Origin of the sequence: Paenibacillus sp. Y412MC10 (assembly GCF_000024685.1) — a bacterium.
GTDB classification, from domain to species: Bacteria; Bacillota; Bacilli; order Paenibacillales; family Paenibacillaceae; genus Paenibacillus_AQ; species Paenibacillus_AQ lautus_A.
Genome location: NC_013406.1, coordinates 5,011,448 through 5,242,133, shown reverse-complemented (window position 1 = coordinate 5,242,133; position 230,686 = coordinate 5,011,448). Strand labels below are relative to the sequence as shown.

At 50.6% G+C, this 230,686-nt stretch carries 221 protein-coding genes, 1 tRNA gene, 1 other RNA gene, 1 pseudogene and 1 riboswitch (1 of these 225 only partly in view); of the genes and pseudogenes, 156 read left to right on the top strand and 68 right to left on the bottom strand.

All coding sequences use genetic code 11. The annotated features are described in order from the left end of the window. Window positions 1–69 precede the first annotated feature (69 nt). A riboswitch (purine riboswitch) is annotated at window positions 70–169 on the top strand. Between the two features lie 75 nt (window positions 170–244). From GYMC10_RS22915 to GYMC10_RS22895, 5 genes are all read left to right on the top strand, one after another. Continuing rightward, the gene (locus GYMC10_RS22915; protein ID WP_015736722.1) at window positions 245–1,675 is read left to right on the top strand and encodes an NAD(P)/FAD-dependent oxidoreductase; all 1,431 of its coding nucleotides are present in this window, start codon (window positions 245–247) and stop codon (window positions 1,673–1,675) included. A gap of 202 nt (window positions 1,676–1,877) precedes the next feature. Further along, on the top strand, window positions 1,878–2,165 hold the full coding sequence (locus tag GYMC10_RS22910; RefSeq protein ID WP_015736721.1) for a Dabb family protein: 288 nt from the start codon (window positions 1,878–1,880) through the stop codon (window positions 2,163–2,165). A 41-nt stretch (window positions 2,166–2,206) separates the two neighbouring features. Continuing rightward, a complete protein-coding gene (locus GYMC10_RS22905) occupies window positions 2,207–2,629 on the top strand; it encodes a DUF86 domain-containing protein (protein ID WP_009593787.1) in 423 nt (140 codons plus the stop codon). A 280-nt stretch (window positions 2,630–2,909) separates the two neighbouring features. Further along, window positions 2,910–3,362, top strand: a complete 453-nt coding sequence (locus GYMC10_RS22900) for a DUF948 domain-containing protein (RefSeq protein ID WP_015736720.1) — start codon at window positions 2,910–2,912, stop codon at window positions 3,360–3,362. 15 nt (window positions 3,363–3,377) lie between these two features. Continuing rightward, on the top strand, window positions 3,378–3,740 hold the full coding sequence (locus tag GYMC10_RS22895; protein WP_009593785.1) for a YtxH domain-containing protein: 363 nt from the start codon (window positions 3,378–3,380) through the stop codon (window positions 3,738–3,740). A 128-nt stretch (window positions 3,741–3,868) separates the two neighbouring features. Here the strand turns inward: GYMC10_RS22895 and GYMC10_RS22890 are convergent, their stop codons facing one another. Continuing rightward, a complete protein-coding gene (locus GYMC10_RS22890) occupies window positions 3,869–4,966 on the bottom strand; it encodes a nitric oxide synthase oxygenase (RefSeq protein WP_015736719.1) in 1,098 nt (365 codons plus the stop codon). A 231-nt stretch (window positions 4,967–5,197) separates the two neighbouring features. Here GYMC10_RS22890 and racE point away from each other — a divergent pair, with 231 nt between their 5' ends. The 6 genes from racE to GYMC10_RS22860 all read left to right on the top strand — a co-directional run bounded on the left by racE (window position 5,198) and on the right by GYMC10_RS22860 (window position 8,967). Continuing rightward, on the top strand, window positions 5,198–6,004 hold the full coding sequence (racE, locus tag GYMC10_RS22885) for a glutamate racemase (RefSeq protein WP_009593789.1): 807 nt from the start codon (window positions 5,198–5,200) through the stop codon (window positions 6,002–6,004). Between the two features lie 238 nt (window positions 6,005–6,242). Further along, entirely contained in the window at window positions 6,243–7,445 is a 1,203-nt protein-coding gene (locus GYMC10_RS22880; protein WP_015736718.1) for a M14 family metallopeptidase, read from the top strand. A gap of 194 nt (window positions 7,446–7,639) precedes the next feature. After that, the gene (locus tag GYMC10_RS22875) at window positions 7,640–7,915 is read left to right on the top strand and encodes a hypothetical protein (protein WP_015736717.1); all 276 of its coding nucleotides are present in this window, start codon (window positions 7,640–7,642) and stop codon (window positions 7,913–7,915) included. 103 nt (window positions 7,916–8,018) lie between these two features. Continuing rightward, window positions 8,019–8,321: a HesB/IscA family protein gene (locus GYMC10_RS22870; RefSeq protein ID WP_009593786.1), complete on the top strand. Its 303-nt coding sequence runs from the start codon at window positions 8,019–8,021 to the stop codon at window positions 8,319–8,321. A 30-nt stretch (window positions 8,322–8,351) separates the two neighbouring features. Continuing rightward, window positions 8,352–8,573: a DUF1450 domain-containing protein gene (locus GYMC10_RS22865; RefSeq protein WP_015736716.1), complete on the top strand. Its 222-nt coding sequence runs from the start codon at window positions 8,352–8,354 to the stop codon at window positions 8,571–8,573. Between the two features lie 127 nt (window positions 8,574–8,700). Next, a complete protein-coding gene (locus GYMC10_RS22860) occupies window positions 8,701–8,967 on the top strand; it encodes a hypothetical protein (RefSeq protein WP_009593780.1) in 267 nt (88 codons plus the stop codon). Between the two features lie 324 nt (window positions 8,968–9,291). Here GYMC10_RS22860 and GYMC10_RS22855 read toward each other — a convergent pair whose 3' ends face one another. Both GYMC10_RS22855 and GYMC10_RS22850 read right to left on the bottom strand, forming a co-directional pair. Further along, complete coding sequence (locus GYMC10_RS22855) at window positions 9,292–11,277, bottom strand: LTA synthase family protein (RefSeq protein ID WP_015736715.1); 1,986 nt, start codon at window positions 11,275–11,277, stop codon at window positions 9,292–9,294. A gap of 170 nt (window positions 11,278–11,447) precedes the next feature. Continuing rightward, window positions 11,448–12,596: a class I SAM-dependent RNA methyltransferase gene (locus tag GYMC10_RS22850; protein WP_015736714.1), complete on the bottom strand. Its 1,149-nt coding sequence runs from the start codon at window positions 12,594–12,596 to the stop codon at window positions 11,448–11,450. A gap of 160 nt (window positions 12,597–12,756) precedes the next feature. On the opposite strand from GYMC10_RS22850, the gene GYMC10_RS22845 reads away from it, so the two are divergent. After that, entirely contained in the window at window positions 12,757–13,392 is a 636-nt protein-coding gene (locus GYMC10_RS22845; RefSeq protein WP_015736713.1) for an O-methyltransferase, read from the top strand. A gap of 93 nt (window positions 13,393–13,485) precedes the next feature. On the opposite strand, the gene GYMC10_RS22840 is transcribed toward GYMC10_RS22845, so the two are convergent. Further along, window positions 13,486–14,697 carry an MFS transporter gene (locus GYMC10_RS22840; RefSeq protein ID WP_041622038.1) on the bottom strand — a complete coding sequence of 404 codons (1,212 nt, stop codon included), beginning with the start codon at window positions 14,695–14,697 and terminating at the stop codon, window positions 13,486–13,488. A 237-nt stretch (window positions 14,698–14,934) separates the two neighbouring features. Between GYMC10_RS22840 and hemE the strand changes: the two genes are divergently transcribed. The 7 genes from hemE to taeA all read left to right on the top strand — a co-directional run bounded on the left by hemE (window position 14,935) and on the right by taeA (window position 22,714). After that, window positions 14,935–15,993 (top strand): uroporphyrinogen decarboxylase, encoded by a 1,059-nt coding sequence (gene hemE, locus GYMC10_RS22835; RefSeq protein WP_015736711.1) that lies wholly within the window; start codon window positions 14,935–14,937, stop codon window positions 15,991–15,993. A gap of 35 nt (window positions 15,994–16,028) precedes the next feature. Further along, entirely contained in the window at window positions 16,029–16,970 is a 942-nt protein-coding gene (gene hemH / locus GYMC10_RS22830) for a ferrochelatase (RefSeq protein WP_015736710.1), read from the top strand. A gap of 149 nt (window positions 16,971–17,119) precedes the next feature. Continuing rightward, window positions 17,120–18,439 (top strand): CapA family protein, encoded by a 1,320-nt coding sequence (locus GYMC10_RS22825; protein WP_015736709.1) that lies wholly within the window; start codon window positions 17,120–17,122, stop codon window positions 18,437–18,439. Window positions 18,440–18,471: 32 nt separating this feature from the next. Beyond that, window positions 18,472–19,245: a glycerophosphodiester phosphodiesterase gene (locus tag GYMC10_RS22820; protein WP_015736708.1), complete on the top strand. Its 774-nt coding sequence runs from the start codon at window positions 18,472–18,474 to the stop codon at window positions 19,243–19,245. Between the two features lie 3 nt (window positions 19,246–19,248). Beyond that, on the top strand, window positions 19,249–19,872 hold the full coding sequence (locus GYMC10_RS22815) for a fumarylacetoacetate hydrolase family protein (protein ID WP_015736707.1): 624 nt from the start codon (window positions 19,249–19,251) through the stop codon (window positions 19,870–19,872). Between the two features lie 32 nt (window positions 19,873–19,904). Beyond that, complete coding sequence (locus GYMC10_RS22810) at window positions 19,905–20,711, top strand: DUF92 domain-containing protein (protein WP_015736706.1); 807 nt, start codon at window positions 19,905–19,907, stop codon at window positions 20,709–20,711. A 65-nt stretch (window positions 20,712–20,776) separates the two neighbouring features. Beyond that, window positions 20,777–22,714 carry an ABC-F type ribosomal protection protein TaeA gene (gene taeA, locus GYMC10_RS22805; RefSeq protein WP_015736705.1) on the top strand — a complete coding sequence of 646 codons (1,938 nt, stop codon included), beginning with the start codon at window positions 20,777–20,779 and terminating at the stop codon, window positions 22,712–22,714. Between the two features lie 85 nt (window positions 22,715–22,799). Here the strand turns inward: taeA and GYMC10_RS22800 are convergent, their stop codons facing one another. The 5 genes from GYMC10_RS22800 to GYMC10_RS22780 form a co-directional block, all read right to left on the bottom strand. Next, on the bottom strand, window positions 22,800–23,834 hold the full coding sequence (locus tag GYMC10_RS22800) for a M42 family metallopeptidase (RefSeq protein WP_015736704.1): 1,035 nt from the start codon (window positions 23,832–23,834) through the stop codon (window positions 22,800–22,802). Window positions 23,835–23,873: 39 nt separating this feature from the next. After that, window positions 23,874–24,200 (bottom strand): lipopolysaccharide assembly LapA domain-containing protein, encoded by a 327-nt coding sequence (locus GYMC10_RS22795; protein ID WP_009594827.1) that lies wholly within the window; start codon window positions 24,198–24,200, stop codon window positions 23,874–23,876. A gap of 110 nt (window positions 24,201–24,310) precedes the next feature. Continuing rightward, window positions 24,311–26,101 (bottom strand): oligoendopeptidase F, encoded by a 1,791-nt coding sequence (pepF, locus tag GYMC10_RS22790; protein WP_015736703.1) that lies wholly within the window; start codon window positions 26,099–26,101, stop codon window positions 24,311–24,313. A 202-nt stretch (window positions 26,102–26,303) separates the two neighbouring features. Continuing rightward, window positions 26,304–26,486 (bottom strand): hypothetical protein, encoded by a 183-nt coding sequence (locus GYMC10_RS22785; protein ID WP_015736702.1) that lies wholly within the window; start codon window positions 26,484–26,486, stop codon window positions 26,304–26,306. A 3-nt stretch (window positions 26,487–26,489) separates the two neighbouring features. Continuing rightward, a complete protein-coding gene (locus GYMC10_RS22780; protein ID WP_009594800.1) occupies window positions 26,490–26,723 on the bottom strand; it encodes a hypothetical protein in 234 nt (77 codons plus the stop codon). Between the two features lie 196 nt (window positions 26,724–26,919). On the opposite strand from GYMC10_RS22780, the gene GYMC10_RS22775 reads away from it, so the two are divergent. Continuing rightward, window positions 26,920–27,117 (top strand): cold shock domain-containing protein, encoded by a 198-nt coding sequence (locus tag GYMC10_RS22775; protein ID WP_006211711.1) that lies wholly within the window; start codon window positions 26,920–26,922, stop codon window positions 27,115–27,117. 193 nt (window positions 27,118–27,310) lie between these two features. Here GYMC10_RS22775 and GYMC10_RS22770 read toward each other — a convergent pair whose 3' ends face one another. Next, window positions 27,311–28,501 (bottom strand): MFS transporter, encoded by a 1,191-nt coding sequence (locus GYMC10_RS22770; protein ID WP_015736701.1) that lies wholly within the window; start codon window positions 28,499–28,501, stop codon window positions 27,311–27,313. Window positions 28,502–28,750: 249 nt separating this feature from the next. On the opposite strand from GYMC10_RS22770, the gene GYMC10_RS22765 reads away from it, so the two are divergent. Next, on the top strand, window positions 28,751–29,833 hold the full coding sequence (locus GYMC10_RS22765) for a tetraprenyl-beta-curcumene synthase family protein (RefSeq protein ID WP_015736700.1): 1,083 nt from the start codon (window positions 28,751–28,753) through the stop codon (window positions 29,831–29,833). Between the two features lie 21 nt (window positions 29,834–29,854). Next, window positions 29,855–30,826 (top strand): 6-phosphofructokinase, encoded by a 972-nt coding sequence (pfkA, locus tag GYMC10_RS22760; protein ID WP_009594803.1) that lies wholly within the window; start codon window positions 29,855–29,857, stop codon window positions 30,824–30,826. A 136-nt stretch (window positions 30,827–30,962) separates the two neighbouring features. Here the strand turns inward: pfkA and GYMC10_RS22755 are convergent, their stop codons facing one another. The 4 genes from GYMC10_RS22755 to GYMC10_RS22740 form a co-directional block, all read right to left on the bottom strand. Next, entirely contained in the window at window positions 30,963–32,345 is a 1,383-nt protein-coding gene (locus tag GYMC10_RS22755) for an MATE family efflux transporter (RefSeq protein WP_261979756.1), read from the bottom strand. Window positions 32,346–32,612: 267 nt separating this feature from the next. Further along, complete coding sequence (locus tag GYMC10_RS22750) at window positions 32,613–33,824, bottom strand: putative glycoside hydrolase (protein ID WP_015736698.1); 1,212 nt, start codon at window positions 33,822–33,824, stop codon at window positions 32,613–32,615. Between the two features lie 393 nt (window positions 33,825–34,217). Then, window positions 34,218–34,412 (bottom strand): hypothetical protein, encoded by a 195-nt coding sequence (locus GYMC10_RS22745; RefSeq protein ID WP_006211704.1) that lies wholly within the window; start codon window positions 34,410–34,412, stop codon window positions 34,218–34,220. A gap of 173 nt (window positions 34,413–34,585) precedes the next feature. Next, window positions 34,586–35,407, bottom strand: a complete 822-nt coding sequence (locus GYMC10_RS22740; protein WP_015736697.1) for a YitT family protein — start codon at window positions 35,405–35,407, stop codon at window positions 34,586–34,588. Window positions 35,408–35,693: 286 nt separating this feature from the next. Between GYMC10_RS22740 and GYMC10_RS22735 the strand changes: the two genes are divergently transcribed. After that, a complete protein-coding gene (locus GYMC10_RS22735; protein WP_009594830.1) occupies window positions 35,694–37,295 on the top strand; it encodes a DEAD/DEAH box helicase in 1,602 nt (533 codons plus the stop codon). Window positions 37,296–37,489: 194 nt separating this feature from the next. On the opposite strand, the gene GYMC10_RS33135 is transcribed toward GYMC10_RS22735, so the two are convergent. After that, window positions 37,490–37,591, bottom strand: a complete 102-nt coding sequence (locus GYMC10_RS33135) for a hypothetical protein (RefSeq protein ID WP_015736696.1) — start codon at window positions 37,589–37,591, stop codon at window positions 37,490–37,492. Window positions 37,592–37,779: 188 nt separating this feature from the next. Here GYMC10_RS33135 and GYMC10_RS22730 point away from each other — a divergent pair, with 188 nt between their 5' ends. The 3 genes from GYMC10_RS22730 (at window position 37,780) to GYMC10_RS22725 (ending at window position 39,358) form a co-directional block, all read left to right on the top strand. Beyond that, window positions 37,780–38,583, top strand: a complete 804-nt coding sequence (locus tag GYMC10_RS22730) for a YesL family protein (RefSeq protein ID WP_015736695.1) — start codon at window positions 37,780–37,782, stop codon at window positions 38,581–38,583. Window positions 38,584–38,628: 45 nt separating this feature from the next. Further along, a non-coding RNA gene (ssrS, locus tag GYMC10_RS32005) (6S RNA) lies at window positions 38,629–38,820 on the top strand. A 145-nt stretch (window positions 38,821–38,965) separates the two neighbouring features. Next, window positions 38,966–39,358 carry a DUF1499 domain-containing protein gene (locus GYMC10_RS22725; protein WP_006211699.1) on the top strand — a complete coding sequence of 131 codons (393 nt, stop codon included), beginning with the start codon at window positions 38,966–38,968 and terminating at the stop codon, window positions 39,356–39,358. A 72-nt stretch (window positions 39,359–39,430) separates the two neighbouring features. Here the strand turns inward: GYMC10_RS22725 and tpx are convergent, their stop codons facing one another. Continuing rightward, entirely contained in the window at window positions 39,431–39,949 is a 519-nt protein-coding gene (gene tpx, locus GYMC10_RS22720) for a thiol peroxidase (protein WP_009594784.1), read from the bottom strand. A gap of 122 nt (window positions 39,950–40,071) precedes the next feature. Between tpx and GYMC10_RS22715 the strand changes: the two genes are divergently transcribed. Both GYMC10_RS22715 and GYMC10_RS22710 read left to right on the top strand, forming a co-directional pair. Next, entirely contained in the window at window positions 40,072–40,686 is a 615-nt protein-coding gene (locus GYMC10_RS22715; RefSeq protein ID WP_015736694.1) for a rhomboid family intramembrane serine protease, read from the top strand. A gap of 91 nt (window positions 40,687–40,777) precedes the next feature. Next, window positions 40,778–41,698: a LysR family transcriptional regulator gene (locus tag GYMC10_RS22710; RefSeq protein ID WP_009594790.1), complete on the top strand. Its 921-nt coding sequence runs from the start codon at window positions 40,778–40,780 to the stop codon at window positions 41,696–41,698. A gap of 134 nt (window positions 41,699–41,832) precedes the next feature. Here GYMC10_RS22710 and GYMC10_RS22705 read toward each other — a convergent pair whose 3' ends face one another. Further along, entirely contained in the window at window positions 41,833–42,513 is a 681-nt protein-coding gene (locus GYMC10_RS22705; RefSeq protein ID WP_009594846.1) for a zinc metallopeptidase, read from the bottom strand. 43 nt (window positions 42,514–42,556) lie between these two features. Continuing rightward, the gene (locus tag GYMC10_RS22700; RefSeq protein ID WP_009594823.1) at window positions 42,557–43,006 is read right to left on the bottom strand and encodes a MerR family transcriptional regulator; all 450 of its coding nucleotides are present in this window, start codon (window positions 43,004–43,006) and stop codon (window positions 42,557–42,559) included. A 316-nt stretch (window positions 43,007–43,322) separates the two neighbouring features. Here GYMC10_RS22700 and GYMC10_RS22695 point away from each other — a divergent pair, with 316 nt between their 5' ends. Genes GYMC10_RS22695 through GYMC10_RS22685 form a run of 3 tightly spaced genes read left to right on the top strand, consistent with a single transcriptional unit; the run spans window position 43,323 to window position 46,630 of the window. Next, window positions 43,323–44,762 (top strand): ammonium transporter, encoded by a 1,440-nt coding sequence (locus tag GYMC10_RS22695; RefSeq protein WP_015736693.1) that lies wholly within the window; start codon window positions 43,323–43,325, stop codon window positions 44,760–44,762. 51 nt (window positions 44,763–44,813) lie between these two features. Beyond that, a complete protein-coding gene (locus GYMC10_RS22690; protein ID WP_015736692.1) occupies window positions 44,814–45,893 on the top strand; it encodes a DUF294 nucleotidyltransferase-like domain-containing protein in 1,080 nt (359 codons plus the stop codon). After that, a complete protein-coding gene (locus GYMC10_RS22685) occupies window positions 45,890–46,630 on the top strand; it encodes a 3'-5' exonuclease (protein ID WP_015736691.1) in 741 nt (246 codons plus the stop codon). The genes GYMC10_RS22690 and GYMC10_RS22685 overlap by 4 nt, the downstream gene beginning before the upstream one ends. Window positions 46,631–46,665: 35 nt before the next feature. Here the strand turns inward: GYMC10_RS22685 and GYMC10_RS22680 are convergent, their stop codons facing one another. After that, a complete protein-coding gene (locus GYMC10_RS22680) occupies window positions 46,666–47,199 on the bottom strand; it encodes a M67 family metallopeptidase (RefSeq protein ID WP_015736690.1) in 534 nt (177 codons plus the stop codon). 496 nt (window positions 47,200–47,695) lie between these two features. Between GYMC10_RS22680 and GYMC10_RS22675 the strand changes: the two genes are divergently transcribed. After that, complete coding sequence (locus GYMC10_RS22675; protein WP_015736689.1) at window positions 47,696–48,247, top strand: TlpA family protein disulfide reductase; 552 nt, start codon at window positions 47,696–47,698, stop codon at window positions 48,245–48,247. A gap of 91 nt (window positions 48,248–48,338) precedes the next feature. Here the strand turns inward: GYMC10_RS22675 and cimA are convergent, their stop codons facing one another. Next, window positions 48,339–49,955, bottom strand: coding sequence for a citramalate synthase (gene cimA / locus GYMC10_RS22670; protein WP_015736688.1), 1,617 nt, complete (start codon window positions 49,953–49,955; stop codon window positions 48,339–48,341). Window positions 49,956–50,308: 353 nt separating this feature from the next. Here cimA and GYMC10_RS22665 point away from each other — a divergent pair, with 353 nt between their 5' ends. From GYMC10_RS22665 to GYMC10_RS22655, 3 genes are all read left to right on the top strand, one after another. Next, window positions 50,309–51,640 (top strand): DNA polymerase IV, encoded by a 1,332-nt coding sequence (locus GYMC10_RS22665; RefSeq protein ID WP_015736687.1) that lies wholly within the window; start codon window positions 50,309–50,311, stop codon window positions 51,638–51,640. A gap of 188 nt (window positions 51,641–51,828) precedes the next feature. Continuing rightward, window positions 51,829–52,068: a ferredoxin gene (locus tag GYMC10_RS22660; RefSeq protein ID WP_009594795.1), complete on the top strand. Its 240-nt coding sequence runs from the start codon at window positions 51,829–51,831 to the stop codon at window positions 52,066–52,068. A 167-nt stretch (window positions 52,069–52,235) separates the two neighbouring features. Next, a complete protein-coding gene (locus tag GYMC10_RS22655) occupies window positions 52,236–53,642 on the top strand; it encodes a L,D-transpeptidase (RefSeq protein WP_015736686.1) in 1,407 nt (468 codons plus the stop codon). Here GYMC10_RS22655 and GYMC10_RS32630 read toward each other — a convergent pair. Then, a complete protein-coding gene (locus GYMC10_RS32630) occupies window positions 53,639–53,776 on the bottom strand; it encodes a hypothetical protein (RefSeq protein ID WP_015736685.1) in 138 nt (45 codons plus the stop codon). The genes GYMC10_RS22655 and GYMC10_RS32630 overlap by 4 nt on opposite strands. A gap of 195 nt (window positions 53,777–53,971) precedes the next feature. On the opposite strand from GYMC10_RS32630, the gene GYMC10_RS22645 reads away from it, so the two are divergent. The 3 genes from GYMC10_RS22645 to GYMC10_RS22635 are packed head-to-tail and all read left to right on the top strand — an operon-like array spanning window position 53,972 to window position 56,352. Further along, on the top strand, window positions 53,972–55,066 hold the full coding sequence (locus GYMC10_RS22645) for a quinone-dependent dihydroorotate dehydrogenase (protein ID WP_187293039.1): 1,095 nt from the start codon (window positions 53,972–53,974) through the stop codon (window positions 55,064–55,066). Window positions 55,067–55,091: 25 nt separating this feature from the next. Further along, the gene (locus GYMC10_RS22640) at window positions 55,092–55,904 is read left to right on the top strand and encodes a GTP pyrophosphokinase family protein (protein WP_009594858.1); all 813 of its coding nucleotides are present in this window, start codon (window positions 55,092–55,094) and stop codon (window positions 55,902–55,904) included. Further along, a complete protein-coding gene (locus tag GYMC10_RS22635; protein ID WP_015736683.1) occupies window positions 55,894–56,352 on the top strand; it encodes a DUF309 domain-containing protein in 459 nt (152 codons plus the stop codon). Before GYMC10_RS22640 ends, GYMC10_RS22635 begins: the two co-directional genes overlap by 11 nt. A gap of 74 nt (window positions 56,353–56,426) precedes the next feature. Here GYMC10_RS22635 and GYMC10_RS22630 read toward each other — a convergent pair whose 3' ends face one another. Next, window positions 56,427–56,882: a PCYCGC motif-containing (lipo)protein gene (locus GYMC10_RS22630; RefSeq protein WP_015736682.1), complete on the bottom strand. Its 456-nt coding sequence runs from the start codon at window positions 56,880–56,882 to the stop codon at window positions 56,427–56,429. After that, window positions 56,879–57,406 (bottom strand): thioredoxin family protein, encoded by a 528-nt coding sequence (locus GYMC10_RS22625; protein ID WP_015736681.1) that lies wholly within the window; start codon window positions 57,404–57,406, stop codon window positions 56,879–56,881. Before GYMC10_RS22625 ends, GYMC10_RS22630 begins: the two co-directional genes overlap by 4 nt. A gap of 160 nt (window positions 57,407–57,566) precedes the next feature. Here GYMC10_RS22625 and GYMC10_RS22620 point away from each other — a divergent pair, with 160 nt between their 5' ends. From GYMC10_RS22620 to GYMC10_RS22560, 13 genes are all read left to right on the top strand, one after another. After that, a complete protein-coding gene (locus tag GYMC10_RS22620; RefSeq protein ID WP_015736680.1) occupies window positions 57,567–59,171 on the top strand; it encodes an RsmB/NOP family class I SAM-dependent RNA methyltransferase in 1,605 nt (534 codons plus the stop codon). Beyond that, window positions 59,168–59,929, top strand: a complete 762-nt coding sequence (locus tag GYMC10_RS22615) for a pseudouridine synthase (protein WP_015736679.1) — start codon at window positions 59,168–59,170, stop codon at window positions 59,927–59,929. Before GYMC10_RS22620 ends, GYMC10_RS22615 begins: the two co-directional genes overlap by 4 nt. Before the next feature lie 30 nt (window positions 59,930–59,959). Next, window positions 59,960–60,760: a Cof-type HAD-IIB family hydrolase gene (locus GYMC10_RS22610; RefSeq protein ID WP_015736678.1), complete on the top strand. Its 801-nt coding sequence runs from the start codon at window positions 59,960–59,962 to the stop codon at window positions 60,758–60,760. A 251-nt stretch (window positions 60,761–61,011) separates the two neighbouring features. Then, window positions 61,012–62,226 (top strand): ABC transporter substrate-binding protein, encoded by a 1,215-nt coding sequence (locus tag GYMC10_RS22605; RefSeq protein WP_015736677.1) that lies wholly within the window; start codon window positions 61,012–61,014, stop codon window positions 62,224–62,226. A gap of 48 nt (window positions 62,227–62,274) precedes the next feature. After that, window positions 62,275–63,345: an ABC transporter substrate-binding protein gene (locus GYMC10_RS22600; protein WP_015736676.1), complete on the top strand. Its 1,071-nt coding sequence runs from the start codon at window positions 62,275–62,277 to the stop codon at window positions 63,343–63,345. Window positions 63,346–63,354: 9 nt separating this feature from the next. Then, window positions 63,355–64,227 (top strand): alpha/beta hydrolase, encoded by an 873-nt coding sequence (locus tag GYMC10_RS22595; protein WP_015736675.1) that lies wholly within the window; start codon window positions 63,355–63,357, stop codon window positions 64,225–64,227. Continuing rightward, a complete protein-coding gene (locus GYMC10_RS22590; RefSeq protein WP_015736674.1) occupies window positions 64,208–64,993 on the top strand; it encodes a 2,3-dihydro-2,3-dihydroxybenzoate dehydrogenase in 786 nt (261 codons plus the stop codon). Before GYMC10_RS22595 ends, GYMC10_RS22590 begins: the two co-directional genes overlap by 20 nt. Before the next feature lie 78 nt (window positions 64,994–65,071). After that, entirely contained in the window at window positions 65,072–66,316 is a 1,245-nt protein-coding gene (dhbC, locus tag GYMC10_RS22585; RefSeq protein WP_015736673.1) for an isochorismate synthase DhbC, read from the top strand. Between the two features lie 3 nt (window positions 66,317–66,319). Further along, window positions 66,320–67,972: a (2,3-dihydroxybenzoyl)adenylate synthase gene (locus GYMC10_RS22580; protein WP_015736672.1), complete on the top strand. Its 1,653-nt coding sequence runs from the start codon at window positions 66,320–66,322 to the stop codon at window positions 67,970–67,972. Window positions 67,973–67,993: 21 nt separating this feature from the next. Beyond that, the gene (locus tag GYMC10_RS22575) at window positions 67,994–68,977 is read left to right on the top strand and encodes an isochorismatase family protein (RefSeq protein WP_015736671.1); all 984 of its coding nucleotides are present in this window, start codon (window positions 67,994–67,996) and stop codon (window positions 68,975–68,977) included. Between the two features lie 15 nt (window positions 68,978–68,992). Further along, entirely contained in the window at window positions 68,993–76,222 is a 7,230-nt protein-coding gene (locus GYMC10_RS22570; RefSeq protein WP_015736670.1) for an amino acid adenylation domain-containing protein, read from the top strand. After that, window positions 76,206–76,433, top strand: a complete 228-nt coding sequence (locus tag GYMC10_RS22565; protein WP_015736669.1) for an MbtH family protein — start codon at window positions 76,206–76,208, stop codon at window positions 76,431–76,433. Before GYMC10_RS22570 ends, GYMC10_RS22565 begins: the two co-directional genes overlap by 17 nt. Beyond that, entirely contained in the window at window positions 76,430–77,878 is a 1,449-nt protein-coding gene (locus tag GYMC10_RS22560; protein ID WP_015736668.1) for an MDR family MFS transporter, read from the top strand. The genes GYMC10_RS22565 and GYMC10_RS22560 overlap by 4 nt, the downstream gene beginning before the upstream one ends. Before the next feature lie 288 nt (window positions 77,879–78,166). Here GYMC10_RS22560 and GYMC10_RS22555 read toward each other — a convergent pair whose 3' ends face one another. Continuing rightward, a complete protein-coding gene (locus tag GYMC10_RS22555; RefSeq protein ID WP_015736667.1) occupies window positions 78,167–79,555 on the bottom strand; it encodes an RsmF rRNA methyltransferase first C-terminal domain-containing protein in 1,389 nt (462 codons plus the stop codon). A 192-nt stretch (window positions 79,556–79,747) separates the two neighbouring features. After that, on the bottom strand, window positions 79,748–80,911 hold the full coding sequence (locus GYMC10_RS22550; protein WP_015736666.1) for a GGDEF domain-containing protein: 1,164 nt from the start codon (window positions 80,909–80,911) through the stop codon (window positions 79,748–79,750). 108 nt (window positions 80,912–81,019) lie between these two features. Between GYMC10_RS22550 and GYMC10_RS22545 the strand changes: the two genes are divergently transcribed. From GYMC10_RS22545 to GYMC10_RS33125, 4 genes are read left to right on the top strand one after another with little or no spacing between them, the layout of a single operon-like run. Further along, window positions 81,020–82,156: a glycosyltransferase family 4 protein gene (locus GYMC10_RS22545; protein ID WP_015736665.1), complete on the top strand. Its 1,137-nt coding sequence runs from the start codon at window positions 81,020–81,022 to the stop codon at window positions 82,154–82,156. Window positions 82,157–82,165: 9 nt separating this feature from the next. Then, window positions 82,166–83,473, top strand: a complete 1,308-nt coding sequence (locus GYMC10_RS22540) for an exonuclease SbcCD subunit D (protein WP_015736664.1) — start codon at window positions 82,166–82,168, stop codon at window positions 83,471–83,473. 11 nt (window positions 83,474–83,484) lie between these two features. Beyond that, window positions 83,485–85,485 carry an AAA family ATPase gene (locus GYMC10_RS33130; protein WP_261979381.1) on the top strand — a complete coding sequence of 667 codons (2,001 nt, stop codon included), beginning with the start codon at window positions 83,485–83,487 and terminating at the stop codon, window positions 85,483–85,485. Continuing rightward, on the top strand, window positions 85,452–86,681 hold the full coding sequence (locus GYMC10_RS33125) for an ATP-binding protein (protein WP_261979380.1): 1,230 nt from the start codon (window positions 85,452–85,454) through the stop codon (window positions 86,679–86,681). Before GYMC10_RS33130 ends, GYMC10_RS33125 begins: the two co-directional genes overlap by 34 nt. A 48-nt stretch (window positions 86,682–86,729) precedes the next feature. On the opposite strand, the gene GYMC10_RS22530 is transcribed toward GYMC10_RS33125, so the two are convergent. After that, window positions 86,730–87,776: a membrane protein gene (locus GYMC10_RS22530; RefSeq protein WP_015736663.1), complete on the bottom strand. Its 1,047-nt coding sequence runs from the start codon at window positions 87,774–87,776 to the stop codon at window positions 86,730–86,732. Between the two features lie 254 nt (window positions 87,777–88,030). On the opposite strand from GYMC10_RS22530, the gene GYMC10_RS22525 reads away from it, so the two are divergent. The 4 genes from GYMC10_RS22525 (at window position 88,031) to GYMC10_RS22510 (ending at window position 89,879) form a co-directional block, all read left to right on the top strand. Next, window positions 88,031–88,600, top strand: a complete 570-nt coding sequence (locus GYMC10_RS22525; RefSeq protein WP_015736662.1) for a xanthine phosphoribosyltransferase — start codon at window positions 88,031–88,033, stop codon at window positions 88,598–88,600. A 212-nt stretch (window positions 88,601–88,812) separates the two neighbouring features. Further along, the gene (locus GYMC10_RS22520) at window positions 88,813–89,142 is read left to right on the top strand and encodes a hypothetical protein (RefSeq protein WP_009594840.1); all 330 of its coding nucleotides are present in this window, start codon (window positions 88,813–88,815) and stop codon (window positions 89,140–89,142) included. A 118-nt stretch (window positions 89,143–89,260) separates the two neighbouring features. After that, window positions 89,261–89,479, top strand: coding sequence for a hypothetical protein (locus tag GYMC10_RS22515; RefSeq protein ID WP_015736661.1), 219 nt, complete (start codon window positions 89,261–89,263; stop codon window positions 89,477–89,479). A gap of 70 nt (window positions 89,480–89,549) precedes the next feature. Further along, a complete protein-coding gene (locus GYMC10_RS22510) occupies window positions 89,550–89,879 on the top strand; it encodes a carboxymuconolactone decarboxylase family protein (RefSeq protein ID WP_009594838.1) in 330 nt (109 codons plus the stop codon). 83 nt (window positions 89,880–89,962) lie between these two features. Here GYMC10_RS22510 and GYMC10_RS22505 read toward each other — a convergent pair whose 3' ends face one another. Further along, entirely contained in the window at window positions 89,963–90,382 is a 420-nt protein-coding gene (locus GYMC10_RS22505; RefSeq protein WP_015736660.1) for a hypothetical protein, read from the bottom strand. 178 nt (window positions 90,383–90,560) lie between these two features. Here GYMC10_RS22505 and GYMC10_RS22500 point away from each other — a divergent pair. Next, window positions 90,561–90,644, top strand: a tRNA-Leu gene (locus tag GYMC10_RS22500). A gap of 326 nt (window positions 90,645–90,970) precedes the next feature. Next, complete coding sequence (locus tag GYMC10_RS22495) at window positions 90,971–91,852, top strand: divergent polysaccharide deacetylase family protein (RefSeq protein WP_015736659.1); 882 nt, start codon at window positions 90,971–90,973, stop codon at window positions 91,850–91,852. Between the two features lie 173 nt (window positions 91,853–92,025). On the opposite strand, the gene GYMC10_RS22490 is transcribed toward GYMC10_RS22495, so the two are convergent. Then, the gene (locus GYMC10_RS22490; protein ID WP_015736658.1) at window positions 92,026–94,266 is read right to left on the bottom strand and encodes a methyl-accepting chemotaxis protein; all 2,241 of its coding nucleotides are present in this window, start codon (window positions 94,264–94,266) and stop codon (window positions 92,026–92,028) included. Between the two features lie 205 nt (window positions 94,267–94,471). Beyond that, complete coding sequence (locus GYMC10_RS22485) at window positions 94,472–95,275, bottom strand: N-acetylmuramoyl-L-alanine amidase (RefSeq protein ID WP_015736657.1); 804 nt, start codon at window positions 95,273–95,275, stop codon at window positions 94,472–94,474. Window positions 95,276–95,422: 147 nt separating this feature from the next. Here GYMC10_RS22485 and GYMC10_RS22480 point away from each other — a divergent pair, with 147 nt between their 5' ends. Beyond that, on the top strand, window positions 95,423–95,614 hold the full coding sequence (locus GYMC10_RS22480; RefSeq protein WP_015736656.1) for a YqzE family protein: 192 nt from the start codon (window positions 95,423–95,425) through the stop codon (window positions 95,612–95,614). 298 nt (window positions 95,615–95,912) lie between these two features. On the opposite strand, the gene GYMC10_RS22475 is transcribed toward GYMC10_RS22480, so the two are convergent. The 3 genes from GYMC10_RS22475 to GYMC10_RS22465 form a co-directional block, all read right to left on the bottom strand. After that, window positions 95,913–97,028 carry a hypothetical protein gene (locus tag GYMC10_RS22475; RefSeq protein ID WP_015736655.1) on the bottom strand — a complete coding sequence of 372 codons (1,116 nt, stop codon included), beginning with the start codon at window positions 97,026–97,028 and terminating at the stop codon, window positions 95,913–95,915. 145 nt (window positions 97,029–97,173) lie between these two features. Continuing rightward, window positions 97,174–98,136 carry a YqhG family protein gene (locus GYMC10_RS22470; protein WP_015736654.1) on the bottom strand — a complete coding sequence of 321 codons (963 nt, stop codon included), beginning with the start codon at window positions 98,134–98,136 and terminating at the stop codon, window positions 97,174–97,176. A gap of 1 nt (window position 98,137) precedes the next feature. Continuing rightward, window positions 98,138–99,895, bottom strand: a complete 1,758-nt coding sequence (locus tag GYMC10_RS22465) for a DEAD/DEAH box helicase (protein ID WP_041622036.1) — start codon at window positions 99,893–99,895, stop codon at window positions 98,138–98,140. A gap of 421 nt (window positions 99,896–100,316) precedes the next feature. Between GYMC10_RS22465 and GYMC10_RS22455 the strand changes: the two genes are divergently transcribed. The 8 genes from GYMC10_RS22455 (at window position 100,317) to GYMC10_RS22420 (ending at window position 111,500) form a co-directional block, all read left to right on the top strand. Then, window positions 100,317–102,959: an adenosylcobalamin-dependent ribonucleoside-diphosphate reductase gene (locus GYMC10_RS22455; RefSeq protein WP_410002348.1), complete on the top strand. Its 2,643-nt coding sequence runs from the start codon at window positions 100,317–100,319 to the stop codon at window positions 102,957–102,959. Window positions 102,960–103,184: 225 nt separating this feature from the next. Then, on the top strand, window positions 103,185–104,321 hold the full coding sequence (locus tag GYMC10_RS22450; protein ID WP_081746250.1) for a GntR family transcriptional regulator: 1,137 nt from the start codon (window positions 103,185–103,187) through the stop codon (window positions 104,319–104,321). 527 nt (window positions 104,322–104,848) lie between these two features. Beyond that, window positions 104,849–105,799, top strand: a complete 951-nt coding sequence (locus GYMC10_RS22445) for an ABC transporter permease (RefSeq protein WP_009590053.1) — start codon at window positions 104,849–104,851, stop codon at window positions 105,797–105,799. A 33-nt stretch (window positions 105,800–105,832) separates the two neighbouring features. Then, on the top strand, window positions 105,833–106,753 hold the full coding sequence (locus GYMC10_RS22440) for a carbohydrate ABC transporter permease (RefSeq protein WP_015736650.1): 921 nt from the start codon (window positions 105,833–105,835) through the stop codon (window positions 106,751–106,753). A gap of 92 nt (window positions 106,754–106,845) precedes the next feature. After that, window positions 106,846–108,504, top strand: coding sequence for an extracellular solute-binding protein (locus GYMC10_RS22435; RefSeq protein WP_015736649.1), 1,659 nt, complete (start codon window positions 106,846–106,848; stop codon window positions 108,502–108,504). A gap of 81 nt (window positions 108,505–108,585) precedes the next feature. Next, window positions 108,586–109,374 (top strand): phytanoyl-CoA dioxygenase family protein, encoded by a 789-nt coding sequence (locus tag GYMC10_RS22430; protein ID WP_015736648.1) that lies wholly within the window; start codon window positions 108,586–108,588, stop codon window positions 109,372–109,374. 41 nt (window positions 109,375–109,415) lie between these two features. Next, window positions 109,416–110,399: a Gfo/Idh/MocA family protein gene (locus GYMC10_RS22425; RefSeq protein ID WP_015736647.1), complete on the top strand. Its 984-nt coding sequence runs from the start codon at window positions 109,416–109,418 to the stop codon at window positions 110,397–110,399. Window positions 110,400–110,417: 18 nt separating this feature from the next. Further along, window positions 110,418–111,500, top strand: coding sequence for a Gfo/Idh/MocA family protein (locus GYMC10_RS22420; protein WP_015736646.1), 1,083 nt, complete (start codon window positions 110,418–110,420; stop codon window positions 111,498–111,500). Window positions 111,501–111,651: 151 nt separating this feature from the next. Here the strand turns inward: GYMC10_RS22420 and GYMC10_RS22415 are convergent, their stop codons facing one another. Further along, a complete protein-coding gene (locus tag GYMC10_RS22415) occupies window positions 111,652–112,503 on the bottom strand; it encodes an AraC family transcriptional regulator (RefSeq protein ID WP_015736645.1) in 852 nt (283 codons plus the stop codon). Between the two features lie 173 nt (window positions 112,504–112,676). Between GYMC10_RS22415 and GYMC10_RS22410 the strand changes: the two genes are divergently transcribed. From GYMC10_RS22410 to GYMC10_RS22380, 6 genes are all read left to right on the top strand, one after another. Continuing rightward, on the top strand, window positions 112,677–114,068 hold the full coding sequence (locus GYMC10_RS22410) for a glycoside hydrolase family 4 (RefSeq protein ID WP_015736644.1): 1,392 nt from the start codon (window positions 112,677–112,679) through the stop codon (window positions 114,066–114,068). A gap of 438 nt (window positions 114,069–114,506) precedes the next feature. Continuing rightward, window positions 114,507–114,968 carry a hypothetical protein gene (locus GYMC10_RS22405; RefSeq protein ID WP_015736643.1) on the top strand — a complete coding sequence of 154 codons (462 nt, stop codon included), beginning with the start codon at window positions 114,507–114,509 and terminating at the stop codon, window positions 114,966–114,968. A 513-nt stretch (window positions 114,969–115,481) separates the two neighbouring features. Further along, window positions 115,482–115,955 carry a hypothetical protein gene (locus tag GYMC10_RS22395; protein WP_015736642.1) on the top strand — a complete coding sequence of 158 codons (474 nt, stop codon included), beginning with the start codon at window positions 115,482–115,484 and terminating at the stop codon, window positions 115,953–115,955. A 398-nt stretch (window positions 115,956–116,353) separates the two neighbouring features. Then, complete coding sequence (locus tag GYMC10_RS22390) at window positions 116,354–117,409, top strand: ankyrin repeat domain-containing protein (protein ID WP_015736641.1); 1,056 nt, start codon at window positions 116,354–116,356, stop codon at window positions 117,407–117,409. Between the two features lie 388 nt (window positions 117,410–117,797). Beyond that, window positions 117,798–118,301: a DinB family protein gene (locus tag GYMC10_RS22385; RefSeq protein ID WP_015736640.1), complete on the top strand. Its 504-nt coding sequence runs from the start codon at window positions 117,798–117,800 to the stop codon at window positions 118,299–118,301. An 80-nt stretch (window positions 118,302–118,381) separates the two neighbouring features. Then, window positions 118,382–119,293: a phosphotransferase family protein gene (locus tag GYMC10_RS22380; RefSeq protein WP_261979367.1), complete on the top strand. Its 912-nt coding sequence runs from the start codon at window positions 118,382–118,384 to the stop codon at window positions 119,291–119,293. A 152-nt stretch (window positions 119,294–119,445) separates the two neighbouring features. On the opposite strand, the gene GYMC10_RS22375 is transcribed toward GYMC10_RS22380, so the two are convergent. The 9 genes from GYMC10_RS22375 to GYMC10_RS22335 all read right to left on the bottom strand — a co-directional run bounded on the left by GYMC10_RS22375 (window position 119,446) and on the right by GYMC10_RS22335 (window position 130,131). Then, window positions 119,446–120,027 (bottom strand): hypothetical protein, encoded by a 582-nt coding sequence (locus tag GYMC10_RS22375; protein ID WP_015736638.1) that lies wholly within the window; start codon window positions 120,025–120,027, stop codon window positions 119,446–119,448. Then, window positions 120,024–120,788, bottom strand: a complete 765-nt coding sequence (locus tag GYMC10_RS22370) for an energy-coupling factor transporter transmembrane component T family protein (RefSeq protein WP_015736637.1) — start codon at window positions 120,786–120,788, stop codon at window positions 120,024–120,026. Before GYMC10_RS22370 ends, GYMC10_RS22375 begins: the two co-directional genes overlap by 4 nt. Before the next feature lies 1 nt (window position 120,789). Continuing rightward, on the bottom strand, window positions 120,790–121,647 hold the full coding sequence (locus tag GYMC10_RS22365; RefSeq protein ID WP_015736636.1) for an ATP-binding cassette domain-containing protein: 858 nt from the start codon (window positions 121,645–121,647) through the stop codon (window positions 120,790–120,792). Beyond that, on the bottom strand, window positions 121,647–122,486 hold the full coding sequence (locus tag GYMC10_RS22360) for an ATP-binding cassette domain-containing protein (RefSeq protein WP_049788731.1): 840 nt from the start codon (window positions 122,484–122,486) through the stop codon (window positions 121,647–121,649). The genes GYMC10_RS22365 and GYMC10_RS22360 overlap by 1 nt, the downstream gene beginning before the upstream one ends. Continuing rightward, window positions 122,483–123,910, bottom strand: coding sequence for a PQQ-dependent sugar dehydrogenase (locus GYMC10_RS22355; protein ID WP_015736634.1), 1,428 nt, complete (start codon window positions 123,908–123,910; stop codon window positions 122,483–122,485). Before GYMC10_RS22355 ends, GYMC10_RS22360 begins: the two co-directional genes overlap by 4 nt. 231 nt (window positions 123,911–124,141) lie before the next feature. Then, the gene (locus GYMC10_RS22350) at window positions 124,142–126,514 is read right to left on the bottom strand and encodes an AraC family transcriptional regulator (RefSeq protein WP_015736633.1); all 2,373 of its coding nucleotides are present in this window, start codon (window positions 126,512–126,514) and stop codon (window positions 124,142–124,144) included. 94 nt (window positions 126,515–126,608) lie between these two features. Then, on the bottom strand, window positions 126,609–127,490 hold the full coding sequence (locus GYMC10_RS22345) for a carbohydrate ABC transporter permease (protein ID WP_015736632.1): 882 nt from the start codon (window positions 127,488–127,490) through the stop codon (window positions 126,609–126,611). A 12-nt stretch (window positions 127,491–127,502) separates the two neighbouring features. Continuing rightward, window positions 127,503–128,465 (bottom strand): ABC transporter permease, encoded by a 963-nt coding sequence (locus GYMC10_RS22340; RefSeq protein ID WP_015736631.1) that lies wholly within the window; start codon window positions 128,463–128,465, stop codon window positions 127,503–127,505. A 70-nt stretch (window positions 128,466–128,535) separates the two neighbouring features. Continuing rightward, complete coding sequence (locus GYMC10_RS22335; protein WP_015736630.1) at window positions 128,536–130,131, bottom strand: extracellular solute-binding protein; 1,596 nt, start codon at window positions 130,129–130,131, stop codon at window positions 128,536–128,538. A 384-nt stretch (window positions 130,132–130,515) separates the two neighbouring features. Here GYMC10_RS22335 and GYMC10_RS22330 point away from each other — a divergent pair, with 384 nt between their 5' ends. Beyond that, window positions 130,516–130,791 (top strand): YciI family protein, encoded by a 276-nt coding sequence (locus tag GYMC10_RS22330; protein ID WP_015736629.1) that lies wholly within the window; start codon window positions 130,516–130,518, stop codon window positions 130,789–130,791. A 188-nt stretch (window positions 130,792–130,979) separates the two neighbouring features. Next, complete coding sequence (locus GYMC10_RS22325) at window positions 130,980–131,504, top strand: AAA family ATPase (protein ID WP_015736628.1); 525 nt, start codon at window positions 130,980–130,982, stop codon at window positions 131,502–131,504. An 81-nt stretch (window positions 131,505–131,585) separates the two neighbouring features. Here the strand turns inward: GYMC10_RS22325 and GYMC10_RS22320 are convergent, their stop codons facing one another. The 4 genes from GYMC10_RS22320 to GYMC10_RS22305 are packed head-to-tail and all read right to left on the bottom strand — an operon-like array spanning window position 131,586 to window position 135,081. After that, window positions 131,586–132,287 carry an ABC transporter permease gene (locus GYMC10_RS22320; protein WP_015736627.1) on the bottom strand — a complete coding sequence of 234 codons (702 nt, stop codon included), beginning with the start codon at window positions 132,285–132,287 and terminating at the stop codon, window positions 131,586–131,588. A gap of 13 nt (window positions 132,288–132,300) precedes the next feature. Beyond that, entirely contained in the window at window positions 132,301–133,254 is a 954-nt protein-coding gene (locus GYMC10_RS22315) for a glycine betaine ABC transporter substrate-binding protein (protein WP_015736626.1), read from the bottom strand. Beyond that, window positions 133,251–133,916, bottom strand: coding sequence for an ABC transporter permease (locus GYMC10_RS22310; RefSeq protein ID WP_015736625.1), 666 nt, complete (start codon window positions 133,914–133,916; stop codon window positions 133,251–133,253). The genes GYMC10_RS22315 and GYMC10_RS22310 overlap by 4 nt, the downstream gene beginning before the upstream one ends. A 1-nt stretch (window position 133,917) precedes the next feature. Further along, the gene (locus GYMC10_RS22305) at window positions 133,918–135,081 is read right to left on the bottom strand and encodes an ABC transporter ATP-binding protein (protein WP_009589871.1); all 1,164 of its coding nucleotides are present in this window, start codon (window positions 135,079–135,081) and stop codon (window positions 133,918–133,920) included. Window positions 135,082–135,856: 775 nt separating this feature from the next. Here GYMC10_RS22305 and GYMC10_RS22300 point away from each other — a divergent pair. Beyond that, window positions 135,857–136,471 carry an alpha/beta hydrolase gene (locus tag GYMC10_RS22300; protein WP_015736624.1) on the top strand — a complete coding sequence of 205 codons (615 nt, stop codon included), beginning with the start codon at window positions 135,857–135,859 and terminating at the stop codon, window positions 136,469–136,471. Window positions 136,472–136,804: 333 nt separating this feature from the next. On the opposite strand, the gene GYMC10_RS32795 is transcribed toward GYMC10_RS22300, so the two are convergent. Beyond that, window positions 136,805–136,888 (bottom strand): putative holin-like toxin, encoded by an 84-nt coding sequence (locus GYMC10_RS32795; protein WP_222125850.1) that lies wholly within the window; start codon window positions 136,886–136,888, stop codon window positions 136,805–136,807. Window positions 136,889–137,066: 178 nt separating this feature from the next. Here GYMC10_RS32795 and GYMC10_RS22295 point away from each other — a divergent pair, with 178 nt between their 5' ends. From GYMC10_RS22295 to GYMC10_RS22285, 3 genes are all read left to right on the top strand, one after another. Continuing rightward, window positions 137,067–137,615: a GNAT family N-acetyltransferase gene (locus tag GYMC10_RS22295; RefSeq protein ID WP_015736622.1), complete on the top strand. Its 549-nt coding sequence runs from the start codon at window positions 137,067–137,069 to the stop codon at window positions 137,613–137,615. Between the two features lie 87 nt (window positions 137,616–137,702). Beyond that, a complete protein-coding gene (locus GYMC10_RS22290) occupies window positions 137,703–138,056 on the top strand; it encodes an acylphosphatase (protein ID WP_015736621.1) in 354 nt (117 codons plus the stop codon). Between the two features lie 225 nt (window positions 138,057–138,281). Further along, complete coding sequence (locus GYMC10_RS22285) at window positions 138,282–139,466, top strand: alanyl-tRNA editing protein (protein WP_015736620.1); 1,185 nt, start codon at window positions 138,282–138,284, stop codon at window positions 139,464–139,466. Window positions 139,467–139,652: 186 nt separating this feature from the next. Here GYMC10_RS22285 and GYMC10_RS22280 read toward each other — a convergent pair whose 3' ends face one another. From GYMC10_RS22280 to GYMC10_RS22270, 3 genes are all read right to left on the bottom strand, one after another. Beyond that, window positions 139,653–140,411, bottom strand: coding sequence for a prolipoprotein diacylglyceryl transferase (locus GYMC10_RS22280; RefSeq protein ID WP_015736619.1), 759 nt, complete (start codon window positions 140,409–140,411; stop codon window positions 139,653–139,655). Between the two features lie 90 nt (window positions 140,412–140,501). Next, window positions 140,502–141,302: a M56 family metallopeptidase gene (locus GYMC10_RS22275; RefSeq protein WP_015736618.1), complete on the bottom strand. Its 801-nt coding sequence runs from the start codon at window positions 141,300–141,302 to the stop codon at window positions 140,502–140,504. Beyond that, window positions 141,299–141,730: a BlaI/MecI/CopY family transcriptional regulator gene (locus GYMC10_RS22270; protein WP_015736617.1), complete on the bottom strand. Its 432-nt coding sequence runs from the start codon at window positions 141,728–141,730 to the stop codon at window positions 141,299–141,301. Before GYMC10_RS22270 ends, GYMC10_RS22275 begins: the two co-directional genes overlap by 4 nt. A 247-nt stretch (window positions 141,731–141,977) precedes the next feature. Between GYMC10_RS22270 and GYMC10_RS22265 the strand changes: the two genes are divergently transcribed. From GYMC10_RS22265 to GYMC10_RS22230, 9 genes are all read left to right on the top strand, one after another. Next, window positions 141,978–142,484 (top strand): GNAT family N-acetyltransferase, encoded by a 507-nt coding sequence (locus GYMC10_RS22265; protein WP_015736616.1) that lies wholly within the window; start codon window positions 141,978–141,980, stop codon window positions 142,482–142,484. A gap of 24 nt (window positions 142,485–142,508) precedes the next feature. Then, window positions 142,509–143,015, top strand: a complete 507-nt coding sequence (locus GYMC10_RS22260; protein ID WP_015736615.1) for a DUF6985 domain-containing protein — start codon at window positions 142,509–142,511, stop codon at window positions 143,013–143,015. 103 nt (window positions 143,016–143,118) lie between these two features. Next, on the top strand, window positions 143,119–143,667 hold the full coding sequence (locus tag GYMC10_RS22255) for an HAD-IIIA family hydrolase (protein WP_015736614.1): 549 nt from the start codon (window positions 143,119–143,121) through the stop codon (window positions 143,665–143,667). Continuing rightward, the gene (locus tag GYMC10_RS22250; RefSeq protein WP_015736613.1) at window positions 143,664–144,071 is read left to right on the top strand and encodes an NUDIX hydrolase; all 408 of its coding nucleotides are present in this window, start codon (window positions 143,664–143,666) and stop codon (window positions 144,069–144,071) included. The genes GYMC10_RS22255 and GYMC10_RS22250 overlap by 4 nt, the downstream gene beginning before the upstream one ends. Before the next feature lie 54 nt (window positions 144,072–144,125). Beyond that, on the top strand, window positions 144,126–144,665 hold the full coding sequence (locus GYMC10_RS22245) for a DinB family protein (protein ID WP_015736612.1): 540 nt from the start codon (window positions 144,126–144,128) through the stop codon (window positions 144,663–144,665). Window positions 144,666–144,716: 51 nt separating this feature from the next. Further along, window positions 144,717–145,466, top strand: a complete 750-nt coding sequence (locus GYMC10_RS22240) for a GNAT family N-acetyltransferase (RefSeq protein WP_015736611.1) — start codon at window positions 144,717–144,719, stop codon at window positions 145,464–145,466. Window positions 145,467–145,616: 150 nt separating this feature from the next. Beyond that, complete coding sequence (locus GYMC10_RS32790) at window positions 145,617–145,712, top strand: putative holin-like toxin (RefSeq protein ID WP_015736610.1); 96 nt, start codon at window positions 145,617–145,619, stop codon at window positions 145,710–145,712. Between the two features lie 207 nt (window positions 145,713–145,919). Beyond that, on the top strand, window positions 145,920–146,378 hold the full coding sequence (locus GYMC10_RS22235) for a GyrI-like domain-containing protein (RefSeq protein ID WP_015736609.1): 459 nt from the start codon (window positions 145,920–145,922) through the stop codon (window positions 146,376–146,378). Between the two features lie 250 nt (window positions 146,379–146,628). Beyond that, complete coding sequence (locus GYMC10_RS22230; RefSeq protein ID WP_015736608.1) at window positions 146,629–147,276, top strand: FusB/FusC family EF-G-binding protein; 648 nt, start codon at window positions 146,629–146,631, stop codon at window positions 147,274–147,276. 35 nt (window positions 147,277–147,311) lie between these two features. Here GYMC10_RS22230 and GYMC10_RS22225 read toward each other — a convergent pair whose 3' ends face one another. Continuing rightward, a complete protein-coding gene (locus tag GYMC10_RS22225) occupies window positions 147,312–147,926 on the bottom strand; it encodes a TetR/AcrR family transcriptional regulator (protein WP_015736607.1) in 615 nt (204 codons plus the stop codon). A gap of 196 nt (window positions 147,927–148,122) precedes the next feature. Between GYMC10_RS22225 and GYMC10_RS22220 the strand changes: the two genes are divergently transcribed. Both GYMC10_RS22220 and GYMC10_RS22215 read left to right on the top strand, forming a co-directional pair. Then, window positions 148,123–148,860, top strand: coding sequence for an SDR family NAD(P)-dependent oxidoreductase (locus tag GYMC10_RS22220; protein WP_015736606.1), 738 nt, complete (start codon window positions 148,123–148,125; stop codon window positions 148,858–148,860). A gap of 54 nt (window positions 148,861–148,914) precedes the next feature. Further along, a complete protein-coding gene (locus tag GYMC10_RS22215; protein ID WP_015736605.1) occupies window positions 148,915–149,688 on the top strand; it encodes an SDR family NAD(P)-dependent oxidoreductase in 774 nt (257 codons plus the stop codon). 197 nt (window positions 149,689–149,885) lie between these two features. On the opposite strand, the gene GYMC10_RS33120 is transcribed toward GYMC10_RS22215, so the two are convergent. Next, window positions 149,886–149,936 (bottom strand): putative holin-like toxin, encoded by a 51-nt coding sequence (locus GYMC10_RS33120; RefSeq protein ID WP_229716897.1) that lies wholly within the window; start codon window positions 149,934–149,936, stop codon window positions 149,886–149,888. Between the two features lie 347 nt (window positions 149,937–150,283). Here GYMC10_RS33120 and GYMC10_RS22210 point away from each other — a divergent pair, with 347 nt between their 5' ends. Further along, window positions 150,284–150,748, top strand: coding sequence for a GyrI-like domain-containing protein (locus GYMC10_RS22210; protein ID WP_015736604.1), 465 nt, complete (start codon window positions 150,284–150,286; stop codon window positions 150,746–150,748). Window positions 150,749–150,804: 56 nt separating this feature from the next. Continuing rightward, window positions 150,805–151,557: a hypothetical protein gene (locus GYMC10_RS22205; RefSeq protein ID WP_015736603.1), complete on the top strand. Its 753-nt coding sequence runs from the start codon at window positions 150,805–150,807 to the stop codon at window positions 151,555–151,557. A gap of 275 nt (window positions 151,558–151,832) precedes the next feature. Here the strand turns inward: GYMC10_RS22205 and GYMC10_RS22200 are convergent, their stop codons facing one another. Together GYMC10_RS22200 and GYMC10_RS22195 are read right to left on the bottom strand one after the other, a co-directional pair. Continuing rightward, window positions 151,833–152,531 carry an ABC transporter permease gene (locus GYMC10_RS22200; protein WP_015736602.1) on the bottom strand — a complete coding sequence of 233 codons (699 nt, stop codon included), beginning with the start codon at window positions 152,529–152,531 and terminating at the stop codon, window positions 151,833–151,835. Next, a complete protein-coding gene (locus GYMC10_RS22195; RefSeq protein ID WP_251498893.1) occupies window positions 152,524–153,246 on the bottom strand; it encodes an ABC transporter ATP-binding protein in 723 nt (240 codons plus the stop codon). The genes GYMC10_RS22200 and GYMC10_RS22195 overlap by 8 nt, the downstream gene beginning before the upstream one ends. A 192-nt stretch (window positions 153,247–153,438) precedes the next feature. Between GYMC10_RS22195 and GYMC10_RS22190 the strand changes: the two genes are divergently transcribed. The 9 genes from GYMC10_RS22190 (at window position 153,439) to GYMC10_RS22150 (ending at window position 162,029) form a co-directional block, all read left to right on the top strand. Continuing rightward, complete coding sequence (locus GYMC10_RS22190) at window positions 153,439–154,158, top strand: response regulator transcription factor (RefSeq protein ID WP_015736600.1); 720 nt, start codon at window positions 153,439–153,441, stop codon at window positions 154,156–154,158. Beyond that, window positions 154,149–155,258: a sensor histidine kinase gene (locus GYMC10_RS22185; protein WP_015736599.1), complete on the top strand. Its 1,110-nt coding sequence runs from the start codon at window positions 154,149–154,151 to the stop codon at window positions 155,256–155,258. Before GYMC10_RS22190 ends, GYMC10_RS22185 begins: the two co-directional genes overlap by 10 nt. Then, window positions 155,255–155,809 (top strand): GNAT family N-acetyltransferase, encoded by a 555-nt coding sequence (locus tag GYMC10_RS22180; RefSeq protein WP_015736598.1) that lies wholly within the window; start codon window positions 155,255–155,257, stop codon window positions 155,807–155,809. The genes GYMC10_RS22185 and GYMC10_RS22180 overlap by 4 nt, the downstream gene beginning before the upstream one ends. Window positions 155,810–155,942: 133 nt before the next feature. Continuing rightward, entirely contained in the window at window positions 155,943–156,317 is a 375-nt protein-coding gene (locus tag GYMC10_RS22175) for a hypothetical protein (protein ID WP_015736597.1), read from the top strand. A 167-nt stretch (window positions 156,318–156,484) separates the two neighbouring features. Then, window positions 156,485–157,138 carry a TetR/AcrR family transcriptional regulator gene (locus GYMC10_RS22170; protein WP_015736596.1) on the top strand — a complete coding sequence of 218 codons (654 nt, stop codon included), beginning with the start codon at window positions 156,485–156,487 and terminating at the stop codon, window positions 157,136–157,138. A 120-nt stretch (window positions 157,139–157,258) separates the two neighbouring features. Beyond that, window positions 157,259–159,574, top strand: coding sequence for an ABC transporter permease (locus GYMC10_RS22165; RefSeq protein ID WP_015736595.1), 2,316 nt, complete (start codon window positions 157,259–157,261; stop codon window positions 159,572–159,574). A gap of 3 nt (window positions 159,575–159,577) precedes the next feature. Beyond that, a complete protein-coding gene (locus tag GYMC10_RS22160) occupies window positions 159,578–160,336 on the top strand; it encodes an ABC transporter ATP-binding protein (RefSeq protein ID WP_015736594.1) in 759 nt (252 codons plus the stop codon). A gap of 98 nt (window positions 160,337–160,434) precedes the next feature. After that, on the top strand, window positions 160,435–161,460 hold the full coding sequence (locus GYMC10_RS33360; protein ID WP_015736593.1) for a nucleoside-triphosphatase: 1,026 nt from the start codon (window positions 160,435–160,437) through the stop codon (window positions 161,458–161,460). Then, complete coding sequence (locus tag GYMC10_RS22150) at window positions 161,451–162,029, top strand: GNAT family N-acetyltransferase (protein WP_015736592.1); 579 nt, start codon at window positions 161,451–161,453, stop codon at window positions 162,027–162,029. Before GYMC10_RS33360 ends, GYMC10_RS22150 begins: the two co-directional genes overlap by 10 nt. 89 nt (window positions 162,030–162,118) lie before the next feature. Here GYMC10_RS22150 and GYMC10_RS22145 read toward each other — a convergent pair whose 3' ends face one another. After that, the gene (locus GYMC10_RS22145; RefSeq protein WP_315971961.1) at window positions 162,119–162,589 is read right to left on the bottom strand and encodes an AraC family transcriptional regulator; all 471 of its coding nucleotides are present in this window, start codon (window positions 162,587–162,589) and stop codon (window positions 162,119–162,121) included. 1,173 nt (window positions 162,590–163,762) lie between these two features. Between GYMC10_RS22145 and GYMC10_RS22140 the strand changes: the two genes are divergently transcribed. The 6 genes from GYMC10_RS22140 (at window position 163,763) to GYMC10_RS22115 (ending at window position 172,978) form a co-directional block, all read left to right on the top strand. After that, entirely contained in the window at window positions 163,763–164,554 is a 792-nt protein-coding gene (locus tag GYMC10_RS22140) for a hypothetical protein (RefSeq protein ID WP_015736590.1), read from the top strand. A 540-nt stretch (window positions 164,555–165,094) separates the two neighbouring features. Then, a complete protein-coding gene (locus tag GYMC10_RS22135; protein WP_015736589.1) occupies window positions 165,095–167,137 on the top strand; it encodes a peptidoglycan D,D-transpeptidase FtsI family protein in 2,043 nt (680 codons plus the stop codon). 1,174 nt (window positions 167,138–168,311) lie between these two features. After that, window positions 168,312–169,301: an ABC transporter permease gene (locus GYMC10_RS22130; RefSeq protein WP_015736588.1), complete on the top strand. Its 990-nt coding sequence runs from the start codon at window positions 168,312–168,314 to the stop codon at window positions 169,299–169,301. 16 nt (window positions 169,302–169,317) lie between these two features. Then, the gene (locus tag GYMC10_RS22125; RefSeq protein WP_009589981.1) at window positions 169,318–170,229 is read left to right on the top strand and encodes a carbohydrate ABC transporter permease; all 912 of its coding nucleotides are present in this window, start codon (window positions 169,318–169,320) and stop codon (window positions 170,227–170,229) included. A gap of 52 nt (window positions 170,230–170,281) precedes the next feature. After that, window positions 170,282–171,898 carry an extracellular solute-binding protein gene (locus GYMC10_RS22120; protein WP_015736587.1) on the top strand — a complete coding sequence of 539 codons (1,617 nt, stop codon included), beginning with the start codon at window positions 170,282–170,284 and terminating at the stop codon, window positions 171,896–171,898. Window positions 171,899–171,961: 63 nt separating this feature from the next. After that, window positions 171,962–172,978: a glycosidase gene (locus GYMC10_RS22115; protein WP_015736586.1), complete on the top strand. Its 1,017-nt coding sequence runs from the start codon at window positions 171,962–171,964 to the stop codon at window positions 172,976–172,978. Between the two features lie 56 nt (window positions 172,979–173,034). Here GYMC10_RS22115 and GYMC10_RS22110 read toward each other — a convergent pair whose 3' ends face one another. Further along, the gene (locus tag GYMC10_RS22110; RefSeq protein WP_015736585.1) at window positions 173,035–175,365 is read right to left on the bottom strand and encodes a helix-turn-helix domain-containing protein; all 2,331 of its coding nucleotides are present in this window, start codon (window positions 175,363–175,365) and stop codon (window positions 173,035–173,037) included. A gap of 191 nt (window positions 175,366–175,556) precedes the next feature. Between GYMC10_RS22110 and GYMC10_RS22105 the strand changes: the two genes are divergently transcribed. The 3 genes from GYMC10_RS22105 to GYMC10_RS22095 all read left to right on the top strand — a co-directional run bounded on the left by GYMC10_RS22105 (window position 175,557) and on the right by GYMC10_RS22095 (window position 177,476). Continuing rightward, complete coding sequence (locus GYMC10_RS22105) at window positions 175,557–176,351, top strand: hypothetical protein (protein WP_015736584.1); 795 nt, start codon at window positions 175,557–175,559, stop codon at window positions 176,349–176,351. Between the two features lie 64 nt (window positions 176,352–176,415). Then, window positions 176,416–177,033 carry an SUKH-4 family immunity protein gene (locus tag GYMC10_RS22100; RefSeq protein ID WP_015736583.1) on the top strand — a complete coding sequence of 206 codons (618 nt, stop codon included), beginning with the start codon at window positions 176,416–176,418 and terminating at the stop codon, window positions 177,031–177,033. Between the two features lie 38 nt (window positions 177,034–177,071). Continuing rightward, window positions 177,072–177,476, top strand: a complete 405-nt coding sequence (locus GYMC10_RS22095; RefSeq protein WP_015736582.1) for an NUDIX hydrolase — start codon at window positions 177,072–177,074, stop codon at window positions 177,474–177,476. Between the two features lie 236 nt (window positions 177,477–177,712). Here the strand turns inward: GYMC10_RS22095 and GYMC10_RS22090 are convergent, their stop codons facing one another. Then, complete coding sequence (locus GYMC10_RS22090) at window positions 177,713–178,591, bottom strand: carbohydrate ABC transporter permease (RefSeq protein ID WP_009590031.1); 879 nt, start codon at window positions 178,589–178,591, stop codon at window positions 177,713–177,715. A gap of 37 nt (window positions 178,592–178,628) precedes the next feature. Next, window positions 178,629–179,555 (bottom strand): ABC transporter permease, encoded by a 927-nt coding sequence (locus GYMC10_RS22085; protein WP_015736581.1) that lies wholly within the window; start codon window positions 179,553–179,555, stop codon window positions 178,629–178,631. A 460-nt stretch (window positions 179,556–180,015) separates the two neighbouring features. Here GYMC10_RS22085 and GYMC10_RS22080 point away from each other — a divergent pair, with 460 nt between their 5' ends. The 4 genes from GYMC10_RS22080 to GYMC10_RS22065 all read left to right on the top strand — a co-directional run bounded on the left by GYMC10_RS22080 (window position 180,016) and on the right by GYMC10_RS22065 (window position 188,981). Continuing rightward, on the top strand, window positions 180,016–182,295 hold the full coding sequence (locus GYMC10_RS22080) for a helix-turn-helix domain-containing protein (RefSeq protein ID WP_015736580.1): 2,280 nt from the start codon (window positions 180,016–180,018) through the stop codon (window positions 182,293–182,295). A gap of 309 nt (window positions 182,296–182,604) precedes the next feature. Then, window positions 182,605–184,122 carry a DUF3502 domain-containing protein gene (locus GYMC10_RS22075; protein ID WP_015736579.1) on the top strand — a complete coding sequence of 506 codons (1,518 nt, stop codon included), beginning with the start codon at window positions 182,605–182,607 and terminating at the stop codon, window positions 184,120–184,122. Between the two features lie 364 nt (window positions 184,123–184,486). Next, on the top strand, window positions 184,487–185,860 hold the full coding sequence (locus GYMC10_RS22070; protein ID WP_015736578.1) for an alpha-L-fucosidase: 1,374 nt from the start codon (window positions 184,487–184,489) through the stop codon (window positions 185,858–185,860). 4 nt (window positions 185,861–185,864) lie between these two features. After that, window positions 185,865–188,981 carry a glycoside hydrolase gene (locus GYMC10_RS22065; protein WP_015736577.1) on the top strand — a complete coding sequence of 1,039 codons (3,117 nt, stop codon included), beginning with the start codon at window positions 185,865–185,867 and terminating at the stop codon, window positions 188,979–188,981. A gap of 36 nt (window positions 188,982–189,017) precedes the next feature. On the opposite strand, the gene GYMC10_RS32625 is transcribed toward GYMC10_RS22065, so the two are convergent. After that, on the bottom strand, window positions 189,018–189,188 hold the full coding sequence (locus tag GYMC10_RS32625; RefSeq protein WP_187293002.1) for a hypothetical protein: 171 nt from the start codon (window positions 189,186–189,188) through the stop codon (window positions 189,018–189,020). Window positions 189,189–189,283: 95 nt separating this feature from the next. Here GYMC10_RS32625 and GYMC10_RS22060 point away from each other — a divergent pair, with 95 nt between their 5' ends. The 14 genes and pseudogenes from GYMC10_RS22060 to GYMC10_RS22000 all read left to right on the top strand — a co-directional run bounded on the left by GYMC10_RS22060 (window position 189,284) and on the right by GYMC10_RS22000 (window position 204,389). Then, window positions 189,284–191,575 (top strand): glycoside hydrolase family 3 N-terminal domain-containing protein, encoded by a 2,292-nt coding sequence (locus GYMC10_RS22060; protein ID WP_015736576.1) that lies wholly within the window; start codon window positions 189,284–189,286, stop codon window positions 191,573–191,575. A 110-nt stretch (window positions 191,576–191,685) separates the two neighbouring features. Further along, window positions 191,686–193,554 carry a sensor histidine kinase gene (locus GYMC10_RS22055; RefSeq protein WP_041622033.1) on the top strand — a complete coding sequence of 623 codons (1,869 nt, stop codon included), beginning with the start codon at window positions 191,686–191,688 and terminating at the stop codon, window positions 193,552–193,554. Further along, complete coding sequence (locus GYMC10_RS22050) at window positions 193,520–195,211, top strand: response regulator (RefSeq protein ID WP_015736574.1); 1,692 nt, start codon at window positions 193,520–193,522, stop codon at window positions 195,209–195,211. The genes GYMC10_RS22055 and GYMC10_RS22050 overlap by 35 nt, the downstream gene beginning before the upstream one ends. Before the next feature lie 94 nt (window positions 195,212–195,305). Next, a complete protein-coding gene (locus tag GYMC10_RS22045; protein WP_015736573.1) occupies window positions 195,306–196,988 on the top strand; it encodes an extracellular solute-binding protein in 1,683 nt (560 codons plus the stop codon). A gap of 113 nt (window positions 196,989–197,101) precedes the next feature. After that, a complete protein-coding gene (locus GYMC10_RS22040; RefSeq protein WP_009589934.1) occupies window positions 197,102–198,001 on the top strand; it encodes an ABC transporter permease in 900 nt (299 codons plus the stop codon). 17 nt (window positions 198,002–198,018) lie between these two features. Continuing rightward, entirely contained in the window at window positions 198,019–198,900 is an 882-nt protein-coding gene (locus GYMC10_RS22035) for a carbohydrate ABC transporter permease (protein WP_009589917.1), read from the top strand. Window positions 198,901–199,046: 146 nt separating this feature from the next. Further along, complete coding sequence (locus tag GYMC10_RS22030) at window positions 199,047–199,523, top strand: DinB family protein (protein WP_015736572.1); 477 nt, start codon at window positions 199,047–199,049, stop codon at window positions 199,521–199,523. 446 nt (window positions 199,524–199,969) lie between these two features. Further along, window positions 199,970–200,734 (top strand): class I SAM-dependent methyltransferase, encoded by a 765-nt coding sequence (locus GYMC10_RS22025; protein ID WP_015736571.1) that lies wholly within the window; start codon window positions 199,970–199,972, stop codon window positions 200,732–200,734. A gap of 75 nt (window positions 200,735–200,809) precedes the next feature. After that, window positions 200,810–201,205 carry a DUF6508 domain-containing protein gene (locus GYMC10_RS22020; RefSeq protein WP_015736570.1) on the top strand — a complete coding sequence of 132 codons (396 nt, stop codon included), beginning with the start codon at window positions 200,810–200,812 and terminating at the stop codon, window positions 201,203–201,205. Between the two features lie 92 nt (window positions 201,206–201,297). Then, window positions 201,298–201,969 carry an HAD family hydrolase gene (locus GYMC10_RS22015; RefSeq protein ID WP_015736569.1) on the top strand — a complete coding sequence of 224 codons (672 nt, stop codon included), beginning with the start codon at window positions 201,298–201,300 and terminating at the stop codon, window positions 201,967–201,969. A gap of 44 nt (window positions 201,970–202,013) precedes the next feature. Next, a complete protein-coding gene (locus GYMC10_RS22010; RefSeq protein WP_015736568.1) occupies window positions 202,014–202,502 on the top strand; it encodes a GNAT family N-acetyltransferase in 489 nt (162 codons plus the stop codon). 130 nt (window positions 202,503–202,632) lie between these two features. Continuing rightward, window positions 202,633–202,725: pseudogene (locus GYMC10_RS33230) on the top strand (putative holin-like toxin); the annotation flags it as partial. A 356-nt stretch (window positions 202,726–203,081) separates the two neighbouring features. Further along, window positions 203,082–203,504, top strand: coding sequence for a VOC family protein (locus tag GYMC10_RS22005; protein WP_015736566.1), 423 nt, complete (start codon window positions 203,082–203,084; stop codon window positions 203,502–203,504). Window positions 203,505–203,552: 48 nt separating this feature from the next. Then, window positions 203,553–204,389, top strand: a complete 837-nt coding sequence (locus GYMC10_RS22000; protein ID WP_015736565.1) for a PIG-L deacetylase family protein — start codon at window positions 203,553–203,555, stop codon at window positions 204,387–204,389. A gap of 80 nt (window positions 204,390–204,469) precedes the next feature. Here the strand turns inward: GYMC10_RS22000 and GYMC10_RS21995 are convergent, their stop codons facing one another. After that, on the bottom strand, window positions 204,470–205,276 hold the full coding sequence (locus GYMC10_RS21995; RefSeq protein ID WP_041622241.1) for a lipase family protein: 807 nt from the start codon (window positions 205,274–205,276) through the stop codon (window positions 204,470–204,472). A 252-nt stretch (window positions 205,277–205,528) separates the two neighbouring features. Here GYMC10_RS21995 and GYMC10_RS21990 point away from each other — a divergent pair, with 252 nt between their 5' ends. The 13 genes from GYMC10_RS21990 (at window position 205,529) to GYMC10_RS21935 (ending at window position 214,215) form a co-directional block, all read left to right on the top strand. Then, the gene (locus GYMC10_RS21990; protein ID WP_015736563.1) at window positions 205,529–207,079 is read left to right on the top strand and encodes a tetratricopeptide repeat protein; all 1,551 of its coding nucleotides are present in this window, start codon (window positions 205,529–205,531) and stop codon (window positions 207,077–207,079) included. Between the two features lie 230 nt (window positions 207,080–207,309). Further along, window positions 207,310–208,086: a glutamate racemase gene (gene murI, locus GYMC10_RS21985; RefSeq protein WP_015736562.1), complete on the top strand. Its 777-nt coding sequence runs from the start codon at window positions 207,310–207,312 to the stop codon at window positions 208,084–208,086. Window positions 208,087–208,120: 34 nt separating this feature from the next. Beyond that, entirely contained in the window at window positions 208,121–208,447 is a 327-nt protein-coding gene (locus tag GYMC10_RS21980) for a YobA family protein (RefSeq protein WP_015736561.1), read from the top strand. Between the two features lie 62 nt (window positions 208,448–208,509). Beyond that, the gene (locus GYMC10_RS21975) at window positions 208,510–208,968 is read left to right on the top strand and encodes a DUF4830 domain-containing protein (protein ID WP_015736560.1); all 459 of its coding nucleotides are present in this window, start codon (window positions 208,510–208,512) and stop codon (window positions 208,966–208,968) included. 192 nt (window positions 208,969–209,160) lie between these two features. Continuing rightward, on the top strand, window positions 209,161–209,316 hold the full coding sequence (locus tag GYMC10_RS32620) for a hypothetical protein (protein ID WP_015736559.1): 156 nt from the start codon (window positions 209,161–209,163) through the stop codon (window positions 209,314–209,316). A gap of 24 nt (window positions 209,317–209,340) precedes the next feature. Further along, a complete protein-coding gene (locus tag GYMC10_RS21970; protein ID WP_015736558.1) occupies window positions 209,341–209,913 on the top strand; it encodes a hypothetical protein in 573 nt (190 codons plus the stop codon). A gap of 75 nt (window positions 209,914–209,988) precedes the next feature. Then, the gene (locus GYMC10_RS21965) at window positions 209,989–210,471 is read left to right on the top strand and encodes an 8-oxo-dGTP diphosphatase (RefSeq protein WP_015736557.1); all 483 of its coding nucleotides are present in this window, start codon (window positions 209,989–209,991) and stop codon (window positions 210,469–210,471) included. Between the two features lie 42 nt (window positions 210,472–210,513). Beyond that, complete coding sequence (locus GYMC10_RS21960; protein WP_015736556.1) at window positions 210,514–211,065, top strand: NUDIX hydrolase; 552 nt, start codon at window positions 210,514–210,516, stop codon at window positions 211,063–211,065. Between the two features lie 86 nt (window positions 211,066–211,151). Then, entirely contained in the window at window positions 211,152–211,595 is a 444-nt protein-coding gene (locus tag GYMC10_RS21955) for a hypothetical protein (protein WP_015736555.1), read from the top strand. Between the two features lie 24 nt (window positions 211,596–211,619). After that, a complete protein-coding gene (locus tag GYMC10_RS21950) occupies window positions 211,620–212,165 on the top strand; it encodes a hypothetical protein (RefSeq protein ID WP_015736554.1) in 546 nt (181 codons plus the stop codon). 31 nt (window positions 212,166–212,196) lie between these two features. After that, the gene (locus GYMC10_RS21945) at window positions 212,197–212,961 is read left to right on the top strand and encodes a Nif3-like dinuclear metal center hexameric protein (RefSeq protein ID WP_015736553.1); all 765 of its coding nucleotides are present in this window, start codon (window positions 212,197–212,199) and stop codon (window positions 212,959–212,961) included. A 26-nt stretch (window positions 212,962–212,987) separates the two neighbouring features. Beyond that, the gene (locus GYMC10_RS21940; protein ID WP_015736552.1) at window positions 212,988–213,767 is read left to right on the top strand and encodes a class I SAM-dependent methyltransferase; all 780 of its coding nucleotides are present in this window, start codon (window positions 212,988–212,990) and stop codon (window positions 213,765–213,767) included. A gap of 49 nt (window positions 213,768–213,816) precedes the next feature. Then, the gene (locus tag GYMC10_RS21935; protein ID WP_015736551.1) at window positions 213,817–214,215 is read left to right on the top strand and encodes a DUF1801 domain-containing protein; all 399 of its coding nucleotides are present in this window, start codon (window positions 213,817–213,819) and stop codon (window positions 214,213–214,215) included. A 150-nt stretch (window positions 214,216–214,365) separates the two neighbouring features. Here GYMC10_RS21935 and GYMC10_RS21930 read toward each other — a convergent pair whose 3' ends face one another. After that, window positions 214,366–214,869: a VOC family protein gene (locus GYMC10_RS21930; RefSeq protein WP_036664167.1), complete on the bottom strand. Its 504-nt coding sequence runs from the start codon at window positions 214,867–214,869 to the stop codon at window positions 214,366–214,368. Between the two features lie 303 nt (window positions 214,870–215,172). Between GYMC10_RS21930 and GYMC10_RS21925 the strand changes: the two genes are divergently transcribed. From GYMC10_RS21925 to GYMC10_RS21915, 3 genes are all read left to right on the top strand, one after another. After that, window positions 215,173–215,652, top strand: coding sequence for an NUDIX hydrolase (locus GYMC10_RS21925; protein ID WP_015736549.1), 480 nt, complete (start codon window positions 215,173–215,175; stop codon window positions 215,650–215,652). A 194-nt stretch (window positions 215,653–215,846) separates the two neighbouring features. Then, complete coding sequence (locus tag GYMC10_RS21920) at window positions 215,847–216,362, top strand: GrpB family protein (RefSeq protein ID WP_015736548.1); 516 nt, start codon at window positions 215,847–215,849, stop codon at window positions 216,360–216,362. Window positions 216,363–216,391: 29 nt separating this feature from the next. Continuing rightward, window positions 216,392–217,276 carry a class I SAM-dependent methyltransferase gene (locus tag GYMC10_RS21915; RefSeq protein WP_015736547.1) on the top strand — a complete coding sequence of 295 codons (885 nt, stop codon included), beginning with the start codon at window positions 216,392–216,394 and terminating at the stop codon, window positions 217,274–217,276. A gap of 41 nt (window positions 217,277–217,317) precedes the next feature. Here the strand turns inward: GYMC10_RS21915 and GYMC10_RS21910 are convergent, their stop codons facing one another. From GYMC10_RS21910 to GYMC10_RS21890, 5 genes are read right to left on the bottom strand one after another with little or no spacing between them, the layout of a single operon-like run. Then, a complete protein-coding gene (locus tag GYMC10_RS21910; RefSeq protein WP_015736546.1) occupies window positions 217,318–217,926 on the bottom strand; it encodes a response regulator transcription factor in 609 nt (202 codons plus the stop codon). Then, window positions 217,923–219,029, bottom strand: a complete 1,107-nt coding sequence (locus GYMC10_RS21905; protein WP_015736545.1) for a sensor histidine kinase — start codon at window positions 219,027–219,029, stop codon at window positions 217,923–217,925. The genes GYMC10_RS21910 and GYMC10_RS21905 overlap by 4 nt, the downstream gene beginning before the upstream one ends. 51 nt (window positions 219,030–219,080) lie before the next feature. After that, complete coding sequence (locus GYMC10_RS21900) at window positions 219,081–219,767, bottom strand: ABC transporter permease (RefSeq protein WP_015736544.1); 687 nt, start codon at window positions 219,765–219,767, stop codon at window positions 219,081–219,083. Continuing rightward, window positions 219,764–220,498, bottom strand: coding sequence for an ABC transporter permease (locus tag GYMC10_RS21895; RefSeq protein WP_015736543.1), 735 nt, complete (start codon window positions 220,496–220,498; stop codon window positions 219,764–219,766). The genes GYMC10_RS21900 and GYMC10_RS21895 overlap by 4 nt, the downstream gene beginning before the upstream one ends. A gap of 1 nt (window position 220,499) precedes the next feature. Continuing rightward, complete coding sequence (locus GYMC10_RS21890) at window positions 220,500–221,444, bottom strand: ATP-binding cassette domain-containing protein (protein ID WP_015736542.1); 945 nt, start codon at window positions 221,442–221,444, stop codon at window positions 220,500–220,502. Window positions 221,445–221,618: 174 nt separating this feature from the next. On the opposite strand from GYMC10_RS21890, the gene GYMC10_RS21885 reads away from it, so the two are divergent. From GYMC10_RS21885 to GYMC10_RS21870, 4 genes are all read left to right on the top strand, one after another. Further along, window positions 221,619–222,314, top strand: a complete 696-nt coding sequence (locus tag GYMC10_RS21885) for a response regulator transcription factor (protein WP_015736541.1) — start codon at window positions 221,619–221,621, stop codon at window positions 222,312–222,314. Continuing rightward, complete coding sequence (locus GYMC10_RS21880) at window positions 222,311–223,843, top strand: sensor histidine kinase (RefSeq protein WP_015736540.1); 1,533 nt, start codon at window positions 222,311–222,313, stop codon at window positions 223,841–223,843. The genes GYMC10_RS21885 and GYMC10_RS21880 overlap by 4 nt, the downstream gene beginning before the upstream one ends. A 175-nt stretch (window positions 223,844–224,018) precedes the next feature. Then, on the top strand, window positions 224,019–225,227 hold the full coding sequence (locus GYMC10_RS21875; protein WP_015736539.1) for a hypothetical protein: 1,209 nt from the start codon (window positions 224,019–224,021) through the stop codon (window positions 225,225–225,227). A gap of 71 nt (window positions 225,228–225,298) precedes the next feature. Further along, the gene (locus GYMC10_RS21870; protein WP_015736538.1) at window positions 225,299–225,988 is read left to right on the top strand and encodes a stalk domain-containing protein; all 690 of its coding nucleotides are present in this window, start codon (window positions 225,299–225,301) and stop codon (window positions 225,986–225,988) included. Window positions 225,989–226,157: 169 nt separating this feature from the next. On the opposite strand, the gene GYMC10_RS31995 is transcribed toward GYMC10_RS21870, so the two are convergent. Next, on the bottom strand, window positions 226,158–226,418 hold the full coding sequence (locus GYMC10_RS31995; RefSeq protein ID WP_081746337.1) for a hypothetical protein: 261 nt from the start codon (window positions 226,416–226,418) through the stop codon (window positions 226,158–226,160). A gap of 105 nt (window positions 226,419–226,523) precedes the next feature. Between GYMC10_RS31995 and GYMC10_RS21865 the strand changes: the two genes are divergently transcribed. From GYMC10_RS21865 to GYMC10_RS21855, 3 genes are all read left to right on the top strand, one after another. Next, complete coding sequence (locus tag GYMC10_RS21865; RefSeq protein WP_187293001.1) at window positions 226,524–226,835, top strand: nuclear transport factor 2 family protein; 312 nt, start codon at window positions 226,524–226,526, stop codon at window positions 226,833–226,835. A gap of 112 nt (window positions 226,836–226,947) precedes the next feature. Beyond that, the gene (locus GYMC10_RS21860) at window positions 226,948–227,427 is read left to right on the top strand and encodes a GNAT family N-acetyltransferase (RefSeq protein WP_235201837.1); all 480 of its coding nucleotides are present in this window, start codon (window positions 226,948–226,950) and stop codon (window positions 227,425–227,427) included. 39 nt (window positions 227,428–227,466) lie between these two features. After that, a complete protein-coding gene (locus GYMC10_RS21855) occupies window positions 227,467–227,910 on the top strand; it encodes a GNAT family N-acetyltransferase (protein ID WP_015736535.1) in 444 nt (147 codons plus the stop codon). A gap of 104 nt (window positions 227,911–228,014) precedes the next feature. On the opposite strand, the gene GYMC10_RS21850 is transcribed toward GYMC10_RS21855, so the two are convergent. Next, window positions 228,015–229,076: an S-layer homology domain-containing protein gene (locus tag GYMC10_RS21850; RefSeq protein WP_235201836.1), complete on the bottom strand. Its 1,062-nt coding sequence runs from the start codon at window positions 229,074–229,076 to the stop codon at window positions 228,015–228,017. 529 nt (window positions 229,077–229,605) lie between these two features. Here GYMC10_RS21850 and GYMC10_RS21845 point away from each other — a divergent pair. Next, a complete protein-coding gene (locus tag GYMC10_RS21845) occupies window positions 229,606–230,283 on the top strand; it encodes a class I SAM-dependent methyltransferase (protein ID WP_015736533.1) in 678 nt (225 codons plus the stop codon). A gap of 40 nt (window positions 230,284–230,323) precedes the next feature. Then, window positions 230,324–230,686 carry the 5' portion of a DinB family protein gene (locus GYMC10_RS21840; protein ID WP_015736532.1) on the top strand. 114 nt of this gene lie beyond the right edge of the window, so 363 of the gene's 477 nt are visible here — the first part of the coding sequence; its start codon is at window positions 230,324–230,326; its stop codon lies beyond the right edge, outside the window.

Here is a 230,686-nt window from a genome sequence, read left to right as displayed (position 1 = left end):
AAAGACGAACAATTTCAAATATTCGTATTGACTCATTCGTAATTACGTTTTATATTAACTATGGTTGTTGAAGAGAAAAATAGGCTTATTCGTATATCCCTGAAAATAAGGTTCAGGGGTTTCTACAAGGGACCTTAAATTCCTGACTACGAATAGGGTGCGCAAGCATACCTATTCGGAGCAGGATTTTTTTGTGCCTGAAATCGGTGTGCGCAAACGACAGTCAAACACACAGGGGGATATGATGAGCAAATATGATGTTATCGTTGTTGGTGCCGGTCCTGCGGGAATTTTTGCATGTTATGAGCTGACATTGAAATCACCGGGCAGCAGGGTGCTGCTGGTTGACAAGGGACATGATATTTACCGGAGAAGCTGTCCGATTCTGGAGGAGAAGATTAAGCTGTGTCCTCCGGCGGTAGGCCGGAAGGAATTCGCCGGTTGCCTGCCGGCCTGCTCGATTACGGCCGGATTTGGTGGAGCCGGGGCATACAGTGACGGCAAATTCAACATAACCACAGAGTTTGGCGGCTGGATGACCGATTATTTGCCCGGATCCAAAGTCATGGAGCTCATTCAATATGTGGATGCCATCAACCTGGAGCATGGGGCGACGCCTGCCATTACAGATCCGACGACCCATGCGATCCGCGATATTGAACAGCGAGGATACGCAGCAGGCCTTAAGCTGCTTCGCGCACAGGTAAGGCATCTTGGAACCGAGCAGAATTTGGAAATCCTGAAGTCGATTTATGAATATTTAAAGACAAGGATTGATATGGCATTCCGGGCGGAGGTCGAGGACATCGTCACCGTCAAGGAGGACGGCACCCACCGCGTCACCGGCATCGCGATGAAGGGCGGAGAGGTCCATGAGGCGAATCTGGTGATGGTTGCCCCCGGCCGCGACGGGTCTGCCTGGTTGACCGGCATTCTTAAAGAACGCAGATTGAAAATGCATAATAACCAAGTGGATGTCGGCGTGCGCGTCGAAACCTCGGATGTGGTCATGCGTGAAATCAACGAGCATTTGTATGAAGGCAAATTCATCTTCAACACTTCGGTCGGGACCCGCGTGCGGACATTCTGCAGTAATCCTTCCGGCCATGTCGTGGTGGAAAACCACAGCGGCGTCATGGCCGCTAACGGCCATTCCTACAAGGATCCGGCATTGGGCTCGGCCAATACGAACTTTGCGCTGCTGGTATCCCATAAGTTTACGGAGCCGTTTGATAAGCCTAACGAATACGCGCGCGAAATATGCAAGCGGGCGAATGATCTGTCCAGCGGCGGGGTCATCGTGCAGAAATTCGGCGACGTGCTTCGCGGCCGGAGATCCACCGAGGGCAGAATCCGCGAAGGGTTTCTTGAGCCGACGCTGAAGGAAGCCGTTCCAGGCGATCTTGGCTTGGTGCTGCCTTACAACACGATGAAAAGTCTGATCGAGATGGTTGAAGCGCTTGATCAAGTCACGCCGGGGATCGCGTCGGAGCACACGTTGTTCTACGGCGTCGAGGCCAAGTTTTACTCCGCAAGGCCGAAGCTGTCGGATTCCTTCGAGACGGAGATCAAGGGGCTGTATTGCGGCGGGGATGGCGCCGGAATTACCCGAGGGCTTGCTCAGGCAGGAGCCGCCGGGGTCTGGATTGCCCGGAACATGCTGAACCATATTTAGCGCATAAATCCAAATCGCTGGCATTTTAATAGGATGTTCATTCAGGAGCACGTTCTGGCACCGTCAGTTGGTGCTCCTGTTTGGTTATATCTGGCGAGCCTTGAATGTTCCTCATGTTCGTGGGAGCGATTTCTTTTTCCGGTCGAACGGGGTATGATAGATACGAGAGATTACATATATGCTAGAGATGGAGGAACGGACGATGATTAAACATATTGTTTTTTTCAAATTGAAGGATCCAACCGCAGAGAATATTGAGAAAACCGTGCAGGTGCTGCGCGACATGGACGGGAAAATTCCGATGCTGAGATCCCTTGAAGCGGGTGCCGATGTGATCCGCTCCGAGCGCTCTTATGATTTGGCTTTGATCGTTGAAGTGGACAATCTTGAAGATTTGCAGGCTTATGCCGTTCACCCCGTACACCAGGAAGTGATCCAATACATCAATACGGTGAAAGATCATACGCTTAGCGTTGATTTTGAAGTGTAGGCGTAGATAGACTTACAACAACAGGCTGGAGGAGATTTGCGGTGTATTATGTGAATCAAGAGCAAATTGAACGGCGGCTGAACGCAATTCCGGACATTGCGGAAGGTTTGCGGGCCGCGGCGCAATCGTGGGACGGAGGCCTGGTGCTGGGCCTGGTTCAGGAGCGTGCGCTTCATCTGGCGATCGAGGTCGTCACGGATGTGGGCAGCTACCTGATCGACGGATTTATTATGCGGGATGCCAGCAGTTACGAAGATATCATGGATATCAATCATGAGGAAAAGGTGTTTCCGCAAGAGGTTCATAAGGTTCTGATGGAGCTGGTTCGTTTACGGAAGCCGCTCGTACAGGACTACTATGATTGGGACCGGCAGGCGTTGCATTCTTTAACGCCCGTGCTGCCCGATGTGCTGGAGCAGTTTGCGGGAAACGTTCGCGAATATTTAAAGAACGAACTGTACTGATGGCTGCTTAGCTTAGCTTGAATGATATCTCCCATGCCCGCATGGGCTCGCTCATCTATATGACTCATGGAAGAACAGACCTTCAGGGAAATCCTCTGACCGGTCTGTTTTTTGTTGAATTCGTACCGTTGCCGGCATGTTCCTTGAGCGGGCGGGGATATTCGTTGTTCTCTGGCCGCAATAAAAAGATCGCCGATGTTGTGTCAAGACAAGCCCATCCTGCTTATAATGCATCAAGCGACTAGGCATTCGCCCGGTCGGACGAAAGGAGGAGTTCCCGATGACAGAATGGAGTGCGCTGGCCGCTGCCGCCGGCATCGTGCTGATCGCGGTTGCCGCGGTGGTCATGATGCTGTCGATTAGAAAGCTGATGCGGCGGGCTGAGACCCTGCTGGGCCGGCTTGAAGAAGACAGCGCCAGATTGGCACAGGAGGCTTCGCAAGTGCTTGAGCAGGCTTCCGTCTCTTTGGAGATGATACAGCGTCAGCTGGCAGCCGGCGAAGCTTTTGCCGCTTCCATGTCCAGTGCAGCGACAGCCGTAGCCAAGACGGCCGATGCGGTTCATGCTGTGGGGAAAAAAGCTTCCATAACGGCCATTGAGCATCTGGAACGTGCTCGCCTCGATAATGAACGGCAGATCGGGGAGATGTTCCGTTGGGTGGATGCCGGGATGACGCTCTGGCATTCCTGGAACAAATATGCCTCCAAGTCCGGCGAAGGGCAAGCCAAATAGAAGGAGAGATGGGATATGAAAGAGAAGAGCAAAGGACTCCTCTGGGGAGTATTGATCGGCAGTGTTGCAGGTTCTGTTACCGCACTTCTTCTGGCTCCGAAATCCGGCAAAGAGCTTCGGGATGACATTGCTGACGGCGCACGCGGAATCGGTGCCAAGGTGCAGGAGGCAGCGGAGAAGGTAGGAGAGCAGGGCGTTAATCTGATCGGCATCATGACGGATCGTGCCGAGAATGTCATCTCCGACATTCAGTCCTGGCGGAACCGGCAGGAGAGCTGGCTGGCAGAAGAGGAAATCGCACAGGTGTCCTCGTTTGATGAGGATTTTGAAGAAGAGGCGTATGTGCCCTCTGTTTCGGAAGAGAAGATCAACGATTAAAACCAGGATCATCAGTCTTCAGCACATCGATTACGGGAATATGGATCACGCCAAAATACATGAAAAGCCGGGGCGGCGCCAAACGCCCCGGCTTTGCTGCGTTTAGTGTTTAGCATGGTCAGGCGGGATTATTGTTCCTTGTTCCTATAATGGAAATTCGGCGAACGCATGTCATTATGATAGGATGCATGAAAAATATGCGTGGTGGCCGGCGAAACCGGAGGAATCAGCCAGCTCCATTCTCCGGTAAGCTCGCGCCCGGCCTGCGCTTCACGCCGTTCGAACAGACCGAACTGGGCTGCAGCCGAGTGATGGTCCACGATGCTGACGCCCGCCTTTTTGTAGGAATAAAGCACGGCCACATTGAGTTCGACCAGTGCACGATCCCTCCACAAGGTGGCTTCGCTTGAAGTCTCCAGTCCCATCAGCTTGGCGATGAGCGGAAGCTTGTTGTAACGGGCCTCGTCTGCGAGGTTGCGGGCACCGATTTCGGTTCCCATATACCATCCGTTGAACGGAGCGGCCGTATACGTAACGCCCCCGATCTCAAGCAGCATGTCCGAGATGAGAGGCACCCCGTACCATTTTAACCCTTCCTCTTTAAGCTCCGGAAGATCAGGATGCTCCAGGCAGACCTCCAGCACGGAGGATTTCGGTATCGGCAGCCACTCGGGCGGCTCATTCCCCTGCTGCACCACCAGCGGCAGCACATCATGGGCGGTCAAGTCACCCTGCCAACCCATCTCCATGCATTCCTTCGTGAAGGCGATCGAAGCCGGGTCGCCAATCGTGCCGTCGGGCGTTTCGTAACCCGCATACCGAATCAATTGATGGTTTTTGATCATTAGGGGAGCTTCCCCGGGACGCGCAGCTCTGAAAATGGTAATCGTAGGTATGATCTTTCCGCCATTGGTGGCACTCTCGATATGGTGGAGAAGCGCCGAAAAGATGTCGGAGGTCTCCGTTAAGTGTCTGGCATCAATGACCTTCAGACGATCCCAAAACAGTCTCCCGATACAGCGGTTGCTGTTTCGCCAGGCCATTTTGGCCCCGTGCGTCAGTTCCTCTAGCGTATGTTCATATGTACCTGTCCGCTCGATCTGTGAGCGGATGTCGCTGATCCGGGACTGCACTTCTTCCCCGGTCCGGTTTAACTCTGCATAACAGAGCCCGATAAACTGCTCCGCAGCCTGAAAAAGGCCGGTGCGATGTATGCTGTCATTCACGTGAGATTCTCCTTTTCTATACGCGCGCTTACTATAGTATAAACTACCTAAGCTCCGCATCTGGAGCAAGAGTCCTACAATTGCTTGAACATTGTATCCAAGGTTTTTCACAACGGCGCCCTTGTTGAAGATAGGGGGGAATTGGGGTAAGATTTAAGGTACATTTCGATCCGAAATGACATATGGTATCACTGTAAACCATGAATTTGACAAGAAGGAAGCGGTGGGTTCGTGCAGCAAGCAATCGCAATACTAGACTCGGGTGTGGGCGGGCTGACTGTCGCCAAAGAAGTGATGAGACAGCTCCCGAGAGAGAAGATTATTTATTTCGGAGATACAGCCCGCGCACCCTACGGACCCCGTACACCGGAAGAAGTCCGTTTATTTACGGAGCAAATCGTAGATTATTTAATTCAATATGATCCCAAAATGATCGTTATCGCCTGTAATACGGCAACGGCGGCGGCGCTTGATTATATTTCGTCCAAAGTGCCTGTGCCTGTCATCGGTGTCATTCATCCAGGGGCACGAGCCGCCATAAGCGCAACGAAGACCGGACACGTCGGCGTGATCGGTACGGTCGGAACCATTGGCAGCGGAGCGTATACAGCGGCTCTGAAACAGCTGTCGCCATATATCGGGGTAGAGAGTCAAGCCTGCCCCGAGCTGGTACCGCTCGTCGAACACGGATTGTTCCGGTCCAAGGATTCCCTGCAGGTGGTGGAGCGATCGCTACGAGGCATCAAGGATACCTCCATTGATTGCCTGATCCTGGGTTGTACCCACTATCCGTTTCTCATGAATACGATTCAAACCGTCATGGGGCCGAATGTGAAGCTGATCAGCTCCGCCGATGAGACGGCACGCGAAGTCAGCACGATTCTGTACGATAAAGGCCAACTCGCGAGCAGCATGGAAGGGCCGGTGCATCAATTTTTCTGTACAGGAGATCCGGAGATTTTTCAGAGCATTGCAACCGAATGGCTTGGTGAGCATATCAAGCGGACGCCAGTGGTATGGCAGATTACGAAGCTATAATTCACGGTTCATACTTTAAAGCTTATTAGAATGATTACGAATACGAGAATGCGAGGCAGGCAGGACAAGGGATGAGGCCCTTTCCTGCCTTTCTTTGGTTTCACGATCGCCTTCATACGATAGGAAGGGGCTTGGCGCCGTTTTCGATCAGCTGCATCATTCATGTCGGACAAGCGGCTGCTCATATACATGGATTGGACACTAATTGAAGCGGCTTAGCCGCGGAAAGGAATCCATTATGCAGCAATATGTCGTACAGAAAGGCGATACACTAAGACGCGTGGCTGCCAGACATGGTCTGGCGTATGAACAGCTGATTACGGCAAATCCATGGGCCGCCCAGCAGCCGTATCTCCAGCAGGGACAAATGCTCTATCTTCCTGCATCGCTGCGCCGGCGGTATGTCATTCAGGAGCATGATACGTTTGATCGTATTGCCAGTGCGTTCCGGTTTCGCAAGGAAGCCTTGGAAGAATTGAATCCCGGTTTATCGGCCAATCAGCTGCCCCGGGGAAAAACGATCGTTCTGCCGGGCCCGACGCAAAAGCATTTGATACGGTTATCCGGCGAGTATGGACCGGGGGATCTGGAGCGCGATATCCAAGAGATGCAGCTGCATTACCCTGCCATCGAGTGGAGCGTCATCGGACGGAGCGTGCTCGGCAAACCCATATATGCGGCCAAAATCGGCAAAGGCCCGAAGAATCTTCACATGAATGCGGCGCTGCATGCCAATGAATGGATCACCACTCCTTGTCTGATGCGATTCATGGAGGAGTACGGCAGAGCGTTGGTCCAAGATTCAACGGTTTATCATCAGGAACCGACGGCCTGGTACCAGGACTATACGCTGTGGGTTGTCCCGATGGCAAACCCGGACGGGGTAGAGCTCGTACAAGAAGGAATCACACCTTCTCAACCATATTATGAACGTCTGCTGGAATGGAATGGCGGTCGCGAGGACTTTCGCCGATGGAAGGCGAATATCAACGGCGTGGATTTGGGGGACCAATTCCCGGCGCATTGGAACGAGGAAGTTGCTCGCAGGGGCAAAACGCGTCCTTCTCCGCAGGATTATGCGGGGGCTAAGCCGCTGAGCGAGCCGGAAGCCGAGACCGTCTATCAGCATACCCTGTCGATCTCTCCGGAACGAGCCGTTTCCCTTCACAGCCAAGGCAGGGAAATTTATTGGAATTACAGGGACTACGAACCTCCGGAAAGCGAGAACATGGCCAGAATAATGGGTCAGGCGGGCGGTTACAGGCCGGTGAAGCTTCAGGGGAGCGATGCAGGCTACAAGGATTGGTTCATTCAGCATTTCAGGAGACCGGGCTTTACGGTGGAGATCGGTTATGGGATTAATCCGCTGCCGCTTGAGGATTTCGAGGACCTGTGCGTCGAGGTGGGATCGATCCTGTCGGCGTTCATGTCTTTGGAATAACCTGATAATGAAACGAGAAGCATTCCTAAACGTATACAAAGATAGAAGAATCGGCCGCTGCTTGTCATGGATCAAGGCAGTGGCCTCTTTTCGCCCTCTGATTGATTGCGGGCCGCATAGGAATGGCCGGGATTTCTTAGAGATTCAGGAATTGGGTAATATATATTCATGCAATTGGAATGGAGGTATACACCATGAAGTGGAGAAGATTATGGTCGCTTCGGCGCTGGTCGCACGTATTCCAGCGGATATTCGGGTACTTGGCCTCTTCCCGGGTTGCTTTAGGGGACAAGCTGTTATTCCTGGTTCCGGTTGCGCTGTACTGGGTACTGCCGGATTTCATGCCTTTCCTGCCGATCGATGATATCGGAGTCACGATGCTGCTGATGAACTGGTTCGTATCCCGCGTCGAACGGAAATATCCGGGTTTGCTCGGTGAGAATCAAGGCACGGTCAAGCGCGCAAGGTAAGCGGCCTTCGGGCAGCGGCAATACGGATAGAACCCTTGCGAAAAAGTCGGCAGGGGTCTACAATAACATATTGAATGAAACATCCGTGAGGAGATGAATATACGTGAAATGTAAAATTACCCGCAATGCGGCCAAAGTGATAAAGCGAGAGCTGGACAAGGAAGAAAACAAGGACAAGAAACTTCGCGTGCTGGTTACCCATGCGCATGGCGATCATGCCCACTATGGACTGGATCTGGACACACCTAAGGAAAGCGATGTCGTCGTATCGACGGATAAAGAGATCGACGTCATTTTGGAGGCTGGACAACCTTTTCTGGACGGCGTCAAAATCGACTATCTTTATTTTCCCGAGGAAGGCTTTGTCATTACGAATCCATCCCAAGGGAATCACGGCGACCACTAGGATACTTCAGAACAAAGAAGGTAATGAATAATGGCTAATGATATTCGCGTCTGCGAGAAATGCAGGCATACGAAATTGAAGACAATCATCCCGAAGATTCAGAAAATGGTGCCGGATGCCGACATTAAGATCGGCTGCAAATCCTATTGCGGTCCTTGCGGCAAACGCGCATTCATTTATATCAACGGCCGTTATGTCAGCGCACCTACAGAGGATGAAGTGCTGGCGAAGGCGCTGCCGTTTGTGAAGTAACCAACGGGCTGTTCGGGCCCCCAAATGAAGATTCATGGATTTCCCATTTCTACGGGTATAGTTCCTGGCTCAGCCATCCATGCTAAGAGGGCAACAGGAACAATGACTTTAGAAGGGAGCATCCGTCATGAACAGTCACGATTCCAGTCTTCACTCCAACAGTCCAAGCAACAGCGCGTTAGATTCCGTGGAGAAACTGCACCGGGCCGTATCCTCGGCCATGTCCCATCCGACGGAACAGTTAATTCAGCAAGCGGAGAATTCGTTATCCCATACAGAGCAAGCGGTCGCTCAGGTGATTGAGCAGGGGAACCGAAACGCCGTGGAATTGGCGGAAGAGTTGTTAGGTGAAGAGAAGGAACGCCTGTCCAAGCTTCGTTCGGCTAAAAAGTAAATCATCCTGTGCAAGCCCGTTCCAGAGCTTTCAAGCTTTGAACGGGCTTTTTGGCCAACTTATATGAAGCTGGGGCGGCCATCCTAGAAGAAGCTCAGGTGATATGTGGTGAAGCGTTTGCCAAGATAGGGAAACCGACTCGAGTCAGTGTCCTATTGGGCAGGGGGAAGAAGCAGGCGGCAAGAATAAGGGTCTTCTTGTAAGGGGACATGGTCTTATCGAAAATCGCATTAAAAAACAGGCTGATCATCATGATCAGCCTGTTTTTTTGGTTAAGTGGGGCGCCTGGGTCCTTAGGTCGAACCTAAATCCGAAGCTGTTCTGTTACTCCGTTTCACCCTTGCCCTGTGCTTTAAATAACTTCAAAAGATCGTACGTGATGACTTGGTCCGAGATTTGCAGCTGCTTCCGGGTTTCGTCGTACCCGTCACGGCAGGCCTGGATATCGGTTGGCTGACGCGTTGTCAGATCATAACAGGTTCCACCTTCCAGCCCGGCCGTTTCAGAAGGCAGGTAGAACACCTTCTCTTCGGAAAAAGCGCCGCTGCGCAGCGGAATCAGACGCGGCTTATCATCAAACAGATGGCCCCCGATCCAGTAATACGGCGCTTCCGATACGCCGAGAAGATGAAGGATGCTCGGCGTCACGTTCATCATGCCGGCGGCCTCGGGATATACTCCGGCATTCCCGCCGTCAGGCAGGCGAATGAGCAGGGGGACCTGGTTCATGATCTGTTCCATGTCGAGTGCGTTCAGATCCCGTCCAAGAAACTTCTCATAGTCCGATATTTCCTTGATCGAATTATCGTGATCGCCGTAGATGAGCAGTATGGTATTATCCCACAGCCCTTGCTGCTTCATCTGCTCCTCGAACTGGCCGAAGGCTTCGTCCACATAATGGATCGACTGCAGATAATCCCCGAACATCGTGCCTTCAAACTCTCCAGTATCCAGCTTGCGGGCATCCTTCGGGACATAATACGGATGATGGCTCGTTAACGTAATCAGGAAGGAATAGAAGGGCTGCTCGATGCCTTTCATACGATCCAGCGATTGCGCGAAGAATGCTTTGTCGCTCAGCGACCATCCGAGCACATCGTTCATTTCATAATCCTTCTTGCTGTAAAAACGGTCATAGTTCATTTCCCGATACATCGTCGTCCGGTTCCAGAAGCTGCTGTCATAGGCATGGAACACGTTTGCTGCATAACCCTGCTCCTTCAGAATCTCCGGAAGAGTATCGTACTCGCGGTCGGCATATCGCGTAAACACGGAACCCGTGGGCAGGGGAAGCAGGGAGCTGTGCGTGACAAAGTCCGCATCGGACGTTCGTCCTTGCCCGGTTTGATGGTAGAAATTGCTGAAATACATGCTGTCCTTCATCAAACGGTTGAAGTTGGGGGTAATTTCCTGCCCCCCAATCGACTGGCCAATGACAAAATTCATGAAGGCCTCCGTCTGGATCATGATGACGTTGCTGCCTTTATACTTGCCGAACAAAGCCCCGGTTCCGGATGCTTTCCCATGCTTGGCATCAAACCATGCCTTGACCTGGTTGACCTCTTCCTCTGCCAGCTTCGGCTGGCCGATGAGATGATCCCGGCCGTAACGGTACAGATCATATCCGTGAAAACCGATCAGTCCCGTCACGTTATATAGCGTAATATTCCACCAATTGCCTTCAAAGAGGCCGACAGCCCAAGTATCGGACGCTTTCTTGATGGGAACGAAAGTCATCACCATGCCAAGGAAGAAGACGAGCGCACCAGCTGCCAACCGGCCAAACACCCGTTTCCTCCGATGCCGCTGAAATTCACCCGGGAACCCGTACGTTTGGAAGGTCGTTCTCCGTTTGCGGAACACCATCACGGCCGTAAACGGGACGATGACAACCCAATCGATAAAAAAGAACAGGTCGACGCCGTGTATAAGGGAACGGATGCTGTCTCCGAGCGAGCCGACTTGCCCGGCTTGCATGAGCACCGGCACCGTTATGAAATCATCGAAGTACCGGTAATAGATTAAATCGGCGTACAGGATCCCCGTCCATACCAGATTCAGTAGGGTTAATGAAGCAAGCCGGCCTCTTGCCGGGAGCCATAAGGTCCAGAAGGAGATCAGCAGGAGCGAGCCGACGGCGATCACATAGTCGGCCCGGTCCAGCTTCATGTTGGCAATATGAAGCTGATGATCCAGCATGATCAGCTTGTACATCATGAGGATAAGGAATAACAGATAGGCGGTGTACCGGTAATGCAGTCCTCTGGAGACCCGGCTGCGGATATCGATCCATGACGGCGATGAGAGCACGAGGTTATCCTCCTTTATCTAAAACTGTAACATTCTCGAAACGTTGTCTGATTTCTATGCAAGAACGTCGATAGACGCTTTTCTAATTATAGCTTGGCCCGGCATGAATTCAAACGGCGATGCAGCCAAAAAAGCCGCCCGAAGGCGGCGGTTCAAGCGGCGTCATGACGTTATTCCGCCGATTTGTTGCGCGGTGGCAAGGGCCCCAGATATTGATAATACTGGCACTCGATCCGGCCGTTGAACAGCTTGCGGCGCTTGTCCGCCTTGCGGCCGAAGTAATGCTCGAATTGCTTGGTCGGGCTGATCGCGAAGAAGGACCAGGTCGGAAGCGAATGCATGACGGAGCCGAATTGGCGGATCAAACGTTCAACTTCCTCTTTCTCGCTTAACCGTTCGCCATAAGGCGGATTAGTGATCATACAGCCGAATTCGCCATCAGGAATGGCTTTGGCCGCTGGAAGGACCCTGAAGTCGATTTCGCCGGCAAGGCCCGCGCTTTTGGCAGCGGCTTTGGCTACTTCGATGGCTTTCGGGTCGATATCGCTTCCTGCGATATGGAGCGGAATATCGTCCTTTACCGCATCAAACGCCTCCTCGCGCGCATCCTCCCACAGGCTGTCTCCAATGATATCCCAGTGCTCGGACGGGAACGAACGGCGCAGGCCAGGCGCAATGTTCCAGGCCATCATGGCGGCTTCAATCAGGATCGTGCCCGAACCGCAGCACGGGTCATACAGCGGGCGATGCGGGCCCCAGCGGCTTAACTGCAGCAGGGCGGAAGCCATCGTTTCTTTCAGCGGAGCTTCCGTCACCAGCTTGCGGTAACCTCGTTTATGCAGGGCTGGCCCTGTCGTATCCAGCGTCAGGATGGCTCGATCCTTCAAGAGAGATATCTCGACTACATAACGGGGACCGTTCTCGGGGAACCATTCCGTGCGGTGCGAGAGCTTCAGCTTCTCCACGATAGCTTTTTTCACGATGCCCTGACAGGCGGGAACGCTGCTAAGCTGCGATTTATGGGAACGTCCTTCCACGGGGAATTCGCCATCCGCCGGAATCCATTCCTCCCACGGCAGCGCTTTGGTTCCTTCAAAGAGCTCGTCGAAGGTAAGGGCCGTAAATTCCCCCATCTTGACGAGGATTCGGTCCGACGTCCGGAGCCATAGATTGCAGCGGCAAATATCGATCAGGTCACCCGAAAAGGTAACTCTTCCATTCTCTACTTCCATGTCGGCATACCCGAGCTCTTTCAACTCGCGGGCAACGACGGCTTCCAGCCCCATCGGGGCCGTCGCGATCAATTGTAATCGAGGCATTAACGATGTCAACTCCATTTAACATGTGTACGGCGAGAGTCGCCGCCGGTTCAATCTATATAGTATAGGCGATTGCATTGGCTAAGACAATTATCATATGATAGTTCTCGTTAGGTTTAACGGAGTCAAGGCATGTTATTAGAAAAAGGAGGCAGCTTCATTGCTTACGACCCCTGATGATTATGTTAACCAATTATACCCTGAAGATGAAGAGCTTCAGCTTGTAATAGAAGCCATCCGCGAGCACGGGATGCCGGAGGTTTCGGTGGCACCGGCATACGGCCGGCTGCTGACCATGCTGGTACAGACTGCCGGCGCAAAGAATATTCTCGAAATCGGCGCCCTTGGCGGATATAGCGGCATCTGTTTGTGCCGCGGACTTGCAGCCGACGGCAAGCTCACGTCCTTAGAGCTGAAGGAAGAATACGCGGCACTCGCAGGACGTCATCTGGAGAAGGCCGGATTCAAGGATCAGGTGGAGTACCGCATCGGTCCGGCGGCGGATAGTCTGGAGGTTTTGAAGCAGGAAGGGCGGACATTCGATTTTTTCTTTATTGATGCGGATAAGGAGAACTATCCTCTGTACTTGGAATATGCCATGGAGCTTGCCAATCCCGGTGCCCTCATTGCCGGAGACAACTGCTTTTTGCGGGGCCGGACGCTGAACTCGGAGAAGAACGGTCCTTCGGTTCAGGCCGTCCGCCGTTTTAATGAAATCATCGCGACGGACGAGAGGCTGATCAGCACGCTGCTGCCCGCCTATGACGGGCTGATCCTTGCGCGCGTGAAGGGATGAAACAGATAACACAAAGGGGCTGTCCTCGGGTCGGTTAGACCACGGGACAGCCCCTTTTTGGATAAGACGGTTGCTGTTATTCTGCTGGCAGGCTCAACGGTATTTGGGCGAAGGCTTATGCGAGAACAGTTTCCGTCTCACCCATAACATATTGATGATCAGCAGACAGCCGGATGTAATGAACAATCCTTCGATTCCGATGAATCCGGATAAGAATCCGCCGATCACCGCGCCCAGCATGTTGCCAAGCGCAAGCGAGCTTGTGTTGAAGCCGAAGGAGCGGCTTTCCATGCCGTCCGGCGTGTAGGAGCGAATCAGCGCGTTGACGCTTGGCAGCAGCCCGCCCATGAACACGCCCATCATGAACCGCACGATGATCAGCTGCCACACGGATTGCACGAAGGCTTGCGGGATCAACGTAAGTCCCGTACCGATCAAGGCGTACGTCAGTATGCGGTGCGCGCCGACCTTGTCGCTGAGCTTGCCGAGAATCGGGGAGGCGATCATGTTCGACAGCCCCGTGACCGCCACGACGAATCCGGCCCATATCGCGATATCCACCGCGGATCCATGAAGCTTCTGAACATACAGCGGGAGCAGTGCCATAGGGCTGATCATCGCGAATTGAAGCAGAAACGTGACGGCGAATAACGCCGGCAGCTGCGGAATGTGGCTCAGCTCCTTGAGCCCGGCGATAACCGATGGCTGCGGCGCCTTGGCCGCCCGCTCGCGGTTGAAGTTTTCCTTGACGAGGAACAAGGCGAGCAGCGAGGCCGTAAAGATTAACCCGCCTGTAATATAGAAAATCGGCCGGAAGCCGACCCAGCTGGCCATGAGTCCGCCGATCAACGGACCGAGTATGGTGCCGGCGACTTGTCCGGATTGCATGATGCCCATCGCAAACCCCATCCGATTCTTGGGCGTCGTGCCCGATACGAGCGATATCGCCGCAGGGTTAAATCCCGATATGGTACCGTTCAGCAGCCGAAGAGCCAGCAGATGCCACGGATGGGTGGCAAAGCCCATGCATGCGATGACAAGCGCCATGCCGAAGCCCGAGCGCAGCAGCATGATTTTGCGTCCGTACTTATCGGCGACTTTTCCCCAGATCGGCTGAAAAATAAACGAGGTCAGGAAGTTGGCCGCAAAGATCAATCCGGCCCATACGCCTATCTCCCGGTCTCCTACGACATTCAGGTCCTGCGCCAAATACAATGTCAGGAACGGGGTGATCATGGTCATTCCGGAGTTGACCAAGAACTGCCCGAACCAAAGCACAATGAGATTGATTTTCCAATTGGTCAATGTGCTCTTCACTTCCTTTCTAAGCTGTCGGGTCCGGCGCGAACCGGACGTATGTGGAATTACCCTAAAAAAGCCGTTCTTCCAGTATAACATATTTAAAAAGTGCCAAAAGCCAACAATGTCATAAGATTGTCATGCGATTTTCATAGGATGTCCATGTAAGACGGTTGTTACTTACTTTTAAAAAGGGCATAATGTTCTTTAGGAAACTTTATACACATTGATGGGGGCCTAATCATGACCTATAACGATCAATTCATCCGCGCTTGCCGCAAGCAGGAAGTGGACCACGTTCCTGTATGGTACATGCGACAAGCGGGACGCTACGACCCGGAGTATCGAAAGATTAAAGAAAAGTACTCCCTTCTGGAAATATGCAGTCAACCCGAGCTGGCGGCAGAAGTGACCTTGATGCCGGTACGGAAGCTCGGCGTGGACGCGGCTATTTTATATTCCGATATAATGAATCCCGTTGCCTCGATCGGGGTAGACTTCGATATTGTGAAAAATATCGGTCCCGTAATCGACAATCCGATCCGATCCGCAGCGGATGTAGAGAAGCTTCGCCCGATCGACGTGGAAGGTGATCTCGGCCATGTCTTGGAGACGATTCGCATTCTGGACAAGGAGCTCGACGTTCCGCTCATTACGTTTGCCGGTGCTCCGTTCACGATTGCCAGTTATCTCATCGAAGGCAGACCTTCCAAAAATTATCTTCGCACGAAAGAGCTTATGTACAGCGAGCCGAAGGTATGGTTTTCGCTGATGGACAAGCTCGGCGACATGGTGATCGCTTATTTGCGCGCCCACGTGGCTAACGGCGGGAAAGCGTTTCAATTGTTCGACAGCTGGGTGGGAGCTTTGTCTCCAAAGGATTTCCAAACGTTTGTCCTTCCAACCATTCAGCGTATCTTTGCCGAGCTTCAGGACCTAAGTGTTCCGAAGATCTATTTCCCGGGGGTAAGCTCAGGAGAGCTGCTGCCTACGCTTACGGATCTCAGCACGGATGTCATCGGTCTCGACTGGCGAGTGTCCATTACGGAGGGACGCCGCCGCTTGGAGCATAAATATGCCGTTCAGGGCAATTTGGATCCGACGGTTCTGACCGGGCCTATGCCGGTCATTCAGCAGTATGCCAAAGAAATTATCGATCAGGGGATTCAGGAGCCGGGCTTTGTGTTTAATCTAGGACACGGTTTATTCCCGGAGGCTTCCCTTGAGAAGCTGCGTGAGCTGACATCGTATATTCACGAATACTCCGCTCAAGCACTGCAGGCAGGAGCACAACGCTCTTAAACGTTGAATATTTTATTAGCCAGAGGTGAGATGGTATGAAGAATAAGATTGGCGTATTGGTCATGTCCTACGGCACGCCGGAGAGCATGGAAGGAATCGAAAGTTATTATACGCATATCCGCCGCGGAAATAAGCCGTCGGAAGAGCAGCTCAAGGAGCTGACGGACCGCTATGAGGCGATTGTGGGAGGCGTGTTTCCGCTCCGCGAGAACACGGACCGGCAGGTCCGCACGCTGCAGGATACATTAAATGCGGATCCCCGGGCCATCGATCTTGAGTTTGTGTGTTATCAAGGCTTGAAGCACGCGGCTCCGTATATTGAAGACGGCGTGGAGCAAATGGTCCGGGACGGCATCAAGGAAGCCGTCGGCATCGTGCTGGCTCCCCATTACTCCACCATGAGCATCGGATCCTACGTGAAGCGTGCGCAGGCGAAAGCCGATGAGCTGGGACTTCAGGTTTCGTTCGTGGAGAGCTATCACATGCATCCGAAACTGATCGAGGCTTTTGCAGACCGGGTGTCGGCGAAGCTGAACCAGTTCGAGCAAGCGGGGGCTGTCCGGGACAGCGTGAGGGTGCTGTTCAGTGCCCACAGCCTTCCGGAACGCATCTTGTCCGTCGGAGATCCTTATCAGGATCAGCTGCTTGAGACATCCAAGGCCGTAGCCGAGAAGGCAGGCGTGAAGCAGTGGCAGTTTACGTGGCAAAGCGCCGGCCGGACGGCGGAGCCTTGGCTGGGCCCGGACATTCTGGATACGCTGCAGACGCTGAACAAAGAAGAACAGGTGGAGGACGTGCTGGTCGCGCCGGTCGGTTTCGTATCGGATCATCTTGAGGTGCTTTACGATTTGGATATCGAAGCCAAAAGCATTGCCAAGGAGATGGATATGCGGCTTGAGCGCATCGACTCCTTGAACAGCGACCCGCTCTATATGGAGGCGCTCAGCGACTCCGTGATCACCTTGATTGGACTGTAAGCCGTTATTACTCGAATTTCGAATTTCTCAACAGAATGCTTTGATATGGAACTCCCCGGCGACGGGGGGTTCTATTCTTTATGGGGAAGCTGGTATAATGGGGGAAGCGACTTATTGCGCGAGCTCATGAGTGAATAAAGGAGTAACCTATGCAGCATCTGTCACGATCAGAGAAAAGCAAGGCCGAGAAGAAGGCCCGTAAGCAGCGTACCGGACAGGTTTGGCTCATTCTAAACCTATGCCTGATTTTTATGATCGCTGCTTTGCTTGTCTATCATTTTAAATTCAAGGAAGATCCGGTTCCGCAAACGGCTTATCCCCCTGGTATGCCGGACTTTGGCATGGAAGGGGAGCAGGCGGGAAGCACCGGCTCCGGGCAGCAGGGCGAAGGCGCGGGAACGGAATCGGATCCTTCGAAGACGACGGAGCCCGGCGAACCTCCCGATTCCGAGATGACCGAGCCTGATGGCAGCGCAGCGGATGAAGCTGCCGATGACGAGATGGCAGCGCGGGTGGTCATGCATTTTGCAGGGGATACGTTGTTCTCGGGCAAGGTGGAGGCTGAGCTGAAGAAGCATGGATATGATTATCCCTACAAGCATCTGGGTACCGCATTCCTGGAGGACGATCTAACCGTGCTTAATCTGGAAACCCCGGTTACGACCGGAGGCGTTGGCGCCGCCAACAAGAAATTCGTATTCAAGTCCTCTCCGGACGTATTGCCCGCCCTCCGGGATGCCGGGGTGGAAGCCGTTAATCTGGCTAACAATCACATTCTGGACCAAGGGCAGGAGGGGCTATTGGATACCTTGAAGCACCTGAAGGACCATGATATCCGTTATGTGGGCGCGGGCCGGAACGAGGAAGAAGCCTTTGCGGCCCAGTATTTCGAACGACAGGGCATGACGGTTGCCCTGCTGGGCTTCAGCCGCGTCCTGCCGGAGACGACCTGGTATGCGCTGGAGAACAGGCCGGGGGTCGCCGGGGCTTATGACCATGTGCTGCCCAAGGCGGTTGAAGCGATCCAGGAGGCAAGGAACAAGGCCGATCTGGTGGTTGTCATCGCCCATTGGGGGGAGGAGCTTCATAAGACGCCGAATGTCCATCAGATCAATCTGTCACGCGCATTCATTGACGGCGGCGCCGATCTGATTATCGGCGGCCACCCGCATGTGCTGCAGGGATTGGAGCAGTACAAGGGCAAGTGGATTGCGTACAGCACCGGCAATTTCATCTTTACCAAATCATCGAATGCGGATACGTGGAAAACAGCCGTGTTCCGGGCTTCATGCAGCAAGCAAGGAGACTGCGACCTGAAGCTGACGCCTTACCGTACGGAGATCGGACAGGTCATTCCGCTTGAAGGCAAAGAAGCCGAAGCCCTGCTGAAAGAGGTCCAGGAGCGATCCGTCGGCGGCGTCAAAATAGCGCTTGATGGTGAAGTTATAGCAGGCAAGGCTGCAGACTAATTCGTTAAACGTTACATCAAGGAGGTCCCACCATGAACAATTTATGCGTGGCTCACCGGGGGTTTTCCGGTAAAGCGCCTGAAAATACGCGCGCAGCCATTCAGATGGCGATGGATGAGCCCTTCGTGCATTGGATGGAGATTGATGTGCAGCTGACTCAGGACGGGGTCCCTGTCGTGATCCATGACTTCAGCGTGGATCGTACGACGACCGGGAAGGGCAAGGTGAAGGATCTGACCTGGCAGCAAATCCGGAGGATGGACGCCGGAGAATGGAAGGGACGCCAGTTCAGGGGAGAGCAGGTTCCATCGCTGGATGAGGTCCTGCAGCTGGTCAAGGGCCGATTGAAACTTAACATCGAACTCAAAACGAGCGGGGACATGTATCCCGGCCTGGAAGCAACTGTCCTGGAGCGGATTCAAGCCCACCGGATGCTGCCGGACGTGGTGCTTACTTCGTTTGAACCGAAAGCTTTGATGAAGGCCAAGGAATTGGAGCCCGACGTGAAAACCGGACTTATCATCGATGCGCATCCTCGTAATTTGCTGGCACGCTTGAAGCAAATGAAATGTTCCTTTTTATCCATCGGCTATTCCCACCTGGATGCGGCTTTTGCGTCGGATCTGGTGAAGAACGGCATTACGCCCATGGCTTGGACGGTGGATGATGCGAAGAGCATGAGATCGCTCGCCCGAATGAATCCCGCCATCATGATCTGTACGAACCGGCCCGATACATGGGGCCAAATCTTTATTCATAAAATTGCACCAAAAGTTCCGTTCTGGCGAAGAAAATGGAGGTTTTAATTGATGTGTGCCCTAGTGAATAACGTTTATTGTGTAGGACGTAATTACCAACTGCATGCGGCGGAGCTCGGCAATGCCGTACCGGAAGAGCCGATGATTTTTCTTAAGCCCTCGCATGCCGTCGTTCCGCTGGACGGCAGCGTGCTGAAGCTGCCGATGGACAGGGGCAGCCTTCATTTTGAAGGCGAGCTTGTTATTCAGCTTGCAGAGGATTACGCGCCAGGCAAGACCGTGGACGAGCTTGTAAAAACGATGGCCCTTGGCATTGATTTCACGCTGCGTGACGTACAGACGGTCATTAAGGAGAAAGGACACCCGTGGACGGCGGCAAAGGCGTTTAAATCTTCCGCACCGCTTACGCCATCCATTGCTTTCCCGGGAACCGCCAAGCTTGAGGATAAGGATTTTACCGTCTGGAAGAACGGCGCCCAGGTCCAGCGGGGGAATGTGAAGGATATGATCTTCTCTCTTCAGCGCATCATCGATTACATCGGCGAGCATTACGGTCTTGGTCAAGGGGATTTGATCTTCACAGGCACGCCGGCCGGCGTGGGACCCACGGAATCCGGCGACGTGTTCGAATTGTTCTGGGGAGACGTCCGTCTGGGCCGCTGCGAAATCGGGTAATCTGACAAGCATTAATATGGGAGGGATCGCGGATGGATTGGCTGATCGGGGCAGCGGGTGCCGTCATCGTGGCAGGAGCCGCTTACAGGAAACGATCGTTATCGGAATCCGGAGCCTTAGCCGCTATTCTGATGGGTACCATATATTACGGAGCAGGGAACGCGTTTTGGTTCGGAACCCTGCTTCTTTTTTTCATAACGTCCACGCTGCTCTCGCGGTATGGGAAGCAGCGGAAGGCGGACCTGGAGAAATCCTATGCCAAGACCGGCCGGCGGGATGCCGGTCAGGTCTTGGCCAATGGCGGCATCGGCATGGTGCTGTGTCTGTTGAACGTATGGATTCCGTCCCATCTGTGGGTGTACCTGTTTATAGGCGTCATGGCTACGGTGACGGCAGATACCTGGGCCACGGAGGTAGGCAGCCTTAGCCGAAAGCCTCCGCGTTCCGTGCTGAACGGAAGGGTGCTGACAGCCGGGGAATCCGGCGGCGTGTCCTGGGTCGGCTCCGCCGCGGCGGCAGCGGGAAGTATGCTGATTGGGGCAGGCGGATGGCTGCTGGCCGAGTGGAGCGGCATGAATGCGGATCCATTGCCTTATGTCCTGGCTGCCCTTGCGGGCGGCTTGGTCGGGGCTTTTGCCGATTCGTACCTGGGTGCGACCATGCAGGTAATGTATCGCTGCCCGGCGTGCGGCAAATCGGTGGAAGTGTCTCGACATTGCGGCCAGGATACGGTGCGCATGCGCGGATATGCCTGGATGTCCAACGATGCGGTCAATCTGGTCAGCTCATTGCTTGGCGGCGCGGCAGCTTATGGGATTGCGGCGTGGATTGCGTTATAATGTATCCGTCTTACCGATGAAAGAGCGATCAACGAAATCTATAGATGTAAGTAGGGATCATAACAATGAATATATTGACTGTGGAACAGGTAACGAAAAGCTATGGAGACAAAATTCTGTTTCAGGATGCTTCCTTCGGGATGGAGGACCAGGATAAAATCGGGATCATCGGCGTAAACGGCACGGGGAAATCCACGTTTATGCGCGTTATCGCGGGGCTTGAGCCGCCGGATGCCGGTAAAATATCGATGGGCAATCGAATCCGGGTGCGTTATCTGGCCCAGAACCCCGAGTTTGATCCGGACAATACCGTCCTGCAGCAGGTTTTTGAGGGCGATTTGCCGGAGATGAAGGCGGTGCGGGAGTACACCGAAACGATGGAACTGCTGGAGCTGCATCCGAATCGCGAAGAGCTGCAGCAGAAGCTGCTGAAGCTCAATCAGACGCTGGATACGCTGCAGGCGTGGCAGCTGGAAAGCGATGCGAAAACCGTCCTGTCCAAGCTGGGCATCCGGAATTATGACGCAAAGATGGGGACGCTCTCAGGCGGCCAGCGTAAGCGTGTCGCATTAGCCGCAGCCTTGATCCAGCCTTCCGATTTGCTCATCTTGGACGAGCCGACAAACCATATCGACAATGAATCCGTGGCCTGGCTGGAACAGTATCTGCAGAAGCGGCGGGGTGCGCTGCTTATGATTACGCATGACCGGTATTTTCTGGATCGGGTGGCCAATGTCATGCTGGAGCTGGATCACGGGCGGCTGTTCCGATATGAGGCGAATTACAGCCGTTTTTTGGAACTGAAGGCAGAACGTGAGGAGCGTGAGGCTGCTTCCGAGCAGAAGCGCCAGAATTTGCTGCGGAGCGAGCTGGCCTGGATTCGCCGAGGAGCCAAGGCGCGTACGACCAAGCAGAAGGCGAGGATCGAACGATTCGAGAAGCTCAAGGATCAGGAGATGGTACACAGCTCCGGCGAACTGGATGTCTCGGTCGCTTCCACCCGGCTGGGACGAAAAATTCTGGAGATTGAAGGTCTGCGGATGAAGAGCGACGACAAAGTTCTCATTCAGGATCTTTCCTACATTGCCGTTCCCGAGGATCGGATTGGCATCGTTGGTCCGAACGGCAGCGGCAAATCCACGCTGCTCAATCTGATTGCCGGGCGGCTTCAGCCGGATGCCGGGGAAGTCGTGCTTGGCCCCACGGTCAAGCTCGGTTATTTCACGCAGGAGCATCAGGAGATGGACGGCAGTCAGCGAGTGATTGAGTATATCAAGGATGAAGCGGAGGTTGTCCGAACGGCAGACGGCTCGGCCATTACCGCGGCCCAGATGCTGGAACGCTTCCTGTTCCCGCCGGCGCTGCAGTGGACGCCGATCGCCAAACTGTCCGGGGGCGAAAAGCGCAGGCTGTACCTGCTGCGGGTGCTGATGAGCGCGCCGAACGTGCTGCTTCTCGATGAACCGACCAATGATCTGGACATTCAGACGTTGTCCGTCCTGGAACAGTATCTGGATGAATTCCCGGGCGTTTGCATCGTGGTATCCCATGATCGTTTTTTCCTGGATCGAACGGTGGACAAGATCATGGCGTTTGAGGGCAACGGACAGATCCGTGTCCATGTCGGCTCTTACAGCGAATATGCCGAATGGATGCAGCGCCATGGCGGCGAAGCCGCCGGGGGCAAGGCGGAAGCATCCAGTGCCAAGCCTGCTTCGGGAGGCTCAGGCAGTGCTTCCGCTCAGGAAGCGCCGCGGGAGCGCTTGAAATTCAGTTATAAAGAACAGCGGGAGTACGAGCAGATTGACGGTCTTATCGAAGCCGCCGAGAACAAGCTCGCTTCGATTCAATCGGAGATGGAGACCGCCGGCAGCGATGCGGCCAGGCTTCAGGAGCTGATGAAGTCCCAAGAGGAGACGGAAGGCGAGCTGGAGCATTTGATGGAGCGCTGGACCTATCTGAACGAGCTTGCGGAGAAGATTGAGCAGAGCAAGAAATCTTGAATATGCAAGCGAAACACCCATAACAAAGGGGCGTCCCCAGGCTTAAGGCCTTGGCGGGACGCCCCTTTTTCTGTATGGAGATGACTTATTTCACGTAGGCAGCCAGCAGCTTAACGGTGTTAAGAACAGCCTGTTTATGCGTTCTTTCCATCGCATGGGATGCATGAACGCCGGGACCGATCAGCGCAGCCTTGATGTTGCTGCCGGCGGAGAGCGCCGCGGATGCATCGGAGCCGTAATGCGGGTACACGTCCACCGCATAAGCAATGCCTTCGCTTTCAGCCAGCTGGATCAGACGGCTGGTCATGCCGTAGTCGTAGGGACCGGAAGAATCCTTCGCGCAGATGGATACATCGGTTTCCTTGCAGCTCAGGTCATCGCCGATGCAGCCCATATCGACCGCAATCAGTTCATGGATGTCGGCAGGAATGTAGGCGGCGCCATGTCCGACCTCTTCATAGTTCGAGATGAGAAGCTTCACATTGTAGGCAGGCTTCCAGTTATCCCGTTTCATGCTTTCGAGCAAGCCGAAGAGGGCGGCGACGCTGGCTTTGTCATCCAGATGGCGCGATTTGATGTAACCGCTCGGCGTAATGACCGCACGCGCATCAAAGGACACAAAATCACCAACGCCGATTCCGAGTTTCTTCACATCTTCGGCAGACTCCACCAACTCGTCGATCCGGACCTCCATATGGGCTTCCTGGCGCTTGAAATCACGGGCATCGCTGTACACGTGAACGGAAGGATGCGTGGACAGGATCGTGCCCGTATATTTCTTGCCGCTGCGCGTATGGATGATGCAGTATTCATTCTCGATGCTGTTCATCATGTATCCGCCGACGGAGGTAAGCCGGAGCGTACCTTCCGATTTCACGGCACGAACCATGGCGCCGAGCGTGTCCACATGGGCGCTCAGGCCGACGGTTCGGCTGCCGTCTTGTCCGGGAACGGACAGGATGGCTCCGCCTTTCTCATTCCATTCCAGGGAAACTCCAAGCGAAGCGGCTTCCTGCTCGATCCGCTTCATGATGTCGTGGGTATATCCGGTAGGGCTCGGCGTATCCAGCAGTTCTTTTAGCAGGTCCAGCACGTAAGTTTCATTCGGTTGTATCGACACGGGTTGTTATGCCTCCTTGATTCGATGGGACAGCCTTCCCTATTCAACGGGAGCGTCCTTCTGATCTTTCTTGTTTTCCTCTTCCGCAGCTTGTATTTCAGGGGTGTATCCCGTTACTTCACGGATATGTATGAGCTGCTCCGCTAACGAACGGATTTCCTTCTGCATTTGATATTGACGGTAAATCCCGAACGTGCCGACGATCAGTCCCCCGATCAGCGAGCATCCGATAATCAGCAGAATCAGCGGTACGTTGACGGTGCCGAATAACAGGTTCACGGCAACCGGGTTGACATTGATGACGGCGAACACAGCCGTAATCAGGGCAAACAATAAGGCTGCGATTAACGACCATTGAATTTTCATGGGGAACACCTCCTTCCTCCAAACAGTATAAAATCCCTCGCCCGTAAAGGGCAAGGGATTTTATTCCACTGGTCAATTGAGATTAGCTCAAGCCCGCAAAAGCCGGCTGTTTATTTCGTCAACTGCTCCATCTGGTTGATGACGTCTTCAAACACGCTCATCGCCTCACGGATCGGCTCCGGAGAAGACATATCCACGCCGGCCTTCTTGAGGATGTTGATGGAGTAGTCGCTGCCTCCGCTCTTCAGGAAGCCGAGATAACGGTCAACGGCAGGCTGGCCTTCCTCCAGGATTTGCTTGGAGAAACTGGTCGCAGCCGAGAAGCCGGTCGCGTATTTGTACACATAGAAGCTGTTGTAGAAATGAGGAATCCGTGCCCATTCCATGCCGATCTCTTTATCCACCTGCATGCCTTTGCCGTGATATTTCACGTTCAGCTCGTAGTAGATGTCGGAAAGATCCTGTGGTGTCAGGGATTCGCCGCTTTCCACGCGTTCATGCACGATCTTCTCGAACTCGGCAAACATCGTTTGACGGAATACCGTTGTCCGGAATTGATCGGCATAGTAGGTCAGCAGATACATCTTCTGCTTCGGATCCTTGGCGTTCTTCAGCAGGTAATCCATCAGCAGCGCCTCGTTCGTGGTGGACGCCACTTCGGCCAGGAAGATGGTGTACTGCGCATCACGGTATTTCAAGGCGTTGTCGGAGTAGTAGGAGTGAAGCGCATGACCCATCTCGTGGGCAAGGGTAAACATGCTGTTCAGGTTATCTTTATGGTTCAGCAGAACATATGGATGGGTGCCGTATGCGCCCCAGCTGTACGCGCCGGTCCGTTTGTTCTCATTCTCGTACACGTCGATCCAGCCGTTGTCATAGCCTTCCTGCAGGCTGCTGAGATAATCATCACCAAGCGGCGTAAGGCCTTCCTTGGTCATTTGTTTCGCTTCCTCGTATGTGATATCCCATTTGTACTCTTCTACGAGCGGAGCGAACAAATCGTACATATGAAGCTCATCCACGCCCAGCAGCTTCTTGCGGAGCTCCATGTAACGGTGAAGGAGCGGCAGGCTCTCGTGAATGGTGTCGATCAGGTTCGTGTAGACTTCCTTCGGAATGTTATCCCCATAGAGAGCCATTTCCAGAACGGAAGGGTACTTGCGGACGCGGGAGTAGAACATATTTTTGTTAACGTTGGCGTTCAGCGTAGCCGCAATCGTGTTTTTCTGCTTGCCGTAGGTTTCGTAGACGGCTTTGAAGGCACGCTCGCGAACCTCGCGGTTCGGGCTCTCCAGGAATTGAATATAATTGCCGTGCGTAAGCTCGACGTCCTTGCCGTCCTCGTTTTTGATTTTCGGGAATTTCATGTCCGCATTGTTGAGCATGCCGAAAATGGTCTGCGGTGCAGAGGAGAGGTTGCCGACTTGAGCCAGCAGCGCTTCTTCCGTCTTGGACAGCACGTGCGCTTTTTCCCGTTTCATCTCCGTCAACGTGAATTTGAATTCCTTTAGGGTAGGGTCCTCGATCAGTTTATCCAGTTCCGCCTCGGACAGGGACAGAATTTCAGGCGTGATGAAAGAGAGGGCTTCTCCGGCTTCGACGTTCAGTTTTTTGGCTTTGGCGGTTAGTGCCTGATATGTAGGGTTTGCCGTATCTTCGTCATGGTGCATATGGGCGTATACGTATAAGCGTTCGGCATGGTATGAGATTTCGTCTTCGAGCTCGAAGCATTCCTTGATGGAAGCTGCGTTGTTTAACTTGCCTTGGTAATCGGCGGTTCGTTTCAGCAGATTCTTCAGCTCCGCAAAGCTTGCATCCCAAGCCTTTTGATCAGCAAATAAATCCTCGAGTTTCCATTGATGCTCTTTAGGGACATCAGCGCGTTTCAACAATTGTTCCATGGAAATCCTCCTTGAATGATATGGATTAGTTGGAGTCCGGGTTCCTTCAGACAAGACTTCGGAGCGGGCAGCGGATAGAGCTAGCAGGCTGATGGCAAGCGTAATGCAGAGCACCTTGGCGCCTCTCATGGCATAATACCTCCTCGAATTGAAGCATCCGAGCGATAGTATGCCGCGTACCCGCCACTTTCATCCTATAAATTTACGAGGAACCCAGATTCAAGAAACTGTATACAATAAGGTAAAAGGCAAACAAGATAAAGGCGACGGCAATCAGGGCCATCCCCCTTCTCAGTCTTTGGGGTATCCGATCCCGGTACATGATCATGATGGCACCCAGACTGAAGGCCAGAATAATGAAGATGACGATATTCGTATAATCCATCCATTACACCTGCTTAAAGGCAGCCATCATTTCTCTCCACTCATCTTCCCGGCCTTCGAAATCTTCTTTGGGAAAGCGGTTTTGAGCCCAGTGCATCAAGGCTGGCCGACTCATGAAGGTATGGGTCTCTTCACCCCACTGGTCGGAAATTTCGCGAAGAACGATGTATCGGCCCTGAACTTCGACCGTCATCATGTTCCACTTGTCTTTTTTGTATATTTCATGTTTTTTGATCATATGCATCTCCGTTTGCTACTTAGGCTTTTGGGTAAATGATAACGCACTCGCGGGCTTAAAAGCAAATCATCTTCTGATTAAAATAGTGTGCCGAAAAAAGCCCCTTAGGGTGAATTGACGGATTGCATTGTCAGAAAACATGGGATATAATATGGATATTCGCCATAGATGGCGGTATTTTTAGGAGGTTGTTCATTTGAAAGGTACAGTTAAATGGTTTAACGCAGAAAAAGGTTACGGCTTCATTTCCGTTGAAGGTGGCGAGGATGTATTCGTACACTTCTCCGCAATTCAAGAAGAAGGCTTCAAGAGTTTGGAAGAAGGTCAAGCGGTTGAGTTCGACATCACAGAAGGTAACCGTGGTCCTCAAGCAGCCAACGTAACAAAACTGTAAGCTAACTCCCGATACGGAGATCTTATAGAATTACCAAGGCATGAAGCACAGTTCTCTAACGAGAACTGTGCTTTTTTGTATTCTTTTGGGTCAAGCAGGTCTGGTCAGGATCAACCAAAGGCAGGTTCGGATCGATACCCGGTCCGTACTTGCCTTTATGATCTTATACCCAGGGGGCGTTGCGCGCTGTATTCTAGGCGCCGAATCCAGAGGTATGCATCTCCTCCGGCTTGGCGAAGAGGTGCCGGTAGATAAAGCCGAGGCAGGCAGCGAAGGACAGGAGAGCTGCAAGCAGGTAGAAGGACGATCTCCCCGCGGCTTCGAACAGCAAACCGCCGAAAGCTCCACTGAGAAGCCCTGAGACGCTGGACCAGAAAATAATGAAGAGCGCCATCCCGGTCGCCCGGTACTGCCACGGAATGATCCTGGTAATATAACGGACCGCGGTTACATAGAACACGCCGAAGGTAATGCTGTGAAGTGACTGGACGGCGAGCACCGACAACGGATCGGACGCCAGCGCCATGAGCAGGAAGCGGAGCGCAAACATCAGGCTTGCAAAGCCGAGCAGCGGCAGCTCCTTCATCTTGTCTCCATACTTGCTCAGCAGGAAAAAAATCGGGATCTCGCTGGCAGCCGAGATCATCAAGGACCACCCGATAAGACCCTCGCCCGCACCAAGCCCCGATAAGGTGAGCGTCAGAAAGGCTTCATTCATGCGGTGTGCGATGGCAAGACAGAAGGTGCAGCCGAAGAACCACAATATTTCTTTCGAACGCAATATTTTGAGCAGGGCTGCCAGTTCCACAGGCTCTGACTTGGCCGCGACGCCATCGCGGATAAGAAAGGAGCATATGAGCGTAAACACGCCGATCCCGATGCCGATCGACAGCGCAGCCGAAGCGCCCGCTGCACCGATGGCATATCCAATGCCAAGGGCGAAGAACGCGTAGCCGAGCGAGCCGAATACGCGGATGACGGTAAAGCTGCGACCGTACCGCTGCGCCGTCTGGATGGCCATCGTATCCGCCAACGGATAGACCGGGTAGTAGAAGAAATAAAACAAGCTGATCGTAATCAATACAACGCCGAAGCTTGCAACCTGCCATAGGATGAGCATCGTGACAAGCTGCCCGATAATCAGAATGTTCATGATGCGCTTGATGGTCCGGTATTTGTCGCTCGTGTAGCTCCAAATCATGTTGGAGAACATGGATATCAACGGGCCGATGGCATACAGATAGCCGATCTGCGCGCTGCTGAAGCCGATCTCTTTGTAATAAAGCGGAAAATAAGAAATGACAAGGGCTGTCGTGCCGAATATCGTAAACATAAAGGCGCGGAGCCAATTCTGATCCGGTCTGGACGAAGCGGGAAGTTTCATGCTGGGGATCTCCGTTCTTTCATGAACCCGTGGACCGGTGGATGAAACGGCATTCGCGAAGTTCATGGTCTGTTGTTCAACTCCGACTAGTATATAACATATCGCTGATTGGAGATAGATGGATAATAGAATGCGTTAACGGCCCACCCCCGTCAATGATCTGTGTTATTTGTGCAAAATGGGCGATCATATTATAATAGGTTTGATTTGGATAGGTATAAAAAGACAACCATGTGGAGGCAGAGTTCATTGAATAATCAAGAGCTAAGCCGTAAGGTTCCGCGCAGTCCGGTCGGGCTGATGAGCCGGGTGTACAAATTCATACTCCCGGAAGTGCGGAGCGAATTGGAGAAGTGGCGCCGGGAGGCTGAGCAAATTCCGGATGAGGAGCTACGAAAGCAGGCACTGGCCAGTATAGATACCAAAAGATTTCACTGCCAGGGCGGTGCGGTGTATGCCGCAGCCAATCTGCCGGAAAAGCACATTCTCATTCCATTGATTGTAGCTTACCAGACAATTAGCGATTATCTCGATAATTTATGTGACCGCAGTACTTCGCTGGATCCAGCGGATTTCAGACAGCTCCATCAGTCGATGCTGGATGCCGTTACACCTGAAATGGAGCCGGCTGATTATTACGCGCTCCGGTCCGAAAGGGAGGACGGAGGTTATCTTCTCCGCCTTGTGCAGAAATGCCGGGATTGCATCGGGCAATTATCAGGATATGAAGCGGCAAAGCCCTACATAAGGGATTTGGCTGGGCTTTATACCGATTTGCAGGTATACAAGCACATCCATCCGGATAAGAGAGAAGCGGCATTGCTTGAATGGTGGTCCCGGCATGCACACCGGACACCGCATCTGCGGTGGAACGAGTTTGCGGCTGCAACGGGATCAACCTTGGGTGTGTTCATGCTGTTCTTGGCTGCAACCGATCCGTTTCTGGATGACGAGGATGCATCGTCCATTCATGCGTCTTATTTTCCGAATGTATGCAGTCTCCACATTATGCTGGATTATCTTATTGATCAAGACGAAGACAGGCTGGGCGGCGATCTGAACTTTTGTAATTATTACGAAGATGCCGATACGATGCTGAACCGTATAGCTTCCATTGTTGAGTGGGCCCGGAAGGATGTCAGAACGATTCCCTCGACCCCTTTTCATCGTATGATCATTGAGGGGTTACTGGCGTTATATTTATCCGATCCAAAAGTCAGCGAGCAGCAACTGGTTCGCACCGTATCCAAACGTTTGATGAAGAAGAGCCCGATGACCCGGATTTTTTTCTACGTCAACAGCCGATGGATTCGTAAGCATAAGCATGAGTGACATTGAAGGAGGAAAAGAGACATGGCAGAGGTTAAAAAAATTGCAGTTCTTACAAGTGGTGGCGATTCCCAAGGGATGAACGCGGCGCTGCGCGCCGTTGTACGGAGCGGTTTGTATTATGGACTAGAGGTATACGGGATTCAACGCGGTTACCAAGGTCTTCTCGAAAACGACATTATCAAAATGGACCTTCGCAGCGTAGGGGATATCATCCAGCGCGGAGGCACGATTCTTCGTTCCGCCCGTTGTGAGGAGTTCAAGACGGCGGAAGGGCAGCAGAAAGGCGCCGACATTCTGAATCAGCACGGCATCGACGGTTTGGTCGTCATCGGCGGAGACGGCTCGTACCAAGGTGCGAACAAGCTGAGCAAGCTCGGAATCAAAACGATGGGTCTTCCGGGCACGATTGATAATGATATTTCCTTTACCGACTATACGATCGGTTTTGATACAGCGGTCAGCGTCGTTGTAGACGCTGTAAACAAATTGCGCGATACGATGTCTTCCCATGCCCGCTCGTCGGTTGTAGAAGTTATGGGACGCCACTGCGGCGATATCGCCCTTCACGCGGGCCTGGCTTCCGGGGCGGAGACCATCCTGGTGCCGGAAGTGGAGTACAATCTTGATGAAGTGGCGACGCGTCTTCGCGAGAATTTTGCCAAAGGCAAGCGCCACAGCATCATTATCGTAGCGGAAGGCGTCGGACGCGGCGAGGATGTTGTCCACGATCTGAAAGAGTGCCATGCGTCAATCGATGCCCGCGTAACCGTGCTTGGTCATATCCAGCGCGGCGGAGCTCCGACTCCGTTTGACCGCAATTTGGCAAGCCGTCTCGGCGATTTTGCGGTTCGCAGCCTGATTGATGGCCAATCCGACAAAGGATGCGGCATCATCAAAGGCGAACTGGTCCTTACGGACATTGACAAGGTCGTTAATACCAAGAAGGAATTTGACCGGGATCTGTACGATCTGGCATTGCGATTGTCCCAATAAGTCCGTTTTGACGATAACGATAAAAGACCGTCTCCATGGCAGAATCCATTCTGCTTGGAGACGGTCTTTTTTTAGTATAAATGTTAGACCATCCTGATGTCGCAATAACAACTTCCGCGATATGCGGTCCGTTGTCTTATGATGCGGATAAGGACGTTGCCTTTGCCTGGCCAGCGAACTTGCGTTGGACTTTGACCAGGCGCATAAGCATCAGGGCCGCGCCTACCCCAAGTCCCGTGATCAACCCGATCCAGTAGCCGAAGGCTTGCCAATCGGTATAGTTGGCGAGCACGTATCCCACAGGCAGGCCAATGACCCAGAACGATAGAAAAGCGAGCATAAAAGCGACGTTAACGTCTTTGTAGCCTCGCAGCGCTCCTTGGGTCGGCGTGGCGATCGCGTCCGAGATCTGGAAGAAAATCGCGAACAGCAGGAAATGCTGGATCAACGCCACGACCTCAGGCTCGTTGGAATATAAACCGGCAACCTGGCGGCCGGCCATAAACAGGACGACAGCGGTGATCAGCGACAGGATGACGGCCGTGCCGATGCCGAGCTTGGCGTACTTCCAGGCATCCTTCATCCGGCCCGAGCCGGCTTCAAAGCCTACAAGAATGGTTAAGCTCATGCATATGCTTAACGGCAGCATGTACAGTGTCGTAGCGAAATTCAAGGCGGCCTGATGCGCGGCAATAGTAGCCGTGTCAAAGCTGCTCATGAGCAAAGTCACCGCGGCGAAAACTGCGGTCTCGAGAAAAATCGAGAACCCGATCGGCACGCCGATTTTTAACAGGCTCTTCCAAGCGCTCAAGGATACTCCCCGAAGCTGCCTGAAGATACCGAATGGAGAGAATGGGTGATTTCTATGGATGATGACGATGGCGATCGCCAGAACCGTCCAATAGGTAATGGCGGACGCCAGGCCGGCACCTACGCCTCCCAATCGCGGAAAGCCCCAGTAACCATAGATCAATAGGGCATTCAAGCCTACGTTCACCGGGAGGGTGATCAGCGTGATGACCATCGAAATTTTTGTTTGCCCGAGCGCATCGATGAAGCTGCGAAGCACGGTGTAGGCAAACAACGGAATGATGCCGATCGAGATGGCGGCAAGAAAATGGGAAGCAATCCGCCGAACCTCAGGCTCCAGGTTCATGGCACCAAGAATGCTCGGTACGACGGCATACCCGATGGCAAGGACGACGATGGCCAGTAAGACGGACAGCCAGAGCGCCTGGTTGACCTGATAGGCGACTTTTTGTTCCTGTCGTCCGCCGACGAGCTGCGAAACGATGGGGGTGATCCCCATGAGAATTCCGCTGAGTCCGGTTTGGACCGGAATCCAAATGCTTGTAGCGATGGCTACGCCTGCCAAGTCGACCGAGCTGAATTTTCCCGACATATTGGTGTCAAAAAAAGTAATGGCCGATAAAGCAAGCTGCGTTACGAGAATGGGGATGAGAATGATCGCGAATTGTTTCAGCTTTCCCCGTGTTGTAGTGGTCGGTTGCATTGTGATTTGCCTTTCTTTCGTTGGAGTTTTATGACGCTGTTCCTATATTGTAGGACCCTGCCCTGAGCGGGTACAATAACGGGCTTATTGAGCGGCAAGCCGTAACTCAACCAGCGTTTGAATCGGGGGGCGTCAGCTTGCTTGTTCAGGGTCGGTAGTCCGACCCTAATCTTCATCATAGCATTGGCTGTCAAGAGAGGGGTTCACCATCGTTCAAACGGAAGAAAGGGCCGGCCATAAAAGATGGCCGACCCTTTCGAAACGAATGAGTGATTATTTATGAGTGACGCCTTCCGTATAACGGTTGGAAGCATTCCAGAGTAAGTATTCATCGACGTTCGTGTCTTTGAGGGCGCGAATCTGCTCCTCGATTTCCTTTTTGCCGTATTTGGCATAGTTTCCGCTTCCGAGCCAGCTGGCGGTAAAGTCCTGAATCCAAGGCCGGATGATCGGCTTCTGCTCTCCCAGCTCATCGAGCTTCTTGTGGGTGTCTTCCATGGATCCCTTGATGGTCTGGTAAGGAGCCTTGTCCGGAACGGGGGAGCCGAACCATCCCGCCGTGTAATGGCTCGGATATACCATCGGGCTGATGATATCGACGTTTTTGGAGATTTTCACGAAGTCCTGCCCGATGCCTTCTGCCGCAGGCACCGAGGCCGCATAGCCGAAGATGTCAACGGATACGCGGATGCCGAGCGGTGCAAGCTCTTCCCGGGCATACTGCACGAAATCGGAGACCACGTCCACGCGCGATTGATCCGTCTTGGTATATTTCAGGGAATCGGCCCGTTTCTCGAAACCTTCCGGAAAACGAACATAATCGAACTGGATTTCCTTGAATCCGAGTTTGGCGGCTTCTTTGGCGATCTCGATGTTGTAATCCCAGACCTCTTTGCTGTACGGGTTGACGAAGCTGTCGCCGCCGCCGTTGGTCCATACGGTGCCATCGCTTTTACGGAAGGAAAGCTCCGGGTTTTTCTTGGCGAGAATGGTATCCTTGAACACAACCACCCTGGCGATCGGATAGATATCGTGTTTCTCCAGCCGCTTCATCAGCTGCTTGATGTCTTTGATAAACGGCTGGGATTTGCCGAGCTCCTTCAGTTTAGGATTATCGGTCTTGTACGTTATGTATCCTTCATCATCCTTGATGTCAATGACCATGGCATTGAGATCGGTGTTGTCCAAAAGATCCACCAGCTGATTCATTCTGGAGCCGCCTGCGCTATAAGCTGTTACATAAATGCCCTTGACTTTAGGCGCGTCGACCTGCGGATCGATTGCCGTCGTATTCGGCTTGATGCCGCTTTGCCCCTGGCCTTTGCCCTCGGTTTGGCCGTGGCCTTGGCTGTTGTTTTGGTGCATGCCCTGGATCATGGCGGTGTTTAATGAGGCCTGAAGTTTGGCGGTAAGATTGCCTTCCTGCGGACTGGAACTGCCTAAACCCGCGGATGCCAAGATGAATAAAGCCAAGATGATATTCATAATTACTCTCTCCCTTGTGTACATTCACATCATGATTATAAAGGAACGGTTGCCTTCAAAAAGAACAGGATTGTTACAAACGACAATAAATTGGAAACGGTGGGCGAGCGTACCTAGTTCATTAAACGGGTGAAGGGCGTTTTAAACGCTAAAGTTCGACATTAGCGGCAAGTTTACCGTGAACAACGTGTGAACATGGGGAGTGACAAGTCGGATTAGAAACACAAAGAAGATGGATAGCGGTTACATGCGGACTTTTGCTGCTTAACGGGAAATGACGTGCCTATAGAATTCACATTTTCTCATAAAAAAATGCCGTTTTTCACCGGTGGATTTTACCTGGACCGGAGAAGAACGGCATTTGTCGTGCAATGATCGCGTGTTGCTTTAAAATTAATGAAGCGGAGTTTGATTCTGATGCTCGCAAATGCTGAACTGAATGATCTCAAGAGCGTCCTCCTGCTCCAGAATACTCAGCCCGTCCCTAAGAACGATCATGGAATTCAATTCGTTCTGTCTGAAGAACGGTATCATTTCCGGGAACCACTTCATGACGATTTGTGACAATTTTACCGTTTCCATTTCCATAAAAATCACCCTTTCCTTCCGAATTGGTTAGGCAGGACGTTCTTTTGTAAAACGGAAAAACAATTAAAATTGGGCCTGAGCGTACGCCCGGGAATCAGATCTCATGAATATTGTAGGAACCGCGCACAAATATTATACCACATATTTACCGTACTCTCACACCTGGTAAATATTTAGTTCTTGCGGAATTGCCCCATGACGGCCGTCGTTTCCACGATATTGACGAAAGCCTCGGGATCGGTTTCCGTAATGATTTGCTTCAGCTCAGCCAGCTCATATCGTGTCGTGACGGTCATGAGCATATCCTTCTCTTTATGGCTGAAAGCTCCCTGGGTTTTGATCTTGGTTATGCCGCGGGGGCGCTTGAGCAGCTTCTCCAGCAAGGCCTCCGTCCGGTTCGTGACGATAAAGACGGTCACCTTGATGTGGCTGATGTGAAGCATATCCACCATTTTACCGGCAACATAGATGGAGGCCATGGAAGCGAGCGCCAAGTTCCAATCCTGCTCCAGATATGCTACCGCCATGATGACGATGGCGTTCAGCGTCACCAGTACGCTGCCGACGGGGAAGTCCCGATATTTCGTGACCAGGGAGCCGATGATATCGAAGCCCCCGGTTGAACCGCCGACCCGAAAGGAGAGACCGGTGCCGAACCCGACAAGCACGCCGCCGAAAACCGAGGACAGAAGCATGTCGGTTGCAACGTGATTCACCGGGATAAGCTCCAGAAACAAGGTTGTGACGATAACCGAGAGGATGCTGAGACCGACGAACCTTTTGCCCAGCTTGAACCAGCCGGTGATCAGGATCGGAATGTTGAGCACAAAATACATGATGCTGATATTAAGCGGCGTGAAATAACCGATCACGAGAGCCACGCCGGATACGCCGCCGCTGAGCAGATGGTGGGGAATCAGAAACAAATTGAATCCGGCGGCGATAATCATGCCCCCGAATACGATCGAGAAATAGGTCCATAGACGCTTCAACATAGGAATCACCTCCCGGTTATTATGACTTCTTTAAGCTTGCTGGTATTCCAGAAATGTTTTGTGATATAATGTATTGGATATTCTTGAGTAGTCCGTTACATTGATAACTTTGCAAGCTTATCAGGATGATTATACATTAACCAGTCACCATACTGGTGATAAGAGAAATATACCGGTTCACCTCGTGCAGAAAATCCTGCTGGCCGGGAAAGCCTATAAACGTTACCACTACTTAAGAATACAGAGAAGAAAGTGGAAGTCCACAGATAGAAGGAGTATGAACCTATTGAAAAATTTCGCAGATTTTGGCTTGGAGCCGCGCGTGCTGCAAGCAATCACTGAGCTTGGCTTTGAGGAAGCCACACCGATTCAATCCCAATCGATTCCGATTGCTCTAACCGGCAAGGATATGATTGGACAAGCACAGACTGGTACAGGTAAGACAGCAGCATTCGGCCTACCTCTTATCCACAAAATCGCCAAGGAAGAGGAGCGTATCGTCGCTCTCATTATGACACCGACCCGTGAACTTGCCATTCAGGTTGCTGAAGAAATCGGCAAGCTGTCCCGTTTTAAAGGAATCCGTTCCTTGGCTATTTACGGCGGACAGGATATCGGGCGTCAAATCCGCGCTTTGAAAAGAAAGCCTCAGATTATTATCGGTACACCGGGTCGATTACTTGACCACATCAACAGAAAAACCATCCGTCTTGATGACGTACAAACCGTTGTATTGGACGAAGCGGATGAAATGCTGGACATGGGCTTCATGGAAGACATCCAGTCGATCCTAAAGCTTGTTCCTGAAGAACGTCAAACCTTGCTGTTCTCCGCAACTATGCCCGCTAACATTCAGAAGTTGGCATCCCAGTTCCTAAAGGAACCTGAGCATGTATCCGTTATTCCTAAGCACGTTAGTGCTCCACTGATCGACCAAGCATATATCGAAGTTCCTGAACGTCAAAAATTCGAAGCCTTGAGCCGCCTTCTGGATATGGAGTCGCCTGAGCTTGCGATTGTCTTCGGACGTACCAAGCGCCGCGTCGACGAATTGGCAGAAGCCCTGCAAAAACGCGGATATTCGGCAGATGGCCTCCATGGCGACCTGTCCCAGCACCAACGTGATACCGTCATGCGTAAATTCCGCGACGGCAGCATCGATGTGCTCGTGGCGACAGACGTGGCAGCGCGCGGTCTCGACGTATCCGGCGTTACCCATGTCGTAAACTTTGACTTGCCGCAAGATCCGGAAAGCTATGTACACCGTATTGGACGTACGGGCCGTGCGGGCAAGGAAGGTACAGCCTGGTCCTTCGTGACGCCGCGTGAAATGGATCATCTGTATTTCATCGAGCGTGTGACGCGCCACCGTATTCCGCGCAAGCCGCTGCCAACGATTGCCGAAGCGATCGAAGGTAAACAGCGCATCATCGCTGAGCGCGTGCTTGAAATTATTGAGCAAGGGGAATTGACCGAGTACAAAGGTCTTGCCATTCAATTGCTGGAGCAGTACGATTCCGTACAATTGCTTGCAGCTGCAATGAAAATCCTGACAGGCGACAAGAAGGAAGCATCCGATATTCACCTTACCCCTGAGGATCCGATCCGCGCCAAACGCCGGAAGCCGGATATCCGTAATGGCCGCAAGCCTAGCGGCGGTTATGGCGGACGCGGCAACAGCGGCGGATATCGCCGTGACGGCGGAAGTGGCGGCGGCGGTAACCGTGGCGGCTACTCCAAAGGCGGATACAACCGTGACGGCGGTGGTGGTTACAACCGTGATCGCGATGGCGGTGGTTACAACCGTGACCGCAACAACAGCGGTGACCGCAAACCGCGTTCCTACAGCGGCGGCGAGCGTCGCCCTAACCGGAGCGGAGACGAATAATAACGGCTAACTTCCTTTACCGGGAGTAACCTGCCGAAACACCAAAAGACGAAGCAGCAGCCCACGCCAAGTGGAGCCGCGCTTCGTCTTTTGGTGCATGGTTAAAGAGGATGCACCCTGAGTGCATCCCCATTAACCGCGCAGTTTAAACCCACGATCAGCCCATCTGTTTCACGATAATGACTAAGGAGACATTAGATATAGAATGTGCTAAGAATAATTACAAGCAGGATGAACAGAACCAGGACAATACCAACGTTATTTCCGTAGCCGTAACCTCCGCCTTCACAAGACATACATAATCCCTCCTCTTTAAATTTGGAAATTCAAGCTTGTTGAATGGATTACGTGATATCGTATGGAGAAACAGGGCCACTGGATTGGATATACACCCAGGTTCGTATAAATTAGGCTCTGGCAATGCATGTACAAAATAAGGTATATTAATAGATACATGCATGATTTGAGTGAGGAGGAAACGGATTTGGAAATGAAAGGAGCCATGGGTGGCTTATATAAGCTCACCGAGTGGATTACCCGTATTGCTTTTTCGAACATCTTGTGGGTTATTTGTACATCGCCTTTCCTGTTTATCGTTCTAACCAAATTCCTAATGGCCGTTCAGACACCGGAAGCGCATAACGAGCAGCTGCTGTCGAACTGGATCCTGGGAATATTATCACCGTTTGTTTTATTTCCGGCTACGGCGGCTTTATTTACCGTTGTGCGGAAATGGGTAATGGGCAATCCGGACGTGTCCGTGTTCAAAACGTTCTTTAAGGGTTATAAGGAAAATTACAAGCAGAGCATGATCGGCGGTATTTTTTATACGCTGCTGTTCGTGATTATGTACGTGGATTACACGGTTTATATGACGCAGCTCGATGGCTTCCAGCTTGTCGGCATCGTGATGCTGGTGCTTCTCATCGTACTGTTTGTCTCCCTGTTTAATTTCTTCTCCATGACCGTTCATTATGAGATGAAAACGACTCAGCTCCTAAAAAATGCGGTGCTGCTGACTCTGATTCGTCCGTTCCGCGTATTTTCGACTTTGATCGGAAGCGCTGTCTTGGCGTATATCGGCACGCAAATGCCGGTGCTCTTCGTGTTCTTCCTGTTCTGCCTGATGGCCTTGTTCGCGTTCTTTAACTTCTATGCGACCTTTACCAAAATGCAGGAGCAGCAGGAAAAAATGAAGAAGGCCGAGGAAGAGGAGTCGGAAACCGAGCAAGCTCTTCTGGAAAGCATGGATTCTGCCAAAAAGGGAGAGAACGGATCGAAACCTTAAATAACGAGAGGTTTACTTTTCCGGCAAAACCCCCTATAATAAGACTACATCCTGCGATGTTCGTTTCGGTTTTCCGTTGTTTTGAACCAATGACGATGTCTAGGGAGATCTATACGTAATCGTGGCTGAAATGCCCTGTCTATATGACAAGGGGAATTCATAAGCGGTTCTGCGGTCACCCACCTGCTATAGCAGGTTCGAAGACAATGTTTACCGGACGGCATAGGCGGGTTTCGTCAAGCCAATGAATGGGCACCTCTTTTATTTCGAATTCGAAGTGAAAGAGGTGCCTTTTTGCTGTATATAAAGGTTTGCTGAAAGCATAAACAATGTTAAACTAGAGTATGGAAAGGAACGGTCATTTATAAAGGAGGAACGGTCTTTGTCATTAAAACGAGTTCTAATCGGTATCGTGCGCAGCTATGACGGCACAAGCGACCGTGCTAAAGATCCCAAGCTGAAGACGCGTTATTACAATCTTTCAAAAGAAAAGTGTTTTGAAGAGGTTTCCTCGACACTGAAAAAAATTCCGGGTTACAAAGTTCTGCATGAGGTAAAATCCGTGGGAGAAATCACGTTAGAGAAAAGAACCTCCTTTGGACGTACGCTGGACATTACCGTATCCGTGCTCGGCATCAGTCCGGTTCGCAGCGCAGTTGACATGTATTCGGCATCCCGCGGTTCCCTTGGGGATCTGGGGGCGAACTACCGGGTCATCTTGAACCTGTACGCTGTACTGGACAAAAAACTGAGCAAGTATAAAGTGGATGCTTAGTAGAATAAGAAAAAGCGGGAGAGCTGCTCTCCCGCTTTTTAAAGGTGTGCCGCATATGTAGCCTTCGGCGTGTTAACGCAGAGATTTCACGGCATCGATGGCAGCTTCGTAATTCGGGTGCTCCGTCATTTCGCCAAGGTATTCTACGTAGGTGATGGTATCGTTAGCATCCACGACGAAGATCGAACGCATGTCGAGCTGAAACTCCTTGATGAGCACGCCATACGCTTCACCGAAAGAACGCGATTTATAGTCGGACAGCGTAATGACCCGGTCAACGCCTGCAGCTCCGCACCAGCGGGCCTGGGCGAACGGAAGGTCGGCACTGATCGTAAGGATCACGACATCGTCGCCAAGTCCGGCGGCCTCTTCGTTGAAACGGCGCGTCTGTGCGTCGCATACCCCGGTGTCGAGGGAAGGAACGACGCTGATCAGCTTGATTTTACCTGCATAATCTTTAAGAGATACGTCTTCGAGCAGGTTCTTGCTCACGGTAAAATCCGGCGCGGCATCACCAGCCTTGAGCTGTGGTCCGATGAGTGTAATAGGATTGCCCTTGAAAGTGGCAGCTCCTGAACGTTCTTGAGCCATGAGAAATCTCCTCCTTGGATATCAAAGTTTGGTGATCAGGTTCATGGTACATTATAATCTTTTTAAAAAGGGAATGTCCACTAAAGGGCACCCCTGGCCTGGTTTAGGATGAGGAGGATGCTATGATATTCGTACGTTATGAGAATTGGAAAAGTTATTTGCGTTATTATCCCGTTACATCGCTGCTGCTTGTGATTAACCTGGTGATGTTTGTGATCACATCCATTGACGGCGGTTCGAGGAATCCGATGACGCTGCTGAAATATGGGGCTTTGTCGGATTTGCCGCAGTTCGTCGACCAGGCATGGAGATACTTTACGGCGATGTTCCTCCATAACGGATTTGACCATTTGTTGTTCAACAGCTTCGCACTGCTGGTATTCGTTCCCCCGCTGGAGAGAATCATGGGGAGCTGGAAATTTGCCATTCTGTATCTGCTCAGCGGTGTTCTTGGTAATGTAATCGGATTGGCTTATTATGAGCGCATGGATAGCTATACCTTCCTTGTAGGCGCCTCAGGAGCCATATACGGAGCTTATGGCGCTTATCTGTACATCGCCTTGTTCCAGCAGCATGTCATTGATGAGTCGTCCCGCAAGACGCTGTTCACCCTGCTTATATTGGGGATCTTGTTCTCGTTTACCCCAGGGGTCAGCCTTGTAGCCCATGTCGGCGGATTGGTAGGCGGATTTTTCCTCTACGGTCTCATGATTCGATTATTCAAACGTCGAACATAATCGGACCTAAGAGGGTCTGTTATAATAGAATTGGATGATTTGGATAAAGTCTTCAAGTCTTCTAGGGAATAAGAATGGAGCGATAAAAGGCGTGGAATTACGACAGTTGCAATACTTTGTAAAGGTTGCGCAAAAGGAACACGTTACCCAAGCGGCAGAAGAGCTTCATGTGGCTCAGTCGGCCGTCAGCCGTCAAATACATCAGTTGGAAGAAGAACTAGGTGTTAATTTGTTCATGCAAAAAGGCCGGAATCTGCAGTTAACCCCGGTAGGCCAGCTTTTTTGCAAACGGGTGGAGAGCATTATGAAGGATTTGGACCGTGCGGTCGTCGAGATACATGAATTCCTGGACCCGGAGCAGGGGGAGATCCGCATCGGTTTCCCTCACAGCCTGGGCATACATTTGATTCCGTCCATCGTGGCTGAATTTCGGAAGAAGTACCCGAACGTGAAGTTCCGGTTTAAGCAGGGCATGTTCCCGACTTTGATCCGGGACGTCGTCGGGGCTGAAGTGGATTTGGCGTTTGTGTCTCCGTTTCCGGATCGCCACGATCAAGTGGACGGAGATATCGTGTTGACAGAGGAGCTGTTTGCGATCCTGCCGCCGAATCACCCGCTTGCGGGGGAGCAGTCCATCAAGCTGGAGCAATTGAAGGAGGAGCGCTTTGTGCTGTTCAGCAAGGGCTACTCCTTGCGCCCGATTGTATGGCATGCCTGCCTGGAGGCCGGGTTCACGCCGAAAATTGCTTTTGAAGGCGAGGAGACGGATACGATCCGCGGGCTGGTTGCTGCCGGCATGGGGGTCAGCCTGCTACCTGAAATGGCGCTGTTCCAGACGAATCCGCTTCAACCGGCACGCGTCCGAATCTCGGAGCCGAAGGTAACGCGTTCCATCGGTCTGATTCACCGCGCGGACGAGAAGCTGCCACCGGTTGCGCAAGCCTTCCGTGCGTTTCTGCTTCAATATTTTGGCATTGATCCGTCGCCGAAAAAGGAAGAGAAAGCGGAATGACGCTTCTCTTCCCCTAAGAGTCTAGAATTCAAGATGGACATCATCAAGTGATTATAAAAAAAGAGGGCTTTCCGTCTCCGCCAATCAAGGTAGAGAGGAAAGCCCTTTATCGTTGTCCTTCATGTCTAACGGGTTTATTCCCGGTTGCTCGTAAAGATCATGATGTAACGGATCAGCTCGAGCAGCGAGATCAAAGCTGCAGCGACGTAGGTCAGGGCCGCAGCGTTCAATACCTTAGCGACTCCGCGTTCTTCGTCATTGGCAATATAGCCTTCTTGTACCATCAGCTGACGGGCACGGTTGCTTGCGTTAAACTCGACCGGCAGCGTGACAAGCTGGAAGGCAACGGCGCAAGAGAAGAAGATAATGCCGAGACCGACCAGGTTCATGGCTTGGAACAGGAATCCGGCAATCAAGAGAAACGGAGCGATACCGGATGCAAAGTTAACGACCGGGAACATCTTGTGACGGGCTACGAGCATCGGATAGTGCTCCGCATGCTGGATCGCATGGCCTACCTCGTGACAAGCGACGGAGACGGCCGAGATGGTACGTTCGTAATAAACAGGCTCCGACAACCGGACTACGCGTTTGGTCGGGTCATAGTGGTCAGAGAGCGTGCCTGGCACCGGTTCAATCGGAACGTCATGGAGTCCGTTGGCATCCAGCATATGACGCGCTGCATCGTATCCGGTCATGCCGGTGCTGTTTTCAACCTTGGCCCATTTGTTGAACGTGCCTTTGACCCGGAACTGAGCCCAGAGAGAGAATATAAACGCAATAATAATGAGTATAAACATCCAGTCAGAATACATTTATCATACCCCCATACAAAGTTGTCAATTTGGTGTTGCATCATTACATCGAAGTGAACTGGTTCAGCAAAATTTGCAGCGACTCGATACAGGCAGCTCCCTTGGGAAGAATGTTAGCGAGCACCTCCCGTGCTTGACTGGGTTTTAATTCGCTAAGAAGCGGGTTGAGCTCCTTGACATCCCGTTCCAGCTGTTTCATCTGTATTTCGAGTTTGGTTAGCTTCTCCGTCATTTCGGAATCATCGGCAACCGACTTCCAGCGATCCAGTCTCTCCTTAATCTCATCGAGAGTATATTTCTCTTGCTTCAACTGATTAATACGTTCGAGAGTGCTTAAGGTTTCAGAACTGTACAGCCGGTAGTTTTTTAACGTCCGTTTTTCAGGGGAGATCAAACCCAGCTTCGTATAGTAGTCAATGGTTCTTTCGCTGATTCCGGCAGCCTTGGCCAGCTCACCGATCCGGAAAAGGTTTCCGCTCGTGATCCCCATCATTCATCACCTCGCAAGCCTTCATTGAATTGGACATTAATGAATGCATTTATATTTTCATTTTAATAGAAATATGATACATGATCTTCAACCATACAGTCAAACGTCATAGTTGTGACAAAAAACCTTGAAGCCTAGTTTATTCTTCACTGAGCATCATGTTAAACGATTTGCACTGTATGCACTTAATGTTAGATTATATTACATAAAGTAAGTTTTTTTTGAAAAAAACCGTTGCGGATTTTTAATCTCCCCCCTATAATGACAATAAGAATTCAAGGCGATGTTATATTAGTTAACACAAAGGGGAGTGTAAAACATGAAAAAAAGATGGCTAGGTTTAATGGCGGTAGTAATCGCTCTACTCGCATTCCCGGCGAGCGCGTTCGCCGCTGATGGGGGAGCCACGAACGTTGAATTGACGGCTGGTCTGAACTCCGTATTCGTATTCTTGGCAGCGCTGCTCGTATTTTTCATGCAAGCAGGGTTCGCTCTGCTGGAGGCCGGCTCGGTTCGCATGAAAAATGCGGGACACGTCGCAGGTAAGACCTTTCTGACCTTCGGCATTTCGATCGTAGCCTTCTGGGCGCTAGGGTTTGGTCTAGCCTTCGGTAACGGCAACAGCTTTTTCGGATTTGAAGGCTTTTTCTTAAGCGGAGACAATGCAGCAGGCTCATTTGATTCCTTGTCCGCATACGATGTGCCGACGACCATCATGTTCCTGTTCCATCTGTCCTTTGCGGCCGTATCCTTGGCGATCGCTTGCGGCGGTATGGCAGAACGGGCAAAGCTCAGCGTTTATATCGTGTTTGGATTGCTGTTCACCATCGTGATTTACCCGATCGTTGCTCACTGGGTATGGGGCGGCGGCTGGCTCGGCGCTCTGGGCATGCAGGACTTTGCCGGATCGACGGTCGTTCACTTGACAGGCGCAACGGCAGCACTGGTGGCTACCATTCTTCTGAAGCCTCGACTTGGCAAATATAATAAAGACGGGAAGCCTAACAGCATACCGGGTCATAACCAAGTTTTATCCGTACTCGGCGTATTCATCATCTGGATCGGCTGGTTCGGGTTTAACCCGGGCAGCACCATCTCGGCACTCACAGACGGTTTCTTCGGTTTCGTGGCATTGAATACGAATATCGCGGCGGCGGCAGGCGCACTGGCCGCTTTGCTGATCTCTTGGGCGGTTCTTGGCAAAGCGGATATTCCTAGCATGCTAAACGGTATTCTCGCTGCATTCGTTGCCATCACAGGCGCTTGTGCTTTCGTGGAGCCTTGGGCGGCCGTCGTGATCGGCGCCGTAGCGGGTACGGTTACGTTCTTTACGGCGCAATGGTTTGACCGCAAAGGTATCGATGATCCTGTATATGCATTCTCCGTACACGGCATTGCCGGTATGTGGGGTGCCGTGTCCACCGGATTGTTCGCGGCCCCTAGGCTTGTTGAAATCACGGGCGTAGGCAAGGAGGGTTTATTCTACGGCGGGGGCTTCGGCCAGCTCGGCGTTCAGCTTCTGGGTCTGATCGGCACGTTTGCATTCGTTCTGGTGATCTCGTTCATCATTCTGTATATCATGAAAGTTACGATGGGCATCCGCGTAACGGAGGAAGAGGAATTGATGGGTCTTGATATCAGTGAACATGGAACCTACGGATATCCGGAACAAATGAAACTTTTGGTGGAATCGGAAGGGAAATCCCCAGAGTTTCGTTCCGGAAGCAAGGCGGTTCCCGGTAGCGACACGGCTTTATAAGAAGCTCACCATTATCATTGTTCATGAAACAAGTCAGAAGGAGGCCGCGGCATGAAACCTCTGAAATCCGTAAATCTGTTTCCGGCATTGTCGGAAATTCGGAAAGCAGCAACAGCCCAGCAATTACGAGATGAACGGATCGCTTGTCAGAACCATCTCATCGAGATGCGCAGTAACATGGAGCTGAGAGAGTGGATCGCATCCGTGAATACGATGCACGATCTGATTGGACAGCGTGCCGCGGCAATCTGTGAGCAGGACATGTGGGAGGCTGGCTTTGGCCGGCCTCCTGCGCGTTATGCGTTTGTAGCTTTTGGCAGCTGCGGAAGGCAGGAAGCTACGCTGTGGAGCGATCAGGACAACGGTTTGATCATTGGCGATGAGCTGGAAGAGGAGGCGCTCCCCTTCTTTCGGGAATTTGGGCTTCGGCTGGCGAATCTGCTGGAATATCTCGGGTACCCGAAATGCTCCGGAAAAGTGATGTGTTCCGAGCCATTATGGAGCAAGCGGCTTGGCGATTGGAAGAATCAGATCAGCGAATGGTGCGGAGACCGGCAGTGGGAACCGATACGAAACTTCATTATTGCTTCGGACCTGCGCCATTTATCGGGCGATACCGAGCTTTCGGAGGCGTGGGTGGACCATTTCCGCAGCTCCGTCGAGCAGCATCCGGACATCGGCCATGCCGTGCTGCGGAACACGGTCAAGCATAAGGCAACGCTGAATGTCATGGGGCGAATCGTGACGGAGCGGTTTGGAGAGCATGCCGGCGAGTTTGACGTGAAGTATGGCGTTTATATTCCGCTGGTGAACAGCATACGCACCATGGCGCTGCAGCGGGGCATCATCGAAACCTCGACGCAAAAACGCATGGAAAAGGTGATGCTGCTTGAAGGCGGGAATCTGCTGCTGGAAAGCGTGCAGCGCGCTTTTTTGACGGCGCTTCGGCTGAGAAACGATACGCCCATTCGGGTGGAGGACGGGCTGATTACGAGCAGCGGGTATATCCCGCAGAATCAGCTCAAGAACAAAACCATGCAGTACGAGCTTCGCGATACGCTTGGAGTGGTGAGACGGGTACACCGATCATTGCAGCGCGAGCATCGTTTTGCGGAGAGGAGAAGCCCATGACTGAACCGGTACAATCGAACGGCGGTTTCTGGAGATCGCTTCGTTCGGGTAACATCAATTCCGCCATCGCCTCCATGCGCGGGGCGCAGACAGCCCAGCAGTTGGCATTCATCCGATCCCAGATGAAGGATAACCGGAGGCCGGAGGTTCTGGGCACCCCGCTGGACGAGCTGGAGGTTGTCGTATTCGATCTGGAGACGACGGGGTTCAATCATCAGCACGGCGATGAAATATTGTCTTTCGGTGCGATCCGGGTCATCGGGGAGCAGGTGATCGAGAATGAAACCTTTCATATGATCGTGAACAGCGGTGCCCCGGTGTCTCCATTCATTGCCGAGCTTACGGGTATCACGCAGCAAATGGTTGATGCAGCCCCGCCTTTAATGGAGGGGCTGCATGATTTCATGGCCTTTATCGGGGGGAGGGTGCTTGTTGCCCATGCCGCCGCGCATGACCGGGGTTTCTTGAACGCCGCCTTGTGGAAGACCTCCAAGGTTCGATTAACGCATCGGCTTCTCGATACGATGATGCTCGCGCAGAGGTTATATCCCGAACAGAAGGATTACAGTCTGGATGAGCTGCTGCGAAGCAGCGGCATTCCGGTAGAGGGAAGGCACCATGCTCTGTCCGATGCGCGCATGACCGCCCGGCTGTGGGCGGATTACATGAAAGACATTCAGGCGCGCGGCCAGGCTACCACGCTAGGAGATTTATACGTCTATCTAAGCGAGGGGTAGCATTGGGATTGGAGATTGAGGTGTCCGCCAGTTCGTCATTCCTTTAGAATTGCAAAAGGGACCGGGGCAAGGGAATAAAATGCCCTTCCCGGAAGCGACTTGGAGCTTGGCGGCAGCTGGCTGAAGGATTCGCGTTCTTCCTCACTCCGGATAATTTTGTAGGCATGGAGCTGCAATGCGTTTAAGCCGGAGGCGCCGGGAACTGCAGGAGAAGCAATAGCATACACCCGGAGCAACCCGCCGAAGGATTGGAGCTGAAGCAGATCCTCGCCCGAGGGGTCAGGCGTGGTATGCGGGTGACTGTGAAACAAACCGACGATGCCTTTTTCAGCCAATACCAAGCGAGTCCACTGAACAGGGTCCAGATGAAAAGAATGCAGCGGAAATTCCGCTGTATTTTTTACGGGAATAAATTGCGTAACGGTTATGGACCGGCTTGCTTCATCGGCATGCCCGATAAGGACGCCGCAAGCTTCCTCCGGCAAACGATGATGCATATGATCCGACATATGCTCTTTGACGGCCTCGCGCAGCAGAAGCCGCTCCAGGGACGCGTGAGACGGGTTCATGTATAATCCTCCTGGATCATATAATTGGTCCGATCTTATGATGGCGTCGATCGCGTGTTTGAAAGATCGGGGTTTCAGGGTACAATAGGGACTATAAGTGCGTGTTCAAAAAGGTCGATTTTCAGCACCGAAGCTTATGCTTCCGATGTGCGTTTTTTCAAAACGCTTCAGTTGGATGAAGCTAGGGAGTGAGGAGCGGGCGTACGTTTTGGGTACGTGAGCACCTGAAATGTTTCCGCAGGAAACATGCTTCGAAAGCATCTCCTTAGGCCCGGCTGAATTCAAGATTCGATGCCGAGCTGCTTCCTGATTCGCTTCGTGTTAGATATAGAATTTATGAGTTATCAGTGGAACTGATGAAATTCTATATCGCAAGAAAACCTACCTATCCATCGCGGTCGCTCATCCTTGAAGTGGCCTCGATAGAGGTTTTCTTATCAAAAGCGGACTTTTTGAACGACCTCTATAACTAAGTTTAGCAAAGGAACCTATACCTATGAAACGTAACATCATCCTTATCGTCCTGCTTCTTATCGCAGCAGGCGCTGTTGTCTATAATCAAGCCGGCGACGATATCCAGGCCGTCTTCATGCAGGAGAAGCCGCTTCCGACGGAGACGGGGGCCAAAGCCGGCCTGCTTGCCCCGACCTTTACCTTGAAGGGGATGGACGATAAGTCCTATTCCGGCGGCGGAGCGCGCGATAAAGCAATGCTAGTCAATTTCTGGGCATCCTGGTGCGAGCCGTGCAAGCAGGAGGCGCCGGAGCTCGACAAGTTGGCTGCAGAGTATGCAAGTGAGCTCGAAATCTACGGCGTGAACGTGTCCAAGTATGACAATGCGAAGAAAGCGCGTCAATTTGTTCAGGATTTTAACCTTCAATACCCGATCCTTCTCGATACCAAAGGAGAAGTGTTCGAGGAGCTGTATAAAGGGCAGGTTTTCCCGACCAACGTGCTGATCGATCGTAACGGCGTGATTCAGGAAATCATTCTGGGCGCTCCCGATCCCAAGGATCTTCGTAAAAAGGTGGCCAAGCTGATAAATTAATCGTTTGCTTAGCCAGCTGACAAAACCAAAAAAAAGCGCGGCCGCCATGTCCTGAACATGGTGGATACGCGCTTTTTATATTGGACATAACCTAATGATTTACCAAGCCTTGCCTTGCCGCAGACTCATGCACCTGCTCCGGGGAAATCTGGCCGAGCAGCGCATAACGCATACTGTCCACCAGCGCTTCCCAGCTGGCTTCGATGACATTGCTGGATACCCCGACGGTGTTCCAGGCATTCTCGAAGTTCTTGGATTCGATCAGCACCCGGACCTTGGCTGCCGTTGCATCCTTGTCATCCAGGACACGCACCTTATAGTCGGCAAGATGCATTTCCTTGAGCGTCGGGAAGTATTGGACCAGCGCTTTACGCAGCGCATTATCGAGGGCATTGACCGGACCGTTGCCTTCCGCAGCGGTATAAATGCTCTCGCCGGCGACGTTGACTTTGACGAAGGCTTCGGAGACGACCGGCTGTCCAGCCGACTTCTCGACCAGCATCTTGAAGGATTCGAAGGTAAACAGCTCCTTGAGCTCTCCGTTCGCTTCCCGAAGAAGCAGCTCCAGGGAAGCGTCTGCGCCTTCGAATTGATACCCTTCATGCTCGAGATCCTTGATCTTACCGATAATATGCTTGGATTGCTCGCTTGCCGGATCAAAGTCAAGCCCCATGTCCTGCGCCTTCGATACGATATTGCTCTGCCCCGCGAGCTCGGAGACCAGCACGCGCTGTTTGTTTCCGACCTTCTCCGGTTCGATATGCTCGTACGTTCTGGAATCGCGCAGGATCGCCGAAACGTGGATGCCTCCCTTATGGGCAAAGGCGGCGTTGCCGACATACGGCTGGTTAACCGGCATGTTGACGTTGGCGATTTCGCTGATATACCGTGCGGTATTCGTCAGTGTGCGGAGGTTGTCGTCACCGATGCACTCATACCCGAGCTTCAGCTGCAGATTCGGAATGATGGAGCACAGGTTGGCGTTCCCGCATCGTTCCCCGTATCCGTTCATCGTTCCCTGCACATGCCGGACACCGGCCTGCACGGCGCTTAGGGTGTTGGCAACGGCAAGCTCGCAGTCGTTGTGCGTATGAATGCCGAGCGGAGCGCCAGGCAATGGACCCGTCAGCGATGTGACAATGTCCGAAATCTCGTGCGGGAGACTGCCGCCGTTCGTATCGCACATGACAAGCCAGTCGGCGCCTGCTTCCCGTGCCTTGGACAATACGGCAACAGCATATTCCGGATTGTTCTTGAAACCGTCAAAAAAGTGTTCGGCATCAAAAATGACCTCGAGGCCTTTCCGCTTCAGGAAAGCGATGGAATCATAAATCATGGCCAAATTCTCTTCGAGTGTCGTTTGAAGCGCCGTATGGACGTGGAAGTCCCAAGACTTCCCGACCAAGGTAGCGGCAGAAACGCCGGATTCCAGAATGCGAAGCAGATTGGCATCCTGGTCGGCAATGGAACCTTTGCGCCGGGTGCTGCCAAAAGCGGTTACTTTTGAGGTTAAGCCGAGATCCTGGACTCTTTTGAAAAATTCGATGTCCTTGCTGTTGCTTCCCGGGATACCGCCTTCAATATAATGAACACCAAGAGCATCGAGCTTCTTGGCGATTTTGACCTTGTCGTCCGCTGACAAGCTGATTCCTTCGCCCTGGGTTCCGTCGCGAAGTGTCGTATCAAAGATGGAAATGGACTTAGACATGATGTCCTCCTTTGGGTGTCCGGGATTGGACCGCATTGTTTATAATTTTGTATTATAGCATTTCTTTGCGGGAAAGTAACAGAGTAAAACAAACTTTTCCCGCAAGGGGCCCATCCTTGACCCTTGCGAAGGGGGACGGTATGCTGGAGGCGTTAAATCGGGGCCAGCCGTGCGTACATGATTTGCTTAGCGGACAAGATCATACAGGCATCGATCTCTAAAAACGGTATAATGGAAGAGGCACCATTTGCCTCAAGTACCGTAACCATCATTCAGACCGAACCTTAAATAATGGGGCTACCCTATTCCCTATAGATTATGAAGAACCGTACCGAAGAAAGAAGGAATGCTGCGTGGGACCTATCGACGATTATTATCCGGCCAGCGGCCGCGTTATCCTGCATGTGGATATGAATGCTTTTTACTGCTCCGTGCATGAGGCGGAGGAGCCGGAGCTCTATCGTGGCAAAGCCACGGCCGTCGCAGGCAGCATCGAGCTGCGAAAAGGCGTCATCGTCACCTGCTCCTATGCAGCGAGGTCGCTGGGGATCCGCACCGGCATGAACGTGAGGCAGGCGCTGCGAATCTACCCTGACCTGATGATCATCCAGCCGGATTTCCATCTGTACCGCAAGTATTCCAATGCATTCATGAACATAGCTTATGCCTATACACCGCAGCTGGAAGCGACTTCGATCGATGAATGTTACCTGGATATTACCGGCTCGAAGCAGTTCGGCACCCCTCTGGATATCGCTCGGGAAATCCAGGAGCGCATCCGCGAGGAGCTGTCGCTTCCGTGCTCGGTCGGCATTGCGCCCAATAAATTGCTGGCCAAGATGGCCTCGGACATGAAAAAGCCCAACGGGCTGTCCGTGCTGCGAATTCGGGATGTCCCGCAGGTGCTTTGGAACAAACCCTGCGCGGAGCTGTTCGGCATCGGGAGCAAGACGGCCGACAAGCTGCGCAAGCTGAACATCCAGACCATCGGGCAGCTGGCAGCCGCTGATGAAAGCCTGCTGACCTCGACCTTTGGCGTGATGGGGTCATGGATGAAACGAGCGGCCAGCGGCATCGATCACGCCCCGGTCGTCGCGGAGCGGGAACAGAGCAAGTCCATCGGACACACGACCACGCTCCCGCAGGATGTTACCTCGGCTGAGGAGGCCAGAAGGGTGCTGCTGAACTTAAGCGATCAGGTAGCGCGCCGCCTCCGCAGGCAGGGCTTGGTGACCAGCGGCATTCAAATTACGCTGCGCACTCCGGACATGAAGACGATCACCAGGTCGAGGCATCTTGCCATTCCGACGGAAAATACCGAGGACATCTACCGGGAAGCGTGCGAGCTGTATAACCGGCATTGGAAGCAGGACAAGCCGCTCCGTCTGCTCGGCGTCACGCTGCAGCAGCTCACGGCGAAGGAGGAATCCGCCATTCAGCTGGACCTGTTCGACTATGAGAAGCAGCCCAAGAAAGAGTCGCTGACCCGGGTGATGGACGAGCTGCGTAATAAATTCGGCGAGAGCGCGGTACTGACCGCCGGCATGCTGGGCGATGACCCATCGTCCCTAATCCGCAATCATAAGCGGAGAGGTACATCTTTACAGATGGATTTTGTAAGGGAACTGGGGAACGATAATAAAAATGCCGATCGTCCAACCACGAAGGACCCTAATCGCGATTAGCCGTTTTTTGTTCGTCACAGAACAGCTCATTGGCCTGCAAGTACAGCCGATTTTTGTCGGAAAATGTTAGGAAATTTATTTGTATTCCTAAAACAATTGTATTAATATATGTAGATGGTGGCGGCAGAACCGTCAGCTTATACTATGTTTATAGAGATGTTTATAGATATACAGGAGGAAGAGAGACTATGGCGAAGTTTACTTGGGTAGATAAAGATACCTGCATCGCATGCGGCGCATGCGGCGCAACGGCACCCGACATTTACGATTACGACGACGAAGGCCTGGCAGAAGTTATTTTCGACGGGGACAACAACCGCGGGGTAACGGAAATTCCGGAAGATATGCATGACGACATGCTGGATGCTTGCGACGGCTGCCCAACAGATTCAATTCGGATTGCAGACGAGCCGTTTAACGCAGAATAACAAATTCCGCTCGATCCCTGATATTCCATCTTGAACTTATACCGACGTCCTCTGCCCGACTAAGGCAGGGGGCGTTTTTTCATATACGGGGACTCATACATAATCGGAGCGTTTATTCCGATATACAGGATAATAGAGGTAAAAATGTCATTATAGGAGGCTCTCGAATGAACAATTCGCTGTACCTCAAAAGATATGTGGAGACGCATCCTGATAATAAAATGGCCTGGTACCTGCTGGGCAAGGAGTATGAGCAGGCCGGCGAGCAGGGCAAGGCGAACTACTGCTACAACAAGGCCGAAGGGGTCTACGAAGCCTTTGAGCTGAGTCAGGTCCCGTCCGACATTTGGAAAAATTACGAGCATCGCTTATTGGAGATGGAGAAGGACAAGGAGCGCAAGCGAAAGAGGACCCGGCGTTTGCTAGCGGCGCTGGTGCTTCTCCTGCTGGTTTTCCTTCCGCCCGCCCAGGCGCCGGGCTCCGCTACAGGGAATCTTGCGGAAGATTTGTTCCCGCCGCATGAGCCGGCGTCCGCCAATGCGCTCAACAAAGAGAAGCCGGATTCGCGCAAGGAACCGCTGTACACAGCCGTTGCTTCCGGCCAAGGCAAGGATTCCGCGGGTGCGCTGTCCTCATTGCTCCAGCATCCGCAGCAGCTGCCGAATTGGTCGGTTGCGCTGGAGATGAAGCGTTCGGGCAAATGGCTGCTGTGGAGCCGGGACATGGAACGGTTATACGGTCTGCATCGGAATGATCAAGGCGCGATCGCTATTCAGCCTTACGAGGGAGCAGCTGAAGAGTGCGATTGCGAGCCTGCGGACAGTTCGAGGCTTAAGCGGAGCGCGGGACAGTGGGCCGATCTGCAGGTTGAGACGGCCGTTCTGCAGGAAGCGGCCAAACAGTATAAGGCTCGGCACGGCCGCCTGCCCAAAAGCTTGGATGAATTGACACAGCCGTATCCGAATAATTGGCTGTCCGGCCGCTCGAAAGCGATGGAGCAAATGTTCGAAACGTTAATGCAGCAGCAATCCCAAGGAGCTGGCGGTCAAGGGCAAGCGGGACAGCAGCCGGGGAACAGCACGGAGGAACCTGGATATTGGGGGACTTCGCCGAACGGAGACCCCTTTTTCGAACAGCCGCTTCAGGTCATCATTGACCGGAAACGGCATCGGCTGGCCGTCGTAAGCGGCGGCATCCTGCTGCGTAATTATGCGGTCGGGCTCGGCGGAGCCAAAACGCCGCTGGGTGATTTTCATATCAACGATAAGGTAGTCAATCCGAACGGAACCACGAAGGGTCCCTACGGCACGCGGGGAATGCAGCTTTCCAATACGCTTTACGCGATACACGGGACGCTGGACGTGGACAGCATCGGCGCGAACGAATCCGAGGGCTGTATCCGTATGCTGACTGAGGATGTGGAGGAGCTATTTGACCTGGTTCCGATGGGAACCGTCGTGAAAATACGGGAAGGGGTCCTGCCCGAGGACCTGTGGACGCCGAAAGAGCGTTTTAAGCTCAAGCATACCCAGGGTCAGACCAACCCGGGCAAGGTGTATCACTGGCTGGATTAAGGCTGGGCGATCACAATCAGAACGATAATCAGGATAATCAGAAGAGCGATGCCGGAGCTGATCCATAGTATGGCCTTCTTATTAACCTCTTCTTTTTTCTGCTGCAAGGTCGGAGGCTTACGTTTGGCTGACATGTCTTTCCCCTCTTTCTCTCATGATCGTGAAATGATTTGTACAATCTTCCTTTATTGTAAGGGGTTTGTCCTAAAATTGCCATATCGCTTTCAAGCCGGGACGATCGCTCAGTTTATGCCAAAGAACTTTCTTTTTGAGGAAGAAACGGATAAACTGAAGGATAGAGAAATAACTGGATGAGAGGAAGAGTGGATGTGCTGTACCGCAACATAGGCAAACCTATATTTTTTAGACTGGACCCCGAAAAAGCCCACCACCTTGTGGTTGGCGGCCTTGGACGTGCCTCCGGCGTGGTCGGCGCAGACGCTGTCATGCGGGGGATGTACGGTGTGAACGAAACGCCGGATTTGGCAGTGGACCTGTTCGGGCTTCATTTCCCGACGCCGGTCGGACTTGCCGCCGGGTTGGACAAAAACGCTCACGCCGTCAAAGGCTTCTCCTCCATCGGCTTCGGATTCATGGAAGTAGGCACGGTAACCCCGAAGGGACAACCGGGCAATGAACAGCCGCGATTGTTCCGGCTTCCTCCGGATGAGGCGCTCATCAATCGGATGGGCTTCAATAACGAAGGGGCCGAGGCCATGGCCAAAAGGCTGTCCGCACTCAAGGAACGCCGCATTCCGGTTGCCGTCAACATCGGGAAGAACAAGGCGACGCCAAACGAGAAAGCCAACGATGATTATGAAGCTTGCATTCAAGCTTTATTTCCGTATGGCGACTTTTTTGTTGTCAACATCAGCTCGCCGAACACGCCGGATTTGCGCAGCCTTCAGCATGGAAGCGAATTGTCATCCCTGCTGGAAGCCGTCATGAACGAAATGTCGCGGCAGGCGAAGATTCATGGGGGCGAGAAGGCCGTTCTGGTGAAGATTGCGCCGGACGTGAGCGATGAGGAGCTGGAATTCATGGTGGATACGATCAGCGCCAGCGGCGTTTCCGGCATTATCGCCACGAATACGACGCTTTCGCGGGACGGCCTGACGCACAGCAACGCCAAGGAAACCGGAGGCCTGAGCGGCAAGCCGCTGCGGAACCGCTCGACGGAGATCGTGTCGCGGATCTACAAGCAAACCGGCGGTTCGCTTCCGATTATCGGATCCGGGGGGATTTTTACGGCAAGGGACGCTTATGACAAAATACGCGCAGGCGCAAGCCTGGTGGAAATTTATACAGCACTTATCTATGAAGGGCCAGAGGTGAACCGCAAGCTTCATTCCGGTCTCCGGGAGCTGCTTGCACGGGAGGGCTTCAGCCATATTTCCGAAGCCGTCGGCGCTAATCATCGGTAAAGGGGTAAAGACAGGAGGCAAGGCGATGGACGTTAGAGACTGGGGGACATTTTTGCTTCCGTATGAGCAGACCGTTGAGGAATTGAAGGTCAAATTCAAGACGATGCGTTCCGAACTGAAAAAACGGGAGGAATACGCACCCATCGAATTCGTAACGGGTCGGGTCAAACGGATTTCGAGCATACTGGACAAGGCGAAACGCCTCAATGTGCCGATGGACCAGTTGGAAACCGGGATTGAGGATATCGCAGGCATTCGCATTATGTGTCAATTCGTGGAGGATATTCGGCGGGTGGCCGAATATATCCGGGCGCGGAAAGACCTGACTGTGCTATATGAGAAGGATTACATTACCAATTTCAAAGAGAGCGGCTATCGGAGCTTTCATATGATCATTGAATATCCGGTGCAAACGGCTTTGGGACAAAAGAAGGTGCTTGCCGAAATTCAGATCCGCACGCTGGCCATGAACTTCTGGGCTACGATTGAGCATTCCCTTAGCTACAAGTACCGTGAAAGCCTGCCGGATGACATTCGGGCCCGCCTGAAGAAGGCCGGAGAAGCGGCCAATACGCTGGATACGGAAATGTCGAGCATCCGTGAGGATATTTTGGAGGCGCAGCGGCAGTTCGAGGACGATTCCAATATTACGACGCAGGTGCTGAACGCGATACACAAGCTGTACTTTTTCCATCTGGTCAACGAGGCGATCGCATTCCAGAGCCGCTTTAATGCGATATGGCAGGCTCATGACATGGATGAGATGAAGGTGCTTCTGGACGAAGTGAAGGAGCTGCTGGCGGCAGCCAAGAAGAAAGTAAATGAAGATGAGCTATGAGCCGCTATATGTCGCTTACCTCGTCTATTTCAACCGGGACCGGGACTACTTCGAATGCCATGAGGTGTTGGAGGAGCTGTGGCTGGAACGGGATCGCGATCCCAGGTACAAGGGGCTGCTGCAAGTGGCAGTCGGGCTCTTTCACTTCCGGAACAACAACGTAAGAGGAGCATATAAGATGTTCACAAGCGCCGCCTCCCGGCTCGAAAGCTATCCCCGGGATGAACTCGGGATTTCGATGGGGAAGCTGGTGAGCGAGGTGCGGGACTACGCCAAGCAGCTGTTAACGTATGACGTTCATCCGTTTCCCTATAGGGATCTGACGATCGAAATTGGGGATACGGAGCTGAAGCGGGCGGTTTTGTTGGCATCGAATCGGATCAAGCCGAACATTCCGCAGCGGCGCAAGCCGGAGCGGGCAAAATGCCAAGTAGCGCCGAGAGAATAAGTAAAAAAAGAGCTGCCCGTCTGTAGAAGGATCTACGTGTGGGCAGCTCTTTTTTCGTATGATCATGCGATGGATCAGGATTCGGTGCCTTTATACTTGTCATCGATGAACTGTTTGATTTCGTCGACGGATTTTCCTTCGTCATGGAGCCGTTTGGCATCCTGCAGCTCGGTCAGGCATATGCCGCACTGGGCACCATGGTCCGTCCATTTGATTTCGCCGTCCTTGTTCTCGGCGATGAAGCAGCGGTGAAGGGAATCGTGATAGCCGGTCTCCTCGTCCATGCAGCCGCAGTAGCACTTGATTTCCTTGATAATGTCCTCAAGTTCTCCGACCGTGGCATAGGTTGCTTGCGTATTGTCGGTGTAATTGGACAGAAACTCCGGCATCACCGTCAGGCTGGCCGTTGTCTCGTATCGTTCGGAAGCGGCGCCGTGCTGATGGCTTGCAGCGGATTCTTTGCCGCCGCATGCGGTCAGCAGCATGCCCGATATGACGAAGGTAAAGAGAATGGCGCGGGTGCGGTTCATTTCGTCACGCTCCCTTTGTATTTATCAAGGAATTGCTTGAAGTCGTCGATGGAGTAGCCTTCGCTGGAACCTTCCGGTTTCAAGCCGCCGACCATGCGTTCCTTCTGAACGCCGTTCTCGAAGTATACGAGCGTCGGGGTGAACTCGATGTTGTATTCTCTCCAGCCCTCCTGATACTCGCGGAGATTGTACTGGTGCATCGTAATGCCGGCGTCATCGGCCAATGGCATCAATTCCGGGGTCGTCGCCCGGCAGTGCGGACAATCGGAAGCAAAGAAGTACACGAAAAAGTTCTCTTTGTTGTCGACCTTGCTCTTCAGCTGATCCGGCAAAATGATTTGCTGGTAATTCGGATCATTAAGGAGCTCCTGTGTAGCCGGGTTCAGGCTGGAGACCTTCTTGCCGCCGTATAAATCGCTTGCTTCGCCTTGACCGTTCAAGAAAACGAGTGCGGCAACCAACAGTACGAAGACTCCCCCGAAGGCGTATAACGCGGTGTATTTATTCTTTTTTTTGCGGTTCATGGATCCACCCCCTAATGAGTAATAATAAACAAGGACTTGTCCTTTTTAATGTAGTTTATTATACAATATTAAAAGTCGCAGCGGAACATGCGAAAGTTCGCTTCGGCTGTGCGAATATACACTTCAAACCGATACGATACAGAACAGGTAGGTACTTAGTATGGCATTACGTCTGCCCTCGCCGTTTCTGGCGAAGATGAAATCGCTGCTCGGCGAAAACTATGACAATTTTATGAAGTCTTATGAACAACCCCCGTTTGCCGGCATTCGGGTGAACACGCTGAAGATTGGCAAGGCCGATTTCTTGGAAATATCCCCCTTTGCCCTTGCGCCCATCCCCTGGTGTCCAACCGGTTACTATATTCAGGAGGGGGAGCGCCCGGGGCGGCACCCTTACTATCATGCAGGGCTTTATTATATCCAGGAGCCGAGCGCCATGGCCCCCGTCGAGCTGCTTGATGTTACGCCGGGCGACCGGGTACTGGATTTGTGCGCCGCTCCCGGGGGCAAATCCACGCAGATTGCGGCGAAGCTGAAGGGGCAGGGGATGCTGATCAGCAATGATCTGCATCCGGACCGCACCAAAGCGCTGGCCAAAAATTTGGAGATGTACGGCGTGCGGAATGCCGTGGTGCTGAATGAGGAGCCGGAGCGGATTGCCGGGGCTTTTCCCGAATTTTTCACGAAAATATTGATAGATGCTCCATGCTCCGGCGAAGGGATGTTCCGCAAAGACGAATCCATGCTGAAGTACTGGGAGGAATCGTCTCCGCTCAAGTTTGCGGAGATGCAACGGGACATCCTGAAATCGGCGGCAGCCATGCTCTGCCCGGGAGGCCGGCTCGTGTATTCTACCTGCACCTTCTCTCCGGAAGAGAATGAAGGGATGATTGCGGAGTTTCTGAGCGAACATCCGGATTTTCGCGTGGTTCCGGTGGATCATTCGGAATTCTTTTCCCCGGGAGAAACGGACTGGATGGCGGGCCAAGGGAACGTGAAGGACGATGTGCTGGGACAGCTTGCCGGTACCGCTCGATTGTGGCCGCATAAGGTCAGAGGCGAAGGGCATTTCATGGCCGTGCTTCAGCGGGAAGGCGAGCTGGACCGCCGGGAGGCCGAGAAAGACCAAGCTCCTTGGATCCAGACAGGCAGTCTGGACCTCGGTTCGCTTGCTGTCTCCCCGCGGACCGACTCATCCCGAGAGCGTAAAGGGAAATCCGCTCTCCGGGAAGAGCGGCCGGGAAAACCCGGGAGGGGCAGCAACGGCGCTTCGCGTCAGCAGGCACCCCGCCGAAGCGGTGGAGATCGTCAGTCCAATCCGATTTCGCTCGACCCGTTCCAGGCCTTTATCCAAGAGCAGCTGCACGTAAAGCTGGAGGGCTATCCCGTTGTCTACGGCAGCCATGTGTACGTATCGCCACTGCCGGAGGAGCGTCTAAAGCAGCTGAAGGCCATCCGTCCCGGATGGTACATGGGACAGCTGAAGAATGAACGGTTCGTGCCGGGGCATCCTTTGGCCACGGCGCTGCAAGCGGATGAGGCCGCCCGGCATGTGAGCCTGTCTTCCAAAGACGGCGAAGCGGTCCGGTATTTGAAAGGGGAAACCTTGTCGATTCCGGAGGAACGCGTGACGTGCCGGCCGGGTGCTGAAGCGAAGGGTTATGTGTTAGTGTGTATAGACGGATACTCGGCCGGCTGGGGCAAATGGCAGTCAGGCATGTTGAAGAACGAGTATCCGGCAGGGTGGAGGTGGACATCGGTATGAGTGGCAAAGGCAGGACTACGCAAAGACTGGACAAGGTACTGTCCAATCTGGGATTCGGCTCGCGGGCCGAATTAAAGAAAAAAGCGAAGCAGGGGAGCATCGTCGTCAATGGAACGGTAACGAAAGATCCGGGAAAACATGTGGATCCCTACGCGGATATCATTGAGTTTGAAGGGGAAACCATTCAATACCGGGAGTACGTGTATCTCATGCTGCACAAACCTCCGGGCGTCGTCTCGGCAACCGAGGATCTGCGCGATCGTACGGTGCTGGATCTGCTGGATGCGGAATATCGGGTCTTCGAGCCGTTCCCGGTGGGCAGGCTGGATAAAGACACGGAAGGACTGCTGCTGCTTACGAATGACGGCAAGTTGGCCCATGAGCTGCTGTCGCCCCGGAAGCATATTCCCAAGACTTATGAAGCGACCGTAGAGGGCCGCGTGGACGAAGAGGATGTGCGTCGGTTTGCCGCAGGAGTCACATTGGATGACGGTTACGTAACCTTGCCCGGAGAGCTGGCGATCCATTCCCATGAGGAACGGGAGGACGGGGTCCAGCTGTCGCGCATCTCGCTGACCATCCATGAAGGCAAATTTCATCAGGTCAAGCGGATGTTTGAGGCGGTAGGCAAAAAAGTCGTGTATCTCAAAAGAATCAGCATGGGCGAACTTCGATTGGATGAAAATCTCGAGATCGGAACTTACCGGGAGCTGACCGAGCAAGAACTGGCTTTGATCGGAAGAGCCGGATCAGAATAGAGAAATAGAGACTTAAAGGATGGATGGAGAATGGGATACAAATTGGTTGCGCTTGACGTAGACGGAACGCTGCTGAATGATCATCACGAAATTACGGAGAAGACTAGGAATACCGTGATGGAAGCCGCAAAACAAGGGGTAGAGATCGTACTGTGCACGGGCAGAGGGCCGCTGAATTCGATTCCTTTCATGAAAAGCATGGGTCTTGGCGGTTATGTCATCAGTCATAACGGAGCGGCAACGGTCGAAGTGGAGACCCATCACATCGTGCATCAGTTCGGCATGGACCCGGGTCAGCTGGAACCCTTCATGAAATATTGCCGTGAGCACGGGGTGCATTTTGACGTGAATACCGCCTTCGAGATGTACGTGGACCAGGTGGATGAGCTTGCCGGACCGGTACGTTCGATGTACGAAAACTATTTAATGCTGCCAAGCAATCTGCCGTCATGGGAGGAGCTGTCGGACCCGGTCGTGAAATTTACGGTATTCGGCGAATCCGCCGATATCGACCGCGTTTATGCGGATTGGAGCAAGTGGACCCTGCCCTTCAACATGCTGCGAAGCGGCGAGTTCTTTATCGACCTGATGCACAGCCAAGCATCCAAGGGAAATGCGCTGAAGCAGCTGGCAGCCAAAAGAGGCTATCGGCCGGACGAAGTGCTGGCCATCGGCAATTACTTCAACGATATTACGATGCTCACTTACGCAGGTATGGGCATTGCGATGGATAATTCGCCGGTAGAGGTCAAGGCCGCCGCCAATGCGGTAACGGCTTCGAATAACGAGGACGGCGTACACGAGGCGCTGGTGAAATACTGCTTGTCGTAAAAATTGAATATTGCAGAAGCGAGAACCCGCCATAGGGCACTTGAAAAAAAGTGCCTGAGGGCGGGTTTTTTGCGTGAATGGGAGCCGGTTAACGCATTCTCTAAGAAGATGAAGACAAGCATATCCTTCCAGATTTGGATTGACACGATAGAAGCGGCATGCTATTTTTATCAATGAAAATGATAATCATTATCAATCATTGGAGCGAAAACACGCCTGCATATCGTTTTATCGAAAAAAGGAGGCAACTCATGTGTACGGAAGAAGAACTGAACATAGATAGCGCATCGGATTCGGATCGTAGCGGAAAAACCAGCCTGGTGGAGATCAAGGAGTACATCGACAGCCATTATCACGAGGCGTTAACCATTGGCCAACTGGCCGGAATGGCTAATATCTGTCCCAAGTATTTCGTGGACCTGTTCAAGAAGACATTCGGCCAGACCACGATTGATTACCTGACGCATGTTCGCATGAATCACGCCAAGCGTTACTTGGCCGAATCGGACGATCGGCTTCGGGATATCGCACAGAAGGTTGGTTATAAGGACGAGTTCTATTTCAGCCGGATTTTTAAGAAGAAGGTGGGCATGTCGCCATCGGAATATGCCCGAAATTCGAGGCAGCTGATCGCGGCCTGTTCTTCTTCGATCATCGGGCAGCTGGTGGCGCTGAACGTCATTCCAGCCGCCGCGCCGCTTGATGCGAAGTGGACCCCGTTTTATTACAATGCCTACAACTCGGAGATCAAGTCGCGTTTGAAATTGACGAATCCTTATCCGGACAGCCGCTTTGAGGAGAACATCGAGCAGCTGTTCCGCGCCAAACCCGACGTCATAATCGGCATGGATCACCTCGGTGTAGAGGAAATCGCCAAGCTGGAGCCTATTGCCCCCACCTTCATTGTTCCGTCCCATGCAGGTTGGAAGAAGCAGCTGGAGATGATCGCGGCATTCCTGAACAAGGAAGAACAGGCACAATCCTGGATCGGGCAGTATGAGCGGAAAGTGGCGCATGCACGCTCGCGAATGCAGGAAGTGGTGGGGAATGATCGTGTTGCCGCGCTGCGGATATATGGACAAAATCTCTATTCCTACGGTAACCGGGGGCTTGAGGAAGTGCTGTTTCAGGATTTGCAGCTCAAGCGAGCTTGCCGATCCCATGCCAGCCGGAATCAGCAAATAACGATGGATGATTTGCTGCAGTGCGATCCGGACCGAATTCTGATCGCGGTATGCCCGGAAGCTGCATCGCGACGCTATTGGCTCGCGCTCCAGCATTCCGCCGAGTGGCATAAGCTTAGAGCCGTCGCGCAAGGAAGGGTCTACACGATCTCGTCCGATCCTTGGTTCGAATACTCCGCGCTTGCCGTGACGAGAATGCTGGACGAGGCGATGCTGCTGTTTACAGGAGATAGTCCAAACGGAGTTCTGGATAAAAGCCATGGTGAATCGTTTGCTACGTAATATATACTCGTCTTAATTGAGAATCATTATCACAGGAGGAGATACATTGTGGCTAAACGTTTCAATCGTGGAAAGAGAATTTGGAGGATCAATATAGCGGCACTTGCGTGTTGTGCCGTCATCATAGGCTTGCTGTCAGGCTGCGGGGATAAGGCGGAGACCGGAGCGACGGATGGCGATCAAGAGGCAGCGAAGACCGCAGCGGTGGAGACGTCCGGCAAAGCAGGGAGTAGCCAAAAATCGACGGAGGAACCAGGGACGAATCGTGAGGAGACGTCGACGAAAGAGGAACGTACGGTAACGGATGAGCTCGGGCACGAAGTGAAGATTCCGGCCGAGGTGAACAAGGTATTTGCGCCGAACATGGAAGATTCCTTGCTGAAGCTCGGCGTGAAGCCCGTTGCCCAATGGGCCAACGGCAAGCTGGGACACTCTTATTTGCAGGAGGAGCTGGACGGCATTCCCCTGATCGATTTTTCGGGAGGCTTGCCTTCGCCGGAGGCCCTGATGTCCTACGAACCGGATCTTATCGTGCTTCACACCGAGACTTACGCGGCGGACGGCACCTATGAGAAATACGCCAAAATCGCGCCAACGTACGTGTTCAAAAATGCTTCCGGGAATGTCGAGAAATCGCTGACCACCTTGGGCGATCTGCTTGGGAAAGCGCCGGAGGCCGAGACCGCCTTGAAAAATTATCAGCAAAAAGCAAGCGAAGCGAAGTCGAAGCTGAGTTCCGTGGTGGGGGACAAGAACGTGGCCATTATCCGTTTCGCACCAAGGGGAGTCAGTTTGATGGGCGGAAATTACCTGTGCGGATATGTCATCCATCAGGACCTGGGACTGGGCAAGTCCAAGCTGGTCGAGAACGAGAATGCAGCTAACATATCGCTGGAAATACTCCCGCAGCTCGATGCAGACTATATATTTGTCATCAACGCCTATGATCAAGGAACGGAACGCATGAAGGAAATGACGGAAAGCCCAATCTGGAAAGGCATGTCCGCGGTCAAGAACGGTCAGGTCTATGAAGCCGATAACGAATACTGGCTGGGAAGCGGCCTGATCGCTTACGAGAAAATCGTGGATGACGTCGTTCGCTCCATTACGGGTCAATAGGAGGAACATATGAGCCATCATACGACTTCCGTAGACATGATGAGGCACAGCGTGGTGCTGGCCCGTGCGGAGCATTGGGTGATGCACTCGAGGGGCGGGCGCCGCTATCGAATCATTACGGCACAGCCGACGGGACCGGCCCCGCCGTCCGGATATCCGGTCATCTATTTACTGGACGGCAACAGCGTGTTTCACACGATGGTCGAGATGCTGCGCCTGCAGTGCCACAGGCCGGACAAAACCGGGATATTGCCGGCAGTTGTTGTAGGCATCGGTTACGAGACGGAGGGGCAGTATGCTTCGGACCGGTTCTATGATTACACGCCCTATCCAAACACGAAGTTCAGGAACAAGCTGGACGGGGATTCCGTGCCGGAGCAGGGGGGAGCGGCTGAGTTTCTGCAATTCATCGAGGAGGAGCTGAAACCGCAGATCGAGGGCGAGTTCAACATTGACCGGCATCGCCAGACGATATTCGGCCATTCCCTCGGCGGGCTGTTTACGCTTTATGCCATGTTCAGCAAACCGCAGGCTTTCTCGTGTTACATCGCCGGCAGCCCTTCTATTCACTGGAATTCGGAGTGTTTACGCGAGCTGGAGCAGCGCTATGCCGATCAGGTCAAGGAACAACCTTATCCTGTTCGGCTGCTGCTTGGCGCAGGAGAGCTCGAAAGGCCCCACGTCACCGGCAATTGCATCCGCTCATCTGAGCTCGCCGAACGTCTGGCTGTTCTGTCCGAGTACGGCATGCATGCCGAATTCAAGGAGTTTGAGGGGGAAGGGCATCTATCCGTGCTGCCAGTCCTCATCAGCAGAGCATTACGGTTTGCCCTTCACCCTGAACACGAAGGAGGTGATCACCATGGAGAGCACAGGCATTAGAGGGAAAGTAGCGCTCGTGACCGGTGCCGCCCAAGGAATAGGCGAAGCGGTGGCACGTGCCCTTGCCCGGCAAGGAGCCGTTGTAGCGGCCTGCGACCGGAAGGAGGCCGAGCTGCTTCGCCTTGCGGCCGACCTATCCGGCTCAGGCGTTCATGCCGCGGCTTACAAGGCGGATGTGAGCCGCAGTGCCGAGGTTGAAGCGATGGTCGAACGGGTTGAGGATGAGCTCGGACCGATCGAGATTCTCGTCAACGTAGCGGGAGTGCTGCGGGTCGGTGGGGTCGAGTCGCTCACCGACGAGGATTGGCAGGCCCACTTCAACGTCAATACCCACGGCGTATTCTACACGTCACGCTCCGTCGTGCGACGCATGGCGAGCCGACATTCCGGAGCTATCGTGACGGTAGGCTCGAATGCGTCCAAGGTTCCGCGGTCGCAGATGTCGGCCTATGCCGCCTCCAAAGCAGCGTCCACGATGTTTACGAAATGCCTGGGGCTCGAATATGCCCGCCATCATATCCGCTGTAACGTGGTTTCCCCCGGCTCTACGGATACCGAAATGCAGCGTTTGTTATGGCAGGATGATCATGGTGCAAGGTCCATTATCGAGGGGGCGCCTGACTCCTTCCGCCTCGGCATACCGCTTGGCAAAATCGCGCTCCCTTCGGACATTGCGGATGCGGTCGTTTTCCTTGTATCCGACCGGGCCGGGCACATGACGATGCAGGACGTATGCGTGGATGGCGGCGCGACGTTGGGATGCTGAGCATTTACGGGTTTTCATGCTTGATGATTTTCTAAATTCAATATACTAGGTAGGCTCATAAGCAGAGAGGAGACTGAAATGTTACACTATGATGCTCCAACCGCAGCGGAGGCTGCGCAACTTATGGAACAATACCAGGTCGGTTCGTCTTTCTTCTTCTCATCCCCTCGCAAGACGCTGTTAACGCATGGAGAGTACTCAAGACTGCCGGTTCCCTCGGGGACCGGGCACAGAACGCTGCCGGAACGCGTCCGTGAATTGCTGGAATTCGCAAAGCAAGCGGGACGGCGGGATGCCGTTGTTGTTGGCGCCATACCTTTTGACATTCAAAAACCGGCCAGTCTGTTTATTCCGCTTTCGGCCCAGTGGCACGATTCCCTTCTATTCTCTGAAGGCAAGGATCCGGAAATGCCCCGAACTTCCAGTTACAACGTGCTTTCCGTTCCGGAGCCGACGGCGTTCAAGGAAGGCGTGAACCGGCTGCTGGACCTCATTTCTCAAAAGAAACTCCATAAAGCGGTGCTTTCCCGCACGCTGGATATCACGCTTCCTCATGCCCTGTCCATTCCACAGATATTGACTCATTTAGCGTATCACCACTCCCATGGCTACACGTTTGCCGTACCGTTGGCACCCGAAGTGTCCCACACTTCAAGCCCGGATGCCGTTGCATCCACCCGGACGCTGTTTGGCGCAAGCCCCGAACTCTTAATTACGAAGAAAGGTTCGCGAATCAAAGGAAATCCATTGGCGGGTTCTGCGGCACGAAGCGCCGATCCCGCTGAAGATCGGCGGCGGGCGGCAGCCCTGCTGTCATCCGCCAAAGACCGATATGAGCATGCCATCGTAATCGATGCCGTGGCATCGGCCTTGCAGCCTTATTGCAGCAAGCTGGAGGTTCCCGCCGAACCTTCGCTCGTACAGACCAAAGCCATGTGGCATCTATCCACCGAAATCAATGGCGTCCTGAAGGATGAATCGGTAACGTCATTGGAGCTTGCCCTGGCCATGCATCCGACGCCGGCAATCTGCGGCACGCCGACCGATGTGGCCCGGGATGCCATACAAGAGATCGAGCCGTTCGATCGCGGCTTCTACTCGGGAGCCGTCGGTTGGTCGGATGCCAACGGGGATGGCGAGTGGGCGGTGACGATTCGCTGCGCAGAAACGGAAGGAACCTTATTGCGGGTGTTCGCAGGCGCAGGAATCGTGACCGGTTCCATAGCGGAGGCGGAGCTGGCCGAGACTTCGGCCAAATTCCGCACGATTCTGGCCGCGATGGGTTTGAATGAACAACAAACAACGATGTTGGAGGAGGAATGAGGAATGTTGGCAGGTTGTAAGGTTTGGCCGGAGGAATTTGCCGCCCGCTACCGGGAGGCAGGCTGCTGGCAGGGCGAAACCTTTGGAGAGCTCTTGCGTAAACGGGCTGCAGCGCATGGGGAACGGGTTGCGGTCGTGTGCGGCGACCGGCACATAAGCTACGCCGAACTGGACAACCGGGTGGATCGATTGGCCGCGGGATTTCTTAAGCTCGGCATTAAGGCACAGGAACGGGTTATCGTTCAGCTGCCGAACATCGCTTCATTTTTCGATACGATATTCGCGCTGTTCCGCATAGGGGCGCTTCCCGTCTTCGCTCTGCCCGTTCACCGCCGGAACGAAATCGTATATCTATGCGGCTTTAGCGAAGCCGCCGCGTATATCATTCCCGATATGGAATCGGGCTTCGACTATCGCGACCTGGCGGCTCAGGTTCAGGCAGCGGTCCCTTCCCTCCGCCATGTCATCGTAGCCGGCGACCCGGGTCCGGGGGCGTTCGTATCCCTGGACGATTTGTACCTCGATGATTTGGAGTGCTCTTCGCACGGATCAGACGCGGAAGGCCCTAATCCCGGTGATGTCGCGTTTCTCCAGCTGTCGGGCGGGACGACCGGACTGCCGAAGCTCATTCCGCGCACGCATGACGACTATATCTACAGCTTGCGCATGAGCGCCGAAATCTGCTCGCTGGATAAGGATAGCGTTTATTTGGCGGTACTTCCCGTCGCGCATAATTTCCCGCTCAGCTCGCCGGGCGTGCTGGGGACGCTGTATGCCGGAGGCAGGGTTGTTCTTGCCCGGTCAGCGAGTCCGGATGCGGCATTTCCGCTGATCGCCTCCGAAGGCGTCACGATAACGGCGGTCGTTCCGCCCCTGGCCCTGATTTGGCTTGAATCGGCACCATCCCGTTCCGAAGACCTCTCCAATCTGCAGGTGCTGCAGGTAGGCGGGGCCAAATTCAGTGCGGAGGCGGCCAAACGCGTGCAAACGGTGCTGGGATGCAAGCTGCAGCAAGTGTACGGGATGGCGGAAGGCTTGGTGAACTATACCCGGCTGGATGATCCCGAAGACATAACGGTGCATACGCAGGGGCGTCCCATGTCTCCTTACGATGAAGTGAGGCTGGTCGATGAGGATGATGTCGAGGTAGCCCCCGGCGAAGTCGGGGAATTGCTGACACGGGGGCCTTATACGATTCGCGGCTACTATAAAGCGGACAAGCATAACGAGAAGGCTTTTACCACGGACGGCTTCTATCGCACGGGTGACCTTGCCAGCATGACGCCTTCAGGTTATCTGGTGATCCAAGGCCGTTCCAAGGATCAAATTAACCGCGGGGGCGACAAGGTTGCGGCCGAAGAGGTAGAGAACCATCTGCTTGCCCATCCCAGCGTGCACGATGCTGCCGTGGTCGCGATGCCGGACGAGTATCTGGGCGAGCGGACCTGCGCCTTCGTTATCGTTCATCATGGCGCGGTTAGCGGCAATGAGCTGAAGGCGTTTCTCAGAAATAGAGGGCTCGCTGCGTACAAAATCCCGGATCGGGTGGAATTTATGGATTCCTTCCCCCACACGGGTGTCGGCAAAGTAAGCAAAAAGCAGCTGCGGGAGCTCGCGGCTCAGAATCAGGACGCACGGCTGAAACTTTCCAAATAACATCGAAATGAGGAGATATGGATGGCACTTCCTAAGATTTTACCTTATCCCATGCCAGGGGAGACCGACCTGCCCAAGAACAAGGTAGCATGGACGGCGGATCCGAACCGTGCCGTGCTGCTCATCCACGATATGCAGCAATATTTCATCGACGCGTTCACGCCTGATCAATCGCCGGTCGTGGAACTGATCGCCCATATTCAGAAGCTGCGTTCCTGCTGCGCGGAGCTAGGCATTCCCGTGATCTATTCGGCCCAGCCCGGGGGTCAGGCACCGGAGCAGCGCGGCCTGCTGCAGGATTTCTGGGGATCCGGCATCAACGACGGTCCATACCAGAAAAAGTTCGTGGATGCGGTAGCGCCGTCGGAACGGGATATGCTGTTGACCAAATGGAGGTACAGCGCCTTTCAGAAGACCGATCTGCATGAAATCATGCGCGAGCTAGGCCGCGACCAGTTGATGATCTGCGGGATCTATGCTCACATCGGCTGTCTGTTGACCGCCGGCGAAGCTTTCATGAAAGACATACAGCCGTTCTTCATTGCGGATGCCCTTGCGGATTTCTCGTTAGAGAAGCACCGTCTGGCACTTGTGTATGCAGCGGAACGCTGCGCCGTTACGCTGACCACGGAACGACTGATCGCTTCGCTGACTCCAGCGCGTCACCCCGTCTCGGGTCGTTCCGAAGCTCCAACCGGAGAGGGAAGACCCGCAGATGCTGTGGAGGAGCAATCGCCGCTCACGCTGCAGACGTTGCGAGAGAACGTAGCGGAATTGCTGCAGGAACGGCCGTCGAGCATCGGCGAGGATGACCATTTGATTGAATACTGGGGACTGGATTCCATTCGCATCATGAGTTTGGCCGAGCGCTTCCGGCGCGAGGGCTTGGATATCAGCTATGTGGAGTTGGCCGAGCAGCCAACACTGGCGGGCTGGTGGGGATTGCTGTCGGACAAGCAGAACGTGCGGGTGTCACCGCCCAATTATGATTACTATACGGTGTAAAAGGAGGGAATTCGTATGCTTGAGCAAAAGAGGGAGCGCTGGTCCCTGTCCGGAGCGCAGTTGGGGATATGGTATGCCCAGCAGCTGGACCCCGACAATCCGATATTCAACACGGCGGAATGCATTGAGATTCGGGGACCTGTAGATCCGGTTCTCTTCGAGAAGGCCTTGCGCCAGGTGGTGGGGGAGGCCGATGCCCTGTTTGCCCGCTTCGGCGAAGATGCGGACGGTCCTTGGCAGTCGATCGATCCGTCTTCTGACTGGCCTCTACATGTGATGGATGTCAGCGGGAAGGAGAATCCTCATCTTGCTGCCCAAAGCTGGATGGAGCATGACCTTGCCCAAGCTATCGATCTAAGCCGAGGACCGCTGTTTACGGAGGCGCTGTTCAAGCTCGCCGCCGATCGCTACTATTGGTACCAACGCATTCATCATATCGCGATCGATGGATTCGGCGTATCGCTTCTGCTGCAAAAAGTTTCCGAGGTCTACACGGACTTAACGGGCGGGATCACATCCGGCATAGGCGCGTTCGGCAGGTTCCGGACGATTCTGGAAGAAGATGCGTCATACCGCATGTCGCAACAGCTCGACTCGGACCGCCAATTCTGGCTGCAGCGCTTTGCCGATGAGCCGGAGGTGGTCAGCTTAGGGGGACAGGCACAGCGTTCGGCGCGGAGCTTCCTGCGCCGTTCGGCGCAGCTTCCGGCATCTACAATGCAACGCTTGCAGGCGGCAGCGCAAGCTGCAGGGACAAGCTGGCCGGATGTGATTGCGGCTGCTGCGGCTCTATTTGTCCATCGTATAACAAGCGCCGAGGAGGTTGTGCTTGGATTGCCGGTGATGTGCCGCTTAGGCTCGTCATCCATCCGCATTCCGGGCATGGTCATGAATTTGCTGCCGTTCCGGGTGCGCGTCAGGCCCGATATGACCCTGATCGATCTGCTGCGGCAGGTCGCACGGGAGAATCGCGAAATCAAGCGGCATCAGCGCTACAGGCATCAGGACATCCGGCGTGATCTCAAGCTGCTTGCGGACAACCGCAGGTTATTCGGACCGCTCGTGAATGTGATGCCTTTCGCGGAAGAATTGAATGTTGGCGGTTTCCGAGGCAGCGTCCGTAATCTTGCGTCCGGTCCCGTGGATGATTTGACGATGAACGTGTACGGCGGATTGGGCGGGCACGGGCTGAGAATCGACATGGATGCCAATCCGCTGATTTACGGCGCAGATGAGTTAGAGTCCCATTTACAACGCTATTTGTATCTGCTGGACAGCCTTGCTGAAGCGGAGCCGAATGATCCCGTCGGGGGCTTGGACTATATTTTGCCGGACGAACGCGAGAAGGTGCTCGTTCAGTGGAACGATACGACCCGCGCCTTGCCGCAGCTCAGCGTGCCGCAATTATTCGAGGAGCAGGCTGCGCGTACGCCGCAGGCGGAAGCGGTCATATGCGAAGGGTTATCCCTTTGTTACGAGGACTTGAACAGGCGGGCGAATCGCCTGGCTCGCTTGCTGATTGCCCGGGAAATAGGGCCTGAGCGAATCGTTGCCCTGTCGCTGCCACGGTCGGTGGATATGCTTGTTGCCATCCTCGCCGTGCATAAGGCCGGGGCGGCATACTTACCATTGGATCCGGACTATCCGGATGATCGGATCGCTTATATGCTTGCCGATGCCAACCCGGCATGCTTGATAACGACCCGGCAGCTGTCTGAACATTTCGCGGCTGTCATGGAAGATAAGGACGTAATCCTGTTGGATGCCGCGGCTACCCTTCAGCGATTGGAGCAGCAGGCCTTTCATAATCCTGTCGATGCTGATCGCGTACGTCCGCTGCTGCCGCTTCACCCGTCCTACGTTATTTATACTTCCGGATCAACCGGCCGACCCAAGGGGGTCATGCTCACGTTCGAAGGCCTAGCCAATCTGCTGTCGGATATGCGCGAGCGTTTGGGCATCGGGGAGTGGGACCGCTGGCTGTCGGTCACCACGATGTCATTCGATATCTCGGTCATGGAGATGCTGCTGCCCCTGGCATGCGGTTCGACGCTCGACATCGTGATGCGGGATACCATTCTCGACGCAGCGTCGCTCATTCGTCGAATTCGGGAGACGAGGACGACCATCATGCAGGCGACCCCGACGTTATGGCAGTCGATTGTCGCTTGCCGTCCAGGGAAATTTGAGCGGCTTAAAGTCATTACCGGTGGCGAGGCGCTGCCGGTCGGTCTTAAGCTTGCGCTTCAAGACCTGAACTGCGAAGTGAACAATCAATATGGACCGACGGAGACAACGATATATTCGACGGCGGCAAAACTCGATCAAGCACCAGAAAAGCCATCCATCGGAGGACCGGTGTGGAATACGAGACTGTATGTGCTCGATTCTTCGCTCTCACCGGTTCCGCCAGGCGTAACGGGCGAGCTGTATATTGCGGGCTTGGGACTCGGCCGGGGGTATTTGGGAAGACCCGACTTGACGGCGGATCGGTTTGTCGCGGATCCTTACGGTCCCCCGGGCTCCCGGATGTACCGAACAGGCGACCTTGCCCGCTGGCAGGAGAACGGCTGGATCGATTATTTGGGACGCGCCGACCATCAGATCAAGCTGCGCGGCTTCCGGATCGAGACCGGCGAGATCGAGTCCGTGCTTGTGGCACATCCGGCAGTGGAGCAGGCCTTTGTCATGGTTCGCGAGGAACGGATCGGAGATCGCCGGCTTGCGGCATATATCGTTCCGTCGTCAGACTGGCCATATCCCATCGATTCGGCAGATTTACGGAGCTATGCCGCAGAGAAACTGGCCGAGTATATGGTGCCGTCTGTCATCGTACCCCTTGAAGCGCTGCCGCTCACGCCGAACAAGAAAGTGGATCGCAACGCGCTTCCCGTGCCAGATATTCGGCTGGCGGCCGGGCGTATGCCGCGAACGCCGCAAGAGGAGATGCTTTGCACGATTTTTGGCGAGGTGCTGGGCTTGCCGAGGGTTACCATCGACGATGATTTCTTCGAGCTTGGCGGTCATTCCCTGTTAGCCGGCCGGGTCATGGTCCGTATCCGGGAAGCATTCGGCGCAGAGCTCGGCATTGGCAGCCTGTTCGAATCGTCAACGGCCGCGAGTCTCGTTAAGCGGCTCGATCATGCGCAAGCAGCCAGACAGTCCGTGCGTCCCGCGGCAAGATGCGAGCGCTTGCCGTTGTCGTTTGCGCAGCAGCGGTTATGGTTTTTATATCGGTTGGAGGGTCCGAGCCCAACCTATAATATTCCTCTTGTGGCCCGCTTGTCGGGTGACCTCGATCTGGCATCGCTGCGCATGGCACTGAGGGATGTAGTGGCTCGGCATGAGTCGCTGCGCACGGTGTATCCTGAACACGACGGGGCTTCGTATCAGCGCATTTTGGATGCCGAGAGGGCCCGGCCGGAGCTAATGGTAACCGAGATCCGCGAAGCGGAGCTTGCGGATCGATTGGCCGATGCCGTCAGGTACCGTTTCGAGCTTGCAGCAGAAACTTCCCTTCGGGCAGAGCTGTTTAAGCTGGGCGATCGAGAGTTTGTCCTGCTGTTGCTGCTGCATCATATCGCCGGAGACGGCTGGTCGCTTACCCCGTTGACGCGGGATCTAGCGGATGCCTATGCGGCAAGGTGCCTGGGGAGAGAGCCGACATGGACTCCGTTACCGGTACAATATGCGGATTATGCCATGTGGCAGCAGAAGCTGTTTGGCCGCTCGGGCGACGAGAACAGCCTGATTGACCGCCAGCTGGAATATTGGACCGAAGCGCTTTCCGGCTTGCCGGAGCAATTGGAGCTGCCTACCGACTTTCCACGGCCCGCCGTGGCCAGCTATCAGGGCGGCAGCGTGCCGTTTTCGATATCCCGTGAGCTGCATCAGCAGTTGAATGGGCTCGCGCAGAGCAACAGGGCGACTTTATTCATGGTATTTCAGTCCGCGATGGCTGCGCTGTTTACGAAGCTGGGTGCAGTTACGGACATTCCGATCGGTAGCCCCGTATCGGGTCGGAATGACGACAATCTGGATCATTTAATCGGTTTCTTCATCAATACCCTTGTGTTTCGCGTGGATACGTCGAACGACCCGACGTTCGATGAGCTGCTGCGACGGGTGCGGGAAAAGAGCTTGGCAGCCTTCGAGCATCAGGACGTGCCGTTCGAGCGGCTTGTCGAGACGCTGAATCCTCCGCGTTCCCGGGCGAGACATCCACTCTTCCAAGTGATGCTGGTGCTGCAGAACACGCCGGAAACTTCGCTTGAGCTTCCGGGAATCAGCTCGAAGCTGCAGCTGCAAAACGTGGGCACTTCGAAGTTCGACTTAACCTTCGAACTGACCGAGCGGCGGGATCAAACCGGCGAGCCGGACGGAGTGGACGGCTTCATTGAATTCAGCTCGGATTTGTTTGAGCGCGGGACGGCGGAAGCGATGGCGGAACGATACGTGCGCGTATTGGAAAGTGCTGTCGTTGAACCAAGTAAAACCATCAGTAAACTGGATATTCTAACCGTTGATGAACAGGAGGAGATTCGTCGACAATGGAGTGCGCCGCTGCCAGTCACCGAGCAGGCAACTTTGTCCGAGCGGTTTGAAGCGCAGGTCAGCCGCTCGCCTCAATCGGTCGCGATTGTCCATGACGGCCAGTCTATGAGTTATGAGGAGCTGAACGAGCGAGCCAACCGGCTTGCCCATTTCTTGATTGCCTCCGGCGTCGGTACGGAGCAGATCGTAGCTCTCGTACTGCCGCGTTCGGTGGATATGGTCGTCTGCATTCTGGCCGTGCTTAAAGCGGGGGCCGCTTACCTGCCTCTGGATCCGGAGTATCCGGAGGATCGATTGGCTTACATGATGGAGAATGCTTGTCCGGTATGCGTCATGACGAGCGTTCACGCGATGGATCAGCTGCCGAGTTTCGGACAATGGCTGCGCGTTGTCATCGATGGACCTGAAGAGGCTATGCAATGGCAGGGTTATTCCAAGGAGAATCCAAGCGACCGTGAGCGTCTTGGACGGCTTATGCCGCAGAATGCCGCTTATATCATTTATACCTCCGGTTCCACAGGCAAACCGAAGGGCGTGCTGGTGCCGCATCAGAATGTCGTCAGGCTATTCGATTCCACCCGGCATTGGTTCCAGTTTAATGAAACCGATGTATGGACCTTGTTCCATTCGTATGCCTTCGATTTCTCGGTGTGGGAAATATGGGGCCCGCTCTTGTATGGCGGCCGGCTCGTTGTGGTTCCGCATACGGTCAGCCGATCGCCTGAAGAGATGTTAAGCTTGCTGGTCCGGGAAGGCGTGACCGTGTTGAATCAGACGCCGTCGGCGTTCTATCCTTTGATTCAGGCGGATCGGGAGCAGCCGGAGACGGGTCGGCAGTTGTCGCTAAGGTACGTTGTGTTCGGAGGCGAAGCCTTGGAACTTGGCCGGCTTACGGATTGGTATCGGCGCCATGCCGACGATGCCCCGCGTCTGATCAACATGTACGGCATAACGGAAACCACCGTGCATGTCAGTTACATGGAGCTGAACCGGAACCTGGCGCTGCCGGGAGCCGGCAGCCTGATCGGCGAAGCGATCCCGGATCTGCGGGTATACGTGCTAGATGACAGGCTTCAGCCCGTTCCGTACGGCGTGATCGGGGAAATGTATGTTGCCGGCGCAGGATTGGCGCGCGGGTACTGGGGGCGGCCCGACCTTACCGCCGACCGGTTCGTGGCCGACCCATACGGCCCGCCGGGGACAAGAATGTACCGAACCGGCGATTTGGCGAGACGTTTTGCCGACGGCACGCTGGATTATTTGGGACGGTCCGACCATCAGGTGAAAATACGCGGCTTCCGGATCGAGCTTGGCGAAATCGAATCGGTCCTCGTGCGTCATGAGGCACTCTCGCAGGCGGCTGTCATCGTGCGTGAGGATCAGCCCGGAGACCAGCGGCTTGCGGCATATGTCGTCGGCAATCCCGGCGAGTCGCCTTCGGGTACGGATCTGCGGCGTTATGCCGCTTCGCTGCTTCCTGATTACATGGTGCCATGGGCTTTCGTCATGATGGACAAGCTGCCGCTTACGCCTAACGGAAAGCTGGATCGCAAAGCGCTGCCGGCCCCCGAGATGTCGCCGGATGCGGATGGGCGCAATCCGCGAACTCCGCAGGAGGAAGTGTTATGCGAGCTGTTTGCCGAAATCCTCGGCGCCAAGCGGGTCGGCATCGATGACAGTTTCTTCGAGCTCGGCGGTCATTCCTTACTGGCCGTCCGGCTTATCAGCCGGGTTCGCGAAGCGCTCGGCAAAGAATTGAGCATTGCAGCATTATTCGAAGCACCGACGGTAGCGGGGCTAGTCGACAAGCTTGAGATGGGCGGCGGGAACAGCGCGCTGCAGGTCGTGCTTCCGCTTCGGTCGCATGGAGATCAAACCCCGCTGTTCTGCGTGCATCCGGCAGGAGGATTAAGCTGGTGCTACGCTGGTTTAATGAAGCATCTCGGCATGAATTATCCGATTTACGGCTTGCAGGCAAGGGGCATTGCCCATGCTGAGGAGCTGCCGGGATCACTGGAAGAGATGACGGCAGACTACATCGGCCATATCCGCTCCCTACAGCCAGCGGGTCCATATCGGCTGCTCGGCTGGTCCTTGGGCGGCAATGTCGCTCAGTCGATTGCGGTACAGCTGCAGGAAGCGGGTGAGGACATTGAATTGCTCGCCATATTGGATGCTTATCCGAGCCATTATTTGCCGATCAAGGAAAAACCTGATGAAGACGAGGCTTTGACCGCGCTGCTGGCGCTTGGAGGCTTCGACAGGGAGAGCATTGAAGCGGGGCTTGGAGACGCGCCGTTAACCATAACGGCTGCCCTTGAACTGCTGCGTAACGAGAGCAGCGCGCTCTCGTCCCTTGAGGAAGAAACGATCATGAATCTGAAGACGACCTATGAAAATTCGGTTCAACTGCTAAAGGCTTACGTTCCGAAGCGGTTTGAGGGAGATATGTTATTCTTCCACTCCACGATCATCCCGGATTGGTTTGACCCCATCGACCCGGAGATGTGGGAGCCTTACGTAGGCGGCAAAATCAAGCGGCACGATATCGAATGCCGTCATAAGGATTTATGCCAGCCGGGACCTCTGGATGAGATCGGCAAGACTATTCTAAACAAGCTTGAGGTAATGGCATCTAAAACAGAGACAACGAGGGACAGGAGGGAACTGATCTATGACCAATCCTTTTGAGCAAGCCGACGGCAAGTTTCTTGTACTGATGAACCACGAGGGCCAATATTCGCTCTGGCCGGCGTTCGCGGCTATTCCGGCCGGCTGGAACCAGGTTTTGGGACTTGGCACACGGGAGGAATGCGTCGCCTATATCAACGAGAAATGGGTCGATTTACGGCCGCGGAGCTTGTATGCCGATGCGGGGACAATACCGGAACCTGGACCATGAGCCAAGGGCTGAATCCAAAAAAAGTAGTATGCATCGTCTATGTGGCCGCGATGTTTGTGGTTGCCATGGACGCCACCGTGCTGAACGTGGCGCTTCAGACGATCAGCCGGGAGCTTGAAGTGCCCCCTGCGGCTTCAGGCGTGCTGAATGTCGGTTATTTGGTCAGCTTGGCCATCGTTCTGCCGATGGCGGGCTGGCTTGGCGATACATGGGGAACGAAGCGTACGTTTCTCCTGGCACTGGGCCTTTTTACCGGAGCATCCGTATTGTGCAGCTCTGCAGACAGCTTGGCTGCGTTGACGCTTTTTCGCGTAATCCAAGGCATCGGCGGCGGCTTGCTGACCCCGGTCGGCATGGCGATGCTGTTCCGCATGTTCCCGCCGCAGGAGCGCGCGAAAATCTCCCGGGCGCTCATCCTGCCTATCGCGATTGCGCCTGCAATCGGCCCGGTTGTGAGCGGGCTGCTTCTTGAATATTTGACGTGGCGGTGGATCTTCTTCGTGAGCTTGCCGATCGGCATTCCCGCTCTCGTGTTTGGTTTATTCTGGCTGAAGGAGCATCGGGAGCCGGATGCCGGCAAGCTGGACGTGCCGGGCTTGCTGCTGTCCGCGCCGGGTCTTGCCCTGCTGATGTTCGCCTTGAGCCAGGGGCCGCTGCACGGGTGGGACGCCCCGCGGGTATGGGGCGCCGGCCTGGCTGGCATCCTGCTGTTGTCTGCTCTGGTGAAGGTGGAGCTAAGGGCTGCGAAACCGCTGCTGGATTTGCGGCTGCTGGGCAATCGCTTGTTCCGAACGTCAGGTATCATCGCAATGTGTGCATCTGCAGGTCTGCTGGGCATGCTCTACGTATTTCCCTTGATGTATCAGAACGCCCTGCACGTCTCCGCCTTGGATACGGGGCTGACGACGTTTCCCGAAGCCATCGGGCTGATGGTTGCCTCGCAGCTCGTACCCTGGACGTATCCAAGGATGGGCCCTAGGCGAGTGATCATCATGGGATTTGCGGCAACCGCGCTGATTTTTATTATGCTCAGCATGGTGGACGCCGGGACGAATCCGTGGTTTATACAGGCCCTGCTGTTTGGCGTCGGCATTTTCCTTGGTCAGACCGTGGGATCCGTTCAAATCGCTGCCTTCGCCACCATCCCGCCTGCTTCGATGGGGCGCGCTTCCACCTGGTTTACGGTGCAGAACAGACTTGGTCCCGCCATCGGGCTGGCTGTTCTATCAGGCATCTTGGCTGCCGTTGGAACGGAGACCGTAAACGCGGCGGGGGAGTTGGGGCCGAATCTGACGGCATATCGAGCAGCATTGCTTGGGGCCGCTGGCTTCCTGCTCATCGGTGCAGGCGCGGCGTTATGGATACGGGATGCCGATGCGGCGTCCACGATTCGCAAACCCGCCACAATACCGGTCAAGGAACAGGCGACTCCAGCCGAGAAATAACCGTGCTAACTATCCGGATGCCAAAGACGAGATCCCCTTGGATTTAGTGGAAATACGCTTAGTTTTCGGTGATGGCCGTAAAAGCATTTCAAGTGAAAAAGGGGCTGTACTCCTGCATGCTGGTGCAGAAGAGTACAGTCCCTTTTTACGAAATGAATCAGCAAGCACGCAATCGTCTGCTAATTTGATCCATTGGCCTTATCGTAGGCTGAATGTAATTTAAAATCGTATCCGCTGTAACGGCAGTCTTTCTCCGTTCGCCACTTTATGTGGGATTAGAAAGGGGCGCTACTTGGGATTGCGCAGGCCCTTGGGCAGGTGATTCTTGAGCTGGCCGCCGCTGGCTTTGCCCCAGCCGAGGGGGAGCCCGTCCGTAGTCACCAAAGTCCAGCCCCTATATTCGGACGGAATGGAGAGCACCTCTCCCCGCAAATAAGCAGCCGTTTCGGCAGAATCTGAAGGCAGATCCCAGCTTCTGGCGGCTTGGCCTGGATTCAAGGACATGGCAAGGGCGTGAGCCGGCTCGATCCGATTCTTCTTCAGGTGGGCGAGATGAAGGCCGGCGCGCGGCATCTTCAGCCCCTTCAGCTGCTTATCGTGCCAAGGGACGCTCTCGCTGACCGGCAGCCAATATAATTCTTCGCCGAACAATATCGGCGTGCCACCGCCAAGCTCAAAGCCGGGGAGGTCCTGCTTCGCCCAGTCTTGAAAGTCGGCCAGGGCGGAAAGCGCAGGAGCCTGTTTGCCGCCCCGGTTTGATTTGGCCTGAGCCTTACCGCTGTTGGTAAAGGTCTCTTGATCGTCGCTGTAAGCCTCGGCCGCAGGCGTTTTGACCAAGATGGCAACAAAATGCCCCTCGCCCCGCTCCAAATGTGGCCATAAGCGCTTCATTTGCTGCAGTTCCAAATCGGGATACTGCGAGAGAATGTGCTCGATCATCTCCTCATTTTCCGCCGTGTTGAACGTACAGGTGGAATACGCCAACGTTCCGCCTGGCTTGAGCATCCGGTAAGCCTCCTGGACAATGTCCCACTGCCGCGCAACGCACAGATCCACGTGTTCAGGCGACCATTCGGCAATCGCAGCGGCATCCTTTCGAAACATGCCTTCACCGGAGCATGGCGCATCTAGCATGATCCGGTCAAAGCAGGCAACGAAACGGCGGGATAGCTGATCCGGTGCCGCACTCGTAACGACGGTATTCGTTATTCCCATACGTTCCACGTTCTCGGCCAGAATGCGCGCCCGTTCGGGGTGGATCTCGTTGGAGACGAGCAGTCCCCGGCCCATCATTTTCGAGGCGATATGGCTTGTCTTGCCGCCGGGAGCGGCCGCAAGATCCAGGATGGTCTCCCCGGGCTGAGGATTCAGCAGTTCCACCGCGGACATTGCCGAGGGCTCCTGAATATAATATAGTCCGGCGGCATGATAAGGGTGCTTTCCTGGACGAACGCTTTCATCATAATAGTATCCGGTATCACACCAGGACACAGACGTCAGCCGGAAGTCCCGGATGAGTTTTTTGACGCTGTCTGCGGCATGAACCGCTTTCAGCCGGTTAAGACGCAGCCCATGGGTGCGGGGCGAATCGTAGCTGTCCCAAAAGTCACATGAGGCATCCCCAAGGATTTCGTTTATGCTGGTGACGAAACCGACAGGCAATAGTTCCTTTCCCATTCGTTAATAGCTCCTTCTTTAGAATAAGGTTCATGTTGCTGCGTTAAGGCAGTTAATCCCTGTTCAGAGCTCATTTCTTCTCATGTCTCTAAGGAATCGGTCATTAGTTTATCACGTTGCCGCAGGGGGAGTAAAGAAATGTCAAGCAAAAAAAGACCGCCCCCTTCATATCGTGGGCAGTCTGCGCCAGTGTTATCCGGCTGATTCCGTTGGTTCGGTGGATGCGGTTTTAAGGGACCGGTAATCGGATACCTTGTTTTTGCCGGTCGTCTTGGAATGATACATGGCTTTGTCCGCCTGTTTCATCAGCTCATCGCCGCGAACGCCTTTGCGCAGCACGCTGTATCCGATACTGATGGTTACGATGCTCTCGCTCGCCACTCGGGCTCGGATCTTCTCGGCGACCTGCGCGGGTTTGGCTTTGCGGTCAACGACCAAGGCGACCAATTCCTCGCCGCCATACCGGCCCGTAATTCCGATGCCTTCAAGCTCTTCCTCCATGATGGCGGCGACCTGCTTCAGCACTTCATCGGCTCTGGCGTGTCCCTGGGTATCATTCAGCTTCTTGAAATTGTCGATGTCGCAGAAGATGGCGGATATCTTCAGCTCCTGCGCCGCGTAATGGTCCAAATGCTTCATAAAGTGCCTGCGGTTGTAAAGCCCGGTTAATCCGTCCGTAATGGCGGACCGGTAAATGGACTGCATCAGCTCCACGATGCGCCTGAACAGAATGAAGAACACGATGCTGTAAAAGAGCACAGGCAGCGCGAGCGCCAGTCCCTGAAGCGCAGGCGACAGGCTGCCGGAATAGGTATGTACCGCTTGCAGAATCGTCCAGATGACGTAAACGGCAAGCCCGAGCGCGTATTTGATCGGCTGTCCGATCCGCGGGGTTACTTGCGTGTAGGCCAGGTAGAGCGCAGCGAGCTGCAGCACGTCAAAATATATGCTTTGCCATATCGGGTCAAGGGTGTATGGAAGGAATGAGGGAAGCATGAATGGAAGCATAAGCAGTGCGGCCGACAACAAGGGAAGCCAATAATGCATGGTTTTGATTTTGCGGTACAGCATGACAACCGAGATGTTCAGCAGAACGAACGAAAAAAGCTGGATGAAACGCAGAACGTCCGACTCCGGTGAGAAAACAGGTTTTCCCGTCCATGCCGAATGGATGTTCAGACCCTCGTATGTCATAATGAAGAAGAAAGCTGCCGCCATATATAGGTAAGCATTCTTGCGTTGCTTGCTGTACATAAAGAGACACATGATCAGCATCATGAGAGCGATATAAGCTCCGCACACGGCAAATATGGTGGGTAGTGGAGAAGTGGACCAGTAGTTCAATTCATAGGACAAATCGATTCACTCCTGAATAGGGATAGGTTTCCTTTGCATGAAACATATGTTCTAATATATCATATCGAAAAAGAATCTGAAAAGAGATTTAGAGAAAGGGGGATCCCCATGAAACTTCTTCAGGCATTATTCTTCCCTCCTGAACAGCCGGGCGGCGTCTCGTCCATGATTCCATATTTGCAGGAGCGCTTTCATTCCTCCCGTTGGGAGATGGAGATGTTCTGGCTGCCTAAGCGGATCCGCAATAAAGGCCAGGAGGATCCGATATTCCACACGTTTGATTGGAGAGAGTTCGAAGGGAGCCCGATCGTGGCCAAATACCTTCAAACCTACCGGGATTATCTGTGGTGGACCCGTCTGCGCATTCAAAAGCCTTATGATCTTATCCATAGTCATCATCCGATCGCAGGCATGTCGATGAAAGCCGTATTCCCCGAGGTGCCGCTCATTCAAACCGTGCACTCCAGTTACGAGCGCGAGCTGATCCTCAACGGAAGAATCAAGGAGGGAGGGCTGGAACACCGGTTCCTGGTGTCTTTGTACAAGGAGCTGGAGCATATCAGCGACCGGCTGCTGACCGTGTCGAACTCCTTCAAGGCATATATGTCTCCCTACGTGAACACGCCCGAATCGATCGGCGTCATCCATAACGGATTCGATGATAAGAGATTCAAGCCCGTTCCCCATGAAAATGCGGTGCCTCAGCTGATTACGGTATGCCGTCTGGTGCCTGCAAAAGGATTGGATATTCTGCTCCAGGCCTGCGCGGAACTGAAACGGAAGGGATATGATTACGTCCTTCATATTATCGGCGACGGACCTTCCCGCCAGGAGCTCGAGGAGATGGCCAAAACGCTGGGCATCTACCAGGAGACGATTTTTTACGGCTATACGCTGCATCCGGAGGAGTTCATGCCGTTCTTTGACATCTTTGTCCTGCCTTCGAGAGCAGAGGCGTTCGGATCGGTGTTCGCGGAAGCGGCGCTCAGCTGTCTCGCCTTGGTAGGGACCGACGTCGGCGGCATCGCCGAGCAGATTGAGGACGGGGTCAACGGTTTGCTTGTACCGCCTGAAGATCCGATGGCGCTCAGCGTGGCGCTCGAGAAGGTCATCAGCGATCCGCTCTATCGTTACGAGCTGGCCCGGACCGCTTCGGATAAGGCAAAGAACCAATACTCCTTGTCCAGATCCGTGAATGAACTGAAAAAAATGTATTTGAAATTTCAACCCCAGATAGAGAGTTAGGGATCGGTTATGGCTTCTTTTCGATTTATTCACGCTGCGGATTTGCATCTGGACAGTCCGTTTATCGGAATCAGCGGACTCGATGACGATCTGCGGTCTTTCGTTCAGGAATCGACCTTCCGTGCGCTGGAGCGGCTTGTGGAGCTCGCCATCGGGGAGCAGGTTGATTTTATCGTCATCAGCGGAGACGTCTACGACAGCTCCAACATTTCGCTGCGGGCCCAGCTTCGCTTCCTGGATTCCCTCAATCGCTTGGGGCGGGAAGGGATCGCGGTTTATGTGATCCACGGCAATCATGATCCGCTAGACAGCGCGAAGCTGTCCATGACGCTTCCCTCCCATGTCCATGTGTTTGGAGCGGAGCCTGCAGCCGTAACGGCTGTTCGCCGTTCGGACCAACAAGAAGTGGCGGTCATCGCCGGCATGTCGTATCCGACCTCGAAGGTCACGGATAATATTGCGATCCGCTATCCTGCTCCCTCACCGGGGCTCTATCATATCGGACTTCTGCATGCGAACGTGGACGGAGATCCCCAGCACGAAACCTATGCTCCCTGTACGAAAAAGGAGCTGGTTCAGGCCGGATTCCACTACTGGGCGCTCGGGCATATCCACTCCCGCCGCACCCTGCAGGAATCTCCTTATATCGTGTATCCGGGCAATATCCAGGGACGCCATGTCCGGGAGACGGGCCCGAAGGGGTGTTACGTCGTCGATGTGGATGGCAGCTTCAACACCAAGCTCAGCTTCCATGAGCTCGATTCGATGCGATGGAACGTCGTTGAAGCGCCTATCGATGCTTGCCGGGACGTCGACGAATGGCGACGCTCCCTGGAGTCCATCCTCACCGATACAGCCAGAGCGAACGCGGATCGGCTGAGCATGATCCGCGTTCGGGTTACGGGACGAAGTCCGGTTCACCGTCAGCTAGAGGGCGGATACGTGCTGGACGAGCTGCTGACCGATCTGCGGAGAAGAGAGGCCGCAAAGGGCAAGACATGCGGCTATCGGGGCTGCGTCTGGATCGAGAGCTTCTCGCTTCAATCCGGGGATGCGATCGATACGGAGAGGCTGTTGGCGGAAGACAGCTTTACGGGGGACTTGCTTCGCCTTGTCCGGAAGGAGCAGGAACGAATTCATGATCCGGACGGGGTTGTTGCCAAGGGTTTGGAGCCTCTTATGGAACATGCGGAGATCCGCTCGTTGCTTGACGAGACGAGCCCGGAGGAAATGCTGGATTGGGTTCGCAGGGCGGAGGAGCTGACTTTAGGGTTATTGCTGCGCGACCGTTCGCGGGAGGAAGGTGCCGGAAGATGAGGCTGGAACGGATGAACATACAAGGTTTCGGAGCCGTCCGGGACATGAGCATTTCCATCGATGCCCCCGTAACCGTGCTGTATGGGCCGAATGAAGCGGGGAAGAGCACGGTCCTGCATTTTATCAGCGCCATGCTCTACGGGTTTCCGGGCAAGGGCTCGCCGGCGGAACGCGGAGAGCCCTCCGGGGAAGGCGTTCACGGAGGCGAGCTGCGTTTTCTTGATAAGGAGGGGATACCTTGGGTGGTCCGGCGCTATAAGCGGTCCAGGGAAGGGAATGCCGCCTCCGGCAAGGGCGAACGTGTACATATTCATAAACAAGCGGATAACGGGCTCGTGATCGAGCTCGGGCAGCAGGAGCTGGAACAATACGCTTTGGGCGGCGTGTCCAGGGACATGTTTCGCCAGCTGTTTGCCATCTCGTTAAGCGAACTGCAGGAAATCCGCGGTCTGCACTCCGCCGAGATGAGCGGCTACCTGTTCCATGCCGGGATCGGCGGCGGAGCCAACATCCTGGAGGCCGAACGCAAGCTGTCCCAAGAGATGGACAAGCTGTATAAGCCTCGCGGGAAGGTACAGCAGACAGCCAAGCTGCTGCAGTCCATCGAGGATTTAAGAACCCGGGTTGCAGTCAGCCGGGCTTACGTATCCCGCTATAACGAGGTCGTAAGCTCCATTCTGGAAATAGAGCGCCGTTTAAAGTTGCTGGAGCAGGAACGTGCCAGGGCTGGCGAGGATTTATCGCTGCTTCGCAAAGCGCTGGACATCCGTCCGGCTTGGCTGGAATGGCAAGAGGCCGGGGTTGAATTGAAGGATCTGATGGACAGCAGCCATTTCCCCCCGGATGGAATGCCCCGTTATGAGAAGATGCTGGAGGAAGAGCGGGTCCTTCATGCCCAGTCCATCCGCGTTGAGCAGGCGATCGAGGATGCGGAGGATAAGCTGGGGGCTCTACCCGTGAACGATTTCTTGGAACAATACGGCGAGCGGATTGAGGAGCTGTCGGCAAAACGAAGTCTACATGAAGCGGGGAACCGCGAGCTTGCCGAGCTTACGGCCGAATATAAAGCTCAGGAAAACCGGCTGGAGCAGCTGCTCCGGGATATCGATCCGGCATGGACCCGGCAAGAGCTGCTGTCGTTGCCGGTGTCCGCCTCAGAGCGTGAGGAGGTACGGCGGATCGGTGCTGCCTTTGCCGGGTACGATCGCCGGATGGAGGCGCTGTTCATTGAACAGCGGGGGGCCCAGCGCTCGGCGGCTGCAGCCGAATCGACGCTGCGGGAAGCAAGGCGGCAGCTGCGCGAGGAGTCGGAGCGGGGCCAGGAGGCCTTTGCGATGATTAAGCCTGCTTCGCCGCAGGAGACGGCTGCGCTGTGGAATCAGCTGCAGCTGGAAATCGAGCGTTGGCGCGAGCGCAGACTGTCCGGTGCCGAGCCCGTGCCTGTTTCGACACGCCGGCCGGGGAGAGGACGACTCCCCCGGATGTATGCGGGCCTGCTATCGGGCATGGCGGTCATGACGCTGCTGCTTGCAGCCGTGTTGTTATGGACGGGAGCCGCAGAAGCCGCCGTGGTCTCGGGCATCGTGATGCTGCTTGGTATGGGATATATATACTGGAGCGCTCAACGCGGGCGCGAGATTCAGGATGAAGCTTCGGAAGGCACTTCCATGCTGGACGGTCAGGGAACGGAACATGTGGACCATCTATACTCCAGTCTGGTCTCAGCTCCCTATGCCGCGGCAACAGGGAGCACGATTCCGGGCAGCCGAAGGGATCGAAACGCTGTTTTGACTCGTGACCCCCTCATGGTGGAGGCGAGAATGCGCGAGCTTCGGTCCGTGATGGAGGGCTGGCAAGCCTGGCGGCAGCGGCTCGATCGATTGACGTCTGATTGTGCGGCGGCTGAGGAGAAGTCTGCCCTGCAGGCGGCTGAATTAAAAACGATCCATAGCGCCATCGAGCAGAAGAGAAGCGGTATTTGGAGCTGGAACGGCAGTGGGAATCCTGGCTGAGGTCCCGGTCACTCCCGCAGAGTCTGTCGCCTGACGTGATGCTGGATGTATTCGTGAAGGTTGAGCAGGGACAGGAGCTGATCCGCCAGCAAAAATCGATTGGTCTGAAGATGGATGTCCTGTTAAGAGAGGCCGAGGATTATATCGTCCAATGCCATGAGATCATTGCGGCGGATCCCGAAGCCGACCCTGACGGCAACCGAAATCCGGGCGTGACTGAGCTTAGCGGCATCCATTCCCGTTGGAAGGCGTACCAAGAGGATTCAAGGCAGCGTAAAGTCCTATCCGAGCGCATCCAGGAGCTGCGTAAAGAGGCGGCAGCGATGGAAGAGGAGCGGGAAGGTCTTCGGCAGCGCAAAGCGGCATTAATCGCATCGTCCCGATCGGCGGACGAGGAAACCTTTCTTCGCATGGGAACTGCCGCCAAGCGCAGGGAGGAGCTTGTCCGCACGATCCGCCATCATGAAATTACCATGTTCAGCGGATGGGACGAAACGGGCCGCAGGCGGCTGATGCAGCTGCTTGAGCTTACCGACGCTGCCGAGCTCGAAGCTCAGTGCGTCGAGAAGGAGGAGGCCGCATCGGCCGCGCACAGCCTAAGGGACGAGCTGCAGGAACGGCGCGGGCGGCTGCTTCAGGAGAGGGAGTCGCTGGAATCGGCGGGCAATCAGGATTCCGCCCTGCAGCAGCTGGAGGAGCACCGATCCGCCCTGCGGGAAATCGTGTCCCAATATGCGGTGCGTTCGATGGCCTCCGAGTTTATCAAACGCACGCGGCGGATGTACGAGGAAGAAAAGCAGCCGCAGGTGCTGCAGCTGGCTTCCCGGTTCTTCTCGATGCTGACCGGCGGTGTGTACAGCAGGGTTGTGATGCGCTTGGGAGACCAGAGCCTGCTGGCTGAGCGCCCGACGGGTGAGCTGGTGGAGAGCAGCCGATTGAGCCGGGGAACGGCGGAGCAGCTATATTTGGCCATGCGGCTCGGGTTGATCCAATCGATGCCGCATGCAGCGGGCCTGCCGCTGCTGCTTGATGATCTGTTCGTTAATTTTGACGGTGATCGGCTGCGACATGCGCTCGGGGCTATCCTGGAGCTGTCCCGTAACCGGCAGGTTATCATGATGACGTGTCATCGACATGTCGCCGAGCAGACGATGGAACTCATGCCGGATGCACGGCTCATCCCGATGCAGCCATAAGATTGGGCTCCCCAAAGGCAGGCGTTACGCACCTTTGGGAGAGCCCTTTTATTTACCCCTGATTTCAGGTGTTCCGAATAAAGTCAGCCGGAGCACCCAGAGCAGGCACAATCCCCCGAACATCGGATAGAGCAGAGAAAGCAAGGAGCTGAAGCCGAACTGGCTGAAGAAATAACAGAACACCATGATGCCAAGGGTGATCACTCTCGGGGAGAGCGAGGTTCGCTGCTGAACTTGCAGGGTGATGCCGTAAATATTGGCAACGAAGGTGCTGAAAATTTCAAGGAAGATCAGGATGAGATAGATGATCTGTACAAACCAGCCCAGCTGGTTGGCGATGCTGCCCATCGGAATCTCGTATTGGCTAATACCGGGCATATGGGCGGACATCGCAAAATGCGCCGCCATCAGCATAAACCCTACGCCCGTTCCTCCAATGATGCCCCCCCAGGTTACGGTTCGCGCGCTTTCGGTCTGGCTGCCGAGCGGGACCAGCACCGGCATCGCCATCACCAGGTTAAAGGCGGTGTAGAGCAGCGGCGCAAGCCAAACCGAAGGCAGGCTGTGGTCGGTGGTCAAGGTTAAGAAACGGGTGGCGCCCGGGGACTGAAGCGTTTGAGAGATCACCGCCACCGATAAGGTCAGCATCATGGGCACGACGAGACTGTTCATCGTCATGATGGACTGGATGCCTTTTCTGAGAATAAAATAAGTCCCGATCATCGTGACAAACAATCCGGTTTGATAACTCAAATTCAGATGCTCCACAAACACGGAACCGGCACCGGCAAGCATGATGCTGTTCACCCCGAGCAGAATGACAAACATGAAGAGGCTGATCCAGACGCCGGCTTTCTCGCCAAACAGGAATTTGTTCAAATCCTCAAAGGATTTGGCTCCGATCCGCCTCGATATCGTCATGATTTTCGTGCCGAGCCAGATGAATAATCCCGTCGTAAGCACAATGGTCAGTGTAGCCCAGTGGCCGTACTGGGTAAAGAATTGAAGGATTTCTCGGCCAGTAGCAAAGCCAGCGCCAACGACGGTTCCGATATATGTAAAGGCGATCTGTAAAACACGCATAAAATTACGCAAGCCTCGCGTCCCCCTTGAAAGTTAATCGTTCTGCATAGTACAAGTTTATGCTTGGCTGAGCCGGGACATGACTTCTACCTGTCCAAGGCCTTCGACTGGAGGGGATTTGGACGCATAGCGCCAAGCAAGCGGAAAGCTATGTCAGGAATTATGACGGGAACTAGCAAGTTAAATGACGGAGCATCCGTTTGTACTTGCCGTACAGGGAGGAATATGTTACTTTTACGACAAAGGAATCATGGGAGGTCTTTGGGATGGATTGGTTAAAGGAGCGGATTGTTAAAGAAGGCGTCGTGTTGTCGGATCAGGTGCTGAAGCTGGATGCCCTGCTGACGCATCAGGTTGATCCGGCATTGATTATGGACATGGGCCGGGAATTTGCGACGAGATTTAAAGAGAGCGGCGTGACCAAGGTCGTTACGCTGGAATCCTCCGGCATATCGGTTGCCTTTGCCGCAGCGCTTGAATTGGGAGTCCCCATGGTATTCGCCCGGCGCAAAAAAACGCTGCTCGCCGATCCAGACGCCTTATGCGAGCGGGTGCCGTCTTTCACCAAAGGCATTGTCACGGATATCATGGTGTCGCGCCAGTTTATCGGCGAGGGCGATAAAGTGCTCTTCATCGATGACATTATTGCAAACGGAGACGCCGCGAGAGGGCTGATCAAAATCATTGATCGGGCCGGGGCGGAATTAATCGGGCTTGGCGTCGTGATCGAAAAGAGTTTCCAAGCCGGGGCGAGAACGCTGCGCGAACAGCATGTTCACGTGGAATCGCTTGTCACCATATCGTCGCTTGAAGGTGGGAAGATTTCGTTCAGCTAAAACTTAGGGTCTCCTTAGGCTTGTCTTGGACCGATTGTCACGGGCTGGGTCTTAGGTCATGAACGGTTGTTACCCTAGTCTAAACGAAGAGAAAAAATGGTAATTTGAAGTAAATGATAATGGGATTTCCGCCTAAAATCTCAACTAAATCTTTTCGCCTCCGTGATTTTCGCTTATAATAAAGAGGTAGGCAAGAGAGAGGAGGCAGCAACATGGGGAAACAACCTGTAACCGAGCCGTTTTTGATTGAGAAGCTGAATGAAGCGAAGGTACATTTTGAACGTGCTTTGGATTGTAAACATACGGAGTTTGATGATCTATATCCCTATATGATTGAACATCCTCAGTTCTTCTGGTACAAACGCTATGTTGCCTGGTCAGAACTGCTGACGATTGCCGGATTGTGCGAGGAGGTTTCCTTCGAATGGAAGGAACAGTTTACGCCTCAGCAGGTCGAATATATCGAGAAGCGCGTCATGTCTTCCACCGTGCTGGATTATTGGTACGAGAAGAATGACAGCATCGAGCCGGCTCAGCGTTAATGGGTATATAGAACATCTCTTAATCGGGATGTTTGTCGATATCGCAACGCATTCAAAAGACCTAAATGATCTCATTTAGGTCTTTTTTTGCACAGTAAGTGATGAAGGAGGCATGGCGATGATCAGCGATGAAAGACTCGATGAGCTGCGGATCTCCGGCGAACTGGTCCGGGTTGTGCGGGATGGGCTGGAGACCAATGATATCATAGGGTTCGTCGTAGCCTGGGACCCGGAGCAGGTTATCATCCGCCGCAGAAACCGGCGGGTCGTTAAACTGGATCGGCGCTACAGCTACCAGCTCAAAAAAGAGCCAAGAGTCAGCCCGGTCGAAGAATAAGCATAGATCTCGAATTCGTCGGACAACTTAACCTCGAAAACTATTTTTTCGGGAAGAGGTGCTTTTGGTTATGGAAATGTCCAATGACAAGGTCTCGGCATACAAGAATGAAATTCAGAATTTGAAGCAGAGCATGCCGGACATGGCAGAAGCGTATCATCAGTTCACCGGCGTTTGCTTTCAGGATGGCGAGCTGGATGCGAGAACGAAGCAGCTGATCGCGCTTGGGATCGGATTGTTTGCCAACAATGAGCTGTGTACCTTCTACCATATGGAGGAAGCCCGTGCCAAGGGAGCCTCGGATGCTCAGATCATGGAGGCCGTAGCCGTGGCGTCTGCCGCCAGCGCGGGACATGCTCTCTCGCAGGGACTGACCCGCGTGCAGCATAACCTTCATTGATCTGTGATAAAAAATAACCGTCTCTCCCGAAGCGCTTGTACAGCCGGGGAGGCGGTTATTCTTTCGTTTAAGGAACGGCGATGTTAGCGCGCGAAAGCAGCGGCAGGAGGATGGGCTTGCTCGGAGGAATCGCTCTGAGGCGGAACCAGTCCGAGATACGCTCGCATGCGATCCATCATCTCCTCACGGAAGGATGGCCATAGAATGTTCATCGACCCAATGTACCCCCGGCAAGCATATCGTGCCTGAATCCCGTCCTTGCTTTGCCCGATGTCATATACCTTGATCGCCCGCTTGGTGAATTCCTGCTTCACCTCTCGAAGAAGCACGGCAGCACGTTTGGCGCCGTTTCCCACAACCTCTACGTACAATTGAGGGGTTTTGAATACCCCGCTCTCCTGAATGATCCGGCAATCCCGTTCAAACACCTTATGAATGAACATCAGCAGCAGGTAACTCTTGATCAATGCCCGTTCTTCCGTTGTAACAGCCTGTATGGCCATCAACATCACCGCCTTTATATAGAAAATGGATATTGAATGAGAACTTATGTTCTTATTTTAACCGAAAACAAGGTTTTTAATCAAGCTCAAAAAAAGTGTTGACTCGATTTATTTAGCGTGATATTATATATCTTGTCGCCGCTGATAAGAGCTTGGCTCGAAGGTGGACAACATACATGCGGTCGTGGCGGAATTGGCAGACGCGCACGGTTCAGGTCCGTGTGGGCTTACCCCCGTGGAGGTTCGAGTCCTCTCGACCGCATCTAATGAGAAAGCTCGTAAACTGTTCTTGCAGTTTACGAGCTTTTTTGTTTTGGAATTCTCTGGGACTGTGCGATGCAATCGATAGCCAATGCGGCACAGGCCGAAATTACCGCTGACCTCCGCGGCACGCAACGAATAGGAGAGCCAACGATCTTACGGTGGCCGGCAATGTTCTGCAATCCGTCGGAAATGCGCTGCAGGTGATTGCGGAAGCGGAGGATTCCTGATTAACATTTATGCCTCTAATTACATATTTGAATAGCTTTTCTCAAACAATACGGTTAGGTAAGGCTATCATGATGATGAGTGGAAAGGGGCGTAACAATGCGGAAAAGATATAGAAAATCGATTATCTTGCTGTGTTTGGTATGGGGGATCTCGAACGGAGCACAGATCGGGTACGGGGCGGGGGTGGTTAATGCTCCTGATTCGTTCAACCATGATACTCGAAACGTGCACGAAGAATCCGATCACAGCAGATCCGTCCAGGAAAAGAAGCCGAATAAGCTGGCTGTCATTATCGATGATTTTGGCAATGATCAGAAAGGGACCGAGGAAATGCTCAATCTGCCTGTCAAAATCACGGTGGCCGTGATGCCGTTTTTGCCGACGAGCAAGAAAGATGCCGAGGCCGCGCACCAGCAAGGGCATGACGTCATTATTCATATGCCCATGGAGCCTAAGCAGGGCCGGTCTTCCTGGCTCGGACCAGGTGCTATCTTAAGTTCGCTCACCGATGAGGAAATTCGTAAACGCATGGAGGAGGCAATCGATTCGGTTCCTTATGCCGTTGGGATTAATAATCACATGGGCTCCAAGGTTACCGGGGATGAACGGGTCATGTCCATCGTGCTCGACGTTTGTAGGGAGAGAGGGCTGTTTTTCGTCGACAGCAAAACGAATTACTACAGCGTGGTCGGCAAACTGGCAGCGAAGAAGGGAATGCCGTCCATCTCCAACGATATCTTTCTGGATGACGTTCATACCGTTCAGCATGTGAGCAAGCAGCTGCAGACCGCGGCGCAGCATGCGGAAGAAAGAACTTCCTGCATTGCAATCGGCCATGTTGGCGTATATGGAATCCGGACGGCAAAGGCGCTGAAAGGCACGATCCCGGAACTGCAAAAAAAGGTGGAGTTCGTCGGGATCAGCGATCTCGTCAGGGAGCACTCAAGCTGGCGGCCTGATCCGCTGCGCTCGTATTAGATCTTCCTGGAGCACAGAAACAGGTCCGGAATCGAGTGACGAGACCGGTGGAGGGTCCAAACGTTAAGATCAGCCGAGACCGGGTATTTAATATAAAACGAACGGCCTTCCGCGCAAGAGTCCCGGTGATTCCGAGTTTCATGCTTGGAAGGCTGATTATATGTTGCGCTATATTATCGGATGCGGGCATCGGTGAGTTTGAATTGACCTACCAGCTGCTGCATCGATTTCGCTATGGCTTCGACATTGCCTGAGGTGTACCTTACGCTTTCGATTTCCTGCGACAGCTCCTGCACTTTGCTCTCCACATCCTTGGAAATCTTTCGGTTCTCCTTGCTGACCGAAGCGATTTTCTCCATCAGCTGAACCACTTCATCTACGGCCTGGTGCTTGCGCAGATCGTCTTCGGCTGCGGCGGCAAGCAGCTCGGAAGCCGCAGAAACCAGCAGGTTTCCTTCTTCCACGACCCGGGTCCCTTCCTTCATCGATAGAACGGCGTGCTGGGCGTCCTGATAGATATGGCCGATAATCCGGTGGACCTCTTCCGTGGACTGTCTGGTCAGTTCGGACAGCTTGCGGATTTCGGTTGCAACGACGGCAAAACCTTGTCCGTGTTCTCCGACCCGTGCCGCTTCAATGGAAGCATTCAGGGCCAGCAAATGGGTTTGGGAGGATATTTGTTCGATCGCGTGCAGCACGCCTGTAACTTCCTGAACGGTTCCCATGAACGTGCGGATGGTCTGATTGGTTTCCTCGACTTTCGCAGAAATATGAGACATCTTGTCTCCGATCCGGACGACTTCATTCTTGGCCACATCAATCTGCTCATTTGCTTGCCGTTCCAGCTGGCGGAGCGTCTCCCGCATCCGTTCCGCGCTGTCCTTCACGGCATCGATATCCTGCAGCTGGCTGCGCATGCTGCGGATCATCTCGCTAATGTTGCTGCTGACACGCTGTGCGGAAGTAACGGTGACGGCGGTAGTGTCGTTCATTACCTGTTGGCTGGAAGAAACATCGCCTGCCGTCAACTTCACCTGCATCATGATGCTTTCCAGCGAATCGATCATATTGTTGATCCATTTGGCTAATTCGCGCGTTTCATCCTGATCGAATTGGCGGGGGTCCAGCCGCTGCGTCAGATCTCCGCTGCCTTCGGCATTCATACGGATGAAGCGGTTGAGGCTGCGTAGACGATCCGCGATTCGTCCAATTTCTTTATGGCCGACCAGGGAAGAGGTGAGAAGGCCGGTGACCAAGCAGGCTAACCCTCCCGCCATGGCTGCAAATGCCGGAGATAAATAAACAGCCGTAATAAAAACAATGCCAGCCGTCAGGAGGCTCGAGATAAGGGTAGACAAGCCATGGAGCTTGGCATGTCTGAAGCGAATGCCGCGAATACGGTAAACCTCTTCGAGATCCCCTTCACACATCATCCCCCAAACATCCGGACAATGGGGCAGGCGGAACGTCACGCCTTTGCCGATCACCGGAATGTGGCGGTAATCGGAATAACCGGGGAAGTCCACGAACAGATTGCTTCCGTTCGCGATGGTGTTGGCTACGCCTGGATGAAGCTGACCCGTTGCCGGGTCGGTGAACATCAGCTCGAGCTCCGTATGTTCGTGAACCGATACGGTCCCCCAGTCGGTCGTGACGCCGTCCTTCAGGTTCTCGCCGTGCGTGAAGGTCCGGTCTTCAAAGCGGCTTCTGGAAAGAGCGGTGCCCGGAGCAATATGTCGATTCATCTCGGGCTTGGCCATGAATATATAGTTGTCGCCGGAATCGGGATAGACGTGGCCGGATTCCCGCTGAATTAAATCTCCGATCACGTCGTTTGGCACGCGGCCGCAGAGGATGCCGGCGAACGTATCGTCGACGTAAACGGCATTCATGAACAGCAGCGTCATTTTGTCGTGAAAAGCAGAGGAGCGGGGACCGATGGTTATAGTGACGGAATCCGCATACGGCCCGAAGAGCAATTTGCCGGTATCCGAGCCGGCGAGATGAATGATTGCCCGGCCCAATGGACTGCTCTTGCTGTAGCTGGTTCCAACGTGCGGAGCGTATGTAGAGTACGTGACCTCACCCGAAGGGTTCAGCAAGAATAATTCCGTGAAATCGGCAGCGCGCGAGTACAAAGCAGAGAAGAGCTGCTCCTGGTTCAATGGGGCGCTTGTAGAGAAGGGATGAGGATGCTCGCCGCCGACTGTTGAACCATGGGGCTTGTCCTTGTTCAGCTGCTCCTTCAGTCGGTCCAGATGTCCCCAATATTCATGGCTCCAGGAGAACAGCAGCTCTTTGCGCGTCTCGGCAATGCCTTCGAATATGTCTTCAATGTCTTCCTTCAAATTACGATTCAGACGCCATGAAATCCAAAGCGGAAGTCCTTGGCGATACCCAAGCCAGTCAAACATACGATCTCCCCCGATTCCCATTCGATTCATCTATCTTTTATTTATGTTAGATATACTACCATAAATATCGGAAAATTCTACTAATTATTTCGAAAAAAATGATGCTTTTTTCATATTGATGTTAGTTTTTATAACATAAATATGGGTTTAAAGGCCTGGGAGTTGGATTCTGTAGGCCAGACGCCCAACAAAAAACAGCTCCAATTTAAAGAGCTGTTAAATAACTGATAATCCCGTCAGCAATGGCTTCGGCAATCATCATTTGGCCGTTACGGCTAGTCAACAATTTCCGGTCCTCCATATTGCTGAGGAAGCCGGTTTCCACGATGACGGCAGGTACTTGGGTTTGATTGAGCAGATAATAAGGCTTGCCTACCATGATGCCATTGTTGCTGCGATATACCAGATTCAACTGTTCCTGAATGGTTTCCGCGAGCAAGGTGCTTCGGCCCTCGGATTGATGCAGTACGATGCCTCCGCGCTTGGACGCATTTTTCCCCCAGTTCACGTGGACGCTGACTACCAGCTTGGTCGGGATTTCGCTGCTGAGCTGCTTGCGCTGCGACAGATCGCGGCGATGCCTGGAGGAACTTCGATGCCAGCGGTTATCGTCGCTTAGCGCGTAATCGGCGTCGCGATTCAGCACGGCATGATAGCCTTCCTTGCGTAGCAGCATGAACAGTCTGCGTGAAATGGCCAGATTGATATCTTTTTCGAGAATGTCTCCATGCGACGTTCCGCCGTCGATTCCGCCATGGCCCACATCGATCAGCACGACATCATGTGCAAATGGGTGGAGGTGTTTAAGATGTGATTGGTCGATTTCCCGTCCTGAGGAATGGGTTGATTCCGGCGTTTCGGACATAAGCTGGGCTGCCGGCATCACTTTCGGATGAACGGCATGTGCTGGAAGCTTCAGGGCCTGCTTCTTTACTGGGCTTGCTTCCGTGACAGAACCGGGGAGTACCAGCGTCAAGAGAAGCAAACATACTCCTGCTGACTTAATCATGATGGATTCCTTCTTTCACGTAAAATTTCGGCTTTATTAGAATGTGCATTAGGCAGAAAAATCATGCCGTTAAACAGGAGTCTAGAATCGGTCGGAATGGAGCACACTGATACTGGGAAGTGGACAAACCATAAGGAGTTGATTCGTATGGCAAGCGGAGATGAATTGATCAAATATATTACCGAACGCGTGGTTAACTATATAGATACGCCTAAGGAAGTTCGGCGCAGGGCGAAGGTGAAGGAATCCTGGACCACAAGGTGGTTTGGCATGATTCCGTTCTCCATGTCGCTGTGGAAAGACGACGTATCCTCCAAGCGCAAAAAAAAGCAAAAGTAAAGCTGCTGCTGTTCATTTGCTGTATGTTCCTTAATGAAGTCAGCTATTGTACAGCGTGCGCATGGCACCCTGTGCAGCCAGATGCCAGACTTGGGGCATGTTTTTGCATGGTATTGGCTGGCAGTCGACGCTTGGAAGTACGGAAGTACGCACTGAAAAAAACAGGTGAAACGATGAAGGACGCGGGCCCTGATAAGGGCCGCGTCCTTTTGTCCGTCTGGGATGCTGAAGGCATGAGGGCTTGTGGTTGGTTCGCATGAATGACGGACTTGTTAGCCCGCTTACTTGTACTTTCGCGTCATTTGGGTTGAGCATAGAACTGGCCTTGTCCGATCAAGCGGGATGCCGGCAGGAAGCGGAAGGTATCTGTGTTCCGCAATGGAACCGACACATAGAGCGCTGCCGAATGCTTCTGAATCCCTGTCGACCAGCGGTGCCACCCGTTTAAGGTAAAAGGGGCTCCGAAAGCGGCGTTGCTATTTTTGGACTTGAATATCAGGCTGGAGTGCTCCTGCAGCAATTTACGCAGATCGGCACTGCTTCGGGCCGTCAGATTGCTTGAGGCCAGCCATAGCAAATTATCGTAAGGATCCCGGGAATCGCCGGCTGCAATGGTTGGCGCACCGGCAATCCAGCGAGTGGATGAAGTTACCAATCCTTTGCTTGCCGCCGGCATCGAAGCCGATACCGGCTTGACCGCCGTCGTTGTCTGCTTGAGTTCAGCCGGAAGGACTTCGCTATTCAGTGCACTGATATAAACCGGCTTCTTGCCGGGAAGCTGAACCTGCCAGACAGGGGATACGTCATACAGCTTGCGCACGCTGCTTCCCTTCGGCAAAGATCCGCCGGCCTTCAGAAATCCCTCGGCCGCAAGCCGTTCATTCAGCGGTGCTTGACTGAAGGGAAGGGTGGAGCCGATCCCGTATTCGCTCAAGATATATCCACCGTCTTCTCCTGCGCTGATAATCATGTAGCCCTGAGGCAGTCCCTGATCGGAAATCGTGACCAGCCAGCCGTGCGTGCCCGGACCAAGTGGGGTGAATTCCAGCTCTGCTCCGTCCCAGGCAGTAAATGGCGCATGCACCGATAGTTGATCCACGGTCTGTTCTGCAAAGTCTACCAAACTTTCCGGTACTTGAGCCCGGGCGCTGCTGTAGGCGAGGCTGGATGCAGACAGGACAGCAAGCAGAGCGTCTGCCGCACTGACGGCGCTCGCAGGATTGGGGGTGTCTGCTTCACGAGCCGCAGCCATGCCTGCCTGCGGGTGGGTCGTGCTGAACCACAGGAGTGCCGTTACGATGACGGAGGCAGACCACCTTAGATATTGGATAAAGCGTTTGTTGTCGATTGATTTAGGTTTGCGCTTGTTGTCCTTGTCATCCTGGTAATGGGGTTCCATGTTCCACAGCTTCAAATCGCTAACCGCCTTTCCTTGGCCCTTACGCGCCATGGATGTGATGGAATCATCATATCGGACAAGCTCTGCAAAGGCTGTTGCAAGCTGTCGCGGCAGGGGAAGGGAGAATGGTTCTTTTTTTGCCTGCTTTTGTAGAGAGGCGTCATGAAGACGCGCCCACGGGCGAACACAGATGAAACAGACCGCAGGTTATGGCGGACAGGCTCACTTTCGGCTCGTACTGCCACTGCATTTCCGACCGGCGGTTCTTGTACTGCTCCTCGATTTGCGCCTTTTTCTCTTCGTCCTGCTCTTTGAGCAAATCCTCGTAGTAGCCGTCGATGACCACCAGCTCGTCTTCGAGGCGTTCTTTAGCTTTCGCCGCCCAATCGTAATCCAGCTTGCTCAGTTTGTTGATCAGATGATTCTCCAGGGCAGCTACGGCCTGCTCAAGGGTGAGAGCCGCCGGTCTGACGTGAACGCTCTCGGGCAGGCGTGGAGTCAATTCGCGCCCATGCAGAATGGCGGGGAAGTCTTCGGTAATCGCGCGGCTGGACAGCGAGATTCCGAGAAAAAACAATTCCTCCCGCTTCAGATCGCAGCTGAACTCCACCTTGAAGCAGACGCCCAGCCACTGCTCATAAGGCGTGGAACGGCCCCGGGGACGCGGTTCTGCATCCCGCTGCTGGAACAGATACACGCATTTGCCCTCTTCGCGGGAGGCATTCCAAATCTGGGCCAGCCGGCTGCTGCCGTAGCCGATATTCTCCCGCTGAATCCGGCCTGGCCCCAAGATCGGCAGTACCGGGGCGTTCCCGTAATAGCGCGCCAGCAGCGGATCCTGTGCAGGTGCGTTAAGCTGGGTTTTGGCTTTGGCTTCTTCCGCCTTGGCGAGCCGTTCGTCGTATTTTTCCGGATCAAACACGAAGTTGAACGACAGCGTTTCGGCGGGAGCCCCGGTACGTTCCACGAACCCCCAGTAATAGGGGCGGTTGGTGAGCATTTTGTCTGCCTGCGGCGACAGTTTCACGGTGACATGCTCGGGCGATTTTTCGATGACGGTGCATTCGGTGGCTTCCAAATAGGCCATGAAGTGCTGCTGCACCTCCTGCGGCGTCATGGTCATATTAGGCTTCTTCCTCTCTGAGAGTTTCTTCGGCCGCGCTTTCCAGCTCGACGTCCTGCTTGATATGGTGAATGGAGTCGCCCAATGTGCTGATGCGCTGGCGGATTTCATCATCATTGCCGGACTCCAGCATGATTTTGTACAGGCTCTTCTCGATCGATTCCTTCTTCTCGAAGCGCTCCAGGATAACGTCAAGCCCGCCGATGACCATCTCGAACATGTTGATCTTCTCGTGCAGCAGGTTCAGGATATGCTCCTCGATGGTTCCCGAAGTCGACAGGTTGTAGATCTTCACGTCATTGGTCTGGCCTAGACGGTGCACGCGTCCGATCCGCTGCTCGACCCGCATCGGATTCCAGGGCAGATCAAAGTTGATCATATGGTGGCAGAATTGCAGGTTGATGCCTTCGCCGCCGGCTTCCGTCGCGATCATGACCTGCGCTTTGCCGCGGAAAAGGTCCATCATCCAGTCCTTCTTGCCGCGGTTCATGCCGCCCCGGTACGGGACGGAGACCAGCCCGTGATCGCGGAAATAATTGAGCAAGTATTCCTGCGTGGCCCGATATTCCGTGAACACGATGACCTTCTCGTTCATTTGCTGAATGAGCTCGATGGCTTTTTCCGCCTTGGTGTTTGCTTTGATGGCCTTGATGAGATAGACGAGCTCCCAAATTTTATCGCGCAGCGGAGAGTCCTCCGGCAGCTTCTTGGACAGATTAACAAGGGTCACGAAGACGGCATCCCGGCTGCTGCATACTTCCCGCTGCAGGGTGACGAGCGACAGCATACTGCTTAAATTTCCCCCAGCTGCCTGATACTGATCTTTGACGAAGGACGTAACGCCGTCGTATAATGACTGTTCTTCAGGCGAAAGGCTGAGTCCCACGTTGCGGACGGACCGCTTCGTGAACTTCACTTCGCCTTCGCCCCGACGGTTTCGGATCATGACCTTGGACAGCTCATCCTTGAGCTGGTCCTGGTTCTTCGGTCTTCGTTTATCCACGACAAAATTAGCGGCAAACTGTCCCTGGCCGCCAAGCTGGCCCGGTTTCAGCAGCGTGATGAGATTGAAGAGCTCGCTGAGGTCGTTCTGCACCGGCGTGGCGGTGAGCAGGAGACAGTATTTTTTGCGCAGCTTTTGGATGAATTGATAATTGGATGTTTTCTTGTTCTTGAGCTTGTGCGCTTCATCGATGATGAGCATGTCGTATTCCTGGTTCAGCAGAATCTCCTGATGCGGATCGCGCTTGGCCGTGTCCATGGAGGCGACAACGATGTCATTGCCCCAGGAGTATGCTTTTTTCTGCGCGACCGCGGGAATGCCGAACTTGGAGTTCAGCTCGCGGACCCATTGCAGAACCAGGGAAGCAGGTACGAGAATCAGCACTTTGGATACCAGTCCGCGCACGATGTATTCTTTTAAAATAAGACCGGCTTCAATCGTCTTGCCAAGTCCCACCTCATCCGCCAAAATGGCTCTGCCCGACATCTCGAACAAAACGCGTCTTGCGGTATCGGTCTGATGGGGGAGCGGGGATAAACCGCCAAGGTGCTTGAGGCACTGCAGTTCTTCAAAGCTTGTAACGAGGCGCGATTTCTCGCCCTCAACGGCAAGCTGGGCCAGACGATAGTCACCCCAAGGGCCTCCTTTGTCCAGTCGGCCAGAGAGATCGTCAAACCAAGAACGGTCGATCTGCAATGGAACGGGAAGGCGCGGGTCGAAAATCATGCCTGAGTCGGCAGATGGCTGTTGGTTCATGTCGATCTCCTCCTGTGATGAAAGATTCCGGGCCAGCGGTGTATATGTAGTATGGACGAAAAAAGAAGTCTTCATAACCTTGCACGGATTCGGCAGCCGCGGAATACCTTATAGAGCGCACGGCTGCTGGAATTGGATATTTTCATCCTTTTTTTTCATAGGGATCAGCGAAAAAGAGAGCGAGAGGAAGAAAGCGGAAGCTTGCGCGCGGGAGCTTGGAACTGTCGGCTTAATTTTCACATTATCGGCATAGTTAACCTATATATAGTGTAGTATAATGAATAAATAGCACTATATGTGGTGTATATAGTGGTTTTGGATGTTTGACCGGCTACATAACAGGTTATGTTGTTGGTGAGCACATACTTGGGAATCTTTTAAATTTTATATCTTATATAGGAGGTAGTTGCACTTGAGTACGATGCAGAATCAGCGGCTGGAAGGTTTAAGCGAGAAGATCTTTTTGGACCGGTATGCCTGGAAGGATGCGGACACCAACAACGCCAAGGTCGGCGACGTGGTGCTCGTGCTGACAAAGGATGATCCTAAATTTCCGACCAAGGAAGTTGGCGAAATCGTGAAACGCGAAGGCCGCAAGGTCACCGTGAAGACACGGAAGGGCGAGCTTGTGGAGTCGGATGTGGAGAAGCTGACGTTAACCATCGAGAAAACGCCGGAAGAAATGTGGGATCGACTCGCGGCCGCCATGTCATCGGTTGAGGCAACGCCGGAACTGCAGGAAGAGTGGCGCGGGAAATTCCGCGAGATTCTGGATGATTGGAAGCTGGTCCCGGGCGGACGGATTGCGGCCGGAGCGGGTGCAAGCGATGAATTGACGCTGTTCAACTGTTACGTCATTCCTTCCCCGAAGGACAGCCGGGGCGGCATCATGGAAACCCTGAGCGAGATGACCGAGATTATGGCGCGCGGCGGCGGTGTCGGCATCAACTTGTCTTCCCTTCGTCCTCGGCGCGCGATCGTTAGAGGCGTGAACGGCTCCTCCAGCGGTGCGGTATCGTGGGGCGGATTGTTCAGTTATACGACAGGCCTGATCGAGCAGGGCGGAAGCCGCCGCGGCGCGCTCATGTTGATGATGAACGATTGGCACCCGGACGTGGAGGATTTCATTACGGTGAAGCAGACGATGGGACAAGTCACGAACGCGAACCTGTCGGTATGCGTCAGCAACGATTTCATGAAAGCCGTGAAGGAAGATCTGGACTGGGAGCTCGTGTTCCCGGATACCACCGATCCCGATTACGATGAGCTGTGGGACGGCGATTTGGATAAATGGAAGAAAGCCGGACGCCGCATCATTCCATATAAAACGGTTAAAGCACGCGAGGTATGGCACACCATTATCGAATCCGCATGGAAATCGGCAGAGCCGGGCGTGGTCTTCATGGAATACTACAACCAGATGTCCAACAGCTGGTATTTCAACCCGATCATCTGTACCAACCCTTGCGGCGAGCAGGGACTTCCGGGCTGGGGCGTATGCAACCTGTCCGCGATGAACCTGTCGAAGTTCTACGACGAAGCGAATCATGACGTCGCATGGGATGAGCTGGCTACGACGACGCGTTACTCCGTGCGTTTCCTGGATAATGTCATCGACCGGACGCCTTACCATTTCGAAGAAAACGAATTGAACCAGAAAAAAGAGCGCCGCGTAGGCCTCGGAACAATGGGTCTGGCCGAGCTGATGATCAAGCTGAACATCCGTTACGGCAGCCCGGAATCGCTGGAGTTCCTGGATAAGCTGTATGGCTTCATCGCGCGCGAAGCGTATCTTGCATCCGCGGATATTGCCGAGGAGAAGGGCTCGTTCCAGGCATTCGATGCCGAACTGTATCTGCAAAGCGGTTTCATGAAAAATATGGCCGAGGTGTATCCGGAAGTTGCCGAAGCGGTCCGCAAAAAAGGCGCCCGCAACGTTACCGTCATTACCCAAGCGCCGACGGGAAGCACGGGTACGATGGTTGGAACTTCGACGGGCATCGAACCGTACTTTGCCTTCAAATACTTCCGTCAAAGCCGTCTCGGCTTCGACGAGCAGTTCGTGCCGATTGCTCAGGATTGGCTGGACAGCCATCCGGGCGAAGAGCTTCCGGACTATTACGTCACCGCGATGAGTCTCTCCGCCGAGGATCACATCCGCGTGCAGGCGGCGATTCAGCGCTGGGTGGACAGCTCCATCTCGAAGACGGCGAACTGTCCGTCCGACTTCACGGTTGAAGATACGAAACGCCTGTATGAGTTGGCATTCGATCTGGGATGCAAAGGCGTTACAATCTACCGCGACGGCAGCCGCGACGTGCAGGTCTTGCAGACGGAGAAAAAAGAAGACAAAGCCGCCGAAGCGACAACAGCTTCTACCGCGGAAGCGGCGCTGGAGCAAAGCGCGGCAGGCCAAGCCGCTGAGGAAACGGCGAGCGTGGAGCCGGCTGCTGCAAGCGTGGTCGTGACAGCCTCGCCGAGCAAGAGCGGACTGGATAAACAATACAAGAAGCGTCCGCAAGTGCTGCGCGGCGCAACCTATAAAATGAACACGCCGTTCGGCATGGCCTACATCACAATCAATGATCTGGACGGCATTCCAAGCGAAATCTTCCTGAACGTCGGCAAAGCCGGATCGGATGTGTTCGCGATGGCGGAAGCCCTGGGCCGCGTATGCTCCCTGTTCCTCCGTTACGGGGACCACGGCAACAAGGTGGAGCTGCTGATCAAGCACCTCAAGGGCATCGGCGGCACCGGCGCGATCGGCTTCGGCGCGAACCGCGTCGAGTCCATCGCCGACGCCGTGGCGAAGGCGCTCGAGACGCACGTGGCCAACAACGCCGAGGCGGATCATGACCATGATCCGGCACCGGTCGCAGCCACGATGGCGCCTGCCGATGCAGGCGAAGGCGGGGCAACGGCAGCTGCGGGCCACGGCGGACATGGCGCGCACGCAGGCGGCAGCATGTCGCTGGATTTGTGCCCGTCCTGCGGCGGGGCGTCCTTGATTAACATCGAGGGATGCAAGACGTGCGGGAACTGCGGGTATAGTAAGTGCTCTTAAGGAAGTCGTAGGGAAGAGCTCCCTCCGAAATTTGATTTTCCCGCGTAAGCTAACGAATATGATAGATCAATAAAAAAACAGCGGCAGTCAGGACTTTATTTTCTCGTCCATGGCTGCCGCTGTTTCCATAATTAGAGTATGGAATAAAACGCTTGCACCATTCGTAACGTATATATTAAACATATTGAATGAAATGTGGTGATTCAATTGAGCTCTACGGAAAGAATGCCATTGTATCAAAGGGTTCAAGAGTATATACGCGACTTGATATCGTCGCAGGTCCTGAAGGTTGGAGACCGTATACCTACGGAAAAGGAACTCATGGAGCGTTTTGGAGTAAGCAAGATTACGGTCGTTAATGCCCTGGCCGGCTTGGTTAACGAAAAAATCATAACCAGGGTGCCCGGAAAGGGGACTTTTGTAAGCGAGCCCGAATCTCAAATGCCGGCCACTCCTCCTATAAGTACCGCAAAACCTGTCCATAAGACTAGCGGAGAAATGGGGACGCGGTTGATAGGGCTCATTATGCCCAGCATTTATGATTATTTTACGATTCGGCTTATACAAGGTATTCAGCAAGCACTGAATGAGAACGATTACCGCTGCGTTATCTATTTATCAGAGGGCGATATTGATAAGGAAAAAGAGGCGATCCAGACATGCAGTAACATCGGAGTGGAAGGGTTATTGATTTTCCCGGTGGACGAGGAATTATTCAACGAGGAAATATTAAGCATGAAATTTGCGGGGTTTCCGTTTGTTCTCATCGACCGTTACCTTCCCGGGGTGGAAACGCATTATATCGCATCGGACGGCAGGCTTGGCGCTAACATGGCGGTCAATTACCTGTGGGAGCTGGGGCATCGTGATATCGCCATCTGCTCCGATTCGCCCATACAAACCGTAACCGTTCAAGAACGGATCGATGGATATATGAATGCCTTCAAGGAAAAGGGGGCACTCATTAACCCTGCCCATATCGTAACCGGTTTTGAAATCGGAAGCCTTGAGCAAACCCATCCATTGTACCGCTATATCAAAAATCGAATGGCAACGGCTTATATTACGCTTAATGGAATTCTTGGAGTAAAAATCTATCAGATTGCGCGTCAAGCCGGATTGAAGGTGCCTGAGGACATTTCCATTATCAGTTTTGACGATCCGACTTCCATCATCGAAGGATATAGCACGTTCACGCACGTTAAACAGTTTGAACGAGACATGGGCTACCGTGCAGCTTACACGCTGCTTGAGGTGATTAACAGTGAAGACGGGCAACACGGAAAATTCGTTAAAACCCTAGTGGAGCCGGAATTGGTCATTGGCGAGACGACGGGAAAAAACCTTTCATCCACTTCATGATACCAACATCTGCTTCTTCCTATATATGCAACCTAATAACGAGTCCGATGCGCTTTCTATTCGAGCCTGACAATGGAAGCGATGGCTGCGCGGACTCTTTTACTAGGTCAGCCATAACTTCCTCTCATGAAATCCCACCCCATAATAGTTTCCCAAAATCAAATCAATAAAGAAATCCAACAGAAGCTCTTCCATCCATTCGCAGGTCGCTACATCTCAATATCATACTTTTGATCAGACCCTTTTTTATAAGGATATATTGAATATAATGTAACCTTGCCTAGGAATAAGAACGCCTCAAAAGAAGGAAGGGAAAAGGGCTCTTCCCCTGTTTATCTATACCCTAAGGTTACTTTTTACCCAAATGAAGAAATTGTGGAATGTTTCCTACATCATATTGAATATATTTAAACTATAAAATTGAAACCGCTTGCAGTGAAGGAGGGGGAGAGAGTCGCTATAACCCGTCGAAACGAAAAGCCATCTATAAAATCCCATACGACGAAGATGTAGGAGGTGTTCGGAGAATGGTACCAAAGGGTGCTCTTATCCCTGGATTTGAGCAATTAAAAAAGAATAAGAAATTAACTAGAATATGGTATTTCAGGCATATATATTTATTTTTGCTTCCTGCGATCATCTGGTTCCTGGTGTTTGCTTACTATCCGATGTACGGCATTATCATCGCATTCAAAGACTACAAATTCAATTTGGGGATATTGGGGAGTCCGTGGGCGGGCTTTAAATATTTCGAGCAGTTTTTAAACGATTCCAGTTTTTATGATGTGCTCCGAAATACGTTATCCATTAGTGCCCTTAAACTTATTTTCGGATTTCCAGCTCCCTTGATCCTAGCCTTAATGCTCAATGCCGTCATGCACAAAAAAATCAAACGAGTGTTTCAAACGATTTCCTATCTTCCGCACTTCGTTTCGTGGGTCGTTGTCGTTACCTTGCTTCAAAAAATCCTGTCTCCGAACGTAGGGCTTATCAATGACATTCGGTACCAAATGGGTTTGGATCCCATCTTTTTTATGGGAAAGCCGGAATTATTCTATCCATTGGTCCTCATATCCGACATCTGGAAAGGTGTAGGCTGGGGTTCGATCATTTATTTAGCCGCGTTAACGAATATCGATCCACACTTGTATGAAGCAGCGGAAATCGACGGGGCTGGAAGGTGGAGCAAACTATTTAAGATCACGCTTCCATGTCTTACGCCAACGATCGCCATATTGCTTATTTTCTCACTCAGCGGAATACTGAACGCGGGATTTGACCAAATCTGGCTGATGCAGTCCCCGGCAACCTTAAGCGTCTCGGAGATTTTGGACACTTATGTCTTAAAAACAGGCCTCCAACAGGGGCAATTAGCATATTCCACGGCCATCGGTTTATTCAAATCTGCGATCTCGCTGCTGCTCATTGTTGCTGTCAATAATATATCCAGACGCGTGAGTAACGTATCGTTATGGTAATCAGCTAGCACTGAAGATGAGGAGGTGTGTGTTATGGGTGCAAGTAGGCTGTCGCCGGCAGACAAAATGTATATGACGCTTAACTATGCGGCGCTGCTTTTATTCTGCGCTACGGCGCTATATCCATTTATCTATTTTCTAGCCCTGTCTTTCAATGACGGTTACGATGCGATGAAGGGGGGAATCTATTTTTTCCCTAGAGTGTTTACATTAGAAAACTATGCAAAAGCTTTTAGCAACACTTTGATCCTAAATTCCTTCTATATTTCCATTACCCGAACCCTTGTGGTTACGGTTGCCTCCGTGTTTTTGACGGCCTTATTAGCCTACGCCCTTTCGCGGAAAGGTTTGCCGGGAAGAAAATACATCGTATTCTTCTTTTTCTTTACCACGTTGTTCAGCGGCGGACTGATTCCGACGTTCATCCTGTTTCGGCAAATCCACATCCTGGATACGTTTTGGGTGCTGGTGCTGCCGTCCCTATATAACTTTTTCAATGCGATTATCATGAAAACCTTCTTCGACGGGATCCCTGAAGGTCTGTCGGAATCCGCTCGAATCGACGGCGCAAGCGAGTTGTCGGTATTTGCCCGAATCATTCTGCCTCTATCGATGCCGGTGCTTGCTACCATTGCTTTGTTTGTCGGGGTGGGCGTGTGGAATGACTGGTTTACCGGTCAGTTTTTCATACAGAATGAAAAGCTGCAGCCTGCCGCTACGTTCCTGAACAAGATGATCAGCGAAGCGTCTTTCCAGTCGATGACGTCGTCGTCGGGAAATAGCGGATCCGCCATACAAAACATGACCGAGACGCAGATGGAACTGCGAGGCGTAACGCCGGAAGCCTTGCGGATGACATTCGTCATCATTATAACGACGCCGATCATCTGTGTGTATCCGTTTCTTCAGAAATATTTTGTGAAAGGCGTACTGGTAGGTTCTCTTAAGGAGTAGTCGGTATAAAAGGCTATGCCTTTTATATAAAAAAACTTCCAATGGAAGGGGATTGTAGGATGAGGAAGAACAAGCGCAGGAGTGTTCTTGGCATGACACTAATCGCTTTACTGCTTCTAGCAACCATGACGGCATGTACGGGAAAAGGCGGAGGGGAGGATGCAGGTACGGTTGACACAGGTCCGAAGGAGCAAGGTACTGAAGAAATAAAACCGGTGACCTTGTCTTTCCTCAGTGCTTGGAACGGTGGCGGAGCCGGTTTCCCGCAGGACCAGGAGAATAATCCCGTAGCCCAACAAATCAGGGAAAAAACCGGGGTCACGTTGAAACTGGAATCCATCACAACAAGCGAAGTAGAAAAGCTAAACACCATTTTTGCTTCCGGTACGGTTCCGGATATCGTTAACGCACCTTTCTGGTCTACGACAGGAGGAGAAGGACAAGTCATCAAGAAGGCGGCCATGGAAGGGCAGCTTCTGGATTTAACCCCTTATCTCGATAAATACCCGAATATTAAAAGACTTGTGACTACCGGGATCGCGAAGGATTTTGCCGAGTTCGATCTCAATAGTCCCGAATTTGAAGGCAAAACGTATCTCATTCCTACGGAGACCCCGGACGGTACCCCTGAGAGCATTCATAATTGGAATTACGGCCTTTTTGCCAGGGGAGATATCCTGAAAGCTTTAAATGTAAAAGCGGAGGATATTGATACGCAAGAAGAACTAGTTGATCTATTGATCAAGATTCGAGATGGCGGTTTCAAGGATATTGGCGGGAAGCCGGTCATCCCTGCCGGAACCATGTGGAACGGATGGGATTACGGCCAATTCCTTGCCGGATGGACGGATTACACGATTTCGGACTACCGTGAAGTGGATGGCAAACTGATTCACTGGACGCAGTCCAAGGATCATGAAGCTAGATTGTTATACATGAGAAAGTTATTAACGGAAGGTTTGTTTGATCTTGAAGCCTTCAACAATACGAGTACAACAGCGAATGAAAAGCTGACGACGGGCAAGCTTGCCGTATTCGGAGCCCAGCCTATGTTAGCGGATTTACAAAAAACGCTGTATAAAACGAATCCGGAAATGCAATATGAACTACTCGGACCGATGAAGAATAAGAGCGGAGAGATTCGAACGCAAGTGGAAAAGCCCGGCCGTTCCGGATTCCCTGCCCTTTTCTTAAGCGCTAACATCAAAGATCCCGATGCGGCCTTGCGGTACATTGATTATGTCAACAGCGAAGAAGGCCGATTGCTTGCGTATTTCGGGATCGAAGGAACGCACTACAACATGGAGAACGGGATACCTCAATGGATTCCGGATGTGAAAAAACAATTCGATGAAAACCCGGATCTGAAGAGAGACGCAGGGCTCAATTATCTTCCAGGCAGGTTCATCGGGGCATTCTCCAATGAAGTCACTTGGCCTACGCCCGAAGATCAAAAAACGGAGTGGCAAAAGCTGGAGGAGAGCTTCTCGGCAAGATTGCCGATCAAAATCATAGACAAGGTAAGCGCCAGCTACCTTGCAAGAGAGTGGCCTAAATATCAGGAATATATCGATAAAACCAGCAGTTTGAATTTCGATGAGGAATTTAAGAAAGCGTTTTTTGCAGGGTCAGATGAAGAAGCTCTCAATATGCTTCATAGCGTTCAAGAAAAATTCAGAGCGGCCGGCGTGGAAGAAATGGCGGAGTTCGTGGCTCAAAAAGCTGCAGAACGAGATGATGTCGGGTTCTAGTGAAGATGTTTGCGGGATGGTGTCACTGCCATCCCGAATATTTCATGAATATTAGGTCAGTCGCAAGAGAGGGGACAACTCATGTTAAACCCGGTCGTTTCAGCAGGCGCATTCACTGAACTCGATAAGTTTATGTTCGAATCGTGGGGTTATTTTGTCATTCCGAATGTGCTGTCGAAAGAGGAGGTCAAAGAATGCCTGCAGGCATCCATTCGAATTCATGAAGCGGCAGGTACAGTCGGTTGGGGTCAAGTCGGCAGAGGGTATGAGTCTGAACACGCTCTTGAAAACTTAATGGATCATCCATCGGTTTTACCGAAGATAAGGGGCTTACTTGGCGATCGATTCATTATGCAGTCCGGGTGGAATACGATGCAGCCGGCAAGGGGGAGGATGGGAGGCTGGCATCAAGACGGATCCAGCGCTTTCGATTTTAAGAATCTGGGGTACCCAGTCCCCCTTATTCAGCTCCGTGCTTCATTTTTATTGACCGATCAGGAAGAACCCGGCATGGGGAATATGGAGCTCATTCCAGGCAGCCACCGCAGTCTCGTTCCACTACCGGATTCGATCCGGACAGCAAATTCGGGTACGCCGATCAGCCATGTGATATGTGCATCTGCAGGATCAGTCCTGGTGTTTCACAACGCCGTGTGGCATCGGGCGCACGAACATAATTGGGATTACGACCGCTATACCATGCATTACATCTATAGCCCTCCGTGGGTAAAGCCCTCGGACCGTTTTCATAACGATGTCAACTTTATGCAAAGAACTACGCCTGTGCGAAGAGCTTTAATGGGGGATTTTTCAAGGCCTGATGCGCCATTTGGAGCAAGTTATACGCCACCTCCCTTTGAAGAAAACTAAAATCTTGCAAAAAAATACAAACGATGACGGAGGGGAAACGCATGTTGAACGTTGCGATGTTAAGTAAGTGGCATGTGCATGCAGATGATTATGCAAGAAGGTTGCTATCTCACGGTAACGTCAAACTCACGGCAGTCTGGGACGAACAGCCTGAACGGGGAAGCGAATGGGCTGCCCAATTGGGAACGGATTTTGAAGCGGATTTGGATACGCTGCTAGAGCGGGAAGACATCGATGGGGTCGTGGTGGATGCTCCTACAAGCATGCACGCCGACGTCATGGTAGCTGCGGCTGAGGCCGGCAAACACATCTTTACCGAGAAAGCCATGGCTCTTACCGTAGAAGAATGTAATCGAATTTCTGCAGCGGTACGCAAAGCAGGCGTCAAGTTCTGCATTTCATTTCCGGCTCGCACAAGGCCTCACCAATTGTTCGCGAAGCAGCTGATCGATGACCATGTATTGGGGGACGTGACGCTTTTGCGCATTCGGAACGGCCACGACGGCGCATTGAACAATTGGCTCCCGGAATACTGGTACGATGAGAAGCAAACCGGCGGCGGAGCGATGATGGATTTGGGATGTCATCCGATGTACTTAGCCAGCTGGATATTGGGTCAGCCCAAACGAATCACCTCCATGTTTCATTATTTCACCCATCGTGCAGTGGAAGATAATGCGCAGTGCTCCATTGAGTTCGTCAACAATGCGGTCGCACTGGTCGAAACAAGCCTTGTGACGTACAGAACCCCTTCTGCACTTGAGATTTACGGTACGGAGGGCACCTTGATGATCTCGGATGATACCGTTAGAGTCATCTCGAAGAAGCTCGATTCCCCCTTTTCCGGATGGATCTCACCCACTCAACTCCCTAAAGAGCAGCCGCTTCCGATCATCCAATGGGCGGATGCCTTAATTCATGACAAGCCGATGCCCTTCGGTTTGGAAGAGGGAACGAAATTGACGGAGCTATTGGAAGCGGCATACATCGCTCATAAGGAAAACCGAACGGTAGAGTTCAAATAACGCGAGGGAGGGAATTCCATGAGAACCGTAAAAGTAGGGATCATCGGTTGCGGAATGATTGCGAACGGGAAACATATGCCGTGTTTATCCAAGTTAGACAACGTACAGATGGTGGCCTTCTGCGACTTGAAGCCGGAAAGAGCAGAGGAAGCCGCGAAAAAATACGGCACGCCAGACGCAAAGGTGTTTACGAATTACAACGATCTGCTTGCCATGGAAGAGATTGAGGTCGTGCATGTGCTAACACCGAACAGCTCGCACGCGACGATTTCCATTGATGCGCTCGAAAGCGGCAAACATGTCATGTGCGAAAAACCAATGGCCGTCACAGGTGTGGAGGCCAAAGCGATGTACGAAGCCCACTTGCGAACAGGCAAGAAGCTTACCGTCGGGTACCAGAATCGTTCCAACGCCAAAAGCCAGCTGTTAAAAAAGATGATTGCCGATGGGGAACTTGGAGATATCTATTTTGCAAAAGCGGTCGCTACCCGAAGAAGAGGCGTTCCGACATGGGGCGTGTTTCTGGATAAAGAGAAGCAGGGTGGCGGTCCCATGATCGATATTGGAACCCACTCCCTGGATCTGATCCTATGGTTGATGGATAACTATGAACCGGAGAGCGTCGTCGGCAGTGTCTTCCATAAACTGAAGTATACCGAAAATGCCGCGAACGAATGGGGGGCCTGGGATCCAAACGAATTCGAGGTAGAAGATTCGGCCTTCGGGTATGTGAAATTTAAAAATGGAGCGACGGTCATCATTGAAACCAGCTGGGCCCTTAACATTGCGGAAGGTGGCGGCAACCTGCTGTGCGGAACGAAGGGAGGAGCGGATTTTGCTAAAAATGAACTGCGCATCAATGGCGAGAGGGACGGGAGCTTGTTCCTGAATAAAATCGAGGTGAATCCGAATGCACGAGAACAATTCAGGGGAGAAGAGTTGACCGATTTCGAGTATGAAGCCAAACAATGGATTCACAGTATCGTGAACGATACCGAACCCTTGGTTAAACCGAGGGAAGCGATGATTGTTTCACAAATATTAGAGGCCGTGTATATATCCGCAGAAACAGGAAAAACCGTTTATTTTGATAAAGAATAAGGACGTGAAATAAAGAGCTCTTTTCCGTTGTAATATCCCCTTAATGGAGACAGTGAAAAAAGAGTCCATGGTATCATGGGCTCAACACTGTTGACTGGAGGGGATTTTTTTCTATGATGCGTCATGATCGGCAAAAGAGAGAGAAGTCTGGCTACTCGAATTTCGAAGGAGGCACGTTGTAATATTTCTTGAAGGCTTTCGAAAATGTGAACGGATCCGGATAGCCAAGGAAGCCGGCGATCTGCTGGATCGTATATTTTTTTTCGTAGAGATAATCCCTTGCTCGGTTCATTTTGATTTGGGAAATGTATTGCCCTGGCGTGATGCCCACGGTTTTCTTGAAATAGGAGATAAAATACTTCTCGGAGACGCCGGCAATCGCCGCGAGCTCGTTCATCCGAATGGAACGCTGCAAGTTCGCATCCACGTATTGGAATACGTCCTGCAAGACATCCAGGCTTCCTTCTGTTTTTCTCGGCTTCCTGCCATTCAGAAATTTGCCGGCGTAGGCACCTTGCCCGTGAAGCTCGAGAATCTTAGCCATCACGACGAGAAGAGAAGCCTTTAGGTAGAGCTGGTTTCCCGACGTCCCGCTGCCTTGCTTCAATCGATGGTAGGCTTTGGTGAACAGTGTCGCCTCCTCCCGGATCAGGTCGCCCGCCACAATACCCGGGAGTTGAAACTCGCCCAAAATTCGCTGTTGTTCTCCGATGCCGAAATCGAAATGTATGTATAAGAACCGGCAAACATCCTCGGTCGTCGAGGCGATGTAGGGCATATCGGGGTAAAAAAACACCACGTCTCCCGGGACAGCCGTATGTTCGAACCCGTCGATGGTGATCTTCACCGAGCCCGATTGAATGAACCAGAGATCGTAATCGGGATGCGACTTGTGTTCGATCCAGCCCTGATCATGAGCCTGTTCTAAATAGGAGCTCATCCGGAGACTTATATACTCCGAGAGTTCGTTGATTATACTCATGTTCATTTTCTTGGCGCACATCGAATTTCCACTGTCTCCTCTACCGTATGACATTCTTGGTTTTAAGCAAGTATACTAAAGAATTTATGAGATGTGAATTATCATACTATATGACATGTTTTGATAACTATCGTACATTCCGCTTTTCGGCCACTCTCCTATAATGGACTTATATCCTATGAGGAGGGTTAATCATGAATGGTTCCGACATGCAGCAGCCGAAGGTGGTCGTCATCGGAGCAGGCAGCCTGTTTTTCGGTCGTCAGTCCATATGGCAGATGGTCCACTCCCCATACCTAAATCGGGGAACGCTTGCTTTGGTGGATACGGATGAGGAAAGGCTGTCGAAAATGGTGAGACTTGCCCAGATGGTGGCTCGGGAGAACAACGTCTCCTTGAAGGTGGAGGGCTCGACGGACCGAAGACAGGTGCTTCCCGGGGCCGACTTCGTTGTACTCAGCTTTGCCGAACAATCGGTGAAATATCGGGGGATCGATTGCCAAGTATCTTTGAAGTACGGCATCCGCATGTGCTCCGGAGATACGATCGGACCGGGCGGCATATTCCGAGCGATGCGGGAGCTGCCGGTCATTATGGAATGCGCCAAAGACATCGAGGAGTTATGCCCCGAGGCCTGGGTGATCAACTATATTAACCCATCTACCGTCCATGGTATTGCATTGCACCGATATGCGCCGAAGCTAAAATCGTTCGCGCTGTGCGACAGCCATCATATGCCGCATAAGAAGGCCCATTATGCCGTGCGGGCCGGCATTATCGGGGACCAAAGCGAGTTCACCGCGGAGATTGACCGGAAGTTCGACTTCCGCGTCGCCGGCGTCAATCATTTCACGTGGCTGCTGAAAGCGGAGTTCGATGGAAAGAATGTCATGCCTGCGATTGCGGAGGCCATGCGCAAGGCGGCTGGCGAAGAGAACAATGGCGGCGACCACGGCGCAAAAGCGCTTCATAACGACGCCATCACGTATGAACTGTACGATATTTTCGGGTACATTCCTACCTGCACGGCCCATACAAAGGAGTATGTCCGGTACTGGCAAGCTCTCGGCAAGACGCGGGACTCCATTCCGCCGTTATCGATTTGGGAGACGGAGGACCGATATCAGCGACACGACGAGATGTGGCAACAGGTGGACGACTTCCTCTCGGGGAACATTCCGATTGCCGATTACATGAGCACTTTCGGCCCGGATCATGCGACGGACATTATCGAAAATATGGTGGGAAATCTAGGGAAGCGCTTCTTCATCAACACGCTCAACCGCGGGGCGGTAACGAACATGAGCGACGGCTCGTTCCTGGAGCTCCTGTGCGACGTAAGCATGGAAGGGGCAAAGCCGGTCCACGTAGGCGAGATGCCGCGGGGAATTCGAGGCATGCAGGAGCTTGTGCTGGATACGCATGAGCTTACGGCTGAGGCCGTCGTGGAACAGAGCTACGAGAAGCTGAGGAGAGCGATGCTGACGGATCCGCTCGTGAATTCCATCAGCGACGCGGACCAGATCATCAAAGAACTGCTGGTACTGGAACGTGAGATGATCCCGGACGCTTGGTACGAAGATTGACCTGAACTCAAAGTTTATGCGGAGTACATGAAGCCCCGGTTAAAGGGAGCCATTCGTTCTAAGTGAAGCATTTGCTCTCAGGTTACCGCGGAAACTAAAAAAGCAGAGCGAAAAGACCACAAGATTCCCTAATCAGGGATCATGTGGTCTTTGGTTTAATACGGTCGAATTGCGTGGAGCCGGCATGCTTCAAGTGGCAGCTGTATTTACTTGGTAGTGTTAAGTATGGTTGAAACAGTATTTAGACAGCCGCAAAGACTCGTGTAAAACCTTATTTGTAACAGATACCATTCCAATGAAACGAAAGGCAATTCCAACGCTCAGATGGGTATTGAAGCGTATTGCTGGATATCGAAACAGGAAAAACCGGTCGTTAGTGATCTTAAGAACTTGTAAATGTTTAACATTACTAATAGTATATGATTAAGAGGTGATTTTTTGTTGAGAAAGATCTGTATCATTTTCGTGTTCATTTTAAGCACCCTGACTCTCGGGTGTTCGCAACAGGAATCAAAGCCATTAGTTGTACCAAGCGAATATCAACATGCTAAGGAGATACTCGATCTTTTAAACAATGAGGGGCTCAAAATTCAAGAAATTCATAATTCTAAGTACACTGCATTCTTCAATGCAAATCCTAATTACTCGATGTACATTAAATCTGATATGGGAATATTCGAACTTGTACATCTTGAACATAAGAACGGCAAGGAAATAGATATTGTAGTAGAGGAAGCAACTGATAGTGGGGAATATAAATATGTCGTTTCAGAGAATGGTGTAGAACAACTATTAATCCTAGGCTCAGAGAATTATTTTAATAAATCGGACGAATACATTACTATATCGAGAGATAAAGATTTGAATGATAAAATTAAAAAAGCACTAGAAGTTCAATAGACCTAATATGAACAACAGAAACGGACTAGTCGCGCTAGTCCGTTTCATTTTAACTCCAAAATTCCACAATCATACTTTGCAGTGTATGCTACCTTAATCAAGTATTAAGAATTATTAGACTATTTAGTCACTAAGAGGGGGAGACTGGCAAATGAAAAAGTCACTACTTCAATGGGTTATCATGCTATCGGCAGTATACTGTATAGGACATATCTTATTTGATTTTAAAGAAACGCGATGGATGAGGATTCTTACCGGGGCAGTTGAAATATCATTCTTTGGAAGCATACTACTCTATATTTATTTGAAAAAGCGAGAAGATAAGACGGCTCATTCAACAAAACCCAAAAAATAACCCTGCTGTTTAACTGCAGTCAGGGTAGACTTTGGTTGGCAGCCGAGCGCCTTTTCCGCTGCGCAGGGCAAATACTTGGCGTAGCCTACCCAACGTAAAGATGAAAGAGTATCCCGTATCGCATTTCGCTTGCCGAGGGAAATGAAAGGAAATTAAGTATGAAGAGATATATTGAGTTTTCTTTTTATCTACCGTTTTTTGATTTGATAGATGAAACGGACGAGGTATTCAATTTAGAAGAAATAATGAGACAACTAGATATTGGTTTTAATAAGATGGAATTGCATAACCAATATTTATCTTATGGTGAAGGACCACATAGGGCAGGAAAGGGAGACATTTTTGTCTTTTTTAAGAAAGATGATAAGGATAGTTTTATATTAATAGATTTGTTTAACGATTTTACCGATCAGCATAACATGGTGAAATTAGGAGTCCGTTGTGAAATTAAATATGATAAGCAGATAAGGAATATACTATATAATATTCATTCTGGGGCAGAGATTAAAAGTAAAACAAAAGAGAGTCATGATGATTTACTGAAGTTGGAGATCAACAGCGAAGATTATCCAAAAGAAATCCGTTATGGGGATCGAAAATACATAAAAAACATTTATTATGACGCCTTATAAACATCATGTTAGCAGTTCAAGAAGGCAGGAGATACATCTATAACATAATATTCGCGTTGCGGGGGCTTACACCCCTCGATCGTCCGATGTATAATCATGGAAGATAACTCGGATGACATCGAGCCGACCTAAGATAGGAGCTATCTAAGGCCGGCTCTCGTCGTAAATAAGGAACGTTATCAGAAATTAGTGCAACTTATTAAACCAACAAATCATTTATGTTTTTCATGGGAGGTTATTAATATTGCAAAGTCCAATTGCAAGCAGGATAGATACAATCTTTATTATTGACGCATTGGGCTATTCGCCTCTCGATCCGAGTGAAAAATGGTAAAATATAGGATTTTTATCGAAATGAAGAAGATATATAAATTCTGACGTCAGGAGAGAAAGCACATATGGGCAAGAAGAAAAAAACCTTACCGAAAAATTTTGACGAACTCATTGAAGCAGGCGATTTATCCGCATTACAAGAGGTATTTACCCGATGCGAATTGGATGCCCGTGGCGGTTACAGTAAATCAACAGCCTTGAGCTTTTACCAAGTACCGAATGAATTGGTTCGCTGGCTCGTGGAACAGGGTGCTGATATCAATGCTAGAGACAATTACGGAGCAACGCCTCTGCACAAGCATGCAATGAGTTGGTGCGGTCATACGGAGCTGCTCCTTGATTTGGGTGCAGATCTGGAAGCCGTTGATTATCAGAACGAGACACCGTTATTTGCCGCCGCAGGTTCATTTAAACCAAAAGCGGTTCACACGTTGGTTGCTAAAGGCGCTAATATCAGCGCAACAAATAAGATGAGACAGACTCCATTAGAAAAAGCTTTGGCCATGTGCAGGAACGCGGATATTGTCAATATGGCGGAAGTTGCCGATATTTTGCTAAACGCTGGAACCACTGTAACGCCGGAGATGCAAGACTCTATTAAGCGAATCGGAAACGACTTTGAATTTCACAGAGAAGGTTTTAATAAAGAATATTTGAATCAAACCGATGAGGCACTTTTACGTCTATATGAGCTATTTGATGTTCCTCCAGTAGAGAAGCGAGAGACGCACGACGGCGTCTCTTCGATAACAGTATCAACAAAGGGATGGCAGGCACAACATCATGAACTCTGGAATTTACTCATTCCTTCAAAAGGACATGCGAAAACCGTACAGGGTGAGGTTATCCGGATTACTGGTAAAGTGTCATATGAAATTTTAGATAATGGCGGTATGAATTGGGATCATCAATATCGTAAAATGCTCAATCGTTTGATACATTACTTTAGCTTGGGTACACCATTAAATCCCGCTTCACTTCAGGAGGCAGGAATATTAGTGAAAGAACTTCACAACGGAAATGGCAGCGATGAACCTGCGAGACTGTGCGAGCTGGCAGTGCATTGGGTTCTCAGCAATTCGAATCCTATTACTCTGGAGCAGCCTGACTATAAGCGATAACATATATTCGACTTATCCATGTATATAATAAGCATTTTTAAGCAGAATACATCCCCTTTTTCTAAGCACTTTGTAGCTAAGAAAAAGGGGATATTATTTAAATTTAATACATAAGAAATGTAAAGAACGAAGTGAAATGAAGGAACTAATGAAGTGCGTTGTAGAATTACTCGAAGAAGATATTGACATCTGATAACACCATATTCACGAAACGCGGCTTACACCCCTTGGTCTGCCAGAGACATGGAAGAAGTCATTTCAGGCAGACAACCCTGCACCACCTAAATGCATGGTAGCCAGTCGCTCTGCTCCTTTAAGGGGTTAGGATTCGTGAATACAAGAACGTTATAGGAAATATCCGCAAAATATTAAAGAAAGGGAGTTTTTTATGGAGCTTCAACAAATCAAACAAAAATTAAAAGAGACCAGAGACGAATTATTTGGAATTCTTACTGGGTTGAGCGGAGATCAATTAAACCAGAAAGACTTAAACAGTTGGAGTATTAGTCAGGTTTGTCAACACCTTTTTAAAACAGAGGAATTATATGTCGTAGCTATAAAGAAAGGGTTAAAGAGCAAAGAAGATTCATTTATAGAAAATAAATCAGTCGAATTTCTACTTGATAGAAGTCAAAAGCTAGAAGCTCCTGACATTGCTAAACCAACGGATGAATTTTTAGAATATGAAGAGATCATTGAGAAACTAAACAATTCAAGACAGAAGTTACTTGAACTATTAAATACAGTAGAAGACGAGTCAGTGCTGAGTAAAAGACATTTTATGCACCCAGTCTTTAAAGAGATGTTATTAATTGAATGGGTTAAATCACTGTACTTACATGAACAAAGGCATATTAATCAAATAAATGAAATTATAGATAGACTTAAATAAATAAGCTGCATATTCGAAAAAAAGGTGGGTACAACCTATACCATTTTATTCATGCATCAGGCATATGGGAGTTTGACGTCGTGAATACATTAACGTTAGCTGAAATACAAAAACATAAAAGAAAGGAATTACCTTTAATGTTATATACATTAGGACAAAAAATCGGAGAAGGTGGATGCTCTGAGGTTTTCGAAGTAGGGGATAATAGAATCATAAAACTAGCCAAAGAGAATACAAGTTTCGAAGCTTTAAGAAGAGAGTATTTGAATAATTGCATCGCTTGGGAATGTGGACTCCCTATTCCTCAGCCTTTTGAGTTAACGAAAATGAGTGGAAGACCGGGGATTGTATTCGAACATATTGCAGGTAAAACTATGATGGAGCGTTTTTTTAATCAGGTTATCGTTAGCCATAACAACGAAGTTAAACAAGCGGACGTCCAGCTTACAGCTCAACTACTATTTCGCGTTCACCAAGCATTAGCTGAAGGTAAGGAATTGCCTTGCCAGAAAAGCATAATAAAATCAAACATTCTGAGTGTTAATTACCTGAGTGCCAGTGAAAAAGAGAGCGCAATTTCCTTATTAGAATCGCTAGAAACGAAACAATGCCTATGTCATGGTGATCCAAATCCACGCAACGTAATCGTTAAGGATGACGGAGAAGCAATCTTGTTAGACTGGATGAATGCAACCATAGGAAATCCTGAAGCAGATATTGCTGAGTATATTGTAATGATTCGATATGCCGTATTGCCGTCCTCCTTTCCCGAGGAAACTAGAGATATGTTTGATTCGATTCGTGAGGATCTAATTGACATATTTATAGACGAATACTATAGACTCTCTGGGATTTCTTATGATGATGTAGTGCCTTGGATAATACCGATTTTAGCAAGGAAATTGTCTGCCGATGCCATATCTGATGTTGAGAAGAAGAAGCTAGTTGCAGAGATAAGAAGAGACTTAGGGAAACAGAAAAATCGAGTGTAGGCAATTCTTTCACGCTGGGGGCCATCCGGCCCTCGGTCCGGTAGAGGGTTTTCGAAGAGGAATGGCCATACAATGCTGCGCAAGCGTACCAATCCTAACGAGTGGGGCGTCATTGCAATGTGTTGGGCTATGAATTGGCAGACTGCCCCGTCTTATTCAAGTAATCCCTTACTTATTTTCGTAATGAGATACCTGCTTATTTCTACCCATAGCCAGCTGTAGAAAAGCGAGAACACATAAACGATAGAGATCGTACTTAGGCTAACTGTAGATGAAACTGCAGGGCCCAGAACAGGAAATCGAAAAACGTATAGCAACAAAAGGATTCCCGCCCACAAAGAAAACGATCCGGCAATCACGGCTGGCAAACGTAATTTCAAATATAACAGCGAACCGCCAATCCCAAGCCCCAATAAACCTGTCGTGAAAGGAAAAACGATCAGTTCGCTTGGTTGGATAAAAAAGAGAAGCAGCATCGCGAGCAAAAAGCCGGTCAGACCGGAACCGACGGAAAGGATCGTACATAACACGATGGGGGCTGTGGCGAGGGGACTAATCAAGTAGCCTATCCCTGGCAATAAGCCTCCCATGGATTGAAAAATAGCGGATAACGAGGCAAGAAAAGCGACCGTAATCATTTTTCTTGTGGCAAATCGTGCCGCTCCAAAACGGGTGTGAATCTCTGAAACTTCTGCACTTACAGGCTTTAGCCAGTAATTTTTCATGGAATTCATCGTTCAAAAACTTCTCCTTTCAACAGCATATGGATCAGAAGCAGAGCCAGCGCAGAAAGGATCGTCATCCAATCGCGCCAACTAAACCATAAACGGCGTGCCCGGATTTTATTTCCCGGTAAGTAACAACGAGCGTCCATCGCGAGAGCCAGTTGGTTCGCACGGCGAAGCACGGCAACGAACAGAGCAACGAGAAGCTGAAGAAGAGATTGTGTTGTGGTTCGAAGACCTTCGCCTTTATAACACGCGTGTTTCACTTTTTGCGATTTCAACATGGAGTCGGTTTCATCGATAAAGAGCGGAATAAACCGGAAGGCCACCGAGATCATAAATACGAAATTCTGAACCGGAAATCGAACGAGAGTAAGCGGGCGTAGGATGGCCTCTAGACCGTCTGCCAGCTTGGTCGGAGGGGTTGTTGCATTGAGCGCTATAGCCGTTGTGATAAAAAAAATGAGCTTGCAAGGCAGGAGAATTGCATGTTTAAGATCGCCTAACAGCATGTGGAAACAAAACAGCGTGAGCAGAAGGGGAAGCAAACCCAGCAGACCGTTACATAAATAAGCTAGCGGCAACCGGGCGGCGAGAATCAACAACAATCCAACGATTGCATAGAAAACCACGCTGACCAGATCATTTGAGATGGTAACCAAAGATAAATAGGTCGCTGTAAAGATAAGTTTTGAACGAGGATCCAAGTCTTGCAAAAAAGAGCGCGTATTCATAGACGGCCCGAAAGACAGCAGCTTCAACCATTGCACGTCACAGTTCCTCCCTAGAGAGCGTTGTGATGAATGATATCAATTGCTCCTCTTTATATACACTTTCGAGCAGTTTGTTGGCGGACCGTTCTTCGAGTGAATCTATAAAACGGAGGAGAGGCGTTTTCACAAAACCGATTCGCTCCAACCGCTGCCAGTGATCCCGAATGTTACAAGGGTGGAAATCCGCGTATAATTGACCATGGTCCAACACGAGAATCCGATCAGCGTATTCGAGGGCCTCTTCAAGCCGATGAGTCATGTAGAGAACCGTCATTTTTCTCTCATTATGAACTTGCTTTATATACGATAACACTCTGCTGCGTTCCCAGTTATCCAGGCCCGCTGTCGGTTCGTCCAGAATGAGAATTTTCGGCTCCGAAACGAGTACTCCTGCCAGTGCGATCCGCCGCAATTCACCTCCGCTGATTTGAAAAGGCGACCGGTCTTTGAACTGCGAAAAGCACAGCCCTACGGCTTCCATCGTTTGTTTCACTTGCTCGGCAACCCATTCCCGCCTCGTGCTTAGTCGATGTAGTCTGGCTCCGATATGGTTGAAAACCGTATCCTCTATGACTTGGTGCTCGGGGAATTGGAACAAGAATCCGATTGTTTTCCAAAGGCGGAGACGGCCGGACTTTTTATGGACTCGGTAAGGTCCGATCCGTACTACCCCTGATTGAGGGAGGATCAGGCCTCCCATCAACTGTCCCAATGTGGTTTTTCCACTCCCGGTCGGCCCCATAATCGCCACGAACTGCCCTGCAGGAACATGCAGCGAGATCCGATCAATGGCTTTTGTATTAAAAGGGGTTCTGGCGGCAAGCATGCACTTGACGTTCTCTAAAACAATATCCATCACTCATCCCCGAATTCAAATTCATTCGTAGCAGGTACATTCAGCCCTTTTTGCTTGGCAAGATCACGCATTCGAACAGAAAACGGAGGGAGAAGGCCGGAGTCCGTAAAAACGCACGAATTTGCCGCCGCTTCTTGGGGCGTTCCATCGAACCGGATCTTGCCTTTCTGCATCACAATAAGACGATCGGCAGTGAAAATCTCTTCGACCTCATGGGTCACCTGGATAAGCGTGTATCCGTTACGATGCAGTTCGGACATAATCTCATGAATATGCCGGGCGCTTTGGGTATCGAGCATGGAAGTGGACTCGTCAACAATGATCACTTTGGGCTCCATGGCCAGAACTCCGGCAATCGCCAACTTTTGTTTTTCCCCGCCGGATAGAAAATATGGAGGACGATCTTTCAGTTCATAGAGTCCAAGCAATTGCAAGACGGATCGGCAACGGGATTCTGCTTCTTCCGGGGAAACGCCGATATTATACAAGCCAAAAGCCGTATCCTCCTGAACGGTCATGCCGACAATTTGATTCTCCGCGTTGGGGAATACCATACCTACATTTTGGCGAATATCCCATAAGTTCCCGTAGTTGCATGTTTTCTTTCCGTAAACGGCGACTTCTCCCAATGTAGGTTGGAGCAGGCCGTTAATCAATCGAACTAACGTTGATTTTCCGGAACCGTTACCACCCACGATCGTAAGCCATTCTCCTTCATCAAGGGTTAGATTGATTTCCCGAAGTGTCCAATCCTGGTGCGAATCGTACCGGAACCATACGTTATTGAACGAAATAACGTTTTCCATCATTCTGGCCGGATTTGGTTCGTTATGAATCATGGAATAATTTCAAAAACGGTACCTTGGTTAGCATCAGCCACTTTCATCGAGCCATAAACCCCTAAATAGAGTCTGGTTTGATTCAGATTCGTTCCCAGACTAACATAATACGCGGATTGAGACCCAAACGGATCATCGGTTTCAATAACATGAAAATCATTTAGCTTACCATCCGTTCTTACCTTGGTGTAAGCTAAGACCCCTCTAACGGGAAGTTGAGATTCAGGCCCTCGAGCCAGGTCGGTAAACACAACGTTTCCTGATAGAGAGGGGATTTCACATCCCATATAGGGCTGTACTCCTGTAAGTGCAGTTGCTCTAAATTTATCGGTTCGGGAATCTTCATGAAAATAACTTGTCAGAGGCTGAAGACGCCGTACGGAAGTTCTTACGGCTTCCTCGTAATAAGCAATGGTTTTCTCGTTCAAAGCCGGATTTGCAGAGCAGCCGGTTATGATCGAGGTCGGAAAAGCACCTTCCCACCCGCGCCAGCCCAAGTTAATAAATCCTTCATGATCAGGTTCCGTTTTCATTAAAGAAGCTTGTATAAGCTGAGTAACCGGTATCGGTTTATAATGAACGAACGAAAAAATCGACTCTACGAGATCCTGTCCGACATTTCCTACGTATTTGATATACTGATTGTAAAACCTTTGAAATGAAATGCCGGGTATATTGCGAACGCCTTTGGCGATTACCGTAAGCGTTTCCTGAATGGGTACGGGCAGTTCATTAAAACGCGTAACGACGGGCGGATTATCGATATACGTATTCTTAACGACATCAATTTCGATGATTTTACCTGCGATTTCCATATCGTCTTGGCTTAAATTGAACGGATCATAGCCTGATCCGCCATCACCGGTTGTCAAAACAAGCTTTCCTGTTTCAGGGGAAAAGTTTAGGCTATTGACACCGTTATGATTTAAAAATGGCCTTCTGATATTAAGTAACGTCCGCCTTTTGTGAGGTTGGCCATTCGATTGCAGAATCCATTCTTCGACTGTATCGATATGATCGTATTGATGTTCTCTATTTGCCCACTTTAGGTTTAAGGTGCTAGCATCGCACGGGTTAGGCTTAAAAGATTCAGGAGGAGCACCTGGAAGGGCCCCTGGACCTTGGGTTCCAGCTACTGAATAATGGAGATAAAACAGACGATTAACATAAAATTGGGGATGAAATGCTAGCCCCAGCAGTCCCCGTTCATCATATCCGCCGCTAGAACCACCTAGTTTCAGGATTCGCGGGCGAATATCTAAGAAAGTCTCTATAACTCCGTTTCCTATGTAAAAGATCTCTCCTACCTGAGTCGCAATAAATAATCTTTCGATGGAGTCGCCCGGAAGAATCGTTGTTTTCAACACCGTGGGTAAATTTAGCTTGCTAACAATGGGCCGTAAACTAACTTTAACTTTCGTCAATTCACTTAACCCTCCTTTTATGGCTTTCTTGTATAAGTTTATGATTAGAACCGGTTATTATTCCAGAGGAGCGGTTAGTAGAATCCATATAATTGTGCACTATGGTCCATGGAAAAAAAGACGAGCAATGATAAAAATCCTCGGAGAAATATGAGCGCAAAACTATTAGCAGCACATCCTTTCTTTTAATGAGAGATGTGCTGCCAATGTAGAATAATGTAGTATATATTCCTATTCACTTAATCCAACACATTTCGTAATACTCTCTCTATATTTACCGGGAGTTATGCCTTCGACCTTCTTAAAAACCCGAATGAAAACCGTATCGCTTGTATAACCGACCATCTTGGCAATCTGTGCGTTGGTCAGTCCAGGATCCGACATCAGTTTCTTAGCGTGATCCATGCGCACGACAGTCAGGTAGTCGTTGAAGTTCTGTCCACTCACTCTTTTAAAAAATTGTGAAATATATTGCGGCGTGATCTGCAAATGCTCAGACACTAAATTCAAGCTCATATTGGGATCGGCGTAATTCGCTTGAATGCAGGTTTGAATTTGCAGCAGGAGCTGTTCATTGTGATCGCTTCGTTCCAGTTTGAACGATTCGGCGGCCGATACATACAGGTCTTTCGCTTTTTCAAACATTTCGTCGGTTGTTTTACAGGAAAGCAGGAAGCGCACAGGATGGATGTCACCTTCTGTAAGCTTCCGGTAAGCCAGCGTATCCGAATCTGATGCCATGATACGCAGCAGGGTACCGGCAAGACTGAATAATAGGCATCTCCCAAGCTCCGGAGTGATGGATTCGTCCCGAAAATTTCGATCGAACAGCTGTGTAAGCAGTTGGACCACTTGCTCTGTATCGCCGCTTCGAATACAGTTGATTAACTGCAGCTCGGTTTCGACAGGGTAATAATACTGCAGCTTTTTCTGGCGAATATCATGATAGTAAAAGGTCGACAGCTGCCCATTGACCATCCTGTACTCCAAGGCGGCAGCCGCTTCCAAATAGGCTTCTCCAATCTGATGCTGGCCCTTATGAACGCCGCTTATGGCTATGCTGATCTCCAGCTTGAACCTAGTCTCCAGCATGCGATGCAATCCGGATACGATGTCCTTCACCCGGCAAGTCGGATGATCCATCTGATCCGGCAATAGATTAACGAGCAGGGCCAGCCGGTCTTTCTCCAAGTCGATCGTATGTATCGTATGCCCTTCATAGACTGTATCTTCAGCCAAATTGGAGATGATAAATCGCACCAATGCCCATTGTTTTTCACTTTGGTTCGGTGCGAACCGGGTCATGTCGTCCACTTGAACGAGAATGACGATAAAATGAGGAAACGGAAAATGGATGCCCATAAATTCCAGCGATTGTTTCATTTGCTCTGGAGGCTCAAAGTAGCCTTGAAGCACTCGATGTAAATAGTTAGAACGCAGAATGGGCAGTTGTTGAGTCAGTTTGTTTTTAATATGCCTTTCCTCGTCCCAGGAAATTTTCATCATTTCCAGGATGTAATCAAATTCATTCACAGCAGGTTTACGTGGATGAGACTTTCCGGCCTGAATCGCCTCTATCATTCTTTTGATTGGAAAATAGTTTCGATACGCGATTCCATATGCAGCCGCGCTCCCCGCAAGGATACATAGCAAGAGAAGCCACAGCGCAAGATGCTCCATTTGTTTCACTTTCTGCAAATATACATTCAAAGGCATCACAGCAATATAGTACCATCCGACTTGTCCCGAGGTTGTGAATGATACCGTTACATCTTGACCGTTCAGATTGTAATTGCGTAAACCGGAGTTCGACTTCAGTTCATTCAATATCGAGTTTGATAACGGACTTGCACCTGGGGTACTGCTGATGAGTTCATGATTTTGGTTCACGATATAAACGGAACTCCCGTTTGCGGACTCGATTTGTCGTGTCATTTCGTGAATCTTGGTTTCATCAATCAGAACCGTAAGATTCCCTTTCATATTGGATGTTTCTTCGACCGGCAACGATTGCATAAAGGTAATCACTTGCATGGGGTCATCCTTCAGGTAGCCGTTTCGTTGTAAGGTGGAGGACGGCAGGTATGTTTGACTATGATAGCTAGTCATCTGCTTACGCCATTCTTCATAGGTCAGATGTTCAAAGCGATAATATTTATCATAAAAGTTGTGAGAATCGGTTACGAGATTCGGTTTGATCACAGAATCGCTTCGGTCCAAAAAAATATAGAAATCGTACACAAAATCCTTGGTCATTCTCGAGTGCATTTTTAAATAATCCCTTGTAAACTGGACCAAATGATACCGTTCTGACAAGTCTTTGTTTTCCGTATCCAATAAATAACGGAGCTTCGGATTGAGTATAATTTGATGGGATAATTGTTCAATTTCTTTAAAATGGCTGTCTATATTGAGACGCATCTGCTCCAGCATGCCGAGATTGGACCGTTCCGCATTGGATTTCATGATATGTTCAATATTGGTATAGAACACAAACCAAATCAGAATGGGAACCAGGAGCAGAAGACAATTGGATACGAGCATCCTGATGAATAGGCTCCTTCTTTTGCTTCCGGCATTCTTTCTTCGAATGATTGAAAACATGGCGATCCTCCTAGTATAGAAAAGCTTGCTCAATCCCTATAATTCGGGAAGAGCAAGCTTGCTCCCTTCGTTGGATGACCGATTCGTGTGGTGATCATTCTTTTAACGCACCAATCAGGACACCGTGCACAAAATACTTTTGCAGAAACGGGTACAGGCATAATATTGGAAGCGTAGATATGATAATCGTCGCATATTTGATCGTGATCCCGATGTCCAACCGATCTGTGGCTGCTGCATCGGTCGTCATACTGTCCGTACTGTTCGAGATCAGAATTTCACGGAGCACAAGCTGTAGAGGAAATAACTCCCGATCACGCAAATAAATCAATGCGCTAAAGTATGAATTCCAATGCCCCACTGCATACCACAAAACCATGACGGCAATAACGGGCATCGAAAGAGGAACAATGATCCTGCTCATAATGATCCAATCATTGGCCCCGTCGATCCGCGCGGATTCCTCCAAACTAACGGGTACCGCTTGAAAGGCGGTTCGCATAATGATCAAGTTAAATGAACTGATAGCCCCTGGCAAGAGAAGAGCCCAAGGCGTATCCAGCATGCCGAGACTGTTCACCAGCAGAAACGTTGGAATGAGCCCCCCATTGAACACCATCGTGATCACGATGATGAACATGATGAAATTGTTGAAATAGACGTTGCGGCGAGAAAGGGCATAGGCACCGAGCGTTGTCATGAATAGGTTGATGATTGTGCCGCCAGCCACATAGAAGAGGGTGTTCCGGTAACCGGTCAGAATCATGGGATTATCCATGACGGCTTTATACGCATCCAGATTAAACCCGGTAGGGAAAAACAGCATGCCGCGAAATTGGGCGATTTCTGCAGGATCGCTTAAAGATGCGAATAAAACGTAAAGGAACGGATAAAGCGTGACGAAGCAAAGCAAGAGCATGAAGCATGTATTGACGACGGAAAATATCGATTCACCCAGGCTGCGTTTGTGAAACATCCCGTTCCTCCCTTACCACAATTTATGTTCGCTCACTCTTTTGCTAATGGAATTGGCGAGTACGATCAGAATGAAGCTGATGACCGAATTGAATAACCCAACGGCAGCGGTGTAACCGAAATCGGCTCCCAGGATACCTTTCCTGAATACATAGGTGGAGATGACATCGGCCGTCTCATAGGTCATCGGATTGTACATCAAAATAATTTTCTCGCTCCCGACGGAAAGCATGGATCCCATGTTGAGTATAAACAATATTACAATGGTCGGCATGATCCCGGGCAGGGTAATATGCAAGGTCTGTTTCCATCGTCCCGCTCCGTCAATCCGGGCCGCATCATAGAGTGTTGGATCGATGTTGGCTATGGCGGCGAGATAGATAATAGAGCCCCATCCGATTCCCTGCCAGACGCCGGAGGATACGTACATGAACCGAAACCACCCCGGCTCCTGAATGAAGGCAATCGGTTCAAGTCCGATCATGCCAAGAAGTTGATTCACCAGACCGTCGCGGGCAAAGAAATCGATCATCATCCCGACCACAACGACGATGGAGATAAAGTGCGGGAGATAGCTTATCGTCTGTACGATCCGTTTAAAAAAACTCCTGCGAATCTCATTAAGCAATAAGGCAAGTATGATCGAAGCGGGGAACGCAAACAGCAATTCATAGATATTGATCAGCAAGGTGTTCCGAATCAGTCTCCAAAAGTAGTAGTTTCCAAAAAAACTTTCAAAATGATCGAAACCCATCCATGGACTTCCCCAAATTCCGTCTGCAAGTCCGTAATCTTTAAAAGCGATTTGCAGACCATACATGGGTCCGTAATGAAAAACGATGTAGTAGGCAACGACGGGCAGCAGGATAAGATAAATGTAGCGGTTCCGAATAATGTCCTTTTTTATCATGCTCCATTTCTTCTCTGCCCGGTTTCCCGTTGCCGTCTTCACAATGTTTCTCTGTACATTAGGCATGGTTTACTCCTTCTTTGAATACCGGAGAACGGCAAGCCGCAAGCTTTCCGTCTTCAGTGTAGTAGGCATTTTATCGGTTGTTGTAGCGTTCCAATCCGGATTGCTGCATTTGAATTGCCTCGTCGATACCCATGCTTTTCATGGTAGCGACATACTCATCGAACTTATCCAGCGATTCTGCGCCCATAATGAATTTTACGATCATTTCATTTTTATACGTATCGATATCGTTCATGATCGAGGCATATCGGCTATTGTTTTCCCTGGCGATGGTGATCGGAGGCATTCTTTTTTCATTCGAAGGTTCTGCCCAGACTGTCAAAGCCTCTTGCTGCTCCGGTCTGGCCGCATATTGCTCTATATAGCGTACATCCTGCAAGAAAGGACCCGCATCAGCGGACAAGACATGCATTTTAAGGGATTGGGCAAGCGGCAATCCTTCCGGATTGTTCAGGACGGAATCCATATACTTCGGATAACCGTCATCCATCGTATAGGATGTGCCTTCTTTACCGAAGTTCATGATCATTCGTCCTTCTTCACTATAGAAATAATCGAAGAATTTTACGGTTTCAGCGATGTGCTTGTTGCTTTCAGTTATAGCAGTGAATATGCCGACGATCTGATTGTCCATTTGACCGAATATCGGTTTACCGCCGGATTGTAATGTCGGATAGGGTGTGGCAACAAGCTTGAATTGCGGTTCCTTAGACTCCATTAAATCCATAAACCTGCCCATGCCTCCGCCTACAGCCATAACAGCCGCACCGACCTGATTGCCGGTTATTTTGGCATCGTACATTTTGCTGTCATTGGCTGCAAAGTCTTTGTCCAGCAAGCCCTCATTGTACCAACGGTTCATAGTTGTAAGGTATTGCTTATATTCAGGTTGAACAGGGCCATATTTGACCGTATTTCCTTCGTGATAGAAACCGTTCGGGATCCCAAAAGCGCCAGTAAAAGCAAGTTCGCCTGCTCCCATCATGATCGGAATTTCATCCGCCTTTCCGTTACCGTTGGGATCTTGTTCCTTAAACGCTTTCAAAACGGTGTACCATTCATCGATGGTTCTAGGAATAGGCAAATCCAACTTGTCCAACCAATCTTTACGTACAACCGGGCCGGAGTGGGTTTGCAGTTTTCTCACGGGGCGGATGAACGGAAAACCGATAATATCGCCATCGTCCGTCGACGCCTGTCTTCTCCATTCCGGGTTTTCGTCCAGCAGCTTTTTGAAGTTAGGCGCATGGTCCAAATAGTCATTTAATGGAATGATTTTACCATCCTTAATCGCTTTTTGTGCGCCTCCCGGATAATTATTCCACGAATACTCAACGACATCGGGCAGCGATTTCGAGGCCATCATCAAGTTGAATTGTTCACCGCCTTGGCCTTGGGCCGGGTGTTGGTAATCGATTTTGACACCGGTTTTATTTTCGATTTCTTTAATAGCGGTAATCTCTCCATAGCTTTTCATAATGGCGGCTGCGTCGTGATGCATCTCTTTCCAATACGATAAGTTGCTCAAAGGTTGGGTTGACTCTGTGGATTCCGTATTCCCCTTTGGCATTTCATCACTGCTGCAGCCGACAATCGCTGTGGCAGCCAGTCCCAGAGATGTTATAACAGGTATAAGCTTATTGATGATGTTCCTGCTCATCTGCATAAACCGTAGTTCCTCCTCCATATTTGATGTGCTTTTGACATATTCAGCATAAAGGATGGTTGTTTTTTCCGGAATCATATAAAATCAGGAAAGGGTTGCCATTATTAAGATCAAGCACTGGCGAATATAAAACTGAATCGACCATATTAAAGATTGTCCCTTCTACAGTGGGGAGAGATTGCAAATCTTTGGGGCTAAGCAGCGAGCCGCAAACCCCAGCCAATCTTCGCATAGTTCCAACAAGTTTAAGCCGGAGACGTACATGATGAACAGCTATGCCATAAACAAAAACACGGGTGAAAGAAGGTGCACGCTAGATGGTGCTCCCCGTGGTCTTGTGTGGATGCTCAGACGGTTTGCTATGTTCGGGAGGAGGAGAAGTAGATGACATTTGTTTATTTAATGAACAATCAAAAACCGTTAAATCAAGAAATAATTAAGGGTCACGTGGAGTATTTAAGAGGCTTAGAATCGCAAGGCAAACTTATGCTTTGTGGCCCTTTTGCGGATTATCCTGGAGGAATCGTCATCATTCAAGCAGAGGATTTAATGGAAGCAACAAATATTGCCAATGCTGACCCGTTTATTGCATCGGGGTGCAAATCATATGAAATCCGAACGCTAATGCTGGCTAATGAAGAAAATAATTATTTACTTTAAGATATGATACATCTTGCAATTCAACTGTTAGGAAATTCCCGAAAAACAGAAAGGACAAAAAATGATCTATACAAGAAAAACTTATATAGTTGAACCATCTTTCATCGAGAGGAATTTGTGAAAAGCACAGTACCTAGAGAAAAAACAATTTTAGATTAGTTAAAATAAGAGTAAAGCGAGGTGCTGAAGTGTATTTCCTCCAAATGTCGGGTTTTCCGGGCTCGGGAAAATCAACGCTTGCTAGACGAATTGCCAATATAACTGGGGCAGTCATTGTTGACCATGATATATCTAAAACGGCAATATTAAAGTCAGCAGAAGGACTTGATATTGAAATGAAACATCTTGGCAAAATTTCATACACGGTTGATTGGGATTTGGTCGAGTTTTATTTATCGCAAGGTCATGATGTTATATTTGATGCTCCTTGTTTATATTCGGAGATGCTTGATCATGGATTGCGATTAGCAAAGAAATATCACGCCAAATACAAATATATAGAATGTTACCTTAACGATTACAAGGAAATTAGTAACAGACTTCAAAATCGAAAACGAATGATAAGCCAAATATCGGAGACGACTGAAGAATCATTTATATCTGGTTTAAATGAAAGTAAACGACCATTAGATATAAAGTGTCTGACTATTGATTCTTCGCAATCCATTGAAAGTTACTTAAACAGTGTCTTGGATTATCTAAAGGGAAAATAATACTAACAACAAAAAGAAAAGAGCACTCCGCAAGATCGAAGATCTCTTGGAATGCCCCTTAGAATGTACCCTCTGTAAACCTCAGTTTATATTTTGCATTTTCGCAGGCGATGGAGCCGCACCGGCTGACTTCCGCTTGGCCAGATCCATCTTACGCTGCAGCATGCCGAGCACGATATCCGCAACGATTGCCAGCACCGCGGCAGGAATGGCGCCTGCAAAAATCCGCAGGGAGTTGTTGCTGTTTAGTCCAGCGTAAATTTCTCGTCCCAGCCCGCCTCCTCCCACGAGGGGAGCGATCGTTACCACGCCAATAGCAATAACGGCCGCGATACGCAGGCCCGACATGATGTACGTCAGCGCCAGCGGAAAACGTACTTTCACGAGCATTTGGAAGGGGCTCATCCCGATACCTTTTCCCGATTCCAGATAGCTGGGATCCACCTGTTTTAACCCCACGTACGTATTCCGCGCGATTGGATTCAGGGAATACAGGAAGAGTCCCACCATGACCGTTGTCGTTCCGAGTCCCATCCATAACATGAGAACCACGAGCATGGCTAAGCTTGGTACCACCTGCAGGATGTTGGTGATAAACAAAATGACCTTGGCCGCCCATTTACTCTTAGAGCAGAGAATGCCAAGCGGCACGCCGACGATGAATGCCAGCCCCAGCCCGATAACCACCATCGTAATATGCTGGATGAAATACTCCCAGAGCAATTCTTGATTTCGTGATATATACGACAAAAAGTCGGCAAATGTTAAATGTTCACTTTCCATGCTTACCCTCCTTTTAGCTTTTCAAGAAGCCCTGCTCTTTCAAGTACGCGATCGCGACCTCACGCTCGCTTTTCTTCTCAATGTCCACCTGATAATTAAGCGATATCATCGTATCTGCATCCAGATGACCGATTAAAGGCGCTATCGTATCCTCAATTTCAGGATGCTTCTTCAAAAGGTCCGAACGCAATACCGGACTTGCATCATAGGGAGGGAAGAATTGCTGGTCATCCTGAAGCGTCTGCAATTGGTAGGCTTTCAGCCGGGAATCCGTTGAATAGGCCAACACGATTTCCACCTGCTCATTGGCTACCGCGCTGTAGACCAGGCTGATTTCCATGGGGAAGACCTGACCGAATTTGATGTCATATGCTTTGGAGAATGCCGGATATCCATCCGTGCTTCTCTCCAGCCACGTTGTATCTACCCCAAGCTTCATGGAGGCCATGTCTTTTTTGACATCGGAAATTTTGGTGTACCCGTTGGCTTCGGCAAGATCCTTTCTTACCGTGAACGCGTAGGTGTTCTCAAAACCCAGCGGATTCATCCAGGTGAACCCGAAGTGTTCCTGGAATCCCTCCTGTGCCTCCTTCAAGACTTTATCGCGGTCTTTGGTGCCGCTGATCGGGAAATGGTTGTTGAAAATCTCACCGGTATATAGCGTCGCCATCTGAACGTCGTTTCGCTTCATCGCATTGATGACCAATGAACTTGATGCCAGATCCGGGATAACATCCACCTTCAGATCGGTTTGGTCTTCAATCAGCGCTTTATACATTTCGGCAATAATCTTGGTTTCGGTATAGGTTTGCGTCCCGATGGTAAGGTCGCTTTGAATTCCGCATGCGGAGGTAATTGCGGCAAGAGCCATCAAGCAGACTAACATCGGTATCCTTTTCAGCTTGTTCAGTTTTATCACGCCTTCCTTGTTCCGTCCGGCTCGCTGTTCACGGTTGAAGTTACTCATATCGCAGCGTCCCGGGTTTGATTCTGATGGTAGTGCTTGCTTAGCCAGCCCTCCAGCAGACCAAGCAGTCCGTCAGCTACAAGCGCCAACAGAATTGCACCGATGCCACCGATGAATATCATCTCGGGTTTATTGACCCCAAGTCCAGATACGATGAGCTGGCCTAAACCGCCAGCACCGATCAGGGAAGCCAGTGTTGCCCAACTGATGATATACACGGTCGTAATGCGGACACCAGACATGATGTAAGGAAGCGATAGCGGAAGCTGAATTTTCATAATCGTTTGGGCGGTGCTGTATCCCATCCCCCTGGCCGAATTGAGCACGCCTTTATCCACGGAGTGAAAACCGTCAAAGGTATTCCGCAGAATAGGCATTAGGGAATACAGAAACAATGCGAGTATGGCCGGCTTCATGCCGATCCCGAGCAGCGGAATCAGAATTGCCAGGAGCGCCAGGCTCGGTACCGTCTGAAACAGATTCGCAACGAAAAAGACGATGCTGTTCAACCAGCCGACCCGGTTGTAGACCAGCAGGATTCCGATCGGTACGGCAATCACAGTCCCGAGCAGCACGGCAGAGAACGAGAGGACCAGATGCTCTTGCAAAGCCTTCAGAATATCCGGATAACGATCCGTGATGAAGCTCCAAAATGCATTCATATCACTCACCCTCTCCGTTCAGCACCGGAGGAACCATCGTTGGATAGACTTCGGCCAGATGTTTAACCACACTGCCTCTTGTGATTAATCCGAGAAACCGGTTATTGCTGTCTACGACAGGGAGGTTGCTGAGCTGGTGGCTGTCCATAATCTCGATGGCCTGCGGAAGCGTGCTTCCCGAAGCCACGGAAAAACGGACCGGATGCATCACATCCGCGACGGTTTTGCCTTCTTCGCCGTATTGGTCGAGTACCCGGTAGATCGAAACCGCGCCTTGAAGCTGACGGTTACGGTCCACGATCAGCAGTGAATCGACCCGCTTCATTTCCATCATCTTGATGGCTTCAGCCAATCCCCGGCTCGGGAATGCCGTGACCGGATTCGTAATCATCACTTCATCCACAAGCGGAATTTCATAGGCGCTTTCATTCTCATTTTGCAGACGTTTCGAACCAATAAAGTCACGCACAAAATCATTTGCGGGATGCCGTAATATGCTGTCCGGTCTACCCGTTTGAACCACTTCGCCATCTTTCATCAGAACGATGGTATCCGCGATCTTAATAGCTTCATCCATATCATGCGTCACAAAAATAATGGTCTTATTGAGCTCCTGCTGAAGCCGGATCAGCTCATCCTGAAGCTGCTCCCGGCTGATGGGATCCAGTGCGGAGAACGGCTCGTCCATCAGGATGATATCGGGTTCAGCTGCAAGCGCCCGCACGACGCCTACGCGCTGCTGTTGTCCGCCGCTTAGCTCGGATGGATAGCGTGTACCATAAATGGTGTGATCCAGTCCGACCATGTCCAACAATTCATTTACTTTTTGATCTGTTTTGTCTTTATCCCACTTCTTCAAACGCGGAACCACGCCCGCGTTCTTGGAGATATTCATATGCGGAAATAAACCAACGCTTTGAATGACATAGCCGATATTGCGCCGCAGTTCAACCGGATTCAATCTGGAGATATCCTGACCGTCAATCAGAACCTTGCCCGAGGATGGCGTATTGAGCGCGTTGATCAGCTTCATGGTTGTTGATTTGCCGCAGCCGCTAGGACCGATGAGGACGGTAATTTCCCCTTTTTTGAATTCGAGATTAATGTCCTTCAGCGCGTGAAAGCCATTATCATAAACCTTGTTCACATGCTCCAGTACTATCATTCAATCGCCCCTTTGCAAGCAGTATCCATATTATGCGGAGCATTTGGCATATCATCCATCGGGGACCCAAAAAAGAGTTGAGGAAAAGTATATTGCTGAGTAGGGAAGGCGGCAGCCTCGTTATGTAGAAACAGAAATGAAGCTAAGCAAGTTAGCTCTAAAAGAAATCAAAATGGAATAGGATTAAGCGCATCATCAAGGGGTGGAGAAAAACCAAGAGGAAACCCTGAGGGTACTAACAATTTAAGTCGGCAATCTTTGATAAGGCATAGACTTACATGCCCCAAATTCCACCTTTATATGCATATTAGCTTTCTAAGCGGTGTGCAATCCCTTATTACATCCATCCGAAGGAAGTATTCCAAGCCTTTTAGCCCCTATTCGTATATAAGGATCATTTGTGTCTTCGTCCATGAATCCTGATATACCTGTGAGAATCAAGCAGCTACGCCACTGCTTCTCTCAGCCCAAATGGATATATGCAAAATGCGTTTGCAGGCAACGAGTCCTTGTTGAGTAGGACCGTATAACTGCAACGGTGCAATAATATGTTTTATACATTTACCCACTTTGTCAAGGGATGAAACATGTACATCGAACGATTTTGAAGATTTGGTGCCTCGGGGCCAGAAGCGCCCTCGGAGGTAGGAGATATACTGCCAATGACTGGGAGTATTTACGAAGAGCGCGAATACACGTAATATGGAGGTACTGATGAAGTGCGGAGATAAGATGTTAGCTGAAAAATCATCTGAAGCCGGAGAGGATGGAGACCATGAAATTAGAGATTTTAAAGGTGCCTTCGTTTTGGAAAACGGAAATGAGACAAAAATATTATCAACTTCAAGAGGACAATAGTAAGTTGGTTGTTCTGTTTCCTGGAAAAAACTATCCCTGTGATAAGCCCATTCTACATTTTGCTGGAACTTCCGCGATTCAAAGCGGTTATGACTTAATGGTACTTGAATATGGCTATCAAGCCGCGAGAACGGATTTGGATATTCATGATCTGCAAAAAGTAATAGAAGAGTGCCACGAATCGGTTCAACGAGTCATTAGCAAGTATAAACAAGTTGTCTTTATTAGTAAGAGCATAGGAACAATCGTTGCTGGAGAAGTTCATGAAAAACTTGAAATTCCAATAAAGCATCTATTTTTGACGCCAATTAAGGACACCATTCACTATATCAACAGGTTTAAGGGACTTGTGGTTTATGGTTCAAAGGATGAAGTGTTTAATCATGAACATGCCAACCGAATTAAACTAGACAAGGCCACAGAGGTCATCGAAATTCCTAATGCCAACCATTCTTTAGAGACCAATCATGCTCCGGAAAGTGTTGAGATTCTAAGCAAACTGGTAGGGATATATACGAATTTTCTGAATTAGAGTAAGTTCTGTATGAAAAACAAGACGAATTTGTCTAACACCAAATTCACGAATCGAGACATTCGTCCCTCGTCCGGCAGTGAAGCTATTATATTAGTTCTCGTGTTCGTGATAACAACGTTTTGTGAGATAGCTGAGTACAATACATTTGAAACGCTACTGTAAAAATAAACTAATAAAATCCTATAAAACCGTTATAAAATGAGTTATACTGAGGTAAGAATGAGTAAGGAGCCGTGCGGGAACACGACTCCAGCGTACAATAACTGCATAAAGAGCAGTCGGCCACACTAGTTAGGTCGAGAAATAGACCGTTACCTTAGCCAGGGCGGTCTATTTCTTTTTCATGTAGGTGAGCAATGCCAAAATGAACATGCCGAACATGAACATTAAGGAGATGGCATCTTTGACCTCCATGGGCATCACCTCCCTTCGGGGAGATTAGCCGACCGCCCTTATAGCCGATTATTGTACTAGAAAATTATAACATATAAAACCAGAACACATATCATTGAAATACTAATAACTGGAATACATAAGTTTGTAGATACAGAAACGTTTAGAGAAATGACCCAAACCAAGTAAGGAGAACAACATGCCTCAATTCCCCCTATTAGAAACAGAAAGATTGGTATTAAGACAAATTAAACCAGAGGATTCTAGAGACATCTTTCATTATTTCTCTATGGACACCGTTACGAAATTTTATGATGTGGAGAGTTTTATGCATATTGAACAAGCAGATGAACTGATTCGTAGATGGAATCACAGGTTTGAAAACAATCAGGCCATTCGTTGGGGAATCACTTTACGGTCGGAAAGCAGAGTCATTGGAACATGCGGATATCATGGTTGGATGAAACATCACTATAAAGCTGAGATTGGATATGAGCTGGCACCAGAATATTGGCGGCAAGGTTACATGACGGAGGCGATTCAGAAGATCATGGAGTTCGGATTTAACCATCTTGAATTAAACCGGATTGAAGCATTCGTAGAGCCAGAGAATACGGCATCAAGAAAGTTGCTGGAGAAGATGGGATTAAATGAAGAAGGGACATTGAAGCAGCACTTTTATTGGAGGAATCAATTTGTTGATACGGTCATCTATGCATTACTTAAAAGAGATTATCAAGCAAGTTAAGTAGTGGTTTGATGCAGCAGCGATTTATGTTGTTTACACGATGTTGAAGTGAAGGAATCCCAATTTATATAAGGAGGCTGCGGGGAAATGAGCGTAATTAAGAAATTAAGAAATGACTATGTCATTTGGCGTGCCAACCGGGTTAAGTTACCTGAACGCACACCGGGCAACATCGTCAGAAAAAAAGCTGTTTTTTCCGGTAAGGTGCAGAAGGTAGGATTTCGCTTGGAAATATATTGCATCGCTCGAAGAATGAATTTAACGGGATGGGTGAGAAATTTACAGGATGGAAGTGTGGAAGCGGAATTTCAAGGGGAAGCGTCACAAATTGATTTTCTGGTCCGTTGCATGCGTTCATTGAAACGGGCGTCCGTAAAGAAGGTGACGGTGGCTGATCTGCCTATTAAAGAGGAAGAAGAAAGCTTTATGATCGCAGAATAAAATATATACAGCAAACCCCGGATTCATCATGGGGAATGATTTGTACATTGCGGAAGAGGATGGAATCTATGAGGTAATGCCCTAACCTCTTGTTCAAGGACCGTGCTGTTGGCATTGCCGGCAGGCGCTCTTTTTTTATTGAATGGAATTTGGCGCTGCGGGACCGTTTTATAGTAAGCTGATATCAGTATGAATTTATAACTTGGGAACTGTGAGGACATGAAGATGACAAAGAAGCTGTATTATGAATCCGCTTATACCCGGGAGTGGGAGACACGAATCACGCGGAAGCTGGAACGGGAGGACGGTACCTACCTGGTACTGGAAGAGACGGCCTTTTATCCGCATGGCGGAGGACAACCCTGTGATCTCGGGTGGATCGATAAAATCCCGGTTCTTGATGTCGTTCAGGAGGACGGAGAGATACTGCATAAAATCGAACGTTTACCGGAGAGGGAAGAGGTAACCTGCCGGCTGGATTGGGACAGAAGGTTCGACCATATGCAGCATCATAGCGGTCAGCACCTGCTGTCGGCCATGTGTCTGCAGGTATGCGAGGCGGAGACGCTCAGCTTCCACCTGGGTCAGGATTATGCTACCATCGATATCGCCCGATCGGATCTGCCTCAGCATCAGCTGATGATGCTGGAGCTGGAAGTCAACGACCAGATTTACCTTAATCGACAGGTAACGAATTATGTTGTGAGCCGGGAGCAGGCGGCCGCCCTGCCGCTGGTGAAGCAGCCGAAGGTAACCGACGATATTCGGATCGTTGAAATCGAAGGTATCGAATATAACGCATGCGGCGGCACCCATGTCTCGGCAACCGGTGAGATCGGAATGATCAAGCTGCTGAGAGCAGAGAAACAGAAGGGACATATGCGTCTGTATTTTAAGTGTGGATATCGGGCATTGAAAGAATTTAATGCCGGAATGGAGATTCTCGGAAGCCTGTCAGCCAGGTTCAATACGGCAAAGGAAGAGATTCTGGACCGGATTGCCAAATGGGATCAGGAGCAGAAGCAGCTCCAAGCTGAACTAAACGCAGTGAAGGCCGAGAATGACGCTTACCTGGCCGGGAAGCTGTTGGCTGAGCGCCAAGGCAGACTGGTCAAACATGTTTTTGCGGACAAGCCGATGAAGGATATGCAGAACTTGGCAGCCAAGCTTACCGAACAAGCCGAGGTTATTGTGCTTTTCGCTTCCAACTCGGACCATAAGGTGGTTCTCGCCCAAGGAGGGGAGAGCGGACCTGCTTGCGGTGCTTTTCTCAAACAGCATCTGGCCGATTATCGAGGAAAAGGCGGGGGCAGCGATAAGATTGCCCAAGCTGGTTTTAGCACCGTGGAGGATGCCATGGCATTTTACCGGTTTACGGCGCAATCATTAGGTCAGCCAGAAGAGGAATAAGCGATCCGATTAGCAGAAACCGTTCCTCTACGAATAGAAGGCAACCTCGGGGCTCGGCTTTCATTGATGAAGGCTGGGCCCCGGCCTGTTTCGAGTTCTCTTTATTTTAGTCAGTAAGCACAATATACTTAAGGACTTCTGTCTTTTGTCGAGTGCTTAGTGGATACCAATATCATGATCTGTATCTTATGTCGTCATCTTTTTTTGAGTCCGGGTTAAGAATACGATGCACGTGAGCAAAACAACGGCTAATGCGATCCACTGCGAAGTAGCGAGAGCACCGAACTGGCCTCGGATGATATCGCCTCTGAAAAATTCGATAATAAATCTCCCTAAACTATAAAGTATGAGATAAAGACCTGCTATTAGGCCGTTAGGTCTTTTTCTTCTAGCCATATAGATCAGCAAGAAAAAAATAGAAAAGCTGAATACGCTCTCTAATATTTGCGTAGGAATGAGTTTGACATCATTCGGGGCAAGCTCGGAATCGTGAAACGTAATTCCAAACCAACCCTCTGTTTCCTCACCATAACAGCAACCGGCGATAAGGCAGCCGATTCTTCCAAAGCCTTGCGCTAATGCAAGGGAGGGCACAAAAAGGTCAAGGTATTTTAGAAAGTTTATCTTTTTCTTCTTACAATAGGCATAACCGACCCCAATCCCCCCGATAATTCCACCGTACACCACGAATCCTTCCGAAAAATTCAGAACCATCGAAGGATCCTGGATGATATGGTTCATTTGAGTGATCCAAAACAAAAGCTTAGCGCCGACCAATCCGCCTAATAAGCTCCAAAAAGTCAGAGAGGAAACATGGGATAGTTCTACTTGTCTAGAAGCTGCTCTATAAGCAACAACCTTGTAAGCGATAAGGATTCCGATTGCAATCATCAATCCATAGCCGTAAATGGTCAGAGGTCCGATATGAATGAGTTCATTGTGCATATGTTCATCTCCTATTTGATAAAATTCTTCCGTCTAAACGCGATTGTGATTGAACTACATATTGTAGTGTAATCATTCAAAAAAAAGGGATTATGAATCCCCGCCCAACATTAGGAGCAGCAAAATGGAACAGGATCTCAGAAAAGGCTTCAGCAGGGCTAACGGAACATTGACCCCTCGATCAGGCTCAAGAACCTGCATGACCCGATACTCTAATGTCGTATTCGCAAAATGCACGGCTGTCTCATACCGCTGAAGCTTACCGAGTTTCGCTAATTGTAATAAGACGCTGCCTAAATACAGCTCCGTACCCATCTGCCGGATGGCGTAGCGGTCAGCAAACAGCTCTTGCCACGTCTGATAGTAACGAAGAATCGGTTTAACGATCGGCAAATATCCAAAGGCGTCTGCCAGCATGGTCGAAAAAAACATTTTTAATCCATCGTAATTGCGACAGTGATATCGTTCATGCAGTAAAATGGCCTTTATTTCCTTGTCAGTAAACATCGCTAAAACGGTAGTGGATACGACAATTTTCGGTCGCAGAAGACCCATCGTCAGAGCCACAAAGGCATCGTCCTGTACCACGATGATTTCCGTGCCCCAGTCGCGGTATTTGTAGTTGAGCCGCTTGGTTAATTTGTCGTGCCTGTTGGCACGGAAGTGCCTTAACCATTTGTGCGATAAAACCAACTGCCGGGTACTTCGCCAAATGATCTGACCAAGGGTATACGCAATGACAATGTCGATTAAGGCGTAATTCAGTACGGGGCCTTGAACCACTCCGTTTCGAATCTGGTATGTAATGAGCATTCCCATATGTACCATGACAACAGCTACGAATGCGATCATCAGCGCGTAGGCACATCTTAGCCGTATGGTAGGATTCATTGCTTTTTCCCGCGTTTGATATCGTTTAATTTACGCTCCAGCTTTGCGATCACCTCGGGATCGACATCATCCAGCGCATCGATCATGTGGTTCACGACCAAACTCCCATACTCTTGAATGAGTCCCTGCGACACTTCTTTCGTCTGTTCGGTGAGAAATTGCTCCCTTGACTGCAGCGGACTGAACTTGGCTGCCCGTGTCCTGCCGGTTCCCGTCATCGTTTTTGTCAGCAGGCCTTTATCCAGAAGACGATTCATGACGGTCATCACCGTATTGATGGAGATCGGGCTCTCTTGATTCAGGATCGACTGCACTTCCTTGATACTCAGTGCTTCCGAAGACCAGAGAATATCCATAATTCTTGACTCCAGTGGTCCAAAAAATCGATTCAGGCCCTCGCCCTCGATATTCATTTTCTTAATCTTCATTCCTATCTCACCTCATACTACACATCGTAGTATGGTTGTGAACAAAAGTCAACTTCCCTTCGTTCACCGCCTACCTGATTGATCATAGCTTTTCCCTATGTTCGTTCTGTAGTGTATCCTTCATTTGTCGGGCGCTGTACCGGTGACTGAAAACGTCCGTGACAAAAGGTTTTTTGCCGTGCAGTCGAGAATAGAAGAAATAGGAGAAGTTCAATGAGGATTAATTTAATGCAAAGGGCGATTACGAATGGAAGAATTTCCGATGATTGAAACCAATAGACTGTTCATGCGAGAATTAACACTTGATGATGCTGAATCCATATACAGGCACTTTTCTTACCCCGAAGTCACAAAATTTATGGATATCGAAGCATGTAAAGACATACATGAAGCAGTGGACATTATTATGTTTCATATCCATGATTCCGGCTGCAGGTACGGGCTGTTCGGAAAAGACAAGAATGAACTCACTGGAACATGTGGGTTTCATTGTTGGATAAAGGACGAAGAAGAAACAAGAGCTGAGATCGGTTTTGATCTATCCCCGGATTACTGGGGGAAAGGGTTCATGCAAGAGGCTTTGCATGAACTGATTCCGATTGGGTTTAATTTGATGAAACTTGATTGTATCGAAGCGACAACGGAAATTGAAAACATTCAATCACAAAGGTTATTAGAGAAGATGGGATTCACTAAAGAGCCTGATTTAAAGGATCGTTTGATGTATTTTACATTATATAAAAATCAAAAGTAGACGGATGATTCAGGAGGAGATAGAGTGACCGAAAGATTTCAGTTAAAAAACGTTGGAGTTGTGGATCCTTCAGATGAAAGCGGCATGTCTGGGTTTGGGTATCTTGCGTTGTTCCAATGTAATGTCGAATATCGTTTCAGCACGGAAGGCATGAGTGTGAAGGAAGCGGAAATTTACATACAAGACGTGCTGAATCAGCTGCCGGCTGAAACCATATATGAAATATGCAAGAAAGCATGCGAGTGGAAAGACCTCAAAATGTCCAGCGATACGGCTGATTATCCTCCAGGGTTAGGTGAGGTGTCTGGAGCGGATATTTTGGAGTTTATGTCCGTAGGGGAAGTTGACCTTTATCGAAATCCTTATGATCGAAACGATCATACTTTCGGAGCTATCCTGGGTGGAGGAGCAGAGTGGGATTCTGAAAATGGCCTGGAAATTGTGATACGGGGCAGTGAGGTTCTAGAGGTGCGTGAGTATTTAGGCTATGGCGCAGACGCCATTTGGGACGAAACCGACGAAAGTGAATAAGAAAGAGCGGTGCATCGGCAGCGATTTTTTAATCGTTTAGGATTCTGACATCCTATAACAAGGTGTCTGCACTGTGTAATGCTCGGAAAATGGGGGTGGTGTTTTGGTCAGGCAAGCGGTTTTTATAGATAGGGACGGAACTCTTGGAGGAACCGATCGGGTTGTTTTGCCCGGTGAATTTGAGCTTTATCCGAAGGTAAAGGATTCGCTTCAATCTCTCAGAGCCGCTGGCATGCTTATTTGTTCGTTTACGAATCAACCTGGAATTGCTCGTGGCGAAGCAACGATGGGAGAATTCGAGTCGGAATTGTCAGCCTTTGGTTTTGACAAGATCTATCTTTGTGCGCATGAGCATGGAGCGGGTTGTGAATGTAGAAAGCCATCCGCAGGGATGCTGTTGAAAGCCGCAGAAGACAATCATCTGGACTTAGCCAAGTGTTATGTCATAGGGGACAGGTGGACGGATATGGTGGCTGCCAAAGAAGCCGGCTGCAAGAAAGCGTTAGTGATGACGGGGGCCGGAGCCAAGGAACTGGAAAAATATAATAACCACGAGTACTTCGGCAAATGGAAAGATGCGTATCCTGATTTTATCGCGACAGACTTGAATGAAGCCGTGACCTGGATATTAGAAGGGGGAGTAAATAAATGAATCCAGCCAAGCATTTTGTGTCTGCCGCTGCCATCGTAATCAATGAAAAGGACGAGATTTTGCTCATTAAAGGACCGCAGCGAGGATGGGAGATGCCTGGGGGCGTCGTGGAGATCGGAGAATCTCCCGAACAAGCTGCGATTAGGGAAACGAAGGAAGAATCAGGGATCGATATAGAAATTATGCAGTTTTGCGGTATCTTCCATAATGTGAAAGACAGTATATGCAATACATTGTTTCTGGCCAAGCCCGTTGGAGGAGCCCCGATCATAACCGAAGAGAGTTTGGAGACTGCTTTTTTTCCAATCGAAGAAGCACTGCAGATGGTTAACTTTATGAACTTCCGGGAGCGAATTGAAATGTGTTTAAACCCAGCAGCACATCCGATCTATGTCGAGTTCTAGAATCGTGAGGGTTTTGGGAATGCTGCTTATTTTTACAAGAAAGGTTGTGTTAGGATGTTATATGATTTGCAAGGTGAAGGGAATATGTCAACGATCGTGGGCATGTTATATGGGGCTGTCAGAGAGAACAGTGAGCGGCTAAAGTCCATAACCGAGGGCATGTCGCAAGAGGAAGTTGATTATAAGGGACCTGGTGGCCATTATAATAGCGCCGCTCAATTAATAAAACATATCACGTACGTCGATCTGAATTGGGTTTATCGGATCAAAGGAGAGGCGATCCCCCCGTCGTTAAAGGACGAGTACGGCCCGATGATCGATGAACATAACAAGCTGCCGATGGTCAGAGGGATCTCTCTGGACACGCTCCTATCTAAATATGAAGTTGTATTCAATTTGCTGAAAGATGTTTGTTCGCAGTTAACGGATGCGGATCTGGATCGCATCGTCACATTCGGACACGAGAATGAAAAGCAAGCCACCCTTCGCTGGGGCTTGTGGCATATGGCCGACCATAACCGTTATCATCAGGCCCATATTAATCAGCTTAGAAAGTGGTATTCCGAGCAAAGGAGTGGAATGGAAAGTGAGTAGAAGGGAAGTTATTTTGTAATATGGCTTCCCCCTAAGAAAGGACATAAAACCATGATGACGCATAAAGAAATGATACATATCGTGCAGACCCAGCTGGCGATTGATCTGAATTGTACGGTGGATGACTTAAACGGGGAAAAAGACCACGTGATTTTTGTAGACGCCAGAGAGAATCCAGGGCGGAGACCGTATCCGAGAAATGAACGTTATTTCGAAATTTTGTCGATGGGCAAATCCATTGTGGTGTCGGCTACGCCGGAACGGCTGGCGATTGCCAAAACGTTTATGCAAGGGAAAGACAGGGATACGATTTTTTCGCTGCCGTTTATTAGAGGACTTTATTTGCATTTTCTCCCGGATCTAGAGAGAATCCAGCCGATGCCGCCACCGGCCGGTTTTTCGTATGAAGTGGTGGAGGAAAATGAGATTTCAAGGCTCATGGAGCTTGAGGGATTGGAGGATGCCATTGTAACCGACCCGGGGCGTCCGTATCAGACGGTATTGGCCGTAATCGCCAAGCACCATGGCAGGATTGTTGGCTTGGCAGGGGCTTGTAACGTGTGTGCCGCGATGTGGCAAATCGGAATCGAGGTACTCCCTGAATTTCGCCAAATGGGATTGGCGTCTTATCTTGTAAACCGATTAACGTTTGAGGTATTACATCGCGGACGCGTGCCGACCTATGATGTGATCTCTAGTAATATCGCCTCCCAAAGAGTGGCTTACCGAGTGGGATACTACCCGGCGTTCGTGACGGATTGGCGAGTTGATTTTAGGGATTTCGAGTCTAAATCTAAATAAGAAATATGAAATTGAACCAAAACGCTGAGCATAATTTTTTAATGAACTTAATAATATGAGAACGCTTGTACCCGTATATGAATAAAGGTAAAATATAACTACAATTGAATCTTGGGTGGGCATGGTTTCCCTTCGAAAGGAGGTGAAGCCATGGAAGTGAAAGATGCATTAACGATCATGTTCCTCTTTGGAACGTTCATTATTGCTCTTTTAACATACATCAATAATAACAACAAGAGAAAATAAAAACCCACCCAAAGGTTAGAGCCAGAGGTGGGTTTTGTTCCTATGCGACTTAGAAGGGAATAAACCATCCAAGCCAATTGTACTGACCAAGTGTTCACAGCACTTGGTCTTTATTAATTATATACTAACATATTAGAAATGATGAATCAAAGCATGGAATAAATAAACGAATGTTGAGATAAATCCAACAAAAGGGGCGTATGCCAAATGAAGATTGTCGAACTCAATAGAATGAATTTAGTAGGAATAAGAGTAGTATGCCCTGGCGACCAGTATGTCCATGAGATTCCAAAGGCTTCTGTCGTACTTAAGGAAAGGCTGAATGAGATATCTGGGGTTGTACAACCAGCAAGATTGATTGGGGCATTCTTCGTTGAGGATGTAACGGAAGAGGAGGATGGTTACTGGGTATGTGTTGAAGTGAACGACATAACGGAGGTTCCAGAAGGTATGGTATCTGTAGTAGTTCCAAAACAAAAATATGCAGTCCAACGACATAAGGGACCTAATTATGAAATTAGAAATACATATGACGAGCTCCACAACAGGATAAAAGAAAATAAACATGAAAGATTGCTAAGATCCTGGCATCTGGAGATTTCAGATGAATGGGGACATTGGGATGTCAATCATATTGAAGTAGACTTGTATGACACCATTAAATAGATGCAGCAGCTAATTGCGCCTTCCATAACTTGCTGATATAATTTTGCGTATGAAATGGGATTGGGGGTTACACCGATGGCAATGCTGAATTGCTCATTAGCTAGGAAGTCCTCATGCAAAGCCTGATTTGGGGCGATACTTTGCGTGGGGTGCGATAGGATGAATTCGATCGCCCAAACTTAACTTTATCGTTTCTAATAACAGGCTTTGCACCTTATTGAACTTAAATAAGAATAAGGGGCTGAAAGCTATGAGTACGACATTTATTAGAAACCACCAGTTTAACGTGATTAAAAAACAATCGGAATTCCTTCTGAAGACGTTGCGAACCGTTGCGGATCGACGCGTTCTGGAAACCGTCAGGTTCAGTTCTGTTGCCAACATCATGGATGCCTTTCCATCGCTGACCGAGGATCAGAAGCGGATGCTGGGCCAAGTCTCTACATTCGAGAAGGCCGAGGATTTCGAGCGATATCTGAACGACTTGGAACCTTACCTGGAGTCTTTTCCGACGATTACGCCAAAACAGATTCAGAAGTTATTTCCTAAAAATAAGAAATTGAAATTACCGGATCTGACCTCGATCGATTTTCGATACGTAACCTATTTGGGCTGGGTCGATATTGCCAGCAACAGGTTATTTATCGTATACCCGCTCGAAGAACGCTTCATCGGGATCGAGGGGAGAATCACGCCGACCAACAAGAAAGGGTATTGCCTCTTCTGCAATCGGCACCAAGAGCTCGCCTCGTTCTCGGTCAAGACCAAGCCGTCCGGTGCTTCGGCGGATAATCTGTCTGCCATAAGCCATTATGTTTGTCTGGATAGCCAAGGCTGCAATCACAGCATTACCGACACGGCAGCTCTGGAGAAGTTCATTCTCTCCGCCAGCAAATAACAAATTAGAAATAGGCTGCCCTAGAGGCAGCCTATTTAGGTTTCGTCCGCTTTGTTCACATACTCCACCGAGTAAATATGCGTCCTCGTTAGATCAATGACCTCTTTAATAAAATCCTCCTGCGATTCCCTGAAATCGTTTCGAATCCAGTTCAGAATCAACCCATGAAAGCCGTAGGCGGTGTACCGCTTGAAGTAGTCCATGTTCACCGGGATCTGGTTAATCGTTTCGAATATAAATCGTTCCTGATAGATTTTTACGATCGTTTGTGGGAATTCCGTATGCAATCCCGGCAAGGTATCCTCGTATTTGATCAGCTCAAAAAAATCGCGGTGCTCGTAAATGTAGGCCACGATATTAAAGGAGGGGGCATTGAGGTTAGCCGTATACACTTTGTGTCCCGGTATGTAGGGCTTGCCCACCGATTCCTCCAAGCCCTGAAGCATGGAAGCCAGCAGATCGTCGGCTAATTCGATTTTGTCCTGGTAATGGACATAGAAGGTGCTGCGGTTATAAGCAGCCTTATCCACGATGTCTTTCACCGTTACAGCATGATAACCCTTCTCTTTTACAAGTTGAATAAAGGCGGATTTCAGATGTTCTTTCGTCCGATTTCTTCGTGCCGATGTCACGATTTGTTCATGATTCACGGAAAGAGCGCCTCCCAAAAAAGACAGTTTGGTTCCAAGTGTTGACTAAATCGACACTTCATCACAGGTTAATGATTGTTAAATGTGAACAGAATAGTACAATTGAATTGTAAGCAAAATAGTACTAAATTTAATATCTTAATTTAATTGTAATCAATATAGTACTATTTTAATCCATTATACGGGGGTATCCAAGATGGGAAAATTACAAAACAAGGTTGCTGTAATTACCGGTGGTGCATCCGGCATCGGTGCGGCGACCGCGCGTCTTTTCGTTGAAGAAGGAGCCAAAGTGGTGCTTGTCGATCTCAATGAGGACAAGGGCAAGGCGTTTGAAGCCAAATTGAAGGCGCTTCATCACGAGGCGTTGTTCGTTAAAGCGAATATTACCAGCGAGGAAGAAGTAGCCAATATCTTTAAGCAAGCGACCGAAGCTTTTGGCAAAGTGGATGTTGTATTTAACAACGCTGGCATCGGGCGCGTTCATTCTTCGCATGATCTAGAGTACTCCGAGTGGCGAAACACCGTAAACGTGGACTTGGACGGCGTATTCCTGGTCGCCCGGGAAGCTATCCGTGAAATGTTAAAAGCAGGCGGAGGCACGATCGTTAATACCGCATCCATGTACGGTTGGGTCGGCTCGCCCGGTTCCGCGGCTTATAACGCCGCTAAAGGAGGAGTCATTAACTTGACGCGTTCCCTGGCACTGGAGTATGCCGAGCACAATATTCGGATCAATGCGCTGTGCCCGGGCTTTATCGACACACCGATCATTCCGGAGGAGAGCAAGCAAGCGCTGGCAGCGGCCACTCCGATGAAGCGTTTGGGACAAGCCGATGAAATGGCAAAGGCCGTTCTGTTCATGGCTTCGGATGACTCCTCGTTCATGACGGGGAATACCTTGACGGTTGACGGTGGATATACAGCCCAATAATGGGTGAAATTGGACATACAGAGAATCATGACATCTTACTAGGAGGCATACACCATGAGCAAATTTGATGGAAAAGTGATTGTGATTACTGGCGCAGCAGGCGGGATCGGAACAGCAGCCGCCCAAAAACTGGCGGAACAGGGGGCCAAACTTGCGCTGGTCGATTTGAACCTGGAAGCCGTCCAACAAGTGATTTCCGATTTGGGCCTGGACGATTCCAGAGCAATTGCGCTGCAGGCCAATGTCGCCAAAGAAGAGGAAGTCAAAGCGTATGTGGATGCAACGGTCGAGAAGTTTGGTAAAATCGACGGCTTTTTCAATAATGCGGGGATCGAAGGGATCACTGCCAATGTAGAGGACTATCCGACCGAAACCTTTGAAATGGTCTTCAATGTCAACGTCAAGGGTGCTTTCCTTGGACTGAAATACGTGGTTCCTGTCATGAAAAAGCAAGGTTACGGCAGCATCGTGAATACCTCCTCCGGCGCAGGCCTTATCGGTTCGCCCGGATTTGTCGGATACAATAGCTCCAAGCATGCCGTGATCGGCATGACAAAGGTGGTTGCATTAGAAGCTGCTCCGTTCGGCGTGAGAGTGAATGCCGTAGCGCCTGGAGTAATCAATACCCGCATGATGCGCCAAATCGAGAAAAATACGGTGCCTGAGGATGCCGAAGGTGCAAGAAAAGCATTCGGCGCCGCCGTTCCGCTCGGACGATACGGGGAAGCGGAAGAGGTAGCCAACGTAGCTGTTTTCTTGCTGTCCGATGATGCGTCCTATGTAACGCAATCCATTTATACCGTGGATGGCGGCCAAATCAACCAATAAGTTTACAGCACCAGACAGCCAAGATTTTAATAAAAATAAACAAACGAACCTATAAAAACGTTATAAATTGAGTTATACTGAGGTAAGAATAAGTAAGGAGCCGTGCTGGAACACGACTCCTAAGCACAATAACTGCATAAAGAGCAGTCGGCCGCTAAGTGGTGGTCGAAATAGACCGTTACCTTAGGCAGGGCGGTCTATTTCTTTTTCATGTAGGTAAGAAGCGCCAAAATGAACATACCGAACATGAACATTAAGGAAAGTGCGTCTTTGACCTCCATGGGCTTCACCTCCCTTCCGGGAGACTAGCCGACCGCCCTTTTAGCCGTATATTGTACTAGGGAAATTATAGCATAACGAAGAATAATAAAAACGAATAAATAATATCAGAGAGTAAGGCATAACAGAATAATCAGACAACAATAGACCCGGCCTAAGATAAGAGTTATCTAAGACCGGGTCACTTCGTAGACGAGGGAACGTTATGTGAAATGATCCCACTACAACTAAAGCGAAGGTGTGACTTTTTTGCAGAATGGAAGGATCCGAAAACTGTTGTGCACGGCAAATTGGAATTAGAAAGGGGGGATATGAAATGACGGAGATTAGCCAAGTCCATATGGAAGATCTGTGGTCGGTTCGAAGAGAACGCTTAGGCAATCGATGGTTAATCGGCATTCAGAATGAGCTTCCGCAATCCTATGAGGACGAACAGCGCTTGTTTGCAACTCTTAGATCCAGAAGAGACGAAATACAGCATCAAACTGCCGATCCGAATACGTACATGGTAATCCATGATGACGGATCGAAGATGACGGTAGCCTTGATGGTACGTCGTATCGGGGAGATCCCGGAGGGCATGGTATCCTTGAATCTTCCGGAAGAGGAATACGAGGTTTTCCGGTTCGAGGAGAAACATATTTGTTCATTCTGGCAGTATTTCTGCGAAACCGAACATCGGAGCAAATATGGCGTTAATGCTGCCAAGGCAAGATTTGAAACCTTTAACGACACCTTGCAGCCGAATGGCGTAACGGAAATTTATTATCCGAAGGAATAGGAAGGATGCCCGAACATGTATCATAGATGACAGAAGCCGTAAAGGGAGGAAGGAATATGCGAGCGACTGAAGATATCATGCAGGTATGGAGGAAGTTCAACGATTTTCCGATGGAAACCTTAACGAAAGCCTGGCACAGCTTAATAGACCCGGAATGCAAACAACGAACAACGGATGTCATGAAAGAGCATCGCGCATTATATGGAACGTCGGGCAATTGTTTTGATTTGGCGATTTGGTTAATCGATGAATTCAGACAGAACAAACGCCCCTGTTATGGAGTGCTGACGGAGCATTTGCATGTCGCCGTGGTCGCCGTCAACGAAGAGGGCAATAAATATTTCTGCGATCTTGGAGATCAATGGATTGAGCCCATTTTGTTGGAACCGGGTCATGAAGCGTATACGGAAGAATTTGTCGACGGTTTCTTTCCAGGTTCACGCATTAAACTGAACACCAGAGCGAATCGTCTCTTGATAACCTACGGAAGGCCAAACGGAAAGGAAAGCAGCCAAGCATTCGACTTGACGCCTGTATCCGATGAGGCATTGATCATCGCCGGGCAAAAAACGCAGCGCCTGTTCAGCGATCCGCTTGTAGAAAAGAGGATTTTTACGGATCAGGAGGTTCTCCATTGGGAATTCGATCATTACGAAAGCTACCTAAGTTCCAAGGAAGGCAGAATAGCAGAGCCTCAGCTGAAGGATATCGGGGAATGGGCAGAACGAATACATACGATGAGCGGGATCCATGAAGAAGTTGTCATAAGGGCATTGGAAGTCTACTCGAAGAAGTCTTCGCATCCTTAACGCTGGACTTTTAACACCTTAAGTCTGGGGAGAACGTTACATCCAAAAGGAAAAAACAGCTATTGCCGTGCGGCTCTAGGGGATTTTCCCTGGCTAGGGCTTGCCGGCAATAGTCCGTTTCGTTTTCCTTATGGATTTCAATTTCTGTGATAAGGCTGGCTTCAAAGGAAGCTTCATGATTAAATGTTGGTTTCCCTATGCCTTAACAGACCATCGCCAACCCGCTGACGGCTACCAAGACAATGCTGTTCCTCCGTTCAAATGCTACATGTCTCTTAAGCTACATCGGTTCGATCCACTTTGTTAAAAGCAAGATAGCCAAGGATCAGGCCAAGCAGGCAGAGAACAATCGGGATGGCGATGAATTGGAACAAGCTGGACGAGCTTCCCCCGTCGGACACCGATGCGTTAATCAAGAATCCAATAATGACAGCCGAAGTAATCGTGGAAGGCGCCGATTTCTTTCTCATGCCGAACGATAACGGAATGAGGCTGATGCCGGCCATCATAAAGGCGTTTAGCACCGTGGCCGGAACAGCGGCCATCATGGCAGCGACAGGAATAGGCGCGTCAAATAAACCGATCATCGGATTCAAGAGGTACGTTAACAGATGGATCAGGAACGTTGTTATGATGATGCTGAAAAAACAGAATCCAAACACAATCGATAACTTGGCTTGAATAATTTTTTTTCGCTGCAGCGGGTAAGTGAACAACACTTGGATCATGCTGCTCTTGTATTCGTCAATCACTAAACGGGACAGAATAACGCTTGAGAAAATGATATAGGTGATTCGAATCAAAACACCTGATAACGATATGAAATCTGCATAACTCATGGGCTCGTTTTCCCCTTTGGAACCCAGCGCCATCAGCGTAACGGCTGCGAAAATAGCCGCAATGCAAATGGCTAATCCCTTGAAATATCCGGACAGGTTATTCTTCTGCCATTCCAGCTGTATCAATTTAAGCATAGCGTTTGCCTCCATGAACGAGATTGATGAAATACGCCTCCAACGACCCGGCATGCTGTCCTCGGATGTCCTCCATTTTTACTTCCGTTAATAATTGCCCCTGATGAATAATGCCGATCGTATCGGCAACCGATTCGATTTCCGACACGATATGGCTCGATATGAGAATGGTGGTTCCGTAGTTCTTCTTGAATAGCAGTAAGAGCTCCCGAATATCCTTAATTCCGATCGGATCCAGTCCGTTGATCGGTTCATCCAGAATGAGGATGTCCGGTTTCGTCACAATGGCCCGTGCAATCCCTAATCGCTGCTTCATTCCTAGCGAGAATTCATGGATTTTCTTCTTTCCGACTCCGTGAAGGCCTACGATCTCCAGCGCTTCCTTAATCGCAGACTTATTGTGATATCCGACGTATCTGCAATGAAGATCCAAGTTGGCTTCGGCCGTAAGCCGGTCATAAAACACGGGATACTCAATGATGCTGCCGATTCTTTTCAAGAATTGAAAGGATGTGGGGAGAACCGGTTGATCGAATACTCGGATTTCACCGGAAGACGGTTTGACCAGGTTTAAGATCATTTTCATAATGGTGGTTTTCCCGGCACCGTTCGGACCCAAAAACCCGTAAATTTCCCCTCTTCGGACGTTCATATTGACGTTCGTAATGGTTTCTGTACCTTTGTATACCTTGCTTACTTGATGGATTTGAATCATGGTTTCCACTCTGATTTCCTCCCGCTCTCTGATTGATGTGCTACATTTAGCTTAAGGAACGAAAGTAAAAATAAAGTAAACGGAGCGGAAAAAACTCGTAACATTTGACATCGCGTAAACTCGTAAAGGATGAAATAAGGTAAGATAGAAATACATGTTCTGGATTAGTTTGAAACGAGGGAAGAATAGCAAATGGAATCTGCAACCATATTGGCCGTCGATGACGAGATTGGTATTTTGAAGTTATTGGAGATTACGCTCCGAAAAGAAAACTTTACGCATATTGACACGGTCTCATCCGGAAAAGGCGCACTGCAGCGCGTCAAAGAAAAATCATATGACATGATCCTGCTTGATATTATGCTCCCGGATCTAAGCGGCTTTGAACTCTGCACGGAGATCCGGAAACATACGAATGCGCCGATCATTTTCATCAGCGCGCGCTCTACCGACTTCGATAAGTTAACGGGGTTAGGCATCGGCGGGGACGATTATATAACAAAGCCCTTTAATCCATTGGAGGTCATTGCCCGAATCAAGGCGATTCTTCGTAGGCAAAAGATTATGGAGAACGAACTTCAACAAAACACGGCATACGATTACGGGTACCTCTCATTTCATCCGGAATCGGCAACGTTAATCGTGAAGGGCCAACCAGTAGATTGCACGGCCAAGGAGCTGGAGCTGCTGCATTTCTTCTTCAAGCATCCGAATCATATCTTCACGACGGCTCAGCTTTATGAGCTGGTATGGGGGAATGACGTGTTCGGGGAAGAAAAAACGGTCACGATCCATATCTCCAAGCTGCGCAAAAAGATAGGCGATGATACCCGCAAACCCGCAATCATCGTGAATTTAAGGGGAATCGGTTATAAATTCATCCCTCCGAACGAGGCACTGGCATGCGAATAAAAACTCGATTCACGATACATTTGGCGTTAGGGCTCATCCTGTGGCTTCTTGGAACGGGTATGCTGCTTGTTATTCTGCTTGAAGGCATTCTTCCCATGCTGGGTATTCATATCACTGTGGATAATGAAGGACTTATTGTAGGAGTGATCTTCGGAGCCAGCACGCTGTTATGCATAGCCCTGTTCGGATGGTATTTTGGCGGCCCGATCGGATTCATAATGACTTGGATTCAACAGCTTTCGAAAGATGATTACAAGCAACCGGCCGAGTTGTCCAAAATCGTTACCCGAAAAGGGAAACTGCGCATGCGGTACAGCCTCTATCAGGAGGTGCTCCAGCATCTTCAGTCCTTGGGCAGCGTCCTGCAAGCGAACGAGGCGGAAAGAACCCAAATCGAACAGGCCAAACAGGAATGGATCGCGGGGATATCCCATGATTTGAAAACACCTCTAACCTATATTAAGGGTTATTCGGCTCTCTTATTGAACGAACAGTACGAATGGTCGAAGGAAGAGGCGATCTCTTTCATCCGGGAAATGGACGATAAAGGGAAGCATATGGAGGAATTGATTCAGGATTTAAGCCTCGTTACGCAGCTCAACCGCGCGGATGGCGCGCTGCCGTTATTGAAGGCGAATCAGGATATCGTCGAGTTCACCAAAAGGGTGGTAGCCGATATCAGCAACAATCCGCAGGCAAGCAACTACCTTTTGCATTTTCAAACGGATTCGTCTGCCATGCACGTGGATTTTGATGCGAAATACATGCAGCGCATCCTGCAAAATATCATGATCAACTCGATCATTCATAATCCGGAGTTTACGGAGATTTTCGTTCGGATCACGGACGCAGGAGAGTTTGCCGCTATCCGCATTACGGACAATGGCATAGGCATGCCGGCCGATACGGTAGCCCATCTGTTCCAACAATATTATCGCGGGACCACGACGGATGCTGCCTCTGAGGGCACCGGACTGGGAATGGCGATCGTCTACAAGCTGATTCAAGCCCATGACGGCACCATCACAGTGGAGAGCAAGCCTTCGCAAGGGACAACGTTTACGATTCGATTGCCGAAAGAAGGAGGGAGATATGGATGAAGAAACTACCGACGATCCAATTAGAAAGGTTGATTTTACGGCCGTTCAGTTTAGAAGATGCAAGAGTTGTACAGGAACTGGCAGGCGATAAGTATATTGCAGAAACAACGCTATATATTCCGCACCCGTACGAAGATGGGATGGCAGAACAATGGATAGAGTCCCATTTTGCTAACTTCAATGAAGATCGATCCCTTGAGCTAGCTATTGTACATAAAGAAGAAAATTACGTAATTGGCGCAATCAGTATAGGCTGCAATCGAAATTTTGATCACGGTGAGCTTGGATATTGGATAGGGAGAAAATACAAGAATCATGGCTATTGTACGGAAGCGGCAAAAGGAATCGTACAATATGCGTTTGAAGAAATGCGATTAAACCGCATTTTTGCACGTCATCTGGGGAACAATCCTGCATCAGGCGAAGTCATGCAAAAGCTAGGAATGAAGCATGAAGGACTGTTAAGACAACATGTAAAAAAATGGGGTGAATATGAAGACCTTGCGCATTATGGTCTGTTGAGGGAAGAGTATGTATCAGAGAACAGCTAAGGACTCTGGTTGAAATCAAAAACTGGATCGCGGGTACATCCGAAAAACAAACGATTTAACGGTGGTTTTTGTCTTTTACCATTCTATGACTCTGGTAATATACTATATCATTCCCAGCTAAGGAGTGATATAGATGGCAAATCGTGATGTGCGTCTTGCGCTGTGGTCAGGTACTAATTTTTCCGTTCGTCGGATTCTATTCAGACGAGGAGGCGTTGCGGTTCGTGACCTCGGAGCATTTCGGTTTAACAACGTTCTTTCGAGTTTTCGGCTCCGGAATGTGGTGCAGCGTTCTGAAGTAACGCTTGTGTTGTTCTCGGGAATCAACTTTCAGGGGTCGTTCCGTGTGTTCAGAGGAAGCCAAAACGTAGCGAACCTGGAAAACTTTAATTTCAACAACGTGACATCTTCGTTCATTGTGGTAGGTCGCAACCTTACGGACGCAGAAATTACCCAAATTCAAAGCACTGCCAGACCGCCTCAAGACATCCTCGTCATAAGACAGTAAGATAAGCAATTTTGCAAAAAAAAGCAGAGCACAAATAAAAAACGGCTCATCCCTTAATAGGGGAGGGGTCGCTTTTTATTTTTTCAGATAACAACGGCCTTGACAACGGAAAGCGGCATGATATGATATTACCGACAGACAGTCGGTCTAGGAAAGGAGGGGGAAGCATGCGAATCGTAAAAAAAGCGGAGGAACGCAAGAATGAAATCCTTGACGCAGCGGATACGCTATTCGGTCAGAAGGGCTTTGACGGCACAAGTACCAACGATATTCTCGAAAAGGTCGGCATTGCGCGCGGAACTTTGTATCATCACTTCAAGTCAAAGGAGGACATTATGGATGCGCTGATTGACCGCTATACCGTCCGATTGTTGGATCGGGCACAGGCCATTGCCTTAGACAAGAGCATACCGGTAATCGAGCGCATCATCCGCGTTGTGATGTCGCTGAACATAAGCGGCGATGGAGAGAGCAGCAAGGAAATCATGGAGCATATTCACAAGCCTCAGAATGCGCTCATGCATCAAAAGATACATAAGGTCATTATTAACGGTGTTCCGCCGATCCTGACGGACATCATCCGCGAAGGCATCGAGCAGGGGCTGTTCAGCACGCCGTTCCCGTATGAATGCATGGAAATGGTAGTGATCTATGCGAATACCGTTTTTGATGAAGATCTGGTAACGATGACGGACGAGGAGCGAGGGCAGCGAGTTCTGGCCTTTGTTTGCAACGTCGAGAGGCTGCTCGGCGCAGAAAGCGGAAGCCTGATGGAGGTTATGGGGATGTTTGGTGGAGGAGATGAAAGCGGACAAGCATGAATCAGCGCAGGAAAGCTCATCAGCAGGGGCGACGGCAGAGAAGCAGTCCTTTCTCCTCTTCATCTTAGGAAAGCTGTTATGGTAGACATCGGTTAAAATGCTTGAACACAGGGGGACCTTATGTATTTCAGAATCATCCGAAGGGATATATCCAAAAGCAAATGGATCACGTTGATGACCATGATCTTCGTTGCGGCAGCAGCGATGCTGGTTTCGCTCGCGGCCGTGCTTATTTTAAATTTATCCGGAGCGGTACATACACTCATGACGCAAGCCAAAACCCCGCATTTTATGCAAATGCATTCGGGTGACATCGATACTGAACGGCTAGCAGCTTTTGCGGAGCAGCACGGCAATGTCGAAGATTTTCAAGTGACAGAATTTCTCAACATGGACGGTGCGCGGATTCGGTTAGGGGAGCATTCGCTTGCCCATAGCGTTCAGGATAACGGATTCAGCATACAGAGCAAGAAATTCGATTATCTGCTTGATTTGGACGGGAACATCATTCACGCGGACGACGGCGAGTTATATGTTCCCATAAATTATATGAGAGACAATATGGCAAGGGTTGGCGATGTTGCGGTGATCAGCGGGAAGGCATTTACCGTTGCCGGATTCCTCCGCGATTCGCAGATGAATTCCACGCTCTCCGCCTCCAAGCGTTTTCTGGTCAGTGACAAGGATTACGCGGAGATCAAAAACTCGGGCAGTACGGAATATTTGATTGAGTTCAGACTAAGGGATTTGTCGGAGCTAGGCGCATTCGAAGCAGATTATGCTTCCGCGGGTCTTGAAGCGAACGGACCTACGGTTACCTATAAGCTGTTCCAAATGATGAACGCCCTTTCCGACGGGATGATGATCGGCGTTATCCTTCTCGTTAGCATTCTTGTCGTAGCGATATCTCTGATGTGCATACGCTTTACCCTCTTAGCCAAAATCGAAGAAGATTACCGTGAAATCGGCGTCATGAAGGCGATAGGGCTGCGTGTTTCCGATATGAAAAAGATCTATCTCGCGAAATATGCTGCGATTACCGCGGCAGGCAGTATTCTCGGCTTTGCGCTTTCGGTGCCTTTCAAAGGATTGCTTCTTGAGAACATACGTCTCTATATGGGAGAAAGCAGCCATTCTTCTTATGCCTTGCCGTTCGGACTCATCGGCATACTGCTTGTCTTCCTGACGATCATCGCCTATGTAAGCAGAGTTCTGAATCGCTTTCGGACCATATCGGCTTCAGAAGCGATACGCTTTGGCACTTCACCCGAGAAAAACACGGGCGCCGGACGCTTTAATCTGAGCGGAAACAGGCTGTTTAGCACCAATATTTTTCTCGGGATCAAAGACGTTCTCGCCAGGAAAAGACTTTACGCTACAAGCCTGACGGTAATCGTGATCTCGGCATTTATCATGATCGTACCGCAGAACCTGCACAACACGATCTCGTCCAAAAGCTTTATTCAATATATGGGCATCGGAAGCTACGACATGCGGGTTGACATTCAGCAGACCGAGCAAATGTCGGAAAAAACGGCCGAGATTCTACATACGATGAACAACGACCCTGCCATTACAAAGACAGCCGTCCTTACAACCAAAACATTCAAAATCAAAACGGGAGACGGGACGGAGGAAAATATCAAAATCGAGCTTGGGGACCATACGGTGTTCCCTATAGCATATGCCAAGGGCAAAGCACCCGCAGAAGACGAAATTGCGCTTTCGGCGATAAACGCCGATGAGTTGGGCAAAAAGATCGGCGATATCATCACGGTGGTGATCGAGGGGAAGGCGAAAGCCCTCACGGTAAGCGGAATCTACTCCGACATTACCAACGGCGGCAAAACCGCAAAGGCTGTATTCACCGACGATACGGCGGACACGATGTGGAGCATCGTCTGCGCTGAGCTATCCGATCAAACGCTTGTCCATGAGAAGGTCTCCGCCTATGCGGAGAGGTTCGATTATGCAAAGATCTCGGACATTGACGACTTTGTATCGCAAACGTTCGGCTCGACCATTAGCTCCGTCAAAACGGCCTCCAACGCTGCCGTTACGGTTGCGCTGATGATAGCGGTTCTCGTTACCTTGCTGTTTATGAAAATGCTGGTTGCCAAGGACCGGCATGCGATTGCCGTCATGAAAGCCTTTGGCTTTACGAACTCGGATATGAAGGTGCAGTATGTCTCGCGTTCGGTATTTGTCCTGATTGTCGGCATCATGGTTGGAACGCTTCTGGCCAACACGGTCGGTGAGATGCTTGCAGGTGCCGCAATTTCCTCGTTTGGAGCGTCGACATTTCATTTTGCGATCGATCCGCTTTCGGCGTATCTGTTCAGCCCCATGTTGATGATCGGCGCGGTGCTGATCGCAACCGTGATCGGCGTTTCTGGCGCGGGACGAATCAAAATATCCGAACATATGAAGGAGTAACCTATGAAGAAGTTGATTATCTGCGATGATATCGTAAAATCTTTCGGCGAAGGTGATGACCAGCGCCGTGTTCTGGATGGCGTGTCCGCCTACATTCACGAGGGCGAGTTCGTTTCGGTTATGGGGCCGTCGGGTTCGGGAAAATCAACGTTCATGTTTGCATTGAGCGGGACGGATGGCGTGAATGGCGGAACGGTCTTTTTTGACGGCAAGGATTTATCGGCAGCCTCGGAGAATGAGCTTTCAGATATACGGAGGACCCATATGGGGTTTGTCTTCCAGCAGCCAACGATGCTGAAAAACCTCAATATCCTCGATAATATCATTCTTCCATCCATGCGGGACCAACGAAAAAACGTTGCATCCATAACAAAAAAAGCAAGAACTCTTATGAACAGGGTGGGAATCGCAGAGCTGGAAAAGCGAGACATCACTCAGGTTTCGGGAGGACAGCTTCAGCGTGCGGGAATCTGCCGGGCGCTGATGAACAGCCCGAGAATCATTTTTGGCGATGAGCCTACGGGCGCGCTCAACTCCAAATCCGCGCAGGAAATCATGGACATTTTCTCCGAAATCAACGCGGAAGGCACGGCGGTCATGCTTGTAACACATGACGCTAACGTGGCGGCCCGGACGGAGCGCATTATGTTTATGCGCGACGGGAACATGGTCAGTGAACTCAAGCTTCCCAAGTACGACGGAACGGATATGGATCGCAGGGTTGAGAATGTGAGGGCGAAAATGCTGGAGATCGGAATATAATGTATAATGATGGAAAAACAAAAAATGCTTCAAACGAATTCTTCACTTGATCAGTCATTGAAATGATAGATAAAACATGGAAATGGCGGTGTTAATCGATGTTCGAACAGTCAAAGCATTTGGTTGCAGTTTCAGCTTTAGTGAAGAATAGAGACGGACATGTGCTGATGGTTCGGACGCATTTGCGTTCGGATACGTGGGAACTGCCCGGAGGCTTCGTTGATGCCGGGGAGCCGCCAGATCAAGCGGTGTGCCGGGAGTTTCTGGAGGAGACGGGCGTGGTTATACGCCCTTTAGGCATTTCAGGAGTCTACTACAATGAGAGGCTGCACGTGTTGTCCGTCGTTTTTCATGCGGAATACGTCAGCGGAGAAATAACCATTCAACCAGAAGAAATTGTGGAAGCGAAATTCGTAGACTTGGTAGATTCCAACCTGGATGAATACATAAAAAGGCCCCACATTCAATCGCGCACGCTGGACGCCATCCGTGCAGAGCGTTCGGTCCCTTATGAGACTTGGGATTTGAACCCGCCTCAGTATAAGCTGCTGTCCAGATTGGACGGAAAACCGCTGAATGCCATAACGGCATTTTTACTCACGGGGAAGCCGAGGATGGGCAAAACGACCCTGATCAAGAAACTCATACATCTCGTCGGCCCTGATCTTTGCGGCGGTTTTTATACGGAGGAAATAACGAATGCAGGCGATCGAATCGGTTTCAGATGCGTGGCTGTTGATGGAGAAAGCGTAGAGATTGCAAATGTGGAAAGTCCCAGCCATGTTCGAGTTGGCAGGTACGGCGTAGATGTTGAGAAATTCGAGGATTTTGCTATTCATAAACTACGGGAAGCCTTATCCTCCAAGAAAATCATCGTCATTGACGAACTGGGATTTATGCAAATGCTGTCCGCCTCTTTTCAAAGCATGGTACAAGAGATTATTAGTGATCGCCGGATTGTTCTAGGAACGATACCCGTCGAGAGTCGCCCTGAAATAGATACAATTAAATATCGGAAGGAAGTCGGCATTGTCAGCTTGAACGAATTCAATCGTGATGTGATGCCGGAAGTGGTGATGAAGGATATTTTGAGGGCATTGGAGGATGGAGGGACATGCGGATAGAGGATATCTTCTCGGATCTGCCAACGTTAGAAACAGGCCGAACGATTTTAAGAAAATTAAGAAGCGAGGACGAGCCAGATATCTTTCGTTACGGATCGGATGATGAGGTATCGAGATATACCTCCTGGCCGACGCATCAAACGATGGCAGATACCCGCCATTATCTAAACAAGGTGCTGCAAAAATACGACCATCATGCCGTGGCCCCGTGGGGGATCGTGGACAAAGAAACCGGAAGGGTCATCGGAACTTCAGGATTTATGGCTTGGAACGTTCATCATGCCAAAGCAGAACTGGGATATGCCTTGTCCAAGGATTATTGGAATCGTGGTTACATGACCGAAGTGATCAGGACCATCATCTCTTATGGATTTGAAGTAATGAAGCTGGTTAGAATCGAAGCCAGCTGTCTGCCGTCAAACCTAGGATCAGCCAGAGTGATGGAAAAGGCCGGCATGACCTTTGAGGGAATCATAAGACAGTCGATATTCGTGAAAGGCAAACATGAAGATCTGAAATTATATTCCATTGTCGTGGATGACTACCGGAATCAGAACAAGACCCGTTAACGGGGCTTGGCCGGATAACGGTCATCGCAATAATCCCTTGGTGCATGCACGAAGGGATTTTTACATGAATGGTCGACAATCTGGAACGATTACTTCGCGGATATCCCGGCATACATGTTCCGGTACACGGCCGGGGTGAGGTTCTCGAATCTTTTGAATGTTTTGATGAAATAGCCCGTGTCGCAGAAGCCAAGATCATCGCTCACTTGATGGATCGGCGAATCGGTGGATTCCAGCAGCTGCTTGGCCCATTCAATCTTAAGCCGGGCGATGAAGACGGAGAAATTCTCCCCGGTCTCTTTCGTAAAGATACGGCTGAAATAGCTAGGGCTGATATGGCACAGCTTGGCCATCTCCTTCAGGCTGAAATTTTCATGCTTGTGCGCAAAAATGTAGTCAAACGCGGGCTGAAGCACCGGATTCGAAGAAGCAAACCGCCCAGCGCCATTCTTCAATTTGGTGTCGATCAGCGCTCCTGACAGCTCCTGCTGGATGGATTGAATGCTGCGGACCGCGCGATCGGACTCCCTCAGCGTTTCAACCGACACTGGCGCGTCCATGTTAGACAGCCCCGTACGGACGGGGACTCACCTAGTCGCACCAAAGCCCGTCGGCCACATGATGACCTTGCCGCGGGATTACGGCAGCATCGAAGAAATAAATTAAGGTAATTCTGTTGGAACTCACGGAATTGGACTGCCAACGCTGCAGAACCCTTGGTGTCATAGGGAATGTTGTTTCGGCCGGGTGTATGGGAGCGGAATTTGATCGCCCCACCCCTTTTCCAGACAAATGAAGATGGAGGACCCATCTAACAACACCATGCAAGTATACCGCTGGACTGCAAGCTCCTGGAAGAGCATTGATGGCTTGCCGATCCGGCGGGTGCATTAGCTTGACTAACAAAATTAGGAGAAGATGAAAATGTTGGTAGGTGATTAATCGCCTACTAACATTTTTTTAAGAGGTTACAAAGTATAGTCTGTCCATAATTTGTGGATTTACTTCCCAATAAAACTGATAACTACTGACCCTCAGCAACCCATCTAAATTATACTTAATCTCGCCTCGAGCCCCCAGTCTTCAGCAATTTTTTTACGATTTACGTAACTTTCATGAAGAAAATAGTGTTATTACTATTGACTGGGAAAAATCTAGTGATTATTAATTTAATTCAGTAAGGGTAGATTGCTGTCAGTCGCTATAGGGCTAACACTAGTAAATGGGGTTGGACAAGCTTCGGCTGCGACTTACACTATCTGTGACAATGATCCTGTTGCTAGCAATTGTGGTATGTACTTTGGGGGACTACCTGAAGGTGGAACTGCTCATTGGGTTTACAGAACAGGAGCCGGTTACAACAATGATTATAGACTGATTGCTAATGCTAGTTACCCATATGAGACAGCTTCAATAAGCCTGAGAAGGCCAAGTGGAAATTTTATAGCAGGAAGTAACTCTGTATACGCATATATAAATAGTGCATTCACAAGTAGAACTACTCGATATTGGGTTTTTCCTGGTGGTGGAGTGGTAGGTAACTCAGTAGGAACGTTAAATCAATATAACGCTAGCACTGGATGGAATTATGTCGGTAGTTTTAATACTTCAGGTAACTGGGATAGGTTAGATATTCAGGTTGAACCACAAGGCCAAGCAGGAACTAATGATGGGTTGGATGCAATTGAAATCGTTTCCCCATAAATATTCTCAAACTCAGGAGGTTGAATGAAATGAGATATAAAAAATTTTCACTCTTAGTTCTTTCTTCGTTACTTGTTTTTGGAGGTACAATATATGCTGCAGATTCTATAAATAAAAAAGAAAGGGAAGTAGAACCTCTCCCTCTAATTGAATTGGATAACGTACCCGTTGGTGCTAAGGAGCAGTTGAACTTTGCATCCAATATTAATATAAAAGAGAAAATGCTTAATTCTGTCGATTACTTTACGAATGCGTCTGGGATTTATTCAGTTGTTATCGATCACATCCAGGTTAATGAAACTATTGAATTTGAAGTAGAGCAATCCCCTGTTAAAAAGAGTAAAGTAACTACAATCAATCATAATACAGAGGAAGTTTCTCATCATAAATTCGAGGAAGAAAAAATTCAAATCTTTGATGAAAACTACTTGGTTGATGAGGTGAACACCGATCAAATTTCAATCGGCAAACCTATTGGAGAACGGCATTTAACGACGTCAAGTGGTGAGAACATCTACGTTTATCGAAATGATCCAGCATTTTCTGGACCAGCTCAAGATTACTTACTTCCACAAGCTTATGCATTCTGGTTAAATGATGATATAAATAATTATGAAATTATTGGAACAGAAAAATACTTAGAGCGAGAAGTAACTATTATCAAAGGAATCCATGAACCCGATATGGCTGAAAAGCATAATGCAATTAATTTCGAACTTTGGGTTGATAATAACTCTGGAATACTTTTGAAGCTTATAGAGAAGAACGAAAATGGTGAAGTTACCAACCTAATACAAGCTGAAGAAATTTTTATCCAATAAGTATTTGTGACCCATTAGAAGGCGCTATGAAGAAGGGCGCTCTCTCATGGGTCACTTTAGATTCGTCGTTCCATAGTACAAGATAATGGCGATCTTCAGAATTATTAAAGTATTGATAGTGAGCCTGTGTTGACATGTCCTGTATCTTTCTTCAATTGAAGAGTAAATAAAACGAGTGAATAGGATATGAAAATGAAGCGGCACTTACAAGTGACAGGCTAGAAAACACACCTAGTCTTAGAAGAAAGGGAGCAGATAACTGCATATACGGATCAGCGATACTGCACTCAGGTGAAGCAGGAAGTGTTTGAGTTAATTCGAAAAGAAGCTTAAAAAGGTTGTTGTATACAAACGAAGTTGCATGTAAGAACTTGGTAATTATTAAAGCCGCCCTTATGGTCGAAATTAAAAGGTTGGGCTGACTTTTCTATTTTTTGAGTAGTCAGCTCATTAATACAATTATTTACTCAAATTTACAGATTTCTATGATAAAATAATTGCATAAGCAATTGGGATTGTGACTAAAGGAGAGAAGTTTACGTGAAAGGCTTTAGGCTAGATAAGCGAAAATCAGAAAATAGGGATGCTGGCACTCAGTTTAATTTACGGGTTAATATATTCTTTTTCAGTACTTTTATTATATTTTGCGTCGTTATCATTCGGTTAGCAGTTCTACAGTTTGTTGAAGGTCCCGAACTTAAGGAACAGGAAACTGGCATACAAAGTAAAAATTTCCCTTTGCAGCCTATACGTGGGACGATTTTTGACGCCTCTGAGACTCCAATAGCCTATTCGACTTCCTCACAAGCTCTTTACGTTACGCTGCTGAAGGATTACAGCTCCTCGGAGAAAGGGTTACAGAATCGACCGGAAATCGAAAAAATCGTCACAGAAATGGTTGAAGTGTTTGATCGGTTTGGTGATGAGGGTGCTAAGAATCTAACATATGATGAGGTGATTGAATTACTTGATCTGGAGTTTAACAAGCAACCAGGATTTGAACCGAGACGGATCAAATCGGACCTATCTACCAAAGAAGTGGCTTATTTTATGGAGCGAAAATCAAAATATCCCGGAGTAGAGGTAGTTGAGGAAAGCCAGCGGCAATACAATCCGGATCAGGTGGCGGTACAAGCAATCGGATACTTGAAGGACTTTCGAGGTGCGAAGGATGAGAACAAATATAAGGAAATTGATGAACAAAACAAAACACAGAAGGATCCAGGTCTTCTTTATACAGAACGTGAAAAGGTCGGAATTTATGGACTTGAAATGATGTTTCAAGATGAGCTACGGGGAAAGAGCGGTTACATAGAGATTCCAATTAATCCGCAGAATATGGCTGATGGAGTACCGACTATGATGCCACCGAAGAAAGGCTACAACGTATACTCTACAATTCATAAAGATATTCAGCTTGCTGCGCAGCAAGCCATTATTGATCAATTGAAATGGTTGCATGCGAATCCTGTATCTGGAAAACTCCATCAGGATGCGTTAACCGGTTATGCGGTAGCGATGGAAGTAGATACGGGGAATATCGTGGCGATGGCTAGTATGCCGGATTATGATCCTAATGTGTGGGAGAATGGTACGGATGATTGGGAAACTGTCTTGAAACATTATGGAAATGGAACAATATCCCCGTACAGTTCGGGACGATCCGGCAACAATTTGGAATCAACTGTGCTGCTCGGCTCAACCATAAAACCACTTAGTGTGTTGATTGGTCTAAATGAAAAGCTGTTTGGTATTAACGACTATTATTCAGACCAAGGCGAGGCTTATTTTGGAAAGGATAATTCTAGGGTTCAGAATTCTGGAAACAAAGCATTTGGATCTATTAACCCTAGAAAAGCTATTGAGAATTCTTCAAATGCGTTTATGGTCGATTGGATTGGTGAGAGACTATATAACAAATATGGTTCTGAGTCCGTTGAAGTTTGGGATAAGTACATGAAAGCTTTTGGGCTAGGAGTTCCGACTGAATCTGGATTGCCTAAAGAGCATAAAGGAATTATTGAGTACGACAATATTGAACAAGCAGGCTCCTATTTAGCCGCCATGGCCTATGCTTCCTTTGGTCAGTCAGGTAAGTATACGACCTTACAGTTGGCTCAGTATGCATCAACATTAGCCAATCGCGGTGAGCGTATCAAACCTCAAATGGCTATTCGAATCGAAGACCAGAATGGTAATGTCATTAAGGAATTTGAGAGGGAAGTATTGAACAAGGTTGAATTTCCGGATCAATACTGGAATGAGATCATAGCTGGGATGAATACACAGGGTTTGCGAGCGTTTGATGATTTTAAATATGACCTAGCAAGGAAAACAGGAACCTCAGAGCAGGATATCTATATTAATGGTAAACGTAACAGATTGGAGAACGGGGTTTTTATTGCCTTTGCTCCTCGCCAAAATCCGAAATTGGCTGTGGCTGTCGTCATACCAGAGGCCGGTTTCGGTTCCCAGAGTGCTGCACCAGTAGCTCGCAAGATTTTTGATGCTTATGATGAGGTATACGGCCTCGACGGAACTCCTCATCCAAAGCAGCAAAATAATGAGAAGGCCGAAAATTAGATTAATGAATAATTAATACATGGTAGTCTCTGGCCACACAGAGATGGCTTTTCTAATCATAGAATTGTAAAAAAGCTATTTGTATCATTGAGAATAAAATGGATGAACTATTAGTCTTATGTTAACCGGTAATTTTTCAGGCATAAGTAGAGAGCGGAAGAACTTCTGACTTGGCATTTACAGCAGGTCATTTAAGTTGGTAATTATTTTTAAGGCTAGTAGAGGAAAGGACTATAGTCAGATAATGTATGTTGCTATTATTAGGTACGAAATCTATAGCTTATTAGAACTCTGTGGACCGAGGCTTAGAAGGAAAAAAACCATCCTGGCACCTCCACTAATTTTTTTTCGTCAGTCGCCTACTTCTTGAGTGAGGAGGAGATGCTAGTTGACTCTAAAGAGACACTCTTTTACACAAATTAAGGGACATTATTTTAATGTGATTTATATGTTGCCCCAGAAAGCAACTCATTGATCCTTATTGATAAGACCTTCCTTTTTCGATCGCCACATCGCTTTTCCTGTAGCAATGGAGTATGCCCCTGTTTTAGAACCGGCAAGGATATTGTAACCCCTGGTGTAGTCCGGACCTCCAAACAGGTCGTTTAAGCATTAATGGTAATAATGATAAACCTAATCTTGAACAATAATCTAGAACAGTAAGCGGCAGCGAAGAATATTCAGAAAAAAACCATCAAAAAAAGTTGGTGGTTTTTTTATTTTGATGGGTGAATGATCAAAGGGGAATGAAATCGACAGAGAACATATAAACTGGGGCCGCATTTGTTGCGGCTTTTCTAATTTAAAGTGAACAAGTTCTTGACCCAAACTCACCCACTCGAGTTAACGCATAATCGGTGTTCGTAAGCCATGTTCACACAACGCTTGATGGAGCACAATATGTAACATATGAATCCTGATAACAGGTTCATATGTTACACATACACCGCATCATATATGAGCAAAAATCGCGAGATTCGGGTGAGAAATAAAGGACAGCAGCGGGATTTCGCCGGACAGACGGATGACAATGCACATCTTACACATTTACGATGTCATGCTGTCTTCTCTACACTTTGGAATGTAAGCGTTACCTGTTAATCACTGAAACGTGATGTACGTGAGTGAACCAGATAACCTGACATGAATCGATATGTAAGAAAGGAGGGGAAACATGAAGGGAAGAAGACTGCTTGCTGTGATATCCGGAAGACGTTCCATCCATCGCGAAACGAAGCCGCCTAATCCAGGCGTAAACCAAACGTCTCTTGGTAAACGAATCAGGGTGAACTGGGAGCTCTATCTGTTCTTGGTGCCGGCCTTACTGTATTTCCTTGTATTTCACTATGCGCCCATGTACGGCATCCAGATTGCCTTTAAGAACTTTATCCCCAGCAAAGGAATCATGGACAGCCCATGGGTGGGCTTCGATCATTTCGAGCGTTTCTTCAATTCCTACTATTTCTGGGATCTGCTCTGGAATACGTTCAGCCTCAGCTTCTACGAGCTGATCATCGGGTTTCCGCTGCCGATCATCCTGGCGCTCGCTTTCAACGAAATCCGGACAGGTCCCTTCAAGAAAATCGTCCAGACCGTTACGTATGCGCCTCATTTTATATCCGTTGTTGTCATGGCGGGTATGATTATTACCTTCTTATCGCCGTCCACAGGCATCCTGATCCAATTGATCAAATGGATGGGCATCGATGCGCCGAACTTTCTGTCGGATCCGGCGTGGTTCAAGACCGTATATGTTCTGTCCGGGGTCTGGCAAAGCACCGGATGGGGGACCATTATCTATCTGGCCGCGCTGTCCGGGGTCGATCCCCAGCAGCATGAAGCCGCGATTGTGGATGGAGCCAGTCGTTTCAAACGATTGTTGCACATCAACCTCCCGGCCATACTCCCAACGATCACCATTTTGTTGATTTTGAACATGGGCAACATTCTTACGATTGGCTTCGAAAAAATACTGCTGCTGCAGAACTCGCTGAATATGGAATCTTCCGATGTCATTTCAACTTATGTTTACCGGACCGGTCTGGTCGACGCGCAGTACAGCTTCTCGACAGCCGTTGGCCTGTTCAACTCCGTGATCAACGTCATTCTATTGGTAACGGTCAACCGGATTGCCAGACGCACCAACGAGAACAGCCTATGGTAGAAAGGAGGGAAGTGCATTGGTTACCGCGATGAAGGAATCGAAGTGGGACAAGATTTTTCTCGGCAGCGTTTATATCTATTTATGCATCGCTCTAATTGTTGTTCTGTATCCGCTCGTATATATTCTCAGCGCATCGATCAGCAGCCCGCAGCAGGTGAATTCCGGTGCGATGTGGCTGTTTCCCAAGGAGATTACCTGGGCCGGATACCAGCTGGTCTTCGAAAACCCGAAGATTTGGAACGGATACCTGAACACGATCGTTTATACTGGGATAGGAACGCTGTTGAACCTGGCCGTGACACTGCCTGCAGCTTATGCGCTCAGCAGGTCGGATTTGGTCGGTCGTCAACTGTTCTTGGGATTTATTCTGTTCACGATGTTTTTTACCGGAGGTCTTGTGCCAACATATCTCGTCGTCCGGAATTTGGGACTGATCAACACGATGGGGGCGCTCATTCTTCCCGTAGCCGCATCGGTATGGAATATCATCGTTGCCCGGACGTTCTTCCAGACGACGATTCCCAAGGAACTGCAGGAAGCGGCATATATGGACGGCTGTACCAACCTGAAGCTGTTCGTCCGCATTATTCTGCCGCTGTCCGCGCCGATTATTGCAGTCATGGCATTATTTTACGGGGTCAGTCACTGGAACAGCTATTTTCCGGCTCTGATCTATCTCAACGATGAGAGCAAGTATCCTCTGCAGATGGTGCTGCGGCAGATTCTGGTTCTTCAGGAAATGACGGCGGAGACGACCGGCGCCGGGATCAGCGGGGATGCTGCCAGGGCAATGAATTCCAAAGCCGAAACGGCATCATTGATCAAATACGGGGTTATCGTTGTATCTACGCTGCCGATTGTGGCTCTCTATCCTTTTTTACAGCGATACTTTGTCCAAGGGGTCATGATAGGCTCTGTAAAAGGATAATGAAAGCGTTTTATAAGATATGAGCTTGAATATGCAAAGGGAGGAAACATGGATGAAGATGACAAGCAAACCTTGGAAGCTGGTGTTGACGGGGCTGACAGCTCTGTCCCTGCTCGCCGGATGCGGTTCGGCCGGCGATACGAAATCTGCCGGAACAAAGTCAACGGAAGCAGCCGCCGTGAATAAGGAAGGCTTCCCGATTATGAATGAACCGATTACGCTGACCATGATGGCACCTGATGTCGGCGTTCAGAACTGGAAGGATATGGTCGTGCTGCAGCAGATGGAGGAAAAGACGGGCATTTCATTCCGATACTTGAATGCACCGAAGGATAGCTTTGATACGAAGAAGAACCTCGTATTTGCCAGCGGCGATTACCCGGATGTTTTCTATGCTGCAGGTTTGACGGCGGCCGAACAGATGAACTATGGCGAGCAGGGTATTCTGATTCCGCTGGAGGAGCTCATTGAGGAGTATGCTCCGAACTTCAAGGCGCTGATGGATGAAATTCCGGAGATCCGTAAATCCATTACGGCTCCGGATGGACATATCTACTCCTTGCCTGCGGTCGATTTAAGCCAGCACTGGTATCGGAACCCGCTGTGGTACAATGGTGATTTCCTGGAGGCCCTGAATATCGACAAGCTTCCGGAGACGACCGAGGAGCTCTATACCTTCCTGAAGCGGGTAAAAGAAGAGGATCCGAACGGCAATGGAGTCGCCGATGAAATCCCGATCTCTTCCGTATCGACGGCGACGACCAATGCTCGGGATATTCGTACTTGGCTTCTTGGCGCTTTCGGCGTCTATGAAGACGAAATTTATGTAGACGATGAGGATGTTGTTCATTATACCCCGATAGAAGAGGGCTTCAGAGAGTATCTGGTCTATATGAACCGTCTATGGAAAGAGGATCTGCTCGACCACGAAAGCTATTCGCAAACCGCAGAACAGAAAAAGGCCAAGGCACAGAACAATCAGGTGGCCCTGTTCTCCGACTGGCATGCCTACATGACCAAAGGGGGAGAGCCGTCCACCAAGGATCCGATGTTCGCTCCGGTGAAAAGCGATTTGGTAGACAAGCCGGCCATCGCCAAGAACAGAGGGATTACGACAGGGGCTTTTGCCATCTCGGCTACCAATCCTGCCCCTGAAGCATCGATGCGTTGGGTGGACTACCTTTACTCCTATGAAGGGTCGCTTTTTTTCAACAAAGGACCTGAAGGCATGCTGTGGGAGTATACGGATGAAGCTAATCGCGTGAAACGCTATTTGTCTGTGCCGGACGGCATGGAAATGGAGGACTACCGTGCGACTTTGACGCCAAACTACGGCATTCCGGCTCCTACCATCAACACGGACGATATCAATAAAGGATTGAAGACCGACTTTGACCAGTGGGTTGAAAAGGAGACGAAGGAAAAGCTGCTCGATCGCGGAGCCAGACCTCCGTTCCCTGCCTTGTTCCTTACCGTTGAAGAGCAAACCGAGATTAACAGCCTGAACTCGGATTTGAGCACATATGTACAACAGATGGAGGCGAAGTTCGTGACCGGAGCAGAACCATTGTCCAATTGGGATAACTATCTGAACACGATGAAGAAAATGGGTGCCGACCGGGTCGTCGAAATCTATCAAGGCGCATATGACCGCTGGAAGTCGAGCTAAACATAAAATGATAGAGGGCCTGATAAATCTCCTGAATATCATACAAATGTGGAGGCATAGCCTATGAAAATCACGAGACATCCGAACAATCCGATCGTCGTTCCGGGAACGTACGAATGGCGTAAAGTCACCGTATTCAATCCTGCGGTTATTATAGACAACGGCAAGTTTTACATGATTGAGCGTACCGCAGGCTCGCTAACGCCTTGCAAGAATGTGTTGGGACTTCTGGAGAGCGAAGATGGGGTGAATTTTACGCACGTGAAAGACGAGCCGATCGTGACGCCTGACATGCTGGGCTTTCCATATGGAAGCGTCCAGGACCCGCGGATTGTCAAAATTGACGGCACGTACTATCTAAACTATGCCCTTAGGCCATGCGCCATGAGTTACTATCCGACGGGAGCGGGCATACCGGAGCGTACGATTCCAAAATATCCGGACGGCTGGGGGGAGGAGGAGGGCCACTGGCTCACTCGCTCTTCGATTGTGAAGTCGGACAATCTGATCGACTGGGAATTCGTTGCCGATACGACACCGCTCGATATCAATGACCGCGACAACATTTTGTTCCCGGAGAAGATTAACGGAAAGTATGTATTGCTGCGCCGTCCGGAGGAATACGTGGGTGCAGCTTACGGAACGGACAGCGCGGCGATATGGATTACGTACTCCGAGGATCTAGTTCATTGGGAAGAGCCGAAACTTCTGGCCAAAGCCGAGAATCCGGCGTGGGAATCCAGGAAAATCGGCGGAGCCACGCCGCCTGTGCGAACCGATAAAGGCTGGCTGGTCCTTTACCACGGCGTTGATGATCAGGTCGTTTACCGTGTTGGGGCGATGCTTCTTGACCTGAACAACCCTGAGAAGGTCATAGCAAGAACGAAGACTTTTATTATGGAACCGGAAACCTATTACGAGAAATTCGGTTATCAAATTCCGAATGTGGTGTTCCCGACAGGAAACGTGGTCAAAGACGGCCTGCTCTATATCTATTATGGTGTGACCGACACTGCAATTGCACTGGCTACCGTGCCGGTCGATGAGCTGGTTGAGCATATCTTGAACGAACCGCAGTGAGTGAGGTAAAAGCATCCGGGCCCTTTCGAGACAAGATCTCCTAAAGGGCCCTTCTGTTATATATCCAGCCTATTCGAGCGATGTTGTTTGCGGTACTGACCGGGCGTAAGCCCGGTTTCTTTCTTGAATTTGCGGATGAAATTGGGTGCATCCAGGTAGCCCACCTGTTCGATGATTTCCTTAAGGGGAGCGCTTGTCGTCACAAGCAGCCGAATGACTTCCTCCGTACGCCTCTTCCAGATATACTGCGAGAAACTGATCCCGGTCTTCTCTTTGAAGCTGCGGCTTAAGTAAGAGGTAGAGACGGAAAATTTAAGGGCAACATGCTCCAGGCTGAGCGTATAGTCGGCAAACTGCTGATTTACATAATGTACGATATCATCGATCAGTTTAGGTGCTGCTTGCTCATGGTTCCGTTCAACCTTCTCGCAAACCTCTGTCGTGAGCGACAACAGCTTGTCCTCAAATTCCTCCAGCGTCTCAAACGACGTATAGTCCGAGATGCTGCTGAATGCTTCGTTCATTCCAACCTCAGAGGCGGACCTTAGCAGCGCGTTCAGCAGATCGAAGCAAATGCAGCGCAGCAGATGAATTTGCAGCGGTTCGCTCCGGATGGTCTCCATCATCTCGGCGATCATCTGCACAGCCACCGACTCGTTGCCTTGCTTTAGGCTTTGCTCCAGCTTGAGCAGCGACTTTCTTGGAAGCCATACGCCTTTGGCGACAGGATGATTCTGCTCTGCCAACTGGTCGAAATAGGTGATCCGGCTGCTGCCGACCATTCGGTGCTCGAGTGCGGTTGCGGCTTCGATGAAGGATTGGTTCAGCTGCCCCAAATCCCGGTAGGGCGTACCTACGCCCATGCTCGGATCGAGCCGAGTGTTCTCGGAGATCAATCCCTGGACCGTGCGAATGATCTGCTCCATCCGGAGCTTCAGCGAATCTTGGCCAGGGTCAGGAAGCGATACGATCAGCGCAAATTGATTATCGGCTGAGAATTCAACGCCATAGATAGTCGCTTGAAGTCCTGAAGGTTCAACATGGCTGAGAATTTCATGCACCTGCTGACGATCCTTCTGGAGTTCCTCGGCCGCATCGTTTTCTTCCCAGGACAGAATCACACAGAAATAAATGACTTGTTCTTGGGGAGATTCCAATCCGACTTCGGCGATCATTCGCTCGATTTCGGGATCATCCGGCTTGCCGTGCTTCAGCAGAAGCAGCATGCATTGGTTGCGCACGAAGGGCTCCTGCATATCGATCCGGGTGCTGTAATCGTGAAGGGTCTGACGAATCCATTCCCATTCATTGCGCGTTTTGGGCTCTGGGGTATCGCTAACTCTGAGCTTGGCGAATTCCATCAAATCCTTAATCGGGTGATATTGGCGTCTAGCCAGCACAAAAGCGGCAAGCACTCCGGTTATGACGGCGATGCCAAACACCAGCAGTATGAGCGTCTGTACATGAGCGACCCGGCTGAAGAACTGGTAGCTTGGCATGATGGTCATGTAGTTCCATCCATTCTCCCCGGATTTGACGGATACGACGGAATACTTGTCATTATTCAGGGAGAGATTGTGTATGCCGGCATCAAGCGCAGCCAATGTCCCGAGATGCTCTTGAGACAGGGTTACGCCGTGATTGCTCGCAGTAAGCACTTCATCATCTGGATTGAGAATGTAGCTGCTCCCGGTGAAATCGCTAAGAATGGAATCCATGACCCCGGTAAGATTGGACTCTTTCACCATATATACAACGCTCCCGTAAGGATAGGGGGCATTGGGCTTGATCGGTACGATGATGGTCAGCATCGTCTCCTGCCTGGAGTTGTTGATCGTAACATTCTCGGCCGGCCGTATGACCATCTGATTCGTTTCGTTCAGCGCAAGGGTGACATCTTCCAGACTCCAGTTCTCATAACGATAGAAGGAATCGAACGCAACGTTAACATTCGTCAGGCCACGGTAAGAGTAGATAATCGGGTCGTTATGATAGTATAAGAAGATGTCTTCAATGATGCTGCTGTTTGCCTTATAGTTGGCCAAAGCTTGTATGGCTTCCACTCTGTAATAATCATCACGGACCATATAAGGGGTTAAGCGTCTGTCGTAAGCGATTCGGCCGGAAAGCTCCCGAAGCTCCGCGATACGGGAGTCGATGGTCATTTTCACCTGGTTCAATTGATTGATGTTGGATTGTTCGATCTCGGTACGAAGCCCGCTGACAGCGCTATCATAAACGAAAATGGTTACTCCCGTCAGGGGAATCAGGAAGATCAGAATATAAGACAGTACGTATCTTAAGAGCAGCTTCGACTTAAAGTGATTCCAATTTATTCGGAAAGTGAAAGTGGATACGATGAATGATTTGAGGTTATGAATGGTCATTTTGGGTGCATCCTCCATTGCATTCTTTTCATGTCATGCGAAATTCCGATTTCATCAACAAGGATAGGGTTATTTGAAACATTATATCATTATAATGATTATTCGGAGAAATATTAAGAATAAATTCATCATCATTATATAGGAAGATTTTGTTATGATAGGGACAAGAAAAAAATGGGAAGTGGGAAGCTGTGGACAAAAAGGCGAAAAAGGTTTTACTTCAAACGTTCTGGTCATCCAGCGGCTGGAAAAGCAGTCCTTTGCCGTTCGTTGGGGAGGACTTTGATTACGCGAAGAGCATGAGGCTGATGTTCGACCCCATCACCATCGGACATGATGAGCTGATCCAGCGGCTGCATAGCTTACATAAGACGGTTACTAAAGAAAGGGTTGCTGCCGCATTTCTGCACAGTCTGTCCACGAGACAAGTGCATCTGCGAAGCGCGCTTTCCAGTTGGGCGCTTACATCGCGCCTGCCTCTGCATCAGTACGAAGAACGACGCTCGGCCATGCCGAATTACAGCAGCTGCGGAGATTGTAACCATGCCGGGCTCCAGTCCGACCGGAATTACGTGAATGCCGACCTGAACGTGCTGAATTTCGAACGGGTCAAATGGGGAGGCATCCGCTTGAATCAGCTGCTCTACTGCTGGCTCGATCTGGAGCTGTTGAGCCATGAGGAGGGCCTGACGGTGGACGATGAGGATATCGCCATTCTGAGGAAGCTGATGACAGCCGTCGACGGATGCGCCGAATCAGAAAGCCCGCGTCATCTTGAGAAGCGCTTGAAGGATGTTCTGCCTTCAAGCAAGCATGAACGAGACGTGCTGATGGAAATTCTGGGATATGCCGGCGTGCTGGTTCCGAAGGATACGCCCCGCACGCGTCCGAGAAGGGACGACGATTTCTTCTCGATGTCGGAGTGGCAGGGAAGCGACGGATATTCCACTGAAGCGCTGCAGTTTTATTTCGGCGAATATCTGTAGACCGCGCTGCATCATTATAGGTTACAGAATACGTACCGGTTTAGGAGTTTAAGGGAGGGTTAGAATGGAGCCGCAATATCATACGCTGTATGATCACGGAGTGCTGCCTTATACGAGGGAAAGCTTGGACGGCCAGGGAATGCACGATAAGACGGTGGAAACGCTTGTGCATCGGGGAATGCCGGTCTTTGATCCGCAGGAGCCACCGTTGGGTCTTCTGTTTCATGAAGCGTTACCGCTACAGGATATTCATGGAGCCTATATCGCGATCGGAAGGGAGATCTGGAGCGAAGGGCTGCATGTCGCGATCCAAAAGGATACAGGGGGAGTGTGGGCAGTCACGGAGGGCGGTACACAGAAACCGACCTACATGAACGCCTCCATCGACAGCCTGCTCGCCTTTATGGACCGTGTGCTTCGATTCAAGCAGCAAACGGAGCGCTTGCAGCCCGATCCACCTCCCACGATTTTGACGGCCGAACAATTTCGCGAGAAACTTGAGAAGTTCAGAAGAGGGGAGATCAAGCCGGGAATCCGTCCGGACGCCTCGCAGACTCAGCGCGAGTGGAAGTCAGCCTTCGAAGAAATGAAGCGGGAGCTGAAAGGGATGGATCTCCCTGCTGTACGTTCCTCTTCATGGTGGGGAATTGTGCTGGAGGAAATAAAGGATCGCTTGAGGTAGCCGAAATGCATTTTAATGACGGGATGGGAGGATGAACGTTGGGCTTTCATGACACGTACAGATTTGGTGTGCATGCCATCATATCGAACGCTGACGGCAAGCTGCTTTTATTAAAACGGACCTATGGGAATAAGGGATGGAGTTTGCCCGGGGGCGGGGTGGATTCCGGCGAAACGATCCATGAAGCGATTTTTCGCGAATGCCGCGAAGAGCTGGGCCTTACCCTGCAAGATGCGGTCTTGACCGGATTTTATTATCACAGTCATATCAACGCGCAGGTCGGCATATTCCGCTGTTCGATCCCGCTTCACGAGGAAATTGTGCTAAGCTCCGAGCATTCGGAATATAAATGGGCCGAGTTGTCGGAGCTGAGCGACGTTCAGCGGTTAAGGGCCCAGGATGCATTGGCTTATCAAGGAGAAGTCAAAAGCCGGGCGTTTTAGCATTCATCCTGTTCTTTTAAAGACCGGATTACCGTTACTGACCCCATGCACAACATCAGGGTTACGCTAACGAACTCTGTTGACGATGTTCCATCCGAAGCGGCAGAGGTTGCATCCACAAAGACATCCAGCATATAAAAAAAGAGGCTAACCGTGAGGGCGGTTAGCCTCTTTTGATTTCAGTAAAACCTGGTTACCTGCTTATGCCCTGAGATCATGGCATGTGGATAAAATCCTTACTCCTTCAAAGAGCCAATCAGCAGCCCTTTTATGAAATACCGCTGCAGGAACGGATAGAACAGCACCACCGGACCGATCGTCAGAATGGCGGTGGCCATCTTCACCGATTCTTGCGGCAGCGTCTGGCTGCCGAGGATGGCGCCGCTGCTCTGCATCTGCTGAATCATGCTGATCTCGGAGTTCAGCTTAAACAGCAGGTATTGAAGGGGATACAACTTCTCGTTGTCCACCAGCATGATGGCGTTGAACCAATTGTTCCAGTAGGCAATGCCGTAGAACAGCGTAATCGTGGCCAGAACGGGCATGCAGAGCGGGAAGTAGATCCGGAACGCGATATAGAAGTCGCTCGCGCCGTCGATCTTGGCCGCTTCCGTCAGGGAAGGCGGAATTTGGGACATGTAGTTGCGTACAAGAAACAGGTTGAACGGGTTGAACACCAGGGACGGTATGATCAGGGCCCAGATGGTGTTGTTCATGCCGAGATTCAAGTTGATCAGATACCAGGGCACCAGACCCGTGTTAAACACCATCGTAATGAAAAAGAACAATCCGAGCCCGTTGCGGTAACGGATATGCTTGGCGGCCAGCGTATATCCGGCCATGGACGTGATGGTGACCGCAAGGATCGTGCCGACGACCGTCACGATGATCGAGATCATGTAACTCCGGTACAGCGGCGTGCTGCCGAACAGAAGCAGCTTGTAGGCATCCAGCGACAGCTCGCTCGGGAACAGCTGGTAGCCGAATTGCTTAATGCTGGCTTCGTCGGTAAAGGACACCATGAGCACAAGCAGCATCGGCAGGATGCAGAGAATGGAGATGATGCCGATCAGCGCGGCATTCACGGCGTCGAAAAATTTAGGTCTGGACGTCATCTAGATTTCGCTCCCTTCCGAATGAATCCGGCTTGCTTTAGAACAAGGCATGGTCCGGATTCACCTTCTTCACGATTTTGTTGCTGCCCCATACGAGAATAAAGCCGACCACGGATTGATACAGCCCGACGGCCATGGCTTGTGCCGGATTCCCGATGGTGCGGAGGGAACGGAACACATACGTATCGATGACGTCAACCGTCGGATACAGCAGCCCGTTGTCCTTCACGATGGCATAGATCATGTCAAAGCTGCCGTACATGATTTTGCCTAGAGCCAGCAGGGTTAAGATGGATATGGTCGGCAGCATGAGCGGAATGGTGATGTGGCGGATGAGCTGCCAACGGGTAGCGCCGTCGATCCGGCCGGCTTCGTAATAACTGTCGTCAATTCCCGTGATCGCCGCCAGATAGATGACGAGGTTCATCCCGAGGTCCTTCCACACCGCAGCGGTTGTAAGAATCCACGTCCAGTATTGCGGAGAGGCGTACCAGTTGACGGGGTCGATATGGAAGAACGCCAGGATCCGGTTCAGGATACCGTAGTCGGTCGACAGCAAGCTGTAGATAATGTAACTCACGATAACCCAGGACAAGAAATGCGGGAACAAAATCGTGGATTGGGTTATCCTCGAGAACCAGCGGCTGCGGAGCTCGTTGAACAGTATGGCCAGCGCCATCGCTGCGAGCGTGCCAACGATGATAAATAGAAAATTGAGCTTCAAGGTGTTGAAGGTGACCTCCCAAGCCCGGGGCGACGAGAAGAAGAACTTGAAATTGTCAAAGCCGACCCAGGCGGAATTGAAAAGTCCCGTCTTGAAGTTGAATTTCTGAAACGCAATGAGCATGTACGGAAGCGTGAAATAACCGAAGACCAGCGTATAGATGGCAGCCGGTACGACGAGCAGGTAGGCGGATCCGTTCGAGCGGATTTCGCGCAGGAAGCCGAAGCGGCTTTTTTTCATGAGTAGGCACGTCCTTTCGTAAGTGATGGGGGGCTGCAAGCGTAGCAGTTCTGTTTCGAGTGTAAAGAGAGTTGCCGCGTGCAGTAAACTATGAAAATGGAGTTTGAGCGGATTGAAAGGGGGGACGCCTGCTTTAAAAAACGGCAAAAACTTCGAATTTGAGTATTTCGCAAAGTGTCGCCAGGATTGAATAATGACTGGAAAAGCTTGATTTTATAAGGAGTTTAGCCGATGAAGTCTATGAAGGGGAGTTTGGGGAGGGAAATAAAGAATGCGTTTTCATATTGATGTATGCCCTGAGCAAATGTAAGATGAGAATAATATATCGATCCGTTCCAAGCGATCGGATGGCTAAGCAACCCCATAAAATTAACATGTATATTACATATAATGTTAGTAATATTCATGGATGATAAGATCTCAGTTTACTATACAGACCGAATGATAAAGGAGGGAGAATATGATCCGGCAGCGATTATTCCGTTATGCAGTGTATCGAAATATGTTTCTCAGCTTTGTTTTGCTCACGGCAGCCATGATTGCCCTCGTAACCGTGGTCCTGTACATGATGTTCTCCTGGAGCACCGCGAAGGAGGTAGGAAAAATATCCGAGTCGATGCTGAAGCAGAACAGCGCCGTATCCAGCGTCATCCGCGACCAGGTGTATAACGTGGGCAACCTTCTGCTCAGCGACAAGGAGATTGTGAACGCCCTGTTGGACAAAGAGGCCGATCCGGTGAAACAGTATGGCGTGTTCGGCACCCTTAACCGGGTCCAGTCCACCTATCCGTTCATCCATTCGATCGGGATCTATAACGGCTCGAATAACACGTACCTGAATACGAAGGGGATTACCAAGGAGCAGGAGAAGGCGCTGCTGGAGGAGATCAACAGCAAAAATACATCGTATTTTCATCTGTTCCCGCGCAAGATCTCTTCCTCCACTTCGACGAAGCGGAGCGAAGACGTCCTGACTTTCGTTCTCCTTCCGAGCTATTATTCGCCGCTAAGTTCCAAAGGCGCGATCGTAATCAACATGAGCACCGACACCATCCAGGATCTGATCGGAGGCTACCGCAACGAAGCGGTGGATTCGCTGCACGTCATTGACGACAAGGGAACCATCATCACCCATTCGGATCGGTCCCGGTTCATGGAGGATGTATCGCAGGAGTCCTATGTCCAGTCCATTCTGGAATCGGACGCGGAAAGCGGTTACTTCACCCGCTCCATCGACGGCCGCAAGAGCCTGGTTACCTATGTCAAATCCAAGGATATGAACTGGACGTTTATCAGCGTTAGCCAATATCAAAATCTGTTGTTCAACATGCAGGCCCTCCGAACGTCGGCGCTGGTTCTCGCTCTGGCCTGCTTCGTCGTCAGCATGTTCTTGTCGATCTGGCTGACGCATCATGCGTACAACCCGATCCGCCACCTGCTGGAGAAAATGAGCGCCATTCCGAAAATGAAGGAAAACCGTCGGCAAATCAACGAATTTGCCATATTGGATACCACTTACGCGGAAATGACGGAGAAAATGAAGTCGATGGAGTCCGAGGCTTCCGTCGCCCGGCAGGCGCATGTGCTGCAGCTGCTGAAAGGCGGCGACGAGACGGCATTCCGCCGTTTGGCCCGCGAAGGCAAGGGCCCCTATTTCTTGGCGGCCGTCCTTCTGATTGACAGCTTAGACGGCTCGCCGGGGGGCGAGGACGAGGAGCTGCAGTCCTATACCTGCGCGGCCGTCGCCCAGGCGGCCCAGCAGATGCTGGAGCCGGAGGGAGCGAACGTGGCCACGGTGGGGGACGGGACCATTGCGATCATTCTCCCCATGAAGCAGAGCCGGCTTCCGCTCCATGTATTGGGCATGCTGGAGGAGCTGCAGGGCGAGATGCTCCGCACGCTCCGCGTGTCCGTCACCGTCGGCATCGGAACGGCCGCGCAGACGTACGAGGAGCTGCGCGAATCGTTCGATTGCGCGCAGTCCTGCTTCCAGCAGCGCTTTTTCGCGGGAAAGGGCAAGATGTTCCATGGCGATCCGGTCATCGCCGCGGAGTCGGAGCATTCCGAGGCGCAGTATCCGGACAAGCGCGAGAAGCGCATCATCGAGGCCATCAAGCTGCAGCAGCGGGATAAATTGGAGAAGGAAATCGATCAGTGGATCAAGGAAATTCGCGAATACAACTACCATGAAGTCATGTTTTTCATCAACCAGTTCATCGGCGGCCTGTACAAGCAGCTCAATGTCCATACGGTGAAAAACCGGGAAAGCGCGGATCTCTTCCTCGACTTTACGCGGCGGATTACCCGCTTTCAGACGCTGCAGGAAACCGCGGATGCCCTGAAGGATCTTGCCCTTAGGCTCTGCAGCCTGTCCGAGGAATCGGGAGCGGTCCGGCATGCGGAGGTGGTGGATTTTATCCAGATGTACGTACGCAAGCATTATGCAAGGCCGGATATGTCGCTTGAGCAGGTTGCGGGCGAGGTGAAGCTGTCCCGCAGCTATGTCGGCAAGCTGTTCAAGGCGCATTGCGAGCTGTCGTTCAACGATTACCTGAATGCCGTTCGTCTGGAGAAGGCGCGGGAGCTTCTCGCAAGCACCGAGGAGTCGGTTCAATCGATCAGCGAGCAGGTGGGCATTCTGAATACGACCTATTTCTACACGCTGTTTAAAAAGCACTACCAGATCTCGCCGGCCCAGTTCCGCAGCCAGCATGCGATCGAGACGAAAAAGGCGCAGTGACGGGCATTTAAAGTGAGGGTTCAGAAATTCGACTTTTCAGCACCGAGAAGGTTGGATGAAGCTAGGGACTGAGTAGCGGAGCGTAGGCAAACCTACGTGAGCAACGGAAGGCCCGGCTGAATTCAAGATTCGACGTCGAGACCGCTTCCTGACCTGCTTCGTGATCAAAAGTTGACTTTCTGAACAACCTCTTAAAGTGTTTTAAAATGGCGAAAACCATCATTTTGAAGTATACGTTTTCCCTACTGTCTCCTTAAGATAGGAATCGTACCGCATGACTAAACCAAATGAAGACAGGGGGACACATGCATGAAAAAAAGGAAAGCGCTAGCACTATGGTTGGCCGCGATATTCATGGTATCCGTGATCGCAGGCTGCTCCGGCGGCGGCGACGCCGGCAGTGAGAATGGATCGGCGAGCGGGGAGAACGGCGGAGGGGACAAGCTGCCGGTACGGTATTTGCTTCCGGGCTCCGCGCCGCAGGATTTGGATGCGGCGGTCAAAGCGATCAACGAGAAGCTGGAGGCCGACGGACTGAACCTTACGTACGAACCGACGTACATCGCGTGGGACGTATGGGATCAGAAGACCAACCTCATGATGTCGACCGGCGAGGAATTCGAGCTGATTGCCATCATGCACGATACCAAAGGACCGACGGTGCTTGCGGGAAGCGGCGGTATCATTCCGATCGACGATCTGCTGGATCAGTATGGCACCGAGCTGAAAGCTTCCATGCCGGACTGGATCTGGGAGTCGTCGAAAATCAACGGCAAGATCACGTACGTGCCGAACTTCTGGGCGGATACCGCTTATAACGATGGCATGTTTACAATCCGTACCGATCTGCTCGAGAAAAATGGCCTGAAGCCGCCGACATCGCCGGAAGAGCTGCTCAATGCAGCAGAGACGCTGCAGAAGAATTGGCCGCAGGACAACAAGAACGTATATATCAAGATGCTGGAGGAGCCAGCCTACTTCCTGCATACGACCTACGACACCTATCCGTTTACCGTGGCCGACAACATGATTTACATCGACCAGCAGGGGAACGTGAAGTCCTGGTTCGAAACCGAGGAGTTCAAAAAAGACGTGAAGTTCATGAACGAGGCTTACAAGCGCGGGCTGATCATGAGCGATCTGCTTACGACGCCGACGGAGGTTATCAACCAGGAGGAGCTGGCAGGACGTTATCTCTACCGTCCGGGCGACGTTGGGTTGAGCGACGCCATACTTCAGACGTTCCCGGATGCGAAGCTGGATATTTATTATTTGGCCGACCAGCCGAAATTCAGATCCTACGCGATCCGGAATTCCAACGGGATTTCGGCCACGTCTCCGCACCCGGAGGCCGGCATTCAATTCTTGAACTGGGTATACAGCAGCCAGGAGAACATGGATCTCGTCCAAAGCGGCGTGAAAGATGTGCATTGGAAGGATACAGGCAAGAATACCAAGGACTATCTGGCCAAGAACGAGAACGGTTCCCCGGCTTATGAGCTTCCATACTGGCTGCTCGGCCACGTTGAAATGAACCGTTATCCAACGAATACGGACCCAGCGCGTCTGGAGCGCCGCACAACGGTATCGGAGGACGCCGTGAACAGCATCACGATCGGCTTCACCTTCGATCCGACCAACGTTGCTTCGCAGTACGCCAATTGCATCGCCGAGCTGAAGACCAGCGTTTATCCGGTCATGCACGGGGTCGTGAAATACGAGGACGCCTACGATAAAATGCTGGCCGCAATGAAGTCCGCCGGTCTCGATGAGGTCGTTGATGAATACAAACGGCAATTCGATGAGTGGAGAGCCGGTCAGTCGTAAGTCTAGGCACGCTAACGGCTAAGAAACATTGGAACAGGGCAATCCTTTCCCCGGTTTGATAACCGGGGAGGGGTTGCTTTTTTTCGTGCGTCGCCATGGAGCGTTCCGTGAGGAGTACAGAGGGAATTCCAAGGAGACTCCAAGGGGATTCGAAAGTGATCCACGTTACCGTTTAGGACTTCAATTATCCGATATTGGCCAAAATCAAAGTTTTCTCTCAAAAGTAAAGTGTTCAAGACAGGGATTCCCGGGCTAGAGTAAAGGTCATAAGAAGCCTTGAGACTGCTCAAAGAGGTAGGAGCGAAAGTCTTTATTAAGGCTGGCCTCACGGCAAGAGCCGTGCAGAATAAGGAGGACGTAGTTCATGACCAAGCAAACACAAGCCATCCGGGAAGGCTGGCAATGGTTTACGGAAAGCCGGTACGGCATGTTTATTCATTTCGGGCCTTATGCCCAATACGGGCGCGGCGAGCAGGTTCTGTTCCGGGAGCATTTGGACCAGGCCGAATACGCTCGGAAGGCCTGCGAGTGGAATCCGGAATTCTTTGACGCCGAGCTTTGGGCGTACACCGCGCGCAAGGCGGGGATGAGATATGCCTGCTTAACGACGCGGCATCATGACGGGTATTGCCTGTGGGATACGGCCACGACGGATTATTCCAGCGCGAAGCAGGCGCCCGGCCGGGATCTGGTGCGCGAATTTACCGATGCGTTCCGGGCCCAGGGGCTTCGGGTCGGATTATATTATTCCTGGATCGATTGGCGGATCCCGGCTTATTTCGACGGACCGGAGAAGGATCCCGAGGGCTGGGAGACGATGAAGCAGTATTTGCATGCCCAAGTGGAAGAGCTGGTCACGAAATACGGGCGCATCGATCATTTCTTTTTTGACGGGGTCTGGCCGCGAACGGCGGAGGACCTGGACAGCATCAAGCTGGTGGAACGGATGAAGTCGATTCAGCCGGACATCCTGGTGAACAACCGTCTTGGGCTGTCCGAGGAGGAGAAGCTGCATGCGGACGGCGGCGGCGGCTCGGGCGATTCCGAGGTGCTGGGCGATTTCGGCTCGCCTGAGCATGTCATCGTCCCGGATCAGAAGCGGCTGTGGGAATCCAGCCAGGTCACCACGTGGAGGCTGTGGGGGTACACGAACGGCGAACGATGGCGTCCGGCCGACGTTCTGCTCGACATGCTGTGCGAGTGCGCGGAAAAAGGGGGGACCGTGGGCGGCAATCTGCTGCTTAACGTCGGACCGCAGCCCGACGGGCAGCTTCCGCCGGCCTTCGTGGAGCGGGCGCTGAAGATCGGGGAGTGGCTGGACGTTCACGGCGAGGCCATCTACGGCTCCGACGGCGGAAACCTCACGGAGTTCATCACCTACGGGCGGCAGACCATGAAAGACAACAAGCTGTATCTCATCATCCGCTTCTGGGATGGAAGGCCGGTGCTGAGGCTGGCGGATCTGGTGACGCCGGTATCGCGGGTGACGCTGCTGACAACGGGACAGGAGCTGTCGTTCCGACAGGAGGGCGACGTGCTGTGGATCGAAGGGCTTCCGCGGGAACGTCCGACGGAGCTGTTCCCGGTCATCCGCATCGAATGCGAGGAGCGGCCGCAGACCAATGAATGGGGAGTGAACCGCCTCTGGACCGGCGACCCTTCCCGGATCGCCGACTGGGCCCGAACGCGCGGAACATCCGTATACGTCGACGGCCAGCCGCGGACGAGAAAGGAGTAAGTCGATGAGAACGCTTGTATTTTACGACGAGCATTTTCCTTACGAAGGCGAACGTCCGTCTGCAGAGGCACTGGAGCGATTGCGGGAATGGGCGGTGGTCGCAGGTGCCGCGGACGTGGCTGATCGTCTGACGGAAGGCGGCTGGGACGCGCTGGTTCATCTGCACGGGCCATACTTTCCGAAAGCGGCTTGGACGGCCATCGAAGCCCACCTGAAGGCCGGCGGCGGTCTGGTTCATGCCGGGGGCGTGCCTTTCCGCAGGCCGGTTCGAGAGCTGAACGGAAGCTGGCATGCCGAACGCGAGCAGCTGGCTTACCATCAGCGAATGGATATCCATGATGCGCTGGCGGTTGACATATCGCGCGTCCGGGAGCTGAAGGTCTCCGCCGAATACCCGATCCTGCTGGGGCGCGAGGAGCTGTTCGGCATGGAGCCGACCTGGGGCTTGACGCTGCATCCGACCAAAGCGAGCGACATCCCGGCCGAGATGGGGGCATGCGGTCCGATGGACGCCGTTATCTCGCCGCTGCTGATCGGCGTGGACCGTGATCGACGCGAGCGGTCCGCTCCGGTCGTCATGCTGGAGCAGCATAAGGGCGATTACGCCGGGGGCCGCTGGATTCTGATCAACCAGCAGCTGAGGGCATCGTTCTGGGAGACGAAAGGGATGGACGTCCTGGAGGATCTCGCCGAATACGCGGGAACAGGCGTGACGGAGCTGTGGCTGAAGCCGAACTATGCCTCCTACGAGCCGGGCGAGCAGATGCGGTTGACGATCCAACTGCAGAGGCTGTCCCGGACGTCCGCCACGGCGCAGACCTGGCATTTTGCGGTGAGACTTATCAAGGAAGACGACGGTGAGACCGTCTGGTCCGGACACGAGAAGTCGGAAGCCGGCATGGAACAGCGGGATCTGCAGCAGCTTCGCTTGTCCGTCCCGGTACGGCTGGAAGCGGGCTTGTACCGGATCGTTTGCGAAGCCGAGTCCGAATCAGGGGAGCGCCGCAACCTGACCCAGGCGGTATGGGGCGTCGACCGTCCGCTGCTGCAGGCGGGAGAGCGGCTGGAATGCGGGCGCGATTACTTCCGCCGCGGCGGGCGGACGGTTCCGATCGTTGGCATGACGTACATGACCTCCGACGTCGCGCGCAAATTCCTCCATCTGCCGAACGTGCAGCGTTGGGATGCGGATATGGCGGAGATGAAGCGAGCAGGAATCAACCTGATCCGGACGGGCATATGGACGGGGTACCGGATGATCATGTTTGCCGACGGCCATGCGGCCGAGGACGTCATGCGGGCGATCGATGCCTTTATCCTGACGGCCAAGCGGCATGAACTGGAAGTGACGTTCACGTTCTTCTCGTTTGCGCCCGAAGCCTGGGAAGGCGTGAACCCATACCTGGATCCGCGATCGGTTGAGGCGCAAAAGCGCTTCGTCGCCTCCATCGTCGGACGTCACAGGGGCACGACCAACGTGCATTGGGACCTGATCAACGAGCCGTCGCTGTTCGATCCGAAGCGAATCTTCGAGGGGCCGGTATCGATAGGGGACCGGTTCGAGCGGCAGGCCTGGTCCGAGTGGCTGCGGCAGCGCCACGGGGATGATCTGGCGCTGCTTCAGGAGCGCTGGAACATGACGCCGGGCGAGCTGCCTTCATTCGAGTCGGCGCCTGCGCCGAGTCCGGACGACAAGCTGTTCAACAGCGTGCTGCAGCCGAAGAAGTGGGGACCGTGGATCGATTTCACGCTGTTCACCATGGACATGCATAATCGGTGGGCGTCCGAGCTCATCGGCACCATTCGCCGCTCCGATCCCCGCCAGCTGGTAACGGTCGGGCAGGATGAGGGCATCTGCTCCCAGCGCCCGTCGCCTTCGTTCTACGGGCCTGCCGTTGATTACACAACGGTCCACTCCTGGTGGCAGAACGATCACCTGGCCTGGGACGGCATATTTACGAAAACGCCGGACAAGCCGAATCTGATCCAGGAGACCGGCATCATGCACGTGCAGCGTCCGGACGGCATCGCCAAGCGGACGGAGGAAGAGCTTCGCAGCATCCTGGAGCGGAAGTACGCGTATTCGTTTTCGACCGGGGGCGCGGGTGCCGTCCAGTGGATTTGGAATATTAACTACTTCATGGATAATGCCAACGAATCCAACATCGGGGCGCTTCGGGCGGACGGAACGCAGAAGCCGGAGGCCGATGTGTCCTATGACTTCGGCCGCTTCATGAAGGAAGCAGCCGGCCTGTTCGACGATGAACGGCAGCTGGAGGATATCGCCGTCGTTTACCCGTATTCGAATGATTTCTCTAGCCGCAAGCTGGCGTACGAAGCGACGACGAGGGCCATGCGCGCATTGACGTTCGGCATGAACGTCCATCCGCGGGGGATCGGCGAATATCAGCTGGAGGACCTGAAGCGCTATCCGGCTAAGCTGATCATCGTGCCGAGCGCGCATAATTTCGACGATGGCGCATTTGCCCAGCTCCTCGACTTGGCAAGGGAAGGGAGCACGGTCTTGTGGACCGGCCCGCTTCGCACCGATGCGTATTGGGGACCGGCACCGCATCGTCTGCAGCAGGAGATCGGCGAAACCGTCCATGCCAACGTTCTTCGGGAAGAAACGCTGGAGCTGGCGGGAGAGCATTTCGCCGTTTCGTTCGGCGAGCGGAAGATTAACGCGCTGGCGGTAGATCGTCCGGCGGGCCGGTTGGATGGGACGCTGGCACCCGTCACGGTGACCTTGGGCTCGGGACGGTTCATCTGGTGCCCGCTCCCGGTCGAGATGAACGAGCGCTGGGAGCCGATCCAGGCGCTGTACGCGGAAGCTATCCGCTCCGCAGCCGTTTCGCCTGAGCTGGAATGGCCGAAGGGAGGCGAGCTTCCGGGTATTTACGGCCGCAAGCTGACGTTCGGGCAAGGAAGCTTGTACGTCTTCGTCTCCGAGCATGGGGCAAGCGCAGAGGTCGAGGTAAAGGACCCGGCAACCGGAAAGGTTTACGCCTTCGAATTGGAACGGGAGCGGACCGTGATGTTTACGACCGATGCCGGGGGACAAGTGCAGACGGTTTACCGGCCGGAGGAGGTTCGCATCCGGCAGATCCAACCATCTTGAGGCGTGCTCGCCCATGAAAAAGGTTGGAAGAGGGTTCTAGCCGTTGATCTGGTTTGTCCAGGTGCGGTGCAGCCATTCTGCAGGATACGCATAGTGGGAGGTTCTTCGGCCGATCGGATCGTGCCGGAGAGCCTTTTTCTTCCATCGGGAATTTCGGCAGGGCTGCTGCTTAGGCGGTGTGGCGTTGAATCCGATGGGGAAGAGCATAAAACCGAACCCCCATAGGATGAAGGAACATTCAACAAACGGTTGCATGAGATCAATAAGAACGAATCTAACAGGAATAGGAAAGGGTGTGCGCCATGGACTACAAGGACGCTGCATGGCCGGTTTCGCGGCGGGTCGAGGACTTGCTGAAGCGGATGACGGTCGAGGAGAAAATCGGGCAGCTGATCCAGCCGTTCGGCTGGAAAGCTTACATAAGGAACGACGACGGTACGATCAAGCTAACCGAGGAGTTCAAGTCGCAGCTTGCGGAGGGAGGAATCGGTTCCTTGTACGGAACGCTGCGGGCCGATCCCTGGACCGGGGTGACGCTGGCGAACGGTCTGTCCCCGCGGGAAGGGGCGGATGCGGTTAATGCGATTCAGCGTTATGCGATGGAGCACTCGCGGCTGGGGATTCCGATTCTGTTCGGGGAAGAATGCTCCCACGGGCATATGGCGATCGGGGCGACGGTGTTTCCCGTACCGCTTACGATCGGCAGCACCTGGAACACGGAGCTGTTCCGCAGCATAAGCCGCGCCGTTGCCGCCGAGACAAGAGCTCAGGGGGGATCGGCCACCTATTCGCCGGTGCTGGACGTGGTACGGGATCCCCGCTGGGGCCGTACCGAAGAAACCTTCGGCGAGGACCCCCATTTGGTAACCGAATTCGCGGTTGCCGCCGTGCAGGGACTGCAAGGCGAGCGCCTGGATTCGCATACCAGCCTGCTGGCTACGCTGAAGCATTTCGCAGGCTACGGCGCTTCCGAAGGGGGACGCAATGGGGCCCCTGTTCACATGGGCCTTCGGGAGCTTCACGAGGTCGATTTGCTGCCGTTCCGCAAGGCCGTTGAAGCGGGTGCCTTGTCGGTCATGACGGCCTATAATGAAATCGACGGAGTCCCTTGCACATCCAGCGGGTACCTGCTGCAAGACGTTCTTCGGGAGGCGTGGGGCTTTGACGGCTTCGTCATTACCGATTGCGGCGCTATCCATATGTTGGCATGCGGTCACAATACGGCCGGATCGGGCGTGGAGGCGGCGGCCCAGTCGCTGAAGGCCGGTGTCGACATGGAGATGTCCGGGACCATGTTTCGGGCACATCTTCACCAAGCGCTGGAGCAAGGGCTGATCACTGAAGAAGATCTGAATAGGGCAGCCGGACGCGTGTTGGAGCTGAAGTTTCGCCTGGGACTCTTTGATCGGCCTTATGTGGATCCAGCCTGGGCAGAGCAGGTCATAGGCTGCAAGGAGCATATCGCTCTGGCCTACCAGGCGGCGGCTGAAGGCATCGTGCTCCTGAAAAACGAGGGGAACCTGCTACCTCTGGATTCGAGCAGCGGAACCATTGCCGTCATTGGCCCCAACGCCCATGCGCCGTACCATCAGCTTGGCGATTATACCTCCCCCCAGCCGCCGGGGCAGATCGTAACGGTGCTGGACGGCATCCGCCGACGGCTGGGAGACAGCCGCGTGCTGTATGCGCCGGGCTGCCGCATACAAGGCGATTCAAGGGAAGGGTTTCCTCGGGCGCTGGCATGCGCCGAGCAAGCCGACGTCATCGTGATGGTGCTTGGCGGCTCCAGCGCACGGGATTTCGGGGAGGGCACCATCGATCTGAGAACCGGTGCTTCGGTCGTGACCGGGCATGCCGAGAGCGATATGGAATGCGGGGAAGGGATTGACCGCTCGACCCTTACGCTGATGGGCGTGCAGTTGGAGCTGCTGCAGGAGCTCCATAAGCTCGGCAAGCCGGTGATTGTTGTCTATATCAACGGACGGCCGATTACGGAGCCGTGGATCGACGAGCACATCCCTTCCATCGTGGAAGCCTGGTATCCCGGCCAAGAGGGAGGCAGCGCGATTGCGGACATGCTGTTTGGCGATATCAACCCGTCCGGTCGTCTGCCGCTGTCCATTCCGAAGGAGGTTGGCCAGCTGCCGAACTCTTACAATGCCAGACGGACCCGGGGCAAGCGTTACCTGGAGACGGATCTTGCGCCGCGGTATCCGTTCGGCTTCGGCTTAAGCTATACGGAATTCCGTTACGGCCGTCTGACGGTCGAGCCGGCCGTTGTTCCCATAGGCGGCGAAGCCACGGTCCGGATCGACGTGACCAACGCGGGAGCACGGGACGGCGCGGAAGTCGTTCAGCTGTACGTCTCGGATCTGGCCGCCTCCGTTACCCGCCCCGAGAAGGCCTTGAAAGGGTTCCGAAAGGTGTTCCTGAAGGCCGGGGAAACGCAGGAAGTAACGTTCACCATCGGCAGCGAGCAGCTGGAATTGATCGGCCTTGACCTGAAGCCGGTGGTGGAGCCGGGCGAGTTCCGCATTCAGGTCGGTCCCGACTCGACGAGAGGAGAGGTCGCAAGCTTGATGGTGGAAGGCTAACCGGTCCGTCCCTCCCAAACATAAAGAATCTTAACGATACAGGTTCAACCCGGCGAAAGCGGATATCCCGAAGTTGTCGGATGTCCTTGCTTTAGCCGGGATAACCGGTCGTGAACAATCGTGTAACCGTTATGGTCCGTTTTTATTCTGTTCATCGGTTAGGCGAAGCGATCATGGTAACGAAGTGGAGGCAAGCGATGAAGCTGCTGTGGTTCAAATCGATTTACCCAAAAATCGTGGCCGGCTTTTTGTTGGCCATTATGCCGGTTTACGCCGCTGCCCTGTACATGAACGAGTCCGGGCTTGCGAGCGTGGAGCAGGAAATTACCCAATCCTTGAATGCGAGGACTAATTTTTTCATGCGTACGCTGGAACAGGAGCTGCGATCGACGGTGCTGCTGATGAACGATTTGTCGCAGGACTCCGACCTGCAAAAGCTTAGCACCATAGCACCCGCCATGAGCCGTTCCGAATATTTTCAGGCGATCAACCGCCTCCAGGGCAAAATGCGGCTGCTGCAAAGCTCCAATCAATACGTTCAAGAGGCCAAAACGTATATTCCGTTGATTGAGAAAACGATTGAGCAGGTGTCGTACGAAGGAGCCATGCCGCCGGAGCAGATGAAGGCGCTTGAGGAGCATCCCGATCGGGTCATTTTCGAATGGAAGAACAAACTTCTGCTGGGTATGGTATACCCGGAACGATTGCGAAACAGCCATCCGCCTAATTTTGCGATTGCGGCGGAGCTCTCCGTTCCGAAAATGCAAACGGCGCTCCTGCAGCTGGCCACGGGGGACGGGGGCGCCGTTCTCATCGGCGTGGACAATAGCTGGGTCCTGACTCAGGAGGACGGAGGGGGCATCGGTCCGCGGCTGGCCGAACGAATTGATTTGGAAGCGCTAACAAGCACCGAGTTTTCAAAGCTTCCCTACAACACGAAGGTCAAGGCGGATGGGGCCAACTATTGGGTTAGCGTGGAGCGCTCCGCCTTTTTGAATGCCGACCTGGTGGTGTATGTCCCCGAAGCCGAATTCTTAGGCCCGCTCGGGAAATACCGCATGATCTTTTTCGGGCTGTCGGGCTTCTCCCTGCTGGTGGTTATTCTGTTCTCGGGCTGGATCTACAGCCGAATTCATCAGCCGCTTCAGCGGATGGTGAGGGCATTCCGCAACATCGATTTCGACAGTCCCCGGGTGGAGCTGCGCCATAAGCATCATGACGAGTTCCACTATCTGTACGAGCAGTTTAACCATATGGTGAAGCGCCTGCAGGTACTGATCCACGAAGTGTTTGAGCAGAAAATCCGCTCGCAGCGTTCCGAGCTGAAGCAGCTCCAATCCCAGATCAACCCCCATTTTTTATATAACAGCTTCTTTACGCTCCATCAGATGGGAGAGATGGAGGATTACGAGAATATCGTTCGTTTTACGAGGCATTTGGGGGAATATTTCAGGTTCATCACCCGCAACGCTGCCGACGAAGTTTCGTTGAAGGCGGAAGTGGGGCATGCCAAGGCTTACGTGGACATTCAGTCCATCCGTTTCCATAACCGGATATCGGCTTATTGGGATGACATCCCCGGTGATTGGGAGCAACTGGACGTTCCGCTGCTCATTCTTCAGCCCTTAATCGAAAATGCATACGAGCACGGACTTGAGGAGAAGGAGGCGGACGGGCAAATCCGGGTTACCATGGCCGCTGAGCGGCATGTCCTGCATATCATCGTGGAGGATAACGGGGAGACGTTGACGGACGAAAGGCTGCAGAACCTGCAATCCATGATCGCGATTTCGGACGTGAAGGGAGAGATCACCGGTTTATCCAACGTGCACCGACGCCTTCGATTGAAATTCGGGCCTGCTGGCGGATTGACCTTTTCGAGAAGCCGGTTGGGCGGTTTGAGAATCGATATGACACTGCCAAAGCAAGAAAGGAGCGAGATGGATGAAGAGCAGGTACAGAATACTGATCGTGGATGACGAACCTTTTATCGTGAACGGGCTTGCGGAATTGTGCCTTGGCGTGGAATTTCTCGAGCTAGAGGTGTATAAGGCTTATTCCTCTTCGGAAGCCTTGGGCTGGCTTAAACGGGCGAAAATGGACATCGTTTTGTCGGATATCAAAATGCCGGGGTTAAACGGCCTTGCCCTGCAAAAGGAAATATCCAGGCAGTGGCCCCATTGCAAAGTGATTTTTTTGACCGGATACGACGACTTTTCTTATATCCAGGAGGCCACCCGGCAAGGAAGCGTCGATTACGTTCTCAAGGCCGAGGGAAACGATGCCGTGCTGAGCGCGATCGAGAAGACCGTGGAGCTGCTTGACCAGGAGATGGAAGCGGACATTCTGCTTGCCAAAGCGAGGGACAATATGCGCATGGCGCTGCCGTTTCTACAGCAGCAGTACGTTCTGGAGCTGATGCAAAAAGCACCTGGTCACATTCGGCGGGAAGAGCTGGAGCAGCGCTTTGCGGAGCTGGAGATGAAGCTGGATCCCCGCAAGCCATGCCTGCTGCTGTTATGCAGGCTGGACGGCTGGCAAAGGCAAGAAAGTCCATCGGCCCAGTCGCTGATGCTGTACGCGGTCCAGAATATCATCGGCGAGCTGCTCGGCCCGATGACCGACGGCATGGCCGTGGAGTTCGGCAGGGCCAAGATGATCTGGATTTTGCAGCACAAAGAGGAGGGGGAGGAGCATCCGGAGGAGGTTCGAGGTCCGGCTGCGGAACGGGTCCAGCGTTTTGTCCACGGGATGCTGGAACAAATTCAGGACGTTTGCAAAACGCTTCTGAAATTGAAGACGTCGTTTGCCATGGCTGGCGAGTGGGTCGATTGGGAACGGCTGCCGGACAAATTCGAAGGACTGAAGCAGCTGCTGGACAGCGGCCTCGGGATCGGCCACGAATCTCTGTTGACCGAAGCCGGTGAGCGCAACCGCCCGGATCGTATGGGGCATTTTCTGGGGCGCTCTCGCTCGCATCTGAAGCGGATGGAGCTGCTGCGCGGCTGTTTAGACAATGGAGACCGGGAGGAATTCATGGAGCTGTTCCATGAGGTGACCGATACCTCTTCCTTCCCGCCGGAGGTTGAATATTTGCTGAAGATGGAGGTGTATTACGGCCTGGTGTCCGTGATGATGCCGTCCCTGGTGGATATGGAAGCTCTCTGCCTGAACGTGGAAGGGGAAGGGGCGGTGGATTATATCACATTGACTCATCTAGAGGAGCATGATTCCTGGAGGGAGGCGGCCGAATATTTCGAAAGGCTGGCGGACATCATCTTCAAACGGAAAGAACAGGGGAAGCAGGATCAGCAGCATGAGGTGATTGCCAAAGTTCAACGGTATATCGAGGATCACTTAAGCGGCGACCTGTCCTTGACGCAAATCGGGGAGGCTGTGGGACACAACCCTTCGTATTTGTCCAGATTGTACAAACAAGTGACCGGTGAGGGCCTGTCCGAGTCGATTAATACGGCACGGCTGGCCAAAGCGAAGCAGCTGCTGAAGGAGACGACGGACAAAATCCATGTCATTGCCGCTGCGGTGGGTTTCAGTTCTCCGCCGTATTTTTACCGCTTTTTCAAAAAAACGACCCATTTGACGCCGCAGGAATACAGAGAACTGCACAACATGTAAAGAGAAGATATCAAAGTAAAGAGCTTGAAGTAGATAGCTCTTTTTTTGTTCCCTTATACTCTAAACAAACAACGAATTCAAGGAGGTCGCAAACATGAAGAGAAATAAGATCTTGTCCGTATTGTGGATCAGTATGCTGGCTTTCGTGTTTATTTTAAGCGCTTGCAGCAAAGGGGAAGGAGGCGGAGGCAGCGCGGCTGGTTCATCCACCGATAGCGAAGCCTCGGCCATGGAGCCGGGCGACCCGTTCGGCAAGTATGATCCCCCCATTCAGCTGGATGCCGTCCGGTTTGTGGGAGAAGAAGTGAAGTTCCCGTCCGGACAGGATATTAAAAACAACGTGTGGACCGACCTATATAACGAAATGGGCATCAACCTCAACTATAAATGGGTGGTAACGGGCCAGGAGCAGTATGAATCCAAAATGAATATCGCGATTGCTTCGAATGACCTCCCGGATATCATGCAGGTGACGCCGGAGCAGCTGCGCCAGCTTGCGGACGCCGGGCAATTGGCGGACTTGACGCCCGCTTTCGAGAATTACGCCAGCGATGACCTGAAGAAGGTCATGGAGATCGAGAAAAACGCGCTCCCTTCCGCGACGTTTGACGGCAAGCTGTTGGCGATCCCGTCCACCCAGCCAGTCATCGGCGGCTCGGCTCCGCTGCTGTGGGTCAGGGAGGATTGGATGGAGAAGCTGAATCTGCCTGAACCGAACACGATGGATGACCTTGTAGCCATTGCGGAGGCGTTTGCCAAGCAGGATCCGGACGGTAACGGCAAGGCGGATACCTACGGACTTGCGCTGACCAAGGATATCGGATTAAACAGCTCTTCGGTAGGTTTCTTTAACGGCTTCGGCGGTTTCCCGCAAATTTGGATCGAAGACGCAGAGGGGCAACTGCAGTTCGGCAGCATTCAGCCGGAGATGAAGGAAGCGCTGGCCAAGCTGCAGGACATGTTCAAGAACAAGCTGATCGACCCGGAGTTCGGCGTAAAGGATACCGTCAAGGTCTTTGAATCCGTGACCACCCACAAAATCGGCATGCTGATCGGACCAAGCTGGTATCCGGCATGGCCTTTCTGGGACATGGTGAAAGAAGATGAGTCGGTGAATTGGAAGTCCTACCCTATCCCGTCTTTGGAGGGCGGTCCGGCGACGGTGCAGATGCCTTTTGCCGTATCCCAATATTACGTGGTCAAAAAGGGGTACGAGCATCCCGAGGTCATCGTCAAGCTGGCTAATCAGTACTATGAGAAGCTGTACAGCGACAATGCGGAATTCGACAAGTACGGCCAAATCATCGAGGACGGCGTATCCATCGGAGTCAACAAATATTCGCTGGTCGAGGTCGTCAATCCGAACAAAGACCTGATCCGGCAGGAGGAGCTGGCCAAAGCGCTGGAATCCGAAAGCGACGCGGACATCACCAGCGCCGAAACGAAGATCATGTTCAAGGAATTTCAGGAGTATCTCGCAGGCAACAACCCGATGGGCTGGTCTGGCTATGCCGCCAACGGGCCGGAAGGCTCCATGAAACAGCTTCGCGATCTAAACGATGCAGGCAAAGTGATCTCGAACGGATATGTCGGCGCTCCGACCGAGACCATGGCCGACAAAAAAGCGACGCTCGACCGGCTGGAACAGGAAACGTTCATCAAAATCATTTTGGGCGAGGCGAGCATCGACGCCTTTGATGAGTTCGTAGCCAACTGGAAGAAGCTCGGCGGCGACAAGATTACGGAAGAAGTTAATGCATGGAAGGCCGCCAGATAAAGGAGTTCGGCTAACGGGAACAGGGGAGGGAGGTTTCTGACACCCGCCCCTGTTCCCATTTCACCACCTGCTGAAGGCGAATGGGATACACATTGACAGACAGGAGGATCGCCATGTTAAGCAAAAAATTTCGGCGGCAGTGGCCGCTTCATTTGATGATCTTGCCCGGCATCGTCATCGTACTGATCTACAGCTATTGGCCGATGATCGGCATTGCCATGGCCTTTCAGAAATTCGTTCCGTTCAAAGGCCTATTCGGCTCGGATTGGATCGGGCTGGACAATTTCCGCTATGTGTTCGATCTGCCGGAAACCGGCCAAATCATTTGGAATACGGTGTTTATTGCCTTCATGAAAATCATCGGGGGATTGGTCGTGCCGATCCTGGTTTCGCTGCTGCTGAATGAGCTGAGGAACGAGCTGATCAAACGGGGCGTGCAGACGCTCGTCTATTTGCCGCACTTTTTGTCGTGGGTCATCCTCGGCGGAATCTTTATCGACATTTTGTCGCCGACGAACGGGATCGCGAACCAAATATTGGGCTGGTTCGGCATCGAGCCGATTTTTTTCCTGGGCAGCAACCAATGGTTTCCTTATACCCTTGTCATAACGGACATCTGGAAGGAATTCGGCTTTAGCACCATCGTCTATTTGGCTGCATTAACCTCCATCAATCCTTCCCTGTATGAGGCGGCTACGGTGGATGGCGCAAACCGCTGGAAACAGACCTGGCACATCACGCTTCCCGGCATGATGCCGATCATCATTTTGCTGGCAACCCTCTCGCTCGGGAACGTGCTGAATGCCGGTTTTGACCAGGTGTTCAACTTGTACAGCCCGCAGGTGTATGAGAGCGGGGACATTCTGGATACGTTTATTTACCGGATCGGCATGCAGGGTGCCCAGTATGGGGTAGCCACGGCGATCGGCCTGTTCAAATCCTTGATCTCGTTCGTCTTTATCGTGACGTCCTACGCCCTGGCATCCAAGTTCGCCAATTACAGAATATTTTAGGAAAGAAGGTGTCCCGTATGCATAAACCGTCACTCAGCCGCAAATTTTTTCTTGGCTTCAACTACGCTTTTCTGATCGGTCTGGGGCTGCTCTGCTTTCTTCCCATCGTTCATATTCTGGCGGTTTCTCTCAGCTCCAAAGGCGCGGCGACGGCAGGGATCGTGAAGCTGTGGCCCGTCGATTTTACGCTCAGCTCCTATCAGTACGTATTGAACAAGCCGCAATTTATGGTAGCGATGTGGGTAACCGTGCAGCGCGTCGTTCTCGGGACCGGGATCAGCATGCTGCTGACCCTGCTCATCGCTTATCCCCTGTCGAAGGAACCGCGGGATTTTAAATTCCGCACGCAATATGCCTGGTTCTTCGTGTTCACGACCCTGTTCTCCGGAGGCCTTATTCCAAGGTATATGACGATAAGGGATACCGGACTGATCGATACGATTTGGGCATTGGTCATCCCGGGTGCGGTAGCAGTGTTCAACGTGATTTTGCTGCTCAATTTTTTTCGCGGCCTGCCCAAGGAGCTGGAGGAATCCTGCTTCATTGACGGCGGGAGCTACATCACCAGCCTGTGGAAAATATACGCGCCGCTATCGCTGCCGGCCATGGCTACCGTAACGCTGTTTACGATCGTCGGCCAATGGAACGAATGGTTTGACGGACTGTTGCTGATGAATTCTCCGGAAAAATACCCGTTGTCGAGTTATCTTCAGACCGTTATCGTACAGACCAACCTGACGTCGATCAATGCAGACGATGCCGCGGCCCTTTCCGAAGTATCCAATCGAACCTTTAAAGCTGCGCAAATATTCATTGGCTCGCTGCCGATTCTACTGCTGTATCCCTTCCTGCAGCGTTTTTTCGTCAAAGGCATCGTGCTTGGCAGCGTGAAAGAATAATCCCGAGTATGCTTTATATTTTGTTTGATCCCCGTGCCTGCTTTATCGTTAAATATGGTATAATTTTCTAGTCAGGTGGTATGTGTTAGGTGCTAGCATCGTAGACTAGACTTACCGATAAAGCGATCAAGAGAGGAGAGAGCAGAATGAACGAAGCGTATCTTCAATTGTACGATTATCACATTTGGGCGAACGAAAGAGTATGGAACCATTTGCAATCATTGCCGGAAGGCGTGTTTCTCCAGGAAGTGAATCTGGGCTTTAAATCCATCGCCGAAGTCTTTGGTCACCTTGCAGCTGCGGAGGAAGTTTGGTTTGCCCGGATCAAGGAGGAAAGTCCTCCGTCGCTTGCCGCGAGACCGTTCGCGAATTTGGAAGCAGCTCGTCAATATCTGAGCCAGCTCCAAACCAAGCACCAAGAATTTTTAGCGTCGGTTGGCGATATGGGGAAGGTTGTGACTTATCACAACACTGCGGGTGAGGCATTTCAGAATTCGATTTCGGAGATTCTCCAGCAGGTCGTAAATCATGGAACCTACCATAGAGGCAATATCACGACCATGCTTCGGCATTTGGGACACAAAGGAATCATAACGGATTATATTGCTTTTTTAAGAGTGTAGCTTAAACGAAACCACACATAGGGACTTCCTGCTGTCATGATCTCATGAGCACGGGAGTTCTTTTGCTATTTCTACCAAACGGAAATGAGGATGTAAAATAGAATAAGAATGCCAGGTTTACAAGAAGGATGATGGGGAGTCGTTTTTGGTAGAGAACGTTTATAAATATCGTTGGTATAGAGCTTCCTGCGGCTCTCTTATATGCTCAATGAAGCGTTGATTTATATCTAGAAAATCCAACCGGGTTTTACAGGGAATATTTAAGAGAGAAATATGAACGGGTGCCCGAGCATGAGCGGATATACTTAGGTGATATGGATTCTAAAGATTGGGACTACCAAAGAATCCTCTATCGGCCGGATGAGAAGCGGGAAGTGTAAGAGATATATCCTATTTGCTAGGTTGATGGGAAATAAAAATATTTTTGATAAAGTGAGGTCATTCCAATGTATAGTTCGTATGGCGCGCTGTGTACGGAAGTGTATGATCTGAGCAAACCGTTAGGTTTCTCGTTTGGCGACGTGGAATATTATACAGAGCGCCTAAAAGACGTTAAGGGCAAGGTGCTGGAAGTTGGATGCGGATCGGGCCGGGTATTAATCCCGTTGCTCCAAGCAGGCATCAACATCGAAGGCGTGGATAATTCGGCTGCGATGCTGGATTCCTGCAGAAGAAGATTAGCGGAATTGAGCCTTGAGGCGAAGCTGTTTGAAGACGAGATGCATAACTTTTCGTTGGCGGATGCCTATGACGCCATTATCATTCCAGCAGGATCTTTTCAGTTAGTAGAGGGACGTGAGCGGGCTGAATCGGCTCTGGAACACTATGCTTCCAATTTGACCCCTGGGGGCAGATTGATCGTGGATCTGTATATTCCTACGGATTTCGACGCGAATCACACCTCGACTAGAAGCTGGGAAACTTCCGATAACGAAGTCATCGTTTTGGAGGAAAGACGTACGGAATGCAATCTGCTTGACCAGCGCATCGTATCGATTCTGAAATATGAAAAATGGAAGGAAGGCCATCTGGTGCAGACCGAGCTGCAGCGGTTTCCTCTAAGCTGGTATGGGATGCATGAGTTTGAACTCATGTTAGAAAAGCAGGGATACGATGAGATTACGAAGTCAGCTGACTATCGCTGGATGAATCAACCAGTAAACGCGGGTCAGATGATTACATACGAGGCTAGGAAGGCTTCAGGGCGTTAACAGGCATCAGGGCGTTTATATGAGGTGCCATGGGTACCTTGAGCGATGACGAATCCAAATCAATGAGGTGATGGTATGCCGTATGACTTAGACTTAACTGCTTCGGATGTGGAGCGGTTGCTCCCATACCTCGAGTATTTCCAAAATCCCGGGTCCGTTTTTTACCATGACGTTAATGGATATCGATGTGAAAGCAAGGAAATCGGATGTTTTCGTAAAGCGTTGGATGATGCTGGCTTCCTCATGGTATTTAACTGGAGCGAATGGTTAGCGGAGAACGAGGTTTATCGAGATTTAGATAACCCTGTGGGGAGCAGCATTGGCAGCGCCGATCTGGTAACCCTTAGAAAATTGATGACCAGTTATGTTCGCGGTGACCGATTCAATGAAGGGTTATTCCTCAGCGTATGCATGAAAGGACATGTTGCTGAAATTTTATTGCGACTGAGAGAGTTAAAGAGCTCGCTTTGATGACGTATAGACATTGAAATTTCAATTCAAATGGTGAACGTAATCGCTCATAAACTTGTCATCTTTAGGCAAGTAGAGTTTGGGGGACGGCAATGACTACCAAAGCGATTTTTCTCGATTTTTATGGGACTGTAGTTCATGAAGATGATGAGATCATTCCGTTAATATGCCAGAAAATTAAAGAAAGTTCTTCTGAGAATTGTTCGATTCAGGAGATAGGACAATACTGGTGGGCATCATTTTCAAAGATGTTTCAAGAAAGTTATGGGGAAAACTTTGATACTCAAAGAAATCTGGGTAGGATGTCTTTGTGCAAGACGATAGAATTTTATCAATCGAACTGTACGGCAGACGAAATCATACTTGAGCAATTTGAACATTGGCAAAAGCCAGGAATTTACGAGGATTCCCTCTCATTTCTGAAGTCATGCGAATTGCCTGTATACATCATTTCCAATATCGATACATCAGATGTGATGGCAGCAATAAAGTTCCACGGTCTAAAGGTAAGTGGAGTGATTACCAGTGAAGACGTCAGATCCTATAAACCAAGATCGGAAATATTTGCAGAAGCATTAAGACGTTATGAGTTAAAGAATACGGACGTACTGCATGTTGGGGATTCATTAACAAGTGATGTTGTAGGAGCCCAAAACATGGGAATCCGAGCCGTTTGGATCAATCGGATGAACAAAATGAAGCCGGATCATATACAACCTAATTACATCATAAAGAAGCTAACGGAATTAGAAGGGATCATGTAGATATTTCAAAGGTGGAGAATGATTAATGCTATTGGGAGAACATTATGCATATAAACCTGGTACCCGTTGATCTAGGAAAAAAAGATATCCTGTTTAATTTGTATCAATTGTATTATTACGATTTTAGTGAGTATACGAATCAAGATCTAAATAAAGATGGAAAGTATGATTTGGATATTAATCTGTTTTGGGAGGGAGATCGAAGGTGGCATCCCTTTTTTATAGAAGCCTCGGGAATATTAGTTGGTTTTACAGTTATCCTACATGAAAATATGGATACTGACCCCAATCCGACACATGTTATTTATGATTTTATGATTATTAAGAAATTTAGAAGAAGAGGAATTGGGCATCAAGCAGCAATCAAAGCACTTAATATGTATAAAGCAAATTGGAAGATTGCCCAGATGCAAGTTAACAAGCCTGCAATATCGTTTTGGAGAAAGGTAGTAAAACAATATACAAAAGACAATTATACTGAAGTAGTAAGAGAAGATTCAAAGAAATATGTTCAAACATTCTGTACGAAATAATAACAAACTGTGGTGGTTTATTTAGAAATGTTAAAATAGGAACGCTTGTACGTAGATGTGATAAGAGGTAAAATATAACTACAATTGAATCTTGGGTGGGCATGGTTTCCCTTCGAAAGGAGGTGAAGCCGTGGAGGTAAAGGCTGCATTAACGATTATGTTTCTATTTGGATCGTTCATTCTTGCCCTTTTAACATACATTAACAATAACAACAAGAAAAAAATAAAAACCCACCCAAAGGTTACGCGCCGAAGGTGGGTTTTTCATTCCTAATGACTTAGAAGGGAATAGACCATCCAAGCCAATTGTACTGACCAAGTGTTGCTGCACTTGGTCTTAATTACATTTATAATACCATAAAATAAATTATGTATCAAAGCTCTAGAAAAATCTGATGAAACGTAGATAATGAGATGTATGCGTCACGGGAAAGTTCTCTCATCTCATATCCCAATTAAATCTTATCATACTTTTTTAGCGGAACCGTTGTTATTGTATAAGGATGTCGTTACAAGAGGATAAGTAGAAACAAAGATTGAAGACTAGCTGCATACTCAACCTAAAGGAGCTGGAAGGACATGATACAATCCATTGTTCATATCGCGTTAGTCGTGAAGGACTATGACGAGGCCATTGCATTTTATACCGAGAAGCTGAATTTTACTTTGATCGAAGATACATATCAGCCCGAACAAGACAAACGCTGGGTAGTTGTTGCTCCTCCCGGGTCGGTCGGCACGACGATATTGCTTGCCAAAGCATCCAAGCCGGTACAAGAGCCGTTTATAGGCAACCAGTCGGGCGGCCGAGTGTTTCTGTTCCTGAATACCGATGACTTCTGGAGAGATTATCGCGAAATGGTGTCGCGGGGAATCGAGTTTGTAAGAGAGCCGAAAGAGCAGGATTACGGCATGGTAGCGGTATTCAAGGATTTGTACGGGAACCTGTGGGATTTGCTGGAGCTGAAAGAAGATCATCCATTGATGAAACGTTTGAAATAATCGATACATCGATCGTTTATTTAAGAAACGATAAGGAGGAGGCAACAGATGTCCACTATTCTCAATGTGATTGTCATTGCAGCGCATCCGGATGAGCCCGAAATCTATGCAGGAGCGATCTCCGCAGCTTACGCAGAGATGGGCCATCGGGTGAAGTTCGTTACGTTAACCGATGGATGCTGCGGTCATCATGAAATGAGCGGGCAGGATCTGGTCGACCGTCGTATACGGGAAGCCCATGAGGCTGCCCGGCATCTTGGGGTTCTGGAATATGTCGTTCTGCCCATACCGGATGGCGAATTAATGCCGACACCGGACGTACGCAAGGAAGTGATCCGTCAAATCCGCGGCTGGGAGGCAGATATCGTTATCACGTTCCATCCGGACGGTCCCGGCCATGTGGATAACCGAAATGCCGGGAAGGTCGTGCGGGATGCCGCAGATTTTGTGGCGAATGTACCTAATGCCGTGCCCGAAGTACCGTCATTAAAAAAATCCCCGATCTATCTGCTGATGCCGGATTATGCGGCACGGGCGTCATATCAACCGGATATGGTCATCGATGCCGGAGGCGTCATTGAGAAGAAATTGCTGGCCTGCAATGCCCATGCTTCCCAGTTTTACGAGTTTGCCCCTTGGCAGGGCGGTTTCTTGCATGCCGTACCGGATACGTGGGAAGAGAAGCGGGATTTTATTCTGAAGTTTTGGAATCGGTTTCTGCGCGTGTCGGACGAAATGCTGCCTACGCTGACCAAGCTGTATGGTCAAGAGTATGCAGCCGGCGTACAATATGCCGAGCCTTTCGAAATTGCGGATTATGGCCGAAGACCGAATGACGCTGAAATGAAGGTATTGTTCCCGATGCTAACGGGTACTCGCGTGTAATCGATTCTCGGTTAAGCAATAAAAGAGCGGATTTCCTCTTCAGGGAAATCCGCTTTCTTTATATGACCCTCCAGATAAGCTTACACCTTCTCTATTGGTAATTCTGTGACGGGACAGAACCCGGGATTCGCCGAATTTAAAAGCTCGGCAAATGGCGGCTGGAGCTTGGCAAGCTCCGCATAATAACTGCTGATTACATGATTGCCGCTAACCGACCCATTCTGGAAGGTCAATGGCCAGTGAGTATGGACGTGACTGTAATAGTATTTCTTTTCCCGTTTCGGCAGTTTGTAGATACTAGGCGGTGCATGAGTGACGACATCGAACAGGTTGGCTATACGAAAGCTGCTTCGAACATATTTGGCAAAGGCCTTCGCAAAATCGGGATCGCCTACGCGCGGTGATCCGTAAGTGAATACATGGGGGGATTGGTGATCCGTGTTCGCGGCAACATCCACGGCGCACAAGGTGGCAAGTGCCCCTCCGAGACTGTGGCCTGTAATGAACAAGGTCTTATCGACAGGCAATCTTGCAAGCGCCGACATGATCTGCCCGCGGGCGGAAGCGTAGATGCTGGTGAAGCCGCGGTGCGTGAGCGCGGGATCTTTGATGTATTTGAAGTTCTTTTGGGAGGCTATGGCATCCGTGATCCAATCCGTGGAGGACATGGTACCCCGAAAGGCGATGATAATCTCCTCCGGCGATTCAAGGATAAACCCGAAGCGTTCCGATACGCGGATTAAGGAATTCGCTTCAATGGTGTCGAACAGCGAGAAGTTTAGCGGAAGGACAAATGAGCCGTCCGTGCTGGTGAATTGTGTATAGGTTTGTCCGCAGATCGCCGCCAGGAAAATGGCCCATTGTTCTTGCTCCGTGCTCGCACCCATGTACATCCCGCCCTTCTGTTCTCCTACACTATATTAGGGAGAGGAAGGAAAGGTGCCTATTGCCCGTTGGTTTGTCAAACGGTTATCAACCGAAGGGAGTCCGCGGGATTTCCTGACTTTGAGGGTTTGGGAAGAACCAAGTTATATGGTACCATTCTATAGACATGGATTGGTCTTTGGTCTAACCGTGTAAAGGCATTCGAGGTTTCAGATTGTACTTATACGATACATAGAGAGCAGGGTTAAATAGAAATGACGGATAATAATCAACAACGCTTCCGTTTCAGTGAAGCACCCATCTGGGAACTACAGCGGACATATTATGAAGAACTGGGGATGAAGGCGTGGAATAATGATCAGGTCCCGCAGTATATTACGAGCAACCCCATGATTGCTACGGCTTACGCCGAAATGGTATTCGGTTTCCTTCGAGATCGCGCGGGTCGGGGCGATATCATCGAACCCGTGACGATTCTGGAATTGGGCGCCGGAGCCGGACGCCTGGGTTACCATGTGCTGCACAAGCTGTGCGAGCTGAGAGATGATTCGGGGATAGCGCTGCCTCCTTTCCGCTATGTCATGACGGATTTGCCGATGAAAAATGTGACGGCATGGCAGCAGCATCCTGCCATGCAATCGTATATTGAGCAGGGACTGCTGGATTTCGGAAGGTTCGATGCCGTGCATGATACGGAATTGAACTTGGTCGTATCGAAGACCACGATTCGTCCCGGAGACTTGAAGCAGCCGCTGCTGATCGTCGCCAATTATTTTTTTGACGGCATTCCGCAAGAATTGATCTACGTCGGGGAAGGCAAGATTTATGAGAGCGATGTGGTCATCGAATTTCCGGAGCAGCACCATAAGCTCAAGCCCGCTGAGGCGCTGGAACGAATGAAGCTGGCCTACGAGCACCGCCGGGCACCAAGATACGAAGAAGAAACTTACCCTTATCGCGATGTGATTGCTCATTACCAGCAAGAGCTGGAGGATTCGCATATCCTGTTTCCGGAGGTGGGCTTAACCTGCTTGGAACGTCTGAATCGGTTATCCACGTCAGGTTTCATGCTCCTCACGGCGGATAAAGGAGATCATCGCATCGATAATTGGAAATTCGCCGAACCGCCGCAATTAATTTACCATGGCAGCTTTTCGCTAACGGCTAATTATCACGCGCTGCAGCATGTGTTCGAACAGCGAGGCGCACTGGCCATGTTCCCTACGCAGCATTATAAGAATATTAACGTCGGCTGCATTCTCATGCTGGAAGCACCGGCAAGTTATGCCAATACCCGGCTCGCTTACCGTCAATTCATCGAACGCTTCGGACCGGATGAATTCTTCAGTATGAAAGAATGGGTCGACCGGAATATTGAAAGCATGGGCTTGCAGCAAATTTTGTCCTTCTGGCGATTGGGCGGGTATGACGCCGAGTTCTTCATTCAGAGCGCGAAGCGCATCTCGAATCTGCTGCCGGAGGCCAATGACGAAGAAATGCTGGATATCCGTGCAGGCATCTTCAAGATGTGGTCATCGTATTATGTGATGGAACAGCGTTATGATCTGGCTCTGGACGCGGGACTGGTGCTGTTTGAGATGGATATGTACGAGGAGGCCAAGTTCTTCCTGAAGGAATCCGTGGACACGGATGAAGACGAGCCGGTGCCAACGGTATTATACTGTTTGGCGATCTGTTGTTACGAGCTTGGCCTGGACGAGGAGGCTCTGGAATATACGCGCGAGGCGCTCGTTCTGGAGCCCGATCATGAAGAGGCTTTGGCTTTGCTGAAATGCTTTGAGTAAATGGATTGCGTTTTTTTCATGATCATGAAGGAAGTTAATCATTCTTCCCTATGCAAAAGAACAACACATCAGACCCGGCCTCCCGAGATTCTTACTTGGCCGGGTCTATTTATTTTGAAACGCTTAATGCTCAGATGGCTCTGCGCGTTTCCGGGAAGTGGAGTATAATGTATAAGGACATCGATTGCAATGATACGGACAGACCAACATATAACGACAGGTGAAAAACAATGAGAATAGCTTTTTTTGATTCAGGTTTAGGCGGTTTAACCGTGTTAACGGCGGCTATGAAAAAGCTGCCCCATGAAGACTTTTTATTTTTGGCGGATACGCTCCATGTGCCATATGGCACCAAAGCTAAGGAAGACGTGAAAGCTTACATACATCAAGCGATGGAAACCATCATGCAGGAAGAGGTCAAAGCCATTGTCGTTGCGTGCAACACGGCTACAAGCATGGCAATCTCCGATTTAAGGAAGGCTTATCCGATCCCGGTTATCGGGATGGAGCCTGCCGTAAAACCGGCTGTTGAAATTAACCGCGCCAGCGGGAAGCGAATCCTGGTGCTTGCCACGCCGCTGACCCTAAAGGAGTCGAAGTATAAGGACCTGGTCCGGCGAGTCGATAGCATGCATATCGTGGATTCCCAGCCTTTACCGGAGCTGGTCGAGCACTGTGAGGCTTTGAATTTCGACCCCGAGATCATGAACGCATACTTCACGAAGAAGTTTGAAGCTTTTGATCTGAATGAGTATGGAACGATCGTTTTAGGCTGTACGCATTATCCTTTTTACAAAAGGATTTTGTCGGATCTGCTGCCGGATCATATCCGAATTATTGATGGCAGCGAAGGTACCGTGAACAGACTCATCCAAGTATTGAGCGACCAGGATCTGCTCAGCTCCAGCGGGAGTCAGGATGTTAAGCTGCTAAATTCAAGCCAATCCGCGGAGTATACTCAGAAGATGGAGAAAGCGCTCAGCATATACAGGGAGATTGAGGGATAGGAAAGCTGGAGCATCGCCAAAGGAGGATGGGATCATGAATCGCTATCTTTCCATTTTGATCATTATCTTTCTTTCCGTTGTAAGTACCGCTTGTGGCAATTCCTCGTCAGATTTGGTTCGGGGTGAAGGTTACATCTTAGAAAAAAATGATCATCAGCTCCTAGTGCTGGATCGAAAATTTGAAGGTGAAACCTGGGATGATATTTTCCTCGAATACGAGGGACCGGCGATCTGGATAACGACCAAAACTGCTTCGAAGTATGAACAAGGACAGAAAATACAATATTGGCTCAAGCCCGGGATAAACGATTCCTATCCTTCTCAGGCCAGTGCTCAGAAAATAAAAATCGTCGAGGAGTAACGATCCGCATTTCATCCTACAACGGTTAAGTTTGGATAAAAACACGGGAAAGGACCGGAAAATTGAAATTAAAGTTACTAATCATCTGTGTGTTAGTGATTCTGGTTGGTTGTAATCGACAAGACGATGAGATTATCACGGAAACGCCTAAAGAACAACATGTTAAATTCCTCGAGGATTACGGATGGAGCATTGACAGATTCGCATCCGAAACAAAGTATGCTCCTTCGACATTACCATCCTATCAAAAGCATGTGAAGGATATGAAAGATTTGGGGCATGTGGACTTAGCGTCATTTCTGGATAGAGAGGTTATAGAGACGGGCTATATTTTGCAAGAGAAAACAACGACGTATAATCAGATTGTAGGATATATACTGGAGTCAGATCATAAAATCATAGGTGGGTATCTAGTATTCAATCATGAACTTGAACAAAAGGACGGTACATTTACAATTGATCAAAGTGAGATGAATCCCATGCTTCATCGCAAGGATCTAGGAAGCAACATTCTGCCTTAATCGGGTCGGCCGACCGTTGATTATAATAAAAGATCACCAGCGGAGGTGAATTTAACCAGGAAGCATGAAGAGTCGGCTGATTGGCCGAAGACTTTGTTGTCAGCAGCTTCGAAGACTGGGTGAATACATCGATGTTACCCGATAACAGGGATTATTAGTTCAATCATAAAATAAGAAAGGATGACGCTATCCATGATCGGTTTCATTGTGATTATCTTGATTGTCGGCTTGGCCGGGATTATCAGCAATCAATATGCTGCCCTGAGAAGAATGGAGCGCATGCAGCGTTCTCTGGATGAGCTTAATATGAGAATACATGAAATGAAGAATGATGAATCCAAGCGATAACCTATCAATCGGCAGGTGTATGATATGAACCCTTACAATCAATCAAAAAAAGAAATCAGGACAACGTTTGAGATCGACTTGCTGCACTTTGCCCAAGCGAAAGAACCTACAAAGCCGCCTCGCCCCTGGACAGCTGAGGTCATCATTCCGGCTTCCGGATGCATCGCTTGCGGTTGGGATGCCGATGAGAATCTGGTTCTGATCAGCAGCTCCGGTTACAGTTTGACGCAGGCCATAACCGGAACCGTCATTCACAGAGACCGGGACTCCGACCTAACGGAAGACCATATGAGCGGAGACTACTTAAGTTTTCGCATTCCGCTCAGCGGACAGGACATTCCGATTTTTGGATTTGAGTCGGGGGATGGGATTCACGTGACAAACGATGGCTGGATGCTGGAAGTCATATACCCTTGGTGGCCAAGGGCTTCCGTTATATTGGACCAGGTGTTCGTCCCTAATTATGAGTATCTGAAGCAAGCCACGATGATTGATTTGAACCGGCTGGACGGAAAAATAAAATGTGGTTTTTCACCGTCGGGCAAACACTTCGTTATTTTGGGGTCTGGCGGTGCGCTTTTGTATTCTAGGGAGTAATCGAGATCCATCACCTGACGTTCTTGTATCCAATTTACATGTGAGGGACTGCTGTTCCGCTCAAGGAGAAATAAAATGACAAAGCCGCAAATAACCTATGGCATGTATACAATGTGTATGATTCGGAATGACGACAAGGTTTTGCTTATTAATCGTCCGGACCAGCTCGGTTTTCCCGGTTACCTTGGGCCTGGAGGAAAAGTGGAATTCCCGGAGAGCCTATCGGAAGGTGCAATTCGTGAGGTTTATGAAGAAACCGGGCTGATTGTCAAAAACCTGGAGTATAAAGGCATAGATGAGTATGTGGTTCCCCAGACGAATTATCGTTACATGGTATTTAACTATTTGACAGATTCTTACGAAGGTGAACTCTTAGCGAATCCGCCAGAAGGCGAGCTCGTTTGGGTACCGATTCAAGAGGCGATGGATTTACCTATGCAGCCCTGGTTCAAACGAAGGTTTCCCCTTTACTTTGAAGAGGGGACTTTTGAAATCTCCATTATCTGGGATGAAGATGGACAGAAGCCGATCGAAGAGAGAATCAGAAATTTACGATGATAAGATGGATTGCGGTGTAACCAGAATGGGAGAAAACAATCGATGCTGAAATACAATATTTGTTTCGTTCGGCGCGGTGATGAGATTTTATTATTGAACCGTGATAGAGCACCATGGATGGGTTGTTGGAATGGAGTGGGGGGCAAGCTTGAAAGCAACGAGACGCCCAGAGACTCCATGATACGTGAGCTGTATGAGGAGACGAATATTCGGGATAAGGATTGCCGATTAACCTTCAAAGGCCTCGTCACTTGGACATCGGAAGGCAGGAATCTGGGAGGAATGTACCTTTATCTTGCCGAAGTACCTGAGGACTACATTTATGAGACCCCAAAAAAGACGGACGAGGGCATTTTGGATTGGAAATCCACGCAATGGATTCTGACTGCAGGAAATGCCGGAATCGCAGCCAATATCCCTAAGTCGCTCGAGCTGATATTGAATGATCCGAATTGTTACGAACATCATTGTACGTATAAGGATGGTAAACTACTGCAGCACACATCGGTTGAGATAAGTACTATGGTTGAAACGAACGAGGAGATAAGAGCCGAATTATTTAAGAAATATCTAGAAGAACAGGTTAGGTATTAACCTGGCATAAAATCTATCACACCACATGACCCGACTCAGATTGGAATGATCTTAGGCGGGTTTTGTTGTTATATTCGGGAGGCATCATGCGAATTAAAAATATGTTTTTACTCGTTTTACTGCTTCTGGTTGCATGCTCTCCGGTCAAAGAATCCGTCTCGGCTAAAACTTCAACACCCACAAACGAACAAGCGGACGCTGTAGACCTTCAGGCTAAGATATTAAAAGTATCAACAGATTTGCCATATGATTCGAATTGGTGGGTTGTATCTAGGGATACCCATACGATGACCATCCATGTTGAGGCAGAACATATAGAGTCGGTTCTGTTCTGGGTAGCGCCTACGGGTACAGAAACTTGGATGGAAAGGGAGCTTATCGGTTATGACATTGACGGATCGGATGGGTGGTCGTTATCCTGGGAGTTTGGCAACCGGAAATTCCACGATCATATCGCTGTTCAAGCTTTAGGCATGGACGGCCGTACGCAGGCTAACGAGAGCATCAATGTACATACACTCGAAGAATGAAAAAATTTTAAGGTGCTGAATGATTTGAAAAAATTGATCGTTCCAACCATCATGGTTTTCTCGATTTTTTTGATTGTGTCTTATAAGTGGTATACACATCCCAGACAAATTGTTCAGAACATAGAAGCAGTAGAGTTTCATTTAGGAAAGAGCGCGGACCAGGCGATCATGCCGGTTCGTATCGAAATCGATGGTTATCTGACACGGTCCATCACTGGAGAGAAGCGTTTTGACGGCTCAATCCAATTATTTAGCGATGACAAACGACTTACAGACGAGAAAAGTTATACCCAAATCGTATTTAATCTAAGTGGGGGAGGAGTCCTGGTCTATGATGAAACAGCCAATGGAGTTCCTAAACTGAATTCATATGGATTGATTTTTATCGATAAGGATTTTAGCAGCGTAGCTATAGCCAAACATGTAACCGAGAATGGAGAAACAAATACAAAGTCGTGGGAGGCCACACGTGGGATGATGATTGCCGGACCGGCTAGCAGCAGAGAGGAGGGGCTGCGTGTATCCAATACTTTGATGGCTGACTTTTTAAAGGTGGTAACATTAGATTGAGGTTTACCAGGTGGAAGAGGGAGGAGTAAAGATGGATACGATACAATTCAAATCCTATATCCATGAGCTTTTCGGCTCGTTATTGAATGATTTTGAGGAAGACGACGAGTATGGCTACCATCTTTTTTCATCGAATCACTATCTACGGATAGGCTACGCTACTAATCTGACTCCGGAGGTTGTCCAACAAGCAGTTGTCGAAAAGGTCGATCTGATTATCACGCATCATGATGCATGGGGCTTCGTGTACGGGATGAAGGAGCGGTGTTTAGAGTTGCTGCAGGAGCATGACATCGCTCATTTCTATATCCATCTTCCCTTGGATTATGCCGAGTTCGGAACCTGCAATTCGTTGCTGCGTGAATTGGGGGCGGAACATATTGTCCAATCATCCCGGCATATGGATGGGAATAGCTCGATAGGTATCGGAGAACTGGAGTCTCCGGTCTCGATGGAAGAGCTTGTAGAAACCATGTCCTCCGCTTTGGGCGAACACGTGTTTTATCAGCAGAATAGCAATAAACCCGTTCAAAGGATCGGCATGATAACCGGAGCAGGTAACGGCACGAATCAGTTGAAAGAGGCCTTGGACCATGGCTGCGATGTTTACATTACCGGGGAAAAAACGCTCTATACGGTTCAATATGCCAGGTTCGTCGGATTGAATCTCATCGTGGGCAGTCATACGTTTACCGAAATTTTCGGCGTACGATCGCTCGCCCAGAAGCTGCAGGAGAGGTTTCCAGATGTGGAAGTTATCCAGTTGTACGAGGAGCATATGGAAGCAGTGAACTAAAAACACGTCATCGGAGGGGATAACGGTTGAAGGATTCCAGCTTCGATTTTTACGAAGAACTTGCGGATACGTATCATTTGATTTTTGAGGATTGGCATGAAGCGGTAAGATGGCAGGGTGATTTCTTTAATCGGTTTATTCGTTCGTTATATGACGAGAACCCTGAGGCTCGGTTCCATCTCCTGGACGCATCATGCGGAATAGGGACGCAGGCTTTGGGATTGGCACGGCATGATTTTGTCGTAACGGCTACGGATTTGAGTCCCAAGTCGGTGGAGCGGGCCAAAAAGGAAGCCGAGAAGCTGGGGATTCCCATTGATTTTGGGATCGCCGATTTTCGGTCTCTAGAGCAAGATATTGCTGGGCAATTCGATGTCGTATTGTCTGCCGACAATGCGATCCCTCATTTATTGTCAGATGGTGAGCTTAGACAGGCATGCCGCAACCTGTATGCCAAGCTTCGTAACGAGGGTCTGCTTGTCGTGTCCATTCGGGACTATGACGCTATTATTCAGAACCGCCAGCGTGCAACGGTTCCACGAATCATGGATGAAGGGAAACGTATGGTTTTTCAAGTTTGGGACTGGGCGGAAGGTGGATATCACTATGTGACGAACCAATTTATTATGCAAGAAATCGATGGGGCATGGCATACCCAAGTCAACAGCACATCCTATAGAGCATTAATGCGATCAGAATTAAGCAGTTTGCTGGCGGAAGCGGGACTCATCGATATCCAGTGGCACATGCCTTCAGATTCGGGCTTTTATCAGCCGATCGTTACAGCAAGGAAGCCAGAAGCATAGACCAGTAAGATAGGATGAGTTTACCAGTATAAAAAAGGAGGGGTTATGGATGGCACAATTACGGGGTCAAGAACAAGTCGAGGAGTATCTTCATCAACTTGAGCATCCCTTGAAAAAAGTAATCGAGGAGGTCCGAAGCTTCATCCTCAGTGTTGATGATCGAATCACGGAGCATATCAAATGGAATGCTCCCAGCTTTTGCGTTCAGGGTGAAGACCGGATCACTTTGAATTTGCAGGGGAAGGGTTTCATTCGGTTGATTTTTCATTGTGGAGCCAAGGTAAAGGATCATGATATAAGGGGAACTCTGACAGAGGATACAGCGGGGTTATTGGAATGGGCGTCGCAGGATCGGGCTATCGTGAAAATCGTTGATACAGACGATTTGGAGCAAAAGAAGGAACAGTTAAAAGCCGTTATTGCTAGATGGATTGAAGTGACGAGTTGATGACTAGTAGAGTGTCGACTAGGTTTTCGGGAAATTGCCGACGGTGAATTGGTCACGCATGAACTTGTGCTATGATGTAATCATGGTTGCCCCGTCTCAAATGGATAGAACATTCAAGCATAAAAAAGGCTGCCATGAAGGCAGCCTTCCCTATCCCTCATAGGCTTGCTGTAGCGTTTGCATATCGATTTTTGATTTCGTCTGGAGTAAGGCCTTCATCACGCGTTCCGATTTAGCCGGATCGGGATCGGTTATCATTTCGTTTAAGTTAGCCGGAACGATCTGCCACGATACGCCGAACTTGTCCTTCAGCCAACCGCATACTTGCGCTTTTTCGTCACCGCCTTCGGCCAGCTTCTCCCAATAGTAGTCAATTTCTACTTGCGAATCGCAATGCACAATAAACGAAATAGCTTCGTTGAATTTGAAATGCGGACCGCCGTTGAGCGCAACAAAATGTTGTCCCTCTAATTGAAATTCCACCGTCATTATAGCTCCTTCGGCGAATGGCGAGTGATCGTTGCGTTCTGCGCCGTATCGCGTAAATCGTTCGATCCCCGAGTTTTTGAAAATCGAAACGTAATGCTGCGCTGCCTCCTCGGCTTGGTGATCAAACCACAAGTTTGGGGATATCTTCTGGACTCTATTCTTCATCATCCCAACTCCTTCGTCACAGATAATAGAATGTAATGTCATTGTATCAAATCACTCGGATCATGATTTCTTACCGATTGCGATCTATTCCTGCCGATCATGAATTTCGGATAACAACGGGCCGATTCGCGTTCAGGGGAAAATAGGCCTTTTCCATTTGGAGGAAGATAAAGGTGAATCTCATGCCTGTGGTGAAGAAGTAGAAGAATATATTTATGAAGCGATCTTTCTAGGATACGCTAACGAATTCTAACGGGACTTGTCATAGTTTGTGGTATATCTTATCTATCGGAGGCTGTTGTCATGATGATGCCAACGCATATTGTTGCCGTAGGCGGCGTGGTTGAGAATGAACATGGAGAAATTCTATTGGTGAAGGATCGTAACGGATGGGTGTTTCCGGGAGGACAGGTGGAGGCCGGAGAGAATCTCATGGATGCGCTGATTAGGGAGATCAAAGAAGAGAGCGGGATCGAGACCATTATATCTCATCTGATCGGTGTCTATTCCAATACATCAACCTATCCGGGACACAGCGGAGTTGCTGTGGTTCCAACGAAAGTGATGATGGATTTTGTGTGTAAGCCTACAGGCGGCGAGCTGAGGACTTCGGAAGAAACGACGGACTGTCGTTGGATCCATAAGGATGAAGTGCTTCAATACATTACGGCCCCGGCCATTCGTACGCGTTTCCAGTCTTATTTGGATTTTAACCGAGCCCTCGTCTATATGGAATATATCACGAAACCGGAGTTTGAAATTAAGCTGAGACGGAATATATAGGCATTCGAGCTGGGCCATTGGGAGTAGAGCTCAATCCATATACGGGAGGCCGCCTCTTTTCTGATGCCTCTAAAAGAACGAATTCAAGCTTCATCGGCGAATTTTTCCATGATTTGGATAGGAATGCCAGAACAGAGGAATGGGCTGTATTAAAATAGGCAGGTTTGATATCTGCTATCGAAAGGAAACGACCCATGGAAGAAGTGATTGTCACACCATACAACCCCGACTGGAAAGATGAGTACAACCGGGAAAAAGCGAAAATTGAGTCGGCACTGAAAGGCCTCGACGTTCACATGGAACATATCGGGAGCACGTCCGTTTCGGGTTTAGGCTCCAAACCGACCATCGATATGATGGCTGGCGTTCTTAGTATAGAGGAAGTCGATGAGTATTATATTGAGAATCTGGCTGGGATCGGCTACGAATATGTTGTTAAACCGGAGTTTCCGGAGCGGCTGTTCTTTAGAAGAGGGCAATGGCGGGCAGGAACGCATCATCTGCATATTTACAAATACCAGGGCCAACAGTGGATTGACCAGATTTTATTTAGAGAGTATTTAAAGAAACATCCGGAAATAAAGGATCGATATTATGCTTTGAAAAAAACACTCGAAAATCAATATAAACACGACCGCGTAGCCTATACGAACGGCAAGGCTGATTTCATTCGTGAAGTGATCCGTAAGGCAAGGCTGGAACAGAGTTAGAATCCTGATGCAGAGAGGACGTAAAGAGGATGTCCGAATATTACTGGGATTCCAAAATCGAATACCTGAGGAATACCAGATGGTTATATTACAATGACGACTACTTGGAGTTTTTGGTTAAGAACGTCTGGAAAATGAATACGCCCGTTAACATGGTGGACTACGGTTGTGGTTATGGTTATCTAGGATTAAAGCTTCTCCCGCTTTTACCCGATGGATCAACCTACACAGGTATAGACAAAGGTGAAGATTTGATCAAGGAAGCAAGGGGAATCTTTGACAAGCTGCCATATTCCGTTGAATTGTTTCAAGGGGATATCGAAGAAATCCAGGTGCATCGGCAGTACGACATTGCGCTCTGTCACGCGTTTCTATTACATATGAAGAATCCCCGAGATATCCTTCAAAAAATGATCGACAGTGTGCGGAACGGCGGCCGGGTCATTTGTTTTGAGCCCCATTGGATCGCCAATGCGGCGAATTTTGGCTTCGATGATGGAATGTTGCATTCCGAAGTGGTCCGTCTAGGCGTATTACAGAAGCTGTATGAGGTGGACGCCAGCCGCAGCGGCAAAGACGGGAACATCGGCATGAAGCTCCCTATTCTTCTAAGTCAGCTGGGGTTACGGAATGTTGAGTGTCGAGTAAGCGATAAAGTGAATTTTTTGGATCGGCATATGGATGCAACAGAGAAGGATCGACTTTTTCAGTCCTTGAAGGAAGAAGGCATTGGGCAGGAACTGGAGGATCCGGTTAAGGTAGTGGAGCAGATGGTACAGAGAGGTTTATCAGTAGAGGAAGCACAAGCCCAATATGCCGCTGAACTCAAGCTGTTCCAGAAGTTTGATAGCGATTCGTGGTTGACTTACGCGCCGAATATGAAGATTTCTTTTGGCACGGTTAGCCGAGAATAAACGTACGTAAGGAGCCCTATGAAAAGGGGATGGATAAGGCATCACAACGACTGCCTCCAATAATAGATCGCCAATTGGGTTCTGTCCCGGAGCTCCAGCTTATCCAGAATGATCGAGAGGGTGTTGCGCACGGTTCCTTCGCTGATAAACAATTGCTCGGCAATTTCCCGATTTGAGCAGCCTAAGGCAACCAGCTCGAGAATATCGTTTTCCCGCGGGGTAAGGTCGGAACGATTCTCTTTTTCGGGCAGCATCAAGGTCTTCAGCACATTGGCATCCACAACGGAACTGCCGGAGGCCAAGGCACGAAGCTGTTGTGCCATACTGGAGACCTGCGTCGACTTCAGCATATACCCTTCGGCTCCGGCTAGCAGCGCCAGGCGGATACTATGCTCATCTTGAAACGTGGTCAGCATCATGATCTGGACTTGGGGCCACTTTTGCTTGATTTGCCTTGCCGCTTGGATTCCGTCCATACCAGGCATCCGAATATCCATGAGGACGATGTCCGGCAGGACCTCTTCACAGCATTGAATGGCTGCTGCGCCGTCATTCGCAGTGGCCGTCACTTCCATATCCGCTTCTCTGGATAGAAGCAGCCGGAGACTCTGACATACCAATGGATCATCATCCACAATGAGAATGTTCATCGAATGCCCTCCTTTTCCATAGGTATTACGCAGACCAATTGAAAGCCGCTGGATGTATTGGTGGAGATGCTCCCGCCTGCAGCCTGGGCTCTTTGCCTTAGGTTGCGGAGTCCGGTTCCAGGCAGCGAGGAGGAATCCAAAACGCCGTCATTTTGGACGCTTAACCGCACGATATGTTCATTGACGTCCAACGATACTTCAACGTGTTTGGCTTTGGAATGACGCACCGCATTGGTCAAAGCTTCCTTGAGGCAAGCATTCAGGATGACCCACAGATGGGCAGCTATACGGGATGTATTTCCATAAATTTGCAGCTGCACAGGCATTGCTTTGAAATTGCGGCAGATCTCCTCCAGGCTCCGAATGCCGATCGCTTGGACAGGCTGCATATTATGGACCGTTTCCCGCAGCTCCAGGGCACTGCTCGACAAACGCATCTGGGCTTGAGCAAACATGTCTTCCGCTTGCGGGTCATTCTCCCTCCATAATGTTTCAAAAGCTTGAAAGGCTAACAACGCGGCTGTTAATTCATGGCCGACCTCATCGTGCAGCTTCTGGGAGATTCGATGCCGCTCTCTCAGCTCTGCAAGCTGAGCCGTTTGGACATTGGCCATGAGCAGCTCACCTTTCAATATTTCCAATTCGTAGCGATCGCGACGCTCCTGATCTGCCTCCAATCGATACTGATGGATTTGCTTGGACCAACATAAAACGATCCACCCCGCAAATGAAGCTTGAACGAGCATGAGAAGAAGCGGGAGGTCCGGATCGACATAGCCGATGACAAGCGCTGCCAGGATGGGCAGGGAAAACAGCGGTTTACCGGCAAGCATGGTTTCAAATAACGGCAGAGCCAGTCCGAAGCCGGCCTCCGGCCAGAATGGAATGATGGACATGCATAGAATCTGGTCGACCAGTGTTGTCCATGAAGGAAGGGAAAACCGCCATCGGGCTATTGCCAGGATCGCTAAGGCGAAGATTAGGACGAACCCTTCGGTCCCGGCATCTCCCATAAACCACAGAGCGGCCAGAAGCAGCAGGGCAAACATTCTCCAAATCACGACCGCTATGCTTGGGGACCACGAATCGGTATAGCTTCTCATGAAAACCTCCCATGGCATACGTTCTCTTTTCCCCATATCGTAACATATTTTTCAAGCGAGTTTCCTTCGGCTGCCAATCAGCATAAAAGCGATCGTAAACAACAGCAGGATCCCGAGCGGAGTGAGTTGCTCCGCGAACAAGCCTCCGTTCTTAGCAAGCATGATTCCCTCATGGAACCAATAGGTAGGGGATAACATGGCGATTTTCTGCAGGGATGCAGGCATAGCCTGAATGGGAAATAAGGTTCCTCCGAGCACCGCCATGATCAAGATGATTCCCAGCATAACGGCTGTAGAAGATTCAGGCTGGCGGAACATGGAGCACCACGCGAGAGAGAAGCTAATCGCGGTGACCGAGAACACGCTGAACATGCAGAAGAGTTGAATCAGACTGCCAAAAACATCGGTATGCAGCAACCAGGCGCTGAATGTGACCACGGCGCTTTGTCCTACAAGCAGCAGAGCGAAAGCAAGCAGATTCTGCGATAAATACTTGAAGTGGGTCACAGGTGCAACGCCGATCCGGGTCATAATTTTATTCTTTCGATCCTCCATGACCATATGAACGAGTTTGGAGGCTGAGAATAACAGCAGGATTCCATAGAAGTGATACCCCAGCGGTAAGCCATGCCAACCTCCCACCGGGAGGACAACGACGGCTGCAGGAAGGCCTAACAGCAAGATAAGATTGGGCAAGCTGCGGACGCTCCGGATGAGCGCGAAGTTAAATATCGTCAAGCGAGCTTCCTCCTCCCAAGCCACGTGCTGATCATCATGCATATCACGGTTAAGGCTAACAGCAATAGTATGCTTAGGTACGCTTTACCTTGCCCGCCATCGACAAGCATCTCCAGGACGGCCATCTTTCCGAGGGATACCGGATTCCCATAGGACGACATGAATTCAAAGAAATGATGATCCGGGAGAGGAAACATTAATCCGGTTAAGATGATGAAGCCGATTCCAAGGACTTCAGATACCCTTTCAGCCAATTTTATGTTATGGATGGATAATGTCAGCAGCAGATGTACGGACTGCGCAAAGAAGGAATAAATAATAAATACCAGCAAGACCCAGCCGAGCGATCCCCACGCGATCCCGAACACCCAGGTTGTGAATAGCACCAAGACCAACCCTTGCAAAGTGCTGAAGAGCGTGCAGGCAAGAATAAGAGAGCTTGAATAAACCGCTACGTTAATAGGGAGCGAATAGATTCTCCATTTCCGGGTTTTAAGTAAATCGATATCCAAATAACTCATCAAATACGTGCCGCCAAAAAACTGAACGCCCATAATGGTCGTAACGGCCATCAAGTCCAGCGGAGGAACACCGTTCATGCCTTCATAGGGTCCAATAACGACACCCAGCACGGTAATGACGACCAGTGGCAGGCCCAGCAGAAGCAGCTGCCCGATGGGTTCGCGTATCAGGCGCAGCAAGGAGAAGTACGTCATTCTGAATACAAGCATGTTAAGTCCCCTCCGTGTCACGTAGTTGCTTGCCGGTAAGCGTAAGGAATACGTCTTCAAGCGTAGGTTTCTCCGCATGGATGGATAGGACGCCGCCCGCGCTTTTGGCCAACGACAGGATGCGATCCAGATTTCCTGCACCTGCCCGTGATATGATCTGAATTTGCGTTCCATTCAAAACCACGTGCTTGACTCCATCCAGTTGTTTGATGTTATCGATCAGATCCTCTGTCAGCTCCACGACTTCCAGCTTGATCTTCTCTTCATGGTGGATGTTCTTTACCAACTCATCGATCGTCCCCTGCGCTATGACGTGGCCTTGATCCATAATCACGACGCGGGATGCGAGGGACTGCACTTCTTCCATGTAATGGGTAGTATAGAGAATGGTCGTCCCTCTTTTTTGCAGCTCGCGGACCGATTCCAGGATGTGATTTCTGGATTGGGGGTCGATTCCAACCGTTGGTTCGTCCATGATCAGGAGCCTGGGTCTGTGAATAATAGAGCAGGCGATATTCAGTCTCCGCTTCATTCCTCCGGAAAATTTGGAAGGACGTTTATGGGCTTGATCCGTTAGTCCGACGAACTGGAGCGTTTCCGTGATTTGTCTTCTCAATTCCGTGCCCCTTAACCCATAGATTCCGCCAAAAAAGGCGAGATTCTCGTGAGCGGTTAAATCCTCAAAGACGGTGATATCCTGCGTAACCAGTCCGATCTTTCGTTTAACCTCCAGCATAGGGCCGCTTGGCCGTTCCCCAAACAGCTCGATGCTTCCGGAATCGATGCCAATTAAGCCGGATAACGCATGGATCAATGTGGTTTTACCTGCACCATTCGGACCAAGAAGGCCGAGTATTTCTCCCTGCCTGATTTCTAGATGGACATGGTCCAGGACAAGCTGATGCCCATAGCGCTTAATGATATGGTTCATGGTAGCGATTGTCATCCGAATCCTCCTTTGCTTGAGTGCTTAGCTTTATTATGGCCACCGGACGAAAGCGTTCATAGTTACAATTGTAATGAAATCGGCAGGGGACCGCTGTTGAAATATGATGCCGGATACGTTACCATCATGGAATTAGCAAATGTGTAATCGGCCAGTAAAGGAGTCGTATCTGCGATGACGAAGGTACTTGTTGTAGATGATGAGATCAGTATCTCAAGCGCAGTTGCTTATGCGCTGCGAAGGGAAGGATATACGGTAGAGACCGCAGGGGACGGGCAGGAAGCGCTGGAGCGCGTGGAATCGTTTGATCCTGACGTGATGGTGCTCGATGTCATGATGCCGAAGCTTAGCGGGTACGATGTTTGTCGCAGGCTCGGGGATCGGCAGCGTCCTGCCATTCTGCTGTTGACGGTGAAGGACGATATTGTGGATAAGGTGCTCGGGCTGGAGCTTGGTGCCGATGATTATATGACAAAGCCCTTTGACATGCGGGAGATCATCGCCAGGGTAAAGGCATTGTCCCGAAGAAGCCGTACTCCTGAGGCGGCCGGGAAGCAAGCCCTCGAAACGCATGTGATCCGGATAGCCGGACTTACCATTAACCTGTTAAATCGAACCATTCATGCCGAAGGCAAGCCTCTTGAACTGACGCCGAAAGAGTTTGACCTCATGGCTCTCCTGGCCCGGAATCCGGAGCGGGTATATTCGCGAGAGGCCTTGCTTGAACAGGTATGGGACATGGATTTTGCCGGCGGCACGCGTACGGTAGATATTCACGTCCAGCGATTGCGCAAAAAGCTGGGAAACCAGCATGAAGTGATCCAGACCGTGTATGGCATCGGATATAAAAGCACGGAGATTCCATCATGAACAAAGGAAAAGTGCGTTTCGGCTTAAAGTGGAAAGTCGCACTGCTTCTCGCTCTGCTGCTGATCGCCGTTGTGGTTGTTCTAAGCACGTTGGTCCTTGCCGGGATACGGGAGGACCAGCGGGTGCGCCTGGAGCAAACCTTCGCCCAGGAAGCAGAAGCAGCCAATCTCAGGATTCATCAGGAATTACTGACAAATCCTCAAACGCAGCCGGATGATTTTATGGAAAATGTCGGCCAACGGCTGGCCGTCGATCTCGGAACCCAGAGCGGCATGCCGGTGACCCTGTATAAGATAGATGGTACATTCACGGGGACTTCCCTTCCGTTCCAGCCGAAAATGGATGTACAGGACGCGCTTGCTCACACGGCGCAAGGGCGTTCCGCCTATATTACCGAGGGCGACCAGTTGTTATATCTTGCCCCGCTTCGGAATATGGAGCAGCCGATCGGAACGATTCAATTCCACGCCTCCCTGGCCGAGCAGCATGCGTTCTATGACCGGATCCAAACCCTGTTTATCGTGACGGGTCTTGCGGTGCTGGCCGCCGGCTTCCTGATCGGTTTTCTGTACGTGTGGCGGCAGGTGCATGTCATCAGCAGATTGAACCAGGCTGCGCAGAGGATCGGCGAAGGCGTCTATCTTCGAGAACCGACGGTGAAGCGAAACGATGAGCTCGGCGAGCTGGCGCAAGGGATATATGATATGAGCGGGCGAATTTCCTTGTCGGTGAACCAGCTCACGGAAGAGAAACAGAAGCTGCTGGATGCCATTGATCGGCTGCGGGAGCTGGAACAGCAGCAGAAGCAGTTTATCGGAAATATCAGCCATGAGTTGAAAACGCCGCTGACCTCCATACTGGCCTACGCGGACCTGCTTGAGATGTATCGCGACGATCCCGCGCTGCTCGAGGAAGCCCGAGGACAGATCAGCCAGGAAGCACAGCGACTATATCGCCTGGTAGAAAAGGCGCTTCAGTTATCGTCCATGGATATATATGAATTCGAAACCCACGCGGAACACGTAAACCTCATGCCGATTCTGCAAGAGGCGGCAGCCCGGCTGGAGGCCAAAGCAGAGCAATCGGGCATAACGCTGCGATCCTCATTATCCGAAGGCAAGGTATGGGCCGATCCGGAGAATCTGATGCATATGATTTTGAATCTGCTGGATAACGCCATTAAATATAACAGGCCCGGTGGGACCGTTACGCTATCGAATGAAGTGGACCGGGATCCACAAGGCCATGATCGTATGGTCATTAAGGTAAGCGATACCGGAATCGGAATTCCGGACGAAGCCCAGGAACGGATCTTTGATCCGTTTTATACGGTGAGCAGCGACCGCTCCCGGGTACATGGCGGTACCGGCTTAGGGTTATCCCTGGTCCGCAATTTGGCGGAGAAGCAGCACGGTTCCGTCGAAGTTGCGGAATCCAGCCCCAACGGTTCTACGTTTGTGGTCACCTTGCCGATGGAACGGCCGCAATCCCAGGAGGTTCATTCCGTGGAAAGCTCAGACTTGGAATAGGTCTGGGCTCTTTTTAAAATGCACATCTTTGTTTACAAGTTCGTTACAAGCTCGATATCGTATCGAGATATTCGCATTCTATACTGAGTTCAACAGGGAAAGAGGCGGCAAGACAAGTCACATGAGTTGCAGCTGCCGAAGCTCCTTGGGGGAGAAACATAGGAGGAAACCTGTTATGAAACATAGATTTGGGAAGCATGGGATCAAGTTGCTGTCTATCGTTGCTGTGGCTGCAGCCCTTGCGGCCTGCCAGTCCCAGGATCGGCTGACGATCGTGGAACCGGGCAGTCAAACCAGCCAGCCGCCTGTATCGAATGCCGGAAGAGGTAAGACACCGGGAGAGCGCAAGCTCACGGTCGTTGACGGGGCGAGCGGGCAGGCAGGTCGGGAAGTGGTCGTGAATCAGACGCACCGGATTGCCTCGTCCAACATCGAGACGTGGATATCGGAGGATATGGTCAGGGTCACTACCACCAAAATGGTCAAGGAAGCAACCGCAACGGAAGAACCGAAATATGCGTACGCCACCGAAGAGGTGAACGTAAGCACGGGCGAGCGGCGTGAGCTCACGAATCATGAAGCGTCGCATCCAGGCCAACATCTGGTCAAGGAAGAGGTCTCGCCGGACGGTAAATATAGCTTTGTACAGAAATGGAGGGATAAGTACACGGCAGACAATTTCATGAAGGATCTTAATACCGGCAAGAGCATTCCGGTAAAAGGGGACAACTACATGGAGATTGGCGGTTGGCTCGATGCGGATACCTATGTTCTTGCGGCAGGCTCCATGAGCGGCAAGGGAGAGATTCGTCTCATTTCCACGGACGGTACTTACACCACCACCGCCATTGAGGATGAGGACGTTGAAGTTTACAACCAATTCGGAGCGAGTAAAGGCCGGATCTATTATACCGATGCGAATCAGGTGCTTAAGGTGGTTGAACCGGGGCAGTCGAAGCCGGTACATCTCATCGAAAATGTATGGAGTTTCACCATCTCGCCGGATGGAGAGTACATTGCCGTCTCCACAGCAACCAACACGGAAGGGAACTCAGGCAGCAATTTACTGATCTATGACGCAGCCGGCAGCTTGCAAGGATCGCTTATCGGAAAAGGCAATCTGATTTCTTACCCGTCCTGGTCGCCGGATTCTGCCAGATTAGCCTTTGATGTGTACTCGGAGAATGAAAGCGGAATGAACGGCGTGTATGTGTTTGATACGGCTTCCGGGAAAGTAAGCTGGATGGCGCCCTATTATTCAGCGGTGCATCCTGCGGCCCATCCGGTCTACCCGCTGACTTGGAGCCCATCTGGAAAAAGACTGGGAATTACGATTGACGATAAAGAAGCTTTAATTGCGACGCATGTCATTGATTTTCAATAAAAGTTATTGCGCTTCATACTATGACTCATCGACTTGGAAGGTTGGTGAGACAAACGAGAGGGATGAATGAAATGAAACAGTTGAAAAAATCAATCGCGGCGGTTGCCGTGTTGGGAATGACCTTAACGGGAGCGGCAGGTGTCTATGCGGGAGCCAACCTGGAGAAAATCTCGGCTTACCTGAATCACAGCATCGGCATCCAAGTGGACGGTACCGTCTATAACACGGGCAAGAAATTGACTCCGATCACGTATCAGAATACAACGTACTTGCCGGTACGCGCGATTGCCGATGTGCTGGAAGTTCCTGTGCGATACGATGCGAAGAATAACCAGGTGTTAATCGGAAGTAATCCTGGAAACGGTCAGACGATCGAGCTGACCAACGTGAATTACAGCGATGCCCAACTAAAAGAGATCAAAAGCGCATTCGCCAAATTTGATGGTTTCCAAACACCGTACGCTCCAAGTCAGATGGTAAAAGGCGATGTGTATCAAAGGACGGGCGCATCGGCAGATGGCGTGAACATGGTCTTCAAACATATGACGGTGTACATCTCTCCAAGAGACTACTCTCATGGATATGACAGCAAACCGGTTACATTGTCCAATGGGGTTAAAGCGAAATGGTATACACCGGATGACACGGATATGCTGGGATTTCAGATCAATGACCGCTTCGTGACGATCAGCTCCCCGGATCATTCCTTAAGCAAAGCGCAGCTGGAGAAGGTTGCAGTAAGCGTTGCCCAATTGAAATAAATATAGAGATAATTCTAAGGTGATAGAGATATATTTCAGATATGAAAAAGGAAATAGAGGTTCTTACGAGGAAGCTTGCAGGGTGAACGGAATAGCCTGCGAGCTTTTTCATATTAGAAACTCGTAGATAAAAAAGAAGCAGCAAGACGCTGCTCCTTCCATCATTTCATTAGTTGCGCTGCAATAACAGGTAACCGCTAATGTTGGATGTTCTTTGACGGAATACGATTTTGAAACCTACATCATGATCCTGCAAGCAGGCCAAGGCGGTTCTAAGCAAGGCATTCGGCGTCAAATCAGCCCGGCAAGGTGAAGCATTGCCAATAACGCGTGCGGCCACGATTCTACGCGGAGAACCCGCAACAAGAGGATTTCTTGACCAACTGATCAATACTAAATCCCGCTGAGGAACAGCAGTGACACGACCCATTCAAATCACCTCTTATACTTTAGTAGAGTCCGTATATTAAATGACAAGTTGATGAGAATTGTGCAAAGCAAAAGGCGGAGTTTTTCAAAAACAGGGTTGACGCCGATGATAGCTCTTCTGCATGAGGAGATCGAATTCAGAAATAGTTCTAGCGGATTGGTGGACGTGGAGAAAAAAGGCATTGAGGAATTTCGGGAAATAGCCGAACAGTCCAAGTCGTTATTCTCCCACCGTTGTCAGACTATCGTTGGTTCTTCGTTTGAAGATGACAAGCTTCAGATTGAGATTGACTACGAGGGTATCCTCGCTAAGGATCTACCTAACGGTATGAAGGCCGGGGAGAAGATTCATATGAAGGGAAAGTCCGTATTCGCGTTTAAAAACGATAGGATCGCCGTGATAGAAGATTATAGTTGATAAGGTTAGAAGTATTTAGGAAAAGTTTATCTAAAGTTGTTTAATCCCGGAAGTAGGGGTTCTTTATGTGGTATTATTTGGGTTAATGTATGCTCGCTTGGGGGGCCATGAAATGGACATGGAATTGAAGCCGGTTAACCGGAGGTTAAGAGAAGGGGGTGACCCATTGTCGCAAATCAACATCAATCGAAGCAGCCCGGAAGAAGCGCTTGCGGTACGGACGAACCTGATTCAATTTAATGCACGGTTTATCGCAGAAGATTTGCAGCAGAATTACGAGGAGATCAACTTACATATAAAAGATGAGTTTGGAGAGATCGCAGGCGGCATCAACAGTGTATTTTGCTGGAATTGGATTGAGGTCGATATTCTGTGGATCGATGATCGATTTCGAGGGCGGGGATATGGCTCAAGATTACTACAAGAGATTGAGACGATCGCAAAAGAAAAGCAATGCACCTTCATCAAGCTCAATACCTTCAGCTTTCAAGCGCCGGCATTCTACCGTAAACATGGATTTCAAGAGATAACTCGCATTGACGATGCCCCAAGGGGACATCAGCACTATTATTTTGTTAAATATTTGGCGTAAACCCGTGTGAACATCAACAATGATTTGAAGGAGCTTGACATGATTAGACTGCAGCCCGTAAATAAGGATAATTGGACCGAATGCATTAAACTGAAAGCGAAACCGGAGCAAGAAGGTTTCATTGCCTCCAATCTGTATTCGATTGCCCAGTATCAATTTCTTGAACATTTTGAAGCGATGGCCATTTATGATGATCAGACGATGGTCGGGTTCGCGTTATATGGCTTGGACGCCGATGACGGCAACTATTGGATTTACCGTTTCATGATCGACGGGAATTTCCAAGGAAAGGGCTACGGGAAAGAGGCTTTGCGATACATCGTTGAAGAAATCCGAAACAAACATGGCCGGACAGATGTCCTTATGCTAAGTTTTGATCCGAAGAACGAACGGGCCAGACAACTGTACATCAAAGCGGGTTTTGAGGAAATCGGCGTTATGCCCTGGTCGGGGGGAGAATCCGTAGCGAAGCTGGAGCTATAAGACATCAACTTAGTGGTGTTCGAAAAAGGCGTAACGGGACGACAAGCATTGTATGACAAAAAAGGGAAAGCATACTGTATGCAACAGTTATGCACTCCCTTGTGTCATTTTAATTGGAGATTGGGTTCATACCATATGGCTTGGGTAAAGTCCTGGAATGTATCAGCGTAATAATACATAACTTCAATATTGTTATTTTCGCCGGTTGCTTTTTGACCTTTGCTTCGGATAATGGGGATGAATTCCGCATAGTATGCGCCGTTCAAGGGGATTCGAACAGGCTGCTTAGGGTTGCTCAACTGCTCGTAAGTATAATAGGATGGCTCCCCGTTCACGTTGATCTGCAAGTCGATTTTCTCGGTAGCCTTCAAGGCCAGATAGAATTCCGGCAGGGCATCGGAATTCACCAAAGCAAAGTCGGAAACCGGACTCGCCCCGTGCGCTGATGGGGAATCCTTGTATATAAAATATCTTGTGCCATTCGGAATGAGATCATCCGGCGATGGTTCCCGGACATAGCTGCCGCCATCAAAATAGTCGTAAATTCGATGCAGGACGACCGCCGTTTCGGCTAACGTTACCTTTTGATTCGGGCGAAAATACCCTCTTGCGTCGGGTTTCATGATGCCGGCCTCGGCAAAGCCGAGCAGGGCATAGGCTTTGACGTAATCCAGATCGGAGGCTAAGGAAGGCCCGTATTTTTTGTCTTGCATCAATCCGATTTCGGGTGCCAATGGCTGATAGGCATACTTCCACTTATCATATTGCTTGTAGGAATTGAAATATCTTTTGGGCAGGTCTTTAATCGCCCGCAATCTCGCGATATCCTCACCGTCCGGTAATTCCAAGGAATAACCAATATCATCGAACAGCGTATTCAGCGTAATCAACAAGTCCCAGCGTGTCAACACTTTCTCCGGTATATACTTGAAGGTTTCATCGCCATAATTGATTCTGTCTGCGGCTCCGATTAATCCGTTCGGCGCCGAAGGTATGCTGCCGTAAACATCCTTAAAAATCTGGTAGGATGGGTGCCCGTTAGGGACGCCGGGAATGTCGAACTTCTTATCAGCTTCGACCCGGAAATCGGTAAACAGCCGGTGAACCATAAGGGTAAGATCGGCTTTGGTCACCATCCTGCCTAGCGTTTTTGTCCGATACTCCATGTTCTCAAAAACCCCATGGGATCGAAGAAAGTCAATGGACTCATTGGCCCATGCATACTTGGTTTGACCAGATTCCGCCGCACTTGCCACGGATGTCATGCAAAACGATAAAATAAGGGTTAAAGATAATAATTGACGCCACCTTTTTAAAAACATGAAATCCTCCTGTATGTATCGATAGATTGGATTAATATTCCTCCATTGTAGACGACAAATTATGACAAGAGCAATGTTTTTTTAGTCCTCCTTACCTATTGAAAAAGAGTCGGTTTGCATTGTTCTTGGTCCGAAGCGTAATGGAAGCGAAGACGAATGCCGGGGAAACCGAATGAAAGTGGATGATTTTCGACGGGAAATTTAAATGTAACCGTTGACATTGCGGAACAAAATGGTAATATTTTAAGACATTAGCAATAGCGGTTGATTCGTTGATTCGGTACCTGTTGGCATGCTCAAGATCATGTAACGACAGGGTTGTGCCATCTTGGATTGTGAATGCAGTACAGCCTATCACGAAAGGGGGGAACGCATGGGAATCGACTGGTATGACATGATCGCGCGCAGGAATGGCGGCTATAGAGGAAGAGCGGTGTGTACCGTAGTCGGAAGGTCGGCGGAAGAAGTGTTTGAGGAGCGGCTGGTGGAGATGCTGCCGCAGTATCATTCCGTGCTGGACGCAGGCTGCGGGCATGGCGAGTTCACGCTTCGGATGTCCAGACATGCTGAGAAAATCATTGGCTTTGACAATTCCGCGGAGATGATTCGAATTTCCCGATCCTTGCTTGAAAGCAGCGGAACCCGGAATGTGGAATTCGTGTTTGCCACGACGAAGACACAGATGCCTTTTCAAGACGGGCAATTCGACCTTATCTATGACCGCAGAGGACCTACCTCAATCCTGGAACACCCGAGGATATTAGCTTCAGGCGGCACCATCTTCGGGATACATACCGATGTGACTCACGTTCGAAGGCGATTGTCGGAGAATGGCTACATGAATGTCGAGATTGAGGAGTATAATGAAGCGATTATTTACTTCCCGAATGCCCACGAATTTGCATTAAACCTGTCGGATACGCCAGGCAATCCCGATTATATTTTACCGGAAATGAAGGGTGAGCTCGAGAACAGGATACGGGAGAACCAGATCGACGGCCAGCTTGGAGTCCGCGAGCACAAATATATCTGGAAAGCGATGAAGGCGTGAATCAAGGATCTTTTATCATACCGAATAAGGAGTGTGCGATATGGATCATGAGTTCAACCGGAAGTGGCTGGAGGACAAATTTGAAAACATCCGCAGCCGTATCTTGAAAGCGTTGGTGCAGTTAAACGATGAGCAAGTGAATTGGCGGCCCAATCATTCCAGTCTAAGCATATCTACGTTGATCAGGCACATCGAAGGCAACATTCAAGAACGGGTCATGAAAGGAATATTGCAACAAGACGTTGCCCCGCGAAATCGGGAGCAGGAGTTGACCCAGGTATTTGTCAGCCGGGATGATCTGATCCAGATTGTGAAGAATCGGTTTCAGTTCCTGATCGATACGGTGAAATCCATGTCGAGTCAGGACTATGAACAGGTTCAACCGGTCCGGGGAAAAGAACGG

Excerpts from the sequence above, each read along its gene's own strand:
- GYMC10_RS22915 (WP_015736722.1), top strand. The coding sequence starts at position 245 with ATGAGCAAATATGATGTTATCGTTGTTGGTGCCGGTCCTGCGGGAATT.
- GYMC10_RS22910 (WP_015736721.1), top strand. The coding sequence starts at position 1,878 with ATGATTAAACATATTGTTTTTTTCAAATTGAAGGATCCAACCGCAGAG.
- GYMC10_RS22900 (WP_015736720.1), top strand. The coding sequence starts at position 2,910 with ATGACAGAATGGAGTGCGCTGGCCGCTGCCGCCGGCATCGTGCTGATC.
- GYMC10_RS22895 (WP_009593785.1), top strand. The coding sequence starts at position 3,378 with ATGAAAGAGAAGAGCAAAGGACTCCTCTGGGGAGTATTGATCGGCAGT.
- GYMC10_RS22880 (WP_015736718.1), top strand. The coding sequence starts at position 6,243 with ATGCAGCAATATGTCGTACAGAAAGGCGATACACTAAGACGCGTGGCT.
- GYMC10_RS22875 (WP_015736717.1), top strand. The coding sequence starts at position 7,640 with ATGAAGTGGAGAAGATTATGGTCGCTTCGGCGCTGGTCGCACGTATTC.
- GYMC10_RS22865 (WP_015736716.1), top strand. The coding sequence starts at position 8,352 with ATGGCTAATGATATTCGCGTCTGCGAGAAATGCAGGCATACGAAATTG.
- GYMC10_RS22860 (WP_009593780.1), top strand. The coding sequence starts at position 8,701 with ATGAACAGTCACGATTCCAGTCTTCACTCCAACAGTCCAAGCAACAGC.
- GYMC10_RS22850 (WP_015736714.1), bottom strand. The coding sequence starts at position 12,596 with ATGCCTCGATTACAATTGATCGCGACGGCCCCGATGGGGCTGGAAGCC.
- hemE (WP_015736711.1), top strand. The coding sequence starts at position 14,935 with ATGACCTATAACGATCAATTCATCCGCGCTTGCCGCAAGCAGGAAGTG.
- hemH (WP_015736710.1), top strand. The coding sequence starts at position 16,029 with ATGAAGAATAAGATTGGCGTATTGGTCATGTCCTACGGCACGCCGGAG.
- GYMC10_RS22825 (WP_015736709.1), top strand. The coding sequence starts at position 17,120 with ATGCAGCATCTGTCACGATCAGAGAAAAGCAAGGCCGAGAAGAAGGCC.
- GYMC10_RS22820 (WP_015736708.1), top strand. The coding sequence starts at position 18,472 with ATGAACAATTTATGCGTGGCTCACCGGGGGTTTTCCGGTAAAGCGCCT.
- GYMC10_RS22815 (WP_015736707.1), top strand. The coding sequence starts at position 19,249 with ATGTGTGCCCTAGTGAATAACGTTTATTGTGTAGGACGTAATTACCAA.
- GYMC10_RS22810 (WP_015736706.1), top strand. The coding sequence starts at position 19,905 with ATGGATTGGCTGATCGGGGCAGCGGGTGCCGTCATCGTGGCAGGAGCC.
- taeA (WP_015736705.1), top strand. The coding sequence starts at position 20,777 with ATGAATATATTGACTGTGGAACAGGTAACGAAAAGCTATGGAGACAAA.
- GYMC10_RS22795 (WP_009594827.1), bottom strand. The coding sequence starts at position 24,200 with ATGAAAATTCAATGGTCGTTAATCGCAGCCTTATTGTTTGCCCTGATT.
- pepF (WP_015736703.1), bottom strand. The coding sequence starts at position 26,101 with ATGGAACAATTGTTGAAACGCGCTGATGTCCCTAAAGAGCATCAATGG.
- GYMC10_RS22785 (WP_015736702.1), bottom strand. The coding sequence starts at position 26,486 with ATGGATTATACGAATATCGTCATCTTCATTATTCTGGCCTTCAGTCTG.
- GYMC10_RS22780 (WP_009594800.1), bottom strand. The coding sequence starts at position 26,723 with ATGATCAAAAAACATGAAATATACAAAAAAGACAAGTGGAACATGATG.
- GYMC10_RS22770 (WP_015736701.1), bottom strand. The coding sequence starts at position 28,501 with ATGAAACTTCCCGCTTCGTCCAGACCGGATCAGAATTGGCTCCGCGCC.
- pfkA (WP_009594803.1), top strand. The coding sequence starts at position 29,855 with ATGGCAGAGGTTAAAAAAATTGCAGTTCTTACAAGTGGTGGCGATTCC.
- GYMC10_RS22750 (WP_015736698.1), bottom strand. The coding sequence starts at position 33,824 with ATGAATATCATCTTGGCTTTATTCATCTTGGCATCCGCGGGTTTAGGC.
- GYMC10_RS22745 (WP_006211704.1), bottom strand. The coding sequence starts at position 34,412 with ATGGAAATGGAAACGGTAAAATTGTCACAAATCGTCATGAAGTGGTTC.
- GYMC10_RS22740 (WP_015736697.1), bottom strand. The coding sequence starts at position 35,407 with ATGTTGAAGCGTCTATGGACCTATTTCTCGATCGTATTCGGGGGCATG.
- GYMC10_RS33135 (WP_015736696.1), bottom strand. The coding sequence starts at position 37,591 with ATGTCTTGTGAAGGCGGAGGTTACGGCTACGGAAATAACGTTGGTATT.
- tpx (WP_009594784.1), bottom strand. The coding sequence starts at position 39,949 with ATGGCTCAAGAACGTTCAGGAGCTGCCACTTTCAAGGGCAATCCTATT.
- GYMC10_RS22715 (WP_015736694.1), top strand. The coding sequence starts at position 40,072 with ATGATATTCGTACGTTATGAGAATTGGAAAAGTTATTTGCGTTATTAT.
- GYMC10_RS22705 (WP_009594846.1), bottom strand. The coding sequence starts at position 42,513 with ATGTATTCTGACTGGATGTTTATACTCATTATTATTGCGTTTATATTC.
- GYMC10_RS22700 (WP_009594823.1), bottom strand. The coding sequence starts at position 43,006 with ATGATGGGGATCACGAGCGGAAACCTTTTCCGGATCGGTGAGCTGGCC.
- GYMC10_RS22695 (WP_015736693.1), top strand. The coding sequence starts at position 43,323 with ATGAAAAAAAGATGGCTAGGTTTAATGGCGGTAGTAATCGCTCTACTC.
- GYMC10_RS22690 (WP_015736692.1), top strand. The coding sequence starts at position 44,814 with ATGAAACCTCTGAAATCCGTAAATCTGTTTCCGGCATTGTCGGAAATT.
- GYMC10_RS22685 (WP_015736691.1), top strand. The coding sequence starts at position 45,890 with ATGACTGAACCGGTACAATCGAACGGCGGTTTCTGGAGATCGCTTCGT.
- GYMC10_RS22680 (WP_015736690.1), bottom strand. The coding sequence starts at position 47,199 with ATGAACCCGTCTCACGCGTCCCTGGAGCGGCTTCTGCTGCGCGAGGCC.
- GYMC10_RS22675 (WP_015736689.1), top strand. The coding sequence starts at position 47,696 with ATGAAACGTAACATCATCCTTATCGTCCTGCTTCTTATCGCAGCAGGC.
- cimA (WP_015736688.1), bottom strand. The coding sequence starts at position 49,955 with ATGTCTAAGTCCATTTCCATCTTTGATACGACACTTCGCGACGGAACC.
- GYMC10_RS22660 (WP_009594795.1), top strand. The coding sequence starts at position 51,829 with ATGGCGAAGTTTACTTGGGTAGATAAAGATACCTGCATCGCATGCGGC.
- GYMC10_RS22655 (WP_015736686.1), top strand. The coding sequence starts at position 52,236 with ATGAACAATTCGCTGTACCTCAAAAGATATGTGGAGACGCATCCTGAT.
- GYMC10_RS32630 (WP_015736685.1), bottom strand. The coding sequence starts at position 53,776 with ATGTCAGCCAAACGTAAGCCTCCGACCTTGCAGCAGAAAAAAGAAGAG.
- GYMC10_RS22640 (WP_009594858.1), top strand. The coding sequence starts at position 55,092 with ATGGACGTTAGAGACTGGGGGACATTTTTGCTTCCGTATGAGCAGACC.
- GYMC10_RS22635 (WP_015736683.1), top strand. The coding sequence starts at position 55,894 with ATGAGCTATGAGCCGCTATATGTCGCTTACCTCGTCTATTTCAACCGG.
- GYMC10_RS22630 (WP_015736682.1), bottom strand. The coding sequence starts at position 56,882 with ATGAACCGCACCCGCGCCATTCTCTTTACCTTCGTCATATCGGGCATG.
- GYMC10_RS22625 (WP_015736681.1), bottom strand. The coding sequence starts at position 57,406 with ATGAACCGCAAAAAAAAGAATAAATACACCGCGTTATACGCCTTCGGG.
- GYMC10_RS22620 (WP_015736680.1), top strand. The coding sequence starts at position 57,567 with ATGGCATTACGTCTGCCCTCGCCGTTTCTGGCGAAGATGAAATCGCTG.
- GYMC10_RS22615 (WP_015736679.1), top strand. The coding sequence starts at position 59,168 with ATGAGTGGCAAAGGCAGGACTACGCAAAGACTGGACAAGGTACTGTCC.
- GYMC10_RS22610 (WP_015736678.1), top strand. The coding sequence starts at position 59,960 with ATGGGATACAAATTGGTTGCGCTTGACGTAGACGGAACGCTGCTGAAT.
- GYMC10_RS22605 (WP_015736677.1), top strand. The coding sequence starts at position 61,012 with ATGTGTACGGAAGAAGAACTGAACATAGATAGCGCATCGGATTCGGAT.
- GYMC10_RS22595 (WP_015736675.1), top strand. The coding sequence starts at position 63,355 with ATGAGCCATCATACGACTTCCGTAGACATGATGAGGCACAGCGTGGTG.
- GYMC10_RS22590 (WP_015736674.1), top strand. The coding sequence starts at position 64,208 with ATGGAGAGCACAGGCATTAGAGGGAAAGTAGCGCTCGTGACCGGTGCC.
- dhbC (WP_015736673.1), top strand. The coding sequence starts at position 65,072 with ATGTTACACTATGATGCTCCAACCGCAGCGGAGGCTGCGCAACTTATG.
- GYMC10_RS22580 (WP_015736672.1), top strand. The coding sequence starts at position 66,320 with ATGTTGGCAGGTTGTAAGGTTTGGCCGGAGGAATTTGCCGCCCGCTAC.
- GYMC10_RS22575 (WP_015736671.1), top strand. The coding sequence starts at position 67,994 with ATGGCACTTCCTAAGATTTTACCTTATCCCATGCCAGGGGAGACCGAC.
- GYMC10_RS22570 (WP_015736670.1), top strand. The coding sequence starts at position 68,993 with ATGCTTGAGCAAAAGAGGGAGCGCTGGTCCCTGTCCGGAGCGCAGTTG.
- GYMC10_RS22565 (WP_015736669.1), top strand. The coding sequence starts at position 76,206 with ATGACCAATCCTTTTGAGCAAGCCGACGGCAAGTTTCTTGTACTGATG.
- GYMC10_RS22560 (WP_015736668.1), top strand. The coding sequence starts at position 76,430 with ATGAGCCAAGGGCTGAATCCAAAAAAAGTAGTATGCATCGTCTATGTG.
- GYMC10_RS22555 (WP_015736667.1), bottom strand. The coding sequence starts at position 79,555 with ATGGGAAAGGAACTATTGCCTGTCGGTTTCGTCACCAGCATAAACGAA.
- GYMC10_RS22545 (WP_015736665.1), top strand. The coding sequence starts at position 81,020 with ATGAAACTTCTTCAGGCATTATTCTTCCCTCCTGAACAGCCGGGCGGC.
- GYMC10_RS22540 (WP_015736664.1), top strand. The coding sequence starts at position 82,166 with ATGGCTTCTTTTCGATTTATTCACGCTGCGGATTTGCATCTGGACAGT.
- GYMC10_RS33130 (WP_261979381.1), top strand. The coding sequence starts at position 83,485 with ATGAACATACAAGGTTTCGGAGCCGTCCGGGACATGAGCATTTCCATC.
- GYMC10_RS22525 (WP_015736662.1), top strand. The coding sequence starts at position 88,031 with ATGGATTGGTTAAAGGAGCGGATTGTTAAAGAAGGCGTCGTGTTGTCG.
- GYMC10_RS22520 (WP_009594840.1), top strand. The coding sequence starts at position 88,813 with ATGGGGAAACAACCTGTAACCGAGCCGTTTTTGATTGAGAAGCTGAAT.
- GYMC10_RS22515 (WP_015736661.1), top strand. The coding sequence starts at position 89,261 with ATGATCAGCGATGAAAGACTCGATGAGCTGCGGATCTCCGGCGAACTG.
- GYMC10_RS22510 (WP_009594838.1), top strand. The coding sequence starts at position 89,550 with ATGGAAATGTCCAATGACAAGGTCTCGGCATACAAGAATGAAATTCAG.
- GYMC10_RS22505 (WP_015736660.1), bottom strand. The coding sequence starts at position 90,382 with ATGGCCATACAGGCTGTTACAACGGAAGAACGGGCATTGATCAAGAGT.
- GYMC10_RS22495 (WP_015736659.1), top strand. The coding sequence starts at position 90,971 with ATGCGGAAAAGATATAGAAAATCGATTATCTTGCTGTGTTTGGTATGG.
- GYMC10_RS22490 (WP_015736658.1), bottom strand. The coding sequence starts at position 94,266 with ATGTTTGACTGGCTTGGGTATCGCCAAGGACTTCCGCTTTGGATTTCA.
- GYMC10_RS22485 (WP_015736657.1), bottom strand. The coding sequence starts at position 95,275 with ATGATTAAGTCAGCAGGAGTATGTTTGCTTCTCTTGACGCTGGTACTC.
- GYMC10_RS22480 (WP_015736656.1), top strand. The coding sequence starts at position 95,423 with ATGGCAAGCGGAGATGAATTGATCAAATATATTACCGAACGCGTGGTT.
- GYMC10_RS22470 (WP_015736654.1), bottom strand. The coding sequence starts at position 98,136 with ATGACCATGACGCCGCAGGAGGTGCAGCAGCACTTCATGGCCTATTTG.
- GYMC10_RS22465 (WP_041622036.1), bottom strand. The coding sequence starts at position 99,895 with ATGAACCAACAGCCATCTGCCGACTCAGGCATGATTTTCGACCCGCGC.
- GYMC10_RS22455 (WP_410002348.1), top strand. The coding sequence starts at position 100,317 with ATGCAGAATCAGCGGCTGGAAGGTTTAAGCGAGAAGATCTTTTTGGAC.
- GYMC10_RS22450 (WP_081746250.1), top strand. The coding sequence starts at position 103,185 with ATGCCATTGTATCAAAGGGTTCAAGAGTATATACGCGACTTGATATCG.
- GYMC10_RS22445 (WP_009590053.1), top strand. The coding sequence starts at position 104,849 with ATGGTACCAAAGGGTGCTCTTATCCCTGGATTTGAGCAATTAAAAAAG.
- GYMC10_RS22440 (WP_015736650.1), top strand. The coding sequence starts at position 105,833 with ATGGGTGCAAGTAGGCTGTCGCCGGCAGACAAAATGTATATGACGCTT.
- GYMC10_RS22435 (WP_015736649.1), top strand. The coding sequence starts at position 106,846 with ATGACACTAATCGCTTTACTGCTTCTAGCAACCATGACGGCATGTACG.
- GYMC10_RS22430 (WP_015736648.1), top strand. The coding sequence starts at position 108,586 with ATGTTAAACCCGGTCGTTTCAGCAGGCGCATTCACTGAACTCGATAAG.
- GYMC10_RS22425 (WP_015736647.1), top strand. The coding sequence starts at position 109,416 with ATGTTGAACGTTGCGATGTTAAGTAAGTGGCATGTGCATGCAGATGAT.
- GYMC10_RS22420 (WP_015736646.1), top strand. The coding sequence starts at position 110,418 with ATGAGAACCGTAAAAGTAGGGATCATCGGTTGCGGAATGATTGCGAAC.
- GYMC10_RS22415 (WP_015736645.1), bottom strand. The coding sequence starts at position 112,503 with ATGTGCGCCAAGAAAATGAACATGAGTATAATCAACGAACTCTCGGAG.
- GYMC10_RS22410 (WP_015736644.1), top strand. The coding sequence starts at position 112,677 with ATGAATGGTTCCGACATGCAGCAGCCGAAGGTGGTCGTCATCGGAGCA.
- GYMC10_RS22395 (WP_015736642.1), top strand. The coding sequence starts at position 115,482 with ATGAAGAGATATATTGAGTTTTCTTTTTATCTACCGTTTTTTGATTTG.
- GYMC10_RS22390 (WP_015736641.1), top strand. The coding sequence starts at position 116,354 with ATGGGCAAGAAGAAAAAAACCTTACCGAAAAATTTTGACGAACTCATT.
- GYMC10_RS22385 (WP_015736640.1), top strand. The coding sequence starts at position 117,798 with ATGGAGCTTCAACAAATCAAACAAAAATTAAAAGAGACCAGAGACGAA.
- GYMC10_RS22375 (WP_015736638.1), bottom strand. The coding sequence starts at position 120,027 with ATGAATTCCATGAAAAATTACTGGCTAAAGCCTGTAAGTGCAGAAGTT.
- GYMC10_RS22365 (WP_015736636.1), bottom strand. The coding sequence starts at position 121,647 with ATGGATATTGTTTTAGAGAACGTCAAGTGCATGCTTGCCGCCAGAACC.
- GYMC10_RS22360 (WP_049788731.1), bottom strand. The coding sequence starts at position 122,486 with ATGATTCATAACGAACCAAATCCGGCCAGAATGATGGAAAACGTTATT.
- GYMC10_RS22350 (WP_015736633.1), bottom strand. The coding sequence starts at position 126,514 with ATGTTTTCAATCATTCGAAGAAAGAATGCCGGAAGCAAAAGAAGGAGC.
- GYMC10_RS22345 (WP_015736632.1), bottom strand. The coding sequence starts at position 127,490 with ATGTTTCACAAACGCAGCCTGGGTGAATCGATATTTTCCGTCGTCAAT.
- GYMC10_RS22340 (WP_015736631.1), bottom strand. The coding sequence starts at position 128,465 with ATGCCTAATGTACAGAGAAACATTGTGAAGACGGCAACGGGAAACCGG.
- GYMC10_RS22335 (WP_015736630.1), bottom strand. The coding sequence starts at position 130,131 with ATGCAGATGAGCAGGAACATCATCAATAAGCTTATACCTGTTATAACA.
- GYMC10_RS22330 (WP_015736629.1), top strand. The coding sequence starts at position 130,516 with ATGACATTTGTTTATTTAATGAACAATCAAAAACCGTTAAATCAAGAA.
- GYMC10_RS22320 (WP_015736627.1), bottom strand. The coding sequence starts at position 132,287 with ATGGAAAGTGAACATTTAACATTTGCCGACTTTTTGTCGTATATATCA.
- GYMC10_RS22315 (WP_015736626.1), bottom strand. The coding sequence starts at position 133,254 with ATGAGTAACTTCAACCGTGAACAGCGAGCCGGACGGAACAAGGAAGGC.
- GYMC10_RS22310 (WP_015736625.1), bottom strand. The coding sequence starts at position 133,916 with ATGAATGCATTTTGGAGCTTCATCACGGATCGTTATCCGGATATTCTG.
- GYMC10_RS22305 (WP_009589871.1), bottom strand. The coding sequence starts at position 135,081 with ATGATAGTACTGGAGCATGTGAACAAGGTTTATGATAATGGCTTTCAC.
- GYMC10_RS22300 (WP_015736624.1), top strand. The coding sequence starts at position 135,857 with ATGAAATTAGAGATTTTAAAGGTGCCTTCGTTTTGGAAAACGGAAATG.
- GYMC10_RS32795 (WP_222125850.1), bottom strand. The coding sequence starts at position 136,888 with ATGGAGGTCAAAGATGCCATCTCCTTAATGTTCATGTTCGGCATGTTC.
- GYMC10_RS22295 (WP_015736622.1), top strand. The coding sequence starts at position 137,067 with ATGCCTCAATTCCCCCTATTAGAAACAGAAAGATTGGTATTAAGACAA.
- GYMC10_RS22290 (WP_015736621.1), top strand. The coding sequence starts at position 137,703 with ATGAGCGTAATTAAGAAATTAAGAAATGACTATGTCATTTGGCGTGCC.
- GYMC10_RS22285 (WP_015736620.1), top strand. The coding sequence starts at position 138,282 with ATGACAAAGAAGCTGTATTATGAATCCGCTTATACCCGGGAGTGGGAG.
- GYMC10_RS22280 (WP_015736619.1), bottom strand. The coding sequence starts at position 140,411 with ATGCACAATGAACTCATTCATATCGGACCTCTGACCATTTACGGCTAT.
- GYMC10_RS22275 (WP_015736618.1), bottom strand. The coding sequence starts at position 141,302 with ATGAATCCTACCATACGGCTAAGATGTGCCTACGCGCTGATGATCGCA.
- GYMC10_RS22270 (WP_015736617.1), bottom strand. The coding sequence starts at position 141,730 with ATGAAGATTAAGAAAATGAATATCGAGGGCGAGGGCCTGAATCGATTT.
- GYMC10_RS22265 (WP_015736616.1), top strand. The coding sequence starts at position 141,978 with ATGGAAGAATTTCCGATGATTGAAACCAATAGACTGTTCATGCGAGAA.
- GYMC10_RS22250 (WP_015736613.1), top strand. The coding sequence starts at position 143,664 with ATGAATCCAGCCAAGCATTTTGTGTCTGCCGCTGCCATCGTAATCAAT.
- GYMC10_RS22245 (WP_015736612.1), top strand. The coding sequence starts at position 144,126 with ATGTTATATGATTTGCAAGGTGAAGGGAATATGTCAACGATCGTGGGC.
- GYMC10_RS22240 (WP_015736611.1), top strand. The coding sequence starts at position 144,717 with ATGATGACGCATAAAGAAATGATACATATCGTGCAGACCCAGCTGGCG.
- GYMC10_RS32790 (WP_015736610.1), top strand. The coding sequence starts at position 145,617 with ATGGAAGTGAAAGATGCATTAACGATCATGTTCCTCTTTGGAACGTTC.
- GYMC10_RS22235 (WP_015736609.1), top strand. The coding sequence starts at position 145,920 with ATGAAGATTGTCGAACTCAATAGAATGAATTTAGTAGGAATAAGAGTA.
- GYMC10_RS22230 (WP_015736608.1), top strand. The coding sequence starts at position 146,629 with ATGAGTACGACATTTATTAGAAACCACCAGTTTAACGTGATTAAAAAA.
- GYMC10_RS22220 (WP_015736606.1), top strand. The coding sequence starts at position 148,123 with ATGGGAAAATTACAAAACAAGGTTGCTGTAATTACCGGTGGTGCATCC.
- GYMC10_RS22215 (WP_015736605.1), top strand. The coding sequence starts at position 148,915 with ATGAGCAAATTTGATGGAAAAGTGATTGTGATTACTGGCGCAGCAGGC.
- GYMC10_RS22210 (WP_015736604.1), top strand. The coding sequence starts at position 150,284 with ATGACGGAGATTAGCCAAGTCCATATGGAAGATCTGTGGTCGGTTCGA.
- GYMC10_RS22205 (WP_015736603.1), top strand. The coding sequence starts at position 150,805 with ATGCGAGCGACTGAAGATATCATGCAGGTATGGAGGAAGTTCAACGAT.
- GYMC10_RS22200 (WP_015736602.1), bottom strand. The coding sequence starts at position 152,531 with ATGCTTAAATTGATACAGCTGGAATGGCAGAAGAATAACCTGTCCGGA.
- GYMC10_RS22195 (WP_251498893.1), bottom strand. The coding sequence starts at position 153,246 with ATGATTCAAATCCATCAAGTAAGCAAGGTATACAAAGGTACAGAAACC.
- GYMC10_RS22190 (WP_015736600.1), top strand. The coding sequence starts at position 153,439 with ATGGAATCTGCAACCATATTGGCCGTCGATGACGAGATTGGTATTTTG.
- GYMC10_RS22185 (WP_015736599.1), top strand. The coding sequence starts at position 154,149 with ATGCGAATAAAAACTCGATTCACGATACATTTGGCGTTAGGGCTCATC.
- GYMC10_RS22180 (WP_015736598.1), top strand. The coding sequence starts at position 155,255 with ATGAAGAAACTACCGACGATCCAATTAGAAAGGTTGATTTTACGGCCG.
- GYMC10_RS22175 (WP_015736597.1), top strand. The coding sequence starts at position 155,943 with ATGGCAAATCGTGATGTGCGTCTTGCGCTGTGGTCAGGTACTAATTTT.
- GYMC10_RS22170 (WP_015736596.1), top strand. The coding sequence starts at position 156,485 with ATGCGAATCGTAAAAAAAGCGGAGGAACGCAAGAATGAAATCCTTGAC.
- GYMC10_RS22165 (WP_015736595.1), top strand. The coding sequence starts at position 157,259 with ATGTATTTCAGAATCATCCGAAGGGATATATCCAAAAGCAAATGGATC.
- GYMC10_RS22160 (WP_015736594.1), top strand. The coding sequence starts at position 159,578 with ATGAAGAAGTTGATTATCTGCGATGATATCGTAAAATCTTTCGGCGAA.
- GYMC10_RS33360 (WP_015736593.1), top strand. The coding sequence starts at position 160,435 with ATGTTCGAACAGTCAAAGCATTTGGTTGCAGTTTCAGCTTTAGTGAAG.
- GYMC10_RS22150 (WP_015736592.1), top strand. The coding sequence starts at position 161,451 with ATGCGGATAGAGGATATCTTCTCGGATCTGCCAACGTTAGAAACAGGC.
- GYMC10_RS22145 (WP_315971961.1), bottom strand. The coding sequence starts at position 162,589 with ATGGACGCGCCAGTGTCGGTTGAAACGCTGAGGGAGTCCGATCGCGCG.
- GYMC10_RS22140 (WP_015736590.1), top strand. The coding sequence starts at position 163,763 with ATGAGATATAAAAAATTTTCACTCTTAGTTCTTTCTTCGTTACTTGTT.
- GYMC10_RS22130 (WP_015736588.1), top strand. The coding sequence starts at position 168,312 with ATGAAGGGAAGAAGACTGCTTGCTGTGATATCCGGAAGACGTTCCATC.
- GYMC10_RS22120 (WP_015736587.1), top strand. The coding sequence starts at position 170,282 with ATGAAGATGACAAGCAAACCTTGGAAGCTGGTGTTGACGGGGCTGACA.
- GYMC10_RS22115 (WP_015736586.1), top strand. The coding sequence starts at position 171,962 with ATGAAAATCACGAGACATCCGAACAATCCGATCGTCGTTCCGGGAACG.
- GYMC10_RS22110 (WP_015736585.1), bottom strand. The coding sequence starts at position 175,365 with ATGACCATTCATAACCTCAAATCATTCATCGTATCCACTTTCACTTTC.
- GYMC10_RS22100 (WP_015736583.1), top strand. The coding sequence starts at position 176,416 with ATGGAGCCGCAATATCATACGCTGTATGATCACGGAGTGCTGCCTTAT.
- GYMC10_RS22090 (WP_009590031.1), bottom strand. The coding sequence starts at position 178,591 with ATGACGTCCAGACCTAAATTTTTCGACGCCGTGAATGCCGCGCTGATC.
- GYMC10_RS22085 (WP_015736581.1), bottom strand. The coding sequence starts at position 179,555 with ATGAAAAAAAGCCGCTTCGGCTTCCTGCGCGAAATCCGCTCGAACGGA.
- GYMC10_RS22080 (WP_015736580.1), top strand. The coding sequence starts at position 180,016 with ATGATCCGGCAGCGATTATTCCGTTATGCAGTGTATCGAAATATGTTT.
- GYMC10_RS22075 (WP_015736579.1), top strand. The coding sequence starts at position 182,605 with ATGAAAAAAAGGAAAGCGCTAGCACTATGGTTGGCCGCGATATTCATG.
- GYMC10_RS22070 (WP_015736578.1), top strand. The coding sequence starts at position 184,487 with ATGACCAAGCAAACACAAGCCATCCGGGAAGGCTGGCAATGGTTTACG.
- GYMC10_RS22065 (WP_015736577.1), top strand. The coding sequence starts at position 185,865 with ATGAGAACGCTTGTATTTTACGACGAGCATTTTCCTTACGAAGGCGAA.
- GYMC10_RS32625 (WP_187293002.1), bottom strand. The coding sequence starts at position 189,188 with ATGCTCTTCCCCATCGGATTCAACGCCACACCGCCTAAGCAGCAGCCC.
- GYMC10_RS22060 (WP_015736576.1), top strand. The coding sequence starts at position 189,284 with ATGGACTACAAGGACGCTGCATGGCCGGTTTCGCGGCGGGTCGAGGAC.
- GYMC10_RS22050 (WP_015736574.1), top strand. The coding sequence starts at position 193,520 with ATGAAGAGCAGGTACAGAATACTGATCGTGGATGACGAACCTTTTATC.
- GYMC10_RS22045 (WP_015736573.1), top strand. The coding sequence starts at position 195,306 with ATGAAGAGAAATAAGATCTTGTCCGTATTGTGGATCAGTATGCTGGCT.
- GYMC10_RS22040 (WP_009589934.1), top strand. The coding sequence starts at position 197,102 with ATGTTAAGCAAAAAATTTCGGCGGCAGTGGCCGCTTCATTTGATGATC.
- GYMC10_RS22035 (WP_009589917.1), top strand. The coding sequence starts at position 198,019 with ATGCATAAACCGTCACTCAGCCGCAAATTTTTTCTTGGCTTCAACTAC.
- GYMC10_RS22030 (WP_015736572.1), top strand. The coding sequence starts at position 199,047 with ATGAACGAAGCGTATCTTCAATTGTACGATTATCACATTTGGGCGAAC.
- GYMC10_RS22025 (WP_015736571.1), top strand. The coding sequence starts at position 199,970 with ATGTATAGTTCGTATGGCGCGCTGTGTACGGAAGTGTATGATCTGAGC.
- GYMC10_RS22020 (WP_015736570.1), top strand. The coding sequence starts at position 200,810 with ATGCCGTATGACTTAGACTTAACTGCTTCGGATGTGGAGCGGTTGCTC.
- GYMC10_RS22015 (WP_015736569.1), top strand. The coding sequence starts at position 201,298 with ATGACTACCAAAGCGATTTTTCTCGATTTTTATGGGACTGTAGTTCAT.
- GYMC10_RS22010 (WP_015736568.1), top strand. The coding sequence starts at position 202,014 with ATGCATATAAACCTGGTACCCGTTGATCTAGGAAAAAAAGATATCCTG.
- GYMC10_RS22005 (WP_015736566.1), top strand. The coding sequence starts at position 203,082 with ATGATACAATCCATTGTTCATATCGCGTTAGTCGTGAAGGACTATGAC.
- GYMC10_RS22000 (WP_015736565.1), top strand. The coding sequence starts at position 203,553 with ATGTCCACTATTCTCAATGTGATTGTCATTGCAGCGCATCCGGATGAG.
- GYMC10_RS21995 (WP_041622241.1), bottom strand. The coding sequence starts at position 205,276 with ATGGGTGCGAGCACGGAGCAAGAACAATGGGCCATTTTCCTGGCGGCG.
- GYMC10_RS21990 (WP_015736563.1), top strand. The coding sequence starts at position 205,529 with ATGACGGATAATAATCAACAACGCTTCCGTTTCAGTGAAGCACCCATC.
- murI (WP_015736562.1), top strand. The coding sequence starts at position 207,310 with ATGAGAATAGCTTTTTTTGATTCAGGTTTAGGCGGTTTAACCGTGTTA.
- GYMC10_RS21980 (WP_015736561.1), top strand. The coding sequence starts at position 208,121 with ATGAATCGCTATCTTTCCATTTTGATCATTATCTTTCTTTCCGTTGTA.
- GYMC10_RS32620 (WP_015736559.1), top strand. The coding sequence starts at position 209,161 with ATGATCGGTTTCATTGTGATTATCTTGATTGTCGGCTTGGCCGGGATT.
- GYMC10_RS21970 (WP_015736558.1), top strand. The coding sequence starts at position 209,341 with ATGAACCCTTACAATCAATCAAAAAAAGAAATCAGGACAACGTTTGAG.
- GYMC10_RS21965 (WP_015736557.1), top strand. The coding sequence starts at position 209,989 with ATGACAAAGCCGCAAATAACCTATGGCATGTATACAATGTGTATGATT.
- GYMC10_RS21960 (WP_015736556.1), top strand. The coding sequence starts at position 210,514 with ATGCTGAAATACAATATTTGTTTCGTTCGGCGCGGTGATGAGATTTTA.
- GYMC10_RS21955 (WP_015736555.1), top strand. The coding sequence starts at position 211,152 with ATGCGAATTAAAAATATGTTTTTACTCGTTTTACTGCTTCTGGTTGCA.
- GYMC10_RS21945 (WP_015736553.1), top strand. The coding sequence starts at position 212,197 with ATGGATACGATACAATTCAAATCCTATATCCATGAGCTTTTCGGCTCG.
- GYMC10_RS21935 (WP_015736551.1), top strand. The coding sequence starts at position 213,817 with ATGGCACAATTACGGGGTCAAGAACAAGTCGAGGAGTATCTTCATCAA.
- GYMC10_RS21930 (WP_036664167.1), bottom strand. The coding sequence starts at position 214,869 with ATGAAGAATAGAGTCCAGAAGATATCCCCAAACTTGTGGTTTGATCAC.
- GYMC10_RS21925 (WP_015736549.1), top strand. The coding sequence starts at position 215,173 with ATGATGATGCCAACGCATATTGTTGCCGTAGGCGGCGTGGTTGAGAAT.
- GYMC10_RS21920 (WP_015736548.1), top strand. The coding sequence starts at position 215,847 with ATGGAAGAAGTGATTGTCACACCATACAACCCCGACTGGAAAGATGAG.
- GYMC10_RS21915 (WP_015736547.1), top strand. The coding sequence starts at position 216,392 with ATGTCCGAATATTACTGGGATTCCAAAATCGAATACCTGAGGAATACC.
- GYMC10_RS21910 (WP_015736546.1), bottom strand. The coding sequence starts at position 217,926 with ATGAACATTCTCATTGTGGATGATGATCCATTGGTATGTCAGAGTCTC.
- GYMC10_RS21905 (WP_015736545.1), bottom strand. The coding sequence starts at position 219,029 with ATGAGAAGCTATACCGATTCGTGGTCCCCAAGCATAGCGGTCGTGATT.
- GYMC10_RS21895 (WP_015736543.1), bottom strand. The coding sequence starts at position 220,498 with ATGCTTGTATTCAGAATGACGTACTTCTCCTTGCTGCGCCTGATACGC.
- GYMC10_RS21890 (WP_015736542.1), bottom strand. The coding sequence starts at position 221,444 with ATGACAATCGCTACCATGAACCATATCATTAAGCGCTATGGGCATCAG.
- GYMC10_RS21885 (WP_015736541.1), top strand. The coding sequence starts at position 221,619 with ATGACGAAGGTACTTGTTGTAGATGATGAGATCAGTATCTCAAGCGCA.
- GYMC10_RS21880 (WP_015736540.1), top strand. The coding sequence starts at position 222,311 with ATGAACAAAGGAAAAGTGCGTTTCGGCTTAAAGTGGAAAGTCGCACTG.
- GYMC10_RS21875 (WP_015736539.1), top strand. The coding sequence starts at position 224,019 with ATGAAACATAGATTTGGGAAGCATGGGATCAAGTTGCTGTCTATCGTT.
- GYMC10_RS21870 (WP_015736538.1), top strand. The coding sequence starts at position 225,299 with ATGAAACAGTTGAAAAAATCAATCGCGGCGGTTGCCGTGTTGGGAATG.
- GYMC10_RS31995 (WP_081746337.1), bottom strand. The coding sequence starts at position 226,418 with ATGGGTCGTGTCACTGCTGTTCCTCAGCGGGATTTAGTATTGATCAGT.
- GYMC10_RS21865 (WP_187293001.1), top strand. The coding sequence starts at position 226,524 with ATGATAGCTCTTCTGCATGAGGAGATCGAATTCAGAAATAGTTCTAGC.
- GYMC10_RS21860 (WP_235201837.1), top strand. The coding sequence starts at position 226,948 with ATGGACATGGAATTGAAGCCGGTTAACCGGAGGTTAAGAGAAGGGGGT.
- GYMC10_RS21855 (WP_015736535.1), top strand. The coding sequence starts at position 227,467 with ATGATTAGACTGCAGCCCGTAAATAAGGATAATTGGACCGAATGCATT.
- GYMC10_RS21850 (WP_235201836.1), bottom strand. The coding sequence starts at position 229,076 with ATGGAGTATCGGACAAAAACGCTAGGCAGGATGGTGACCAAAGCCGAT.
- GYMC10_RS21845 (WP_015736533.1), top strand. The coding sequence starts at position 229,606 with ATGGGAATCGACTGGTATGACATGATCGCGCGCAGGAATGGCGGCTAT.